The organism is Pseudoalteromonas sp. DY56-GL79 (assembly GCF_041414765.1).
Lineage (GTDB): Bacteria > Pseudomonadota > Gammaproteobacteria > Enterobacterales > Alteromonadaceae > Pseudoalteromonas > Pseudoalteromonas piscicida.
Genome location: NZ_JANHZS010000001.1, coordinates 1 through 230686 on the forward strand (window position 1 = coordinate 1; position 230686 = coordinate 230686).

At 42.1% G+C, this 230686-nt stretch carries 180 protein-coding genes and 2 pseudogenes (1 of these 182 cut by a window edge); 97 read left to right on the forward strand and 85 right to left on the reverse strand.

All coding sequences use genetic code 11. The annotated features are described in order from the left end of the window. Together NO992_RS00005 and NO992_RS00010 are read right to left on the reverse strand one after the other, a co-directional pair. On the reverse strand, nt 1-695 hold a 695-nt coding region (locus NO992_RS00005), incomplete at its 3' end, for an IS110 family transposase (protein WP_371373249.1). 258 nt (nt 696-953) lie between these two features. Next, nucleotides 954-1865, reverse strand: coding sequence for a GlxA family transcriptional regulator (locus NO992_RS00010; RefSeq protein WP_371373252.1), 912 nt, complete (start codon nt 1863-1865; stop codon nt 954-956). Nucleotides 1866-1966: 101 nt separating this feature from the next. Between NO992_RS00010 and NO992_RS00015 the strand changes: the two genes are divergently transcribed. Next, nucleotides 1967-2482 (forward strand): cysteine hydrolase family protein, encoded by a 516-nt coding sequence (locus NO992_RS00015; RefSeq protein ID WP_371373255.1) that lies wholly within the window; start codon nt 1967-1969, stop codon nt 2480-2482. A 350-nt stretch (nt 2483-2832) separates the two neighbouring features. Here NO992_RS00015 and NO992_RS00020 read toward each other — a convergent pair whose 3' ends face one another. Next, nucleotides 2833-5010 (reverse strand): malate synthase G, encoded by a 2178-nt coding sequence (locus NO992_RS00020; protein ID WP_371373258.1) that lies wholly within the window; start codon nt 5008-5010, stop codon nt 2833-2835. A 247-nt stretch (nt 5011-5257) separates the two neighbouring features. Here NO992_RS00020 and NO992_RS00025 point away from each other — a divergent pair, with 247 nt between their 5' ends. Beyond that, a complete protein-coding gene (locus NO992_RS00025; RefSeq protein ID WP_138527106.1) occupies nt 5258-6862 on the forward strand; it encodes an isocitrate lyase in 1605 nt (534 codons plus the stop codon). A gap of 488 nt (nt 6863-7350) precedes the next feature. Continuing rightward, nucleotides 7351-9399 (forward strand): ATP-binding protein, encoded by a 2049-nt coding sequence (locus NO992_RS00030; protein ID WP_017216882.1) that lies wholly within the window; start codon nt 7351-7353, stop codon nt 9397-9399. 84 nt (nt 9400-9483) lie between these two features. Here the strand turns inward: NO992_RS00030 and NO992_RS00035 are convergent, their stop codons facing one another. Beyond that, entirely contained in the window at nt 9484-12027 is a 2544-nt protein-coding gene (locus NO992_RS00035; protein ID WP_371373261.1) for a TonB-dependent receptor plug domain-containing protein, read from the reverse strand. Between the two features lie 358 nt (nt 12028-12385). Between NO992_RS00035 and NO992_RS00040 the strand changes: the two genes are divergently transcribed. After that, a complete protein-coding gene (locus tag NO992_RS00040; protein ID WP_371373264.1) occupies nt 12386-12871 on the forward strand; it encodes a hypothetical protein in 486 nt (161 codons plus the stop codon). 72 nt (nt 12872-12943) lie between these two features. Here NO992_RS00040 and rmuC read toward each other — a convergent pair whose 3' ends face one another. The 6 genes from rmuC to NO992_RS00070 all read right to left on the reverse strand — a co-directional run bounded on the left by rmuC (nt 12944) and on the right by NO992_RS00070 (nt 21094). Beyond that, entirely contained in the window at nt 12944-14425 is a 1482-nt protein-coding gene (gene rmuC / locus NO992_RS00045) for a DNA recombination protein RmuC (RefSeq protein ID WP_305775956.1), read from the reverse strand. Nucleotides 14426-14487: 62 nt separating this feature from the next. Next, complete coding sequence (locus tag NO992_RS00050; RefSeq protein ID WP_017216879.1) at nt 14488-15174, reverse strand: response regulator; 687 nt, start codon at nt 15172-15174, stop codon at nt 14488-14490. A gap of 5 nt (nt 15175-15179) precedes the next feature. Further along, nucleotides 15180-15383 carry a hypothetical protein gene (locus NO992_RS00055; protein WP_010376203.1) on the reverse strand — a complete coding sequence of 68 codons (204 nt, stop codon included), beginning with the start codon at nt 15381-15383 and terminating at the stop codon, nt 15180-15182. Between the two features lie 239 nt (nt 15384-15622). Next, the gene (locus NO992_RS00060) at nt 15623-18715 is read right to left on the reverse strand and encodes an SNF2-related protein (protein WP_371373269.1); all 3093 of its coding nucleotides are present in this window, start codon (nt 18713-18715) and stop codon (nt 15623-15625) included. A gap of 170 nt (nt 18716-18885) precedes the next feature. Next, complete coding sequence (locus NO992_RS00065) at nt 18886-19848, reverse strand: ParB N-terminal domain-containing protein (RefSeq protein ID WP_069019168.1); 963 nt, start codon at nt 19846-19848, stop codon at nt 18886-18888. Between the two features lie 13 nt (nt 19849-19861). After that, nucleotides 19862-21094, reverse strand: a complete 1233-nt coding sequence (locus tag NO992_RS00070; RefSeq protein WP_017216876.1) for an AAA family ATPase — start codon at nt 21092-21094, stop codon at nt 19862-19864. 703 nt (nt 21095-21797) lie between these two features. Here NO992_RS00070 and NO992_RS00075 point away from each other — a divergent pair. Further along, nucleotides 21798-23012, forward strand: coding sequence for a hypothetical protein (locus NO992_RS00075; protein WP_017216875.1), 1215 nt, complete (start codon nt 21798-21800; stop codon nt 23010-23012). Nucleotides 23013-23606: 594 nt separating this feature from the next. On the opposite strand, the gene NO992_RS00080 is transcribed toward NO992_RS00075, so the two are convergent. Next, entirely contained in the window at nt 23607-24473 is an 867-nt protein-coding gene (locus tag NO992_RS00080; RefSeq protein ID WP_371373273.1) for a DNA replication terminus site-binding protein, read from the reverse strand. 2517 nt (nt 24474-26990) lie between these two features. Here NO992_RS00080 and NO992_RS00085 point away from each other — a divergent pair. Continuing rightward, entirely contained in the window at nt 26991-28346 is a 1356-nt protein-coding gene (locus NO992_RS00085; protein WP_010378652.1) for a class II 3-deoxy-7-phosphoheptulonate synthase, read from the forward strand. A 31-nt stretch (nt 28347-28377) separates the two neighbouring features. On the opposite strand, the gene NO992_RS00090 is transcribed toward NO992_RS00085, so the two are convergent. Next, nucleotides 28378-29187 carry a pyruvate, water dikinase regulatory protein gene (locus tag NO992_RS00090; RefSeq protein ID WP_371373277.1) on the reverse strand — a complete coding sequence of 270 codons (810 nt, stop codon included), beginning with the start codon at nt 29185-29187 and terminating at the stop codon, nt 28378-28380. A 143-nt stretch (nt 29188-29330) separates the two neighbouring features. Between NO992_RS00090 and ppsA the strand changes: the two genes are divergently transcribed. Continuing rightward, nucleotides 29331-31706: a phosphoenolpyruvate synthase gene (gene ppsA / locus NO992_RS00095; protein WP_253104008.1), complete on the forward strand. Its 2376-nt coding sequence runs from the start codon at nt 29331-29333 to the stop codon at nt 31704-31706. 74 nt (nt 31707-31780) lie between these two features. Here the strand turns inward: ppsA and NO992_RS00100 are convergent, their stop codons facing one another. Further along, a complete protein-coding gene (locus NO992_RS00100) occupies nt 31781-31948 on the reverse strand; it encodes a hypothetical protein (protein WP_371373280.1) in 168 nt (55 codons plus the stop codon). Between the two features lie 139 nt (nt 31949-32087). Between NO992_RS00100 and NO992_RS00105 the strand changes: the two genes are divergently transcribed. Further along, nucleotides 32088-35129, forward strand: coding sequence for an FAD-binding and (Fe-S)-binding domain-containing protein (locus NO992_RS00105; protein ID WP_371373283.1), 3042 nt, complete (start codon nt 32088-32090; stop codon nt 35127-35129). A gap of 319 nt (nt 35130-35448) precedes the next feature. Here the strand turns inward: NO992_RS00105 and NO992_RS00110 are convergent, their stop codons facing one another. Next, nucleotides 35449-36771 (reverse strand): HD domain-containing phosphohydrolase, encoded by a 1323-nt coding sequence (locus NO992_RS00110; protein WP_017216870.1) that lies wholly within the window; start codon nt 36769-36771, stop codon nt 35449-35451. 405 nt (nt 36772-37176) lie between these two features. Here NO992_RS00110 and NO992_RS00115 point away from each other — a divergent pair, with 405 nt between their 5' ends. From NO992_RS00115 to NO992_RS00140, 6 genes are all read left to right on the forward strand, one after another. Next, complete coding sequence (locus NO992_RS00115) at nt 37177-40290, forward strand: glycosyl hydrolase family 18 protein (protein ID WP_371373286.1); 3114 nt, start codon at nt 37177-37179, stop codon at nt 40288-40290. Nucleotides 40291-40336: 46 nt separating this feature from the next. Beyond that, nucleotides 40337-41764: a lytic polysaccharide monooxygenase gene (locus tag NO992_RS00120; protein WP_371373289.1), complete on the forward strand. Its 1428-nt coding sequence runs from the start codon at nt 40337-40339 to the stop codon at nt 41762-41764. 52 nt (nt 41765-41816) lie between these two features. Then, on the forward strand, nt 41817-44285 hold the full coding sequence (locus tag NO992_RS00125; RefSeq protein WP_371373291.1) for a glycosyl hydrolase family 18 protein: 2469 nt from the start codon (nt 41817-41819) through the stop codon (nt 44283-44285). Between the two features lie 166 nt (nt 44286-44451). Further along, nucleotides 44452-45213: an ABC transporter substrate-binding protein gene (locus tag NO992_RS00130; RefSeq protein WP_253103995.1), complete on the forward strand. Its 762-nt coding sequence runs from the start codon at nt 44452-44454 to the stop codon at nt 45211-45213. After that, entirely contained in the window at nt 45210-47144 is a 1935-nt protein-coding gene (locus NO992_RS00135) for an ATP-dependent DNA helicase RecQ (RefSeq protein WP_371373294.1), read from the forward strand. Before NO992_RS00130 ends, NO992_RS00135 begins: the two co-directional genes overlap by 4 nt. Next, nucleotides 47145-48308 carry an anhydro-N-acetylmuramic acid kinase gene (locus NO992_RS00140; protein WP_371373296.1) on the forward strand — a complete coding sequence of 388 codons (1164 nt, stop codon included), beginning with the start codon at nt 47145-47147 and terminating at the stop codon, nt 48306-48308. It begins immediately after the preceding gene. A gap of 3 nt (nt 48309-48311) precedes the next feature. Here NO992_RS00140 and NO992_RS00145 read toward each other — a convergent pair whose 3' ends face one another. Both NO992_RS00145 and NO992_RS00150 read right to left on the reverse strand, forming a co-directional pair. Continuing rightward, nucleotides 48312-48791, reverse strand: a complete 480-nt coding sequence (locus tag NO992_RS00145; protein ID WP_371373299.1) for a hypothetical protein — start codon at nt 48789-48791, stop codon at nt 48312-48314. 136 nt (nt 48792-48927) lie between these two features. Beyond that, the gene (locus tag NO992_RS00150; RefSeq protein WP_253103983.1) at nt 48928-50067 is read right to left on the reverse strand and encodes a Na/Pi symporter; all 1140 of its coding nucleotides are present in this window, start codon (nt 50065-50067) and stop codon (nt 48928-48930) included. 328 nt (nt 50068-50395) lie between these two features. On the opposite strand from NO992_RS00150, the gene NO992_RS00155 reads away from it, so the two are divergent. Next, entirely contained in the window at nt 50396-52306 is a 1911-nt protein-coding gene (locus NO992_RS00155) for a 7TM diverse intracellular signaling domain-containing protein (protein WP_371373302.1), read from the forward strand. 246 nt (nt 52307-52552) lie between these two features. Here NO992_RS00155 and NO992_RS00160 read toward each other — a convergent pair whose 3' ends face one another. Next, nucleotides 52553-54289 carry a diguanylate cyclase gene (locus NO992_RS00160; RefSeq protein WP_371373305.1) on the reverse strand — a complete coding sequence of 579 codons (1737 nt, stop codon included), beginning with the start codon at nt 54287-54289 and terminating at the stop codon, nt 52553-52555. A 242-nt stretch (nt 54290-54531) separates the two neighbouring features. Here NO992_RS00160 and NO992_RS00165 point away from each other — a divergent pair, with 242 nt between their 5' ends. Beyond that, the gene (locus NO992_RS00165; RefSeq protein WP_371373308.1) at nt 54532-55026 is read left to right on the forward strand and encodes a YcgN family cysteine cluster protein; all 495 of its coding nucleotides are present in this window, start codon (nt 54532-54534) and stop codon (nt 55024-55026) included. A gap of 53 nt (nt 55027-55079) precedes the next feature. Here the strand turns inward: NO992_RS00165 and NO992_RS00170 are convergent, their stop codons facing one another. Continuing rightward, complete coding sequence (locus tag NO992_RS00170) at nt 55080-56033, reverse strand: carbohydrate kinase (RefSeq protein WP_371373311.1); 954 nt, start codon at nt 56031-56033, stop codon at nt 55080-55082. A 1-nt stretch (nt 56034) separates the two neighbouring features. Then, the gene (locus NO992_RS00175; protein WP_371373314.1) at nt 56035-57216 is read right to left on the reverse strand and encodes an AGE family epimerase/isomerase; all 1182 of its coding nucleotides are present in this window, start codon (nt 57214-57216) and stop codon (nt 56035-56037) included. Nucleotides 57217-57347: 131 nt separating this feature from the next. Between NO992_RS00175 and NO992_RS00180 the strand changes: the two genes are divergently transcribed. From NO992_RS00180 to asd, 13 genes are all read left to right on the forward strand, one after another. Then, on the forward strand, nt 57348-58622 hold the full coding sequence (locus NO992_RS00180) for a sugar MFS transporter (protein ID WP_039495314.1): 1275 nt from the start codon (nt 57348-57350) through the stop codon (nt 58620-58622). Nucleotides 58623-58767: 145 nt separating this feature from the next. Then, nucleotides 58768-61122 carry a GH92 family glycosyl hydrolase gene (locus NO992_RS00185; protein ID WP_371373317.1) on the forward strand — a complete coding sequence of 785 codons (2355 nt, stop codon included), beginning with the start codon at nt 58768-58770 and terminating at the stop codon, nt 61120-61122. Then, nucleotides 61122-61889, forward strand: a complete 768-nt coding sequence (locus tag NO992_RS00190; protein ID WP_371373321.1) for a basic secretory protein-like protein — start codon at nt 61122-61124, stop codon at nt 61887-61889. The genes NO992_RS00185 and NO992_RS00190 overlap by 1 nt, the downstream gene beginning before the upstream one ends. Before the next feature lie 197 nt (nt 61890-62086). Beyond that, nucleotides 62087-63976 (forward strand): methyl-accepting chemotaxis protein, encoded by a 1890-nt coding sequence (locus tag NO992_RS00195; protein WP_095726524.1) that lies wholly within the window; start codon nt 62087-62089, stop codon nt 63974-63976. 249 nt (nt 63977-64225) lie between these two features. After that, nucleotides 64226-64975, forward strand: a complete 750-nt coding sequence (locus NO992_RS00200; RefSeq protein ID WP_371373324.1) for a DUF3450 domain-containing protein — start codon at nt 64226-64228, stop codon at nt 64973-64975. A 14-nt stretch (nt 64976-64989) separates the two neighbouring features. After that, nucleotides 64990-66357: a MotA/TolQ/ExbB proton channel family protein gene (locus NO992_RS00205; RefSeq protein WP_371373327.1), complete on the forward strand. Its 1368-nt coding sequence runs from the start codon at nt 64990-64992 to the stop codon at nt 66355-66357. A 2-nt stretch (nt 66358-66359) separates the two neighbouring features. Further along, nucleotides 66360-66887: a MotA/TolQ/ExbB proton channel family protein gene (locus NO992_RS00210; protein ID WP_010378705.1), complete on the forward strand. Its 528-nt coding sequence runs from the start codon at nt 66360-66362 to the stop codon at nt 66885-66887. A gap of 22 nt (nt 66888-66909) precedes the next feature. After that, a complete protein-coding gene (locus tag NO992_RS00215) occupies nt 66910-67320 on the forward strand; it encodes a biopolymer transporter ExbD (RefSeq protein ID WP_010378708.1) in 411 nt (136 codons plus the stop codon). A 9-nt stretch (nt 67321-67329) separates the two neighbouring features. After that, nucleotides 67330-67935: an energy transducer TonB gene (locus NO992_RS00220; protein WP_010378710.1), complete on the forward strand. Its 606-nt coding sequence runs from the start codon at nt 67330-67332 to the stop codon at nt 67933-67935. A gap of 21 nt (nt 67936-67956) precedes the next feature. Further along, entirely contained in the window at nt 67957-69267 is a 1311-nt protein-coding gene (locus NO992_RS00225; protein ID WP_371373331.1) for a CDC27 family protein, read from the forward strand. A 191-nt stretch (nt 69268-69458) separates the two neighbouring features. Further along, nucleotides 69459-71129: a hypothetical protein gene (locus tag NO992_RS00230; protein ID WP_371373334.1), complete on the forward strand. Its 1671-nt coding sequence runs from the start codon at nt 69459-69461 to the stop codon at nt 71127-71129. 77 nt (nt 71130-71206) lie between these two features. Then, a complete protein-coding gene (locus tag NO992_RS00235) occupies nt 71207-73894 on the forward strand; it encodes a TonB-dependent receptor domain-containing protein (protein WP_371373337.1) in 2688 nt (895 codons plus the stop codon). 444 nt (nt 73895-74338) lie between these two features. Further along, the gene (gene asd / locus NO992_RS00240; RefSeq protein ID WP_069019193.1) at nt 74339-75454 is read left to right on the forward strand and encodes an aspartate-semialdehyde dehydrogenase; all 1116 of its coding nucleotides are present in this window, start codon (nt 74339-74341) and stop codon (nt 75452-75454) included. A 32-nt stretch (nt 75455-75486) separates the two neighbouring features. On the opposite strand, the gene NO992_RS00245 is transcribed toward asd, so the two are convergent. After that, nucleotides 75487-75831, reverse strand: coding sequence for a hypothetical protein (locus tag NO992_RS00245; protein ID WP_010378719.1), 345 nt, complete (start codon nt 75829-75831; stop codon nt 75487-75489). Between the two features lie 233 nt (nt 75832-76064). Between NO992_RS00245 and NO992_RS00250 the strand changes: the two genes are divergently transcribed. From NO992_RS00250 to NO992_RS00260, 3 genes are all read left to right on the forward strand, one after another. Next, nucleotides 76065-78059 carry a methyl-accepting chemotaxis protein gene (locus NO992_RS00250; protein ID WP_371373340.1) on the forward strand — a complete coding sequence of 665 codons (1995 nt, stop codon included), beginning with the start codon at nt 76065-76067 and terminating at the stop codon, nt 78057-78059. Nucleotides 78060-78065: 6 nt separating this feature from the next. Beyond that, a complete protein-coding gene (locus NO992_RS00255) occupies nt 78066-78515 on the forward strand; it encodes an N-acetyltransferase family protein (protein ID WP_371373343.1) in 450 nt (149 codons plus the stop codon). A gap of 391 nt (nt 78516-78906) precedes the next feature. Next, nucleotides 78907-79161: a hypothetical protein gene (locus NO992_RS00260; RefSeq protein ID WP_371373346.1), complete on the forward strand. Its 255-nt coding sequence runs from the start codon at nt 78907-78909 to the stop codon at nt 79159-79161. Between the two features lie 375 nt (nt 79162-79536). Here the strand turns inward: NO992_RS00260 and NO992_RS00265 are convergent, their stop codons facing one another. From NO992_RS00265 to NO992_RS00275, 3 genes are all read right to left on the reverse strand, one after another. Next, nucleotides 79537-80037, reverse strand: coding sequence for a DUF4240 domain-containing protein (locus NO992_RS00265; RefSeq protein WP_138527080.1), 501 nt, complete (start codon nt 80035-80037; stop codon nt 79537-79539). 154 nt (nt 80038-80191) lie between these two features. Continuing rightward, nucleotides 80192-80689, reverse strand: coding sequence for an acetolactate synthase small subunit (ilvN, locus tag NO992_RS00270; protein ID WP_010377111.1), 498 nt, complete (start codon nt 80687-80689; stop codon nt 80192-80194). Further along, nucleotides 80689-82410 (reverse strand): acetolactate synthase 3 large subunit, encoded by a 1722-nt coding sequence (locus NO992_RS00275; RefSeq protein ID WP_371373349.1) that lies wholly within the window; start codon nt 82408-82410, stop codon nt 80689-80691. The genes ilvN and NO992_RS00275 overlap by 1 nt, the downstream gene beginning before the upstream one ends. 366 nt (nt 82411-82776) lie before the next feature. Between NO992_RS00275 and NO992_RS00280 the strand changes: the two genes are divergently transcribed. Further along, on the forward strand, nt 82777-85749 hold the full coding sequence (locus tag NO992_RS00280; RefSeq protein WP_371373353.1) for an immune inhibitor A domain-containing protein: 2973 nt from the start codon (nt 82777-82779) through the stop codon (nt 85747-85749). Between the two features lie 34 nt (nt 85750-85783). On the opposite strand, the gene NO992_RS00285 is transcribed toward NO992_RS00280, so the two are convergent. The 6 genes from NO992_RS00285 to NO992_RS00310 form a co-directional block, all read right to left on the reverse strand. Continuing rightward, nucleotides 85784-86791 carry an isocitrate dehydrogenase gene (locus tag NO992_RS00285; protein WP_010377116.1) on the reverse strand — a complete coding sequence of 336 codons (1008 nt, stop codon included), beginning with the start codon at nt 86789-86791 and terminating at the stop codon, nt 85784-85786. 196 nt (nt 86792-86987) lie between these two features. Beyond that, entirely contained in the window at nt 86988-88679 is a 1692-nt protein-coding gene (locus NO992_RS00290; protein WP_371373356.1) for a hypothetical protein, read from the reverse strand. Nucleotides 88680-88846: 167 nt separating this feature from the next. Next, on the reverse strand, nt 88847-89230 hold the full coding sequence (locus tag NO992_RS00295) for a DUF3192 domain-containing protein (protein WP_010377120.1): 384 nt from the start codon (nt 89228-89230) through the stop codon (nt 88847-88849). Nucleotides 89231-89369: 139 nt separating this feature from the next. Then, nucleotides 89370-90140 (reverse strand): flap endonuclease Xni, encoded by a 771-nt coding sequence (xni, locus tag NO992_RS00300; RefSeq protein WP_371373359.1) that lies wholly within the window; start codon nt 90138-90140, stop codon nt 89370-89372. Between the two features lie 5 nt (nt 90141-90145). Continuing rightward, nucleotides 90146-91489, reverse strand: coding sequence for a nucleotide 5'-monophosphate nucleosidase PpnN (gene ppnN / locus NO992_RS00305; protein ID WP_010377123.1), 1344 nt, complete (start codon nt 91487-91489; stop codon nt 90146-90148). A 103-nt stretch (nt 91490-91592) separates the two neighbouring features. Further along, a complete protein-coding gene (locus NO992_RS00310) occupies nt 91593-93125 on the reverse strand; it encodes a GGDEF domain-containing protein (protein WP_253103877.1) in 1533 nt (510 codons plus the stop codon). 178 nt (nt 93126-93303) lie between these two features. Between NO992_RS00310 and NO992_RS00315 the strand changes: the two genes are divergently transcribed. Further along, nucleotides 93304-95082, forward strand: coding sequence for a M61 family metallopeptidase (locus tag NO992_RS00315; protein WP_371373362.1), 1779 nt, complete (start codon nt 93304-93306; stop codon nt 95080-95082). A 92-nt stretch (nt 95083-95174) separates the two neighbouring features. Here NO992_RS00315 and NO992_RS00320 read toward each other — a convergent pair whose 3' ends face one another. The 12 genes from NO992_RS00320 to hisG form a co-directional block, all read right to left on the reverse strand. Then, nucleotides 95175-95723 carry a YkvA family protein gene (locus NO992_RS00320; RefSeq protein WP_010377130.1) on the reverse strand — a complete coding sequence of 183 codons (549 nt, stop codon included), beginning with the start codon at nt 95721-95723 and terminating at the stop codon, nt 95175-95177. A gap of 195 nt (nt 95724-95918) precedes the next feature. Further along, a complete protein-coding gene (locus tag NO992_RS00325) occupies nt 95919-96680 on the reverse strand; it encodes a glycosyltransferase family 25 protein (protein WP_371373365.1) in 762 nt (253 codons plus the stop codon). Between the two features lie 115 nt (nt 96681-96795). Beyond that, nucleotides 96796-97587 carry a dermatopontin-like protein gene (locus tag NO992_RS00330; RefSeq protein WP_010377133.1) on the reverse strand — a complete coding sequence of 264 codons (792 nt, stop codon included), beginning with the start codon at nt 97585-97587 and terminating at the stop codon, nt 96796-96798. Between the two features lie 394 nt (nt 97588-97981). Next, nucleotides 97982-98482: a hypothetical protein gene (locus NO992_RS00335; protein WP_010377134.1), complete on the reverse strand. Its 501-nt coding sequence runs from the start codon at nt 98480-98482 to the stop codon at nt 97982-97984. A 219-nt stretch (nt 98483-98701) separates the two neighbouring features. Continuing rightward, the gene (gene hisIE, locus NO992_RS00340) at nt 98702-99313 is read right to left on the reverse strand and encodes a bifunctional phosphoribosyl-AMP cyclohydrolase/phosphoribosyl-ATP diphosphatase HisIE (protein WP_371373369.1); all 612 of its coding nucleotides are present in this window, start codon (nt 99311-99313) and stop codon (nt 98702-98704) included. Continuing rightward, nucleotides 99310-100083: an imidazole glycerol phosphate synthase subunit HisF gene (gene hisF / locus NO992_RS00345; RefSeq protein WP_010377140.1), complete on the reverse strand. Its 774-nt coding sequence runs from the start codon at nt 100081-100083 to the stop codon at nt 99310-99312. The genes hisIE and hisF overlap by 4 nt, the downstream gene beginning before the upstream one ends. After that, complete coding sequence (locus NO992_RS00350) at nt 100065-100799, reverse strand: 1-(5-phosphoribosyl)-5-[(5-phosphoribosylamino)methylideneamino] imidazole-4-carboxamide isomerase (protein ID WP_017216834.1); 735 nt, start codon at nt 100797-100799, stop codon at nt 100065-100067. Before NO992_RS00350 ends, hisF begins: the two co-directional genes overlap by 19 nt. An 11-nt stretch (nt 100800-100810) precedes the next feature. After that, on the reverse strand, nt 100811-101401 hold the full coding sequence (gene hisH, locus NO992_RS00355) for an imidazole glycerol phosphate synthase subunit HisH (protein ID WP_017216833.1): 591 nt from the start codon (nt 101399-101401) through the stop codon (nt 100811-100813). Further along, nucleotides 101398-102459 (reverse strand): bifunctional histidinol-phosphatase/imidazoleglycerol-phosphate dehydratase HisB, encoded by a 1062-nt coding sequence (gene hisB, locus NO992_RS00360; RefSeq protein WP_010377146.1) that lies wholly within the window; start codon nt 102457-102459, stop codon nt 101398-101400. The genes hisH and hisB overlap by 4 nt, the downstream gene beginning before the upstream one ends. Further along, complete coding sequence (gene hisC / locus NO992_RS00365) at nt 102456-103523, reverse strand: histidinol-phosphate transaminase (protein WP_010377148.1); 1068 nt, start codon at nt 103521-103523, stop codon at nt 102456-102458. The genes hisB and hisC overlap by 4 nt, the downstream gene beginning before the upstream one ends. Continuing rightward, the gene (hisD, locus tag NO992_RS00370) at nt 103516-104811 is read right to left on the reverse strand and encodes a histidinol dehydrogenase (RefSeq protein WP_371373375.1); all 1296 of its coding nucleotides are present in this window, start codon (nt 104809-104811) and stop codon (nt 103516-103518) included. The genes hisC and hisD overlap by 8 nt, the downstream gene beginning before the upstream one ends. A 4-nt stretch (nt 104812-104815) precedes the next feature. After that, entirely contained in the window at nt 104816-105715 is a 900-nt protein-coding gene (gene hisG, locus NO992_RS00375; protein WP_010377151.1) for an ATP phosphoribosyltransferase, read from the reverse strand. A gap of 336 nt (nt 105716-106051) precedes the next feature. On the opposite strand from hisG, the gene NO992_RS00380 reads away from it, so the two are divergent. Further along, nucleotides 106052-106297: a hypothetical protein gene (locus tag NO992_RS00380; RefSeq protein WP_010377153.1), complete on the forward strand. Its 246-nt coding sequence runs from the start codon at nt 106052-106054 to the stop codon at nt 106295-106297. 92 nt (nt 106298-106389) lie between these two features. Here NO992_RS00380 and NO992_RS00385 read toward each other — a convergent pair whose 3' ends face one another. Further along, nucleotides 106390-107394, reverse strand: coding sequence for a hypothetical protein (locus tag NO992_RS00385; RefSeq protein ID WP_010377155.1), 1005 nt, complete (start codon nt 107392-107394; stop codon nt 106390-106392). A 279-nt stretch (nt 107395-107673) separates the two neighbouring features. Between NO992_RS00385 and NO992_RS00390 the strand changes: the two genes are divergently transcribed. The 4 genes from NO992_RS00390 to NO992_RS00405 all read left to right on the forward strand — a co-directional run bounded on the left by NO992_RS00390 (nt 107674) and on the right by NO992_RS00405 (nt 111207). Beyond that, entirely contained in the window at nt 107674-108018 is a 345-nt protein-coding gene (locus NO992_RS00390) for a hypothetical protein (protein WP_371373379.1), read from the forward strand. A 333-nt stretch (nt 108019-108351) separates the two neighbouring features. Beyond that, a complete protein-coding gene (locus NO992_RS00395; RefSeq protein ID WP_371373756.1) occupies nt 108352-110190 on the forward strand; it encodes an ATP-dependent DNA helicase in 1839 nt (612 codons plus the stop codon). Continuing rightward, complete coding sequence (tsaB, locus tag NO992_RS00400; RefSeq protein WP_010605467.1) at nt 110180-110866, forward strand: tRNA (adenosine(37)-N6)-threonylcarbamoyltransferase complex dimerization subunit type 1 TsaB; 687 nt, start codon at nt 110180-110182, stop codon at nt 110864-110866. Before NO992_RS00395 ends, tsaB begins: the two co-directional genes overlap by 11 nt. Before the next feature lie 44 nt (nt 110867-110910). Then, entirely contained in the window at nt 110911-111207 is a 297-nt protein-coding gene (locus NO992_RS00405; RefSeq protein WP_045988561.1) for a hypothetical protein, read from the forward strand. Between the two features lie 77 nt (nt 111208-111284). On the opposite strand, the gene NO992_RS00410 is transcribed toward NO992_RS00405, so the two are convergent. Then, the gene (locus tag NO992_RS00410; protein ID WP_371373383.1) at nt 111285-112577 is read right to left on the reverse strand and encodes an alkaline phosphatase; all 1293 of its coding nucleotides are present in this window, start codon (nt 112575-112577) and stop codon (nt 111285-111287) included. Nucleotides 112578-112765: 188 nt separating this feature from the next. Between NO992_RS00410 and NO992_RS00415 the strand changes: the two genes are divergently transcribed. The 3 genes from NO992_RS00415 (at nt 112766) to rnd (ending at nt 116691) form a co-directional block, all read left to right on the forward strand. Then, complete coding sequence (locus NO992_RS00415) at nt 112766-113638, forward strand: alpha/beta fold hydrolase (protein ID WP_371373386.1); 873 nt, start codon at nt 112766-112768, stop codon at nt 113636-113638. Nucleotides 113639-113830: 192 nt separating this feature from the next. After that, the gene (gene fadD, locus NO992_RS00420) at nt 113831-115483 is read left to right on the forward strand and encodes a long-chain-fatty-acid--CoA ligase FadD (RefSeq protein WP_045988558.1); all 1653 of its coding nucleotides are present in this window, start codon (nt 113831-113833) and stop codon (nt 115481-115483) included. A 77-nt stretch (nt 115484-115560) separates the two neighbouring features. Continuing rightward, entirely contained in the window at nt 115561-116691 is a 1131-nt protein-coding gene (rnd, locus tag NO992_RS00425; RefSeq protein WP_010377171.1) for a ribonuclease D, read from the forward strand. Between the two features lie 86 nt (nt 116692-116777). On the opposite strand, the gene NO992_RS00430 is transcribed toward rnd, so the two are convergent. Further along, nucleotides 116778-119843 carry an efflux RND transporter permease subunit gene (locus tag NO992_RS00430; RefSeq protein WP_371373389.1) on the reverse strand — a complete coding sequence of 1022 codons (3066 nt, stop codon included), beginning with the start codon at nt 119841-119843 and terminating at the stop codon, nt 116778-116780. A gap of 1 nt (nt 119844) precedes the next feature. Continuing rightward, complete coding sequence (locus NO992_RS00435) at nt 119845-120924, reverse strand: efflux RND transporter periplasmic adaptor subunit (protein ID WP_045988555.1); 1080 nt, start codon at nt 120922-120924, stop codon at nt 119845-119847. A 100-nt stretch (nt 120925-121024) separates the two neighbouring features. Between NO992_RS00435 and NO992_RS00440 the strand changes: the two genes are divergently transcribed. From NO992_RS00440 to NO992_RS00525, 18 genes are all read left to right on the forward strand, one after another. Next, nucleotides 121025-121939: a LysR family transcriptional regulator gene (locus NO992_RS00440; protein WP_371373392.1), complete on the forward strand. Its 915-nt coding sequence runs from the start codon at nt 121025-121027 to the stop codon at nt 121937-121939. Then, nucleotides 121905-122225, forward strand: a complete 321-nt coding sequence (locus NO992_RS00445; protein WP_371373395.1) for an MGMT family protein — start codon at nt 121905-121907, stop codon at nt 122223-122225. Before NO992_RS00440 ends, NO992_RS00445 begins: the two co-directional genes overlap by 35 nt. 80 nt (nt 122226-122305) lie before the next feature. Continuing rightward, the gene (locus tag NO992_RS00450) at nt 122306-122878 is read left to right on the forward strand and encodes an LON peptidase substrate-binding domain-containing protein (RefSeq protein ID WP_371373398.1); all 573 of its coding nucleotides are present in this window, start codon (nt 122306-122308) and stop codon (nt 122876-122878) included. Nucleotides 122879-122938: 60 nt separating this feature from the next. Beyond that, nucleotides 122939-123559 (forward strand): sigma-70 family RNA polymerase sigma factor, encoded by a 621-nt coding sequence (locus NO992_RS00455; protein WP_039495233.1) that lies wholly within the window; start codon nt 122939-122941, stop codon nt 123557-123559. Further along, nucleotides 123556-124206 (forward strand): ChrR family anti-sigma-E factor, encoded by a 651-nt coding sequence (locus NO992_RS00460; protein ID WP_349195932.1) that lies wholly within the window; start codon nt 123556-123558, stop codon nt 124204-124206. The genes NO992_RS00455 and NO992_RS00460 overlap by 4 nt, the downstream gene beginning before the upstream one ends. A 15-nt stretch (nt 124207-124221) precedes the next feature. After that, nucleotides 124222-125181: a YbgA family protein gene (locus NO992_RS00465; protein ID WP_371373401.1), complete on the forward strand. Its 960-nt coding sequence runs from the start codon at nt 124222-124224 to the stop codon at nt 125179-125181. Nucleotides 125182-125183: 2 nt separating this feature from the next. After that, complete coding sequence (phrB, locus tag NO992_RS00470) at nt 125184-126563, forward strand: deoxyribodipyrimidine photo-lyase (RefSeq protein WP_371373404.1); 1380 nt, start codon at nt 125184-125186, stop codon at nt 126561-126563. A 6-nt stretch (nt 126564-126569) separates the two neighbouring features. Beyond that, nucleotides 126570-126995, forward strand: coding sequence for a nuclear transport factor 2 family protein (locus NO992_RS00475; RefSeq protein WP_371373406.1), 426 nt, complete (start codon nt 126570-126572; stop codon nt 126993-126995). Then, nucleotides 126992-127708, forward strand: a complete 717-nt coding sequence (locus NO992_RS00480) for an SDR family NAD(P)-dependent oxidoreductase (protein ID WP_371373410.1) — start codon at nt 126992-126994, stop codon at nt 127706-127708. The genes NO992_RS00475 and NO992_RS00480 overlap by 4 nt, the downstream gene beginning before the upstream one ends. Beyond that, on the forward strand, nt 127701-128954 hold the full coding sequence (locus tag NO992_RS00485) for an NAD(P)/FAD-dependent oxidoreductase (protein WP_371373413.1): 1254 nt from the start codon (nt 127701-127703) through the stop codon (nt 128952-128954). The genes NO992_RS00480 and NO992_RS00485 overlap by 8 nt, the downstream gene beginning before the upstream one ends. Further along, on the forward strand, nt 128951-129682 hold the full coding sequence (locus NO992_RS00490) for a DUF1365 domain-containing protein (RefSeq protein ID WP_371373416.1): 732 nt from the start codon (nt 128951-128953) through the stop codon (nt 129680-129682). Before NO992_RS00485 ends, NO992_RS00490 begins: the two co-directional genes overlap by 4 nt. Before the next feature lies 1 nt (nt 129683). Beyond that, nucleotides 129684-130946 carry a class I SAM-dependent methyltransferase gene (locus NO992_RS00495; protein ID WP_371373419.1) on the forward strand — a complete coding sequence of 421 codons (1263 nt, stop codon included), beginning with the start codon at nt 129684-129686 and terminating at the stop codon, nt 130944-130946. Then, nucleotides 130918-131442, forward strand: coding sequence for a DUF2878 family protein (locus tag NO992_RS00500; RefSeq protein ID WP_371373422.1), 525 nt, complete (start codon nt 130918-130920; stop codon nt 131440-131442). Before NO992_RS00495 ends, NO992_RS00500 begins: the two co-directional genes overlap by 29 nt. 154 nt (nt 131443-131596) lie before the next feature. Next, nucleotides 131597-131872, forward strand: a complete 276-nt coding sequence (locus tag NO992_RS00505; RefSeq protein WP_010377204.1) for an HU family DNA-binding protein — start codon at nt 131597-131599, stop codon at nt 131870-131872. 144 nt (nt 131873-132016) lie between these two features. Further along, the gene (locus NO992_RS00510) at nt 132017-132493 is read left to right on the forward strand and encodes a hypothetical protein (protein WP_253103796.1); all 477 of its coding nucleotides are present in this window, start codon (nt 132017-132019) and stop codon (nt 132491-132493) included. Nucleotides 132494-132610: 117 nt separating this feature from the next. Next, nucleotides 132611-134443: a protein translocase subunit SecD gene (gene secD, locus NO992_RS00515; RefSeq protein ID WP_371373427.1), complete on the forward strand. Its 1833-nt coding sequence runs from the start codon at nt 132611-132613 to the stop codon at nt 134441-134443. A gap of 1 nt (nt 134444) precedes the next feature. Continuing rightward, entirely contained in the window at nt 134445-135356 is a 912-nt protein-coding gene (gene secF, locus NO992_RS00520) for a protein translocase subunit SecF (protein WP_130165520.1), read from the forward strand. A gap of 101 nt (nt 135357-135457) precedes the next feature. Then, a complete protein-coding gene (locus NO992_RS00525) occupies nt 135458-135886 on the forward strand; it encodes a hypothetical protein (RefSeq protein WP_371373430.1) in 429 nt (142 codons plus the stop codon). A 52-nt stretch (nt 135887-135938) separates the two neighbouring features. On the opposite strand, the gene NO992_RS00530 is transcribed toward NO992_RS00525, so the two are convergent. The 3 genes from NO992_RS00530 to NO992_RS00540 form a co-directional block, all read right to left on the reverse strand. Next, the gene (locus tag NO992_RS00530; protein WP_349195919.1) at nt 135939-136307 is read right to left on the reverse strand and encodes an MliC family protein; all 369 of its coding nucleotides are present in this window, start codon (nt 136305-136307) and stop codon (nt 135939-135941) included. Nucleotides 136308-136443: 136 nt separating this feature from the next. After that, on the reverse strand, nt 136444-139626 hold the full coding sequence (locus NO992_RS00535; RefSeq protein ID WP_349195918.1) for a multidrug efflux RND transporter permease subunit: 3183 nt from the start codon (nt 139624-139626) through the stop codon (nt 136444-136446). A gap of 2 nt (nt 139627-139628) precedes the next feature. Beyond that, nucleotides 139629-140804, reverse strand: coding sequence for an efflux RND transporter periplasmic adaptor subunit (locus NO992_RS00540; protein ID WP_017216800.1), 1176 nt, complete (start codon nt 140802-140804; stop codon nt 139629-139631). Between the two features lie 203 nt (nt 140805-141007). Here NO992_RS00540 and NO992_RS00545 point away from each other — a divergent pair, with 203 nt between their 5' ends. Next, nucleotides 141008-141931: a sensor domain-containing diguanylate cyclase gene (locus NO992_RS00545; protein WP_017216799.1), complete on the forward strand. Its 924-nt coding sequence runs from the start codon at nt 141008-141010 to the stop codon at nt 141929-141931. A gap of 106 nt (nt 141932-142037) precedes the next feature. Continuing rightward, a complete protein-coding gene (locus NO992_RS00550; protein WP_371373434.1) occupies nt 142038-143744 on the forward strand; it encodes an alkaline phosphatase in 1707 nt (568 codons plus the stop codon). A 62-nt stretch (nt 143745-143806) separates the two neighbouring features. On the opposite strand, the gene NO992_RS00555 is transcribed toward NO992_RS00550, so the two are convergent. The 4 genes from NO992_RS00555 to NO992_RS00570 form a co-directional block, all read right to left on the reverse strand. Continuing rightward, entirely contained in the window at nt 143807-144751 is a 945-nt protein-coding gene (locus NO992_RS00555) for a hypothetical protein (protein ID WP_371373437.1), read from the reverse strand. A 97-nt stretch (nt 144752-144848) separates the two neighbouring features. Next, the gene (locus tag NO992_RS00560) at nt 144849-146537 is read right to left on the reverse strand and encodes an alpha/beta hydrolase family protein (RefSeq protein WP_371373440.1); all 1689 of its coding nucleotides are present in this window, start codon (nt 146535-146537) and stop codon (nt 144849-144851) included. A 434-nt stretch (nt 146538-146971) separates the two neighbouring features. Further along, nucleotides 146972-148078: an alkene reductase gene (locus NO992_RS00565; protein ID WP_371373443.1), complete on the reverse strand. Its 1107-nt coding sequence runs from the start codon at nt 148076-148078 to the stop codon at nt 146972-146974. 102 nt (nt 148079-148180) lie between these two features. Beyond that, complete coding sequence (locus NO992_RS00570) at nt 148181-149068, reverse strand: LysR substrate-binding domain-containing protein (RefSeq protein WP_371373446.1); 888 nt, start codon at nt 149066-149068, stop codon at nt 148181-148183. 115 nt (nt 149069-149183) lie between these two features. Here NO992_RS00570 and NO992_RS00575 point away from each other — a divergent pair, with 115 nt between their 5' ends. Beyond that, entirely contained in the window at nt 149184-150368 is a 1185-nt protein-coding gene (locus tag NO992_RS00575) for an MFS transporter (RefSeq protein WP_371373449.1), read from the forward strand. A gap of 695 nt (nt 150369-151063) precedes the next feature. On the opposite strand, the gene NO992_RS00580 is transcribed toward NO992_RS00575, so the two are convergent. Together NO992_RS00580 and NO992_RS00585 are read right to left on the reverse strand one after the other, a co-directional pair. Then, a complete protein-coding gene (locus NO992_RS00580; RefSeq protein ID WP_371373452.1) occupies nt 151064-153412 on the reverse strand; it encodes a hypothetical protein in 2349 nt (782 codons plus the stop codon). Between the two features lie 85 nt (nt 153413-153497). Next, entirely contained in the window at nt 153498-154721 is a 1224-nt protein-coding gene (locus tag NO992_RS00585; protein ID WP_371373455.1) for an alpha-xenorhabdolysin family binary toxin subunit A, read from the reverse strand. Nucleotides 154722-155480: 759 nt separating this feature from the next. Between NO992_RS00585 and NO992_RS00590 the strand changes: the two genes are divergently transcribed. The 3 genes from NO992_RS00590 to NO992_RS00600 all read left to right on the forward strand — a co-directional run bounded on the left by NO992_RS00590 (nt 155481) and on the right by NO992_RS00600 (nt 158961). Further along, complete coding sequence (locus NO992_RS00590; RefSeq protein ID WP_138527222.1) at nt 155481-156368, forward strand: LysR family transcriptional regulator; 888 nt, start codon at nt 155481-155483, stop codon at nt 156366-156368. A 126-nt stretch (nt 156369-156494) separates the two neighbouring features. Beyond that, a complete protein-coding gene (locus tag NO992_RS00595; RefSeq protein ID WP_371373759.1) occupies nt 156495-157481 on the forward strand; it encodes a substrate-binding domain-containing protein in 987 nt (328 codons plus the stop codon). Nucleotides 157482-157728: 247 nt separating this feature from the next. Next, nucleotides 157729-158961, forward strand: coding sequence for a DUF642 domain-containing protein (locus tag NO992_RS00600; protein WP_371373457.1), 1233 nt, complete (start codon nt 157729-157731; stop codon nt 158959-158961). Nucleotides 158962-159147: 186 nt separating this feature from the next. Here NO992_RS00600 and NO992_RS00605 read toward each other — a convergent pair whose 3' ends face one another. Then, nucleotides 159148-161844 carry a sensor histidine kinase gene (locus NO992_RS00605; RefSeq protein ID WP_371373459.1) on the reverse strand — a complete coding sequence of 899 codons (2697 nt, stop codon included), beginning with the start codon at nt 161842-161844 and terminating at the stop codon, nt 159148-159150. Between the two features lie 51 nt (nt 161845-161895). Continuing rightward, entirely contained in the window at nt 161896-162423 is a 528-nt protein-coding gene (locus tag NO992_RS00610) for a hypothetical protein (protein WP_253103742.1), read from the reverse strand. Between the two features lie 645 nt (nt 162424-163068). Between NO992_RS00610 and NO992_RS00615 the strand changes: the two genes are divergently transcribed. Beyond that, a complete protein-coding gene (locus NO992_RS00615; protein WP_371373462.1) occupies nt 163069-164277 on the forward strand; it encodes a tyrosine-type recombinase/integrase in 1209 nt (402 codons plus the stop codon). A gap of 69 nt (nt 164278-164346) precedes the next feature. On the opposite strand, the gene NO992_RS00620 is transcribed toward NO992_RS00615, so the two are convergent. After that, a complete protein-coding gene (locus NO992_RS00620) occupies nt 164347-165900 on the reverse strand; it encodes a methyl-accepting chemotaxis protein (RefSeq protein WP_371373465.1) in 1554 nt (517 codons plus the stop codon). 236 nt (nt 165901-166136) lie between these two features. Between NO992_RS00620 and hemH the strand changes: the two genes are divergently transcribed. After that, nucleotides 166137-167156, forward strand: coding sequence for a ferrochelatase (gene hemH, locus NO992_RS00625; protein WP_371373467.1), 1020 nt, complete (start codon nt 166137-166139; stop codon nt 167154-167156). 56 nt (nt 167157-167212) lie between these two features. Here the strand turns inward: hemH and NO992_RS00630 are convergent, their stop codons facing one another. From NO992_RS00630 to NO992_RS00640, 3 genes are all read right to left on the reverse strand, one after another. Continuing rightward, on the reverse strand, nt 167213-169759 hold the full coding sequence (locus tag NO992_RS00630) for a putative bifunctional diguanylate cyclase/phosphodiesterase (RefSeq protein ID WP_371373470.1): 2547 nt from the start codon (nt 169757-169759) through the stop codon (nt 167213-167215). A gap of 174 nt (nt 169760-169933) precedes the next feature. Continuing rightward, nucleotides 169934-171337 carry a YfcC family protein gene (locus NO992_RS00635; protein ID WP_371373473.1) on the reverse strand — a complete coding sequence of 468 codons (1404 nt, stop codon included), beginning with the start codon at nt 171335-171337 and terminating at the stop codon, nt 169934-169936. 93 nt (nt 171338-171430) lie between these two features. Further along, on the reverse strand, nt 171431-173020 hold the full coding sequence (locus NO992_RS00640) for a sensor domain-containing diguanylate cyclase (RefSeq protein ID WP_371373476.1): 1590 nt from the start codon (nt 173018-173020) through the stop codon (nt 171431-171433). 230 nt (nt 173021-173250) lie between these two features. On the opposite strand from NO992_RS00640, the gene NO992_RS00645 reads away from it, so the two are divergent. Next, nucleotides 173251-173430 carry a hypothetical protein gene (locus tag NO992_RS00645; protein WP_017216777.1) on the forward strand — a complete coding sequence of 60 codons (180 nt, stop codon included), beginning with the start codon at nt 173251-173253 and terminating at the stop codon, nt 173428-173430. Nucleotides 173431-173496: 66 nt separating this feature from the next. Here the strand turns inward: NO992_RS00645 and NO992_RS00650 are convergent, their stop codons facing one another. Further along, on the reverse strand, nt 173497-174681 hold the full coding sequence (locus tag NO992_RS00650; RefSeq protein ID WP_010605405.1) for an ectonucleotide pyrophosphatase/phosphodiesterase: 1185 nt from the start codon (nt 174679-174681) through the stop codon (nt 173497-173499). 249 nt (nt 174682-174930) lie between these two features. On the opposite strand from NO992_RS00650, the gene NO992_RS00655 reads away from it, so the two are divergent. From NO992_RS00655 to NO992_RS00665, 3 genes are read left to right on the forward strand one after another with little or no spacing between them, the layout of a single operon-like run. Continuing rightward, complete coding sequence (locus NO992_RS00655) at nt 174931-175476, forward strand: GbsR/MarR family transcriptional regulator (protein ID WP_010605404.1); 546 nt, start codon at nt 174931-174933, stop codon at nt 175474-175476. Nucleotides 175477-175491: 15 nt separating this feature from the next. Further along, nucleotides 175492-176838: a cytochrome ubiquinol oxidase subunit I gene (locus NO992_RS00660; protein ID WP_010605403.1), complete on the forward strand. Its 1347-nt coding sequence runs from the start codon at nt 175492-175494 to the stop codon at nt 176836-176838. Next, nucleotides 176831-177829, forward strand: coding sequence for a cytochrome d ubiquinol oxidase subunit II (locus NO992_RS00665; protein WP_010372949.1), 999 nt, complete (start codon nt 176831-176833; stop codon nt 177827-177829). The genes NO992_RS00660 and NO992_RS00665 overlap by 8 nt, the downstream gene beginning before the upstream one ends. Before the next feature lie 196 nt (nt 177830-178025). Here NO992_RS00665 and NO992_RS00670 read toward each other — a convergent pair whose 3' ends face one another. Next, on the reverse strand, nt 178026-179042 hold the full coding sequence (locus NO992_RS00670; protein ID WP_010605402.1) for a lytic transglycosylase domain-containing protein: 1017 nt from the start codon (nt 179040-179042) through the stop codon (nt 178026-178028). After that, the gene (locus NO992_RS00675; protein WP_010372955.1) at nt 179039-179320 is read right to left on the reverse strand and encodes a YcgL domain-containing protein; all 282 of its coding nucleotides are present in this window, start codon (nt 179318-179320) and stop codon (nt 179039-179041) included. Before NO992_RS00675 ends, NO992_RS00670 begins: the two co-directional genes overlap by 4 nt. Nucleotides 179321-179455: 135 nt before the next feature. On the opposite strand from NO992_RS00675, the gene minC reads away from it, so the two are divergent. Genes minC through minE form a run of 3 tightly spaced genes read left to right on the forward strand, consistent with a single transcriptional unit; the run spans nt 179456 to nt 181237 of the window. Continuing rightward, nucleotides 179456-180160, forward strand: coding sequence for a septum site-determining protein MinC (gene minC / locus NO992_RS00680; RefSeq protein WP_010372958.1), 705 nt, complete (start codon nt 179456-179458; stop codon nt 180158-180160). Nucleotides 180161-180165: 5 nt separating this feature from the next. Beyond that, nucleotides 180166-180975, forward strand: a complete 810-nt coding sequence (minD, locus tag NO992_RS00685; RefSeq protein WP_010372960.1) for a septum site-determining protein MinD — start codon at nt 180166-180168, stop codon at nt 180973-180975. Nucleotide 180976: 1 nt separating this feature from the next. Continuing rightward, nucleotides 180977-181237, forward strand: a complete 261-nt coding sequence (minE, locus tag NO992_RS00690) for a cell division topological specificity factor MinE (protein ID WP_010372964.1) — start codon at nt 180977-180979, stop codon at nt 181235-181237. A gap of 125 nt (nt 181238-181362) precedes the next feature. Here minE and rluF read toward each other — a convergent pair whose 3' ends face one another. The 11 genes from rluF to NO992_RS00745 all read right to left on the reverse strand — a co-directional run bounded on the left by rluF (nt 181363) and on the right by NO992_RS00745 (nt 197961). After that, on the reverse strand, nt 181363-182349 hold the full coding sequence (gene rluF, locus NO992_RS00695; RefSeq protein ID WP_017216772.1) for a 23S rRNA pseudouridine(2604) synthase RluF: 987 nt from the start codon (nt 182347-182349) through the stop codon (nt 181363-181365). 65 nt (nt 182350-182414) lie between these two features. Next, on the reverse strand, nt 182415-183488 hold the full coding sequence (locus NO992_RS00700; RefSeq protein WP_010372970.1) for an ABC transporter substrate-binding protein: 1074 nt from the start codon (nt 183486-183488) through the stop codon (nt 182415-182417). Next, nucleotides 183481-184578 carry a DUF418 domain-containing protein gene (locus NO992_RS00705; protein WP_248694138.1) on the reverse strand — a complete coding sequence of 366 codons (1098 nt, stop codon included), beginning with the start codon at nt 184576-184578 and terminating at the stop codon, nt 183481-183483. Before NO992_RS00705 ends, NO992_RS00700 begins: the two co-directional genes overlap by 8 nt. Continuing rightward, the gene (locus NO992_RS00710) at nt 184578-185795 is read right to left on the reverse strand and encodes an EAL and HDOD domain-containing protein (RefSeq protein WP_010372977.1); all 1218 of its coding nucleotides are present in this window, start codon (nt 185793-185795) and stop codon (nt 184578-184580) included. Before NO992_RS00710 ends, NO992_RS00705 begins: the two co-directional genes overlap by 1 nt. Nucleotides 185796-186052: 257 nt before the next feature. Further along, nucleotides 186053-187588 carry a glycogen synthase gene (locus tag NO992_RS00715; protein WP_371373485.1) on the reverse strand — a complete coding sequence of 512 codons (1536 nt, stop codon included), beginning with the start codon at nt 187586-187588 and terminating at the stop codon, nt 186053-186055. A gap of 16 nt (nt 187589-187604) precedes the next feature. Then, a complete protein-coding gene (gene glgC / locus NO992_RS00720; protein ID WP_010372983.1) occupies nt 187605-188879 on the reverse strand; it encodes a glucose-1-phosphate adenylyltransferase in 1275 nt (424 codons plus the stop codon). A 32-nt stretch (nt 188880-188911) separates the two neighbouring features. Continuing rightward, the gene (locus NO992_RS00725) at nt 188912-191395 is read right to left on the reverse strand and encodes a glycogen/starch/alpha-glucan phosphorylase (RefSeq protein ID WP_371373488.1); all 2484 of its coding nucleotides are present in this window, start codon (nt 191393-191395) and stop codon (nt 188912-188914) included. Beyond that, entirely contained in the window at nt 191388-193439 is a 2052-nt protein-coding gene (gene glgX / locus NO992_RS00730; RefSeq protein ID WP_371373491.1) for a glycogen debranching protein GlgX, read from the reverse strand. Before glgX ends, NO992_RS00725 begins: the two co-directional genes overlap by 8 nt. Then, nucleotides 193433-195673, reverse strand: coding sequence for a 1,4-alpha-glucan branching protein GlgB (gene glgB / locus NO992_RS00735; protein WP_371373493.1), 2241 nt, complete (start codon nt 195671-195673; stop codon nt 193433-193435). The genes glgX and glgB overlap by 7 nt, the downstream gene beginning before the upstream one ends. Then, nucleotides 195674-197653 carry a 4-alpha-glucanotransferase gene (gene malQ, locus NO992_RS00740; RefSeq protein ID WP_371373496.1) on the reverse strand — a complete coding sequence of 660 codons (1980 nt, stop codon included), beginning with the start codon at nt 197651-197653 and terminating at the stop codon, nt 195674-195676. A gap of 8 nt (nt 197654-197661) precedes the next feature. Then, the gene (locus tag NO992_RS00745; protein WP_010372991.1) at nt 197662-197961 is read right to left on the reverse strand and encodes an isoamylase early set domain-containing protein; all 300 of its coding nucleotides are present in this window, start codon (nt 197959-197961) and stop codon (nt 197662-197664) included. 581 nt (nt 197962-198542) lie between these two features. Between NO992_RS00745 and NO992_RS00750 the strand changes: the two genes are divergently transcribed. Further along, a complete protein-coding gene (locus NO992_RS00750; RefSeq protein WP_371373499.1) occupies nt 198543-200444 on the forward strand; it encodes a putative bifunctional diguanylate cyclase/phosphodiesterase in 1902 nt (633 codons plus the stop codon). Between the two features lie 139 nt (nt 200445-200583). On the opposite strand, the gene NO992_RS00755 is transcribed toward NO992_RS00750, so the two are convergent. Next, nucleotides 200584-201012, reverse strand: coding sequence for an Lrp/AsnC family transcriptional regulator (locus NO992_RS00755; protein ID WP_010372995.1), 429 nt, complete (start codon nt 201010-201012; stop codon nt 200584-200586). 184 nt (nt 201013-201196) lie between these two features. On the opposite strand from NO992_RS00755, the gene NO992_RS00760 reads away from it, so the two are divergent. From NO992_RS00760 to NO992_RS00775, 4 genes and pseudogenes are all read left to right on the forward strand, one after another. After that, the gene (locus NO992_RS00760) at nt 201197-202402 is read left to right on the forward strand and encodes an aspartate aminotransferase family protein (RefSeq protein WP_371373502.1); all 1206 of its coding nucleotides are present in this window, start codon (nt 201197-201199) and stop codon (nt 202400-202402) included. Nucleotides 202403-202432: 30 nt separating this feature from the next. Then, a complete protein-coding gene (gene astA, locus NO992_RS00765; protein WP_010372999.1) occupies nt 202433-203458 on the forward strand; it encodes an arginine N-succinyltransferase in 1026 nt (341 codons plus the stop codon). Nucleotides 203459-203534: 76 nt separating this feature from the next. Further along, the gene (locus NO992_RS00770; RefSeq protein WP_010373001.1) at nt 203535-204338 is read left to right on the forward strand and encodes a DUF1338 domain-containing protein; all 804 of its coding nucleotides are present in this window, start codon (nt 203535-203537) and stop codon (nt 204336-204338) included. Nucleotides 204339-204371: 33 nt separating this feature from the next. After that, nucleotides 204372-204422, forward strand: a pseudogene (locus NO992_RS00775) (MJ0042-type zinc finger domain-containing protein); the annotation flags it as partial. A 37-nt stretch (nt 204423-204459) separates the two neighbouring features. Here the strand turns inward: NO992_RS00775 and NO992_RS00780 are convergent. Continuing rightward, nucleotides 204460-205350, reverse strand: a complete 891-nt coding sequence (locus tag NO992_RS00780) for a hypothetical protein (protein ID WP_371373507.1) — start codon at nt 205348-205350, stop codon at nt 204460-204462. 226 nt (nt 205351-205576) lie between these two features. Here NO992_RS00780 and NO992_RS00785 point away from each other — a divergent pair, with 226 nt between their 5' ends. Then, nucleotides 205577-205936 (forward strand): hypothetical protein, encoded by a 360-nt coding sequence (locus NO992_RS00785; protein ID WP_305775885.1) that lies wholly within the window; start codon nt 205577-205579, stop codon nt 205934-205936. A gap of 161 nt (nt 205937-206097) precedes the next feature. Here the strand turns inward: NO992_RS00785 and NO992_RS00790 are convergent, their stop codons facing one another. After that, nucleotides 206098-206640 carry a cysteine hydrolase family protein gene (locus tag NO992_RS00790; protein WP_371373510.1) on the reverse strand — a complete coding sequence of 181 codons (543 nt, stop codon included), beginning with the start codon at nt 206638-206640 and terminating at the stop codon, nt 206098-206100. A gap of 228 nt (nt 206641-206868) precedes the next feature. Between NO992_RS00790 and NO992_RS00795 the strand changes: the two genes are divergently transcribed. After that, nucleotides 206869-207759, forward strand: coding sequence for a formylglycine-generating enzyme family protein (locus tag NO992_RS00795; RefSeq protein ID WP_371373513.1), 891 nt, complete (start codon nt 206869-206871; stop codon nt 207757-207759). A 145-nt stretch (nt 207760-207904) separates the two neighbouring features. Continuing rightward, nucleotides 207905-208846, forward strand: a complete 942-nt coding sequence (locus NO992_RS00800) for a formylglycine-generating enzyme family protein (protein WP_371373516.1) — start codon at nt 207905-207907, stop codon at nt 208844-208846. A gap of 19 nt (nt 208847-208865) precedes the next feature. Here NO992_RS00800 and NO992_RS00805 read toward each other — a convergent pair whose 3' ends face one another. Further along, nucleotides 208866-211769, reverse strand: a complete 2904-nt coding sequence (locus tag NO992_RS00805) for a hypothetical protein (protein WP_371373519.1) — start codon at nt 211767-211769, stop codon at nt 208866-208868. Nucleotides 211770-212140: 371 nt separating this feature from the next. Between NO992_RS00805 and NO992_RS00810 the strand changes: the two genes are divergently transcribed. Beyond that, nucleotides 212141-212971: a polyphosphate kinase 2 family protein gene (locus tag NO992_RS00810; RefSeq protein WP_010373016.1), complete on the forward strand. Its 831-nt coding sequence runs from the start codon at nt 212141-212143 to the stop codon at nt 212969-212971. Between the two features lie 3 nt (nt 212972-212974). Next, nucleotides 212975-214288, forward strand: a complete 1314-nt coding sequence (locus NO992_RS00815) for a DUF2252 family protein (RefSeq protein ID WP_371373522.1) — start codon at nt 212975-212977, stop codon at nt 214286-214288. On the opposite strand, the gene NO992_RS00820 is transcribed toward NO992_RS00815, so the two are convergent. After that, nucleotides 214285-215238: a ribonuclease Z gene (locus NO992_RS00820; RefSeq protein WP_371373525.1), complete on the reverse strand. Its 954-nt coding sequence runs from the start codon at nt 215236-215238 to the stop codon at nt 214285-214287. The two genes, NO992_RS00815 and NO992_RS00820, sit on opposite strands and share 4 nt — an antisense overlap. 103 nt (nt 215239-215341) lie before the next feature. Between NO992_RS00820 and NO992_RS00825 the strand changes: the two genes are divergently transcribed. The 6 genes from NO992_RS00825 (at nt 215342) to NO992_RS00850 (ending at nt 220551) form a co-directional block, all read left to right on the forward strand. Further along, nucleotides 215342-215881 (forward strand): isochorismatase family protein, encoded by a 540-nt coding sequence (locus NO992_RS00825; RefSeq protein WP_226899315.1) that lies wholly within the window; start codon nt 215342-215344, stop codon nt 215879-215881. A 44-nt stretch (nt 215882-215925) separates the two neighbouring features. Further along, a complete protein-coding gene (locus NO992_RS00830) occupies nt 215926-216189 on the forward strand; it encodes a DUF3081 family protein (RefSeq protein ID WP_010373027.1) in 264 nt (87 codons plus the stop codon). Then, on the forward strand, nt 216182-216511 hold the full coding sequence (locus tag NO992_RS00835; RefSeq protein ID WP_371373529.1) for a hypothetical protein: 330 nt from the start codon (nt 216182-216184) through the stop codon (nt 216509-216511). The genes NO992_RS00830 and NO992_RS00835 overlap by 8 nt, the downstream gene beginning before the upstream one ends. Beyond that, nucleotides 216504-217982, forward strand: coding sequence for an FAD-binding domain-containing protein (locus tag NO992_RS00840; RefSeq protein WP_371373532.1), 1479 nt, complete (start codon nt 216504-216506; stop codon nt 217980-217982). The genes NO992_RS00835 and NO992_RS00840 overlap by 8 nt, the downstream gene beginning before the upstream one ends. Nucleotides 217983-218106: 124 nt before the next feature. Then, a complete protein-coding gene (locus NO992_RS00845; protein ID WP_371373535.1) occupies nt 218107-219711 on the forward strand; it encodes an AbgT family transporter in 1605 nt (534 codons plus the stop codon). 222 nt (nt 219712-219933) lie between these two features. Then, nucleotides 219934-220551: a glutathione S-transferase family protein gene (locus NO992_RS00850; protein WP_371373538.1), complete on the forward strand. Its 618-nt coding sequence runs from the start codon at nt 219934-219936 to the stop codon at nt 220549-220551. On the opposite strand, the gene NO992_RS00855 is transcribed toward NO992_RS00850, so the two are convergent. Genes NO992_RS00855 through NO992_RS00865 form a run of 3 tightly spaced genes read right to left on the reverse strand, consistent with a single transcriptional unit; the run spans nt 220548 to nt 222295 of the window. Continuing rightward, nucleotides 220548-220997 carry a DMT family transporter gene (locus NO992_RS00855; protein WP_371373541.1) on the reverse strand — a complete coding sequence of 150 codons (450 nt, stop codon included), beginning with the start codon at nt 220995-220997 and terminating at the stop codon, nt 220548-220550. The genes NO992_RS00850 and NO992_RS00855 overlap by 4 nt on opposite strands. A gap of 2 nt (nt 220998-220999) precedes the next feature. Next, nucleotides 221000-221635, reverse strand: a complete 636-nt coding sequence (locus NO992_RS00860; protein WP_371373544.1) for a nitroreductase family protein — start codon at nt 221633-221635, stop codon at nt 221000-221002. A gap of 60 nt (nt 221636-221695) precedes the next feature. Continuing rightward, nucleotides 221696-222295, reverse strand: coding sequence for a Crp/Fnr family transcriptional regulator (locus NO992_RS00865; protein WP_371373547.1), 600 nt, complete (start codon nt 222293-222295; stop codon nt 221696-221698). A 53-nt stretch (nt 222296-222348) separates the two neighbouring features. Here NO992_RS00865 and zapE point away from each other — a divergent pair, with 53 nt between their 5' ends. From zapE to NO992_RS00895, 6 genes and pseudogenes are all read left to right on the forward strand, one after another. Further along, nucleotides 222349-223434, forward strand: a complete 1086-nt coding sequence (zapE, locus tag NO992_RS00870) for a cell division protein ZapE (RefSeq protein ID WP_371373550.1) — start codon at nt 222349-222351, stop codon at nt 223432-223434. An 87-nt stretch (nt 223435-223521) separates the two neighbouring features. Then, a complete protein-coding gene (locus NO992_RS00875; RefSeq protein WP_371373554.1) occupies nt 223522-224295 on the forward strand; it encodes a hypothetical protein in 774 nt (257 codons plus the stop codon). Then, a complete protein-coding gene (locus tag NO992_RS00880; protein ID WP_371373557.1) occupies nt 224285-224626 on the forward strand; it encodes a hypothetical protein in 342 nt (113 codons plus the stop codon). Before NO992_RS00875 ends, NO992_RS00880 begins: the two co-directional genes overlap by 11 nt. Then, nucleotides 224616-225578 carry a hypothetical protein gene (locus tag NO992_RS00885; protein ID WP_371373559.1) on the forward strand — a complete coding sequence of 321 codons (963 nt, stop codon included), beginning with the start codon at nt 224616-224618 and terminating at the stop codon, nt 225576-225578. Before NO992_RS00880 ends, NO992_RS00885 begins: the two co-directional genes overlap by 11 nt. A gap of 115 nt (nt 225579-225693) precedes the next feature. Next, nucleotides 225694-226052: pseudogene (locus NO992_RS00890) on the forward strand (transposase); the annotation flags it as partial. Between the two features lie 49 nt (nt 226053-226101). Then, a complete protein-coding gene (locus tag NO992_RS00895; protein ID WP_371373562.1) occupies nt 226102-226533 on the forward strand; it encodes a nuclear transport factor 2 family protein in 432 nt (143 codons plus the stop codon). 68 nt (nt 226534-226601) lie between these two features. Here the strand turns inward: NO992_RS00895 and NO992_RS00900 are convergent, their stop codons facing one another. The 3 genes from NO992_RS00900 to NO992_RS00910 all read right to left on the reverse strand — a co-directional run. Continuing rightward, the gene (locus tag NO992_RS00900) at nt 226602-227798 is read right to left on the reverse strand and encodes an alpha/beta hydrolase-fold protein (protein ID WP_371373565.1); all 1197 of its coding nucleotides are present in this window, start codon (nt 227796-227798) and stop codon (nt 226602-226604) included. A gap of 242 nt (nt 227799-228040) precedes the next feature. Beyond that, nucleotides 228041-229834, reverse strand: a complete 1794-nt coding sequence (locus tag NO992_RS00905; protein WP_371373569.1) for a hypothetical protein — start codon at nt 229832-229834, stop codon at nt 228041-228043. A 130-nt stretch (nt 229835-229964) separates the two neighbouring features. Further along, nucleotides 229965-230686, reverse strand: the 3' portion of a protein-coding gene (locus tag NO992_RS00910; RefSeq protein WP_371373572.1) for a helix-turn-helix domain-containing protein. It continues 175 nt past the right edge of the window; the window shows 722 of its 897 coding nt (coding positions 176-897); its start codon lies beyond the right edge, outside the window; the stop codon is at nt 229965-229967.

The following is a 230686-nucleotide window of genomic DNA, read 5'->3' on the forward strand; positions in this document are numbered from 1 at the left end:
CCCACTTCGTTAAAGTAACTACTTGCAACTATTGGCCCTATGCCCGGAATACTCTGTAAATTGACGCATATCTCATTGTTTTTAACTTGCTCTTTTATCTGTTGATTGTACGTTTCAATACTTTCATCAAGCACTTGTAGGAGTTTATAGAGTTGGCTAAGCACTTGTTTAAAGCTCGCGGTCAATACTCGCTCCTCACCTAACAAAGCAGCCACTTCTTTGCGAACATTTTCGATACCTTTAGTAATGGCAATGCCGTACTCAAGTAGCAAACCTCGAATTTGATTACTCAGTGCTGTTCGTTGACCAATTGCAAGCTCTCTCACTTTATGGATTGTTTGACTATCTTGCTGCTCTAATGTTTTCACTGGAACTGAGCGAATATGTGCCTGCTGTGATGCAATTAAAATTGCATACGCATCGTTGTAATCATTTTTATTCCCCGTCAAAAATGGCTTCACGTGTTGTGGTGGTATGAGCTCAACTTGAAAACCTAATTGGCTAATTTCACGACCCCAATAATTAGAGGTTCCACACGCTTCCATGACTAATTTACAATTTGGCATTTGTGCCAAATAAGTCAGTAGTTGACGACGTTTAATAGCTTTCTTTACTACAATCTTATTGGATAGGTTACATCCAATAAAATGAAAAATATTTTTTGCGATGTCGATACTGATTGTTGTAATCTGCATTTGGTCTTCTCCCATTTTGATTGTTTGCAATTCAATCATGGCACACCGATGCCGAGTGTGGGAGGAGACCATTACATCAGGTTAGTTAAGGTACTAAAATACCTAAGTTCAAAAGCGTAATATCACTCTAGCCAGAAGTTATTTCTTAATACAAGGCAAATTTGTGCGTCAATAGCTGGCCTATTGCAAGCAAATTTAACGCAGTAGTAAGGGATAACAGCTGCTAGAGAACAAGTTGTTATCCCGGGTTCAGGTTAACTAGAAACGTTTTCGAAACTCGCTTGGTGTTAAGCCCATACACTTATTAAACACTTTACGGCAGGCTGTCGTATCCTCGTATCCTACCTGGTGCGCAATCCAATCAAATGGCTTGCTCGTGCTTTCTAATAAATCACACATTTTCTGCACCCGAAACCGTTGCAGATATTGATTTGGATTGAGTCCGAGCACCTTAGCAAACCGTCGCTGTAAGGTTCTTTGCGTAAGCAGAGCGATATCAGCTAGTTCTGTAATTGAAATATTGCGACCATAATGGGTGTTAATGTATTGCTGAGCGCGCAGCACAGCATCATCGCCATGTTGAAAGTTTGGCTGAAATTGATGATAGTAGCTCTGCTCCCGCTGAGCCGTATCTACGACTAGCGTTTTGCCTAACTTGCGCATGACTAAGTGACCGCTATATTTTTTGACTAGCTCTAATCCAAGATCAAGCCATGACATTACGCCACCAGCCGACATAATATCATTGTGATCGATTAAAATTTTCCGCGTATCGATAGGCTGGTTAGGAAAATGCCGTTTAAATGCCTCAGTTAACCCCCAATGCGTGGTAAGTAAGCGCTGATGACTTAGCCCCGAGGCCGCAAGTATAAAAGCCCCCGCACAGGCAGAGGCGATAACTGCACCTTGTCGGTGTTGCTGAGTTAACCAAGCAAGTAATTGAGGCTCAGGTTTAAGGTAGTAATCAGAATTAACACTCGGCGGCAATAACACAATATTGTAATCCCCCTTTACAGCACAACTGAAGGTAACAACATGTGTTGTAAAGCGGGTATCCTGTGACTCTTCGATACAAATTCTATCTGCTAGAAAAAACAGCTCTTCTAGACCATACACAGCCGACTTCATCGCGTGAGGATAGTGACAAATCGCCACTTTGATTGGTTTCATCTACATTGTCGAATTTGAACTCAAAAATGTCATTTTAGACACTCCAGTCAAAGTTACAACTCCAGCACAATACCTCTGCAAATTAACTAACGAGGTAAAAAATGAACAACAGCGCACTATTGGTGATCGACATTCAAAATGACTACTTTCCTGGAGGGCTTTTCCCATTATGGAATACCGAAAATACACTAGCAAACATCAATACAGCTATCAAAAAAGCAGCAGAGCAAAATATGGAAGTCATTTATGTCCAGCACATAGCTAATCCAGAGCAAGGAAAAGCACCATTTTTCAATGCCAACACTAGCGGTGTTAAGCTTCCTAATGGCCTACGCCAAGCGCAAGAAAACGGCCACCATATCGTAAAGTCCTACGCCGACAGCTTTGAGCAAACCTCTTTAAACGATTTGCTCCAATCTAAAAGTATCGACACTTTATATATCTGCGGCATGATGACACAAAACTGTGTAACCCATACCGCGCTATCGAAATCGGCGGAGCAATACAATGTCTACATTCTCAGTGATTGCTGCACTACCATAGATGAAATGATCCACAAAATTGCACTCAACGGTGTTTCAACACGAATTCCGTTAGTCACCTCATCGCAAATGTAGCCTATGCTCGTCGTGATAAATCACGACCTACGAACCCAACATGTAGGTCGAGGTTTACCTCGACACATACCTCAACAAATATTTCGACAAGCATCTTAACGACCCATGATGAAAAAGCTCGTCGTGATGAATCACGACCTACAAACCCAACGTAGGTCGAGGTTTACCTCGACACATACCTCAACAAATATTTCGACAAGCATCTTAACGACCCATGATGAAAAAGCTCGTCGTGATAAATCACGACCTACAAATCCAACGTAGGTCGAGGTTTACTTCGACACAAGCATAAAAACCAAAAAGGCTGGATTGACCAGCCTTGATTTGAGTGACATCGAAATGAAAAGGGACTAATTAGCCTGCTGCTTATAGGCTTGTCGATAAGCGTGAAGTAGCGGCTCGGTATAACCATTGGGTTGAACTCGGCCTTCAAATACCAAAGATAACGCCGCTTTATAGGCGAGGTTTTCACTAAGCGGTTTATGGTCATTGAGCATTGGTTGGTAGAGGCTGTCACCTTCGTTTTGACCATCTACAACAGCGGCCATGCGTCTAAAGGTTTTTTCTACTTGTTCTTCACTACAAATGCCATGATATAACCAATTAGCGATATGCTGGCTTGAGATCCTAAGGGTTGCTCTGTCTTCCATTAATCCAACGTGATTGATATCAGGCACTTTTGAGCAACCTACGCCTTGGTCTATCCAGCGCACCACGTAGCCCAAAATGCCCTGCGCATTATTGTCTAATTCGGCTTGAATATCCTCCGCAGACAAATCGTTTTCTAACATCAACGGGGGCGTGAGTAAGTTATCGAGCGATGCTTGTTGACGTGTTTTTATCTCAAGTTGGCGTGCAAACACATCCACATAGTGATAGTGCATTGCATGGAGCGTTGCTGCGGTAGGAGAGGGCACCCACGCAGTATTAGCACCAGACTCCGGATGGCCTTGCTTTTGCTCCATCATCAGCGCCATTTTATCTGGCATTGGCCACATTCCTTTGCCTATTTGTGCCTTTTTCCTAAAACCGGTTTTAAGGCCAATATCCACGTTTTGATCTTCATAGGCCGCTATCCAAGACTGTCCTTTAATTGCCACTTTGGGCAATACAGGGCCCGCCAGCATTGAGGTATGAATTTCATCGCCTGTTCTATCCAAAAAGCCAGTATTGATAAATACTACACGCTGCTTAGCGGCAGCAATACACGCTTTTAAGTTTACCGAAGTACGGCGTTCTTCATCCATAATCCCCATTTTAATGGTATTTTTGGGTAACGAGAGCAGCGTTTCAACTCGACTAAATAGGGTATCAGTGAAAGCGACTTCTTCAGGGCCGTGCATCTTCGGCTTCACGATATTGATACTTGCTGCCGTCGAGTTTTTAAACGGACTATTGCCTTGTAAATCATGCAGCGCAGCCGTGCTTGTCATGATGGCATCTAAGATCCCTTCGAACTGCTCGTTTCCTTCTGCATCCAGTACCGCTGGCGTTGTCATTAGGTGGCCAACATTACGCACAAACATCATAGAGCGACCTTTAAGTGTCATACGCTGGCCTTGTGTATCTACGTAACTTCGGTCGGCATTTAGCGTCCGAGTCAGCGATTGCCCTGACTTTTCGAAGGTCTCACTCAAGCTCCCTTTCATCAAGCCTAACCAATTTTGGTACACCAATACTTTGTCTTGTGCATCCACCGCCGCAACTGAGTCTTCACAATCCATAATTGTCGTCAGTGCAGCCTCAAGGACGACATCTTTGATTCCGGCTTTGTCTGCCTGTCCTATCGGATGGTGTGGATCAATTTGGATCTCAATATGCAGATCATGGTGGCGCAGCAATACCGCACTTGGATTTTGTGCCTCCCCCTGATAACCCACCAGCTGATCAGGCTTTTGCAGTGCAACTTGGGTGCTGTCGTTGAGTGTAATTACCAAATTGCCGTCTAGAATCGCGTAGTTCGTACTTTCTATGTGAGAACCTTCTGCCAACGGCAGCGCTTTATCGAGAAACTGCCTAGCATAAGCCATGACTTTAAACCCACGATTCGGATTATAGGCTTGAGTACGCTCAGCACCATCTTCTTCGCCAAGAACATCCGTTCCATAGAGCGCATCATACAAGGAGCCCCAACGCGCATTAGCCGCATTGAGCGCAAACCTTGCGTTACTGACAGGCACCACTAACTGAGGACCGGCTGCGCTCGCAATTTCAGGCTCCACATGCTCGGTTTCGATGGCAAAATCTTCGGGCTCAGGCTGCAAATAACCAATAGATTCAAGAAATGTCCGATATTCTACAGATTGCCAATCAGGATGAGAGAGGTGGTAATCGTCAATTTGCTGTTGCAGGGTATCGCGTTTGTTGAGTAACGCTTGGTTTTGCTTCCCAAGTTCCGAAAAAATATCCACTACGCCTTGCCAAAATTGATTGACCGCGATCCCCGTACCGGGAAGTAAAGATTGCTCAACAAACTGCGCCAGTGGAGTCGCAATTTGGAAGCCTGAATGAGTGACATACTTGCTCATGGAGAGTCCTTGATTAACATTTTTTGAACGGGATAGGTCAAACATAAAACAATTTTTGGAAAAACGAACCCCTTTTCCCATTCACAAAAAATATACTCGTAATAATAACTATAAATTTAAAAAATCTAATTTATCGGCCTAGTGTTTAATTAAGCCCGCAGCCAACCACTCTCACACCGGTTGGTTTCGTGTAACAAACAACCAGAATTTAATTTGATTTATAGTACCCGTTCAAAGGAAGCTAATTATGTCTCAGTATCAAACTCAGTTAGATCATTTCTCTAGTCTATGCCAAAGCCAAGGAAAAACTTGGCAGTCTATCAGTCCTGAGTATGCCAGCCGTATGCACCTACAAAACCGTTTTAAAACCGGCTTGGACATTGCAAAATACACGGCTAAGGTGATGCGTGAAGACATGGCAGCGTATGACGCAGATAGCAGCCAATACACGCAATCGCTTGGTTGTTGGCACGGTTTTACCGCGCAGCAAATGATGATGGCCGTAAAACGTCACAATAAAACCACAAAACGCTCATACGTTTACCTAAGTGGCTGGATGGTTGCGGCGCTACGCTCAGAGTTTGGCCCACTACCTGACCAAAGTATGCATGAAAAAACAGCGGTTCCTGCTTTGATTGAAGAGATCTACACCTTCCTCAAACAAGCCGATGCACGAGAGCTAGATCATCTCTACAAAGATCTTGATGCAGCAAGAGCAAAAGGCCAAGATACAACAGAGATCCTTAACAAAATCGATAACTTCGAAACCCATGTAGTGCCTATCATTGCTGATATTGATGCCGGTTTTGGTAACGAAGAAGCAACCTACCTATTAGCTAAACAAATGATTGAAGCGGGTGCTTGTGCAATTCAAATCGAAAACCAAGTATCGGACGCAAAACAGTGTGGCCACCAAGCAGGTAAAGTAACGGTTCCCCATGAGGACTTTTTAGCTAAGATTAACGCTGTACGATATGCTTTCCTTGAGCTTGGTGTTGAAGATGGTGTTATCGTCGCACGCACCGACTCATTGGGTGCAAGTTTGACGCAAAAAGTGCCAGTATCAAAAGCGCCGGGCGATCTTGCGAGTCAATACACTAGCTATTTAGACACCACGCCAGTGACCTCGGCCGCTGACTTACAAGAAGGTGAGATGGCAATTAAATTGGGTGGCGAACTGCAGAAGCCAGTTCGCTTAGACAACGGTTTATACCAGTTCAGAGCAGGCACAGAAAAAGATCGTGTGGTACTAGACTGTGTAACCAGTCTTCAATCAGGCGCAGATCTATTGTGGATTGAAACCGAAAAGCCAAATATCGAGCAAATTGCCGAGCTAGTTAACCGAGTTCGCGAACAAGTGCCTAACGCTAAGCTTGTATACAACAACTCGCCATCGTTCAACTGGACATTAAAATTCCGTGAACAGGTATACCAACAATGGCAGGAGCAAGGTAAAGACTTATCGGCATACCCAAATCCAAGCGCGGATGCAAAAGTGTTGATGGCGCCAGAGTTAGACGCAACCGAATTGGCAACAGAAGCCGATCTACTGGTGCAAAACTTCCAGCGAGACTCGGCAAGAGAAGCGGGGATTTTCCACCACCTTATTACACTGCCAACTTACCATACAGCAGCGCTCAGCACTGATATTCTGGCTGAAGGCTATTTCGGTGACGCGGGTATGCTTGCCTATGTACGCGATGTGCAACGACAAGAAATCCGTCGCGAACAAGCATCAGTTAAACACCAAGACTTGGCGGGCTCTAATATCGGTGACACGCACAAAGAGTATTTCTCTGGTGAGAACGCACTCAAAGCAGGTGGTGAAGCCAACACCATGAACCAGTTCTAAACACTTGATTTAGATAACGACTTATATAGTTCCTTAATCAGCAAGGGCCATCAGGCCCTTTTATCTATTGTGGATCAGATTTTTACTAGCCACTGATAACTTAGATCACGTATTTACCAACGTCAGTTATTCAGATCATATTTTTACTAACCTAGACCTATTTGAGATCAGAATTTTATTAACTCAACACCTAACGATCCCGATCATTACACTAAAGATCTAAGATCCAGATAGAAAAGAGCGCATTTGTGACTTTTTTCACTTTCACAAACCAAAATTTTACTAACTAAACCAGCGACAGGTCACATTTTTACTAACTTACTTAGTAAAATTTTGTTCTGAGTTTATTTTGACTAAAAATAAAAATATAACTAACCTCAGATTTATAAGCACTTCATTCTGCTGTAAACCCCCTTTACACTTTCCATATTTACCCCACTTTTCCATGTAAAACTATAAAACTGATTACAGTACATTAAAGTTGATACATGACCCCCATTAAGAACTTAATAAAAGCAGTAGCACTGCTTACAGCGATGCATTGCCAGGCAGGGAATACAGTTATCAAGGAAATAGAAGATTTAGAAAAGGCAGGCAAATACACCGAAGCCTTAGTTAAAATTGAAACGGCCAGCGTCAGTGAAGAAGAAGAAACGCGATATCAAGCGATTTATTTGCAGGCCATGATTTATCGAAAGCAAGATTTATATGAGAAATCAATATCTACCCTTAGCTATATCGAAAAGCAGTTTTTCCTTACCGAAGCGCGCAAGTATGAAGTATACAGAGAGATAGGTATTAACTATCGTAACCTAAGCCAGCTTGAGCAGGCCGAGTCTTTTTATTTAAAAGCGCTCACATCAGCCGAAGCAATGAATAAATCAAATTTAGTTGCGCAAACCTATAATAATCTAGGCGTTGTTGCCGACCATAGAAATCTGCTTGCGCAATCTATGCAATACCACTTAAAAGCCTATGAATTACTAAAAGGAACTGATCAGTACGAAAAGCAAGGGGCTAATTTTTATAATCTCGGTGATATTTCTGTGCGTATGGGGGATGAGGAAAATGCTGAGTATTTCTTTCAACAAGCTCTCGTTGCAGATAAAGCTTCAAAAGAATTACGCAACGTCGCAGGCACAGCCCTTCGCTTGGGCGAGCTGAAGTTTAAGAACGGCAAGACGGACGAAGCGTTAGCGCAAACAAAAGAGGCCATTGAATTTCTAAAAGAGCTTAATGCAAGGGTTTCTCTAGCCAGAGCATATCGTACTTCCGCACTGATCCATATAGCTAAGGCTGACTTAGACAGTGCCCTGTCGGATGCACAAGCAGGCATTGAATATGCCACTCAAACCAGTTCAACACTGCAACAATTTTACGCCTACCTGACGGAGTTAGAAGTAAGGCTAAAACGCAAAGAATTAAACAAAGCAAAAACACTACTCACTAAACTGGACGCCCTAACCGAAATTGAAACGGCAGAGCTACTGCTCGAAAAATATCATCGCCTTAAAGCGATAACGCTTGCTGCACATCATGAATACGCCCAAGCCTATCAATTTATGAAATCGACTTCAGAGCTGCAGACTCGACTTCATGAAGCATTACTAGAAAAACAAGTAAGTACCTATAAAGCCAGTATTGATGCGCTTATTCAATCTCAACAACTGGAGCAGGCCCGCTCAGCACAAGCCATAACCGAGGTTAACTTACAAAATGCTAAGCTATCCACACAAATGTGGGTAACCGCAGCAATCTCGACCTTTTTAGCTGGATTATTTCTAGTCGGATTTTTTGTCGTCAAACATAGAAATGCGGCACTAAAAGCAAAAATGTATCAATTGAATATTGAGCATAAAGATAAAATGCTGGCCGATATTTCCCACGAGTTACGCACACCACTCAGTGTCTTAAAACTCCATATAGAAGCGATGGAACACAATCTTATTGATGACAGCACAATTGCATATGCCAAGATCAACAACAAGATAAATCAGCTAAATGAATTGATCTCGAACGTATATCAATTGTCTCAAGCAGATCATGACGCACTTGTGATCCATCCTCAGCAGCATGGCGCGAAAACGGTTATCCAAAGCTATGTGTACGATATTGAAAGATTAGTAACAAGCAATCAGCTGCAATTTATCGCCGACATTCACGTCGATGATATGAGTATTTATATTGATAAACCTAAGCTGGATAGGGTTATCGATAATCTAGCTAAGAATGCATGTTTATATACAGATAAACCCGGCAAGGTAAGGTTTAAAGCTGTGGTCAATAAACAAGGACTATTTCTACAAGTCGATGATAGCTCACCAGGCGTATCTGAGACCGAGCAGAACAAACTGTTTGAACGCTTGTACCGTGTCGAGGCATCGAGAAGTCGTGCGACAGGAGGCTCAGGTCTTGGTTTATCTATTTGTAAGAGTTTAATTGAAGCGATGAATGGAAAAATCACAGTGAAGTCAGGGAAGTATGGTGGTTTGTGTATTCAGATAAACTTACCTCACGCGGTAGATGTACCAGCATAAAGTACCCGCATAAAATGCGAGTTGATATTAAGTAAAGTACAAAAGGCCGAGCAGATGCTTGGCCTTTCCTCTTTCTAAGCTTGCTTAGAAACGGTAGCTGATATTGCCATACACAAAACGACCATCGGTGTTATATGCCGAGAACGCAGAGTAAGGAAAGATCTGGTTAAACGTTGTATAACCAATATTACTAACAGTATCTTGTGGATATTGATCAAATAGATTGTTAGCGCCTACAGCAAACTTCCAGTTGTCACCTAGGTTATAAGCCACTTCTAAATCAGTGATCCATTTAGCGTCTAATACTTCATCGCCTTCTACTGCACTCGAAGAGTCCACCGTTTCACCATAGCGTGTGGCACGTAATGTCGTCTGCCAATCGCCAAATTGCCAAATTGCAGCTAGGTTCCATTTGTCTTTTGGTGTCCCATCTTCAAATCGTGCAATTTCACGACGAGCAAAGTACTCATAGCTGTCACCAAGGGCTTCAAGCTCTGCAGGGTTTGCTTTTACATGCGTCACTTCAGTGTCATTGATGTTTACCGCGGCACTTAAACGCAGATTACCGTAGTCGGCAAGATCAAAACTGTACGTTGCTACGATATCCACACCTTGAGTGCGCGAGTCGATAGCATTAGTGAAGTACCTTACACTTTGCGTATTAAGTTCACCCGCTTGCTGCAAAATATTAATGACCTCAGGACCGCCCAAGTTCTCAGAAAGGACGATGCGATCGTCGATGTCAATTTGATAGGCATCCACAGTAAATGAGAACGCGTCTAGTGTGTAGACAAAGCCCGCCGTCATATTGACCGACTCTTCCGGTTCAAGCTCTCGAGCACCAAGCGCTTTTGCAGCTGGCGTATCAACAGGGAAGTGGCCAACTTCACTCGGTACGCCATTTTCAAATACCGTAGCAATGGATTTATAGGACGTTTGAGCCAATGAAGGCGCTCTAAAACCTGTGCTTACTGCACCACGTAGTGAAAAGTTATCCGACACCACATAGCGCGATGCCAGTTTACTGGTGAAAGTGCTGCCAAAATCACTATAATCTTCAAAACGACCCGCCAAGACGACATTCCAGTCCTGTGTTAAGTAGGTATCAAACTCTGCGAATAAAGCGATATTGTGACGAGATTCATCAACAGCACTTGCTGGTGAGAAACCAGCAAGCACCTGCGCACCACCTGCTGCAACGGGATTGCCTTCTGCATCGAGTACAGTGAGGTAAGACGCTTCTTCACCGACTTCAATTTCATAGGCTTCGCGGCGATATTCTGCACCAATCGTGAAAAATACGTCATCCGGTAAGCCCAAATCTAATGCCGTTTTAGCATCGGCATTCACAAGCCACTGTGAATAAACTAAAGCGCCGTTATTAAACTCAGTCGGGCTTGTTACCCCCATCGAAGTATTCAAACTATTTACGACACCCAAAGCGAAGTCATTCACACCATAGTTTGTACTGATATCGTAATCCCACTCACCTTGAGTGCCTTTTACACCAACCGCAAAAGAGTAATCATCTACATCGCTGACGATTTGAGGCAAGAAGCCATCAGGGTATACCGCAGTTAAGTTGCGGCTGTCATTTGCGCGACGATAGAAACCACCGGAGTTACCTTCACGTGTCGAGTAGCTACCAAATGAATAAAGTTCGGTTTCCGCATCTAGGTTGTAACCCGCATTGTAAAATAGTGCAAAGTCTTCCACTTCGGCTTTACCAAAACGGTGGTTATAGCGATCGAATGAAAACTCTCTTGAGTCAAGTTGACCATTTTCATCACGAGCATATTGCTCTCTTGGATCGAAGCCTGAACGATTAGTCGGTTTTTTATCTCTATATTCGGCAGACAGATTAATAAAACCATCATTACCTAAAGCAAAACCAATGTTGGCACCAATTGTTGTAGTACCACCATCATTACGCTTGCGGTCATCTCCTAATACAAAGTCTAAATCGCCCGCAGCGTTTGCACGGGTTTGTAATAAGTCAGGCACACCGGCCATCTGCGTATCGTGCTCACCATAGGTCACACTAATACTGCCGCCTTCTTCGGCATCTTTAAGCACAATATTAATAACGCCAGCAATGGCATCTGAGCCGTATTGAGCAGCAGCGCCATCACGCAGTACTTCTATACGCTTAATCGCGGCAGCTGGAATGGTATTTAAATCAACCGCCGTTGAACCACGACCAACGGTACCATTTAAATTCAATAATGCGCCGGCATGACGACGTTTACCATTTACCAGCACTAAAGTGTGATCCGGTGCTAAACCTCTAAGCACTGCCGGACGGGCGTGATCCGTGCCATCCGCCAGCGTTGAATTTGGGAAGTTAAAACTAGGCACGAGCGTAGTTAGTACTTGGCTCAGCTCCAGCTGACCGGTACTTTGCATATCTTCTAAAGAAATAACATCTACTGGCACCGTGCTCTCGGCAACACTACGAAGACTTCTTCGCGTACCGGTGATTTCGATGACTTCAACACTTTCTTTGGCTTCAGTGTTGTTACTTTCTGCTTGCGCATGAATTGAAATAGTTGAAAGAAGCGCGGCACCGACAGCCAACGAGATTGGCTTGCGAACAGCGTTTTCCAGCTTGTTATTAATAAATTGCATAGTTTGTCCCGTGAATATGTTGAACGCAGAGTCTGTAAAAGACCGATTACTACTTAATTTAGTCAATATGAAGATAAATCAAGACTGAATAAGGTACCCAAGTAAATAACACAAAATGCGGTACGATACCCATTCGACTTATGACCAAAATGTTGGTACTTACTAATTCAATACCAGCCTAAAATTAAGTCACTATCATAAGAAAAGACGCGGATTTTAGAATTATTCTTTCACCGATAATAAAGAATTTTTTGATCTACCTTATACCTCATAAGGGCACTGGTCTGATGTTTGCCCACTCCATCTTTACTCCACATTGAAGCGCTTAAATACCAGTATGCAGAAACGGAGAGTACCAATGACACAACGGACGCTAAAACATGCTGAATGGTTGAAAATTGTTGAATCTAGAGCGAACCAGCAGCAACTTCAAATAAAGCCAAAAAATAAACTATCACCTGCTGTGATTTGGACTTTTGTACTAGCCACTATTATTTCACTGGTAAGTGCATGGGCATTTGTTACCGAAACGCCAGAGGCACCCACTCAGCAGCTTAGTAAAGAGTCCCAAATGCGTATCAACCGCCACTTTACCAAACAGTACATGGTTGGAAGCTGGCAGTTCTCACACTTAAAAACCAGTAAAGATGACATCAATGTGTTTATCCGTATCCCGACTAAACTCGCATTAACGGGACAGGCACTTAAAGGTTATATCGAGCAGTCACTATGCCCACCGGCCAGTAGTAATGTTTGGCGTGATGTCAGCCAGTTTGCGCTTTATATGCATTTGTACTCGGACACGCCACGCCACAGCGATTATGCCAAGTGCAAGGCACCTTAATCATTTCAGGTTAAATTCTTTTATCTTTCGTTCGAAGGCCCGATGGGCCTTTTTTGTTTTTTAATTCAATATTTATTTCGAGCTATCGTGGTTGCCAAGCGGGCTTACCGGCTCAAGCTCAAGTTTGGCTTTTTCTTCGAGTTCTTCGGGTAGCTCTTTGACTACAGCAACACCTAGCTCTTTAAATTCAGAGGCTTGCTTTATTAAGTTGCCCTTACCCATATACAACTGAGAAAACGCGCGCTCGTAACTCTCTTTCGCTTTATCAAGCTGTTTGCCCACCCCTTCCATACTATGTAGGAAGCTATTGAGCTTGTTATAAAACTTCTCAGCTCGAAGCGCCAGCTCTCTGGTGTGCTTGCTTTGTTCTTCAAAACGCCATAGCTGTTTGACTATATTAAGGCTGGTTAAAAGCGTTGTTGGCGTTGCCACCAATACATTGTTTTGTAAAGCGTCCTGATAAAGCGTTGGCTTATGCTTAACCGCCTCAACAAATGCAGATTCCACAGGGATAAACATAATGACTACCTCTGGGGAGTTAAGACCAGGTAAGCGCTCATAAGACTTACTACCCAACTCTTTGATCCGTGCAGTGATGGCTTCGGTGTGTGCCACAATGGCTTGATTCGCTTCACTATCTGTTGTGGCATTAATATACCTTGTATAGGCATTCAATGAGGTTTTAGCGTCAATAACCAGATGACGAGATTGCGGTAAGTAAACCACGACGTCAGGGCGAAACTTGCCTTCGTCGGTATTAAAGTTTACTTCTCGCTGATAGTCGTAACCGGGACGTAGCCCAGCGCTATCAAGCACATTTTCGAGCATGAGTTCGCCCCAGTTACCTTGTGCTTTCTTTTGCCCCTGTAGCGCAGTGGTCAAACGATCTGCTTGCTCAGTCATGGCTTTATTGTTGGCTTGTAAGTGCAGCAATTCAGTTTTCAATGACGCCCGTTGCTTAAGCTCTTCACTATGAATGGCTTCCATTTTATCTCTAAAGCCCTTTAACTCACCTTGTACTGGCTGCAGCAACTGCTGAATTTTTTCTTTACTTTGGTGACTAAAACGCTCGCTTTTCTCATCAAATATTTGATTCGCGAGATTGTGAAACTCTTCTTTCAACTGGACTTTTGCTTGCTCAAGCTGCGCGAGCTGCTGCTCAAAACTTAGTTGCTTTTGCTCCAGCAAGGTTTGCAGATTGGCCATTTCAACTTCTAACTCATGAGCATGCACTTGAATTTCTTCCTTGGCATCGAGCTCTCGCTGCCACAGCTGCTGATATTCAGCGGCTTGCCGTTGACGCTCAGCTAGTCTTGCTTGCAATTGCTGCTGTTGGCCATGACTTTGCAGTTGCTGTGCTCTTAATTGCTCAGCGAGTTGCTCGGCTTGGCTTAGTTGCGACCTAAGTGCTTGCTCGGAGGCGAGTTGAGTATTGAGTTGATTTTTGAAAGTGCTGCGTATGACCCAAACAACGGGGAGTAGGGTAGCCGCACCGCCTGCAAATAGCGCAAGACTAAACCATGCAGGCGTATTGGAGAGCATTGACCAAAGCATATTGAGATCTCATCGGTTCTTCTACTTTGATAATACCTTAGATATAAATTTCAATCACTTAGTCATTCAGTGATCTGTTGACCATTGTAGCGATACCCGGCGCCATATACCGACTCTACAATTTTCGGAGATAAATCTAATCCTTTGATTTTCTTTCTGATATTTTTAATGTGGCTGTCGATTACGCGATCCGAAATATCAAAGTTATCCGGTTGAATATAATCAAGAATTTGCTGTCTTGAAAAGACACGGTTTGGTGCATCATATAAAAGCGCAAAGACGTCAAACTCAACTTTGGTTAAGCCTAATGTACTGCCATTCAGCTTAACCGTTAATTCTTCGCGATTTACTTCGATAGGCTTTTGATACGCATTGGTGTTCACACAACGACGTAAGATCGCCTTCATGCGCATCACTAATTCAGCGGCACTAAAAGGTTTACATACATAATCATCTGCGCCGACTTCTAAGCCCTTTAAACGGTCAGCTTCTGCCACTTTGGCAGTCAGCATCACAATAGGTACTTCAGAAAACTCTCGAATTTGACGCATACACTCTACGCCATCTTGGTTCGGCAACATGATATCCATCAAGATTGCATTTGGTTGGTTTAACTTTACCCAAGGTACAACTTCGGCACCGTCTGCAATATGAAACATTTCAAAACCGGATGCTCTAAAAAACAACAGCACCTGCTCTGCAATATCTTGGTCGTCTTCGACGAGCAAAATTCTTGATGGGGTAGACATAGGATTTATTTACTCTTTGCTTTTAACTTTTTCAATTGTTGTCTAACTTGACGCTTTAACTTGTCTGAAAGCGTGTCATCGAACAGTAACATGGTCAGTATACTAGACAAGTCTTCGGAACTCGCAACTTCATTAAGTAGATCATAGTCTGATTCTGATTGTGTCTCAATAAAGTTTAAGTGTGAAATTGTTGCATCGTAGCAAAGCATAAGGTTGTCCTAATTGGTCTATGGCGTTTCTCCGTTGTAGCTATTAAAGCGCGAGATTATGGAATAAAAATGGAGTGAAAGATGTTTTAGGGCCAGAAAAAAGAAAAGCCAACTTAATTAAGCTGGCTTATTACAATCAGTAACAAAGGGGGAAAATCAACATATGCCTACTGTTTCAACAATGTCACAACAAGCACTATCATAGACCTTCACCTTTGTTGATTAGTTCCAAATTATTTTTAATTTTTTATCAGCGCTAGCATTTGCGACTCATCAAACTGACCAAGATTGACACCAGACTCAGCAAATAGGGCGTCAACAAGGGCTTGTTTATCGCGCTGCATCTTAAACACTTTCTCTTCGATAGAGTTCGCCATAATCAATTTGTACACGAACACCGGCTTATCTTGGCCGATACGATAGGCGCGATCTGTTGCTTGATTTTCTACCGCAGGATTCCACCAAGGATCGAAATGGATAACCGTATCTGCTTGAGTCAAATTCAAACCAGTTCCCCCAGCTTTTAGGCTTATCAAAAAGACATTGCACTTGCCTTGAGTAAACGCCTCAATGGCTTTATCCCGTTGCCTTGTCTGCCCTGTCAGCATAGTGTATTTCAACTGTTGCTGTTGGCACTGCTCAGCAATGAGATCTAACACGCTGGTGAACTGGCTGAAGATAATTATCTTACGGCCCTCACTGAGTAGTACTGGCAGGTGTTGCGCAAGCCACTCAAATTTAGCGCCATGTTGGTCGGTCAGTGATTTATCAACCAATTGTGGGTGACAGCAGATCTGACGTAACTTTAACAAGGCATCGAGGAACGCCAGCTTACTTCTTTCAACGCCTTGCTCCTGAAATAGATTGAGCAATTTGCTTTCTACTTGGTGCTGAACACCTTGATATAATTTATGTTGCTCATCAGAGAACTCTAACTCTTTGATGAGTTCTGTCTTATTGGGTAGCTCTTTCACTACCTCAGCTTTTGTACGACGAAGAATAAATGGCGCGATCAGCGATCTAAGCTCTCGGGCTCTTGGGCGATCTTGTTCTTTTTCAATTGGGATCTGGAAGTGTTGCTTAAACTGCTGCTTAGTGCCCAGCACATCAGGCATCACAAAATCGAGCAGCGATTTAAGCTCGAGTAAATTGTTCTCTACCGGAGTGCCACTTAAACAAAGTTTGAAACGCGCGGATAGGCTCTTTACGCATTTAGATATTTGTGCGCTTTCGTTTTTAATATATTGTGCTTCATCCAACACAATTGAATCAAAATCAAGCCCTTTATAATACGCCACATCGCGCTTAAGTAGCGGATACGTCGTTAGAATAAATCTTGCACCTGACAAGTTAGTAAGTGCTTCCTCTCTATTGGATCCATGAATAATAGTGAGAGGTAGATGCGGTGCGAAACGTTTAAATTCGTCACGCCAGTTTCCCACTAAACTCGTCGGACAGACAATTAAACTTGGTTGTGTCACTAGCGTATTGTGCTGAGAAATAAAGTAAGCAATAACCTGAAGCGTTTTTCCAAGGCCCATATCATCTGCCAGAATGCCACCTAACTGATGACGATTAAGGAACTTAAGCCAGTTAACACCTTGTACTTGATAATCTCGTAGGATGAAGCATTGTCCTTCGCTGGCTGGGATCACGTCAAGATTTTCTATCGGTTTATCTAGCTCAGCGAGATACTCAAGTAGCTTTTGATCGTCTGAGTCGGCATGAATATGAGTCAGTTCAAACAGCTTTTTGGCATACGACAACGGAAATTTAAATTGTGAGCTCGAAAGGTAATAACTAAAACGAGATTTCAGCTCCAGCAATTCATCAAATATGGATTTGCTAATAGCATAGAACTGCTCGCCGATTTCGACGTAGCGATATTCATGGGCGAGGTTGTTAAGCTCATGAACCGGATGCTTATCCCAGTTGAGCGTAACGGGTTTGTCATCTAACATCACCTTTCCGAGCACATGATGTTGCTTATCTCGTTTAAGGCTTAACAGCACTTTAGGTGTAACAACGAGGCCATTGCTTGGCAGCTCGTCAACAATCCAACGTTTACCCTGTAAAAGCGGCCTGATCTCCCTGTTAAACCAATGGACTTCAACGCCATCCTCAGTTGGTAATAAAAACTCGTCGCCCTCATGGACAAAGCCGAGACCTGTGAGTACCTGCTCCAGCCTTGCTAACTGCTTTTTCGTCGCGCCTTTTCCAAGTGGCTCAATTGCAAAACGAATTTTATTTGGCCTATCTAGTTTTATAAGCTTAGCAACATTAGATTGCTTACTCGCTAACTGCGAAAACCCAGCAGGAGGCGCAATAACATCATCCGTAAAGATATCTTGGAAACGTGCCATCACCTGCTCTAGCTTTTCAGCCGTGATGGTAGGCATAGTATGAAGGTGGGCGATTTCCTGCGCGGTAAGCTCTGACTCAATGCGGCCAACGACCAAGTTTTCAGTATCTAGATACACCGGAGGTTCGGTTTTAATCAAGCGCCAGTGTTCAACATTCGCCAGACGGCTTTTAAGTTGGTATTCATTGCCTTCTTGATGCCAGTAAAAATCTAGCGTTTGCTTGTGCCCAAGCTCCAAAGGTTGGCGCTGGTTACGATAAAAACAGCGATGGGTATGTACAAGTTGTGTGAGTGCATTAAAGCCCCAGGCGCCAAATAGCTCAAAATGACCCGGTGTATTTTGCGAGCGGATCCAGCTAAATAAGCGAAAATCGTTTTCTAATAAACCAGCAGGAGCGACCTGACTATTGAGCTGCTGCTCGGTTAACACTCGACCTAAGGGGTAAACACCATCGGGCCGATTTGGCGATACCTTAGGACTTACAAGGACTTCGTTTGCTCGAGGCTCTAACACGAAGAGTAAGACGTTTTCCGCGTCTGCTTTATCGACTTGCTGCAACTGCCCAAGTTCATTAAACCAGTCATTAACCAAATAAGCCTCACCAAAACCGCCAGAATGTTCGATTTTAAGTTTGAGCAATACCGCGGCAATGTGCCGACATTTCGGATTATTTGAACAAGAGCAGTTTGCTTCGACCGAAACGGTACCTTGTGATTGGTTTATTTTGATGTGCTGAGTGAAAGTATTGCCGTAATTTCCCAATACCTGCGCGTCGATTTGCGCAAAGTTTTCGCTATGTTGAAGGTAACAGACTTGTTCGTCTTTCAAATACTCCTTAGCTTTCGCAAGTAAAGCTGAATTGAAGTACTGACGAAGAAAACGTTCAGACAAAGGAAATTGATTGGCCTGTTCCTGTTTGATTTCTTCAAATAAGGCGAAAAGTTGCTCTTTAGATAACTGCGAAGACATTAAGTGCACGTCAAAATTAAAATAAAAAGCCAGTATATGAAATTAGTGATTTGAGCTAAAGAGAGAAATGCGAGAAATTCGCTAAAAAAGGACTGGTTGGAGGTCAACTGACTAGAAAAAGCGCCGAGTTGCCTGATAATTCAACCAACGCGGCAATTTTTGAACGAACCTTAGTTATAACTGCTAAGTAATTTTTGCAATTGTTCCAAACGCTTATCAGTCAATACTCGATTATCTATTTTCACGGTGACATCACCGCTTTTAAGATTTCTTTGTACTCGAATGTAGTCGTTCTCTAGCATGGACTCCACGCGAGAATCGCTACTTCCGAAAGTAGTCAAGAATTTAGTGATCTGAACAGCACGTTTCTCATCTGACATCTCTTCAGTCATAAAATCTTGCGCTTTAAGTGCAGCAATTTGCTCTGAAAACTGCTCTGGTTGTTCTTGTTTCGCTGTGATGAGCTTTTTAGCCGCTTCACGGCCTAAATGATTCGCCGTTGGATATAACTGCAATACTTCGACCGGAATGCTTTCATAAGCTTTCAATGCGTCTGCGATAGCTGTGTGAGAAACACCTTCCACGGCAGCTATTTCTCGATACGATCCTTTTTGGCCTTGTTCGATCAAGTTATGTTTAGTATCAAAATAGGCTTTACCCAATTCCCAAAGGCTCGGAGCGATGTATTGATCGGAAGATACCGCTAATGTCTTTGCATCTTCGTCACTAAAGTCTTTCGAGCTCAACACCACATAATCTGCTTCGGCTAGCAAACAGGCTTTACGGCGTCTTGAGCCTGATAAAACGTGAAGTTTGCCATTGTGTTGCCAGCATAGGGCAGGGTGGAGATTTCGCTTATCTTTTTTAATGGCAGGTAATATATCTGCGACTGCTTTTTCGCTTAATAAAGATTGCTCGCGGCGATTCTGCCCATAAACTGTGGTTTTACTCTCAATTTCGCTAAACGGCACTACTTCACAAGTCAGTACTATGGTTTTTGTCGGATCGCTTGGCGCAGGCATTGTAACCACGTCGCCTACTTTAGCCTGATCTAAAAGATCGTCGAGGCTACTGCCTTCAACCGCAGTAGCAAAAGGATCAATTCGTGTATCATTTTTACGTTTTCTAGCCATTATTAATACCTTTTTATTCTGCTAGCGAGGATTGTGTTGAAGGCCAATTTGAACGGATCAGCATCTCTAATTCATCAACCACGTCTTTGATATTTTCTTGCGCTTTTAGCAATGCTTCACGACTTGCTAAACTATCTGAAGTCTTTTGGTCAAAAATAGTGTTAAACGATGAAGAGCTCGCAGTAATTGCTGAGCTGTGATTGATTGGATAGCTCATTACTTGACGACCAAAAGCACTACGTACATCTTTAACGATATCGCGCTGAGAATGGTTGCCTTTAACATAGTTAGTGACCAAGAATTGCATAAAGTCCCAACCTTCGTGACCAAGAGCTGCAACGGTATGGTATATCTCACCAAGACGCTTCAGGTATTTATTATTAGCGTCGAAGTCTACGGCCTCTGGGTGTACAGGTATCAACATAGCCGTAGACGCCATCAATGCGTTGTAGAACATAAAATTAAGTGAAGGTGCGGTATCTACTAGGATAATATCAAATTCGTCTTGTACGGGCTCTATAACCTTCTCTTTAAGCTTATGGTAATGACGTGTCTTTTCGTAGCTTGAACTTTCTTTTAACTCTGTTGCTGTTTCGTGTTCAAAGTAAAAGTCATCCATACCAGAAGGTAATACGCGAATATTTGGAATGTGGGTTTCTTGGAAGGAATTAGAGACAAGATCTTTCCATGTTTCACCTTCATCTAACTCAATGCAATCTCTCATTAGATCGCCAACCGTGATCGGCTCATGATCATTAGATGGAAAAAAGCTTGATGATGATCCTTGTGGATCAAGATCAATGATCCCGATGCGATAGCGTTTAATATTTGTTGTAGCTAGTGCTGCTGCAATATTCACCAAACTTGTTGTTTTACCACAACCGCCTTTCAAACTATTAATCACAATGACTTGTAATTTATCGCTGGACTTTCGTTGATCAGCATTTACACCGAGAACATCTGCCATCGCAAAGATATTTGCTAATGTGTATGCATAATGACCGTTTGCACCTTTCTTTATATTGATGGTATCAAAGTCACCTTGATCATGACGTCTTTTGAGTGTTCTATTATTTACACCAAGTAGGTCTGCGGCAGCTTTTTGCGTGTAAGTTCTAAGCTCTTTTTCTTCAGTTTTAAGATGAGCTCTATAATGTTGAATACGACCAGCAAGTGATTGTTCTGCTACTTCTGCTGTAGCTTTCAACAGCCGGTACGTTGATAGCGCATTGTTATTTATAGACATACACATTATCCTTTATTTGATAACGATTATTATAATGTCCATATATTTTGCTGTAAACACAAAAAAACAAAGACATTTGTAATTTTGATTTACATCTAAGTATAAATAAGAAAGTTTAGATATGGTTAGATATATAGGTATTAAAGGCTAAGGCAAAGAAATTATATCCTATCCAACTGTTTTACATAAGTTTTTTTGATTTTTATAGATCTGTTTTTTACTAGGTTAAGATCAGATCTCTTATAACTCCGAGATCGGAATTTTACTAACTACTATTTCAAAAAGTTATATATAAACAGTTTATGCACAGAATTATTCACAGGCATGATGCTTGAGATCAATTTTTTACTAAGTAAGATCAGACAGTTATGCACAGATGATATAAGATCTAGTACGTTAAGGTATGTATAGATCTGATCTCTACCTAGCATAGATCAGATCTTTACTAATTAATGATAGAGTTTTCCACAAGGACGTCTGGTTTGTCGTTGTAAATCCGCAAAATAGACCTTAAATTAAAGGTTTTTCGGCGTTCATTTTACCTTTGTTAGTAAAATCTTGATCTGAAAATCGGCTCTACTTAGTAAAAGAATGATCCCAACAAAAAAAGTTACTTCAGATCACTTTTTTACTAACTTTAATCATTAACTTTTTCTGTCGAATATGTTGTTATTAGACGTCATGAAAATTTGGAAGTAAAACAATGAGCCGGAAGGTGAACATCTCTGTTGACAATTTGCCCGATTCGCTTCGTGGACAGATCCATGGTGTCGAAAGTGCAATCGATAACGAAAGTTTGGCGTTGTTTACGGATAATAAAGATGTTCGAGTATCTTTAGAAAATGCCGCCCATGGGTTAAGAGCTTATTCTAACACTTTTAATCATTACGATTTATGGGGGCGTTTTGTTCGTTCGGGACATAAAAAATTACCGTTAGAAGAAGCGCCTAAAAAAACGATCGTAACGAGGAAAATATCTGAAAAAGTAGATGGTATTCTATACGAAGGTGAGATAAAAATTACGCCTGCTGTTGTTAGTACTAAAAAAGATGGTGATGACGAAGAGTTTTTAGTTTGGCCATCTGACCGAGAAGAAAAGGTCGAGCGCGCGCTGATCCGTCTAGCTTCCAAAGGCAAGATTGTTAAAATAAATTTTAAGTCCGGTATTCAATACGCAGTTATTTTTTCGATGAACGAGCTTGCCCAAGAATTAAAAGCTGTTGGTCAATCAATGCCTTATCCGCAAATTAAGGAATCTTTGGAAGCCCTTCAAGGTTCTAAACTTTCGTTCAAATATACAGCTACAGATACTAAAAACCCAAGTATTGATGATTCATTTTACGAATCAAATATGAACTTTCTGTCGTCGCTACACTTTAGTGGCAAAAAAGGACAGGGCGGAAACATCAAATGTGTTGCATGCTTAAATGCATTTGTTCATAACATGATCGATAACTTGGAGTATAAAGGTTATTATTTCAACAGTGCTCAAGAGTTAAAACGTGGTTTATCTCGTTGGATGATGCTACGTTTGTATCATCTATGGCGTTATGCAGCCCCAGGTAAAACTTATCATTTTCGCCTAATTTCAATTATGGAAAAATATGGCTCAATTTATTCTGATGATGAAATTACAGAGAATAAATTAAAGGCACTTCGTCGTGATATGACCACAACAATGAAAGATTTGATCGAGAAAGGGGCAATATCCGAATACAACATTTCAAATGTTAAGGATGAAAAGTCCGGGAAAATCGTTGATTATGTGTACGAAATGCACCCATCTGCTCAATTCTGTGACGAAATATTGGCTCTCAATAAACACCATAAACGTATCGAAATTCAAGGTGGAAAACGTATCGTCGAAAATGTTGAAGTAATTGATGAAGATACATTAGAAGAAATCGTTAAAAAATAGGATTTCTTATTTTGGCTAGAGTGGTACTTCTAGCCAAAACAAAAAACTTCTATATCAAAGCTAATTTCTATTTCAACAGAAGATACTTTCTGAGCGAAATTTATCACAACCCAATTCTTCAAAACGATGAAAACTAAAGAGCTAAAAGCTTTCTTAAAAATTTTCTGCGGTGAAAAATACTGACATCAATAAATCTTGAAACTACATCTGCGGATCAAATTAATTCTCTAATCCTTAGAAGAGAGAACAAGCATATCAATAATTCAAACCTTCCTATTTAGAACAATCAACTAGAAAAAGTTTGTTATCCAACAGACGTTGATTTGTTAGTGATTGCTAGAAGCAAGTCCGTGGTCGATCAGCTATTCAAAGCTTAAAACTTAATGATAAATCAAAATTTAACCTGAAGAAATTTAGTACTTAATCTGTGAAGATAACGATTTCATCTTAGCCTATAAGTTTTAAAGTAGTATAGAACACATCATACAATAATGAGGACAAGTACAGTTAGTACTTGCATGGTCTATGCTTATCTTTCAAGATTATGTTAAATTGTGTCACATTATTAAATTCTGTGTGGAATTTACCTTATTATTATTCAAATCTTTCTAAATAAATTCTATCGACTAGAAAGTTGTACTCTCGCTTTCTTGGATGATCATCCTTTTGTGTAAAATGACTTAACTCCCCAAGTTTAGTGTCTGGATGCGGGTTAAAGAGTATAAATGGAAGTGCGGCACTTACATGATAGCGACTTTGAGCTGTATATCTTACATTCACCTCAGGTGTTACTCTGGTTGGCCTTCTAATTCTGAGCTTTGCATTTTCTGATAGACTAGAAACTCTATATTTTTCTTGTTCTACTAGCTGTTGCCACTTTTCCTGATCTATCATCCTCGGATTTGAATAAAGTGACGAGCGATTCAACATCTCCATAGCAAGTTCTTTACTCAAAACTCTGGTTGCATGTTTTTTCATCCAGGTAAATCGAACGGAATAGGGAGCTTCGGATTCGCTATGTATTTTTCGATAGGCAGCCAAAGTCATTAAGTTAGGAACTGCACTATGAACAGCTTCGAATCTGGCATCATTGTTAGAAATTTCCAGAATAGCATTTTTAAAATTTTCTTTGGCAAGATTTACGGCATTCACTCTAGACTTGATAATTTCTTTAGGATCATTGACTAACAGAAGACCTGGGAACCTTTGCAACAATTTTCCGCTTTCTCGGTCGTTTAAATAGAGATCGCGATAAGCATCTAAACATTTAGCGAGTGCTTTTTCACCTTCTATTTTTGTAACCGCTATATTTGTTGGAGCGGTTTCTTCATCTTGTTTTTTTATATCAGGCAGTTCATAAAAAGTTGCCTTTTTTATATCGGCTTCAGTCAGTTCATGGCATAGCTGATTAATATGTTCGTTAAGAATATCGAAAGTTGAACGTATATTGAATTTATTCATTGTATGATGTGTTCTTATTATCTCTTTAATATTATATCAAAAATAATGGAACCTCGCTAAGCGATTTTACTATGAGTATTTAATGGAAAAACTAACCATATCATTTTCACTAAACCTCCATTTGCTAAATTAAGCTGGATATCTTATATAGAATATCAGTGTTAAGTAGTTAGCTATTTGACCAATTAGTTGTGAGTGATGCAGTAACAGTATACATGTTTACCTAATAAATAAGTATGATGTGTTCTTCTAGGTTTATCCAGATTATATCAAAAATATTCTGATAGCTCATATTTATCTTCACTTATTTAGCCTCTATTCAGAGCGCCAAGACTTTGGAGAAATCAAATGATCAGCTAGGGACCTTTCATTGTTTGATTTTTGTTTTGGTTCATTGTTGGCCCAGAAGTGCTGGGGAAAGGTACTTTGTGTCTTTATCGCCTGACTCATATAGCATAACTATGCTACGCAGGTTCTGCCAACAGCTGCAAAAACAAACTTGAAAGATAAGCAGGCCCTAGTTAATTTTATAAATAGAGAATTAAATCTACGTTATTTTGATGAAAATGTTCATCAGCTTTTTAGAGGTCAAATTATCTAATTTATATTTAGTATGATGTGTTCCTTTTTATGAGCTAAATTATATCAAATTTTTTTGCATTTCTCTTATAAAATTGGATTTTGATAAATTTTTGCAGGGAGTTCTTAACGGACAATACTCAAATAGAAAGTGGTGGCTAGTAATCACTCAGAATGGCAATGCTAATTTTCAGCTTCCTGATTAATTTTTAAATTTAATGGTGATTTCATATTGATTAACAGTTTGTATGATGTGTTCTTTGTGAAATCCTCGCGATGATACTCTTTTTTATAAATTAAAGTCAACTTGTTGATCCCGACATTGTCTTGTTACTGTCAAGAGGTTTTGGTAGTGAAAACCCATAGTAAGTATTCACAAACTTTATTTCGACCGAGCGCTTTTATGTAGACGTGAAGATTTAATAGATTCTAGTTAGACCGTAAAGGGAAGGTGATTGATAAGTTGAGATGTAAAAAGTAAGCGTGTACTTACTTCTAAATAATTTAATTTTACACTTTCTTGGAGAACAACCGTACCACTTCTTTTACTTTGCAATGAATCTTCAAGTAATATCCGCATTTTCTGCAGTCTTACCTGACTAAAATATAGTGCAAGTTTCTTTTGATACATGTTCAGTTCGAAGTTGCAACGCTAGCACTAACTTTATAATAACTAAACCAGGCACTTCAGTATTATGCAAATTTCGCCGGAATATTTCCTTACCCGATTTGTACCGAAGTTAAATAAAGAAGAGCTGGAGTAAATATGAAAACGCATCTCATATGTTTAGGCAGTTTCAACATCATATCGTTCTCACACCTGTGTTCATGTCGAAGAGCAAAGTAGAGATCTCTCTTCAAGCGTCTGAATAGCTCGGTTGTGAACGAGTCGTGCTGGATGTGCTAGTTGTTTATAGGAAAATATCTCTGAAATTAACAGTCTCGAAGTTGATGGGGATTTTGGAAATGAAAATAGCGTTTAAGTTATTTAACGAGTAATCATATTAATAGTCACCTTAGGCAGAGTCCTCTTGATGCTGTAAGAATAGATGAACGAAAAAAGTTGTTGTGTTAGAAATCAAGAAAAGGATGAGGGTCAAGAGCAAACTCAGTAGTACTATAGTAAGCAATACCACCTTTTTAACAGTAGAGTTTTATCTAGTTAGTCTAGATTGGTCGGCGAGATTTCATCGTATAAGATAGCTTAATCAAGAAAATTCATTTTATTTAAATAACCCAATGAACTGAAGAACGATCTCTCCAGTTTTTTAAGTAATGAGCTCTCATTTGGGGAGAGGCCAGCTGGAAGTATCTGTGTGAGTTAACATTTCCAAAAGCTATGTGTGATTTGTCACAATACGACTCATTTTTCTTACTCCCTTCCTGCTCATAAAATACTACGAGTTGCTACCTTTCACCTTTCATAGATGAAACTTTAAAAAGCAATCAACTTAACATAATACAAATAAGTGACCAAAATCTGTCTGTTGCCTTGCTATGTAAATACTCCGTAAAACGGTTTACTGAAGAGATAGGGTAGAATTCCATTGTTGCGAACAAAGTCTTGAACTGGCTACCATCCGACAGCGCCATTAAGTAGGTCTACAAGATTATGTTTGATATTAATATCGCTTCTAGCGATCTTAAATCGACAATAAAGCCCATTATAACGGCCTAGATCTTAAAAGTCCGATATTTGTCAAATTGAAGTTCGCTTTCGTTCTGGTTGAAGAGATGTATTAAAAATTAACTTTCTTAAACAAGGATTATATCGTGAAAGAATTTATGGAACAGTTTTAGCTATTGTATCTATTTATTTTTATTGCTAAATGTATGATGTGTTCTTTGTTAAAACAAACTAAAGTTTTTCCTTGATGAATAAGGGGGCTTGGGGTACTGTTCAATGGTGGTAACACATATTGGAATGAGGAAAATACAATGGCTAATTGGAGCCCAAATAGCTGGAGAGATAAACCTATCTTGCAGCAACCTGAATACCCAAATTCAGAGAAGTTAAAATCAGTTGAAAAAGAACTAAATTCAGCCCCACCGCTCGTTTTTGCAGAAGAGACGCGAAGCTTGTATAAAAGCCTAGCAGATGTTTGTGAAGGTAAAGCTTTTATATTGCAAGGTGGTGATTGCGCCGAATCGTTTTCTGATTTCAGTGCCGCTAATATTCGTGATACGTTCAAAACACTTTTGCAAATGGCTGTCGTATTAACCTATGGCGGTAAATGCCCGGTAGTTAAAATTGCTCGAATGGCTGGGCAGTATGCAAAACCCCGTTCTTCTGATTTTGAGACTATTGATGGTACATCCTTACCTTCATATCGTGGCGATATCGTTAATAGCTTTGAGTTTACGGAAGAAGCACGTATCCCAGATCCTGATAGATTGATGAAAGCGTATCACCAGTCTGCAGCAACGCTTAACCTACTTCGCGCGTTTGCGCAGGGTGGTCTTGCAGATCTGCATCAGGTAAATCGCTGGAATATGAGTTTCGTAGCTGCAAATCCGTTAAAAGACAAGTTTCAACAACTCGCTGAGCGTATTCAAGAAGCACTTGAGTTTATGGAAGTTTGTGGCATTGATTCAACAGTTGCACCAAGTCTGAAGGAAACTCCGCTTTATACTTCACACGAAGCGCTACTATTAGGTTATGAAGAAGCGTTAACGAGAAGAGATCACTTATCCGGTGATTGGTACGATTGTTCTGCTCACTTTGTGTGGATTGGTGAACGTACGCGTCAATTAGATCACGCACATATCGAATTTTTCCGTGGTATTAAAAACCCTATTGGCGTAAAGGTTGGCCCAGGGATGCAAGAAGATGAGTTAATTAAACTTGTCGATGCGCTTAACCCTGATAATATTCCTGGTCGTCTAACACTTATCACACGCATGGGTGCAGATGTGCTGCCGGAAAAGCTGCCTAAATTAGTTCGCAGAATTCAAGAAGAAGGCCGCAAAGTTATTTGGACTTCGGATCCCATGCACGGAAACACTGAAAAAGCGACCACTGGATATAAGACACGTAGCTTTAACAATATCCTAAGAGAAATCAGTCAGTTCTTCGCAGTGCATAAAGCTGAGGGTAGCTATCCTGGTGGGGTGCACTTAGAAATGACAGGGCAACACGTCACTGAGTGTGTTGGTGGTGCCTATGGTCTATCAGACGAAGACTTATCTCAGCGTTACCGCACCCAGTGTGATCCGCGTCTAAACGCAGACCAAGTTTTAGAGCTAGGATTTTTAGTTGCTGATCTACTAAAAGATGCTCGTAAAACAGTATAAATGGCAAACAAAGGGCCGCATTGCGGCCTTTTTAGTATTTATGGCGCTTTAACCCAGTTTCAGAAATAATCTTTGCTGAGATTTCCTCAACGGAATAACGTGTACTGTTCAAGTAAGGCGTTCTATTCTTTTTAAATAGCATCTCGACTTCTTTGACTTCAATACGGCATTGTCTGATTGATGCGTACTTGGAGTTTGCCATTCTCTCTTGCCTTATTGCGGCTAGTCTTTCGGGATCTATGGTTAAGCCAAAGAGCTTACCTTTGTATTTATCTAGACATTTGGGTAGTTTTCCACTTTCTAAATCATCCTCTGTCATCGGATAATTCGCGGCTTTTATCCCATATTGCAATGCTAAATATAAGCTTGTCGGCGTTTTACCGCTGCGGCTGACACCAACCAATATGATGTCTGCCTCGTCATAATCTTTAATATTTGCGCCGTCATCATTTGCAAGTGCGTAGTTAACTGCATCAATTCTAAAATCATAAGACGATTCGTGAATGCTATGCGTGCGGTGCATTTTGGGCACCGGCTGAACTTTTAGCTCTCTTTTTACTATTTCGCTCGCATAAGATAAAAAGTCGTAACAAACCCCTTGCGACGATAAAATAATATCGGACAATTCTGGATTAACGAATGTAAAAAACACCAATGGTTTTTCACCTGAAGTCTCAGCAACCGAGTCTATTAATTCTTTGATTTCATTTGCTTTTTTTACTGTTTCTACAAATGGTATCGTTTGGTGATTAAATTCTACAGGGAACATTGAAAGCGTTGCGTGACCAAACACTTCAGAGGTGATAGCGGTACCATCGGAAATATAAAATGCTGTTCTCATTTTGCTATTATTCATTCAGAAATTGTTGAAAATAAGCCATCGCGGTTTACGAAGACTGCCTTACCGTTGTAGAATGCCCTTGACCAAGTGGAAAGGTCAATTAATCTCTCACATTTAATACAATTTGTTTTGGAGACAGTTCCGTGCAAGACTACGTTCTCTGGTATCAAGAGTTGGGTATGCAAGATGTACCTCGAGTTGGTGGTAAAAACGCTTCTCTAGGTGAAATGATATCTAACCTTGCTAACGCTGGTGTACAAGTACCTGGTGGATTCGCAACAACAGCCGATGCGTTTAATGAATTTCTTGAGCAATCAGGCCTCAATGAAAAAATCCACTCAATCCTAGATACTCTCGATGTTGACGATGTCAACGAATTAGCCAAAGTCGGCGCCCAGATTAGACAATGGGTTATCGATACACCATTCCAACCAGAATTAGATAAAGCAATCCGTGAGGCGTATAGCCAGTTACACGGTGACGCAAGCCAAGATGTCTCCTTTGCTGTTCGTTCATCAGCAACAGCAGAAGATATGCCAGACGCCTCCTTCGCTGGCCAACAAGAAACTTTCCTAAATGTTCGTGGCATTGATGCCGTAATGGTCGCTATCAAGCATGTTTTTGCTTCGCTATTCAATGACCGTGCAATATCTTATCGTGTACACCAAGGCTATGATCACAGAGGCGTGGCGCTTTCTGCTGGTATTCAGCGTATGGTGCGTTCAGACAAAGCGTCGTCTGGAGTTATGTTCTCAATCGATACCGAATCAGGCTTCGAAGACGTTGTCTTCGTTACTTCTAGCTATGGTTTAGGCGAGATGGTAGTTCAGGGCGCAGTAAACCCAGATGAATTTTATGTTCATAAGCAAACGCTTGCAAAAGAAAAACCTGCTGTTCTTAAGAGAAATATTGGCTCAAAAGCAATCCAAATGATCTACTCAAGTGATGAGTCTCACGGCAAGCAAGTTGAGATTGTTGATGTAGATTCAGCACTATCTAACCAATTCTCGATTACAGACGCAGAAGTAGAAGAATTAGCAAAGCAAGCTGTTATTATCGAAAAGCACTACGGTCGTCCAATGGATATCGAATGGGCAAAAGATGGTAACGACGGCAAGCTTTATATCGTTCAAGCTCGTCCAGAAACCGTCCGTTCAAATGAAGATGCGAACGTAATGGAACGCTTCCAGCTAAAATCAAAGTCTGAAGTTATTGTTGAAGGTCGTGCAATCGGTCATAAAATTGGCTCAGGCGTAGTTAAAGTCCTGTCTTCAATTGATCAAATGGACTCGGTAAAGCAAGGCGATGTTCTTGTTACCGATATGACGGATCCTGATTGGGAACCTATCATGAAGCGTGCCTCTGCTATCGTAACGAATCGTGGCGGCCGTACTTGTCATGCGGCAATCATTGCGCGTGAGCTAGGGATCCCAGCCGTGGTTGGATGTGGTAATGCAACCGATTTGATCACCAATGGTGACACGGTAACAGTATCATGTGCAGAAGGCGATACAGGTTATATCTACAAAGGTGAACTTGAATTTGATGTTATTTCTTCTCGCATCGATTCAATGCCAGCTATTCCGATGAAGATAATGATGAACGTTGGTAACCCAGATCGCGCGTTTGATTTTGCGAAATTACCACATGCAGGTATCGGTCTTGCGCGTCTTGAGTTTATCATCAACCGTATGATTGGTATTCACCCTAAAGCACTACTTCATTTTGATAAGCAAGATGCAGAGCTTCAGGCTGAAATTAAAGAGCTAATCGCGGGATATGAATCACCTGTAGAGTTCTATATCAGCAAGCTAGTTGAAGGTATTTCTACGCTAGGTGCAGCATTTGCTCCAGAGCGGGTAATTGTTCGTATGTCTGACTTTAAGTCAAACGAGTATGCAAACTTGGTTGGCGGTCAGCAGTATGAGCCGGAAGAAGAAAACCCAATGATTGGTTTCCGCGGCGCATCTCGTTACATTTCTGAAGACTTTAGAGAGTGTTTTGCATTAGAGTGTGAAGCCATTAAACGTGTTCGTAATGAGATGGATTTGACCAACGTTGAAATCATGATCCCATTCGTTCGTACCCTAGAAGAAGCTGCTCAAGTTATTGAAATTCTTGAAGCGCATGGTCTAAAACGTGGCGAGAATGGTCTAAAAGTCATTATGATGTGTGAACTTCCATCAAACTGCCTACTTGCTGAAGAGTTTTTAGAATATTTCGACGGCTTCTCGATTGGTTCTAATGACCTTACTCAGTTAACACTTGGTCTGGACCGCGATTCTGGCCTCATTGCGCATCTGTTTGATGAGCGAAATCCAGCTATCAAGAAACTACTTTCAATGGCAATTCAAACTGCTAAAGCGAAAGACAAATATGTAGGTATTTGTGGTCAAGGTCCATCGGATCATGAAGATTTTGCTGCTTGGTTAGTTGAAGAGGGGATTGACTCTGTTTCACTTAACCCAGATACAGTACTTGAAACTTGGCTTTATCTAGCTGAAAAGTTTACTAAATAATTTAATGGCCCCAATGCAACACATTGGGGCTATTTCATTTCTGAAATGTCCTATCTAACTTTTCGCAGCCAAGCTTAAACAAACGCTGCACATTTTTTAATGTGCTTCTTTGCACCTTCATGATTCATCGAGAAACACACCAGGGCCGCAAGTAAAAAGATAACCGATGGACCGGGCACAATAAAGAAGATCAATGCTAGAATACAAAACACAATACCAGCAAGGTCGTAAATAATTTTCATGTTATTTCCTCCTATACAATATGAGTATAAGGTGTGTGGTAAAATAAACTATTTCCAATTGTAACAAACCATAAAATTCTCAAGTTGATCATTAATCCTTCGTGATACAATTAATTCAAAGCAAGTAAAATATACCGTCATGATCGCAAATATTAGTCAGCAGGATTCTGCAAACGAACTTATCAACCTCTATCAAAATAAACTAACTGATGCAGGTTTTAGTGGGGACATTGATACGAGTTATGCAACTCGTCTTGTTACGTCAACCGACAATAGTATCTATCAGGAAATCCCTCAAGCAGTATTATTTCCAAGAACAAATCGAGACGTACAACTTGCACTTGAAATCGCCCAACAAGACCCATTTTTGTCTCTCACCTTTGGCCCTAGAGGCGGAGGTACTGGTACGAATGGTCAATCACTTACGCCCGGTATCGTGATTGATCTATCGAGACACATGAGAGAAATTATTGAGATCAATGAACAAGAAGGATGGGTTCGAGTTCAGGCGGGTGTGATCAAAGATCAGCTTAATGACTTTCTAAAACCTTACGGCTATTTCTTTTCGCCAGATCTCTCCACCAGTAACCGAGCAACAATAGGTGGTATGGTAAATACTGATGCGTCGGGCCAAGGTTCACTCGTTTATGGCAAAACAAGCGATCATGTTCTTGGGCTTAAAACCTTTTTAGTGGATGGAACAGAGCTAAATACCTCGAAGTTAGCGATCGATAAAGCGGAGCTACTAGCTGAGCAAAACTCAAAGACTTCTCAGATTTATGCAAATGTCATCGAGATCTGTCGAAGCAATCGAGCACTTATACTTGAAAAATTTCCAAGACTAAACCGTTTTTTAACGGGTTATGACCTCGAAAATGTATTCGACGATTCACTAACTACTTTTGATTTGTCTCGAATTATTACGGGTTCTGAAGGTTCGCTTGGTGTTGTAACCGAAGCAAAGCTTAATTTAACGCCAATTCAGCCATATAAAACCCTTATAAATATCAAATATGACTCATTTGAATCAGCGCTTAGAAACAGCCCATTCTTGGTTTCCGCTAATGCTACATCGGTCGAAACCGTAGACAGTAAAGTTCTAGGTCTTGCCAAAGAGGACATCATCTGGCATTCAGTATCGAACTTAATTCAAGATGTACCAGGTGTTGAGATGCAAGGTCTTAACATGGTTGAATTTAACGGTGAGTCCCAAGATGAAATTTCGTCTAAAGTCGATAGTTTATGTCAACGATTAGATCAGCTTATTGCGAATAAAGAAGCGGGGGTTATTGGTTATCAACTTACCAATGATAAAGCGGATATCCTTAAGATCTATGCAATGCGTAAAAAGTCAGTTGGTTTATTGGGTAACGCAAAAGGTAGTAAAAAGCCACTAGCTTTTGCTGAAGATACAGCCGTTCCACCTGAAAACCTTGCTGATTTTATCATTGAATTTAGAGAGTTACTTGATAGTTACCAATTAGATTATGGCATGTTTGGTCATGTTGACGCCGGTGTTTTACATGTCCGCCCAGCACTTGATATGTGCGATCCTGAACAGGAAAAATTACTACGTGTTATCTCTGATAAAGTAGTAGCGTTAACTGCAAAATACCGAGGACTAATGTGGGGTGAGCATGGAAAAGGTTACCGAAGTGAATATGGACCCGAGTTTTTCGGTGAGCAACTATTTAATGAACTTCGTAAAATTAAAAGTTTATTTGATAAAAATAATCGCTTAAACCCTGGAAAAATTTGTACACCACTGGATTCAAGCGATCAATTAGTGTCAGTCGATGCACAGAAAAGAGCTTGGTTTGATCGTACAATCCCAACTGAAGTAAAAGTAAACTACGAAGCACCAATCAATTGTAATGGTAACGGACTTTGCTTTAACTATGATGACAACTCACCAATGTGCCCATCGTATAAGGTAACCAAAGATCGTAGAAACTCTCCAAAAGGACGCGCTGGGTTATTTAAAGAGTGGTTAAGACTCCAAAACAATAAAGGGGTCGATTTGATTGCTGCAGAAAAGCAATTAATCAATCATGAAAATGATACCACTTGGTGGGAGCGCTTTCTCAATACCCGAAAGAAAAACGAATATGACTTTTCCCATGAAGTTAAAGCATCAATGGATGAATGTTTAGCCTGTAAAGCGTGCACAACGGCTTGCCCAATCAAAGTGGATGTTCCTACGTTTCGAGCTAAGTTTTTAAACTTTTACTACAGCCGTTACAATCGTCCACTTAAAGACTACTTAGTTGCGAATATAGAGCGTGCACTGCCTACCATGGCTAAGTTTCCAAATTTAGTTAACGCTCTACAAGGTAATCGCATATCAAACTTTTTTGTTGAACGGCTGATCGGCTATATTGACTCTCCGGCGCTAAGTAAGGTGCAGCTTAGCAAGTTAGTGCCAAACAAACACTTTTATTCAGAGCGCAGTTTTGAAAAGTTAAGCGATGAAGAACAACAAAGCGTGGTATTTGTTGTTCAAGATCCGTTTACTAGTTTCTATGAAGCAGAATTAGTATCGGACTTTGTGCAAGTTATATCAAAACTAGGGTTTTATCCTCTCGTATTACCATTCAAGCCAAACGGTAAGCCACAACACGTTAAAGGCTTTTTAAAGGAATTTAAATCGACTGCGAAGACTGCCGCACAGTTTTTAAATACTGTGAGTGAATATAATAGGCCTTTAGTTGGGCTCGATGCCTCTTTGGTGATGTGCTATCGCGATGAATATAATGATATTCTCAAAGAGAGCAGGGGAGATTTTAAGGTACAACTAGCGCATGAATGGCTTGCCACTATCGATATCCCAACGGCTGCGACAATCAGTCCATCAAAATTTACGTTGATAAGTCACTGTACTGAAACAACAGCAATGCCTGAATCTAAAAGTGTTTGGCAAGGTATTTTTAATAGGTTGAACTCTAATTTAGAAACGGTTAATACGGGCTGTTGTGGCATGGCGGGAACTTATGGCCACGAAGCGCAAAATCAAGAAAATTCAAGAGCACTTTACGAATCCTCGTGGCAGCATCATATTGATAATGCGGCTCAAGGTGAAGTATTAGTGACCGGCTTCTCTTGTCGATGTCAGGTTAAACGCTTTAGTGGAGAAAAGCCAAAACACCCGCTTCAAGCACTTAATAAACTACTAAACTACTAAACTACTAAACTACTAAACTACTAAACTACTAAACTACTAAACTACTAGACAAGTATAGTAGTTAAACGAGCCCAGTTTACTGGGCTTTTTTTATTAATAGTTTTAGCCGAAGACAAACTGAGTAAATTCACTTTATAGTATGATGTGTTCTTTGGACATACTGCGCGAACACAAGTCCGTTATTCTCGAGCTACTATAATTTGACGGCTCAATAACATTGATCCAATTAAAGACTCAAAAGCTATATTTACCATCATCTATACAACACCAGCAAACGAGTATTCGATAGTGCAGTCGCTGATAAGTCAATAAGCTATTATTATTGCTTGACCATAATTCTAAAGGGGATTGGGCGTTGTGTTTCCAGCTGCTTAAGTTTATCTATCGACTTATCGGTAAAGGTATGGCCTTTTGGCAGCAATAAAATTCCTTGATTACTGTGAAGCGCTAAACCCAATATCATGCCTGGCTTGAGCTTTTCAGTTGTCAATATATCAACCGAACCGACTTGCTCTTGGCCTAGCTCGTTGTTACTTACAGCTTGTTCTAAAATATCAACGACTTCTGGGGAGTAGAAATTTCCTCTATAGGTTCGGATAAGGTCTAGGGCTAAATCGGCTTTCTCTTTATCAGAACCGTTAGCGCTGTATAAATTGTCATAATAATCTCGAGCGACTGCAAGTATCTGTGAGCCCAAAGGAATTTCTTTACCTTTAAGACCTTTAGGGATCCCTTGACCATTAAATTTTTCAAACTGATGATAAATCGCCTCGGATACGTCAGATAAGTGCTGCGCTGGCATCAACATAAGCTGTGCAATGGAAGGATGCGTATAATAAATTTTCTTTTGTGCTTCACTTAGTTTTCTGGGTGGCGATTTATAAATTTCTGGGTCCATAGCAAGTAAACCTACTTCCGCTAAATACCCTGACATCATAGCCGTTTCAGCTACTTCACTAGAAAGTTCTAGCTTCTTAGCTATAATTTTACATAATTTGGCTATGCTCTTCGCTTTTTTACCATCGATAAATGGATTTGCATTCAGAAAATTATAAAGTAACTCGACGGTAGCCCGATGTTCTTTACGTTCTTTTTGATTAGCTTGCTCTAATTGACTTAATACTTTGCGGATCTGTGCAGTACGTTTTTGTACAAGTCCTTCAAGGTTTTCATTTAATTCTGTTAGTTGCGTATTTTTTTGTACTATCTCTTCATTTAGTCTTTTATTTGTGCTTTTTAACCTGTATTTTTCTGAACATTCTCTCACGGTATGCACGAGTATATCGTTATCCCAAGGTTTTTGAATGTATGCATGGATCCCACTTTCATTAATGGCTTTAATTGTTGAAGCAAGATCAGAGTATCCTGTCAGTAATATCCGTTGCGTATCTGGGCAAATACGCTTTACTTCATGCAAAAATGTCGCGCCATCCATTTCAGGCATCCGCATATCACTTATAACAACTTCAAAAGAGGAGTCGCGGATCAGTGTCAAGGCTTGCTGTGGATCACTGCAGAGTTCAGCGTGTATTCCATTTTGACGGAATAAGCGATTTAACGACCGTATCACATTAGTCTCATCATCGAGACAAAGCACTCGTATCGCTTCATTTGAAGTCGTTGATTGCTCGCCAAATTCCAAAGTTCAATCTCCTAAATGAATTAATTTAAACTTAGTTCAAAAAGCAAGCTACGACAAGAAACCGATAAAATACGCCTTAAGTCTAATATTACCCTTCAACCTGATTAATAACTTTTTAATATATGCTTAAGAAACAAACTAGTAACTGTATAAACTTTAGAGAACTAGGCTAGTAACTATCGCTTAATATTAAATAATTACAGTTTAATTTCCATGTATCAGTGAATCAAAACTAAGCATATGAATCAATAATTTAGTGTTACATTTTGATGAAAAATGTGGCTCAATTTACGCTTACGTCAACGTTACCAGCTAGAGAAAAATGTTGTTGCCATATTGATTTTATGTGTTAGGTTTATGTTGTTATTGTTAACCAAATACAATAAATGGTTGGAGAACCAAACTATGAAACAACATGTAAAGACCCTTAAATTATCGCAAATGGCTTCGTTCCTCGGAGCCATTTTCTGCGCTAACTCATATGCTTATAATTGTGATGGTTTACCTGAATGGTCACAAAATTCGGCATATAATGGTGGTGCTCAAGTACAAAAATCGCAACAAGCTTTTGAAGCAAAGTGGTGGACTCAGGCTGATCCAGTTACCCATTCCGGACAATGGGATGATTGGAAAAAATTGGGCGACTGTGACAGCGTTGTCACCAACACACCGCCTACAGTACAAAGCTTACTCCCAGCTGACGGCAGCGCTTTTAATGAAAATGACAGCGTTGCCATTTCTGTAAATGCAACAGATAGCGATGGCCAAGTAACGCAGGTAGAGTTTTTTGTAGGTGGCACGTCTGTTGGTATTGATACCACAGCGACAGGTGATAATTTTTCATTTAACTGGTCAGCAACCGCTGGAACACACGCAATTTCAGTAGTTGCAACAGATGACAAGCAAGCTGTGTCCAACACATTAATAACTAATATTATCGTTAATACGACAGGAAATCAGTTACCTACAGCAAATCTTTCGTTAGGCGGAGGTAATGACCTGGTTATTAATCAACCTGTAGACATCGTTCTTGATGGTTCAGATCCAGACGGCTCAATCGCAAAACTAACACTGCTTATCAACGACCAAGTCGCATTTGAGAGCACAACAGCACCGGCACAGCACACTTGGACACCAACGCAACTGGGCACCGTAACATTAAAGCTTGTTGTTGAAGATAATACTGGTGCGACAGCAGAGAGTATACTCAATGCAAATGTGGTTGAAACACCGCCAGTGGTAAACAGCTGTGTTCCACATGGTCTTTATCAGACCCCCAACACATCGCCTAACTACTGTGATATCTATGATGAAAATGGCCGTGAAAAAATGGGGACTGATCACCCTAGACGCGTCATCGGTTACTTTACCAGTTGGAGAACGGGTAAGAATGGTCAACCGAGCTACTTAGTTGATGATATTCCATGGGATAAGATCACACACATCAATTATGCTTTCGCGCACGTTGATGCCAACAACAAGGTTTCAATAGGCAATCCAACTGCTCCTAACAATGCAGCGACGAATATGACTTGGCCGGGGGTTGCTGGTGCAGAGATGGATCCATCTCTTCCTTATACCGGTCATTTTAACTTGCTGAACAAATTTAAGAAACAGCATCCTGATGTTAAAACCTTGATCTCAGTCGGCGGTTGGGCGGAAACTGGTGGCTACTTCGACGAAACAGGTAAGCGAATTGCCAGCGGCGGTTTCTATACGATGACGACCAATGCAGATGGCAGCGTGAATCACGCTGGTATTGATGCGTTTGTAGCAAGTTCAGTTGAATTTATCCGTAAATACAACTTTGATGGTGTCGATATCGACTATGAATATCCATCTTCTATGAATGACTCTGGTCACCCGGATGATTTTGCGATATCAAACCCGCGTCGAGCAGCATTGAATGCTTCTTATCAAGTATTAATGAAAAAACTGAGAGAAGCTTTAGATCAAGCTGGCCAACAAGACAATACTCACTATCTATTGACGATCGCATCACCGTCTTCTGGTTACCTTCTACGTGGTATGGAGACATTCCAGGTCACTAAGTATCTAGACTACGTCAATATTATGTCTTATGACTTACATGGAGCGTGGAACCAGCACGTTGGTCATAACGCATCGCTATTCGATACCGGCGAAGATTCCGAGCTAAAACAGTGGAATGTTTACGGCACCAAAGAGTTTGAAGGAATTGGTTACCTAAACACTGATTGGGCGGTCAAATATTTCAGAGGCTCCGTCTCTGCAGGGCGCATCAACATCGGTATCCCTTATTATACTCGCGGTTTTAGAGATGTAACAGGCGGTACAAATGGTTTATGGGGGCAGGCAGCATTACCTAACCAAGCTGATTGTCCTCCGGGGACTGGCAGCGGTGAAAAGAACAAGTGTGGTAATGGTGCTGTGGGTATCGATAACTTGTGGCACGATAAGAACGATGTTGGCTTAGAAGTACCGGCAGGTTCTAACCCACTTTGGCATGTTAAAAACCTTCAAAATGGCGTGTTAGGAAGTTACCTAAGTGATTATGGACTAGATCCAGTTAACAACCCAGAACATCAAATTAGCGGTACTTATGCGCGCCATTATGATTCCGTCGCGGTTGCTCCTTGGCTCTGGAACGCCAGCAAGAATGTTTTCTTATCCATTGAAGATGAAGAGTCAATGGCTGCGAAAGTCGACTATGTCATCAACCAAGAACTAGGCGGAATCATGTTCTGGGAGCTTGCTGGTGACTTCGATTATGATGTAAGCAAGAATGAATATTTCATGGGTTCATCGCTAACAAGCTTAGCCTACAACAAGTTTAATCAAAGTGGCACGCCATACTCCGTTAAACAAGGAAATAAGACCTTTGTAAAACCAGCTTCTGCAGTTGATGTCACATTCGTTGCTAAAGATTTCCCAGCTGGAGATGCTAACTATCCAATTGCACCGACTTTTGCCTTTACCAATAACTCAGCGATAGATTTGAGTGGCGCAAAAATTTCGTTTGATGTTCCTGTTGCAACATCGGCAATTTTCAAATCTAACTGGAATGCACAAGAAAAGCTTGGCATGGCAGTGGACGTAAATGGATCGAATGCTGCGGGTAATAATATTGGCGGCTTCGAAAACGAATTCCACCGATTCTCGATCACGCTTGTGAACGAGTGGGGTGGTACGCCTAAGTCTTTTGCTCCCGGCGAAACTATCAATGCTCAAGTCATGTACTACATGCCTATTTCTGGCCCCGTTAACTTTGTGGTTGAGAAAGACGGTAACCGCTATGCATTTTCCAGTGAATATAGCGACCTACCAATCGCAACACCTGGTACAGGGCCTACAGATCCGGTAACTAGCTGTAAAGGTACACCTATCAGTCAAATTGTGGTTTACCCGAACCTACCACAGGGCACGCATGCTGCTCAAGGTGATTTAATTGTTGAAGGAAACGCGGTGTATGAAGCGAAATGGTGGAGCAATAAGCAACCATCAGTTAGCGGCGATTATACCAAGGTTTGCAACTTGTAAATAATAAATGGGGAGCTTTGCTCCCCTTTATAAAAGGCGAATAAGCATGAATAGTTTACACCGTAAATATGCGCTTGGTCTTTTTGGCGCAACCTCAGCTTTGATTTCAAGCGCAGTTTCAGCTCATGGTTTTATGGACTTTCCCAAAGCAAGGCAGGCGATCTGTCAAGCGCAAGGGGGTTATTGGTGGCCGGATGATGGATCAAATATCCCAAACCTAGCATGTCGAGCGGCTTTTTTGGACTCAGGCCATTTTCAGTTTGTGCAAGAGCATGAATTTTCGACCAATACCGCTGACTACAATAATCTAGAGGCAGTAAAAGCGAATATCCCCAATGGTACGCTTTGCTCAGCTGGTGACCCAAACAAAAGTGGCATGAGTGTTGTCTCACCACACTGGCAGCGTACAGTTGTAGAGCCAAACGCTCAAAATAAACTTGCCATTAGCTTTAGGGCGACAACACCTCATAATCCCAGTTTTTGGCAGTTCTTCTTGTCAAAGCCAAACTACGATGGCGATACATCTCCTCTGACTTGGAATGATTTAGAGCTTATTAATGAATTTGGCAATATTGATTTCGTTGTGGATCCTGAAGGTAAACGCTTCTATAAAATGGAAATAGATATACCGCAAGGCCGTGAGGGCAATGCAGTTTTATATACCCGTTGGCAGCGGTTTGATGTCGCTGGAGAGGGATTTTACAATTGCTCTGATATCACAATAACCTCAACAGGCACGCCACCAGAATGGGTGAGCAGCGGCTATTTCTTAAAGCAAGGGCAAGATGCTAAAGCCGGTGATAGCGTGTGGTTTAGGACGTTTGATCAATCTGGGAATGAACTGATTAGCCATAACTTGAATGTAACCTCCACTAATGCATCAACATGGCAAGCTGAGTTGGCTCTTTACCTTAATAGCAATTACGGAAATAAGGTCAACATTGGTGTTAAGCAACCGGACGGTTCAATTGCGTTTGATGCAAACGCCTTATTAGCAAACGAAGTATTTTTGCCACATGCCGCTTACACCAGCAATCTTAGCGTTGTAAAAGGGGGTGACAACACCGCTCCTACGGTAAATCCAATTTCTAACCAAAGCATCGCAGAAAATAGCCAAGCGACAGTGCATGCTCATGCGTTTGACGACCAAAATGACCCACTGACATTCATTTGGAGTATTCCTGCACCGCTTAGCTTTAGTGGCGAAGGTGACACGATTTCCATCTCAACACCTGAAGTGACGGCTGATCAAACCTTTCAGGCTGAACTTAATGTCACTGATGGCAAAGCAAGCACGACTGTAAGTTTCTCAATTACCGTTCAAGATAGCACCAATAACCAATACCCAGCTTGGAATAGTACAACTACCTATGTTGCAGGCGACAGAGTAACGCATCAACAGAAAGTGTATGAAGCCAAGTGGTGGACGCAGGGAGAAGAGCCCGGCGCATCCGATGTTTGGAAAGCAATTTAAAGAAAACCCAAATTAATTGGGTACAACATGTAACTACAATAAGGTTGAAGATATGAAACTTAATAAAATAACCAGCTATATAGGACTTGCCTTACTGAGTGGCGGGGCACTTGCAGCCCCTTCTACGCCAACATTAGATTGGCAGCCACAACAGTATTCGTTCGTTGAAGTTAACGTCGATGGGCTTGGCTCTTACAAGCAATTGGTAAAAGCCAAAGATGTTGTCGATATTAGCATCAAATGGAATGCTTGGAGTGGCTCTGGCGGTGATAACTATAAAGTATATTTTGATGATCTACTCGTAAACCAAGGTACGCTTGCAGCTGGTACTAAAAGCGGAGTAGTACAATTCCCCTACACTAAATCGGGTCGCCATCAGCTTTATTTAGAACTGTGTGAAGGTACCGTATGTGCAAGAAGCGCAGGGAAAGAAATCGTCATTGCCGACACTGACGGTGCACATCTAGCGCCACTTCCTATGAATGTAGATCCGAACAACCGTAATAACGGTACAATACCAGGCCGTGTAACCGGTGCATATTTCGTCGAATGGGGCATATATGGCCGTAATTACGACGTAACTAAGATCCCAGCTCATAACCTATCGCACATTTTATATGGCTTTATTCCGATTTGCGGACCTAACGAGTCGCTAAAATCCATCGAAAATGGTAATAGTTGGAGAGCGCTTCAAACTGCATGTGCTGACTCTCAAGATTATGAAGTCGTCATTCACGACCCTTGGGCTGCAGTGCAAAAATCTATGCCAGGGGTGGATGCAAAAGATCCTATTCGTGGTGTTTATTCTCAATTAATGGCGCTAAAACAACGTTATCCGGACCTTAAAATTCTGCCTTCAGTAGGTGGTTGGACGCTATCAGATCCATTCCATGGCTTTACAAACAAAGCAAACCGCGACACTTTCGTCGCATCTGTAAAACAATTCCTTAAAACGTGGAAGTTTTATGACGGTGTAGATATCGACTGGGAATTCCCAGGTGGTGATGGTCCAAATCCAGATTTAGGCGACCCAATTAACGACGGTCCAGCCTATGTGGCGCTAATGCAAGAGCTACGTGCAATGCTAGATGAGTTAGAAGCTGAAACCGGACGCCAATATGAACTCACTTCTGCGATAGGTGCAGGTTATGACAAGATTGAAGATGTAGATTACCAAGCTGCTCAGCAGTATATGGATTATATCTTTGCGATGACCTATGACTTCTATGGCGCTTGGAACAATGAAACGGGTCATCAAACCGGTATCTACTGTGGCTCTCATCTCAGCACAGACGAATGTAACGGTACAGGCGTTGACGACAATGGAGTGCCACGTAAAGGCCCGGCATATACTGGCGACCATGCAATTCAATTGTTACTTCAACAAGGTGTGCAGCCCTCTAAGCTCGTTATGGGCGTTGCAATGTACGGCCGCGGCTGGGAAGGAGTGCTAGATGCAAATGCCACAATCCCAGGTAATCCGATGACGGCGCCGGGCAATGGCCCGTTGACTGGCTCTACAAGTGAAGGCGTTTGGGAGCCTGGCATTATGGATTACAAGGCTATTGCAGCAAACGCTGTAGGCCAAGGTGGTTCAGGTGTTAATGGTTATGAAGTAGGCTACGATGAGCAAGCACAAGCAGCATATGTTTGGAACAGAAGTAACGGTAAACTCATCACTTACGATAGCCCACGCAGCGTTATCGCAAAAGGTCAGTATGCAAACACTCATCAACTGGCTGGTTTATTTGGTTGGGAAATTGACGCTGATAATGGCGACATTCTAAATGCAATGTATGATGGCCTTACAGCAGGTGAGATCCCTAATCGTGCCCCTTCTATCGGAGTTTCTGGACCAATCAATGTGACCTCAGGTCAGGTTGTGAATGTCGATGCGCAAGCAAGCGATTTAGACAATGATCCATTAACCTATTCATGGGTTGCTGCGCCTGGTTTGGCTTTATCTGCTAACAACACCGCAGCTGTGGCTGTAACTGCTCCTTCAGTCGCTCAACAGACAAGTTACGACTTGACTGTAACGGTCAATGATGGGGCGTTATCAACAACCAAAACAATCGTTGTTGTTGTAAACCCAGAAGGTGCAAATGCAGCGCCTGTCGTTACACCGGTTTCAGATATTTCGGTTAACGAAGGGGCCTCGGCTACTGTCAATGTGTCAGCAACTGACCCTGAAGGCGCAGCACTTAGCTATAGCTGGAGTGTACCAGCCGAGCTAAGCGTAGTAGCAAATGGTAGCTCAGCGACTATTACTGCTGCAAATGTCACAGCCGACACAACCGTCCCGGTAACTGTTACCGTATCTGACGGCGTTAACGCTGTTGACACAACATTTAATGTCACGATTAAAGACGGTGGCGCTCAATATCCTACTTGGGATCGATCAACAGTTTATGTCGGTGGCGACCGAGTAATTCATAACAGCAATGTCTTTGAAGCAAAATGGTGGACTCAAGGTGAAGAACCTGGAACCACAGATGTATGGAAGGCAGTAACTAACTAATCTAACCATCCCCAATTAATGAGCTTGCCAGTCAAGCTCATTTTTTATTCACATAAACATAAAGTTACCCATTATCTGCCTTTTATCAGCAATTTCTTCTTTCTTTTTCTGCTTGGTCTTTCATAATGACATAATGAACTTCATAAAAGAGTCATAAGTTCTGGCAGTGCTTATTCGTTTATCCGTTTTATTATTCGTTTTAGTTTTTTCGAAAAGCTACGCTTCCGACTGCGCGGGTCAGTCATCCCTAAAAATCGGCATTGGCTCTAGCTGGCCGCCTTTTGTTATGTATGGCACTCGTCCTTATGGCATAGACGTAGATATCACTAGAGCAGTGTTTGAGCGCGCTGGGTTTTGTATCGAGTTCATTCAACTTCCTTCGTCGGCACGGGGGATCACCGAGCTTGAGAAGGGCTTAATTGATGTCCTGCCATCCGCAAGCTTTAGCGTTGATAGAGCGAAAATTGCTTATTTTTCCTCGCCATATCGGCGTGAAAAAATGCGCTTGTTTGCTAACAAGGAAATAGATCTCGATAGTAACTTGATTGAGTTGTTTTCTGCTGGTTATACATTTACGGCTAATCCCGGAGCCTACTATGGTGAGGAAGTCAAACAAATAAAAAAAATCGATTGGTACGACAAGCGATTGTTTGAAATCGCGAGCTTAGACAGACGAATAGAAATGGTGGCTAAAAACCGCGTTGATTTTCTGATTGAAGATGAAGACGCAGGCTACTACTATATCAACAAGCTAGGCTATCAAAGCATTCAGCTACACCCTTATGTAGTTAACGATAACGCTATACATTTTATGCTTGGACGTCATGCATTTAAGCGTAGTGACATTGAGCGCGTCAATGAAGCAATCACCAATTTAAATGGCACAATAGCGAATATCTCAGAAAAATATAGAAAAGATTCAGGATGACTCAACAACAGCAACTCTTTCAAACACTACAAAGTACATTTGGACATACGACACTTCGTCCGGGGCAATCGGAAGTTATAGAATCTATACTTAAAGGTCAAAGTACAATCGCTATTTTTGCAACTGGTGCTGGCAAGTCGCTGTGTTATCAGTTACCAGCAATCATGAAGCAAGGGGTGTGCTTAGTCGTTTCACCACTATTAGCTCTGATGCATGAACAACGGGATTACCTGCAAAGTAAAGGGGTTGCAACGGCTTGTCTTGATAGTACTCAAAGCAAAGAAGAAACGTTGCGCATAGAAAATGCAGTACGAAACAATGCACTTAAAGTCCTCTTTATCTCAGTCGAGCGGCTGAATAGCCAAAAAGCACGTACTTTGTTATCAAAAAGCAATATCTCTTTTCTTGTAATTGATGAGGCGCATTGTATTTCTGAGTGGGGACATAATTTCAGGCCAGATTACCTAAAAGTGGCTAAATATCGACATGAACTTGGTATCAACCAAGTGCTATTACTCACCGCGACAGCAACAAATAAAGTAGCACGCGATATGGCGGGTAAATTCGATGTAACCGATCAAAATATCGTTAGAACGGGCTTTTATCGAAGGAATCTGTTCTTAAGTGCGGTGCATATTAGCGAATCTCAAAAAGACGAATATTTACTCGCCTTTTTAAAAAAGGCAAAAGGCGCAGGTATCGTTTATGTCACGCAGCAAAAGCAAGCAGAAGAAGTAGCAAAAATGATAACTGCCTGTGGCTTTCCTGCAGAAGCTTTTCATGCATCGTTGCAGAGCGAGAAAAAGGCCCAAATCCAGGCCGACTTTCTAACGAAGACTAACCTTATCGTTGTAGCTACCATTGCATTTGGTATGGGTGTAGACAAACCCGATGTTCGCTGGGTACTACATTATGATATGCCAAAATCTATTGAGGGATATAGCCAAGAAGTGGGTAGGGCGGGGAGAGATGGCGAGAATGCACATTGTGTTGCTTTAATTAATAATGAAAAAATTGCTACATTAGAGAACTTCGTTTATGCCGGTGCATTAGAGCGAGAGTCATTAATACAGCTTTTTAACGAAATTTTCGGTGATCCAGCTACAGATTATCACCTCAATGAATACGATCTCGCTTACAAAACCAATATTAATCAATTGGTACTAAAAACACTTATCGTCCAGCTAGAACTGCAAGGTTACTTACAGGTGAACTACAGCTATTTTGCAGAGCTAAGCATCGCATTCATCCAAGACAAAGATAAAATATTAGCCAAGTACTCGCCCGAGCGGCAACTGTTTTTGACTCAGCTATTCTCGTGTTTTGAATTCAAAAAGAAATGGGGATTGCTTTCACATCAAGCACTAAGCGAGCAAAACATCCCACTGACTAAAGTCCAAGAAGTCGTTGAATATTTGCAAAACCAACAACTGATTGACGTAAAAGTCGCTAAATATACGTCGGTTTATTCAAAGCCTCCTCAACAAGTAAACATTAATGAACTGATTGAGTCTTTCTATCAGCAATCACAAATTAAAGAGCAAGGCGAACTTGCACGACTAAGACATTTACTTAAATTTTTCCAACTGACTTCATGCTATCACAAAGCGCTTGCCAGCTACTTCGGTGATATGCACGCACCAGAGCAATGTGGCCATTGCGGAGTCTGCAGCGGTAAGCATCTGATCGTCAATGTACAAGAGAGCCAAGAATTAGATATTGAAACAATACGAAATACTCTAAGAGACGCGTCACATTTTGCATCGCAACGCGGCGTTAATTTTTCAACTCATCTCAAAACTTTGTTTTTGTTAGGTTTAAATTGCCCCTATTTTACTAAATATAAATTCAGACAACTTGAGGGGTTTGGTAGCTTATCCGGCGTAAGGTATGACACGGCAAAAGCACTGATCATGGAGCGCGCGTTATAAATGAAAACAGATATTATTAAACTCGCCACAATCGCGGAAAAAAAGACCAAATACATACTCGGACTAATGAGCGGTACCTCATTGGATGGGTTAGATATTGCGTTATGTAAAATTGAAGGTGTAGGAAAAAATATACAGCTAACGGTCGAACAATTTACTACGTTAGAATACAACTCTTCGCAAAAGCAGCTTCTCAGTGATCACGCGTCTAAATCTCAGGTAAATCTTAAAACGTTATGTCAATTAAATGCTTGGCTCGGCGAGTTGTACGCAAGTCTCATCAATAATGCTTTGGCGGAATGGCAAGTTGCGGCCGACACTGTTGATTTAATAGCGAGTCATGGACAAACACTTTACCATTGTCCGAAACAAGCCTTTGCAGACATTGAAAACTTAAATAGCACGTTGCAGATCGTTGACGCCGATATTATTGCGACAAAAACAAACATCATCACCATCGCAGACTTTAGACAAAAGCATATCGCCAAAGGATATGAGGGCGCGCCTCTAGTGCAATATGGTGACTATCTATTATATTCGGACACGAGTATCGATAGGGTTTTACTCAATATCGGTGGTATTTCAAACCTTACTTATTTACCACAAAATTGTGCACTAACGCAGAGTATGAGTAGTGACATCGGTCCAGGAAACACATTAGTAGACCAATATTGTCGCCACGTATTAGGGCTGCCATTTGATGAAAATGGTGAGATTGCGTCAAGTGGCAAAATTCGATTGCCATTTCTCGAAGCCTTACTGTCACACGAATTCTTTGATATACCACTTCCAAAATCAACTGGACAAGAGTTATTTAATCAAACTTTCGTGCATCATGCATTGGACGGAAAAGATTATAATCATGAAGATATCATCACGACACTGACCGAATTCACAGCTATCACTGTCGCAAATGCGGTGAACGAGCTTGGTACAACTGAATTAGAGCTATATGTTAGCGGAGGTGGAATTCATAATGTGTTTTTAATGGCGCGAATTGAAAGCCATTTGAATAACCGTGTTTTAATCAAGGATTTCTCACAACTGGGTATCAACCCTGATGCCAAAGAGGCCGCTTTATTTGCGCTACTTGCGAATGAAACCGTATCAGGTGATGGCGATGCACTGCCTTTTTCTATGGGAAAGATTTCATTACCAACATAGTCACTAAAAAACGGATAATACTGCACTGACCGCCGAGTTAAAAATACGTTTGAAGCCAGTAGTCTGAGTTGTAACCGCTTCAGATACTGGTTCGCTTACGATAATTCGCTCAGTCAAAATGATATCAAACTCAGCCGCATTTTTTAGGTAATCGTGAAGTCCCACTAAGTTCAATTGCATAAAGTAAGAGCCTGCTTCAAGCGATTGCTTTACTTTAATTTCGATAATTTTAGTGAGATAAGACTCCGGAACAACCACCAAAGAGACCTCACACTTCGCATTTCGTTCGCCGTGCTTTGTTAGTACAACGTTAACTCGGTCATCAATGCGAGCATCCATTGGCAATTCTATGACCAAAGAAAGTCCTTGCTCACCTGGTTGCAGACTAAGTTTCTCATAGGGCTGAACAGCACGGTACTGTCCCCTCATAGAACTTGTGATCTGTGCTGCATTAAAACTAAAAATACCAGATTTGCTACTCATTACTTTCTTTCGTTATTTACAAGACAATGTTAATTATCTCAAAGCTAGATTACAGAATTATGACTTACCAACCAAAGGCTAAAAAAGTCAAAGCTCGGCAATACCGAGCTTTAAATGCATTCTTTGTCCGTTTTATTTATCGTACTGCGAGCATAATGAGCCCCGGAAATACGAAGAATGAACCTAATACGTAAGCCAAAGCTGCTGGTTTATTCTGCGCACCAATCTCGGCTAACTTCTCAGCTAGATGAAGCGGAATTTCTCTCAGTAATGGTAAACCGTAAATAAGTGCTACCGCAAAAACGTTAAACATAACATGTACAAGTGCAATCGTTAATGCGACTTCTGCTGCAGGACCTGTGATAGAAGTCGCCGCTAACAAAGCGGTAATTGTAGTGCCTATATTTGCACCTAAAGTGAATGGATATATCTGACGAGTGGTAAATACGCCGCTGCCAGCGAGTGGGATCATCAAGCTTGTTGTTGTCGACGACGATTGTACCATTACCGTAACTAACGCGCCTGAGCTTATACCTACGACGGGGCCTCTGCCTATCGCACTGTGTAATAATTCTTTCGCTTTACCTACCAACGCCTTTTTGAGTAATTTACCTAAGTAAGTTACAGCGAACAGGATCATCATGATACCGATAACAACCATGGCAATACCTGCTGCTGTAGAATCTAAGAAGCTAACACCATCTTTTACCACGCTAACCGCTGGTTTCACTAGTGGTTTGATAAAGTTGTAACTTTTTAACGATAAGTCAGCATCACCAACAAATACATGGGCTAGTCCTGACGCAAGTTTCTCTAACATGCCAAACATGATTTCCAAAGGAAGGAAAATAGCAACGGCTAATAAATTAAAGAAGTCATGTACGGTGGATGCGGCAAACGCTCTTCTAAACTCGTCTTTACTACGAATGTGGCCAATAGAAACGAGCGTGTTAGTAATAGTTGTACCAATATTTGCGCCCATCACCATAGGAATTGCGATACTAATAGGTAATCCACCAGCAACGAGGCCAACAATAACAGAAGTTACCGTTGAAGAGGACTGCACCAATGCAGTTGCTAAAGCCCCTAAGAGTAGGGCGACGATTGGATTGGTTGCAAATGCGAAGATTTCCTTCGCGCCTTCACTTCCACCTGAGGCCAATTTAAAACCGCCACTCACAGTGCCAACTGCGACTAAGACTAAGTAAACAAGTAATACGATTGACAGCCAGTTAAAAAGTTTAGCTGATGCTGAAGTCTGAGATTGATTAACCATAGTTTCGCTCTTAGAGTAAGTAATGTTCATTCATTACACTTTTATTTCAGCCGCGCATTTAACCACCCAATTGTTACAGTTATATTTCAATTTTATGTAACTCGACACGTATGCTCATTTTCTCATCGCATTTTTTGAAACAATGGTAACTAATAGTAGTAATATGCTGTTTTTACTGATTATTAGTTATGTGATGCATTTACATTTGTTTACTTCTCCAAATTTGATCCACATTTGCTTCACTATTTAAAAGTAGGATTTAACTATAATTATTGTGCCTTATATCACTATGTTAAGACTTTTCTCGTTAATTTTTATGCTTTTTTCTATGGCGGCTGGTGCAGTTGACTTTACGCCTAGTGCCGAGCTTAGAGTAAGTGAACCATTAACAATCCATTTTGGAGAAGTCGATGCTGCGCAATTATCTTCAACGCTCGGCATAAATGAGCGCGAAAGCCAATCTATTGTAAAGGTACTTTCAAGCCAAGTACCTGAGCTAAAGAATGAGTCTTATCAGTGGGCATTGATCACCCCAAATATGCTTGTATCCGAGGGCAGAAATTACATCGCATTTGGCTTTGCTAGATTACCTTGGCTAAGTGTTGCTTTGATTAACAACGGCGAGGTCAAATTTTTAACGCAACACACCCTGAATACCGCGTTTAATAAAAGGGAAGTGGAAGCACCTCAATTATATCTGCCATTATCAAAAGAGCACTTAACAGGGGCAAGTATTATTGTCCGCTATCAAACTTTTGCGAATGCCCCCGCTGACCTTAGATTAATCAATGATAATGAGCTCAACAGTAACGTTCTTACCAGTACGGTTACCAATGCTGCGCTAAGCGGGATCATCGCCGCCGTGTTTGTTATTGTATTGGTTAACTTTTATTTTAATGCCAACGCGACCAATGCTTACTATTGTATTTGGACGCTATTGTTTTTGCTTATTGTGTTGGATATGTCAGGGTTCACATTTCAATATTTTTGGCCTTCACAAGGCAAATTTGCCACCTTATTTTCAGCTTGTTTGATGACTTTTGTACCAGTGTTTCACCTTCTTTTCATCAAGCAATTTCTGCAATTAAGGCATAGAAACGAAACCTTACACCTTTTATATAATGGATTTTTAGCGGCTTACCTACTGCTTATCCCAGTGGCAATCTATTCAAAATCAGTTCATTACAACCTAGTATTAAGCTTGAGTATCATCCCGCTATTTCTTTATACCAGCTATTGGTCTTTGAAACAGAGTGCTCCTGGTTCTGTAACTTTTTCCCTCAGCCTGCTAAACCATGTCATTTTTGTGAATTTCATTGCCATCGGTGGAACAATGTATGCTGGCTTTATCAATGTTTATCATATATCAAGCGCGATTAAACTTGGCTACTTAATTGAGGTCATGTTGTTTACGCTGGCACTTGCGCAACAAAATAAGTCAGCCCAAAATAATCTGCTATCAACGCTACAAACCCAGGTGAATGCGCTCTCGAATACAGTACAAACAGAGAAACAGTTCAACCGTCAAAATCAGCAAGCATTAGAAAAGAAAGAACAACGTTTATTTACCGATCTCTCTCATGAGCTGCGTACACCACTTACCGTTATGAAGGTACAGGTTGAATCTCTACAATACAATATCGTTGAGAATGTTCAGGAGAGCTACGGCAAGCTCATGGATAAAATCGACGAGCTAAATCACTTTATTAATCAATTGATGCTGGTCACTGACAATGAAAAGTTAGCAACTATGCTTAATCTAAGAGACTTCACGATCTGCAAGCTGGTAAATCAAGTACATACTCAGGCCGCGGGCTTATTTAAGGATAATAAGGAGCAATTAGAGGTTAACTATCAAATATCTGGTACAGAAAAGATAACCATCGACCTAGATGCGATAACTAACTGCGTCCTTGAGATCTTAGGTAATGCGATTAAGCATGGTGGAGATAAGGTCCAAGTAAAGATGAGCTTCTTTAGCGTCGACAGCAATCTAATCATTCGCATTGAAGACTCTGGCACTCCGCTATCCTATGAGGCGCACCAACAGCTATTTGACCCGCTTTACAAATCACAATCAGCAAGAACCAATTCGGGAAAATCCAAGGGGATGGGCCTTGCGATGTGCAAAAAAGTGGTAGAAGCTCACAGTGGACAAATTGAATCCTTTAATAGCCTATTAGGCGGGTTGAACATGGAGATCAAGCTTCCGTTAACTAAAGTGCCTGCTTTTAGTTGATATACAACAGTATGTTTTCGCGCTCACGTTTTATTATTTCGTCGCGGTATTAACTTAAGCCAAAATGCAATTTCAAGTGCCACACCCAATATCACAAAAATGAACATCCCAGTGTGGCTGCTATAGCTATAAGCAGCTATTGCCCCAATGAGGAGCGCCAATAAAATAGCGATTCTGTAAAGTGTCTTCATTTTATATCCTTTTCTATGGTGACTTAGCTAATTCATTTACAGCCGAATACCAAATTTACAGCTCACCTGAGATTGCCACTTGATTACGACCATTACGCTTAGCAAAGTAAAGTGCCTGATCTGCCGAGGCGAGCAATTCTTTACCGCTGTATGGTGGCTTAGTCTGAGTATGTAATCCTGCACTTAATGTCATCTCTATACAATAGCTATCGCTTATCAATGGGCTAGTCTCACATGTCATTCTGATCTTCTCTGCAAGGTCAAAAGCCTGCGAGCTATCGGTTTGTGCAAGTACAATACAAAACTCTTCGCCGCCATACCGTGCGACAAAGTCTCCCGCTCTCGTAGCACTATTGGAAAGTATACGTCCGATGTGAATCAGACAATCGTCTCCCGCTTCGTGACCATAGGTATCGTTAACCTGCTTAAAAAAATCGATATCGATCATAATAACACTAAGAGCGTGTTCAAAACGCTTTGCTCTTAAGCATTCACTATGCAAGGCTTCGTCTAGCGCTCGCCTATTGGCAACACCAGTAAGCGCATCGGTGCGACTCGCAAGCTCCAGTCTATCGTTAGCTTCCTGTAGCGCTTGAGTTCGGATGGCGACAGTCTTCTCTAATTGAGAATTTACTTTTTGGATTTCATTGAACGCCGTTAATTGCGCCTGAAAGCGCTTGTTTTTCTCGGTATTGAGCTTTTCACCTATTGCTATCGACAAACAGGCCACCTCAATGGCAGTACCTATCAATAGCGCATTTTCGGTAAACCAAGTTTGGCTGATTAAATCTAATTTATTTAGCGCAAGAATGATCCCGCCAATGAGCACTGAGCTCCAAGCAATCGAATAGTATGTCGCTAAGCGGCTTTTCCCAGCCAAACGTAAAATACGGCAGAATACGCCCCAGATACAAGCTGATACGGCATACGCTATGGTAAGTTTTATCATCACTGCATAGTCAAAAAACACAGAAGAAAATAAGAGTACCAGCCCTAATCCCAAAATTAAGCGACAACCTAGATAAAGCCACTTGTCCGAAATACCAATCTCGAGCAATGTCATAACAAAGTAAGTGCCGGTTAACACCGAACTGATAAGAAAGAACAAGATTGCTTGATCGTTCCACCAAAGACTATTTGGCCAAAGATATCGAAAGGCAAAACCTGACAAACAAGCAGAAAATAGCGCTAAACAAATAACGTATAAAACATAGTAAAATAATGTGGATTCGCGAATGGTAAAATAGAGGAGCACATTATAAGCTGCCATTATCCCCATCAAACCAAAGTAGATCCCCATCACGATACGAAAAACTTGGTCGTTTATCAGAAAGTCATGGTTTGTCCAAAGTACCACGGGAAGTTGCAGCGCACTGGATGAGCGTACTTTAATGTATAGTGCTACCTTACCATGCGTACCGTTTGGTAGTGGTATGATAAAATGTTCATGCGCAAAAGGGCGGTCAACGAAAGGTTGTTTATCTCCTAATTGCTGATGAACAAATATATTGCCTTCTTGTAGCATGTAAACATCAAGTTGATCCAGCACCGGATAGGCTATCTCAAGTAAATAAGGCCCTTCTTTTTCGTCAATATTTAACGACGTACGTACCCAGTAACTTAGGTTGGAATAACCTAAGTTCAACACTTTATCATCGGTAGTTTGCCAATGGATACTTGAGTTATTTATGACGTCGACAATTTTAGCATTTGAAGCCACGTACTCTAGTTGCAACGTCTCTTTGCCAGCAGCTACCACTTGACTACACAGAGACAACAGGAGTACAAACAATAAAAAGACGTACCTTTGCCTCAATCAACTACCCTCGCTACGTTCCATAATCGCAGACAAATAGCGCTCTCGCCAAAGATTATGAAATAAAAATAGTACTTTAATCATAGTCAGCCATAAATAGTTCGCCAATTTTGAATTACGTTCAACTATCCTATAGAATGCGCCGCTTGTTTGATGTGATCGATTCCAACATCACAAATCAAATATGATGCAAAAAAGCGTAATGAAGGGGCAAAGTAATGAGCTTTTGGCAAGAAAAAACACTCGAAGAAATGACTAGAGATGAGTGGGAAGCGATTTGTGATGGCTGTGGCAAATGCTGTTTACACTCTTTTATCGACAGCGATGAGGAAGATGAATCATTTGAAAGCACCGACTTTTTACGCGATGGTGAAGAGTTACTCTACACTGATGTTGTTTGCCAATATAACGATAAAAATAGCTGTGGTTGTAGCCGCTACAGCGAAAGGCAAGTTCTAGTTCCGTCTTGCGTACAGCTAACCAAAGAAAACCTCAAAGATATCTTTTTTATGCCAAACAGTTGTAGTTATCGACGACTTCATGAGGGCAGGGGACTGGCAAGCTGGCATCCTCTTAGAAATAATGGTTCCAAACAAGCCATGATAGATGCGGGGATCAGTATTTTTGGTAAGGCAACCTCAGAGCTGGAGGTAGATTTAGAGTCTGATTTTGAAGCGCATATAGTAGAGTGGCCCCACAAAGACAGCGACTAAAGAAACAGGGACTAGGATAAATGCGAGCGTGCATCTATCCTAGAAAAAGTATTCTATTCGCCAATATCAGCTTTAGACGGCAACGCGGCAAATGCACCGTAGCGTTGAACGGCGAACGCACCACATTTTGCAGCATATGCGACTAAGCCTTTTGCCTCATCTAGTGAGATGGCAAACTCAATATCTCGGGTAGGTTTAAACTTTCGAATGATCTCAGCAAGTAACCCCCCTACAAACGCATCTCCCGCAGCAGTGGTATCCACTGCGACAACATTTGGCGCAGCGACTTTAGCACTATCATTTGGTAGATAAATCTCAACGGGGTTTGCACCGTCGGTTATCAATAATAATTGAGTTTGCTTATCCATAATTGCGGCTATGGTTTGCGCTTCGGTTTTACCCGAATGACTATTCGCGTTCAGGTATTCCAATTCTTCGCGTGAGAGTTTAACGACATCACTTAGTGCGATACAATGCCAAATTCTATCAAGAATATGCGCAGTCGAACTCCATAGGTTTAACCTAAGGTTCATATCAAAACTAACAAGCATGTTGTTTGAACGCGCATGCTCGAGCGCATAAACCGTGGTTTTATAGATATTCTCTTCAGTAAGACTGTTACTGCATATATGTAATACAGAATGCTCTGTAAACATATCCTCAGAAAAATGTGTTTGCCTGAACAACAAATCCGCCGCTGGTGGCCGATAAAAACTAAAGCTTCTTTCACCTTGTTTATCTAGAGAAACAAATGCCAATGCCGTTTTGGCCTTATCAGTAAACTCAAGGTAACGAGTATTTACGCCATTAGCCTGTAACTCTTGAGCTAAAAACTGGCCGAACATATCATTGCCTAACATACCGCAAAAATATGCACCAACGCCTTGCTTTGCAGCAGCTACCGCAACGTTTGCAGGCGCACCACCTGCATATTTAGTAAATGACTCTGGTGCTTTGCCGTCCGATAAAAAATCAATCAACGCCTCACCAAAACAAACAAGTGCCATGTTATTCGCCTTTTAACTTCATTGAACGCAGGACTTCGTAACACGCGCCCATGGTGTGATAATCGGTCTTGCCCGCCGGACTTTTTTCATCACTATACTTTTCGTTCTTGTTATTCAAAATACGATACCAAGCACCGTATTCATGGTCGACGAAGTTATCCCAAGCATATTGCCAAATTCTGTCGTACCACTGCCAATATTTTTCATCACCGGTTTCAAGTGCTAGTAGCGCAGCCGCAGCGAATGACTCAGCCTGAACCCAAAAGTACTTGTCATCATCACAAATCGACTTATCCGGCGCAAAACCGTAGCAAATTCCGCCGAATTCATTATCCCAAGCAGCTTTTAATGACTCATCAAACAAGTGCACGGCTTTTTCCACAAGCCATGACTTTGGCATGTAGCGGTTAATCAGCAATAATAATTTTGACCACTCAGTTTGATGGCCTGGTTGAAATCCCCAAGGTCTGAATAAGTGTTTGGGATCGTCTTTGTTATACTCAAGGTCGATTTGCCATAGACTATCATAGTGCTCCCAAATCAGCCCTTCTGCCTTAGCGGCTTGACGATTTACCATATTGTCGGCAAGCAAATATGCACGCTGTAAAAACTTTTCATCCTGTGTTGCTTCATAGCAAGCGATTAGCGCTTCGCAGGTATGCATATTGGCATTTTGACCACGGTATTTATCTGCCTGATAAAAGTCAGCATCGAATTCGTCTTTATAAAGCCCAAACTCAGGCTCAAAGTATTTCTCTTCTAACAGCTGCCATACTCGTTCAATTGTAGACTTGCTCTCTGATAAACCAACCTTAAGCGCACAGGCATGAGCCAGTAAAACAAAGGCTAGGCCATAACAATGGTTAGTCCCATCGATAACATGTTCGCCTTCAATTAGCCACGCATAGCCGCCATTTTCTTGTCTATGGACGGTTTCTAAATAATCGATACCATGCTTAACCTTATCTAAGTCAGCTGGCTCTTTAAAATAGTCATAAGCCATAGCATAGTTAAAGACAAAGCGGGTGCTTGATACTAAGTGACGCGTTTTCGCATCATAAATCTCGCCATTATCCTTGAAGAAGTGATTAAAGCCACCACGTTCATCCACGCAATTTGGTGCGTAAAAGCTGAGCGTCTTTTTTATGTGTGCTTCTAAAAATTGCGTTGTTCTAAAATTCATCTAACTTTTAACCTACTGCTGAACATTTCCGTTACTTTAGCAGATAAAACATGGAACGATCCAATAAAACATTTGTGATTTTCATGTAACAGTGTGTAGAATCAAGGTGAAAACAGATTGGAGTATCACTTGTGAGCGAAATAAACACAAATCAAACCTTCGTCACAAGCGGGAATACCGAGAATAATAATTATCGACTTCCGCTTATTGCAATGACAACGCTTTTTTTCCTTTGGGGATTTATCACCGTTTTAAACGATGTCCTCATCCCACGTCTAAAAGGCGTATTTGACCTTAACTACACCGAAGCAATGCTGATCCAGTTTTGCTTTTTTAGTGCCTACTTTATTATTTCTTTACCTGCTGGGTATTTAGTTAAACGCTTTGGCTATAAAAATGGCGTACTAACGGGCTTAATCGTGGCATCCATTGGCTGCATCATGTTTTATCCTGCCGTTGTTGTTCACGAATATTGGATTTTTCTCTCAGCCCTTTTTGTGCTTGCATCTGGTATCACTGTTTTGCAAGTATCAGCGAATCCTTATGTAGCAGCACTCGGACATCCTCGCACAGCATCAAGTCGCTTAAACCTTGCTCAGGCGCTTAATTCATTAGGTACCACTATTGGCCCAATCGTTGGTGGCTTTTTATTGTTTGGCTCAGCCGGTACGTTAACCGTTGAAGCTGCGGCAAGCGCAGAGGGTGTCAAAGTACCTTATCTTATTTTGGCCGCTGCACTATTGACTATCGCCGTTGTATTCGCGTTTTTAAAGTTGCCTGTCATTGCTGAGCATACTGAAGCGGTAGATTGTAAAGCGAAACACCATAACCTGATTGAAGCGCCACACTTAGTAATGGGTGTAGTAGCTATTTTCTGCTATGTCGGTGCAGAGGTTGCGATTGGGAGTTTCCTTGTAAATTACTTCGCAGAACCTGAAATCGCAGGACTTGAAGAGCATGCCGCGGCAAAACTTATCGGTTACTACTGGGGTGGTGCTATGGTAGGGCGCTTTATCGGCTCTGCTGCCTTAAAGACTATTGCACCTTCAAAAGCGGTGGCTTTTAACGCTGTCGTTATTATTTTATTACTGGCATTGACCATGAGCACCAGTGGCAACATTGCGATGATTGCCGTACTCGCGATTGGCTTGTTTAACTCTATTATGTTCCCGACAATCTTCTCAATGGCAATTGAAGGCTTGAGCTCACTAACCAGTAAAGGTTCTGGCTGGCTGTGTTTAGCCATTGTCGGTGGCGCTATTGTGCCGCTCATTCAAGGTGTGGTTGCGGATAAATTCCATATTCAGATCAGCTTTATTGTGCCATTGCTTTGTTATGTCTACATCGCATGGTACGGATTAAACGTGGTTAAGCTGTCGCAAAAGTGGCAAGCAAAACTGAATTAAGTTAACGAAAGTTTACAAGGCGAGCATAGCTCGCCTTTTTTATTGCATAATTTTTTCGTCGCAGAGTATTGAATACGTATTCATAAAGGGTATTATAAAATAAAATTGGAACGCTCCAATTCAAAACAAAAACTAGGAGAGAGTAATGCGAGCTAAAACTTGGGCGTTGGCAATCACACAAAGTGTGTTGTTAAGCGCAACAGTTCACGCCACTGAATCAAATACACAGTGGGTCGATACCTTCATTGGTACTGGCGGTGATGGCCACACCTTCCCAGGCGCTGTCGTCCCATTTGGTATGGTGCAATTAAGCCCAGATACAGATAACCCTATGCGCGGTGTTTCCCCTCAACCAGAAATCTATAAGCGTTGCGCTGGCTATCACTATGACGACCATACTATTGTTGGTTTCTCCCACACGCATTTCTCTGGTACTGGTCACTCAGATCTTGGCGACTTGCTGATCATGCCAATGACTGGCGAAGTAAAACTCGATGCAGGTACCGCTGAAAATCCAGACATAGGGTATCGCTCACGCTTTTCCCATGACCAAGAATGGTCTGAACCTGGCTATTATGGTGTTGACTTACTCGACTATGGTGTGAAAGCCGAAGTCACCGCTACCACGCGAGTGGGTATGCATAAATACAGCTTCAACAAAGCAAAACAAGGCCATGTATTGCTTGATTTGACCTCTGCAATCTATAACTTTGAGAATAAAGTGATTTGGAGTGACATCCGGAAAATAAACGACACCACATTGGTTGCTTACCGCGCAACTAATGGCTGGGCGCGTAACCGCCAAATGTATTTTGCCATCGAGTTTTCAAAACCTATCACTGACTATCAGTTTTATAATCTAGACAACAACCGTTATCGTTGTATGAATTGCTTAGGAAAAGATAGCAAACACTCTACGATTGAGAATACCGCAGTAAAAATGACGGCAGGTAAAGCCGTTAAGTTTGTTGCAAGCTTTGATGATCTAGACAAAACGCCGCTGTTAGTTAAAGTCGGACTTTCTGCAGTTAGCCGCAAAAATGCATTAGAGAATCTTAAAACTGAAGTGCCAAATTGGGATTTTGATACCGTTCGCGCTAATGCCAAGTCTCAGTGGGCAAGTTATTTAGATAAAGTCGACGTGGAAGGCACCAAAGCGCAAAAACGTCAGTTCTACACTGCGCTTTATCATGCACTACAAGCGCCTAATATCTACCAGGATATAAATGGCCAGTATCGAGGCGTTGACGGTGAAATTCATGACGGCAAAGGTTTTGAGCACTATACCTTATTCTCGTTGTGGGATACCTATCGTGCATTACATCCATTACTCACTTATATCGACCCAGACCGCGTATCCGGCATGATCCAATCGATGCTAGTACATTATCAGCAAAGCTATGAAAAAATGTTACCTATTTGGTCGTTCCATGCCCACGAGACATGGACCATGATTGGTTATCATGCGGTTTCAGTCATTGCCGATGCATATTTAAAGGGGATCAGAGATTACGATATTGATTTAGCAGTAGAAGCGATTGAAAACACGGCTAACAACCCAGTGTACGATGCCATCCCTGAATACAAGAAATTTGGCTATGTACCAATGGACGTACTTCCTGAGTCTATTTCTATCACTCTTGAATATGCTTACGATGATTTTGCCATTGCAAGAATGTATGAAGCGATGGGCAATACCAGCAAAGCGAAAGACTATTACCGCCGCGCGATGAGCTATAAAAATGTGTTCAATAAAGAAACCGGTTACATGCAAGGGTTAGATTCAAAAGGAAACTGGGATCCCGAATTTGACCCATTTGAAGCAAAATACATGGGCCCATACACCGAAGGTAACGCGAAGCAATATAGCTTCTATGTACCGCATGACGTAGCTGGCCTAATTGAATTAATGGGTGGTGATGATGCATTTGAAGCACGTCTAGATGCACTGTTTGATACCCACCTTTCTGAAGAGATGATCAAAGAGCACGAAGATATTGCAGGTCTGATTGGTAACTATGCCCATGGTAATGAACCAAGCCATCATATTGCCTATCTATATAACTACGCGGGTAAGCCGTGGAGAACCCAAGAGCGCATTCGTCAGATCATGGATACCTTGAGCTCAGACAAACCGGATGGCCTTGCAGGAAATGACGATGTAGGTCAGATGTCTGCTTGGTATATATTTTCAGCGATGGGCTTTTATCCTGTTGCGCCAGGCGACCTAAGTTACGCGATTGGTGCGCCTCAGGTGCCAGAAGTTACGTTGAAACTTGCAAACGGTAAAGCGTTTAGAACCGTTGCGAAAGGTTTTAGTAACGAGAATAAATACATAAAATCCATTAAATTAAATGGCAAACCACTTAATCGCAGTTATATCACCCATAACGACATCATGAATGGCGGTACATTGGAGTATCAAATGTCTAACAAGCCTAATAAGGCATGGGGTCAATCCAAGACGCAGAGACCGCCTTCATTGTCGGAGTATAAATAATGGTTAAAGCAGGAATGTTTCTTGCCGCTATCACCATCTTTGCAAGTGCGCCGTTCGCACTTGCAAATGATGCCGATAGTGCCGCAGCGCGATTAAAACCGATCGCGTTTCAGTCAGACTTAGCATGGCGTCAATTTCCCCTGCCTGCCGTCTCGCTCAGTAAAACAACTAAAATTGACCATTTTGCATGGCAAGAAATTGATAACAAAGTAATAGAGCAAATAAGTTATAACGTAGCGAGACTGCTGTATAAGGAGATGGAAAGCGCGCCTAAACTACCTACACTCCATATTATCTTTGAAGACCTAAAAGGAGTTGCATATAAAGAGGGCGATTTTAACGGTGCAACCATCCATATTAGTGCAAATTACATGGAAAACTTTTCTACATCGCACAGTGAAACAGAATCAGTCGACGAACTTATCGGTATTCTCTATCATGAAATTGCCCATGCTTATCAGCTAGATGATCATAACTACAAGGAAATAGGGCCAATCATTGAGGGAATAGCAGATGTTGTTAGACTAAAAGCTGGGTATATTCCTGATGATACCCAAAAGCCTGGTGGCAACTATAAAGACGGCTATAAAAATACAGCATTCTTTATCGATTGGTTATCGAAGCAAAGTAACCGAGACCTACTTCAGGAGATCAATGCTCAATTGGACCCACATGACGACATAAAGTGGGACTGGCAATACTTTGAGCAATCAGCAGGTGTTAAATTAGATACTGCTTGGCGACATTATCAAGCGTCGTTACTGTAACGCAAGGTGAGCTTAGTCTCACCTTTATTTAACATTCACTCTAAACCTCTCTCATTTCCTGCCGATAATCAAAGACAAACCTTTGAGTTTTTGATAAAAATAGTTACAAAGGAATCCAATTCCTAAATCTATTAATAATAATCGGCCAACAAGTGTATTGTTTGGCTGAAGAAAAGAACAAGTTCAACAGGATCATGATGTTTAAAGCGCTAAAGTTCACCACCAAAGTAACCGTAGCAGCCTCCCTTGTGTTAGTGATTGTGCTCGGCTTATTTACCGTAAACAACTTTCTTGTTATGCGAGACCAAACTCAAGCTCGACTTACCTTGGTTTTACAAGAGATTTCAAGCTCGGTTTCACAGAATATCGCCAATTGGCTCAATGACAGACTTGAAATCGTGGTCTCGATTGCTGATGGACATAGAGCTGATGACTCCACTGAACAGATAAGAAGACGGTTAAAAACCGCAGACACTGCGGGGGATTTCAAAAACGTTTTTATTGGCACGCCAGATGGAACATTTGTGTTGGACGATCCAAGTATCCAACTTCCTGCTGATTTTGATGCGACTAGCCGCCCTTGGTATAAGCTCGCTGAGCAAAAACAAGATACCGCATTTACCGCACCTTATATCGACGTTACCACCAACGAATTCACTATTTCTGCCGTTGTACCGGTAAAACAAGGAGGCCGTTTCGCAGGTGTGGCTGGGGGGGACATCGACATGTCAACCATCACAGAAATTATCAATGAAATTGACTTCTTAGGGTTTGGTTACGGTTTTTTACTTGATGAAAGCGGTAAAATACTCAGTCATCCAGATACTAAACTGAATGACAAGCCGATGTCAGAGCTGTTTGGTAAACGCCTGTCATTAAGTCGGGATTTCACGGAGCTTGAAATTGATGGCACAGAAAAGCTCGTTTCATTTGTAAAAATGAAAGGCATTAAAAATGTCGACTGGTATCTTGGCGTTGTCATTAATAAAGAAATTGCCTATTCGTCCGTATCTTCTTTTAGAAATATGGCAGCTATCTATATGCTACTTGGCGTGATTGCGATTGTGGTGATGCTACAACTATTGCTCAAGTATCTGATGCGCCCGATGTACAATCTCAACGCAGCCATCAAAGACATTGCCCAAGGTGAAGGAGACCTTACTCGTAGATTAGTTGTAGAAAATCAAGATGAATTTGGCGAGCTATCCGATTATTTCAACCAATTTATCGACAAAATTCACGCTTCTATTACGCAGGTAAAAAATACTACAGTAACACTTGAAAACGTGGTGAATAGTTTGGTTGCGCAAACGCAAGATACCTTATCTATGTATACCGATCAGTCAAAGCGCACCGATAGCGTCGCGACAGCGATCAACGAGCTTTCTTCAAGTGCACAAGAGATCTCAAACAATGCAACCCATGCTTCAGAACTTGCCAGTAACGCCAACAAGCTTTCTGTTGAAAGCCAACATTCACTTACTCAAAATATCGAAGAAATCGCTTCACTGACACAAAAAATGTCTCAAGCACAAGACACGCTGGATGGATTGGATAAACTCTCAGGCAGCATAGGGCAAGTACTTGAGGTGATTAAAGGAGTTAGCGAACAGACCAACTTACTAGCGTTAAATGCTGCCATTGAAGCCGCTAGGGCTGGTGAGGCTGGACGTGGATTCGCAGTCGTTGCCGATGAAGTAAGGCAATTAGCACAGCGCACGCAAGAGTCAACGCAAGAAATCGAAAGCACGATTGCACAGCTACAACAAGGTTCTGCTTCAGCTGTGGCCGTAATGAAAGCGAGTTTAGAAGACTCAGCGAGAAGCGCCGATAGAGCCAATGCTTCAGGTACTAAAATGCAAGAGGTGAGCAATTCGATTGATGCCATAGACGGCGTTAACCATGCAGTTGCCAGCGCCACCCACCAGCAAAACACCGTTATCCAAACATTAGATAGCGACATTCATCATATTAGTGACCTCAGCCTGCAAGGCAGCAATAACCTAACCGCAACCCTTGAAGAGTGTAAGTCATTGAAACTACAGTTCGACGAATTAGAACAAATGGTGCTCAAGTTTAGAGTCTAACGCCATTCCAATAATGCTTAAAAGCCGCTTAACAAAAGCGGCTTTTTTGTGATCCTTTTATGACACAAAACACCTGCAACATCTCATTAACCAACAAAATTCCCTTAAAAACAATAAGTTAATTGATTAATGTAATTTCAATGACAGCTGTCACATTTGTGTATTAGTTGCGCAACATGGTTGTCATTTTTCGTAATTAGACTGCACCCAGTTTTTTAGCAACTAGCAATAATTTATAAGGTGTATGCGATGAAGTGCGTTAACCACTTGCTTATAGCAGGTATGCTAGCAACGGCCTCTGCCGGAGCAACAGAATTAAATCAAGCGATGGACAAAAGTGCAGCTATCAATGAATCTGCATTAAAGTCTCAAGGGAAAATCGATGGTATTGCAGACGATATGCAGTCTCGTTTGCAAAAGTTCAAGACGTTGAACAAAGAAATCGACGGCCTATCTGTTTACAACGCTCAATTAGAAAAACAAATCAAAAACCAACTTGAAGAAATGGCAGCCATTAACACCTCTATGGATCAGGTTTCGGTGATCGAGCGTCAAATCACACCTCTCATGATGCGCATGATCACAGGTCTGAAACAGTTTGTTGAATTAGATGTGCCTTTCCTTCCTAAAGAGCGTGCTGAGCGTATTACTCAGTTAACTAACTTGATGGAGCGTGCTGATATTTCATCAAGCGAAAAGTTCCGCCGCGTACTTGAAGCTTACCAAGTCGAAGTTGACTACGGACGTACTATCGAAGCTTACACCTCATTACTTGACGTGAATGGACAAGAACGTGAAGTAGATTTCCTACGAATTGGTCGTCTTGAGCTACTTTATGTCACAAAAGATGGCAGCCAAGCTGGTTTTTGGAACAAAGACAGCAACGCTTTTGAGGCATTACCAGATACCAACATCAGCCAAATCAATAAAGGCATTCGCATCGCACGTAAGCAGTTAGCACCTGACATGTTAACGCTTCCAGTTCAGGCTGCAGAGTAATAGGTGACACCACTATGAGATTCGTACAAAAATTCACTAAACACGCTATTTTTGCAACAACCCTTGCGTTAACCGCATCTGCGCATGCTGAACAAGCATTAGATTTAGATTCACTACTTAAAACCTTAGAGCAAGGTCAAACGGCACAAACAGCGCAAAACAAACAACGTGAAGCCGAATTCAAAGCGCAGCAAAACAACCAAATCCAAATGTTGAATGCGTTAACGGGTGAACGTAACCAAGCGTTGGCTAAATCTGAACGTCTAGAAACCAATTTCGAAGAAAACGAAATTAAACTGGCCAACCTAAGTGACACGCTTAGCAAGCGTATGGGTACATTAAAAGAGCTATTCGGTGTGCTTCAACAAGTAGCTGGCGATAGTTCAAATAAGTTCGCAACTTCAGTTGTATCAGCTGAAATTAAAGGTCGTGATGATTACATGACTGAGCTTGCGAAAAAGATGGGCTCAACGTCACGTCTAGCATCAATCGAAGACATTGAAAAAGTCTGGTTTGAGATGCAACGTGAAATGACAGAACAAGGTAAAGTGTCGCGTTTTAATACCGAAGTTATCGTAGCCGGTGGTGCCAAGCAAAATAAAGAAGTGCTTCGCGTTGGTGCATTTAACTTAATCGCTGATGGTAAATACCTGACTTACAACAACGATACACAAACACTTTCTGAACTGACTCGTCAGCCAGCGTCTCGTTTCACCTCAACAGCGGGGGAATTACAAAGTGCGAAGACTGGTTCTGTTGATTTTGCCCTTGATCCAACAGGCGGTTCAATTCTCGGTCTACTAGTACAAGCGCCAAATACCGAAGAACAAGTACACCAAGGTGGCGCGGTAGGTTATGTGATCCTAGGTGTTGGTTTACTGGCACTACTTATTGCAATAGAGCGTTTTGTATCACTCATGTTGATGGGTTCTAAAATCAACCGTCAGCTTAAAGATAGTGTTGCCCGTGACGACAACCCGCTAGGTCGTGTGATGAAAGTGAAAGAGCAATATCCAGATGTGGCTTATGACACGCTAGAGCTCAAACTAAGCGAAGCAATCCTTCGTGAGATGCCAAAGATCACTCGTAACCTGACTTTAATCAAAATTATTTCAGTCGTAGCACCGCTACTTGGTCTACTCGGTACAGTGACCGGTATGATTAACACCTTCCAAGCCATTACCTTGTTTGGTACGGGCGACCCTAAACTCATGGCTGGTGGTATTTCTCAGGCCCTCGTAACCACCGTACTTGGTCTGGTTGTCGCTATTCCGACTGTATTCCTTTACACACTACTAAACACACGTTCTCGTAACTTGCTCCTTATTCTTCAAGAGCAGAGCGCGGGGATCATTGCCGAGCGTAGCGAGAAAGGAGCGTAATCGTGGTTTTATTGCTTGATGCAATTAACGCTTTACGTGAATTCCTTGATACAGGTGGCCAGGTTCTCCTGGTCATCGGCTTCGTAACCTTCGCCATGTGGCTACTTATTCTCGAGCGCTTCATGTTTGTGTTCGGTAAATACAGAGGCTACAAAAACGAAGTCCTACAAGCTTGGAACTCTCGAAATGAGCGTAACAGTTGGAACGCAGAGCAGATAAGACAAGCAACTATCTCTCGCGTCGGGATCAAACTCAACGCCAACTTACCCTATATCAATGTCATGGTGGCACTGTGTCCTTTATTAGGACTCCTAGGTACGGTAACCGGCATGATTGAAGTATTTGATGTAATGGCGATCACCGGATCAGGCAGTGCACGTTCGATGGCATCTGGGGTATCAAAAGCAACTATCCCAACAATGGCAGGCATGGTTGGCGCGCTTTCGGGTGTATTTGCATCGACCTACCTTCAGCGTAAAGCCAAGCGTGAAGTTGAGTTGTTAGAAGATAAAATGCTACTAGACCATTAATCGGTCGTGTGAGGAAAGAATTATGAGAGCACCACTTGCAAAAGTATTCCAAGAAGAAGAAGCAGAAGAAATCAACATGACGCCAATGCTGGACGTTGTATTTATCATGCTTATCTTCTTTATTGTAACGGCCTCTTTCGTTAAAGAAGCGGGTATTGATGTTAACCGCCCAGAAGCGGCCACCGCAGTGAAAAAGCAAAGAGCCAATATCTTGGTTGCAATTTCAGATACTGGTGAAATTTGGATTAATAAACGCCAAGTAGACATCCGTGCAGTCCAAGCAAACATTGAGCGTCTTAAAGCGGAGAATCCGCAGGGTAGTGTAGTTATTCAAGCTGATAAAAAGGCAACTACTGACACGCTAATTAAAGTAATGGATGCATCACGCGCAGCTGGCGCATTTGATGTTTCGATTGCAGCACAGGAGTCATAGGAACATACCATGCGTTACTTAATTGCTTTAGTAATTGCAGGCATAGTTACCTTTTTCCTTTTCTTGGGTATGCAAGCGCTTATCCAAGGAGGGGAAGGAGCAATGACAGATCCTGTAAAAGGACAAGTACTAGATTTCGTCCGTCTTAAAAAAGAAGAAACGGTGGAGAAAAAAGAGCGTAAGCCACAAAAGCCACCGACACCAAAAGAGCCGCCTCCACCAATGGATGCACCACAAACACAGAACAACAATCTTGACGCAACAGGCGGCAACTTTGATTTCAGTGCCAATGTGGACGCTGACGTAGATTTGGCGGGTGGTTTGGCACTTGAGTCCAGTGATGGTGAATATCTACCAATCGTGAAAGTTGCGCCGGTATATCCAAGACGTGCTTTATCACGCGGAATTGAGGGGTATGTGATTGTTGAGTTCATTGTAACTAAGCAAGGCACTGTGAGAAACCCTGTTGTAGTAAGCGCCGAACCAGAATCAATCTTTGACCAAGCAGCGCTTGATGCAGCATTGAAATTTAAATACAAACCTCGCGTAGTAAACGGTGAACCGGTTGAAGTTGCGGGTGTTCAAAATAAGATTTCATTTCAAATTAATGGCTAACCGTCATTAAGGATTGCGATTATGAAAATGTTAAAAAAAATTACGTTAATAAGTGCGTTATTTAGCACAGGTTTAATAGCGCCGAGTCTCATTTCGGTCATACCAAATGTTAATTTGGCAACGGCTTATGCTGACTCAGAAACTAAAACCAAGCGTGTGCCCGCGCTACGCGAAAAAGTGTACAGTCAACTGGCCCGCGCGCAAAAACTTGCAGACGACGGTCAAGTTGCAGAAGGCCTCGCCGCATTAGATTCGGTGAAAGAACGCGTTTCGAGTATGAATAGCTACGAAGTGGCAATGATGTATAACTTCTATGGTTTTATTTATTACAACGAGAACAAGCTCGACAAGGCCATCGAATCTTTCAAAGCCGTTATTGCTGAAGAATCTATTCCTGAGTCCCTGCGTCTTTCTACGACATTTAGTTTGGCTCAATTGGCCATGGCAAACAATGATTTTGAAAGTACATTATCATTCCTTGATCAGTGGAAAGAAGTTAATACGCAGACCCCAAAAAGTAACTTTTATATTTTAAAGGCGCAAGCACAATATCAACTAAAAAAATATAATGATGCGATAAACAATATAAATACTGCGATTGATTTAGTTGAAGCCGACGGTGAACTACCAAAAGAAAACTGGTTAGTTCTTCAACGTGCGATATATTACTCATTAAATCAGCCGAAAAAAGTAGCGGATGTTTTAGAGAAAATGGTTACCCTTTATGACAAACCACAATACTGGATCCAGCTTGGCGGTATGTACGGTGAAATAGGTGCCGAGAAAAAACAGCTTGCAACATTTGAAACTGCGAAGCAAAGGGGCTTTATAAAATCAAAATCTGATTATATGCAACTTGCTCAAGTCTATTTAATGAACGCCTTGCCTTTTAAAGCAGCGGAAGCACTCGATAACGGAATAAAAGCAGGTGTCGTTGAAGACAGCGCCAAAAACCTAACTTTTATCGCAGAAGCTTTCGTTCAAGCAAGAGAAGATAAAAAGTCACTACCTTTTTTCCTAGCTGCAACTGAAAAAGTTGAACATGGTAATTTAGATCAGAGACTTGCAGAGATCTACTTAAATCTTGAAAAGTATGATGAAGCCGCAGATCACGCCCGACTTGCTCTCAATAAAGGCGATTTAACGTTTGAGTCTAACGCCTATGTTGCACTTGGAATGGCACAGTTTAACCTGCAAAACTTTGATGCTTCTATATTGGCATTCGAACAAGCTGAAAAGCACAAAAAATCAGCAAACCTCGCTAAACAATGGATTAAATATGTGAAGCGAGAAAAAGTTCATGCTGAAACATTAAAACAAGCTTTATTATAATATTTTATAATCGCAACACCAAAGCCGCCTCCGGGCGGTTTTTTTATTTTTAAAAGTTCCAATTTTTATTATGAATATTTAATTACAATCATTTTGTGTAATCTTCGTGTAATAAAACCCCATTAATTTAGTCACATCATTTAAACACAGTAAAAAAATAATTTTTTAAAAGTCTACTATTGGAGTTAGCAATGGAACTAAAAAACCTCTTCAGAGTCTCTGCAATCGTCGCTGCTATGGCACTTACTGGTTGTGGTGGTGACATCGAAGTTACACCTACTGTAAACGATAACAGCACTAACAATTCAAACAATACAACAAACAATGGCGATTCAGGCGGTGATACAGGTGGCGATACTGGCACAACTAACCCTTGTACAACTCGCGCTGTAGGAAGCACTGAAGTTCAAGGTACGTTCCAAGCACCACACTGTGTATACGGCACTGACTTTGCTTCTAAATCACTAGAAGTACAAGCTGATGTGACATTCAAAAAGCTTGAGAATGGTGGCGCTCACGTATTCAAAGGTGCACTTTTAATCGGTAAAGATTGTAACACGTCAACAGGTTGTACAATCGAAGCAAACGGTCCAACACTAACTGTAGAGCCAGGTGCAGTAATGGCATTCACTTCTGGTGAGTCAGTTGTTCGTATCGCGCGTGGTGCGAAAATCAACGCAGTTGGTACTGCAGCTGAGCCAATTCGTTTCACTTCAGCAGCAGAATTTGACGCATTTAACCTAGCAGGTATCGGTCCACAGTTTGCTGACTGGGGTGGTATCATGGTTAACGGTTTTGGTATCACAAATGAATGTACTGATGCAGAGCGCGATGGCAACCTTTGTAATGCAGATTCTGAAGGTGTAACAAGCTACTATGGCGGTAAAAACAATGCAGATAGCAGCGGTCAAATCAAATATGCGCACATTTGGTATGCAGGTTCAGGTCCTCGTGATGGCGGCCCTGGGGACGACTTAAACTCACTAACACTGAATGCAGTGGGTTCTGGTTCAAGCTTCGAATTCCTTCACATTCACCAAGGTTTTGACGATGGTATCGAATTCTTCGGTGGTGCTGCAAACATCAAAAATATCGTAGTAACAGATACTCAAGATGATGGTATCGACGTTGATGCGGGCTGGCAGGGTAAAGGTCAGTTTATTATTGTTAAACACGGTACGATTCAAACAAAGCGTGACGTTACTTATGCTGATGATAAAGGCGACGCGGTACTAATCCCTGCTGGCACTGAAGGCTTCATGGGTAACAACGGTTTTGAAACCGATGGTGAAAAAGCAGCTGGCCCTGATTATAGCCAAGCACCAGCATCTACGCTTAATTTCGCAAACGTAACTGTGATAACGACTGATGGTAACTCTATCCGTGATGATGACGAATCACAAGGCATGAAGTTTGACGATGCAATCCGTGGTATGTATTACAACGCATTAGTAGTTAAATCATCAGCTTCGAATGGCACTGAATGTCTAGAATTCAAAGACCCAGATGCAGCAGCAAACGCTGAAGCTGATACGCTTAACTACGTAAGCTCTGTACTTGCTTGTGCAGCAAACTTTAAAAATGGTTCTGACCCATTACCTGCAGGTGAAGGTAAAGAAGACTGGTTTGTTAACGCAGGTTCTAACCAAATTCTAAACGGTGCAGCTGACGTACTTGCAGCAGACGGCTTCTCAACAAATTCAAGCTCTACCGCTATCACTGTAGAAGCAAACGACCTAAGCAGCCTAAATGATAACTTCTTCACGACTGTTGATTACATTGGTGCGGTATCTGATAAAGATACATCTTCTGAATGGTATCAGTGGGTTAAGAAAGCAATTGAGGCTTCAAACGCTGACTAATTATCCGTAATGACCTTAGTTATTACAATTAAGGCGCAGTCATTGCGCCTTTTTTATGATTTTTGGCAGGATTGCATATGGATACTCAAATGAAATTTAAAAAAGTTGCTTTAGCCATCAGTACGGCACTCACAGTCGCAACTTCTCTACCAAGCGTTGCAGAAGATGAACAGGCAATCGAAGAAGTTGTTGCGGTAGGTACTCGTTTGCAAGGTAGTGCTGCGGCGGTAATTGAAGAGCGTAAAAACCAAGCCTTCGTTGCGGATATCTTAGGCGCAGAGCAGCTATCTAGAACAGGTGATAGTGATGCAGCATCCGCGCTACGTCGTGTTACCGGTCTTACATTAGTTGACGGTAAGTTTATCTATGTTCGTGGCTTAGGTGAGCGTTACTCAAGTGCTCGCCTGAATGGTGCCGCAGTACCGAGCCCGGACTTAACCCGAAACGTTATTCCACTCGATATTTTTCCAGCAAGCATTATTGAAAGTCTAGCGGTACAAAAAGCTTATTCTCCGTCAATGCCTGCTGCATTCGGTGGTGGTAACATCGATATCCGTACGAAGTCTGTACCATCGGAGTTCACCGCAGGTATTGAGGTAGGTATTGGCCAAAACTTTAATTCTGATAAAGGCTTTACCTACAGCGGAACCGCGGAAGGTATACCTCAAGTACTACAAGATGCAGTTGTAAGATATCGTGGTAACTTTGACATCGGTGAAGTTGTAGACAAAAACGGTTTCAAAGATAAAGACGGGCTAACACGTGCGGATCAAGCAATTGACGTGATCAAAGGTTTTGTGTCATCGCTTCCTCGCGATATTCAAGTCAAAGAAGAGTCCTTAGATCCAAACTTTGATGTAAAAGCCAATATTGGCAATAGTTTCCAAGAAGATTGGTTAGGCGGCACGGTAGGCTTTATGCTTGCAGGTTCCTATGACAATGATTGGAATTATAGCGACCGCACGACGGGCGTTATTGACGACACATTAGCTGAAAACTGTACTTCAACACTAGAAACCGCAGAAGACACAGCCAATTCCTGTTATGTGACACTTAAAGAATCTAAAGTAACCACTGAAACTGAACGCCTAAATGGTGTATTTAATATCGGTTACCACTTAGATCAGCATAGCATTACTTATTCTAAGATTTATCTCGAAGATAACGAGACCGAATCAGAGTTTTCCGTGTTACAAAGCCCTAACGGTAGTACCGTTAGAACAATCGCGGGAACAGGCGCGGCACAGCGTTCACATCAGTTTGATTACGAAGAACGCACATTGGATATCGACCAAGTGATTGGTCAACACACGTTCCTCGATTATTGGGGGATTGGCTTTGACTGGCAGTATACAGAGTCAAAAGCGCAAACCGATATTCCAACAGAAATCGACTTTAAGTTTATTGATAACTATAACGAAGACGGTTCTTATAAAAACTCCATCGTTACCGGTGATGATAACCGTATAACGTACGCCTTTACAGACATGGAAGACAACGTAAAGTCTTACAGCGGCAATGTCACCTTACCGTTAACCTTCGAGGGCATAGAAATTACCCTTAAAGGTGGTTACGACTTTATGGATAGAGCGCGTGTTTACAATACCAGTAACTTCGTTGTAAATAACAAAAGTGGCATATCCATCCCAGTAAACTTTGATGAATCTGAGATCTATGGATTATCGGGTTATCTTGACGATGAGTTTTTGAACAACAACACTTTCTTGTTGACCTTCAACGAACCTCAGGCACCAGCGGCAGACGATTATATCGCGGCTCAAAAGATTGATGCGGGCTATGGTGAGTTTGATATCTTCTTCGACAATACCTGGCGTATTAGTGGTGGTATTCGTTACGAAGACTTTAAACAAGTGTCACTTGCAACATCGAGTCTAATCTTCGACCGCGTAACGATGGAAACGATTTACGACGAGGAGCGCATTTTAGCTGGTACAGTTAACGAAGATAACTTCTTCAACGCACTATCGCTAACGTATCTGTCAGACGGTAACTATCAAGTACGTTTTGGTTATGGTGAAACCACTGTACGTCCTGACTTACGTGAGTTAGTACCGGTTGCCTACTATGATCCATTAACCGATATCCGCACCTTCGGTGTAGCTGGCCTTAAGAGTAGTGACCTGAAAAACTACGACGCGCGCTTTGAATACTATATGGATAATGGCGATAACTTCTCTGTTGCGGCATTCTATAAAGATATTACGGCGCCAATAGAAACTATCTTGCGAGTTGGTGATGAAGACTATACAGCAACCTTCGTAAACGGTGAGGAAGGTGAAGTATACGGTATTGAAGCCGAATGGCTATACGACTTATCGGGTCTTGCGAGTGGCTTCTTTACGTCAGGTAACATCACCCTAAGTGATTCTGAAGTATCGATAGATCCTGCTCGTGCTGGTAACTTAACCAACCCAACGAAGCGTATGACGGGTCACTCAGAGTACGTAGTTAATATGCAATTAAACTATGACTCGGCTGATGGTCAACACAGTGGCTCATTAGTGTATAACGTTTTTGGTGAGCGTATTTTGGCTTCAGGGATCGGCGGTAGAGATGATGCTTATGAGCAACCATTCCACTCACTTGACCTAGTATATACTTGGTATCCTGACTTTAACTCTAAAGTTAAATTTAAAGTCAAGAACTTGCTAAATGAAGATCAAGAAGTAACTCAATCTGACGTAGTGGTGCGACAAAAAGATGTCGGTACCTCTGTTAGCCTGAGCTACAGCTACGAGTTCTAAAGAACAACTAAGCTTTAACCAAAGCCAAGGTCAGCCTTGGCTTTTTTGATCTTTATCAATCTTCGAGATATTTTTTTCTACTAATTCATTATTTCATGGACTAAGTTCTGTAACTTTGTGTATAGTTGGACTATATATAAAAATATATCCAAATACTTCAGTAGGTTACTAGGTTGTTAATATACTTGTCATATTTAACCAGTAACATTATTTAAGAGCTTTAAAAACAAAACCATAGCTCGTTACGTACCGAGTTCTTGTTGACGCAAATGCGTTTAATTAGGACAACCTTTACATGTTGTATCCAAACCCCGCCATGCGGGGTTTTTTATTTATTAAATTCCTAATTTCTAGCTAGTCCACCGCGTATTCTTTTGCTATGGTAGCCATCTAGACATACGACTCACGCAATGATCCGTATAATCAAGAATTAAGGCACATAACATGAAAAAAGTAGGACTCGTCGGCTGGCGTGGAATGGTTGGCTCCGTGCTAATGGAGCGTATGCAGCAAGAAAATGACTTTGATGTCATTGATCCACACTTCTTTACTACCTCACAAGCAGGTCAACTCGGCCCTGTTGTTAAAGGCGGTGGTGAGCCAAAGCCGCTTCAAGACGCTAGCGATATTCAATCGCTTAGCGAAATGGATATTATCATCTCCTGCCAAGGCGGAGATTATACCAAATCTGTATATCCTTCATTGCGTGAACAGGGCTGGGAAGGCTATTGGATAGATGCAGCCTCAGCACTGAGAATGGAAAAAGACAGTATTATTGTGCTTGATCCTGTCAACAAAGATGTCATTCAACAAGGTCTTGAACAAGGTGTAAAAACCTTTGTCGGTGGTAATTGCACGGTTTCTCTTATGCTACTTGCGCTTGGTGGTTTATTCGAGCAAGACTTAATAGAGTGGGTGAGCCCAATGACCTATCAAGCGGCATCAGGTGCAGGCGCGAGAAATATGCGTGAACTCATCACTCAAATGGGTGAGATCCACAGCTCGGTTAAAGCACAACTCGACGACCCAAGCTCAGCCATCTTAGAAATTGATAAGCTTGTGGCGGAAAAAATCAAAGATGAATCTTTACCACAAGATCAATTTGGTGTGCCGTTGGCCGGCAGCTTAATTCCGTGGATTGACGTTCCAATGCCGTCTGGTCAAAGTAAAGAAGAGTGGAAAGCACAAGTAGAAGCAAACAAAATCCTTGGCTCGTCAAAGCAACCTATTCCTATCGACGGATTGTGTGTACGAATTGGCGCGATGCGCTGTCATTCACAAGCACTCACCATCAAGTTACGTGAAAATCGAAGCGTCGAAGAAATAGAGGAAATTCTAGCGGCACATAATGAATGGGTGCGCGTTATTCCAAATGAGCGTGATATTACGGCAAAAGAGCTAACTCCTGTAAATGTCACTGGCACACTGAGTATTCCTGTAGGCAGGATAAGAAAGCTCACAATGGGTGAAAAATATATCAGTGCATTTACTGTTGGTGATCAACTTTTATGGGGGGCGGCAGAGCCACTTCGTAGAATGTTAAGGATCATTACAGGTTAATTTCAAAAGGCGCCGTTGGCGCCTTTTGCTTTTTAATCGATGACTTTTGTAAGACCGATTAAGGCGTTTTCACTCTCACCATCGTGGCATCGAGTGTCACCGCTATCCCTATTTTCAATGACTAAGCGATATACGGTGCGGTATTTTTCGCCTTCGCGGATAGCATCTAAAACCGGAGCCAAAAGGTAGTGCTGTTCTGGATAGATAACAACAGGCTCAAGGTCGAAACCAGATTCACGCTCAAACCTTACTTCATAACGGTTGTCACCTTTTGAGTAAAGGTCGTACACGATACCTTTACACGTAAATACAACCGCATATGACTTCAAAGAGATAAGCGCAAGGCTCACTAACATTAGTTTGATAAATCCTTTCATACATTCCTCTATTTAATTTTGACGCTAATACCATTATCAGCAACAGGACAGTAGCAATACTGCATTACCATTTGTTTTCAGAAAAATTACTTTAAATAACATTTATCTTATCCTTACTGCCTCAAAACGCTAAATCTATCACGATGTTTGTTACAAAATATCTCACCTTAATTTTGTTGGGCTATAGTTACCTCGATTAAACAATAATCTACGCTCGCGCTACGGAGAGATGAATGGGTATTTTGAAAAGATTTTCGATTATGCAGCTCACGATGATAAGTTCTATCTCGCTGCTTGCATTTTTACTATTTTTAGTTGGCAAAAACGTTTTGAATAACTGGAGACAGTACAATGCGGCCGATCAAGATATCAACTATGTCGTTTTACTCGCTGCCATTGAGAAAGTAGCGCATCACCATGCGGTAGAGCGCGGCTTAACGGCAGGATTCCTTGGTAACCCAAGTAGTGATAACAAACGAAAGGTCGACGAGCAACGTGAAATTGCCGACCAAACAATATCAACGCTTAAGAGTATTCACTCTTCACTGTTTCTTAAAGATAAAAATGTGCAAAAATGGTTACCTTATATTTTTGAAGTGGAAGCCAATAAGCACCGCGTAAGAGGTGAGGTCGACAGGAAAAATGGCAGTAATGCCTTTGCTTACAACAGCAAACTTAATCAAGTTTCATTAAACACAGCAGCAAAAATTCAAGCCTACGTATCAGATAGAACCTTATCTTCTGAACTTTCTGTTGCTTTCCTTATTGCCCAAAGCAAAGAGCGCCTTGGACAGATCCGTGGCAAAGTGAATGGTGTGCTTGCGAAAAAAGCAATGTCCGACACCCTCAAAGACGATATCAAGTACTATCGCCAACAACTAGAGATGTCATTACATCAATTAGAAACTGCACTCGAAGGCACAGGCCAAAGCAACATGCAAACTATTTTATCTTCAAGCGAGGCAAAAGCGTTCAATCAAATTCTTGATACTCTTGAAAGCCAAGGGGAAGTTGACTTTAGTAGCTTACCTTCAAGTGCCGAGTGGTTTTCTGCAGCGACAAGTCTAATCGGTAAGTTCAAGAGCAAACTCGATTTAGTATGGGAAATGACAATTAAAGATAGTCAAAAGAACAAAGCAGATATCGCATTTGAAAGTATCTTAATGTTTGTGCTTTTTGTCGCTGTTCTCAGCTTTATCGCGCTCGTCAACTTTCATCTCATTCGCTCACTACGCTCAGAGCTTTCACAATTAACGAGCATATTAAAACGCGTAGCTGAAGAGGGCGACTTAACTTTAGATATGCGCTTAAACACGCGAGACGAACTTGGGCAAATCTCCGAGTCAATTTACAATACGATTTATGCGTTTAAAGATTTAATGGTTGGCTTAGCCAAGTCCGTACAGTTAGGTACAAGGCTTGGCGAAAAAATGCATTTAGCAGCCTCTAACGTCAATGAAGATGCACAAAAAACTCAAGGCATGGCATCTTCCATTGCGGTTGCAATAGAAGAAATGGCCGCAACCAGCCAAGAAATCGCAAAACTCGCGCAAGATACACTGGATGCCAGCGACCAACTTAACATCGAATCACAGCAATTACTTGCAGACAACCAAAAGAACTTAGACACCATGAAAACCCTATCGACGAGTATGAACGCCGTCGACGAGATGGCCGCGAGTATGGAAAAGCAGGTATCTGAAATAAATACTATCTTGGATTCAATTCGCAGTGTTGCCGAGCAAACTAACCTGCTTGCGCTCAATGCTGCAATAGAAGCAGCCCGCGCAGGCGAGCACGGTCGTGGCTTTGCAGTTGTAGCCGATGAAGTGCGCGGACTTGCAAACAACAGTAAACAATCTTCAGAGCAAATTTCCACACTCTTACTTAGCTTGTCAGAAATAAGCCAAAGCGTTGTTAAATCAATCAGAGAAAACACACTGCTCACACAAAATACCATGAACGAAGTAGAAGAAACGCGTAAAGTATCCCTCAGAGTAAACGAACACAGTTCTCATGTTGAAAAGCTAACGACCTCAGTTGCCACCGCAGCCTGCGAACAATCAGAAGTCGCCGCCGATATATCACAAAACACCGCCGCAGTGCTTGAAGCCGCAAACCATGAATTAGATACATCGAAAGCGTTAAATGAGTTGTTTAAAGATATGAAATTAAACAGTGATACGCTGCAACGCACAATGGATATATTTAAAATAGATAAGAGCTAGCACCATATGAATATTCGAGAGTTGACAGAGGAAGACTATCCGAGAATTTTTGAGATCTATTCGAAATCTAAGCTGGATGAGCTTCGTTTTGAGAAGAAGACATTTAAGCTCTTACCTCTAGAAAATGATGAAAAGAGACTACCAGCGCTGAAGGAATCAAAGATATACGTTTTTGATGATGGGAATATTCTTGGGTTTGGAGCAATATTTGGGTCAGAGATTAGGGCACTATTTGTTTGCCCTAGTGCTAGAGGAAACGGAATCGGAAGAAAAATGCTTGAATTCCTTTTGTCACAAATATGCGGCAAGGCGAACCTTTTTGTCGCCAAGACAAATGAGCCTGCTAAGGAGTTATACAAGGCATACGGATTCGAAGTGTCTGATGAATTTCTTACTGAATATAATGGCGAGTCAGTGTATGCGAATGAAATGGTTCGTATAAAAGGGCAGTACTAGCAAGACGAAGTAATATGAACTTCAGATAGCTCGAACGTGTACTTTGGCGTTTTTATCTGCCAAAGAATACCTGAGCCTATAGCTGTAATTTCATTCAGCCGTTAACGGGAATTGGTGACGCCTACCACCATTTGCATCAATGCTGGGGGACTTTTGAAAGTATGAATTATTGGTGTAAATATTTGATCTGTTTTTTGCGTGATTACCAAGGGATACTGCCGGTATAAGTATCAGCTAATTTTTACCAGCGCATAAATGAGCTTACGATCAGTATTACTTATTAGGTTTAGAATTCACCTGCCAGACAGTTATAAGAGGACGGTGACGGTTTCAGCATTACAAGGTATATTAGTACTAATAACCTATGATACTCCAATAGAGAGCGGAAAATATGAAAACTTTAATCTACGTCGTAGGGTTAGCATTATTCTCATTTTTCACTGACTTTTCTTCTTCATCAGGGTTTGAAGGGATCTTTAGTCCCATTTTATCAGGCCTATTGCTAATCTTGTTGGTTGGTAAAGTTACTTCTTCCTTTGGAGGCTCTGGCAACTATACGGGCAGAACAAATGGTGATGGCGGAGGCTTTTTCGGCAATTCAGGAGGGGATGGTGGCTGCAATAGTGGAGATGGCGGAAGTTGTTAATGTCAGCAATCATATATGGCTACCAGCCGAGGAATTCATGTATAAGCTTTTTATTAATCGAAATACGGGCATAAAATCGCAACTTCAACTTAGGTGTTTTTCACTCAAAAAAATTAAGAAATGGACAGAGAGGCAGAAAAGAATCAATGTTTAAGTTCATTATTCTTTTCGTTCCCGATACAGGTAATAAGCATAGTATTCCACCACTGCTTAAGACTTAATAAGAGGTTGTGTTTTTAGCAAAGTCATTTTGGTAGGTTAGCGGGAAGGATTGATAGGCATCTGGAGCGGCGACATCTTGCGACGGTAATAGTGAGTCTCAGCGTCTAACTCTAGAACAACTAAAACCCATCATATAAAACAATAAACTAAACCTTATCCAAGCCAATATTGACCAAAAAGCTGAGGTAGTTCAGCCTTTAACTGTTTTGGTTTATTTTTAAACTTTTTGCCTTGCGGCGGAAAGTTCACGACACTGTGATACGGAAGTTCGTCTTGATTTTTTTCTTCAAAAAGCAACCCTGCAACTAAATCTAATTCGTCAATAAACGGGTAGGGCAGGTCGTCTTTATTCGGTATAGCAAACTTATTTGCTAATTCATCTGGTTCCGCAGTGAGTACGCTTACCGCTTCAGGGCCACGACTGATGATCCAATTACAAAAATCCAAGAAGTCATATTCGCTATTACAGCCTGCAATCACGTAGGCCACTTTCCAGTTATCCCAATGCCACAGTGCTCTTAGCTCTTTGGTATATAATGCATCGAACTGAGCAATTTCTTCTGAACTTAACGGTGATAAACGCGTTTTTAAATATTCATTATCGTTTGAATGATCGGAGGCGGTGACAAGCTGCCAGAAGCGTTCGAGTTCCATGTGCATAATCTAACTTGATAAAAACGAGATTATAGCCAGTAACCTAATGAGAGTAAATCGAAGCCGCCATGCAAAATTGCTGAGCGGGTTGTATGTAACACAACGTGCTCACCCGCGCAAAAAGATCACAGTGACAGCTATAAGCTAAGTGGCTTTATCCTTTCAGCGCTTTGTCACCACGGCCAATACCTACCGCGCCAGAGCGCACTAGTTCAATAATGTCGCTTTCGTGACGTAAAAGATCCAAGAAAGACTCAAGACGGTCGGCTGAGCTTACCATCTGTAATATATAACTTTGTTTGCCCATATCTATAATGCTAGCTTGAAACACCTCAGCAACACGATTGATAGCTGCTCGTGTTACTTCGTCTCTGGCATAGACTTTTACCAGTAGCAGCTCTCTTTCAATGTGCTGCATATCAGTTAAATCTATGACCTTAAGCACATCCACTAGCTTGTTCACTTGCTTAGTGATTTGTTCAACAATGCGGTCATCGCCTTGGGTCGTGATGGTAATACGAGATAGCGTTTTATCTGCGGTTGTACCTACCGTTAAGCTGTCAATGTTATACGCACGCTGAGAAAATAAACCCACAATACGAGAAAGTGAGCCAGGTTCATTCTCCAATAAAATCGATAATATTCTTCTCATTATGCTTTTACTCCTTTTTTCAACCACATCTCGTCTATCGCACCTTGCTTAATTTGCATTGGATACACATGTTCTGACTCATCGACCAAAATATCTAAAAATACAAGTCGGTCTTTAATCGACATTGCTTTTTCCAGCGCTGCATCAAGTTGCTCAGGCTTATCAACCCGAATACCGATATGACCATAACTCTCGGCAAGCGCAACAAAATCAGGCAGTGATTCCATATAAGAGCTTGCGTGACGTCCTTCATACATCATGTCTTGCCATTGGCGTACCATACCAAGCGAGCGGTTGTTTAACGAGATGACTTTGACAGCAAGGCCGTATTGCAAACAAGTTGAAAGCTCCTGAATATTCATTTGGATTGAGCCGTCTCCAGTTACGCACAATACTTCGCTTTGCGGGAATGCCTTTTTTACGCCCATCGCAGCAGGTAAGCCAAACCCCATGGTGCCAAGTCCGCCTGAATTAATCCATTGACGAGGCGATTTGAACGGATAGTACTGCGCAGCAAACATTTGATGCTGTCCTACATCCGAGCAAACATACGCGTCACCGCTGGTCATTTGGTATAGCTTTTCGATAACCGTTTGCGGCTTGATTTTTTCTACCCCCGCAGTAAACGACAAGCATTTCTGAGCGCGCCATGTTGTAATTGCTTGCCACCAATCTTCTTGTGCGGCGCGGTCGATGCGCTTCTCACTTTTTTCAATACCGCGTAGCAATTGCTCCATCACCGTATCTAAGCAGCCCACAACAGGAATATGCGCTTGAATGGTCTTAGAAATTGAAGTTGGATCCACATCAACGTGAACAATTTTGGCATCCGGACAAAACTTCTTGACGTTATTGGTTACACGGTCATCAAAACGTGCACCTAACGCTAAGATAACATCGGCATTCGCCATCGCCTTATTCGCTTCAAGACTACCGTGCATCCCTAACATACCAATAAAGTTAGGATGTGTGCCACTGATCCCGCCAAGACCCATTAGGGTATTGGTGATAGGCGCGTTTAATTTCTCAACCAACTCAGTTAGTTTTTCCGAGGTATTCGACAGAATAATGCCGCCGCCAGAATAGATAACCAAACGCTTCGCTTCAATAATGGCTTCGACCGCTTTGCGGATCTGCTTGGAATGCCCCTTTACACTCGGGTTGTAAGTACGCATATCAATCTGTTCAGGCATTTGATAATCGAATTTAAGCGCAGGGTTCAAAATATCTTTTGGCAGCTCAACTACAACCGGTCCTGGTCTACCAGAGTTTGCTAGATAAAATGCCTTTGCTAATACTTCTGGGATTTTTGTCGCGTCGCGGCAGTTAAAACTGTGTTTAACGATAGGGCGAGAGCAACCAACAATATCCGTTTCTTGAAACGCATCATCGCCGATTAGGTTTGAAGGTACTTGCCCTGAGAGTACAACCATTGGGATTGAATCCATATAAGCGGTCGCGATCCCTGTAATGCAGTTAGTGGCACCAGGGCCACTAGTCGCCAGGACAACACCGACGTCTCCCGTTGCTCTGGCATAACCGTCTGCCATGTGGGTCGCTGCTTGCTCATGTCTAACCAAAATATGTTCAATATCTGATTGCTGAAACAAGGCATCATAAAGATCAAGAACCGACCCTCCGGGATAGCCAAATATGTATTTTACTTTTAATGCGCTCAATGCTTTTACTACTAGCTCGGAGCCGTTGTATTGCTCTGCCATTACCTCATTCCTCGTTGACTGTGCGTGCCTGTTATATTTCTAAAATCAAAAAAAAACCCCGCTGGTTGCGGGGTTTGAGTATTTCTTTCAAGTAATAGCTCCCCGCTGAACTCTATGAAGAGACCAGTACCACCACGAGAACGATTAGTTGAAAGAAATTAGTCATTGTTTTGCCTTTAAGTTGATTTCAAAGTTAGCCTACACAGTATTAGATATAAATTCCACCTTTCCACCTTTCAATTGTTGAAATATTACATTTCAATTTAAAATTCACCACCAATTAGATTTTTTATTTAGCAGAACTTATACGGGAACAAAGCGATAAAAATGCTAAACTTAAAGCTCTATTGTACTAGGGATTCTTAGATGAATATTTTTAAACTAAGCATATTGGCATCAACCATACTGCTATCAAGTACAGCGTCAGCCCAGGTACTCTATAAAGATCAGGTTATTTATTGGCAGGAGAAAAAGCTCGGCCGCACATTGAGTGAATACGAGCGAAAAATTGCGCTTGAGCAATTTGTCAAAACAACGCCCATTGCCAGCCAAATAAAAACACCCTATGCAATTAAAAACGTGCACCTTGGCAACACTAAGTTAGGCAAGCAATTTGCGGTGGGCACAGCGCAAACACTTAATGAAGCCAAAATTCTTGCTATTCTGGTCGATTTCCCGGATTTGCCTAACGACCAGAACCGACTAAACCCGGGTGATACAGATATGTACTACTCAAGCTATCCCGCGTCTCACTACCAATCATTATTGTATTCAGATAGCGGCTACAACGGACCGAACAATGAATCGTTACAATCAGCTACTCAGTTTTATCAAGCGGCCTCAGGCGGTAGCTTTAAGGTATCTGGCAATGCATTTGGCTGGGTAAGAGCCGCTCAAAATGCAGCCTACTATGGCGAACAAGAAGGCGATACCCGAGACTTACGACCGGAAGAGTTGGTGTTCGAAGCTGTAAGCAAAGCTGTAACTCAATTTAATATCGACTTATCTGAGTACGATAAAACAGATTTGAACGACATAGATGGTGATGGCAACCGCCTTGAGCCGGATGGCATTATTGATCATGTCATGTTATTTCATTCAAGTATTGGTCAAGAGGCAGGTGGCGGCGTATTAGATACTGACGCAATTTGGTCACATCGCTTCTTCGTATTTGATGAAAACAACCAACCTAAGGCAATTCCAGATACCAACTACAAGGTTTATAACTACACCATTAATCCTATTGATGCTGCAATCGGTGTGGTTGTCCATGAGTTTGGTCATGACCTCGGATTACCGGACGAATACGATTTAAATTCCAATGACATAGGTGAACCCGTTGCGCTTTGGTCAGTCATGTCTTCAGGCAGTTACTTAGGTCAATTAAGTGGCTCGCAACCAACCCAATTTTCCCCTAAAAGCCTTGAGTTTTTACAACAAAATTATGCAGGAAATTGGCTAAACCAAACCGAGTACACATTTGATGATTTGAGTACAGAACAAACGGTAACGCTCACAGATATTGGGGTGAACAATAGTACTACGAATCAAATAAAGATAAATCTGCCTGCTCAACTAGAGGAGTTCATAACGCCACTTGATGGGAATTATCACTATTACTCAGGACAAGACGACAAACTCAATAACCAAGCAAGTTTTACCGTAAGCTTACCTAACGCAAGCCAAATTTCATTATCCATGCTTGCAAATTATAGTATCGAGCTTAACTACGATATTTTCCAAGTGGCGGTAAATGGCCAGCCAATTGCTGGCAATACCACAAAATCGAACCATCCAAATTATGCCAGTGTGACTAATTACATGGATGGCGAGTCGTCGGCTTTTGGGGCTAACCCAATTACGCTAGATTTTGATATCTCAGCGTACCGAGGACAAACTGTTACCGTAACATTCGTATATCAAACTGACGATTTTGAAACACTTAAAGGGGTACTACTCGATAACATCGCAGTGACAGCGGATGGTTCGCAAATTTATACCAATACCGCAGAGCCAACAAACGACTTAGTCTACAACGGTTTTCGTAAAATATCTGGTTACAGAGCTAAACCTAGTAACGCTTACTACGCGCATTTACGCTCATTTAGAGGGTTAGATGCTGGTTTGTCTTTGTCTGGTTATAATACAGGTGTGTTGATGTGGTACAGCAACGATGGGCAAAGCAATAACTCTACTTCGTTACACCCCGGTTCTGGCGATATGTTGGTGATTGACCAAGACCAAAACCCGATCTTCAAAGCCGACGGCACAACACCCGCAACGAGTATTATTCAAATCAAAGATGCAACACTGCGTTTAGATACTCAAAAAGCGGGTCTTGGCGATCAACATCTCACGCCGATCAGTACGTTTGATGATACTCAGGATTACACTTTCTCAATCCAAAAGGAGTCAGGTGTTAGTTTGCCAGGTTTTGGTGTTCAACTTAGATTGAATACCATAGAAGAAGATGTAAGCAGTGCGCAAGTCGGTGTAATTTATCTCAGCGACCCTAAAATCACTCAAGTACAATCGCAAAACACCGTTAAGTTTAATGTCAAAGGCTTAGCATTAAACGAATCAGATAGCTTTTTGTGGAGCTTTGGTGATGGTCAAACAAGTAACGCGCTTTCACCTGTTCACAGCTATCAAGATATCGGCAACTATACGGTAATGTTCACACGAACCAAAGCAGACGGGAGCAGTTCAGCGCTGAGTTCAAATGTCAGCGTTGGCAACGTCGAACCAATCCCGCTTACAGTCGGTGATATCAAAGCGACCGCAGTAGGGCAAGGCTTTGTCTTCAACACCGAAATTATCGGTGGCAAAACGCCTTATGAACTTGAGTGGAATTTTGGTGACGGGACCACAGCAACATCAAACTCAGTTGAACATATCTATGAGCTAAGCAGCACGTACGCAGTAACACTTAATGTGAAAGACGCCGAAGGTGAAGCGGTAACTAAATCAACCTCGGTGACTGTTGTAGTACCACTAAGCATTGAAGCCACAGCGACCACATCTAACTTACAGGCAAGCTTTGTCGCAACTGCTGTTGGTGGCGATGGTAACTATCAAGCTAATTGGGATTTCGGTGATGGCACACAAGGTTCTGGTTTGACTACAACACATAGTTACACTCAAGCGGGCACATATAATGTCGTGTTAACACTATCGGATGGTGCGGATCAAAGCGCGAAAGGCTCTGTTGAGATCACAGTGACAGCCCCAACAACAACGCCAACGGACTCTGGTGATAGCGGATCGTCTGGGGGTAGTATCGGATGGTTTGCGTTAATCGGTGGAATGCTAGTGGGATTAAGAAGAAGGTGGTGCTAACGCACCACCCAAGGATTAAATTGAGCGTTAATAATTAAAGACGCTCAATTACCGCCTGTGTGAAATCGGTAGTGCCGTGGCTACCACCAAGATCGCGTGTTGTACGGTCACCGCTCTTGATAACGTCAGCTACTGCACTGCGGATTTTTTCCGCTTTATCAGCTTCGCCTAAGTACTCAAGCATTTGAATTGAAGCTAGAATAACAGAAGTTGGGTTTGCAAGGTTTTTGCCTGCGATATCTGGTGCGCTACCGTGAACTGCTTCAAAGATTGCAGCGTCAGTACCAATGTTTGCACCTGGTGCCATACCAAGACCACCAACAAGACCCGCACAAAGATCAGAAAGGATATCACCGAAAAGGTTTGTTGTTACGATCACATCAAACTCTTCAGGTGTCATTACAAGTTTCATACAAGTAGCATCAACGATCATTTCTGCTGATTCAATTTCAGGGTAACGCTCACCCACTTCACGAGCAACTTTAAGGAATAGACCTGAAGTTGATTTTAGGATGTTCGCTTTGTGAACCGCTGTTACTTTCTTACGACCTTCACGCTGTGCTAACTCATAAGCGAAAGTTACGATCTTTTCGGCACCTTCGCGAGTGATCTTTGACATTGCTTCCGCTTCGTTACCATCTTCAGAAACAACTTGACCAAGACCTGAGTACATACCTTGCGTGTTTTCACGTACTGTAATGATATCAATATCATCGTAACGTGCTTTAGTGCCTTCAAATGACTTAACTGGACGAACGTTTGCGTAAAGACCAAAATGCTTACGCAATGTTACGTTGATTGAAGTGAAACCTTCGCCAACAGGTGTAGTTAGTGGGCCCTTTAGCGTGATTTTGTTACGCTCAATTGCTTCTAGCGTTGCTGCTGGAAGTAATTCACCTGTTTTTTCTAAAGCAGCCAAACCTGCGTCTACGTACTCGTATTCATAGTCGCAACCTACGGCTTTTAAGATCTCGATTGCTGAATCGATGATGCTAGGGCCAATGCCGTCGCCACGGATAACTGTGATGGTTTGCTGTGCCATGTTTTTTCCTTTATCAAAAGTTGGAATACACCCGAGAAGAATTGCAAACTAAGTTTAGTAGAAATTAACAAAGGTGTACGTTCGCTTGTTTAAGCCGCGTTTTATAGCAATTAATTAGGTCTTATTCCAGTATGGAATGAAAAAATGACATACATATGATTTATGCTTGTTATTGATAGTATTTATAGAATAAATATCAGGCAATAGATGAGTAAAATCCGGCCTCTAGTAGCGCTACATCAAACTTTTGTGCGGTAACAAAACGACTTTCAGCTAATACGTCATCGACCAATTGTTTTTGCCACGCAGTTAACACAAAAGTGGGGGATATCACTTTAAGTGCAATCAGTTTAATAAAAATGAACAGTTTACACTGCGTATTGGTCTGAGATTTTTTTAACGTTTCACTATCTAGCATTGCCTTATGAAGAATGCTTTTTTCAAAGTACTGCTGATTAAAGTCTAGGTATTTATCTTTTGCAATCGCGCGGATCCCAAATAGGTTAGCAATTGATACTAGTTCTTCTGAATACTCACGAGAATGGAGTGCCGTGGCATGTTGGATCTCTACCCCTTGTTTAGTCACTAAAAATACAATAACCGCTGCAAATGGCGACAATAAACGCTCAAATTGTTCACCATAACTTTCACCAACATATAAGGCGATGATTTGACTAATCACGCCATATTTATGCACGATATCTTCTGTGAAAGGAAGCTTATGGTTCGCTATGATTTGCTCAAGCAACACTCGCTGCGCCAGTAACCCAGCAGCATCAAGTCCTACCATGGCGAGAGAGTGCCTAACCGATGCGGCTTTTAGATTTTCGCGGTTATACTGCTTTGCTGCTATCTGCAATGCACTTGACACCGAATCGAACTCGCAAATCAGCTTTTCAAGTGCACGAATACTTTGAAATTGACTGTGAGATAAGGCTTTTACTGTTTCTAGCAGGTGTAAATGTTCAGAGCCGAAAGGCATTACCGCAGGCTCAGCAGCTCGGTCCCAAATATTGTAAAGTAGCTTCGCATCTGTCGTTGCAGTTAAACCACAGTGAAACTGGAACTTACGGTTGGCCTTCGCCAGCTTTTTGGTTTGCCCTTGTTCCACAACAGCGATTATTTTTTCACTATTGCTTTGTATCACCAAAAAGCCCTCTTCGCCTTTAATCTCACACAGCAATCCCGCAGGATGTTTAACAAATGCCCCTGCAATTGCACTCAGTACTTTTGATGCAAAAGCATAACTGAGTTTGCTATAAAGAAGCTTAATCGCTCTGTCTAGAGCTATGAAATTTTGTTTGTGTGTTGGCGTTATTAAGCTTGCTAATCGGTGAGCAATTGCAACAATTAAAGAAGCATGGTCATTAAACCGCTGAGGGGTAGAAGCCACGAGCTTGCTATCGTAGTTTGAAAGGCGAGATAAAATTCGCAAACATTGCAAGTTAGGTGTTTGTCCATCACTCAGTATTTGTACGGCCAACTGATGTCGAACTTTCCAAAGCTTATCTTGCTGTGCGTCTAACTTTTTACCTGCTGCGAGTTGATCGCTTTCTCTCGCTACGCATAAATAGTCCGCAAAGCTCGCAAGCAATAGCTCTTCGGTTACTGCACGAGAAAACTTTAAGTGATGACAAGCCATACAGACCAACACATTTTGATTCATGACCAGATTAGTGTTGTAACCCAAGTTTTGTGAATACAGTCCAAGCTGCCCATGCATGCTACTAGGCGAGGACTCATAACAGTCCATATAAAGCTGTGCAAGTTTAACTAGGGTAGGGTAGATAGAAGACCACTTTTCTTTGTGATAATAAAGCCGTAATACTTTATGTGTACCTTGGGCTATCGCGAACAGCGTTTTACTCGTAACTATCCTTGCATCCATCTATCTTTACCAATTTTATTAAGTAAACGGTCTATTTTAAAACGGTAAAATAGCTTTCTTAGCAAGGCAAAAACATTGCTATTTAGTTGTTCTAAAAGAGGTGTTGTTAACGAAGCTAATATGGTATTTTACCCTTCAAATTGGTTGGAAAATTAATCTAATTGGTATCACACTTTATCAAATGTGACCCGAGCGCCAGGTCCCCAAAGCTTTAATATGCCATTTTCAAACAATAGTCCGGTGCATTCATCTTCCGTTGTAATACCATCTGGTTTTACAAGCTGAGTGCGATAAAACACAATTTGTACAATCGTATTGTCTTGTTTCTTCTTTACATACGTTAGATCTGGGCTACCCAAGGTATCCAACACAGTGTCTAACTCAGTCGGCTTTTCAAGGCTAAGATTACGAATGAAACGATTGTTAAACGCTTCTCGGTCCTGCCAAATCATCGCTTGCGGGTCATCTTTGTAATAATTGATCACGAGAAACACCACAGTAACGTAAACCGCAAGGCCAAGAAATATGTACTGTAGTATTTTCCTAATCATCTAACTGCTCAATAAAGAATGGGTAAAACGGACCTTGTATCTGCAAAAACGGAGATACGCTTGTATGCAATATATCAAAGTCATCTACATTCGCCTAGCGCTTAGCGACGATGTAGTACATTGCCAATCAAAAGTCCTTTCAAACCACTCGTATATCCTTCAAACTAAAGCCAATTTCAATATCTCTTCTTAGTGTCACCAGTGCAAGGCTGGTAACATAGTCGCTTGCTCCGGCCTCTAATTTTGCTTTTGCAGCAGGCCTTACGGTCTCATCTTTTAGCATACTTTCAAAGTCGTCATGTTTTGCCAGCAGCTCTTGCGCCGTCTTGACCCCAACCCCTGTAACACCAGGAATATCGTTCGTCTTGTCGCCACTTAGTGCCCAAAACATTTCGAGCTTATTTTGGGTCACAGAAAATCGACTTTTGATATCTTCAATAGAAATTATCGACTTTTTGAAATAGTCGTACACAGAGATAGCTTCATTTATCAGGGGTAAGAAGCCTTTATCGGTCGATACTATCGTGCAGTTGACATTGGCGGCAGCGGCTTTACAAGCAAGCGTCGCTATCACATCGTCAGCTTCATCATGTTCGGGATTAAATGATTTAATACCTACACTTGCGAACGCTTCTGAAAACTTATCGAGGTTCTGATTTAGGAATTCGGGCATTGGTTGACGGCTTATTTTATATTTTGGGTAAAAGTGATAACGCCAACTCTTATCACCATCAAAGACCGCGACGGCGTGTGTCGCCCCCGTTTTACGTAACAAGCTACGAGTAGCTTGCTCTACACGAAGACAAGAGGCCTTTATATGGGCCTCTTGTTCTTTATTACCTTTTGGTTCGTTAACAGCATAGATGCGCCTGATAAGGTTAAGCGCATCTATTAACAACAAATTATTCATTCACTCTAAGCTTTAATTTTATAACACGGTATATATTTGCTCCCAGGTAGCTTCATTCGCCCCTGAGTTACAAATGCACCTAGCAGCTTATCCATATCGGCCATCAAGGATTTATCGCCACTTAATTCATACGGACCATGCTGTTTAATTGCTGTAATACCTTCATCCTTCACGTTACCGGCAACAATACCAGAAAAAGCACGTCTTAAGTTAGCGGCCAGTAATTGTTTTGGCTGCTCTAGGTGTAAGTCTAAGCCCGACATATTTTCATGCGTTGGTGCAAATGGATGTTGAAAATCGTTTTCAATCTTTAATGTCCAATTAAAGTAATAGGCATCACCTTCAGACTTACGATACTCGCGCACCGTTGCCATCGATTGTTTGAGCTTTTTGGCTACCAGCTCTGGATTGTCTACGATAATTTCAAACTTAGACAGTGCTTCTTTCCCGAGTGTTTTTTCAACAAAGGCACTGAGTTCTTCAAAATATGCAGCCGACTCTTTAGGGCCAGTTAAGATCACAGGTAAACATTGCTTTTCGTTTTCTGGATGTAACAAAATACCCAGTAAATAAAGCAGCTCTTCAGCTGTTCCAGCACCACCAGGGAAAATAATGATGCCATGCGCAATACGTATAAACGCTTCTAGACGTTTTTCAATATCAGGCAAAATCACTAATTCATTAACAATAGGGTTAGGCGGTTCTGCGGCAATAATACTGGGTTCAGTAAGACCTAAATAACGATTGTTCGAGATCCGTTGCTTAGCATGACCAATTGTTGCTCCTTTCATCGGGCCTTTCATTGCGCCCGGTCCACAACCAGTACAAATGTTTAGGCCGCGAAGGCCAAGTTGATAACCCACTTCCTTGGTGTATTTGTATTCAACTTCATTGATTGAATGACCGCCCCAACAGACAATCATGTTAGGGTCTTTATTCACTTCAAGCGCATCAGCGTTACGCAGCATGTCAAAAACCATATGGGTAATCTCTACCGGCGATTTATTTTCACCGTGGTATTTTTGACAAATAAAAAGTATGTCGCGGATCACGGAGAATATGTGCTCATGGATACCGGTAATTATTTGACCATCGACAAAAGCAGACTCGGGGGGGTTGCTTAACGCAATTTTTATTCCTCGCTCGCGTGCGAGTAGCTGGATATCGAAATTTTCGTATTTATCGTAGATTTCAGAGCTGGAATCGGTATGACTACCTACATTCAACACCGCCAATGCACAATTTCTAAAAAGCCTATATCTCTCACTTGTGGTTGACTGCTGAAGTAAATCGACTTCCAATCTTGATAATAGGTTAAGAACCCCAGTTGGGTTTAGCTCTACTTGCATAGGCTTACTCCTTGTTTGTAATGCGCAGCGAATTGGTATAACCAAGCAAAGCGGGGGCGAGTATAATGCCTCGCCACTCAGCCTTTACCCGAGTTAACTTTATTTACTTAAAACACAATCTATCTCGCCCGCTATTTTTCGCTTCATAAAGCGCTGCATCAGCTCTGTCAAAGGCGCTCAGGGCAGTATCCCCTTTGACAAACTGAGTAGCGCCGAGAGAAATCGTAATTTCAACTTCTTTTTCTTTAAATTTGAATGGTATAGATTTAATGACTTGCCTTACTTTTTCAAGCGGTTTTTGCGCATGAGTGAGCGGCATGCCCGGCATTAGTAAGACAAATTCCTCGCCGCCGTAGCGTGCGATAAAATCGCTTTTCCTAATAGACTTTTTAAGGGCTCGTGCGATCACTTGCAAGGTTTTGTCGCCCGCACTATGTCCGTAACGGTCGTTGATAGATTTAAAGTGATCGACGTCGATAACAACCAGCGTCACATCTGAATCGTTTATCTCAAATAGGTGCATTTCATGAGTGAGACGCTCATCAAAAGCCGCTCTATTTGGTAACTTAGTTAAGCTATCCAATAGGCTTTTGAACTTTTGTTCGCTGAGTCGCTTTTTATAATTTGAAACTTTAGACTCTAAGGTGTTAATACGATTATTAATTGCATCAAACGAGTCTAGCAGCGCCTCTCGCTCATTTTTTTCAAGCTTTTCACGCTCTATCAAATCAGCACTCAGTAGTTTCAACTCATTGTCGACCAAGGCTTTAAGCTCTGTTATAGAGCTGGCGTTTTGGGTTTGCTGATTTAAGTTTTGAATTTTTGATTCTATTTTATTGTTTAACGACTGTAATTCTTTAGATGTTGATTTTGAACGAGCCGTTGTTTCAACAATAGAGCGATGTAGCTCTTCCAGTGTTTGATTCAGTGAAACCAAAAAACCTTGTGCAGATTGGCGTTCTTTGGCAATCGTTTGCGCAATAATTTTAATGATTTCTGTCGCTGCTGAATATAAATTATCTAAACTGTTGTTTTCAGCAACGCTTGCACGTATACCTTTGACCTTTTCTATAACTTCATCTTCGAAAATTAACTCGTTGATCAAAGCTTGAAGCTCAGCAGCTAATTCAGGGTGGTGAGTATTATATGTTTCTTCAGTAATTTCTACTTTTGATTGTAGAACCGTATGGTAGATAGAAACCAAAGACTCCAACGCAGGGATATAGGCATTAGTAGAGTTGATATCTTCAAGTTCCACATCCAATAAGTGACGCAACTTTCTGCGCGACTCATCTGGTAATCCCTTGAGCTTCTGCAGTAACTTTCCGCTTTGCTGAATTGCTGTTTGCAACGCTTTTTGATTATTTGAATTGGTCACTTCTTGTGACTTTAGCGGCTCGGAAATTCCGTCAATAAAAGGCACAAGCAGCTCAAAATCGACGCCTTTATTAAGTGCAAGGCGAAACTTAGCTAACTGATTATCAAGTGAAACATCTTGCCCTTTGCAGGCTAAGGATAACTTTGCAGCAAACTGAGTAAGGAGTTCTACTTGTTGTTTTCTTGCATCCTCAAGCGTTTTTCTAGCCTCTATGGCTTGTTTTAATTTTTGCTCAAGCATCACGGCATTATCAGTCACAGATTTCCAATCATAAAATAATCTCTTAGTTACTAAGTCTACAACAAATTAAGCTGTTATGCGCAGAAATTTAACGAGGTAAAGTATCGGAGTTTGCTGTTTACTCATCGATATTACTTAGCGTGTAAGTCGCTGATTTGGTAAATTGATTTTATCTCGAATTACCAATACAAAAATAATGAAGAAAAGTCTTATAGCCTTAGCATGTGCAGCAACATTTAGTGTTTATGCTGACGTCGACTACCGTATTTCAATTACACAACCACAGCATCACCTTGCAGAAGTAGAAGTTAAGTTTCCTAAATCCTCACAATCAAGCATTGATGTGCAACTTCCAGATTGGCGTACAGGCCGCTACGAAATATTGAATTTAGCCAACGGTGTACGCTTTTTTGATGCACAATCTCAAAGCGGGCAAGAACAAAAATGGGAAAAAATTGATAAAAACACATGGCGCGTGCACCTAAGCGAACCTACAGAATTAACGGTTAAATATCAGGTTTATGCCAATGAGTTAGGTCTTCGAGCCAGACACATCGATGACACCCATGCGTTTATCGATGCATCTGGCTTTTTGATGTTTAGTGAATCTTTCAGATCTGAGCCTGTTTCTGTTGAACTCAATGTACCTAAAGATTGGCGCTCAGTCTCTGGTATGGACTTTGCCGATTCAAAACACCGCTTCAAAGCCGATAACTATGACATATTGTTAGATTCCCCTATTGAAACTGGTATTAATCAACTGCATAAATTTGAAGTAGATGGCCGCAAATATGAATTAGTTATTTGGGGTGAGGGCAACTATGACGTTGACCAAATGCTCGCTGATCTTAAAAAACTTGTTCAAACCGGCACCCTCATTTGGCACGATTATCCTTATGATCGGTATGTTTTTATGGTGCATGCAACCAGTGGTGCACGAGGGGCAACAGAACACTTAAACTCGACAATTATTCAAAGACATAGAGACAGTTTTAAAGAAAGAGATGATTACATTGGTTTTATCTCTACAGCAGCACATGAATTCATCCACACGTGGAATGTTAAGAACTATCGCCCAGCGGGCATGGTTCCTTATGATTACGTGGCACCAAATTACACTGATTTGTTGTGGCTAGCAGAAGGCTCAACCAGCTACTTTGAGGATTATTTGCTGCTAAGTGCAGGGATCACCACCAATGACGAATATCTTAAAATGCTGACTAAGCGTGTTAATCGTCATTTGAAAACTCCTGGTCGTCATGTTCAGTCGGTAGCAGCAACGAGCTTTGATAAATGGATCAATCAAGGTGGCGATCATGGCATAAATTACAGTACCAATATCTATTCAGAAGGTGCGTTGGTGTCCATGGCACTTGACATCGACTTACTCGAAAAGTCAAACGGAAAAATTAGCTACCGTGACGTTCATAAAGCGCTTTACCAACAGCATAAACTGCCAAATAGCTTTACCAGTGAAGATGTTAAAAACATCCTACAAGCGCTTACCGGTCAAGACTACAGTACTTGGTGGAATAAACATGTTGAGACACCGGCGAACATAGATTTTGACAAGTTATTCGACGAAGTGGGGCTTGTTTATGATTATCCAGAGTCGGCAAAAGTGATTGCGAGCATAGATGGTATGGCAAGACAAAAGGGGGAATTACTGGAGTTGACCCATGTAGCTCGAGATGGAAATGCATGGCAAGCAGGGTTAACGACAGGCGATCTTATCGTTGCATTTGATAAGCACCATGTTCGTAAAGATTTAAAAGCGAGCTTAGAAAACTTCGAGCCAGGTCAAACAATCGCGGTAGACTTTATCCGTCGAGATAAGTTGATGAATACAAAAATCAAGCTTAACCGCGAACATGATAAGCCTAAAAAGATAACATTCATGCCTAATCCATCAAGCAAGCAAGCGCTACTTTATAGAGCATGGATGGGGGTTTCTCACCCAAATGAAATAAAATAATACGCTATCAAAAAGGGCTGATGATTATCAGCCCTTTTTTAGTCCACAGTCCTAAGCTTAATCTCAATCAGCTTAACTTAGGGCTACTTAACTTACATAATGCGAGAGAAGAAGCGTGAACGGTTTTTAGAACGACTTCTACGCATAGAAGAGCGGATCTGAGAACGTGTACCTGCAAGCCAGCTTTCGCGATCGACCTTAGCGTTATCACCACGTCTTGCTTCTTCAGTAGCTCTAAAACCACAGAATTCACGGTATGCTTTTAAATCTAGCGACAGTTCTTGTAACACAAGTTCAATCATAATCGCATCATCGACATAGCCTAATACTGGAATATGATCTGGAACGATGTCTTCTGGCTCACTGAAGTAAGCAAGAGACGCCATGATCTCGCGCTTTTCATCTTCTGGCATTTGCCATTCTTCATCTAACACTGCGTCAATTAGCGTTTGTAACGAAATTAGACGAGTGCTTACAAATTCAGGAAGGTTGGATTTTTCCATCGTTGCCACTAAATCACGCGCTTTAGCAATGATTTCGGCATCACTTACATCGCCATTTTTCTCAATAGCAGCTTTCATCATTCCACGGAAGTGTTCAAGATCTGAATCAGAGAGTTCAAAGTTGATTTCTATAGACACGTCTGTGCTCCCTCAACGTTGTTATTATTAATGGTTTAAGCAAAAAGTTAAACTTATTGCAATAATCTTAGATACTAGCACATCTTTTTCAGAAGTCTTCCCATAAATTACACTTTTAACACGAATTTTTCTCTATTACGTACAAGTATAAAACCCATTGTTCAAAAGGCGTACAGCGGCTTTCGCACCATATAACTAGAAGTGTTGCTGATAGCGTTTGAGAACCAGCCCGCGATAAAACTTGTTTTTTATAAACTTATTTATCTGTAGCAACTGCTTACGCCAAAAATACCGCTTTGCTCCTGTAACACTTGTTGCTCTATCTATGGTACTCGCAAACTTTTCACCATGGCTAACAGGACAAGGACTCATTACGAATACACTTAGATCTTTTTCCCAAAAATGTTGATAATCAATATCAATCGGTCTGCCAAAAGGAATTGATTTGGATAATATTTTCTTTGCTCCTTTAAGACTTACAAGCTGGGCAACGGTTCCGGCAGGTACCTTATTTTGCATAAATAGCGATAACGATTTATTTAGCGGGAAGCTTGCAATCGGAGTACGTTTGTTCTTCTGAGATTGAAATAGCTTGATCATATCCCAATCAAATGGCAATGAAGCGATCAGTTGGTCAATCTGTGCTAAGTCGTCGTGTAGTTGGAAATCATCTTCAAAAATAAAAGCGTAGGGCAGTTCTAACTCAACAATTTTGCTCAGTACTTTTATATGACTTAAATAACAGCCTATCTCTCCTAACGTTAAAGGCCGGAAGTATTGCTTAGTGTTTTTTAACTTACAATAGCTCATATCTAAAACGTCTGGGCTCAGCTCTGCACCTTTTATAGCACTTATTCTTTCAAAGGGTAGTGAGAACTTATCAAACTGGAAAGTAGACTCCTTGAGTCTATCAGTACAAGAATCTAAATTGATGAGAAAAATATTCGGTTTGGTCACAATGAGTCTTAAATCCGCTAACTAATTACATTTTGAGTGTGCGACTTTTGTATGACAGTGAAATGACGAAATTCTGACATAGAGTAGGGTATCAACCCTACTCTATAGGAAAGTATTACCAGTCACTCGCAGCTGAGCAATAACTCACTGCAGTCTGACGGTCTTCCGTTCTGTTATCATGGCGACTTGACATGCCGATGATTGCACCATTACCACCTAATGTCCAAGGTTGGTCGTAGCCTGTGTATTGTGTTGTAATACATGATTCAGCGAATAGTGCAGCGCCTGTGCTCGAGGTTGCCATAGATGCGCAATTAAAGTTAAACAAACGGTCTTCTGTGCCATTATCGTGGCGACTTGACATTCCGACAAAGAATTGGCCATTAGGACAAACAAAGTTAAACGCTTGATCATATGAATTTACGTAACCGCTCCACTTTGTCGTTTTACGATAAATGCGACTACCGCTATCCGTTGTAAATTTTGCACAGACTAAGCTAAAGCGTCTGTCTTCTTGTTTATCTTGGTGGTAGCTTGAAATTGATTTAATAAACATATTACTTGGACAAGTGTAAGTAAATGCTTGGTCAAAATCATTTAAATACCCCGTATTGAGTTCACTATAAACGCGTAAGTTACCACCAGCTAGCGTTGAAAAATCACTGGCAATTTCTGTGCGCTCAGTTTTTGCTAACTTAGTCTCAGTAACGTCATAACCTGAAACATCGTTATTAGTTTCTATTAGCGCAATTATCTCATCTAAATTCTTAGCTTGAGAAGCGGGGATCTCATATACACTGCCATTTACTGTATACTCAAATGGCTTAGCTTGTTCATTAGCCGAAGCAGGGATGCAAAACATAGCAACAGAGAGGGATAGAGCCGACAACTTTATCAATGTGTTCATCTTAATTCCTTTAAAAATAGTAGTTAATTTAGCGCTAACAACAAAAATAGCAGCTGAATTAAATGCTACTTTTTTTTAATAAACAAGCTTTTTATTAACACACAAAAACCAAAGAGATGCATAATCAGCATCAATTAAATATAGACTGTTGCAGATCTCAACGCCGCTCAAAATATATACTACTTATTTTTTCTAAATTAATATCGCGTTACACCACAATTACTATTCACTATTTTCATATAAAAGACGCCACGCGAAGCGACATTAGAACCGAGTAAAGCAACAATTAAAAATTTATTAACGCTCAAACAGACAATGTGAAGGGGATTGCAAAGGAAAAATGTTAGGATGGGATAGGGTAGGAGAAGCACAACGCTTCTCCGTATTTTACGTCTTATTTTTCAGTCACATTAAACGTAACGATCCATGGCGTGACTTTGTCGAGGCCTTTGCCTAGTTCAATTGCAATTTTGCTAGTAGAGCTAGGTGACATAATGTTCGTACGCATTAGCTGGCCACTCTTTTGGCTATCACCAACCCAAGAGTGATCTAAACATTGCTTTGCTAGACTCTGCGCATAGTTATGGATTTTTACTGCGTTTTCGTACTCTCTAAACTGCTCTGAACAAGTGTATTTTGTTTTACCAGCGGTACTTTCAATAATTTGGCACTTGTTGCCAACTAGGTGTGCCTTAGCCTGCCAAGAGTTCATTAACTTTGCACCGACTTCAGCGCCTTTAAGCGCAGAAAACCCATTTGCAGAAGCATTTAGAAGCGTATTTAGCTTTTCACATCCCGACATATCATCCAACTTTTCCTGTTGTTCAGGGCTCAATGTTGAACATCCGGCAGCAGTTAACCCTGCCAGCAATAGACCAAGTAATCTTGTTTTCATAAATCGTTCCATACTGTTCGCAATCGCACCATTAAAGTTAGACTAATATTTTGCCACTGCATAGTTGTAAGACTATGAGAAGTTTACCTTATTTATATGAACGGGAGTTGATCTAATTACAGATTTATTTCGATTGTGGTAGGTTGGCTTGTTACTGCACAATGCCTGAAACAAGCCAACGAAAAAGTAGGTGAAATGGTTACTTACCCAAAGCGCAAATTACTTATGCCTATCTTTGAGCGTATTGACCACATCACTGAGCGTAAGCCCTTGTCTCTGTAGTAGGACAATAAGATGATACAGTAAGTCTGCGGACTCATTGAGCAACTCTTCGTTGTCGTTTTTCATCGCCGCCAGCGCCACTTCAACCCCTTCTTCTCCGACCTTTTGACAACTACGACTTAAGTCTTTAGCAAATAAAGAGGCAGTATAGCTGCTTTCAGGAGATGCATTTTTCCTCTGGGCAATCACTCGCTCAAGCTTTCCTAAAAATGCAAGCTCTGGCATGCTTTCCGCAAAGCAGCTTTCGCTACCGAGGTGGCAAGTTGGACCTTGCGGCTTTGCATAAATCAGTAAGCTGTCTTTATCACAATCGGTATGTACTTCCACCAAGGTTAAAACATTGTTTGAGGTTTCACCTTTGGTCCAAAGACGCGATTTTGAACGCGAATAAAAAGTGACGAGCTGCTTTTCTAGCGTCACTTCAAGGGCTTCTCTGTTCATATAGCCTTGCATCAACACTACCCCGGTTAATACGTCTTGTACGATAGCGGGAATGAGTGCTGATTTATCAAAATCTACTTCTGCTATGTTTTGTTTATTAATTATCATTGTCGTGCCGCCACATCATTATTTATTAAGAACTGCTTGAGCTTTGGAATGTCAATTACACCTTTATGGAACACACTTGCAGCCAAAGCACCATCTACATTAGTTTGTTTAAATACATCAACAAAGTCTTGCATACTGCCTGCGCCGCCAGAGGCGATAAGTGGCACTTTACACAGCGCTCTAATCGCGCTGAGCTGCGCTATGTCATAGCCATTACGCACGCCATCTTGATTCATACAATTAAGTACAATCTCTCCAGCGCCAAGATCTTGAACTCGTTTGACCCATTCTTGCGTTTTGTATCGAGTACGACTTGCCGCATTCGGATCGCCAGTTAACTGGTATACTAAATATTCTTGAGTTTGCTTATCATAAAAGCTGTCTACGCCCACAACCACACATTGCTTGCCAAATTCGTCATGTAACTCTTTAATGAGTTCAGGCCTTGCAATGGCAGGGCTGTTAATGGAGATCTTATCCGCGCCTTGCTCAAGCACTCGAGCCGCATCAGCCACCGATTTAATCCCACCAGCTACACAAAATGGTATATCGATATGTCTGGCAATTTCAGCTACCCAATTGACATCGAGCAAACGCTTTTCGACGCTAGCACTGATCTCATAAAACACCAGTTCATCAGCACCTGCCTCGCTATAACGCTGGGCGAGATCAAGAATATCACCGACGACTTCATGGCCTTGAAATTTAACACCTTTGACGACCTGACCGTCTTTTACGTCTAAACAAGGAATTATGCGTTTTGATAACATGCTAAAGCCTCCTCAACGCTAAATACACCTTCAAGTAGCGACTTGCCAAGTATCACTCCACCTACTTGTTGCTTTGCAAGCCGTGCAATATCGTCAAGAGAGCTCACGCCGCCAGATGCTTGTACTTTAATTCCACTGTTATGCTTAGTGATGTCTTCGTATAAGGAAAACGATGGACCTGTCATCGTGCCATCCTTACTGATATCCGTGCATAAAAAATCACTTACACCTTGCTCAACATAAAAATCTAATAGCTCGAATAGATCGCTTTTCGCATCATTTAGCCAGCCGTGAGTGGCAGGAGACCAGCCACTTTCGGTTTTGTTAACATCAAGTGCTATCACAAATTTATCGGCGCCACATGCTTTAATCCATGCAGCAACTTCTTGCTGTTTATCGACCGCCATCGAGCCTATCACCACTTGGGCGGCTCCGGCATCTAACCATTGCTTTACGTCGTCAATACTGCGAATACCACCGCCTACCTGAAAGGGAACAGATAAAGCCTTAGTCGCCGCTTGGATAGTGCGCCATTGCTTTTTGCTCGGATCACGAGCGCCTTCTAAATCCACCAAATGTAGCTTAGCTGCGCCTGCGTTTTGGTATTCAAGTAAACGCTCGGCTAAATCAAATGGGTAAAATTGTGCGGTTTCATACTTGCCTTGATACAAACGAACAATATTGTTCTCTAATACATCTAAAGCGGGAATAATCATTGTTCGTCCTTTTATAGCTGCCAATTAATAAAGTTTTGTAAAAGCTGCGCGCCAACCTTGCTGCTGCGCTCTGGATGAAATTGCATGCCGGCATAATTGTCGTTTGCAACAATTGCAGAAAATACTTGACCGTACTCACCCGAAACCAATGTCGATTGATTGATGGTATGCGCAAAACTGTGTACAAAGTACACTTGGTCTTGTTCACTGAGCCCTGTAGTGAGCGCATGAGGCTTCATCACACATAGGTTATTCCAGCCCATATGCGGTGCAGTTAGCTCGTTAGTCTCTAACAACTCAACCTTACCAGGAATGCGACCTAAGCACGGAATATCACCTTCTTCTGTCGATTCACAAAGTAGCTGCATCCCTAAGCAAATACCCATCAAAGGCCGTTGATAGTCAGCTATTGCCTGTGCCCAGCCTTGCTCATTTAACCGCTTCATTGCTACATTGGCGTGGCCGACGCCAGGTAAAATTGCTCGTTCAAAGCGGGCTAATTTCTCAGGTGCCGTGATCACTTCAGGTGTGACACCAAGGCGCTCAAATGCAAAACGCACTGAGTTAATATTGGCACAACCAGTATTAATAATTGCAATCATAAACACCCCTTTGAACTTGCCATTTGCTGTGACGCATCCGTTGCAATTGCCATGCGAATAGCACGAGAAAATGCTTTGAATAAGCCCTCAACTTGATGGTGGGCATTACCTTCGCTCACGCTCAAAATTAAACTCACAGCCGCATTATCCGCAAAGGATTTAAAGAAATGCTCAACCATTTGTACATCCAAGTCGCCTACTTTATCTCGTGTAAAGTCAGCATTAAGTACAAAAGACGCGCGTCCAGATAAATCCAACTGACATTCTGCTTTACATTCATCCATAGGCAACGCAAATCCATAACGTGCGATTTGTGATTTTGTGCCAAGCGCGGTCTTAAAAGCCTGACCAAGGGCAATCCCTATGTCTTCTACAAGGTGGTGCTCGTCTATATGTAAGTCACCTTTCGCCTGTATATTCAAACCAAGGTTAGCGTGAGTTCTGATCTGATCTAGCATATGGTCGAAAAAACCAAGCCCTGTTGAAATCTGCCCATTGGCTTGTTGATCCAAATTTATCGCTACCGAAATCTGTGTTTCTTTGGTATTTCTGGCAATGTGTGCACTGCGATTTAAGGTGGTTAACTGCGTCACAATGGCGGGCCAGTTATCTTCGTAGAGAATACCTTCAATGCAGAGGTTTTCTGCAAGCTGAATATCGGTTTGCCTATCGCCAATAACAAATGATTTGCTAAGGTTCACTTTACCAGAGCGCATCAGTTCAGTGAGTAATCCTGTTTTAGGTTTGCGACATTGGCAGTTGTCTTCGTCAAAGTGAGGACAGATCAGAACTTCCTCAAAACGGATCCCTTGGCTTGTTAGGATTTGCATCATTTTATCTTGAGGCGCATCAAAATCAGCTTGAGGGAAGCTATCTGTGCCGAGGCCATCTTGATTAGATACCATCACTAGCTTGTAACCAAATGATTGCAGTTGTAATAGCGCTGGGATCACATTGGGTAATAGTGCCAATTTCTCTAGACTATCCACTTGTTTATCGGTTATTGGCTCTTCAATAATAGTGCCATCGCGGTCGATGAATAAATAGGGGGCGCTCATGATACTTCCTCAGTGACTTGGCATTGTTTCAGCCAGTTTTCTACTTGTTTTAATTCCTGCTCGTTGCCGATAGAGATCCGCAACCAGTTGTCCTCGCCAAACAGCACAAATGGCCGCATGATTAACCCTTGACGCATCGCTTGCTCCACAAACTGTTTGTCGGTTAGCTGTAAAGTAACAAAGTTGCCTTCGCCGCATAATATTGCGCTTACGAACTCGCTGTCTTGTAGCCATTGTATAAGCTTCTTTTTTGCTAAGTTCAAAATAGAGACTTGCCGACGCATCTGCGTTATCGCATCTGACGTTAACGCTGTTGCTGCTATTTGTGCCACAACTGTAGAAACAGGGTAGGGCGCAATCACTTTTCTCACTGGTGCCAATAGCGCTTCACTCGCTAGCATAAAGCCAACGCGAAGTCCTGCCAGTGCAAACGCTTTAGATAGTGTGCGTAGCACAACAACATTTGAGAACTCTTTGATAAGCTCAACGCAGGTTTTTTCTTCACAGAACTCAATATACGCTTCATCAACGACCACGATTGCACGGCCTTTAAGCTTATCAGCAAGTGCAGCGACTTTGCTGGCAGGTTGCATTGCACCGGTTGGGTTATTTGGATTACAAACGAAGACAAGTTTAGCGTCGCCAATTGCAGCGGTTAGTGTATCCACATCGTCATTTGCAAGCTGATCTTGGCTTAATTCATTAATAGCGATGTTGTGGGTGTCTGCCGTAACTTTGTACATACCATAAGTAGGGGTAAAGATTGCAATACTATCTTTAGCCGGTTCACAATATGTGCGTACTAATAACTCAATGCCTTCATCGGCACCACGTGTCATCAATACATTTGTTTGCTCGACCTTTGCGTAGCCTGCATAGGCATCAATTACCGTTTGTGGCTGCGGATCCGGATAACGGTTTAAGTTATCAAAGCGCATTTCAAGCACACGAGCGTATGGACTTTCATTGGCATTGAGCCACGTAGTACCTGTTAGCTTTGCACTTTTCGCAGAACTGTAGGCCTTAAGCTTTTCAATGTTATTTGGTAGCGCAATATTAGTCATTATTATTCTCCAACCTCACTTTGACGGCGTTCGCATGTGCATCTAGTCCCTCAGCTTGTGCCAAAGGTAAAATGGCAGAGCGCAAACCACGTAGGCCTTCTTTTGTGATGGTTTGTACTGTGTAAGCCTTATAAAAATCCATTAGGTTTAAACTTGAGTAGGTTTTTGAATAACCATAGGTTGGCAATACATGGTTGGTGCCAGACGCATAGTCACCTGCTGATTCTGGCGTATAGTCACCAACAAACACTGAGCCTGCGTTTTTTACTAGCGGCAGGAAACGCTCTGCATCCCTTATCTGTAAGATAAGGTGCTCTGGCCCATACTCTGCTGAGATCTCAAATGCTTGCTCTATGCTCTCAACTAAAATCAGCGTGCTATTTTTAAGCGCAGCTCTGGCAATATCAACGCGACTAAGCTTGCTTAGTTGACGCTCGATTGCAGCTTCAGTTTCTTCGATTAGTTGACTGTCGGACGCTAATAATATTACTTGCGAGTCTTCCCCATGCTCCGCCTGAGAAAGTAGATCGGCGGCGATAAATTCTGGGTTAGCGCCCTTATCTGCAATCACTAACACCTCTGAAGGGCCAGCTGGCATATCAATCGCAAGTCCCGGCACTGACTGAGAAAGCAGCTGTTTTGCCATTGTGACAAAACTATTGCCTGGACCAAAAATTTTGTTCACTTTTGGTACGCTGTTAGTACCTAGCGCCATGGCAGCAATTGCACCTGCACCACCACATTCAATCACATCGGTAACGCCACACAATTTAGCCGCATACAAAATCGCAGGATGTATTTGGCAATCACCTTTGACCGGCGTCGCCAACACGATTGTTTTTGCACCACTTAGTTGCGCACACACGCCTTGCATCAATACAGAAGAAGGCAGTGGCGCACTACCACCTGGCACATATAAACCTACGGCTTCTATCGCTTGATATCTGAGCTCGCAGGTCACGCCTGGCTGAGTCTCAATTTTCTTGCTTTGTGGTAACTGCAACTGGTGAAACCTCTTAATGTTGCCATACGCTTGGTCAATAGCACTTTTAAGTTCAGGTGTTAATGCAAATTCGCTTTCAATAAGCTCTGATCCCGTTACCCGTATTCTTGGGCTAACACGGGCGTCAAACTGCTCGGCATAAGCAAGTAATGCGTTGTCGCCGTCGTGAGCGACGTTATCAATTATCTTTTCAACAGTTGCTTTTACCTTATCACCCACTTTGACCGCAGGACGGCTCAAGCATTCGCTGCGTTGCTCGCTGGTGGCTTGCTGCCAATCAAACATGCTATTACTCCATCATCTTTTCAATTGGCATGACGAGAATTGAGTTAGCACCAAGCGCTTTTAACTCTTCCATCGTCTCCCAAAATAGGGTTTCAGAGCTGACCATGTGAAGTGCTACATATTCATCGCTGCCAGCAAGTGCAAGTAAAGTTGGCTGGCCTGTGCCAGGAAGTAATGCACATACTTCATCTAACTTATTCTTTGGTGCATGCATCATGATGTACTTGCTTTCTTTTGCCTGTTTCACCCCTTTAAGGCGTGGCATTAGCTTATCGATCAGCGCAAGCTTACTTTGGTCAGTCAATGCTGCATTTTGAATGAGGCAAGCATTAGATTCTAAGATGGTATCGCCTTGCATCAGCCCATTAGCCTCAAGCGTTGCACCGGTTGATACTAAGTCACAAATGGCGTCAGCCAGGCCTGCTCGAGGTGCTACTTCTACCGAGCCTGTTAACATGACCACGCTGGCATCGATGTTCTCACGTTTTAGATATTGCTTTAAAATCTCTGGGTAGGTGGTTGCGATGCGTTTGCCATTAAACCACGCTTTCTCCTGTTGACCTATCTCTTGTGGCCACGCCAGCGCTAAGCGGCAAAAACCAAAGTCCAGTTTTGAAAGCTTAGTGACCTCAGCAAACTGCTCGTTGCGAATACGCTCAGCTTGAGCTTCTTCTAACACGTTTTCACCTACAATGCCTAAATCACAAACGCCGTCCATTACAAGGCCAGGGATATCGTCATCACGTACTCTAAGTACATCAATAGGCATGTTGGTAGAGTGGGCGATTAAACGTTGTTCACGTAGGTTTAGTTTTACACCAAGTTGTTTGAGTAGGGCTTGGCAATCTTTTGAAAGACGGCCTGATTTTTGGATTGCGATTCTTAAACGGTTGCTATTGCTCATTATTTATTTCCTAATTCTTTAAACGAAAAACCCCGAGGCGGAACCTCGGGGCGAAATAAATATTAACTCTAGTTTACATCTCGCCGGAGGTTCCTTTCAGGAATAACCCACCAGCGAAATAACTGACAGGCTATCCCGTATGATGATGGTGATGATGTTTTGCTGTCAGTGTCATTAGCATGATGTTACCTTTGTAATTAATATGCTATTCAAAAAGTTCATTTATAGATAAACATAATTTTGTTCTACTTGGCAATCATTTTTTTACGCAAATTAAAGAATAGCTTATAACAGTCGATAATAAGTAAAACCAACAGTAGGTTAGTGGGGGAGCAGATGGATGCTTTTAAACCTTTTTTAGGCCCAATCGTACGGCTAGATGTAACTCATAAGTCTGCATTTCATGTAGCTGGTGTGCAGCACTATAAGATTGAAAAAGTTAAGAAAGATCTAAAAACCGAGATTGAACTTAAACGCCAAGCTGCTGAGCATGAAAAAATTAAAGAAGGCGAAGATGAAGAAGATGAGGAGGAAAAATCTCACGAAGAACATAAGGGTGAGAATCTAGATACATGGGCGTAGATTTATTTTGCACAAAATAACCTATTGAACATTTCTCAATACCTGAGTGTATCTATTCCCCAACATATCCCACCCGCTTTTTCGAACCTAGCTTATGTATCGTCTAGTCCAGCGAGAGCCCGGTGAATATCTCGCTCAGTTGAACGCATTTTGGTAAGATTCAATGCCTGAAGGTACGTACTTCTAGCCTTTTCGTTTTGTTTCAGTACACGGTATAACTCAGCCTGAAGCATTAAATACTCCATATGCAGCTCATCCTGTACTCGCTCTTTTCCCAATAAGCGTTCCATAGCATCAACAGCCCTAGGCTTATCACCGTGTTGCTGAAGCGCTAAATAAGCCGATGAAACACAAACATCTCTCCACGTTGGTAGTTGGCTTAGTGCAATATGCTCAATCAGGCACCCGTTAGTGAATAAACGCTGCGCTGCGTCTTTCGCTGAAAAAGTCCACAATAAGTTAGCAGCTCGATGGATCAAAACGATATCTTGCGCATAATGTTGACCCACATAAGCTACCGTTTTTAGGGCTAACTCTTCATTTTGTGTGTTTTGTAAGTAATCCATAAAAGCCAAGTTATAGTAACGGTCATCCATTGCTTTTAGTCTATCAACTATCGCTTTTGATGCTTTTTTTTCAGAATCCCAAAAGCCACTTTCTATAGCTAATGCTTTCGCTGCAGATACTAAGTACTCAGGATTATTTGGCGCCAATTCTGCAGCTTTTATAAAGTGCTTGTTAGACTTTTCAACTAAGCTAAGTTTATTAAAAAGGTTTGACTGTTGCTTTATTTGATACCATAAATTACCAGCAGTAAAATGCACCTTTGCATTGTCTATATGACGCTTAATCAAGGTGTTTAACAGTGCTTCTTTATTATCATCATTTTGCGCAACCGCAACTGACACGGCCATTATTTCAGCATCAAGCTCTTTATCTTTTAGCGTGTTAAGGATTTTAGTGACTTGCTGATACTGACGATGATAAAAAGCAGACTCAAGCATTGTTATTTGAGAATTGGGTTGCTGTGCATATGTTAAAGCACTATACAAAATAATAACCGCGCAAGAGGTATAGATAAGCGATTTAATAAACATGTTGTGTCCTTTTTTAGTGTGTCCGTTATCACTATTGTATGTTTTCTAACGTAAGCTTAATTTGCAGTTTTGATACCAGCTTTTACTTTCTATATTTTTATTCATACAATCAATATGATGTAGACTGTTATCGCTTTACTCTTGCTGTATTTTGCGTGCCATTATCGATACACTCGCCATGTTCTGTTTCGATACCGACACATTTGATAGTTCTGTTTGTATTCAGTAATTCAAACAAAGTTGCATAAATTAACGACCATTTATTTAAGGAGAAATAACATGTCGTATAAGTCAGTAAAAAATCTCATAGGTTGGTTCGTTGTAGGTCTGTCTGCGCTAGCGTTAGCTCCCAGTGTTGTGCCCGGTAGCATGGCTGTTTTAGCATTTTACTTAAGCCTTGCACTGCTCTTAGTTTCCTTGTTTACCATTTCTTCAGCCAATCACCGCCACTTTCAATTGACAGCCATCATTGTCGGTGTCGGTATGCTGGTTTTGAACGATTACTTGCGTGTTATCATGCCTTATCCAGAGCCCACTTGGCTTAACCGCATCGCTTTATATCTCGTGTATCTCACTATTTGTGGGATAGGCATGATTAAGGTTAAACGACAACTTAATAGGTAATACCAGTTGTATTAAGTAAATGATCTATTTTGAAGCAGGGAAATAGCTTTAGTAGCTAGACAAAAATTTTGCTATTTAGTGTTCTAAATGAGAAGTTTTTAACGAAGCTAATATGCTATTTCACCCTTCAAATTGATTAGAGAATTAATTCAATTGGTATCAACACTCAGTTATTGCCAAACAGCGGTTGCGATTTGCTGCTTAGCCACATACAATTTCGCGACCTGTCTGTTTGTAAACTACATTACTTTGGCTGTATCTACGACTTTCTCTTCTACGGGGCCTTTAGCCCAGCATTTCCCGGGCTATCAACCAAGACAGCCTCAAATTGATATGGCTATTGCGGTAGAAGAAACCATACAAAATGGTGGACAATGCATCGCCGAAGCAGGAACAGGGACGGGGAAAACGTTTGCCTATCTCATTCCTGCCTTTCAGTCTAAAGGTAAAGTCATCGTCTCAACCGGCTCTAAGGCCTTGCAAGAGCAATTATTCCATCGCGACGTACCGACCCTAAAAAAGGTGCTTAACAGTGGTAAAAAAGTCACTTTGCTAAAGGGGAGAGCCAATTACCTTTGCCCTTACCGTTTATCACAGCATTTAAGCCATGTGCCAACCGACGACCCAGATGTTATGCACCAACTTGCCATGGTTGCAAAGTTCGCTTCTGAAACACACAGTGGAGACTTAGCTGACTGTGTGGGTATCGAAGAAGACGCAAAGGTATTACCCTACGTTACCTCAACTGCAGATAACTGTTTAGGAAAAGAGTGCCCAGACTACGAAGACTGCTATATCCGAAAGGCAAGATTAAAGGCAGTCGATGCCGATGTTGTGGTGATCAACCATCATTTATTTTTTGCCGATATGGCCGTAAAAGATTTAGGCTTTGCGGAGCTAATGCCAACCGCGGATAGCTATATCTTCGATGAAGCACATCAATTACCAGAAATAGCCAGTGACTACTTTGGTGAGACTATCAGCACTAAAGCTTTGCAGGCGCTTATTAACGATTTAAGGGTGATCTACCGTTCTGATATTCCAGATATGTTGCAACTTGGCAAAACACTCAATAAATTGGAAACCAGTGTCGCCGATTTGCGTTTGGTATTTGGTGGCGATGGTGCCCGTGGTGATTGGCGTGAGGCGCTGGCGAATAAACCAATTTGCGATGCCATGCATCGAGTGATAGCTAACTTAGACTTTCTCTATAAAGTGCTCAAACTTTGTCTGGATAGAAGTGAAAAAATAGAACACCCATTTGAAAAGGTCATGACCTTTAAAAATCAGTTTGAACGTGCCTTTGATACCAGTCAAACTGGATTTAGTTACTGGTTCGAAACCACTAGACGCTTTTTATCTATTCATATCACGCCGCTTGATGTATCAAGTAAGTTTGCACAAATTGTCAAAACCACTGAGGCAAGCTTTGTATTTACCTCCGCTACCTTATCCGTTGATAATTCCCTTGAGCACTTTAGTCGTAGCTTAGGACTCAAACCGACCTCACAATTTATTGTTGATAGCCCATTTAACTATAAGCAGCAAGCCTTGCTTTGCCTGCCACGCTATTTGCCAGAAACCCGTGACGACTTAATGCCACATGCGCTGGTAAAGCTTGCAAAACAGGTGATTGAAGCTGCAAAAGGGCGTACATTTTTACTCTTTACCAGTTATCGCGCGATGCATTTAGTCTACGAAGGGCTGAATACGGCACTGCAATATCCCATTTTTATGCAGGGTCAAGCATCGAAACGGATAATTTTAGAGCAATTTATTCGGCACGGTAACGCCGTACTACTTGGTACGGCCTCCTTTTGGGAGGGGGTGGATGTGAGAGGTGAGACTTTGAGTTGTGTTGTCATTGATAAGCTACCATTTGCTTCACCAGATGACCCTTTATTGCAAGCGCGCATGCGAGACGCTGAAATGCGTGGATTAGAACCCTTTGATGCAATACAACTCCCCCAAGCTGTTATCGCGTTGAAACAAGGGGTTGGACGGCTAATTCGTGATGCTAACGATAAAGGTGTACTGATTATTTGCGATAATCGCTTAGTTACGAGAAAATACGGCCAGACGTTTTTAAGTAGTTTGCCCGATATGTCTCGCACGAGAGACTTAAACAAGGCAATCCGATTTTTAGAGAATATTGATAAAAATGAAAAATAACCTGTTGGCCATAGACGCCTCCACCGAAGCACTCAGTATTGCATTGCACTATGAAGGCAAGTTTATTCGCCACTTCGAGGTTTGCCCACAGCAGCATAGCCAAAAGATACTTCCCTTAGTTGAACGTATTTTACGCGAAGCCGATATCACGCTTAGTGAGCTTGATGGCATTGTGTTTGGACGTGGGCCGGGCAGTTTTACTGGGGTTAGAATAAGTACAGCGGTTGCGCAAGGCTTAGCTTATTCTTCAGGTCTTAAGTTGGTTGGCGTTTCAACTTTGCAAGCGATGGCGCAACAGGCATACATGGAAGCAGGCAAGTCCAGCGTAGTGTCGGCAATAGATGCACGTATGGGTGAGATCTACTTATGCCAATACAACGGCGAAACTCGTGGTGTTATTCAACCAAGCACCGAAGAAACAGTTATTAAACCTGAAAATATCGACTTTACATCAACTGGCGCGGCCGGTGTTGGTACAGGATGGCAAGCGTTCTCAGAGCTTGCCACACAGCTTGAATGCGAAATCATTGACAATATCACGTTACCGGATGCTTATTACATGCTGTTTATAGCCGACGATAGTTTCACACAAGGCTTATCTGTGGATGCAGCTGACGCCCAGCCGCAATATGTAAGGGATACTGTGACGTGGAAAAAGTTGCCAGGTCGCGAATAAAGGCGTATTTTTATACAAGCACTTCGTATTTATTGAGCTAAACCGTGAAACTAAATTCAATCATTCAACAAGCAGGTACATATCAAGTAAAGCCACAGCCTAAAAAGGCGGTGAGCCCTGCTATTGAAGAAATGAGTACGGCTAAGCTCAATACCGCTCAGATCAAAACCAGTGAAAAGGGCATTGCGTTGGTGGAGCAGTTCCAATCGCAGCAACGTTCGACTATCTACGACCGCCCTAACTTTCGTACTGGACAGGCAATTAGTGAATACAAAGCAATTGCAACGGAAGCAAGACGAGATGAGATCAAAGGTATGATTGGCGTTTCTGTTTACGCGTAATATCTCTTCCAAGAATTGAAAACAAAGAAGGTCAGCAAATGCTGACCTTCTTTGTTTTTGAAAGTAAATGAAGATTTTTATTTTTTAATAAATCCAATCAGTTTATCAGCAATTGCAGTATTGTTTTGCGAGCCGATAAACGCTTCTTTACCTTTACCATGGGCAAACACTTGTACATCGATAGCGGTGTGACCACCCGTTGTCCAACCGGTGAAAGATGCATCACTAATTGCCTCTTTAACGACAACACTAAGCGCCTTCGGACCTTGTGATAGTGCTTCTTTTACTTTTAGCTCAGTCGCACTGTCATACTCAAGACCTGTGAGTTCTTGCCATGTTGCTTTAACGTCTTTTGTCTTTACGAGTGCTTTTGCTATCTCGCCCGCTGAACCTTTCACTTTAGCTACCACATCACGCTCCCAGCGATACTGACCATTCGCACCAAGCGTTAATCCACCCGTAGAGTGATCTGCTGTGATCACCAAGATAGTGTCTGGGTTGTTATCAACAAAAGCCTTTGCCAGCTTAATTGACTCTGCAAAGTCGTCCATTTCATGCATAGCACAAGCGATATCATTAGCATGTCCACACCAGTCAATCTGACTACCTTCAATCATTAAGAAGAAGCCTTTCTCATTCTGGTTTTCCAATAATGATAATGCCGTTTTAGTCATTTTAGTTAGGCGCTGCGGCTCTTCATCAATTGCGAATGGCAGACCTACTTCTGCGAACAGACCGATCGCAGGAATTTTATTTAGCGTATCAAGCTTAGATAAAGCATCGACGTATTGATAACCTGCGTCTTTAAATTCATTAACTAGGTTTCTATCTTCACGAATGAAGTATTTAGTGCCCCCACCAAGCATAAGATCTACAGGTAATTTTCCTGCGATTTTATTGTCGATGTAATCATTGGCAATGTCGTCATAGTTACGACGTGATTCATTATGAGACGCGAAACTTGCAGGTGTTGCGTGGTTGATTTGCGATGTCGCAACAAGCGCGGTTGTTTTACCTTTTCTTTTCGCCACTTCAAGCATCGTTTCCAAATGTTCTTTATGGGTATCTACCGCAATTGCGCCATTATAGCTTTTAGTTCCTGTACTTAAGGCGGTTGCGCCCGCAGCACTGTCTGTTACAACCGTGTCGTCATCTGGGTAAGTATGCGCCATACCTACCAAAATAGAGTCAAAAACCGTTGGGTCAACCACTTTCGTTGAAGGGTCATCTTTAAAATAACGGTAGCCCGTAGTGTAAGCCGGCCCCATGCCGTCGCCAATCATATAAATAATGTTTTTTGGAGCAGCCAATGTCGGAGCCGCAAATACTAATCCAACAAATGAGGCCAAAAGGCTAGTTTTGAAATTCATTGTTATTCCCGTGTACTTATTGTGATAGAGGTATGTGATTCTCTACTATTTGATCGATTTAAAACACATTCATAATAGAATGGATGTTCGATAAAAATATTTTCAACAAATCAAAGTAGTAAGTTCAAATATGTCACGGTAAGATGATAAATCAATGATGGTACAATGAACACTAAAAGAATTCGTCGATGTCTCTATATGCGATAAAAGAACAAAAAATCGGGCCATTCTCCTACCAAAGCTGGGGAGAGGGAAAGCAAACCGTTATCTACCTTCATGGTTGGCAAGACAACAGCAACAGTTTTGTACCGTTTGCGCCATTTTGCAATACACAGTACACACATATCGCACTTGACTTAGCAGGTCATGGACACTCAGATTGGAAAAGTGCCGACGCCTTTTATTACTTTATCGATTATGTCTATGACTTAAAGTGCTTTTTAGATTTAGCACAGATCAAAACGTGCCATATTGTTGGCCATTCTATGGGGGCAATGATAGCTAACTTGTTTGCAAGCTGCTATCCAACACGTTGTTTATCGTTGGTACTAATCGAGGGAATAGGGATTGTGAGTACCTCAGAGAGTGATACCAAAACCCAGCTCATTAATGCGTTTAATTCCCGAGATAAATTAAAACAATCTAAACCACGGGTTTATCCTGATATAAACACACTTACGCAACTGCGCAGTAAAATCAGTGATGTTTCGGTAGAAATAGCAGCGCTGCTTGTGACAAGAAATACCCAGCCGCATCCTGATGGCGTGCAACTTAGATTGGATCCCCGACTAAAGCATCACTCTGGATTTAGGTATTCCATCTCTCAAGCAAAGTCGGCGCTCAATGGGATATCCATTCCAACCTTATTGGTGTTAGCGGAACAAGGCTATGACATGATTGTCAGACAGTATAGTCAATTTAAGGGCTGTTTCGACTCACTCAGGCTTGAGAAAATACCTGGCGGCCACCATTGCCATATGGAAAACCCGGAAATTTGCTATAAGCTAATTGAGGCACACCAAAACTGCGACAAAACATCGTTTACAACTGAAGGAGCGTAAAGAATAAACTAATCATGGAAAGAAAAGTTCACAAAGAGCGCTAAAGCCCACGTTTCAACAGCATCTAGATTGTAAATCCTCAGATATTGTGGGAATATGGCGTTTTTAGAGTATTTGCTCAATTGTTAAAGTGCCTTACATCGTTTATGGTTTAGGGTGAATATAAAAATAACGAGAACACAGGAGCTAAGAGTGGAAAAAATCTGGCTTAAGCGCTACCCAGAAGGTATGCCTGAAACTATCGACCCAGAGCATTACAACTCATTGCTTGAATTATTTGAAAAAAGTTTTGCAGATTATGCTCAGTATCCAGCCTACACCAATATGGGTAAGACACTGACTTATCAGCAAGTTGATGAAAAAACCAAAGCAGTTGCTAGTTATATACAAAATGAATTGAAACTTGGCCGTGGCGATAAAGTTGCTGTCATGATGCCAAACTTGTTGCAAACTCCAGTTACTATTTTAGGTGTGCTACGTGCTGGCTGTACGGTTGTAAACGTTAATCCGCTATACACCGTGCGCGAATTAGAGCATCAGCTAAATGACTCCGAGTCAAAAGCTATCTTTATTCTTGCAAACTTTGCCCATACACTGGAGCAAGCCTTACCAAAAACCAGTGTGAAGCATGTAGTGCTGACAGAAATTGGTGACATGTTAGGTGGCTTCAAAAAGCACTTGGTGAACTTTGTTGTTAAGCACTTCAAAAAAATGGTGCCTGACTTTAGCTTGCCAAATACCATTCCTTTCAAAGAAGTAATTGCAGCAGATCCTACAAAATATCAGAAACCTGATGTGACGCTAAGTGACCTTGCCTTTTTGCAATACACAGGCGGTACAACTGGCGTATCTAAAGGCGCGATGCTTACTCATGGCAACATGGTAGCAAACCTTGAGCAGGTCTCTGGCTGTTTAGATAAAGTATTAGATAAAGGAAAAGAGGTCGTTATCACGGCGCTACCGCTATACCATATCTTTGCATTAACAGCGAACTGTTTGACCTTTATGAAGTACGGCGGTCACAATATCTTGATCACCAACCCGCGTGACATGCCTGCGTTTGTAAAAGAGCTGGCAAAGGTGCCATTTACCGCTATCACTGGTGTTAACACCTTATTTAATGGCTTGTTGAACACACCAGGTTTTGCCGACCTAGACTTTTCAACCCTGAAAATGTCTTTAGGTGGTGGTATGGCCGTACAACGCCCTGTCGCTGAGCGCTGGCAAAAGGTGACAAAATCAAAGCTGATGGAAGGGTATGGCCTTACAGAATGTGCGCCGCTAGTTACTATTTGCCCACATGATCTTGAAGCCTACAACGGTTCTATTGGTTTACCTGCACCAAGCACTGACATTAAGATTGTTGATGACAACGGCAATGAAACACCTAAAGGTGAGCCCGGTGAGTTGTGTGTTAAGGGCCCGCAGGTGATGGCTGGTTACTATAACCGTCCAGACGCAACCGCCGAATGCTTAAAAGACGGCTGGTTTGCAACAGGTGATATCGCTACTTATGATGATGATGGTTTCTTCTACATCGTTGATCGTAAAAAAGACATGATCTTAGTGTCCGGCTTTAACGTTTTCCCTAATGAAATCGAAGAAGTCGTTGCTATGCACGAAGGCGTGTTAGAAGTTGCGGCGGTTGGCGTGCCACACGAGGTTAGTGGTGAGCAAGTTAAAGTTTTTATTGTTAAAAAAGACCCATCTTTAACAGAAAAAGATATAATTGCACATTGCCGAGATAATCTAACGAACTATAAAGTACCAAAGCTAGTTGAGTTTAGAGATGAACTGCCAAAGACTAACGTTGGTAAAATACTGCGTAGAGCGTTAAAAGAATAACAAATAGAGCCGGCACTAGCCGGCTTTTTTATAGCTAGCGCGATATGGCTAGTTATGTAAATTGCATGGGAGTAACAGTGCAGTATCAAGTTATTGAAAGCCAAACAGCACTAGATGAATTTGTCTTGTCTATTTCGAAAGCCAAAGTGCTCGCCGTCGACACCGAATTTATGCGTCGCCGCACCCTATACCCAGAAATTGCTCTGTTACAGATCTTTGATGGTAATCACCTTGCTCTTATCGATCCACTAGCCGATATAGATTTTAGTGAGCTGTGGACATTATTTTCAGATACTAGTGTTTTAAAAGTACTTCATTCTCCATCAGAAGATATCGAAGTATTTCTAAAGTTTGCAGGTTTTATCCCATCACCAATATTCGATACCCAGTTTGCTTTACAGTTGTTAGGTGAGGGTAGTTGTATTGGTTTTGCTAATATGGTGAAGCAACTTAGAGACGTGGACATTGACAAAAGTGAATCCAGAACAGATTGGTTACGCCGCCCTTTAACTCAAAGCCAATTGGATTACGCCGCCTCCGATGTATATCATTTACTACCATGTTTTGAGACTATTCAAGCTCGAGTAAATGAAAAGCAGCTATTTAACATAGTGCTTCAAGAGAGTGAGTTGCTAGCCCAAAAGAGAAGCTTCCGTCAACCAGATGAAGTGCTTTATCTCGATGTCAAAAACGTGTGGCAACTTAAGCCTAGAGATCTTGCTACCCTACAAGAACTTGCAGCGTGGCGCAGAGCCAAGGCAGAGAAAAAGAACTTAGCGCTAAACTTCGTGCTTAAAGAACATAACATGGTAGAAATTGCCAAACGTCGTCCAAGCTCACTGGGCAGTTTGCGCAATGTTCCAGGTGTTGAACCAATGGAAGTCAATCGCTCTGGTAAAGAAATTCTTGCCTGTATAGAAAAAGCAAAAGAAGTGAGTGAACAAGATTGTCCACAGCGTGTGAGAAGACTTATCGACTTTAAAGGTTACAAAGCAGCATGCAAGGATATCAAGCAGGTTATCGCCGAAGTTGCCAAAACTAACGATATTCCGGTTGATGTGTTTGCTTCGAAAAAACAAATCAATCAGGTGATCAGCTGGTCTTGGAAAAAGTCACCGGAAGAAAAGCAATTACTGATGAAACCCGATCTTGCTTTAGGCTGGAGAGCTGAGCTTGTTGGAGATAAGTTAGACAGTTGGTGGCAGTAGCAGCACTCCTGTCGAATAAAAGGTGAAAGATAAAAAGCGAAAGCGATAGTAACATCCACCTTCCTAAGAAGGTGGATGTTACTAAACTAGTCTTTTGGTTGTTCGATACCAAAGTACACGCAATGTAACACAGGTAATACAATCAACGTCAGTATGGTCGCAAAACCAAGACCGAACATAATGGTGACCGCCATGGATTGGAAGAACACGTCAAATAATAGCGGGATCATACCCAGTATGGTTGTGATTGCAGCCATAGACACCGGCCTTACACGACTCACACCAGAATCAAATACCGCTTGGTAAGGGGACTTACCAGAGTCAATTTCGATATTGATTTGATCCATCAGTACAATACCATTTTTAATCAACATGCCGGATAAACTGAGCAAGCCTAATAGTGCCATAAAGCTAAATGGTGCTTGTAGCAATACGAGGCCTGCCGTTACCCCAATAATAGCAAGCGGCACGGTAGACCAGATCACTAATGGTTTTTTCACCGAGTTAAAGAGTACTACAGTGATCATAAACATCGCTAAATAACCGATTGGTAATGAGCCAAAAATAGCTTTCTTCGCTTTGCTTGACGACTCATACTCGCCGCCCCATTGCATTTCGTACCCTTGGGGTAGTTCAATGGCTTCGATATCCGCTTTGACTCTTGCAAATAACTTAGCTGGGGTTTCATCGCCGATAACATCATGATCAGCCATTACGGTGATGGTACGTTTGCGGTCGCGGCGCATGATCAGGCTATCTTCCCAAGTGACACTAAAATCATCCACGATTTGTGAAACAGGCACGTAGACGCTAAGGACAGGGCTGAATATTTGTAAGTCACCTAGATTTTCAACATTTAGCCTCTCTTCCTCTGGAGAGCGTGCAATGATAGGCAACAGTTGCGTACCATCTCGATATAACCCAACCTTGTTACCTGACACCGAAGTCAGTAGCAACTGATCTAAGTCAGATTTACTGATCCCCAAACGACGCGCCTTCAATTCATTAAACTGCGGGCGGATCAACTTGGTTCTCTGTCGCCAGTTATCACGAATATTAAACGCTTTATCGTCCTGGCTGATAATACCTTTGGCTTCTTCAGCTAGTTGGCGTAACACAACAGGATCTGGTCCCGAGAACCTAGCCTCAATTTTTGCGTCGGTTGAAGGACCAATTTCCATGCGCTTTATTTTGAGACGCCCATCTAGCTCATTTTCAAGCTCATAATCACGAAGCTTGGCAATCATAGCCACTACGGCATCGCGGTCTTTTACACGTACAATTAGCTGACCATAAGCGTCATATTGTTTTTCAGGCGAATAGGTCAACATAAAACGAGGCGCGCCTTGACCAATCGTTGCCGTTACTTCGTTAACCATAGGATCAGCCAGTAAAAAGGATTCTATTTTCTCAACATTTTTCGCCGTACTGCGTATATCGGCACCTTGATAATGCCAATAATCCACATAGAACATCGGTGTATTTGAAGCCGGGAAGAAGGACTGCTTAACCGATTTAAAGCCAACAACTGCAGCAACTAATAGCAGTACCATAGAAATAATGGTAATAGCACGATTTTTAAGGCAGAAGGTCAGCATGGATTTATAAACGGTGAAGATCACACCTTTATAAGGGTCGTCTTCTTCACTGGTATCTGATGACTTTTCCTTCGGTCCTTTAAACATCATATTGGCAAAAAATGGTGTCAGTGTGATTGCAGTTACCCAGCTTAGTAGTAATGAAATTAACAACACCCAAAATAAAGAACCAGCAAACTCACCACTGGCGTCGGAGCTTAAACCAATCGGTGCGAATGCAGTGATCCCGATAACGGTTGCGCCAAGAAGTGGCCATTTTGTCTGTTCAACAATGTTCACAGCAGCTTTTACTTTAGATTGACCCCGTTTAATGTTAATCAAAATGCCTTCAGTCACTACAATGGCATTATCGACTAGCATCCCCAGTGCAATGATCAAAGCACCTAATGAAATACGCTGTAAATCAATGGCGAATATCTTCATAAAGATAAAGGTACCCAGCACCGTAATAAGCAAAATACCGCCGATTAAAATGCCACTCTTTACACCCATAAAGATAAGCAGAACGATAATGACAATGACAACAGCCTCTAAAAGGCTAACGATGAAACCGTCAACCGAGGTTTCTACTTCTGTTGGTTGATTGTAAACCGTGTTGATCGTAATACCGTATGGGCGCTGATATTCTAGTTGCTGTAAGTGATGTTCAATTTCTTTACCCACCTCAACAACATTTACACCAGAGGTAAAAGAAACCCCAACCAGCAGTGCACGCTTTTGATCAAAACGTGTAATATGATTCGGCACTTCTGCATATTCGCGTGTCACTTTTGCCACATCACCCAAATAAATAAGCTCTTTGGCGCCTGGCTTTGAGATAAGTAACCCCTCTAGCTCAGCAACGTCTGTAAACTCACCAGTAGGGTGTAGGCGAATAGACTCGTCTCCAACTCGTATTTTACCCGCATTAGATACCGTATTTTGAGCTTGTAACAACGAGAAAATGTAGCTAGGCGCAATGCCAAGTTGTGACAGTTTTTGTGTTGATATTTCGACGATCACTTGCGCTTGCTGCTCACCCGCAACAGTAACCTTACTCACACCTTCAACTAGCACTAATTCGCGCTTCAAAAAGTCAACGTAATCTTTTAGTTCATCATACGAATAGCCTTCGCCAGTTATCGCGTAGAGTTCACCGTAAACATCAGCAAAATCGTCGATAACGCTTGGCGGCCTAACACCTGGCGGTAGCTTCTGCGAGAGATCATTTACTTTACGGCGCAGCTCATCCCAGATCTGTTGTAAGTCTTTCTTACGGTACTTACTCTTCATCTCAACAGTGATCTGCGACTTACCGGGAGAAGAAATCGAAGTTACATAATCAACATAAGGCAGAGACTGAATTGCATTTTCAATCGGGAAGGTGACTTCCTCTTCCACTTGTTGTGGCGATGCACCAGGATACATGGTCACGACCATGGCTTTTTTTAGCGTAAATTCAGGATCTTCTAGTTGGCCTAAGCCCAAATAGGATACCGCTCCAGCAATAAGCAGGAGCAAGGCAAACATCCAACTGATAACCTTATTCTCAATTGACCATTTGGCTAAACTCATATTACAGACCTCTTTCTTTAGTCCAAGGTCTCACTTTTGCGCCTTCTTGCAAGTAATGCACGCCCGCAGCAACAATTTCTTCACCAGGTTCAAGACCCGACAATACCTCAATACCGGTATGATTAAGTTGACCAACGGTGACTTCGCGTTTTGTTACGGTCTGCTTATCGCTTTGATATACCCAAACGTAACTATTTCCCTCTGTGCCTTGCTTTTTATCGGAGAATACTGCTTGGTTAGGTACTATGATTGCCGTATTTTCACGGTTCGTAATTTTGCTTGGGTCAACGTAAACATGGCCAGTCATACCTGCGAACAAATTAAAGTCCTCGGGGATTGGAAGACTAAATACGACTTTGTAGGTTAAGGTTGCAGGATCTGCCTGCGTATCCCATTCCTTAATTGTAAGCGGGTAAGACTTACTTGGGTAGCCATCAAAAACAACAGTCGGTTTGTAATCAGAATCTTTATCAACACGTGCAACGATGCGCTCAGGAACTTGAATAACCACATCCATCATATCGCGTGTTTCAAGGCGAAGAATATTTTGCTTTGCTACGACGTTTTCGTAATTTTTGACAAATACCTTGGCAACAGTACCACTAAACGGTGCTCTAAGTTCGCTATATTCGAGGTTTGTTTTAGCAATTTTAAATGCAGACTCGGCAACTTGCTTGTCTGCATTTGCTTTATCAAACTCAGCTTTAGTCGCTATGCCTTTTTCAAATAACGGTTCAATTCTCGATAACTGCGATTTAGCCAGTTCAAATTGGGCTTTACGTTGTTCATATTGCAGGTTGAAATCTTCAGGATCAAGCTTGGCTAGCAATTGCCCCTTTTGTACGTCTTGGCCTGCGAGAACTGGAAACTCGATAAGTTCGCCATTCACACGAAAGGCAAGATAGGAGCCTTGATTTGCCACCACTTCAGCAGGGAAACTGCGAAGCGTGCTGCTATTGGGATCCGAAACCGTGTGAATTTTAACCGGACGGTTAGGGGCTTCTGTTGGGGCTTGTTCTGCTTGCTCTTGGCAGCCCACTAATAGGGTAGCCAGCACAATTCCAGAAAACACTCTTAACATATTGTTCTCCATGACAACGTCAATTTTAATGCGTGCAGAATAATGGAATTACATATAAAATAAAAATTATAAAACATTCTATACTGCATAAGATTTATTTATGAAGATTTCGGACTTAGCAGCGTTTTGCACCGTTGTTGAAGCGCCTAGCCTTACCGAAGCGGCAAATAAGCTTCATAAGACACAGCCTGCGGTCTCTCAATCAATTAAAAGATTAGAACAATCTTTGGGATTTGCCCTTTTTGAGCGTGAGAAATATCGCAATGTGTTAACAGAGCAAGGTCGTCGATTTTATTTTGAAGCCGAAAAATTGCTTAATCATCATAGAGATTTGTCATTACTCGCGACTGAATTCGCGGCGGGTAATGAACCAAGCTTTAACATCTGTTACGAACCGATCGTATATCAAAACCAGATTGATCAAGTATTAGGCAATGCCTTCATTAAGTTTCCCGCAACTGAAATGAACATCTCAAGTGGTAAACGTTTTTTTGCGCTTGAGCAAGTCACACAGGGGATTGCAAACCTTGGCATTGGCCCTTGGTTTGACCTTTTTCATTCAACTGGCGATTTAGAATCAATGCCGATTGGACACGTAAAATTAGGCTTAGTCTCATTAACGGGCTATATGCCACCAGAGCTTAGTTTTTCGGAGCTTGCGCAATACCCATCTCTTGCAATGAAAGAAAGTAAATTCAAGTTTGACAGTGAGCGCTTGGCATACAGAAACAGTAACAATGTCATGAAACTCGATGACGCACTGGCAATAAAAAGATACTTATTGCAAGGTATGGGCTATGCCCTAATCGGCCTTGACCTTTGTAGAGAAGAATTAGAGTCTGGTATTTTGCAACAAGTGAGGGTGTTCGATAGAAAGGATGAATTTGAAGCCGAGATCCACGCGTATCGTTTGCATATTTCCCACCATGGGCCAGTAGCAAGATATTTTTGGGATAAATTAAAAGAGTTAAATATTCAATATGAAAAGCAGCAATCCTCAGCAAGAACTCGCTGAAAAAGTCTTCACCGTAATTGGTGGTATCCCATTTGGAAAAGTTGCGTCGTATGGGCAAATAGCGAGATTAGCAGGCTCCCCAAAACATGCGAGAAAAGTAGGTCAATTGCTGAAAAACCTACCAAACGGTTCAACTTTACCTTGGTTCAGAGTAGTAAATAGCCAACGGCGTATTTCTTTTCCTCAAGACAGTAGTAAATTTCAAGAGCAAAAATCGCGCTTGCAAGCTGAGGCCGTCACATTCTCAAATAGTAACGTGATAGCTAAACACTGTGTTTGGGAATAGTTATAAATTTAGCGTTAACTGATCCAGATAAATAGAGCAGTCGTAATTATCGTTAGTTTTTGTATATTTGAACGGGAATTATGAAACTCGCTTTATTTCCATTGCCAATATTCTTGCTTCCTGGCGGATTTACTCGCTTGCGGATCTTTGAGCAGCGCTATTTATATATGGTAAAAGAGGCCGCTAAAACAGAGCAAGGTTTTGTGTTATGCCCATACCTCGCGGACACGCAGAACAATGTGTCAAAAGAAGGCGTGCACGTTAAAATCGTCGACTTTTCACAAGATGATGATGGTCAGCTGCTCATTGATGTTGAGGCACTATCGCGCGTCGCGATCAGTAATGTGGAAGTAGACTCACAATCTTTACGTTATGGCGATTGTGACATTATTGATGGGCCGCCATGGCAATGTAGCGAGGAAGCATTTAGTCTAGTTGACGAAACCCTTGTTGATAAGCTTCAGAGTGTTTTTATCGCCAACCCGGTCCTTGATGATTTGTACCGCGACAAGCATTTTACTCAACCTCTTTGGGTTGCTTATCGTTGGCTAGAAATCTTACCTATCTCGATGACCCAAAAACTGAAAATAAAACAAGCACAAACATTTGAACAGGTGGCAGAGTTCTTACATACTATATTAGATGAAAAATAGTGATCCATGCCAAGTTTTACAGCGTATTACAGCTTATAATTATAAATTGGAAGGTGAGCTATGTTAGGCCAACAGCAATCTATCGATTGCAACGTTCAGTCAGGAACTCGCAAAGCAGTGCAAGAAACTCCCTCTCAAGCGTTATCGGACGCTTTAGTTAAGGTTGCAGAAAAACGAGATCGCAAAGCTTTTGCGTTCTTGTTTGAGTACTTTGCGCCAAAAATCAGGCGCTTTGGTGTGAAGCAATTTGGTAATGACGCCCAAGCGATGGAGCTCGTACAAGACACGATGACGTCAGTGTGGCGTAAAGCACACCTTTATCATCATGACAAAGGCGCAGCCACAACGTGGATCTATACCGTAATGCGTAACGCGTCGTTCGATGCATTGCGCAAGATGAAGAGTAATAAAGAAGAACACATCAGCGAAGACATCTGGCCGATAATTCAAGATTCACAGGCTGACGACGACGGTTTTCAAGACCACTTGCAAACGGCGCAAATTCAAAAATACATCAATAAGTTGCCGCCAGCACAACGAGACATAGTCAAAGGCGTGTACTTTCAAGAAATGTCTCAAGAACAATTGGCAGAGCATCTTAATATACCTGTCGGGACAGTTAAGTCACGTTTACGGCTTGCTTTACAGAAACTTCGCGCAGAGATGGGAGATCAAGCATGATTAAGCATCACCCTAATGATTCATTATTAAGCCAATTTGTTGAAGGTAATTTGCCTGCAAGTATCAGTGTCGCAATTGCAGCACATGTCGAACTATGTCCTTGTTGCCAGAAAAAGACCCAACAGCTTGAAGCGCAAGAAGCGAGAGTTCAGCTTGGAGGAAATATGGACTCTGCACTAAGCAGCGATTTTGAGGCAATGATGCAAGTGATAACACTGGATGATGAAATAGACGAAGTGAAAGAATATATCCAACCCACATTTAACTATCAGGGCAGGGATATTCAGTTACCTCGGGCTATTGCGAATATCGATCGCACCAAGTTTTCAGGTGTAGGCAAAATCGCCCGCTCTCGGTTATTGCTAGAAGATGGCGACTTACGCTCAAGTCTTTTACAAATTGGTGCGGAAGGCGAAATTCCAGAGCACACCCACACGGGCTTTGAGATCACCTTGTTACTTGACGGCGATTTTGCAGATGAAGCTGGGGAATACGTACCGGGCGACTTTATTTGGCAAGACGGCAAACATAATCATTCTCCGCGCACTAAAGAAGGCTGCCTGTGCTTTACCGTGGTAAGCAGTGCACTACACTTTAATAAAGGGTTAAGTAAGCTGTTAAACCCAATTGGTAAGTTGATTTATTAAAGGAATAGTTGCGAAATGAAATTTTCATCACCAATAAAAATTGGCATTAGCGCGTGTTTGGCTGGAGACAAAGTACGATTTGATTCAGGCCACAAGCGTTCAAACTTTTGTATGGATGAATTCGCCGAACATGTTGAGTATGTGCGCTTTTGCCCGGAAGTTGCGATAGGCATGCCAATTCCAAGACCAACCATCAGACAGATCCGTGTAGGCGACATTATCAAAGTTAGTCGCCCCGACGGTAAAGAAGATGTCGCACCAAAGCTTAAGGAGTTTGGCGAAAAGGTTGCAACTTCTCAGGCACAAAGCCTTTCCGGCTTTGTGTTTTGCGCCAAAAGCCCAAGCTGTGGAATGGAGCGTGTTAAGGTCTATAACGAAGCAGGAACTGGTAACACATCTGAAGGTATTGGTATTTTTGCTGAGCAAATCATAAAACACAATCCGCTTTTACCTTGCGAGGAAAATGGTAGATTGAATGACATGCATCTCAGAGAAAACTTCGTAATGCGGGTATTCGTCTATAAAAGCTGGCAGGAACTAACTCAATCGGAAAACATCGGTCTACACGAGCTGACGAATTTCCACGCCAAGCACAAATATCTGTTGATGAGCCATAATTACCAAGCCTATAAAGATTTAGGTCGTTTACTTGGTGATGGCAAGCAATTTGATAGAGACACGCTGAAACATAAATATATCAGTGGTTTGATGTCAGCACTGAGCAAGCCTGCCAATCGCAAAAATCAAGCAAACACGTTAACGCATCTACAGGGATATTTTAAGAACGAGCTTTCGAGCATCGAGAAGCAAGAGATGTGCAGAGCAATAGATCAATATCGCAAAGGTATTGTACCTTTATATGTACCGTTGACCTTGCTCAAGCATCATCTTACTGTGCATCCGAAAGCGTATTTGCAAAGCCAAGTGTACTTTGACCCATACCCCAACGAACTGCGTTTAAGATTCGGAATTTAATAATGAAAACAGCTTTTTGGTTTCGCCGTGATCTCAGGGTTTACGGCAATGAGGCTTTGATTGAAGCCGTGAATGAGGGCGCACGCGATGCGCTCTTTTTTTATTGCAAGCCACAGTGGCAATCACACAAAGTAGCCAGTATTCAGCTCGACCTACTTGAGCGCAGATTACTTGAACTTGGCAGCCAGCTTAGTGAATTTGGCATTACGCTACATATCATTGAAGCGAGCACATTCGCTGAGCTGCCGGCGCAGCTTCAAGTTGTTTGTGACGATAAAGGCATTGATTGCTTATATGCAAATAAAGAGTACGAAGTAAATGAAGTGGCCCGCGATGAAGCGTGTGAAACTGTGATCGCGTTAAAATTATTCGATGGCGATCTCGTTGCCAAACCGGGCTCTGTGCTTACGGGCTCCGGTGAGATGTTCAAGGTGTTTACCCCCTTTAAAAAAGCATGGTTAAAGCGTTTTGTGGGGCAGCAATTTCACTTCTCTAGCTGGCCATTGGACAAACAACATGAGGCAAACTTCAAAAAGCCAACTTTCTTCGAGATGACCAATGAATCTGAAAAGTGGCCAGCCGATGACAATGCCATTGTCACGATTGTAAATCGTTTTATTAAGGACAAACTAGCAGACTACCAAGATGACCGTGATTTCCCTGCAATCAAAGGAACTTCAGGGCTCAGTCCATACTTGGCATTAGGCATTGTGTCGCCCAAGCAGCTCATCGCACAGATCCAACTTCATTACCCTGAAGTGCTTGAAAACACAAGTAAGCCAGAGTTTTGTTGGGTGAACGAACTCATTTGGCGTGAGTTTTATCGCCATCTTATCGTCGCTTTCCCGCGTTTATGTAAAGGTTTTAATTTCAATGATAAATATAACGTGGTTAGGTGGCGTGACGATAGCCAAGCGTTTGAGCTCTGGTGTAATGGTCAAACTGGCTATCCGATTGTCGATGCGGCAATGCGTCAGCTCAATAAAACTGGCTGGATGCACAATCGGCTACGCATGATTGTTGCCAGCTTTTTAACCAAACACTTGCTCATCGACTGGCGTAAAGGCGAGGCCTATTTTATGTCAAAATTAATAGATGGCGACCTTGCCAGTAATAATGGTGGCTGGCAGTGGGCTGCAAGTACGGGGTGTGACGCGCAGCCTTATTTTCGTATTTTTAATCCCATCACGCAGAGCGAAAAGTTTGATCCCGATGGTTCCTTTATTCGTACATATGTGCCTGAATTGAAAAATGTTCCAGCAAAGCATATTCATTTTCCTCATGACTATTTGACGGCATTTGGCGGAAAAGACGACTATGTAGAGCCGCTGGTTGATCATAAAGAAGCAAGGGCGAGAGCACTTGACGCATTTAAGGTTTAAATAGGTATGGATCACAGAACGCAGCGATTCGTGGCAATTTATAATGAAATAGACAAATACTGCCTCGGTAAATTGGCTTCAATCTACACCGAGGACATTAGTTTCGTGGATCCTTTTCATAAAATTCAAGGACTTGATGCGCTAACGAGTTATTTTCAGGGGTTATATGAGAATGTCTCTGAAATCGAATTTCTTGTTACGAACGCCTATCAAGTTGATGACGTCAGCTTTATCTACTGGACTATGTCCTATCAACACACCAAGCTAAATGGCGGTAAGATCATAGAGGTCGATGGTCATAGCCGTTTGAGTTTTATTGGCGAAAAAGTGGCGCAACATCGGGATTACTTTGACAGTGCGCAAATGCTGTATCGCCAAGTCCCACTACTCGGTGGTGTTATTCGGCTATTAGATAAAAGGATCACGGCATGAGTAACATTTTAATTACTGGCGCAACATCAGGAATAGGTAAAGGTCTTGCTGAATTTTACGCAAAACAGTCCCATCAAGTAACAGCTTGTGGCCGCAACCAAGAAGTGTTAGATGAATTAGAAAGCAGCGTAGGCGCGAAGAGCAAAGCATTTGATTTAACAAACCGCGATGAGATAGAAAACAACTTCAAAGATATTGACGGCTTGGATCTCGTGATCCTCAACGCAGGTGGTTGTGAGTATATAGATAGTCCCAACCAATTTGACGGCCATTTGTTTGAGCGAGTAATGCATATCAACGTCATCTCACTCGGCCATTGCCTAGACGTATTACTGCCAAAAATGAAAACAGGTGGGCAACTTTGTATCGTAAGTTCCAGCAGTGCATTTTTACCTTTACCTCGTGCCGAAGCGTACGGTGCGTCGAAAGCGGCTGTCAGCTACTTAGCGCGCACCCTAACAGCAACATTAAAAGATATTGATGTCACCTTAGTTCACCCTGGATTTGTAGAAACGCCGTTGACAGATAAAAACGACTTTCCGATGCCATTTATTGTAAGTGTCGATGAGGCCGTGGGTTACATTAGCAAAGGCATAGAAAAGCGCAGCAAAGAAATACATTTCCCAAAAAGATTTACTCTATTTTTAAAACTTCTAAGGTTACTGCCGTTTTCGTTGTGGTTACCTCTCGCTAAAAGGATAGCCCGTGGCTAAGATTGCAATAATTGGAAGCGGTATCTCAGGTATGACCGCAGCATACCTGTTAAGTCGTCAACATGACGTGAAAGTCTTTGAAAAAAATGATTATATTGGCGGACATACGGCAACTATTGATATTGAATACCAAGGTGAAAAGCTCGCAATTGATACTGGCTTTATCGTATTTAATGACAGAACCTATCCAAAGTTTGAAAAATTGCTGGCTGAAATTGGTGTTAGTCGCCAAGAAACCGAAATGAGCTTTAGTGTTCACAATAGTCAATCCAAGTTTGAGTACAATGGCCATTCACTCCGTACGCTATTCGCACAGAAGCGTAACCTACTGAGGCCAACTTTCTGGCGATTGCTGAAGGATATTGTGCGTTTCAATGGTCTTTGTAAGTCATTGTATGAAAAAGACGACTATCGAGGTGTTGAAACGCTTGGCAAGCTGCTACAGCAGCACCAATTTAATGAGTTTTTTAAGCTGCATTACATCTTGCCGATGGGCGCCGCGATCTGGTCAACCAGCATCAAAGAAATGCTCGACTTTGAAGCTAAATTCTTTGTCCAGTTTTTCTTCAACCATGGGCTATTGGACATCACAAATCGTCCTCAATGGTATGTTATCCCTGGAGGTTCAAGGGAATACATTCAACCATTAGTGGCAGAATTTAAAGACAACATTGTGCTTAATGCCGACATCGAGACAGTAGTTCGTGATGAATCTGGTGTCACCATCGTCTTCAAAGATGGCCGTAATGAGTACTTCGATAAAGTCGTCTTTGCATGTCATAGCGATCAGACTTTAGCTTTACTAAATACACCATCGAGTGATGAGCAAGCGATACTTGGTGCTATCCCTTATACTGCAAACTCAGTGGTGCTACACACTGACACTCGTTTATTGCCAAAGCGTCCTCTGGCGTGGGCCAGTTGGAACTATTTATTAAACGAAGCGACGGATAAAGCTGCTGTTGTCACCTATCAAATGAACATACTGCAGGGGCTTGATGCCAAACATCAATACTGTGTCACGTTAAATCATGATGAAGGGATAGCTGAAGACAAAGTGATCCGCCGCTTTGTCTATCATCATCCGGTTTTCAATACCACCAGCATTGCGGCTCAAAAACGTAAAGCCGATATTGATGGTAAACACCATAGTTATTTTTGCGGTGCGTACTGGTTCAACGGCTTTCATGAAGATGGTGTGAGAAGTGCGGTAGATGTGGCCGAGCAATTGGGTATCTCATTTTGAATAGTGCAATACTGGTGGGCAAAGTTCGGCATCGGCGATTCGCCCATGCCGAACATGATTTTTCTTACCCCATGTATATGATGTGGCTAGACTTAGGTGAACTTGACGCACTCAGTAGTATTTCATCGAAGTTTGGTACATCCGGCTTAAAGCTGCTTAAGTTCAACCAAGCTGACTATATTCTCACAGAAGGTGAAAGCTTAGTTGATCGCGCACGTGCTAAGTCAAATTCGCTTGGTAAACCCGTTTCTTCACAAACAAAAGTATATTTAATGGCGCAAATACGCTGTTTAGGCTTTTACTTCAGTCCGGTTAATTTCTACTTTTTTGAAGACGAGAAGGGTTCTGGTTTTAGCCATATGCTCGCAGAGGTGAGTAACACGCCTTGGAATGAGCGTCATTTTTATTTAGTTGAATTAAATAAAGAAGTGAACTTTAAAAAGCAATTTCACGTATCACCTTTTATGAATTTGGATATGCACTACCATTGGAAAGTGAAGCCGCCCGGTAGTAATACGCTAATCCATATTGAAAATAGAAAAGGTGACGAATTGCTATTTGATGCCACGATGACGCTCAAAAAGCAGGAACTCAATGAAGCAAATATCAATCAATTGCTTAAGCGGTTTCCAGCAATGACATGGAGCATAGCGAAAGGTATCTACTGGCAAGCGTTGAAGTTATTTTTAAAAAAAGTGCCTTTTGTTGGGCACCCCGGAAGAGTATAAGATGGAAAATACCACGACAATATCCTCATCAATTTCGCTTTCTACATTCGATAGATTGTACAAAAAGCTCGTCTTTGGCGCGTTGAATACCTTAGAAACCGGAAAAGTGGTACTCGTCGAAGGCGACCAAAAATACTGTTTTGGTGAGTCAGAAACAAGCCTAAGCGTTGATATTCAAGTTCATTCAGTGCAAATGTATAAGCTATTTGCACTGGGCGGCAGTGTCGGGGCTGGCGAATCTTACATTCTTGGTCACTGGAGTTGTTCGGATTTAACCAAACTGATTGAGATCTTCGTCCTAAACCAAGCTCAGCTGGATGCCTTTGAGAATAAGTTTGCATTTTTCTCCAGCATTGCAAATAAGATAAAACATCTCAAAAACAAAAACTCAAAACAAGGTTCAAAGCGTAATATTGTCGCCCACTACGACCTTGGTAACGACCTTTACGAATCATTTTTAAGTGAAGAAATGCTGTACTCTAGTGCTGTGTATCCTTCAAAGGAGGCATCGCTTGAAGAAGCACAGCAACATAAGTTAGCCGCGATCTGTGAGCGCTTGGATCTTCAGCCAACTGACAAAGTTGTTGAGATTGGCACTGGCTGGGGCGCATTTGCAGTCTATGCCGCAAAAAACTATGGCTGCCATATAACCACGACAACTATTTCGGAAGAGCAGCATGCGTACGTGAAAGCATTGATTGAAAAAGAAGGGTTGCAGCAGCAAATCACACTACTAAAACGAGATTATCGTGAATTGGATGGCCAATACGACAAGCTGGTGTCTATTGAAATGATTGAAGCGGTTGGACACGCATATTTGTCGGGCTTTTTTGCCAAATGCAACGACTTGCTAAAACCGACAGGCGCAATGCTGATTCAAGCCATTACCATCGCTTGCCAGCGTTATCAGCATTACCTCAAGCAATCGGATTTCATTCAGCAGTACATTTTCCCTGGTGGTTGTCTTCCTTCCGTGAGTGAAATGAGCAAACAAATCGTAAATTCCACCGATATGGTTGTCCACGAACTCCATGATATCGGTCTGCACTATGCTAGAACGCTATACGACTGGCGTGTTCGGTTTGAAAAAGCATGGCCTTCGCTTGATAGCAAACGTTTCGATGAACGCTTTTATCGCCTTTGGCAATTTTATTTATGCTACTGCGAAGGGGCGTTTAAACAAAGAGCAACTAGTGCCGTGCATTTAGTCGCCAGAAAACCTAGATACCAGTCAAATGTCTGTACTCAAACATTGGATTACTAACGCGCTACTCTTCCAAAGTATTTGGTTTGCTGCATTATTTTTTCAAGCAGACGCGCTTTGGTTGATGTTGGCAGGCTGTCTCGTCATGCTCGCAGGGCACCAAAATAAGCGTCTCAATTTGGTGCTTGCACTCGTAGGTTCCGCCATAGGAATGAGCATTGAATTGATTGCGGTCAAAACTCAGCTCATCAATTACCAAGGTAGTGAGTTACTTCCGCTTTGGCTTTGGGTTTTGTGGATAGCATTGGTGCTGACAATAAATAATGCGCTTTCCAAACTATTAACGCTCAAAGCGCCGATATTATTAGTGGTATTTTTGGTCTGCGCGCCACCTAGCTATCTTGGTGCAGCTAACTTTGATGTAGTTTCTATCTCAATGCCTTGGTACATTTTTTGGCCAGCATTTGGCGCACTGTGGAGTGTGGGGTTCTATCTGATAGTGAGTTTTAATCGCATTTTATGGGGTACAAAGCTTGCGCAGTTGCCAGCAAATTGATAGCGTTTGATTACAAACCCACAGGATCCGGGGCGAAACGCAATAAAATAATAAATATTTCGTCGAATTTCGCAATTTTGGGGTTGCACATAAACGCAAAATGCATAAACATAGGTTTTGCTTAGGCAAATTATAAAGTTATAGGAATCTAATAATGAATAAAGCTCAACTAGTTGAAAAGATGGCGGCAGACGCAGAGATTTCAAAAGCAGCGGCAACCCGTGCTTTAGAAGCGTTTACTGGCGCAGTAACTAACACACTAAAAGATGGCGGTTCTGTTGCTTTAGTTGGTTTTGGCACATTCTCAGTAAAAGAGCGCGCTGCGCGTACTGGTCGTAACCCACAAACTGGCGCTGAAATCCAAATCCCAGCTGCGAACATTCCTTCGTTCAAAGCAGGTAAAGGCCTAAAAGACCAAGTAAATCCTTAATCCACTCGCCGGACAAGAAAAACCTCCCAAGTTGGAGGTTTTTTTATACCTCTCATATTCATTATATTTGATAGCGCTATCTTGAATTTGCTACTATCACCCCAATCTCGTATTTTTATCTAATAAGTTGTTTAATCAGTTTTCATGAAGCGTTCTAACCTTTTCGCCGTTATGTCATTACTCATGTTGTTATGGGTAGCTGCTGCGTGCGCGACAGGAACGCCTGATAATCACTTATCCCATACTTCTGATCCGCACAGCACGAGCTTCGAAAACATCACCCAAAAGGGCCTCGCTGACTCCAATCAGTTACCCAGTAAGCCAAGTCCTGCGAATCCAATAAAGCTCAGTGGTGAAACCACGCATCACGAAAAGGGCTTATTGCCGGAACGCGAGCGTACTAGTCACCCTAGTTATTTTCTACATCCTAAACAACAAGCCGAATATGCGCTTGTATTTGAGCTTGCAGCAGAAAAATATGTACCGGCATCAGTCTATGACATCAATAGACCTAAACCCATACCTTGGTATATGTGTGATACTCGGCCAAATAATGGCTTTATCGACAACTGTAAGCCGGCAAACTTAACCTTCAAAGGCAGCCTCAACTTCGCCTCTTAATCATTATCTACTACCAATAAAGCACCCAAATAGTAGTTTTTGATACCAGCACCCTAACGCCAGTATGACCAGTACTCGTTAGCAAATCGGTATCGCTCAGATAGATAATGGAAAAATATGAAAGATATAAATTCGCCAACGAGGTCATCAACCCCTCGTGGTACAACCGCGCGTGCAAAACGCTTTTTTACCGCGCTTATTGTGTTCCTGTTGCTCCTTTGTGCACTACCAAACTTGTATCCCAATAAGAATTTGATTCAAATTCAAGCAAGTAGTAACGAGGCTGTGTCTCTGTCGCTGCCTGAGCTTAAATCTCAACTAGAAGGCGAGGGATTCAAAGTCAAGCAAATCGAGTCTCATCAAGGTGGCTATTTAGTTGAACTTGAAAACCGCACGCTAACCGCCGAAGCGCGTGCTTATATGGCTGAGTCTCACTCAAAGCTAAGTGTTAAGGTTGTTAGTGCTTCAACAATGCCACAGTGGTTAGAAAGCACAGGACTCAAACCTATCAAGCTAGGACTAGACTTGGACGGCGGTGTGTTGTTCGTACTCAAGGTGGACACAGAACAAGCGGCGCAAAATAAACTGCAGTCACTCGCAGACGAAGCCAATAGCCTACGGATCAAAAATCGTTATCGTAACCTGTCTATTCCTCAAGTTATCAGTGGCGAGCAGGCTGAGGTCATTGCTAAAGCGCAAGGGCAAAATGAACTCGTTGCGCTTACTGCGACACTGCGCGAGCTCTATCCACAATTTACCAGTACAACTCATAAACAAGGCAGTTTAACTAAAGTGAATTTCCGTTTTGCCGAAGCGAAAAAAGCAGAGTTCGATAAGCAGTTAATGACCCAAGCGATGTCTACTTTACGCTCGCGTATTGAGGAACTCGGGATCACAGAAGCGGTTACACAACGTCAAGGCACTAATTATATACGAATTGAACTACCTGGCGTGCAAGACCCAGAACAAGCCAAACGTATTATCGGCGCAACAGCAAAGCTTTCATTTCATGCATTACAAGAAATGGGAGGTCAAAAATTAAAGGATAAATCTGGCGCTTTGGTTTCAGTCGACCCAGTTGCCATTTTTGGCGGGGATGAAATAGAGTCCGCAACAGCAGGAAGAGATGAATACGGAAAGCCTTTAGTGCAACTATTCTTATCTTCTCAAGGCGGTGAAAAGATAAACCGATTTTCTAGAAACAATGTAGGTAAGCCAATGGCTACTGTATTCAGCGAATATTACGCGAATCCAAAAGGAGAGATTAAGCGCAAAACGGAAGTGATTTCAGTAGCCACTATTCAACAAGTATTAAATACCCGATTCAGTATTACCAATATGCAGTCAATGGAACGCGCGCAGGAGTTAGCATTATTGTTGCGGGCGGGTTCTCTTGACGCACCAATCACCATTGTGAAAGAGCAAACCATTGGTCCTTCATTAGGCGAAAAGAATATTGAAAGCGGCTTTAAAGCTTTGGCGTTAGGGCTAAGCCTAACTTTGCTGTTTATGGCAGTATGGTATCGCAAGCTAGGCGCAGTGGCCATTACCTCATTACTGGTAAACTTAGTTTGCCTAATTGGATTAATGTCGCTGCTTCCTGGTGTTGTGCTTACCTTACCCGGGATTGCGGGCCTAGTTTTGACTATTGGAATGGCGGTCGACACCAATGTTATTATTTTTGAGCGAGTTCGCGAATTAAGGCGTAAAGGCATCGGGATGGTTACTGCATTAAAGCAAGGTTATCAACAAGCCATGTCGAGTATTATCGATGCTAACTTAACCACGATGATAACTGCTCTTATCCTACTTGGTATCGGTTATGGACCAGTAAAAGGGTTCGCGATCACCTTGGCGCTGGGCATAGTAACCAGTATTTTCGCCGGTGTGGTCGTCTCCGGTATGTTATCAGAATCTCTTTATTCAAAATCACGTAAAGGCGCAAAGTAAAATGACAAGTAAAACGCAAAAGGCGAGATTCGTCGGGCTAATTTCTGGATTGTTACTTGTCCTTGCAAGTCTCATAGCCATCACCCAAAAAGGCATTGTATTAGGCCAAGACTTTACCGGCGGTTACGTTACGGTTATCGACTTACCCAAGCAAAAGAGCCAAACGGAAATGCAAAACAAGCTAGCTGAGCTTGGTGTTCAAGATGCACGAATCTCTCTACAAAACGATGGTAGCTGGCGAGTTTTCCAAACCCCTCAGTCCACCGATGAAACACACGTCAAACAGTGGATAGAAGGACTTGAAACACAATGGCAAGCAAGCGTATTAGACGCCAGTTATCTTGGTGCGCAGGTGGGTAATGAGTTAATTGAGCAAGGTGGCCTTGCAGGTATATTCGCATTACTTAGTGTATTGATTTACTTGGCGTTTAGATTTGAGTGGCGCTTAGCGGTCTCCGCAAGTATCGCGCTTTTTCATGATGTGATTGTGACGCTAGGTTTGTTTGCAATAACGCAAGTAGAATTTGACTTAACCGTGCTTGCAGCGCTGCTGGCGATTATTGGTTACTCACTCAACGATTCGATTGTGATTGGTGACAGAGTTAGAGAGCTTTTGTTCGAAGAGCAGTGGAAAAACAGTCCCGTGGGCAATACCATAGACCAAGCGATAAAGGATTCAATGAGCCGCACGCTTATCACCTCATTAACGACGCTCACAACGGTGTTAGCGATATGGTGGTTAGGCGGCGCAGGACTTAATAGTTTTGCCATGGCGTTGTGTTGTGGCATTCTCATTGGTACTTTGTCTTCTTTGGCAATTAGCGCAACTTTACCGCAGTTTTTAGGCTTGTCGTTTAACAACTACCTAAAAGAAGAATCTGAGGCAGCGAAACAGCAACTCGCTGAGCCATAAGCGTTATATACGATTTAGGTTAAAAAAGTAGCAATTGCTCTTTTTTAACCTTGTCGTGCTGATGTATAATCCGCACTTCGAAAGGAGCCGGATAAGGATTAATGTCAAAATATAGTTATCAAACTCGGTGCGGGAAAGTAACCCTCTGGACCGAGCAAAATATCCTCTTTGCCTGTTTCGAAGGAAATATTAATGAGTCTATGATCCATTATTTTTCTAGGGCATTAGAGCAATGTCGAGCCGAGATCCACGCATCGACATGGGGTTACGTAAGTTATTCCGAAAAGGCCATAGCTGCAACACCAGAAGCCTACAAGTTACTGGTAAGCACAGCAAAGCGCTGTTTGCAGTTAGGCTGTATTAGTGCTGCGTATGTGTTGAAGTCGGCAATTGCGAAAAGCCAGATTGAAAAAATGCGCAAAGAAATTGGCATGCCAGAGCCATTAGATCAAGTTTTGTTTGCTGATGTAAGCGCTGCCATTGAGTTTGTAAAAAGTACTTTAGCTACACCTGAAAAGTTGTCGGTATAAGACATCCTAATTCTATATAAGTGACGTTGCCTATTGGGACGAGCATTTATAATCAGTTTGATTGCGCCTTCACTGTTAAGGCTTCATTGGGCCGCATCTCGCAACGTGCGATGATGCGGTTGTTTTTATCTTCTTCCTGTCTAAGCAACATACCTTCGTCATTTTTTGTCCACCACACAAACCCATCACCTTGATATTTTGCACCGCTGGCTGAACGAGCAATCTTCATCTTAACCACTTGTTCGTTAAAATGGACAGTTGCCTTATCACTGTCGTTGTAGTCAACCTTTATCATCGAATCATTATCACATTGATAGCGGCTAAGTGTTTCACTAAGCTCAATTTTACGATTTGAGATGTCCTCGCCACACGCACTGAGAACAGCGGTAATTAAAGCAGCAAAGGCAATTTGAGATTTCATAAACAGACTCCGGCGAGAAAAAGACGGTATCTGACAATTTAGCGTAAACGGATGAAGTTAAGGTGAATAGTACGGTTACAAGGCAATAAAAAGCAGCATAAAAAAGGCCCAATGGGCCTTTAAACATGATTACAAGTTAATCTTTTACAGGAATAGCATTGGGCGTACTCTGCGCTTCGCGTATTTTTGGCGTGTATAATCGCTTAGTCATCGCCATAAAGAAAATAGGCGTAAACAATAGACCAAATAAGGTAACCCCTATCATTCCTGAGAATACTGCAATCCCCATGGTTTCGCGCATTTCAGCACCCGCACCGGTTGCAAGTACCAGAGGTACAACTCCTGCGGTAAAAGCAATCGACGTCATCAAAATAGGACGTAAACGTAGTTTACATGCCTCAATAATTGACTCCAAATTAGTCTTGCCTTGCTCGTACTCTTCTTTGGCAAATTCCACCATTAGGATTGCGTTTTTACACGCTAAAGCAACCAAAACGATAAGAGCAATCTGGGTAAAGATATTATTATCGCCGCCTGTTAGCCACACCCCAACCAATGCTGACAGTATGGTCATTGGCACAATGAGAATGATTGCAAATGGTAGCTTTAGGCTTTCGTATTGCGATGCCAAAACCATAAACACCAAGAGTACAACCAGAGGGAAGATATACACCATCACGTTACCCGCGAGGATCTGCTGATAGGTGACTTCAGTCCACTCAAATGCCATGCCTTCGCTAAGCGTTTCGTTTAGCACCGCTTCAATTGCCATTTGTGCTTGATCCGAAGAGTATCCGGGCGCAGGACTGCCATTTAACTCGGCAGTAGGATACCCATTATAGTGCATAACGCGATCGGGTCCCGTTGTCGGCGTGACTTTGAGTACCGCGCCAAGTGGCACCATTTGACCATAATTGTTTCTTACTTTGTAAGACAGAATCTGTGCAGGATCTGAGCGAAAGTTAGCGTCAGCCTGAGCGGTGACCTGATAAGTGCGGCCAAATAAGTTAAAGTCATTGACGTACATTGAACCTAAATAGATCTGTAATGCATTAAACACCTCCTCAAGCGGTACGCCTTGTACCATTGCTTGCTCACGGTCGATATCAATGTCCATTTGTGGTACTTGGATCCTAAAGCTTGAGTACAGTCCCATTAGCTCCGGTTGCTGCTGTGCTTTTGCGATCACTGCTTGTAAGTCAGAGAATAGCTTCTCAAAGCCAAGGTTTGCTCTATCTTCAATTTGCAGTTTAAAACCACCAGTGGTGCCTAACCCTTGTATTGGTGGCGGTGGGAAAACCGCGACAAACGCTTCATCTATGATGGCAAACTTCTGATTAAGCTGCGCAGCGATTGAAGACGCATACAACTCTGGCGATGTGCGATTTTCAAATTTGTCTAGAGCAACAAATACAATCCCGCTATTTGGGCTGTTTGTAAAGCCATTTACTGAAAGCCCAGGAAAAGACACGGAATGTAAAACGCCTGGAGTCTGTAATGCAATTTGTTCCATCTCACGTACAACGGCTTCTGTTCTATCCAAACTTGCAGCGTCTGGCAGCTGGGCAATCGCAACAAGATACTGTTTGTCCTGCTGAGGAATAAAGCCGCCTGGGATGGTGCTAAACAACTTAGTAGTAGCAAAAATTAACCCTAAATAAACCACCAAAACAATGGTGCTCAGTCTAATAAGTTTTTTTACCAGTCCAACATAGCCGTGAGCGGCCTTATCAAAAAAGCGATTAAACGGTTTGAATAACCACTGACCAAACAATTTATCTAACACCACTGTGAGTTTGTCTGGTTTAGCACCGTGCGGCTTTAATAGTAGTGCAGCTAGCGCTGGTGATAATGTTAATGAGTTAAATGCCGAGATCAGCGTCGAAATCGTGATCGTGAGTGCAAACTGTTTGTAAAACTGACCTGACAAGCCGGTAATAAATGCAGTTGGAATAAACACCGCACAAAGCACCAACGCAATCGCTATAATAGGGCCTGTCACCTCTGACATTGCTTGTTTAGTTGCTTCAAAGGGCGCAAGGCCGTTTTCAATATTACGCTCAACGTTTTCAACCACGACGATGGCATCATCGACCACGATACCGATTGCTAATACCAAACCGAACAACGACAAAGTATTGATAGAAACACCAAGCCACTGCATTGCAGCAAAGGTACCAACTAACGATACCGGCACTGCCACGAGCGGAATAATAGAAGCGCGCCATGTTTGCAAGAATAAGATAACGACCAATACCACAAGTACGATGGCTTCTAATAATGTCGAAATTACCGCATCGATTGAGCCGCGAACAAAAATAGTCGGATCGTAAACAATATCGTATTCAACCCCTTCAGGAAAACGTGTCGATAACTCTTTCATGGTTTCACGCACCTGATCCGACAGCTCTATCGCATTAGAGCCAGGACGCTGAAAAATCGGCATTGCCACCGCTTCGTTACCATCTAGCAACGCTCTTAATGCGTAGTTATCTTGTCCAAGCTCAACTCGACCAATATCTTTGAGCCTAGTGATCGCGCCATCGCTCGATACGCTAACAATAATATTGTCAAATTCACTGGTATCTGCCAAACGGCCTTTAACGTTTAACAGAATTTGAAATTGATTTTCATTCGTTGTAGGTTGAGCACCTAAAGAGCCAGCTGCTACTTGGCGGTTTTGTTGCTGGATTGCTCGGACCACATCGCTTGCGGTTAAGTTTCTTTCAGCCAATTGCTCGGGGTTTAGCCATATCCGCAACGCGTATTTACCGCCGCCGAATAGCTTTACATCACCCACTCCCGGCAAACGCGCAATCTGATCTTTGACATAAATATCGGCATAGTTAGAGAGGTAGCTTGTATCATGCGAGCCACTTGGCGATACCAAGTGCACCACCATAGTGAGATCTGGAGACGCCTTCTCAGCCACAACCCCTAAACGTTGTACTTCTTGCGGTAACCTTGGAATAGCGCTATTTACACGGTTTTGCACTTGAACTTGGGCACGGTCAAGGTCAGTGCCAAGTGCAAAAGTCACGGTAAGCGTTAAACGACCATCACTGGTTGCTTGAGAAAACATATACAGCATGTTCTCAACACCATTGATCTCTTGCTCAAGTGGCGTTGCAACGGTTTCAGCAATGACTTTTGGGTTTGCACCGGGATAGGTTGCAGATACCACAACCGTCGGCGGCACCACCTCTGGATACTCGCTCACGGGAAGCTGAAATAGGGAAATGGCCCCTGCGATTAATATCACGAGCGACATCATCGCCGCAAAAATAGGGCGCTTAATGAAAAAATGGGAAAATTTCATTATTAGTTTAATCCTTGTGAAGAATCGCTTGGCGTCATCGCAACCACTTCTGTGGCAATGTTATCTGGCAAGGTAAGCGTCACGGAATTTGGGCTTATCGGCATGCCTGGTCCTACACGCGCAGGACCATTAACAGCGATACGCTCTCCTGCGGCTAAACCCGACTCAACAGCACGAAATTCGCCATAGCGGTTACCCAGTGTGATCAGACGATATTCAAGTGTATTAGCGTCGTTGACGACAAGAACAAAACGATTTTTAAGATCTGTACCCACTGCGCGGTCTGGAATTAATACTCGATCGTTTTGCTCACCGGATGAAAGACTCACTCGCGCAAACGAGCCAGGTCGTAATTGTCCACTGTGATTATCAAAAGAAGCGCGTACTTTTAGGGTTCCGGAGTGTTCATCAATGGCGTTGTCAATAAAGTCTAGCTCACCCATGACTGGCTGTGACTCACGGCCGAGTAGCTGTAATTTCACAGGAAGCGGCTCACCTTCCGTCACTGATGCAAACTGGCTATTCCAAGTGCGCTCGTCGATATCAAAGTACGCATACATCTTGTCGGTTGCGACTATCGTAGTGAGCAAAGTGTCGTTTGCTCTAATGGTGTTACCTTGAGTGACCTCTGCAAATGAAATTTTACCGCTGATTGGTGCTGTGATCTTGCTAAACTCTAAGTTTAACTGAGCTGCTTTAAATGAAGCGCGAAGTGCATCTAGTTCGGCTTCACGCTGTGCGGTAAGCGAAACACGGGCATCGACTTCTTCGGTTGAAATCGCTTTTTGCTTGCTTAAACGAAGCGCACGCGCTGACTCACTTTTTGCTTGCGAAAGGGCTGCTTCGGCACGTTTCACTTGTGCGGCAAGGCTGGCAACCTCAGCCAAGAAAGTTCTATCGTCCAGCTCAAATAAAACATCGCCTTGGTGCACCGTATCTCCTTCTTTGAAGTTTACCGAGCTGATAACACCTGTGACCCGAGCGCGAAGTGCGACTTCGTTTGGAGAAGAGAGGCGTGTTGTATAGGTGTGCCAATCAGCAATACTAATTTGCGGTGTTGCTGCTACATCAATTGGTTGAAGAGGCGGAGTTTGACTGCTTGCCTGCTCAGCTTCGCCACATGCACTTAGCAGTAGCAAAGCAGAAATAATCGTTGCGAGTTGCGTTGGTTTTAACATAGTTCCTCCTTTGTGTATGGAGGTAACTATACGTTTCATTTGTTGCATTAAACATAAGTGAAATGGAATATGATTGGTGCCAAACTAGAATCAATCGATGTAAATAACGAAATCAAAATGTCTTTTTTGTGTGATTTGCGCGAGATCTAAGATAAATCTTCCCGATTGATTTAAAATAACAAAAAGCCTAACGGAATTGAATTATGTCTAACGCTAACCATTTACAACCCCTACTGAGTGGCGTGCTCAATAAAAGTGACGATGCAGTTGCTATTGTTAGCAACAAGTCGATTCTTGAATTTTGTAATAAAGCAATGACAAAGCTAATCGGACAACCCTCGTCTCACATAACAGGGCGTACACTGAGTAATATCTTCGACCCACAAACAGACGATGCGTTTGATGACAGAATCGACGGCGATGAACTCACGGAATGGTTTTTAGGCTTAAGCAACGGCTGTGAATTAGACTATCCAGAAATTGAAATTGATACCTTAAGCGGTGAGTTCTTCAGATTACGATGTTTTTCGCTGCAAGATGATGCCTTTGTTATCTACGGAGATAACATTACCACAACAAAAGCAATGCATAGCGAACTCGATCACTTACGTAAAGAACTTGATTTTATTACCAAAACTGACCCATTAACGGGCGTCGCCAGTCGTAGGCAGCTAAGCGATAAAATTGACAGTCAAATTAGGTTATATGAACGTTACAGAACACCATTTAGTGTGATACTGACCGACCTCGATAATTTCCGTGCAATTAACGAGCAATTTGGCCATGAAGCAGGGGACATAGTGCTGGTTCATGTAAGCTCGCTACTCTCAGAAATGTTACGAGACACGGATTTAATAGCTCGACTAGGTGGAGAAGAATTTGCTCTGGTACTGCCGAATACCGGCTTAGAGGGGGCAATATTAGTCGCCGAGCGCGCGCGCATTATGATAGAGCAGGCATCATTTCAAATTGCGGTCGGTGAAGAGGTCGATATTACCAGTTCATTTGGAGTTGCTGAATTTGGCGCAGGTGAGTCTGGCGTTGAAAGCATTATTCGTCGTGCAGATACGATGTTACTAGAAGCCAAAAGCAGTGGCAGAAATCGAGTTGTTCCAAATCCGCACTAATTAAGACCAATCGTTAAATTGTAATAATGCTTAACTAAGCTAGTTCCTTCAAGTAGTAGATAAGTGCGCCCAATATGGCGCATTTTGCAGTTAAGGAACAATAATAATGGCAAGTTTTACCCGTCGAGATTTTATTAAAAGTGCATTAATGGGCGTTGGCGCAGCAACAATTAGCGTTTCGTTAGTAGGTTGCGGCAGCAGTGATAGTAAAGCGGTTGCAAGCAACGATTTTGCTATTGCATTTAACCATGGTGTCGCAAGTGGCGATCCTTTAGCAGACAGCGTTATACTGTGGACGCGAGTCACTCCTGAAGGTACACCTAGCAGTGTGGATGTCACTCTACAAGTATCAGAGTCTGAAGATTTTGGAGTCTTACTACAAAGCCATCAGCTTGCCGCATTAGCAAAAAATGATTACACCGTTAAAGTAGATCTTAATGGCCTGACTGCAAATAGCCGCTACTTTTATCGCTTCGTCACTAAGGAAACGCATTCCCCCATAGGTAAATGCAAAACCTTGCCCGTTAACGATGTAACTCAGGTAAAACTTGCCGTCATGTCTTGTGCAAATTATCCGGCTGGTTACTTTCATGTTTACGCAGAGGCTGCAAAACGCAGCGATTTAGACGCGGTGTTGCATTTAGGTGATTACATATACGAATATGGTATGGGTGGGTATGCCACTGAAAATGCCTACGCCATGGGGCGAGGGCTGGATGCAGATAATGCGAGCGAGATTATTTCATTAAGTGATTATCGTCGTCGCTACGCAAAATATCGTACGGACCTTGGTCTGCAAGCTCTCCACGCCAGTACGCCATTTATTGCGGTATGGGACGACCATGAAGTATGCAATGACTCATACATGGATGGCGCTGAGAACCATAACGAGGGAGAAGGGGAGTACGCTGCCCGCAAACTTGCGGCCCTGCAAGCCTACTATGAATGGATGCCTGTGCGTCCGATGGTTAAGGATCAACTTGAGAGCCTCTATCGTAAATTTGAATTTGGCGACTTATTATCACTTTATATGCTAGATACTCGTCATGAGAGCCGCGCAAAAGCACTCGACTATCAAGACTATATTGACCCTACAACAGGACAAGTGGATTTTGCCGGATTTCAGGCGGATCTCTCCGCGCCTTCACAACAGCTTTTAGGCGTAAACCAATTGACTTGGCTCACAGATAACTTAAAGACATCTGCGGCGAAATGGCAAGTCTTAGGGCAACAGGTATTGATGACCAAAATGATGATCCCAGCCGAGCTGCTCATGTCTCTTGCCAACCCTTCTGCACAAATGTCGACGCAATTAACAGAGCTTGCTCAAATAAAGGGGAGAATGCTTGCTGGTGACTCAACGTTGTCAGAGCAAGAAAAAGCGCGAGTCACGTTTACCGCACCTTATAATTTGGATGCATGGGACGGCTACCCGGTTGAACGAGAAGTAATTTTACAAACAGCAAAAGCGGCCAATAAAAATTTAGTAGTCGTTGCAGGAGATACACACAACGCCTGGTCTGGTAAACTCTGCGATGCAAGCGGAGCTGTTTGTGGTCAAGAGTATGCCACAGCTTCTGTCAGCTCTCCGGGGCTTGAGCATTACTTGCAATTAGGCGATGAGCAGGCGCTACAATTCGCTGAGGTATTGCAATTATTAGTCGATGATCTTGAATATGCCAATATTCATCAGCGTGGTTATTTAACGCTTAATTTCACAAAAGAGAAGGTGGAAAGTGAGTGGCATTTTGTCAGTACAGTTAAGCAAGAGCAGTTTGAAAGTCACAATAAACAGCGCGAGCTTATACTGTAGGTACGGCAAGCAATTCGCGCTAGGCTTCTTGTAAAGCAGCGTAAAAAGCGTGTAAAGGGGCTTTACAGTCCCTTGCATTTAGCTATTTTATCTTGCGAAAGAAGGGGTGTTACCTTGAACGGCTTCTTTTTACCTCCCTTAACTTTAACCTTTGCAATATCTAAATATTGAAAGTCGCCAGGGGCGTTAAGACGCCATAAATTCTTTGACTGTTCAGAAAAGCAAAACTCTCCCGTATCTCCATGTATCAACAGCAACGGATAACTGAGTTGAGCCGCATATTCTGCAAGTGTCTCTCGATATAACTGATAACCATCGCACTTAGCTTTTGAGCTTTTATCACAACGTCCTGAGTGCTTCTCTTTTTGATACAGGTCAGCTTGTAGAAATATCACCGCAGCTTTATGGCTTGGTGTTAGCAAGCTGTCCAGCCACTTAATATTCTCTACATCACGACGATGGGACTCTTCGTGCACTACTTTCTTATCGGATAATAAGATTTGTCTGCGACCATTGTTGGTGCCAGGTACATGCAAAGTTAAAAACTGCACATCATCCACTATCCAAGATTGATTTTCAGGTACTGTTTGCTGACGTTTAAACTTTGGAAGGTTAGGTATTTGCACCGCAAAGTGTTTACGGATGAAATCCAATCTTTCTAACTCATCAAACCTAGGGTTCAGAGTTTCGCGGTCACAGTCAGTCCAATCATTGTCGCCGGGCGTGAATACAAAAGGTTGGCTACTCACACTTGAGATCAGGGCATAATTATCTTTAAGCAGCTGGTCTGTACAGGGCTCAGCACCGGATTTCATATCACCTACGTGCACCATAAAATCATGCTGTATATCGTTTACCTTTTCACGCAGTGCACCATTTGGCATCAGCATGCTTCTGTCTATCTCCGTATAAGGCATATCACCAAAGACTAAAAATGACGTAGCCGAGGCCTGAAATACACTGAGCATAGGCATCACTGCCATGACGAATAATTTAACGAGCTGCACAATAATTCTCCTTTATGTTACCACTCTATCATACATCAACTCTGTGACAGAAGAAGTTGCTCTCTCAATAAAAAGCGCCGCTAATTGCGGCGCTTTACTACTTAAGATGTTTTTCGAAAAAAGCTAAAAACTCAGTAAGCGTCTTCACTCTATGTGCTTGATAACTCAGATGGTGGTTGCCATCCTCGAGCTCTATGTATTTAAATTTCTTGTTATGATCTTCAAGTTCATCTGCCATGTCACGACTATGATTCACAGGCACGACTTTATCGTCATCACCATGAATAAGTAACACGGGGCGGTTAATCTGCTTAGCGTAGTTAACAGGAGATTGTGCCTCAAGTTTATCAGTATCTTGTCCAAATTGGTCACGAACAAGCTCTTTGTTTGTGAAAAAGCGCGCACGACTGACTATCGATTCTAAGTCTGTAACACCAGCAAAACTTGCTGCACATTGAAACGTTTCAGGATGTTTTACCACAGCCATTAGTGCCGCATAGCCGCCGTAACTCGCACCACCTATACAAATTTTATTTTTGAGTGCATACTTTTCTGCAATCAACCAGTTTGCCGCATCTTGTAAGTCATCTTGCATCTTTCCTCCCCAACCTTGATTTGCTTCATTAAAGAAGTCAAAGCCATAACCAAAAGAGCCTCTAAAGTTAGGTTGGAAAACCACAAAGCCTCGGCTTGCCAATAGTTCAGACCAATAATCAAAGCCAGCGTAGTCGCGAGAGTATGGTCCACCGTGTGGAAAGATGATTGTGGGAGCAGCCGCATCGAATGCTTTAGGTAGGGTTAAGTAACCCTCAATTTCAAGGCCGTCACGGGCTTTAAACGATACCCTTTGTTTGCCCAAATAATTGTCACCAGTAATATCTGGATATAAACGTCCTAACCCCGCTAAAGAGCTGGTTTCCCTGTCACCAATCAGGTACGTACCAGAGTCTTGGTCAGAATCGCCGTACGCAATGTATTTTTTATTATCCGCGCTCATGCTTATTACAACGGTGTCGTAGCTTGGTAATGCCGCCTTGAGTGAGCGTTGTAGGAGTTTGCGGTCTTCGTCCCAATAGACTCTCGAGTTATCAAGATTGGAATGGCTGAAGCCTATGGCTCTACCGTCGTGTGAATAAATGATACTGCCATCAAAATCATAGTCTGGATCGGAGAAAATAAGCTGAGGTAAAAGCGGGCGCTTAGTAATGTCTGCTTTAAACAGCGCATTTTTACCATTATGAAGTGCGGTTAGAAAAATGATATTTGGATCTTTATCAAATCCAAGAATACGAATAGCTTCTGGGCCACGAGCCTGAAAAGTGTAGAAATCGGTTAGATCCTTCGTTTTGTTATCATAGAGCATATAATAAGCTTGGATCCCTTCAAACCCATAACCCATTCTTACATTGCCTTGTTGATCGGCTATCCAGCTAGATATTTTTCTTCTTGCTCGAACAACTTTCTCGCGTCTATCTTTAGCTATGTCTAAGATATAAACGCTCGGCTTGTTTGCCATATCGAAGTCAGTTTGTACCAATATCTTGGTTGGTTGTTCTGGCAGTATGCTAATGACATCGTCTTGAAATTGGGCAGGAATTTCATTGCGATAAGCACGGTTGATTTGAACCAATTCATCCGTAGGGTTTTTTAAATCAAATTTAAATAAACGAGATGTTGTGTACTTTACGCCTCGCTGCACTTTGGTGTAATTAGCACCAAATAAGAGCATGTCATCGCTGGCCCAATCGTACCAACCAAGTGCTATCGTTTTATTATCAGTTTGCAATATATAGTTTTTTTATGCGTTTTTAGGTCATGAACAGTAAGAACGAGATTTCCTTCATAATTTTGTAAATACGCAACTGCTTTACCACTGGGTGAGAGTGAAACTTTACTCATATTAGGGAGTTGCGCGTAACTCTCTACGGGTAACTGGGCGTTAACAGAGATGGTGCAGAGCAGTGCAATAGCAAATAGAATTATATTTTTCATTTTTAGATGAGGTGTAGAATATTTTATGTGTCTTTAGTTTGGCGACATTATTCCCTATTTTGAGGCTAAACTCCAATCTATATGCTTTGGTATACACTATCATTAGCGATAATTTAGGAAAAGTGAGAGCAAAAGTTCACTACATTGCTCTCACCTTAACGCCGTTGAAATGAAAGCTGCGTACACACCAGTTAATGCGTACGCAGATTGAAACTAACTTTTAGTCTACTATACGTTTATTGGATTTGAGGCGTGAATTTTGTAATCGGTATAACCTTGTTCGCTACCACCAAATAATGTATCAGGCTGATGTTCGTTTAAGTACAAGTCATTTGCCAGTCTGTAGGGCAAATCAGGGTTTGAGATAAAAGGACGACCAAACCCAATCATATCAGCCCAACCTTCATTAAGAGCTTGTTGGGCGCGCGCTTTCGTATACTTTCCGGCATAAATTAACACGCCATTAAATGCCTCTCTAATTGCGTATTTAAATTTCAGAGGCATATCTGGCGCGTCTTCCCAATCCGCTTCTGCGATGTGTACATAGCATACGTTGAGCGCATTTAGCTGTTTAATTACCGCGAGGTATGTCTGCTCAGGGTTTTCATCTACTGTACCATTTAAGGTAGTAAGCGGCGCAAGTCTAACGCCCACTTTGTCACTGCCTATTTCTTCACTCACCGCCGTTACGACTTCACGCAAAAAGCGAATGCGGTTATTAAGAGAGCCACCATAGCCATCAGTCCTTTGATTCGAGTGAGAGTCTAAAAATTGATTAATCAAATAACCATTCGCTGCATGCAGTTCAATTCCATCAAATCCTGCTTGCATCGCGTTGCGTGCAGCGTGTCGATATTCGTTAATAACATTATTGATGTCTGCTTGGGTCATTGCTCTAGGTGTTTGAGCTTGAATAAAATCAGGGGAATCATTTTCATCGATGAAAACTTTCACACCCTGAGCTTGAATTGCTGAAGCTGAAATCGGCTGAAGCCCACCGGTATTACTTTGGTGTGATACTCGCCCAACATGCCAAAGCTGCGCAAACATAACACCGCCTGCATCATGCACTTGTTTTGTGACTTGTTTCCAGCCAGCAACTTGGGCGTCTGAATAGATCCCCGGTGTCCAAGCATATCCCTTACCGAGTTGCGATATTTGTGTCCCTTCACTGATAATTAAACCAGCCGTTGCACGCTGAGCGTAATAGGTTGCCATCAAATTGTTAGGGATATCCCCGGGTTGACTTGCCCGCGAGCGGGTCATAGGCGGCATCACGATACGATTGCTCAGTGTTTTACCTGCTAAGTTAATTGACTCAAATAAATCAGCCATTTGGCCTCCTCAACGTTTATTTTCACTATGAGAAGCTTAACGGTTTTAAATATCTTCATTAACCACAATAAATACAAAATATATTTGTAAAAAATGAAAAAACTATAGCGTGAGCCTAGGCGCAATGTAGTCGAGAAATGCCGAAATCCGAGAGGAAACACCACTATTTTGATAATACACGGCTTGTACTGCTTCTCTGCGATTTGGCGAAATAATTTGCTCGGTAAAAACTTCAATAAGTCTTCCTACTTTTATATCTTGCCTCACCATAAAGTTAGATAACAGTGCAATGCCATGGCCTGCAACACACAATTGCCTCACGGTCTCACCACTGGATGCGCTAATGGAAAACTTGAGCTGTTGCGGACTTTGTAAAGGCCAGACGTTGAGATGTGGGGCATCGGTAAAACCTATCAAGTTATGATGTGGAAGATCAATCCGTGATTCATTACCTACAAATTTACTTAAGTAGTCAGGGCTGGCTACAAGATGAAGTTTACTGCGGCCTAGCAAACGCGCATGAAGATTAGAGTCAGCTAAGTCACCAATTCGTATTGCGATATCGGTTTTATGCTCTAGCAAATCGATGATGCTGTCATGACTCGTTATTTCCAAAGTAATATCGGGAAAGGCCTCATTAAAACCTTTTAATATAGGCGTAAGCTGATGAAAAACAAAAGGACTTGCAGCATCAACTCTTAATTTACCTGCCGGTGAAAATCGTAAAAGCCTTAACGCCTCTTCGCCTTGCTCTATGGTATTAAGTGCCTGCCGCGCATAGTGTAAAAATAGCTCTCCTTCTTCGGTTAACTCTATCCGTCGAGTCGTTCGATTGAATAGGGTTACACACAGGGACTTTTCTAATCGAGTTACTGCTCTTGAGACCTTTGCAACTTGTTCGTCCATCAGATTTGCTGCAGCGGAAAAACTGCCAGTATCGACAACACAGATAAAAGCTTCAAGATCTTCGGTTTTTGAGCTGACGGTCATGCGTATTCCTTTTCATTTTCTACAAAAGTATTTTGTCATTTTCGCTATTTTTTGCAAATAAAAAAGCTTTCACACTTACACCAACTTATTGCTTATCACTTTAAAAGGGTTATTTATGCCGCTTGCATTACTGGCGCTGACATTAAGCGCATTTGCCATTGGTACCACCGAATTTGTCATTGTTGGTTTAGTACCGACCATTGCCTCCGACTTATCAGTTTCACTGCCAAGTGCAGGTTTACTGGTGAGCTTATATGCCATTGGCGTTGCCGTTGGTGCGCCCGTATTAACTGCACTGACAGGACGATGGAATAGGAAGTCTGTATTACTGAGTTTGATGGCACTCTTTGTTTTTGGCAATCTGCTTGCGTGGCAAGCGCCAAGTTATGAAAGCCTGATTTTGGCGAGGATCATGACAGGACTCGCTCATGGTGTGTTCTTCTCGATTGGCTCTACGATTGCAACTAGCTTGGTCTCAAAAGACAAAGAGGCAAGTGCCATCGCCATTATGTTCACGGGACTGACCGTTGCGCTCGTAACAGGTGTCCCCTTGGGTACTTGGATTGGCCAACAGTTTGGCTGGCGAGCCACTTTTCTAGTAGTTTCTGCTTTAGGTGTTATCGCTCTCTTGGGAAGTGCATTATTAATTCCAAAGAACCTAAAGCAAAGCGCATCTGCCAGTCTATCTGAGCAGGCAAAAGTATTATTGCAACCCAGATTACTGCTCATCTATCTTATGACCATACTCGGCTACGGTGGAACCTTTACAGCATTCACCTATCTTGCGCCAATTTTACAACAGGAAGCTGGTTTTAACGCCGCTACAGTCAGTATTATTATGCTGGTTTATGGTGTATCTGTTGCAGTTGGCAATATCTATGGCGGCAAATTAGCAGATAAAAAAGGGCCGATAAGCGCTCTGACCATCATCTTCGCGTTACTCTCGGTCATTTTGGCTGTGTTGACATTTACCATGCAGTCGAAAATCGGCGTGGTGATCACAGTACTAGTGTGGGGAGCATTTGCTTTTGGAAATGTGCCTGGTCTTCAGGTCTATGTTGTACAGCTAGCCGAAAAGTTTAGTCCAAAAGCGGTGGATGTCGCATCAGGGTTGAATATCGCTGCCTTCAACGTTGGAATTGCGCTCGGCTCTGCCTTAGGTGGTCAAATTGTTGAAAATATGTCGCTGCAGGACACCGCTTGGGTAGGGGCACTTATCAGCGCTGCAGCCTTATTAGCAACCCGTTTTAGTGGCTATCTCGATAACAGATCTTTATTGAAGGCTCAAGTTGTAGAGTAGGTGGTAGCTTATCATGGGGGCTTTTATTAAGAGATCGCCACCTGAAATGGCTCCTACGAAAAGGCGATCTGATTTAGTGAATAATTAAGCCTCAACAAAGTAGGAGCAGGTTAATCCTGCGAGCTTTTGCTAACAGATCGCCACCTGAAGTGGCTCCTACGCAAGGTAATCTGATTTAGCAAACATTCAAGTCACAACAAAGTAGGAGCAGGTTAATCCTGCGAGCTTTTGCTAACAGATCGCCACCTGAAGTGGCTCCTACGCAAGGTAATCTGATTTAGCAAACATTCAAGTCACAACAAAGTAGGAGCAGGTTGATCCTGCGAGCTTTTGCTAACAGATCGCCACGTGAAATGGCTCCTACGCAAGGTAATCTGATTTAGCGAATAATCAAGCCCCAACAAAGTAGGAGTAGGTTAATTCTGCGAGCTTTAGCTAACAGATCGCCACGTGAAATGGCTCCTACGCAAGGTAATCTGATTTAGCGAATAATCAAACCTCAACAAAGTAGGAGCAGGTTAATCCTGCGAGCTTTTGCTAACAGATCGCCACGTGAAATGGCTCCTACGCAAGGTAATCTGACCTACCAAATATTTAAGTCTCACCAAAGTAGGAGCAGGTTAATCCTGCGAGCTTTTGTTAACAGTTCGCCACGTGAAGTAGCTCCTACTAGGCTGTAAAGTGCGATTACTACACTATTGTTTGGGGATCGCATTTCCTTTAAACGACACTCTGATATTCGTCACTTTACTTAAGTCATAAAACTGTGGATTTTTCAGCTTAATTGACCAAGTGGTAAACGGAGTTGGTTTAAAGTAATTAATCGCATAATCGTTTGCGATTGCACCACTGGTGATTGGATCTATGCGCGTCGTTTCGCTATCTAACAGCTCGTAACTTACCAATCGGTATAACGACTCTGCACTAAATTGATAGGGTTGCCCTTTAAACCTATCTTGATATGAACCACTAGATCTTACTTCGATATCATAGCGCTGGTTCTCATTTAACCCCGAACCTTCTAGTACAACATTGACCTCGTCTAATCTAACTCGATCAAACTGGGAAAAATCAATATCTTCCAATGACAGCGTAAAACTCATTTCACCGTCTTGCGCAAAATCCAGCAATTGTTGTGGCGCATCTAACTCTTCTATGGTGAGCATAAAATCTTGAGGTCGAGGGTTAAAGCGTAATAATGACGCGGCCTCTTGCTCACGTAGCAAGGCTAAGTCAAGGCGGTATTCTTGATAACTTTGATTAAGGCTTGGTGTCACAATGGTGTCATCAAGAGACCAGTAGCTAAATGCCGCCTGATAGTTTGTTAATGCAACAAATATCGGACGTTTTAGATTATTCAAAGTCCGGAATAGCTGTTCCTCCATGCCCTGAATTTCATCTAGACTGTTTTGAGTGTTTTGTAAAAATGCATCTATACGATTGATTTGTTTAAGCTTTGCATCAGCGGTGATGCGCAAATCTATCTGTCTAGACTGCTCCTGGGCAATATCAATCTCTACAGCAACTATTGCCTTGCCATGATTAATCAACTTTTCGATAGCAACAAGGTAGTCGCTTGCACCATCAATATCTTCATCTATGGCTTTTTTCATTTGCGCCTTAGCGGTTATCAAAAATTCGTCCCAAATTCGATTTGCCTCTTCTTTGGTTGGAATGAGTGAGTTAAGGCGATTGAACTCTTGTGCAAGCTCACTGCTAGAAAACGGATCTGCAGTTTTTTGCGATAGCACGTTTAACTGGCCGCTAACCGTTTGCACTTTATCCATTAATGACGCGATATCATCAATTTTGGTTTTTAACTCATTGATCTCTTGGATTGTGGCGGGCAAGCTTGCGACCAAGTCTTTCAGACCGCTGGTGTCACCCCCAGCAGCACCCGCAAATGCAGTGCCTGCACTAATTACGGTTTCAAGTACTTTAAGCCCAATTTCAGTGATTTTATCTAATTTGTAGTCCAAAATTCCTTGTTGAAACTCGACCCCTGAATAGAAGACATTATTTTCTTGTCCGCTGAATGATGCTTTTTGTTCATCAAGTGTCTTTACCAAGCTCGTCAGTTGATCTACAGAGCGAGAGATAATTCGTTGCTCAGCAGATGCGACATCGAATAGGTTATTCTGCATCAAAGTGAGATCTTGGCGCTTGTTTTCTAAACTTCGGCCTTGTTGCTGAAAATTATTGTAGCTATCCTGATATGCTTCCATCGCTTCAATATATGCTTTAATCGTTAACTCATAAAAGTCGCGGGATAGGCTAGGTACATAGTTTTTGTTAAGTGTTGCGTACGACAAAAACTGTTTAAAATTAGCAAGCTGCAAGTAAAAATTCTTTGCTTGAACGGAAGATTCTCTAACATCATGAGATGCGTTTAAAATAGATTCAGGCCAGCTCAACATCTCAATACTCAACGCTGGATTTTGATCATAGATGGAAGCCGCCATATCGAATGACTTTTCAAATGCATCTAAAAAGTACTCTTTATGCACAGAGATAAGTGACGTTAACGCTGGTGAAATAGGCGTTGCGAACTTATTGCCTTGTATAACTTGATATAGTGTACCAAACGAGTCTGGAGCAATACTAAAGCGTTCAATTTCACCATCACTTGGCGAATGAGCTGTGATTATATTGATATTAGCCTCAACTTTATCAGCCATAAATACCAATGTTGATGCTTGCGCATTTTGGGTGTCTAAATTGATACTCACCGTACCATTACCCATTATTTTACGTGCGACGATAAAAATTCGTTTGTTTGGCGCATCGAAAATCATGTTTCGGTCTATTTCTAGAGTGTCAGCAGCAATGACGATAGTATTATGATCTCTTGCACTGGTAAGCACGTCATTCAAATTGACATGTAAGGCCGAGACCAAATAATTTTGTGTGTCTATCTGTTGTTGATTTGAAGTCGTAACGCTCGGTAGGTTTTGACTTAGCTCAAGATTATATAGCTCGTTCCAAGTCGCAGCTTGGCTCGAAAAAGCGCAGCCAATCAATAGGCTGAGTAAAGTTGGTTTCATAGTAACTCCTTATGTACCTGAGCATATTTAGCTCAGGTACTGTGATATATTCCTTATAGCAATAAGGAATGCATGTTGTATTTGATTACTGCTCAGAGATAGGTAGATAAGCGTTTTGCAAAAATGCTCTCGCTTTGTCTGAAATGTCTTTCCACGAGTTTGTTGCGCTGCTTGCAAGCGGAGATGAAACAATACCAGCTACCACAACATTAGCATTTCGAAGTGCATTTTCACTGTCTAGTTGCTCTAAGACTTCTTTAAGTGACCGCATATCTCCTAGTAGAGACTGCCAATGCACTTGCACTAAGCGTACATTATCGATTGCTTTGAGGATCTTATCATTCATGCCATCTACTTGACCTTTAGCAATCTCGTAAGATGCGGCCAGGCTCACTGAATGTGCTAGGTCTTTGTTTGAACTATCAATTTGTGCTTGAACCTTATCTATTTCATCTTTGAGTTCTTCGACTTGGCTGCCAAGCACAGAACCGCCGATTAACAACACTAAAGGTCCCCCAGCAGAGAGGCCTGCTACTATCTTCAACTTAGTGTCTTTTTCGTTGTTAAGACTGTTTAGGCGATTTTGCAAGGTACTAATTTTTTCGCGAATATTCGCAGGCTGATCTTTATTCAAGATATCAGCAAATGTACTCTCAAGCGTTTCCAACTCCCCTGTATGCGTAGTCAATCCCCCCTGAAAACTAATAAGTTCATTCACCACTTCTTCTGTTTTATTCAGGTTTGAGTCAATAAAACTCATAAAAGTATTGAGAAATGAAATTGCGGCTTGGCGACTCTGCTCAGCAGCTTGCATATCCCCCGTAAGTGAAGCGTTATGTAAGTTGGTTAATTGGCTGATAAACGGGTTAATTAACAGTGCATGAGTGTCTGAGTAGTTAGCAAGTTTTGTCGCTAAATCAATAACGCTAGGGTAGATATTATGATTCCAGTCTTGACCAGATGCGTTGATTTCTCCAAACGTTTCCATTAACGCTTTATAGTGGTTATTCAAAGGCGTGTTGTCAGGGTAGCGCGTTGAACTTCGAAATGCAGACTCGTTGTTTGGTAACCCAACAGCAGCCTGAGCGAATACTTGAATTGTGTGCCATTGCTCTTGTGTTAATAGAAAATCATCTGAACCAACATCTACAAACAAAGGTGCACCTTCGATATCACCTTGAAGTGTATCGTACATAATTGGTGAGATTTCTGGGACGCTGGTATTCGCAGTTGCGAGCTGACTAAGCCCAAATAATTGGAGTGACGTTACGATAGCAATTGCGCTTTTCTTTAACTTAATTGATTTCATCTTTCATATTCCTTAATCAATCGGTGTTCTAACTGTTAAGTTGCACTAGACCTTTACCGGTCTCCAAAGTGCAACTGAAGATAAAAGTGCATGTAGTTAATTTGTTAACCAAATGTACTTTTAATATTATTGATATAGGGATAATAAGAATGGAAGAATTTCTACACTTTCTAACAAATTGAGCGGTTTAGTTGCATTCCCAATAACACCAAACACCATGGTATACAATCTACAAAACAACAAATTAAGTAAATAAAAGTTAACAAAATCAAGCTAAAACTTGGCCATCTAAAGCTTTAGATGTAGAGGAATTTGTTACAGATGGATAGTCAACAGTTTATTTTCACCGTCACTTTCGCTCAAAATTTAATCTTAATTAAACTGTTTCATAAAATCGAACTCAATGTTTCTACCGCTGTAAATGAGACGCACATTTTTTGTTGAGAAAATAAATTCAATCTATTGTCAGCCACCTAATCTTGTAAAGAAAAATCAAAGTAACTGCCCGTTAGCGCAGCCACTTTAAGTTATCTAAATGACTTAAAAATTCAAACAAGGTTAAACCTAAAACGATTAAGTAAATTATCAATAACCACTTTTAGCTAGGTTGGGAAAGTGCCGCTGAATTTGGTATAGACCAAAAAGCACATTTCATTTATAACTATTAAAAATACATGTTTAATTTATGTAATATTTATGTAATTTTATTTAGATGTGGCGGTCTTTATCTTATAAAGTAACGTGAAAAGAGAAGTCAAAATGAACAAACTAAGAAGAATGATGATATTTAAGGGGGTGGTAGAGTCAGGATCACTGACCAAAGCCGCGGAGAAGTTATCTTTGTCCAAATCAGTGATCAGCCAACATCTCAAGAAACTAGAAGAAGAAATAGGAACACCACTACTATATAGAAACACACGAAGCCAATCATTGACCAACGTTGGTAAAGACTTCTATGCATACTGCCTTGAAATCAGCCATTTATCAGAATTAGCTTGGGAAAAAGCAAGATCAAAGCAATCAGTACTCGCAGGGCAGTTAACAGTTACAACATCCTATGCTTTGATGCAAACCATCGTTGCACCTGCACTATGTAAGCTGATTAAGACACACCCTAAAATCCGCCTGAATTTAATTAATGAAGATCGCCCTCTCAATCTAGTGGAGCGGGGGATAGATCTTGCTGTTAGAGTGGGAAAAAGCGCAGATGTGGAGCAATCACAGCAATATATTGGTTCATTTAGAGACGTGCTGTATAAAGCAAAGGACAGTGAATTTAACGACACAACCGCTCCTTACATTGCAAACTCTTGGGAAGGCAAAGTCACAAATTATGAATTTATCCATACAACACAAAATATCGTTAAACCACTTTCATTCAAAGCACATCACAAAACCAACTCAGTTAGCGATACAATAGGGCTCATTGAAAGCGGTTTGGGTATTGGGTTAGTGCCAGAAATCATCGCATTTAATAATCATAACCTAGAGCGTGTAGATCCCGAATTCGAGCTGGAAAAAGTGGAAGTATTTTGCATTCATAAAGGTAGTACTGATGTACCCGCGACGATACGAATTGCGCAAAGTGCTATTAAAAGCTATATGGATGCTCATCAATTTGTATTGAAAAATGCTGCGATGCACTAGTGAGCGCAAGATGGAATGTTGTCCTCATTTGCGTTACTAAGAATCTACGTTATGCTTGCAGTAGTTTAAGAAAATTAATTCACTCTAAACATGAAGTTAAAGGAAAATCTATTCTCCCATTGTACCTTGGTATTTGGGCTAATATTATTTGCGATAGTGAGTCAAAGTACTCAAGCGAAAATAACCATCGCGGTTGTAGGCAAAACTAAAAATGACACCTTTTATGAACAATCGTATAAAGGGTGTGTAGACTTTGCAAAACAACATCCAAATGTAGAATGTATCTACGATGGTGCAGACGACTATCAAGATTTTAGAACGCAAAGCCTTATCATCAACGAACTATTGAATAAAAAGGTAGACGGTTTATTAATATCAACTACCGATTCAAACTATCTCGTGTCACGTTCACTCAAAAAGGCGAAGCAATTGAAGATCCCGGTGATCACTTTTGACTCTGACCTTTTAATAGAGCATAAAGATTACCGTCTCGCCTATGTAGGAACCGATAACTTTGCATTTGGTGTTGCCCTAGGAGAAGCTGCCAAACCTTATAAAACGGCTGCGCTTCAATCGTTTTGTATTCAAACAGGTCATCACTCAACACCTAATTTAGATAAAAGAATCAATGGCGTTAGATATGCACTTGCTACACATACAACAGACAACCTTTCAACAACAGGAAATGATCTCAAGCAGGGATGGCAAGAGTACGAACGATGCCCACTTTACACAATGGGTAAACGCGAAGATGCGATAAGTCAATTATTGACCTTGCTAAGTTATGAAAATCCCCCGATTTTTATTGCTGTCGCAGGCTTCGCCCAATTTCACTCTAATTATATTGAACGCGTATTGCCCTACAAAGAGAAGATCACGAATCACGATGCTGTGATCATTTCCGCAGATACAGAAGAAATACAACTTAAAGCTTTGGAAAAGGGACTTTCAACAATCAATATTGGCCAAAACCCCTATGAAATGGGTCGAAAAGGAGCGGAGTTGCTTTATAATACGATAGCGCTTGGCCAAGTGCCCTCCGAGGAGAACTACTACTTAGACTTTCATTACTGCAATCAAACAAACATTCTTAGGTGTACCATTAACCACTAGCTTTAAAGACTTTGTTATACATAGCCTCAGCCAAAATGACAGATAGGTTTCAACATTTATTTCCCACGCCACAAAAGCAATACTAAAGTACCAATTTAAAAATCTATTTAGAGACGTAAAACATCATAAAATCTGGTTTTTCGGTTATTCATTGACCGCAAACTAAAAAAATACGACAATGGTAGTATATTTAGCGACGTTATTGTAAACAAAAAATTTACATTAACTCTATTTTATTGGAGTGGCTATGAAACTTAACTTTGCAACCTTAGCGTTAATGTCAGTTATCGGTACAGCAAATGCTGCCGACAATTTAGTCGTTAACGGCTCGTTTGAAACATCAGGCAATATTTCTGGTGATTGGGCGTTATTTGACAATCTCCAAGGTTGGAGCAGAGAAGGTGCCAAATTCGAAATTCAAAAACAAAGCCTTGGTATTGTCGTACCTCAAGACGGCAATCAATACCTAGAGCTTGACTCGACTGCAAATTATACAATCTACCAGAGTATCCCAACAACGGCTGGTAAAAAGTATAAAGTGAGTTTTTATTACTCACCTCGAGTGGTAAACAATGATTCTACTAATCGTGCACGTGCATGGTTTGGCGATAATACACTAGTCACGATGAATGCAACGACCCGTGGCTGGACAAAGTACGAGTATACGGTTGAAGCGACAGGTAGTTCGACACAGTTACGTTTTCAGGGTTTAGGTACTTCTGACTCATATGGTGCGTTATTAGACAACGTCGTCGTAACAGAAGAAGAGGAAGTTACACCTCCAGAGCCGCCAGTAACCTGTAAAGTAGGCGTGTATGGCATCAATAACTTTGGTGAAGACAGCAATAGCTATGTTTATAAATTCGACATGGTTAATGGTACCTATGCATACGTTGACGGCATCGCTAACACAGCCTCAAATATTGCTGCACACAATGGCGCACTTTACTTTATGGAACAAAACGACAGTGCAACTAAGGCGTCATCACTTTGGAAAGTTTCACTAGATAGTGCAGAGCAGACTCTAGCTGCTAATGCGGTTTCATGGCCATTATACCGCTCAGCAGTGACGCCAGACGGTACTAAATTACTTGCAAGCAGCAAAACTTATCTTTATGAGTTTGACATGCAAACAGGTGCAAAAACAGTGCTTGGTAAACTAAGCTATGCAGGTGACGACTTCTCACACGGTGATATCGCATATTCAGCAGATACAAACGTAATTTACGTACTAACAGGTAAAGCACTTTACACGCTAGACAAAGGCGACATGTCTTTATATCTCGTTGGCGAGCATGGCGTAAATTGGGCATCGGGTTTAGCAGTAAGCTCAGACGGTACCTTATACGTATCTGGTCGTAACTCAGGTGAAGACGCGAAGATCTACACACTAGATCCAAATACGGCACAAGCGACCTTTGTTATGGATGGTCCAGAGCACATCAACGATTTAACGTATGTAGCGAATTACTGCGAATAGGTCTGTCTTATACAGCAATACACAAGGCGAGGGGAAACCCTCGCGTTTTTTTGTATATAGCTAAAGTAACTGATTGTTTTCTATTAGAAGCCTAACACCATTAAGTTTGTAAAGACCTTAGCGAAGATGCTTTGATATTTCCAAGAAATATAAAATTTGTAAGATAAAAAGATATTGCTAGGGTGTCTAATCCTGCATTCTCTCTAAAACCTCTTTTTGAATTTCTTCTTTACTCGGCCTGCCAATTTCTAAAAGAGGAAACACAAAGTGAATAGCAGTTCCTTTTTTTGAGCTTTTAATACTCAACTTGGCTTTATAGCTTTTCGCAATTTGTTTTATGGTATAGATCCCTAATCCGAAATGAAGTCGTGAATAAAGCGCCATTCCCTTACCATTATCAGAAATCATGACATGAATTTGATCTTGTTGTTTACTAATGGACAGGCTGAGTTGTGTTGCTTTTGAATGTTTAAGCGAATTATCAACACAATGGTAGGTTACGCTGTAAATGTCCTTTTCCAACTGTTTTTTAAGTTGTGTCTCACCAATGGAAATATTGAAGTCGAGATCCATATCACTCATATATGAACAATGAGCCTGCAACATACTGATAGCAACGCTCAGTTTTTCTTTGCCAAGTGCCGCATGACCTCTTGCCAATGGTTCGAGCTTCAAAAGTGCTTGGTCGAGTTTGTCTAAACCTTCTGAAATCGTAATGTCATTACCGCCACACAACTTTTTAGCCTCGGCAACTTTTAGGACAGCATCACTCAAGTCTTCTTTTTGGTATTGGCGTTGATTATTCCTGAAAACTTTATGAAAACTCTGCACCCAAATATATATATACACAGAAATCGCTATCACTAGGATAAAGACTAAAGCAGCATACATTGAAATAGCTAAAGGTGTTGAATACCATGGCGCAGCCACGTTAAAAGTCAGCGCCGTAACGTCACTGTAGCGTCCCTTATTCTCAACCCTAAATAAAATATCGTATCCTCCTGGTTTTAGATTGCTAAGTTGCAATCCTGCGGCTAACAATTTTTGCCATCCAGTATCGTTTATGTTTGCTTCAAACGAGTTGACATGCTGATCTACAAAATTGTAGTCACTAATCGTTATTTCAATAGCTGGATGCTGACTAACCAGTTCAGAAAACTCCAAATAGGTTTTACCATCCAGAGTGACACTTGTTACCTTTGGAGCAGAAAGATCGACAGACGGTGCCGTTGTGAGCTCAAATATAAAGTCTGAACTGGCAGCATAAAGCTTGTCGCCCAGAACCTTAAGGCTTCCGATAGTGAAAGAGTGTGCCTTTGTACCTGGTACCAATTTTGTGTGATCTGCACCTCTTTCTAAAATGTGGACACCATTGTTGGTCGCTAAATACAAATTGTCATTAAACTCCACGAATTCCTTTACAAAACTTGGTGAGCTTAACTTTTGCCAAACTCCACTATTGGGTTTAAACCAGACACCTTTTCCATAAGTCGCTGCAAATAGGCCTTCCTCTGTGACATAGCTATCAGTGACAACTACACCATCTTCAAATAGACTGCGCGTCCAGTCTTGTGTATCAACAACCAACAAACCTTGTTTGGTGCTTGCATAGATATAATTACCACTATGATTTATGTCTAAGACTTCCAGGCTAGGAAGCAACTGCCTAAGTTTTTTGTCTACTATTAATTCCAAGTTTGAGTTAACTTCGACAACTCCATAGCCATTTGTAGCGATATGCAATGTGTTATCAATCACTGAGAAATTAAGCACATAATCATCATGAACTTTTGTTATTTTCTTACCCGCTAACTCAACGAAATAGGTGCCCATATCGGTTCCTATCGCAAGACCGCGATTGAAGAGTTGAAAAGCCGTAACCTCAAATGCTTGAGCTGATATCTGGCTATTTAACCAAGCTAATGGTTCAACACTATTTCTGCCAGCCTTTTGAAATATACCTTTGGTAGTACCAATCCACAATTCTCCTGCAACGCCTTCAAGTACATTATATTTAGACCCTAAAGACAACTCCGAAGACTTAAGACCAACTTCGATAGGCTCGAATGTGTTTAGGCCTAAACCCCACACCCTATTTTTGCCATCCACATGTAGTTTGCTGTAGTTCTTTTTCTTGGTGTTAATGCCTGTTCTTGTAATATTTAGGTCTGTGAGCGTAACTTCATTAACGCTTTCGTTATCTGTAAAATAGATAAAATAGGGAGCTGCAAATACGATATTATCAGCATTGTCTATTTCCATATTAGAGATAAGCTGCTGCTGTAGGGTAGAGTAGTAACTCATCCTATTATTAGCAAAATAAACAACGCCATGCGGTGTTGCCGCTAAATTGCCATTATCGATGCTTAGTGCTTCAACGGTTTTTATTACGCCATCTTGTATTAAAAAAACACCTTCTGTTGTCATCAAATAGGCTAAATTTGCAAACGCGTCAATGTCTAAAACTCTGCTTGAGCTACTGTATATTGTGCTGACTACTCCTGACTCAATATCAATCCTTTTAACATCATATCTTCCTAGAGTGAAAAGCGAAGAGTTTGTTAACGCTAGTTTTGTCGCCTCCACAGAAGCTATTTTTTTCGATTCTAGACTCGTTAGATTCGTGATCCAAACGTCACCATTAGAATACAAAGAAAACAATGTTTTATGTTGCAGTTTGATATCACGAACTAAGCCTCTGGGTAATCCAGCAGCTTTGCTTAAAGGAAGAAAATGACGGCCATCGTATCTATATACCCCATTGTGTGAGGACAAATAAAAGTTGTCGTTTGAGTCATGAACAACACCATTTAAATGTTCAAATTGGAACGCTTGTAACTGCAACGAAAAAGCAGCTAGGAATAAAAGTACGAAGAAACGCATGAGACAATCCATTAATTAAATGCGGCCAACCACAAGAGCTGGCCTTACTTCCTAGTTGACCTCGTATGCATTGTGATCTCTTACGCCACAACCCGCTACGACAACAGGCAAATCGACTTTAGTATCATCAACTACCGTTTCATCAACCATATTACGCTTCATTGTAACACTCTTTAAGCTTTTGTTAAGTTTTTGATTGCCACTTTGTGACTTTGTCCAATTAAATTGTTTTTCGCGCTCTGCTAGCACAAACAAATAGGTGGGTTTACGAGGATCAGTTTCATTCTTTTTGTTATTCCAAGAATGCATTACTGCTTCGCCAGCTTCAACACCATATAAATGTGTGTAAGCAGCCGCTAATAACTGAGCGCCAGAATCACTCATCACCATCAGCGCCGTATTCTTATAGTCGCTACCACAATCGAATGACACGTCTACATTTAACGTAGAACCATCAGGCAACAGCAGATCTGCATTCATCCTAGAAACTCGAGCACGATCCTCTAGTGGAGTTAGGGCGTTAGCCGCACTAATACAAAACATAGTTGCAGCGATTGGAAGTAGTATCTTTTTAAACATAGAGATTTCCTTTTAGTCATAAAATATGCGTTCCTTCATCAACAGTTCCAACCATTACGTCATTGAGTTATATCTAGGTACTTTCTCCTACAATAATGGTAAGGATTGTTTATGTCTTAGAAGGCCACGCTCAGGTGAACAGATCTTGCCTTAAAATACAATTTTGCAAGACCGCATCAACCATCTTATTTGCAGCTAAAATATCTTCAACTACAAAAATACTGTGAGCTCAATATTTAGAGATCTTCTCTTTACTATTGTTGACTTGTAGAACACTAACTGTAAATACTTAGTTAAGAAATAATTCTTTATTTTATAATATCTATCCAAAGTAAACGATGCCTTTTGCTATTAATTATTACGACGACTAAAAAAGTTACTTGCTATTATGGAGATACAACATTAGCGGTGATCTGAACAACTGCATGATTGGTGATATTAACACCCAAGCTTCTGCTGTAATGCGACGTAGAAATTAGAATAGGGGGCCTGAATATTTGAAAAATAAAGAAAAACCTACAGGATGAGGAATTTTAGCCCTCATAATTTAACATAACGTAAATTATAGGCTTGTTTATACAGTATTGCATAACAGGTATCTACATCACTATAATATGTCCAATACTAACCAATATCGGACTTACCATGATTTTACCACTGGTTGACACCTTAAAGCAGCTTAGGTATCAAATCGCCCATCTTGAAGATGATACGCTTGCGCATGAGTATCCTGAACTGACAAAGTTCTTGGCTAGTCATGGTAAATCACTACCGGTACATAGCGAGCTACAGTTCTTATTTCAGTTTTTGTATGTTTACGGTCGTAAGTCTGAAGCAACTTTTAACCGCTTTCGTAATGAGCTTGAGCGCTTTTATTTATGGTCGTGGCTGGTTGCTGAGAAGTCAGTGTTTGAGCTAAAACGCGAAGACATCGAGGCGTATGTAGATTTTGTGGTAGAGCCAGATAAAGCATGGACGCAAACTTCTGTACAGTGGCGTTATAAGCAAAACCAAGGAATCCGTCAGGTTAACGAAAATTGGCGACCCTTTGTTCTCAAAGAAAATGGTGCTAGCCAGCAAACGTTGGCCGCGATGTTTACCGCGCTGAATGTGTTTTACAAGTTTGCTATTTTAGAAGAAAAGTCGTTCGCTAATTTTGTTCCGGTGGTTAAGAAAAATAGCCCGTATTTAGTTGTTCAATCGCAAATCAATCTTCCTGATACGCTGAGTGATTTGCAATGGGAATATGTTTTTGGTGTAACTCGTGATTTAAGTGAACAGCAACCAGACCTTGAACGGAATCTCTTTGTATTAGCTTGTTTAAAGGGTTTGTATTTACGTATTTCAGAGCTGTCAGACCGCCCTCATTGGTCACCGGTAATGAGCCACTTTTGGCAAGATCAAGATGACTTTTGGTACCTAAGAATTATGGGTAAAGGCAATAAGCTAAGGGATGTAACGCTTAGCGAAGACTTCATCAGCTATTTAAAGCGTTATCGGCAGTACCGAGGATTAAGCGCCCTGCCTCGCGTTGATGAACCCTACCCAATTGTTCATAAACTAAGGGGTCAAGGCGGTATGAACGTTCGTCAATTACGCCGTATTGTTCAGCAAAGTTTTGACTTAGCAGTGGCTAAACTAAAGGAAGATGGCTTTACGGAAGAGTCAGAGCAACTCGAAGCCGCAACTTCACACTGGCTAAGGCATACAGGTGCAACACATGATGCACAACACCGCCCGCTAAAACATCTATCTGAAGATTTAGGTCACGCCAAAATCGCGACAACCGATCAAATTTATATTCAAACCAATATTAAAGAACGCGCCAAATCGGGCTTAAAACGGAAGTTATAAATATAAGAAAAAAGGACATTCGAGAATGTCCTTTTGAATCTTCAATGAATAAGTGCACGACGCTAAAACTCACTTACGCTTAAAACGAACAATCAATTCGTGCATTTCTTTTGCGGTAGATTCTAAATCTTTACTTTCTTGATGCACTTTGTCTGCGCTATCTAGGCTGTTGTTTGCAAGCTGGGCAATATTCACCACCTGCTGATTAATGTCATCAGACACGGCTGCTTGTTGCTCAACCGAAGTCGCAATTTGCATCGACATATCACTAATTTGGATAACAGCTTGGGTGATTTGCTGTAGCATATCGGTGCTTTGATTCAGCTGCTCAATACCATGGAGCGATTCTTCTTGGCCTTGCTGAGCAATATCTACTGACGCTTGTGTGCTGCTGGTTAGCTCTTCAATAATTGCATGGATCTCTTTCGTCGACTCTTGAGTACGCTGTGCTAGATGTCTAACTTCATCAGCAACTACTGCGAAGCCCCTACCTTGCTCACCAGCTCGCGCAGCTTCAATTGCTGCATTTAGTGCTAGCAAATTAGTTTGCTCAGCGATTTGTTCAATAATCTGTGCGGCAGCAGCAATTTTATCAGTTTGCTTAGAGACGCCTTCAACAGAATTGCGGATGTCGGCAATGGTATTACTTAAATCACCAAAAGCAATTTTGGTTTTATTAGCGATCTGTTCTGTTTGAGAAGTCAAATCAAGGGAGTTCTGAGCATCTTTAGCACTCAATTGCACGCTGTTAGAGACATCGTTGATGGTTGTTGTCATTTCATTCATGGCAGTGGCAACAAGCTCAGTCTCAGTTTGCTGCTTTTGTAAATCGGCATAAGTTGCTCGCGCTTCTTTACTCGCTGTATGCGCTCCTTTTGACACGTTTTGCGCCGCATGTTCAACACGCGTAAGAATTGTATCTAGGTGTGCCCTTTCACTCTTTAAACGAACTTGGATTGATGCCATGGTGCCATCCCAAGTCGAATAAACTTGCTCAGATATCTCATCGCAAAAACTGTGCGCCAACTCAGATTCTAGTCGTCTCAGCTGTTCTTTATCGCGCCAAGTTGCATAGGCTGAATATGCCAGCATATTGGCCATTAACCAAAAAAAGCCTGCAGATTCTGAAGCAAAATACCAAAGTGCCAGTGACGAGACGATGTTAAATACTGGCCAAACGAAACGTAATTTGGGAAGACTGAAACTGCTTCCTTTATTAGTATTTACGTTTGTATAAAGTTGACTTGCCCGTTCAACCGTCGCTCTATCTGGGCAGCTTCTAACCGACTCATAGCCAATGATTTTGCCATTTTCTGTTATTGGCGTTACATAGGCATCGACCCAGTAGTGATCACCATTTTTACAGCGGTTTTTTACGATCCCCATCCATGGCTTACCTGTTTTAAGCTGCGTCCACATGGTTTGAAAAGCCACAGGTGGCATATCTGGATGTCGTACTATATTATGAGGTTGACCAACTAACTCATCACGGGAAAATCCACTAACATCGATAAACGCTTGATTGCAGTCAACAATATTACCTTTCAGATCAGTGACAGAGATGAGTTTTACTTCGCGAGAAAAGGTTTTTTCTCTTTGGGTTACTGGGTGGTTGGTTCTCATTAGACATGTCCAAAACTAACAAAAAATTGATTTTCCCTTAAAGATTTGCAGGAAAATACGCCCTCAATCCATGAATAGCAATAGAGAAGGGATTAATTAACGATAATTACAACTATAGTGTGAGTTAATTTTAGGCGTAAATTGATTTATGCCAGTTTAGATCGAAATTAGGCTTACTACCGTATAGCCTTTCTTGTAAAATAATCCTATTAAAATGATAATCTAAGGAGCGTTAGGTGTCTCGCTTTTCAGCCATAACAGATAATCCCCATGAAGGCCGATTTAATTCCAAAACGGGTATTCTTATTACAAATTTAGGTAGCCCAGATGCACCAACGGCTAAAGCACTTAGAGTTTATCTCGCGGAGTTTCTCTCCGATCCCCGTATTGTCGAAATTCCAAGACTAATTTGGTTAATGATTTTGCATGGCATAATTTTACGTGTTCGCCCTAAAAAGTCAGCACATGCCTATCAATCAATTTGGACCGATGAAGGCTCCCCTTTGATAACCATTAGTCGAGCGCAAACTGATAAAATAGAGAAGCAATTACGCAGTGAAGGTTTTGAAGACATCGAAGTTGAGCTTGCCATGCGCTATGGCAACCCGTCAATTGAATCAGGGCTTGAGAAGTTAAGAGAAAAAGGCATCACACGAATTATCATTGTGCCGCTATATCCTCAATATTCCAGCGCGACAACAGGTTCAACCTTTGATCAGATCTCAAAGGTGCTAAGAGGGTGGCGCTGGGTACCAGAGCTGCATTTTATTAATGGCTATCACAAACACCCGCTTTATATTGAATCTTTAGCTAATTCTATTAGAGAAGATCTTGAGGCAAATGGAGAGCCGGATAAATTGGTATTTTCATATCATGGCACACCAAAGCTATTTTTAGATAGAGGCGACCCGTATCACTGTTTTTGTCAGCAAACGACTCGCTTAGTCGTTGAAAAACTTAATCTTGATAAAGAAAAAGTGATGACGACCTTCCAAAGTCGTTTTGGTAAAGCTGAATGGTTGCAACCTTATACGGACAAAACACTCGAGAGTTTTCCGAGTCAAGGTATTAAAAATGTCGCTATTTTAAGCCCTGCTTTTAGTGCCGATTGCTTAGAAACGCTCGAAGAGTTAGAAGTTGAAAACCGTGAGGTATTTGAGTCTGCTGGCGGTGAAAAGTATCGCTATATTCCAGCACTAAACGGCCGTGATGATCACATTAAAGCGATCACAGCGCTGATAAAACCACTGTTGTAATAAAGGCGCAGAAACAATCTGCTATTTCTGAGGTGTGATATCAAAATATCACACCTTTATTTTTCTAATGCACTTTGTGTTTGTTCAGCAAAAGCGTCTGTTGTGAGTAACTCAAGACAGGAATCTATTGGTTTTGCGGGACTGTAAAAGAATCCTTGAATGTGATGACAACCGAGCTCTCGTAATTTTTCGAGTTGAGTAAACTGCTCTACCCCTTCGGCTATCACACCAATTCCCAACTTATCACTGAGCTTAATGAGGCAGTCAATCATTACTTGTTTGTTGTAATCAGACATTAGGCTGTCGACAAAGCTCTTGTCTATTTTTAGGTAATCCACCTGATTTTCTATCAAGTTACTTAATGATGAATAGCCAGTACAAAAATCGTCAAGCGAAACCTTGATCCCATGCTCCCTCAGTTGATTAAGCGTTTTCCAAGTATAGCGATTTGTAGCAAGCGATTCGGTAACTTCAATGGTAATTGCTTCATACGGGATCTTGGCTTTTTCAATGGCAGAGGTGATTAGCTTCACCTGATTAATACTGGCTTTAAACTCACTAACAGAACGGTTAATAGAGATCCCAACCTCTGTAAAACCAGCTTGGTGGATTTTTGCTAAGTCTTGGCAGCTACGCTCAAGCACAAACTGTCCAACTAAATGAATAAGACCAAATTCTTCAGCGATAGGAATAAAAGTGCCAGGCGAAACCATGCCGTACTCATCGTCAAACCATCGCACTAGGGCTTCAAACTTTGTGATGTGGTTGGTATCAGCATTAACGATTGGTTGATAATAAACGGTAAGCGCTCCTTCTTTCAGTGCTTGTTTTAACTTGTCTTTAAGCTTTATTTTATTTAAATAGGCATTTTGAATTGCCGCATTGTGTAAGGCTACCTGTCCGCGCTCGGTCTTTTTCACGCTATTAAGTGCATGTGCTGCGTTTCTGAGTAAATTTGCTGCGGTGATCCGAGAGCCTGCTTCAAGCTGTGCAATGCCTGTAGAACAAGTGACTTCTATGGTAATTTCATTAAATACATAAGGCTGAGAAAGTTTCTGTGAGAGCTTTTGAGCAATCTTTAGCGCGCTTTCCACATCGCTGCGCGTAAGTAGTAACGCAAACTCGTCACCACCGTACCTTGCGATAATATCATTTTGGCGAACCGCATTTTTCAATCGTTTAGCTACAGAAATAAGTACCTTATCGCCAATCTCCGGACCAAAGACATCGTTGACTTCCTTGAACCTATCCAAGCCAATAAAAAGCAGTGAGCAACTGGTATTGTTACTTCTAGAACCCGATATTTGTTCTTCTAAGCGCTGCATAAAGCTACGGCGATTTAACAGCGCAGTTAATGGTTCATGGTTAGCGTAGAAGGTAAGTTGGGATTCATTACGCTTCCATTCGGTAATATCTCTAAAAATGCCGACGTAGTTAACGACTTTACCTTGCTCATCCTTCACCACGCTAAGTGTTAATTCTTCAGGATAAATCTGACCGTTCTTGCGACGGTTGTGGATCTCTCCTTTCCAGTGACCAACCGTACTCAACGATGCCCACATGGCTTCATAGAATGATTTATCTTGCTTACCAGATGATAGCACCGCAGGGTCTTGGCCTAATAATTCGTAGCCGGTATAACCCGTTAGTCGCTCAAAAGCACGATTCACCATAATGATTTTATTTTCATTGTTAGTGATCATGATGGCTTCTGTTGCATGCTCGAACACAACATTAGTGAGTTCGAGCTGTTTATTTAGCGATGAAATATAGCTAATATCTTGAATGGTCGCAGTGAATTCAAGCTCATCGCTATGCTGCTCATCAGACTCTACTTGACCAATAATTCTTAATAACCCGTAGTGTTCAGTGCGAGAGGCCAACGAAACTTGTAAATCAACATGCCGAGTTCCACTTAGTCTGACTTTCTCTAAAGCTATCCGCAGTCGCTCACTATCTTCTATCGTAAGTTTATCTAGTAATAATGATAGAGAAAGAGAATCAGTTTTTGTCTTAAGTAGATGATTAAGATGAGAGGAAAAGTAGTGTTTGTTCTGTTTAAGTTGCCACGTCCAAGTGCATAAGTCCGCTATTTGCTCGCCTTTTGCAAGTTGTTTGAGCAAAATTCCTTGTTTGGTCAATTCTAAATTATGGCTTAGCTCCGTTGAGATCAGGTGTCCTAACTCTTGAAACCATAGTTTTTCTTCTAGGCTGACTTGTTTTTCTTTATTAAACAAACAGACCATGATTCCAATGGGTGTATGATCTAATGCTCGCAAGGTTAAACCAAGATAACCTTCTATGCTTAAAACGCGAAGGATCTCATCCTCTTCATAAAGTTGCTGTAAACCACTTGTGACGCAACATACATCATTGCTTGCTTTAGCATCAAAACAAGGTGTCCCTTCAAGGTCATAAATAATATTATCGACTTCTTTACCATTCGCGAGGTACATCACGGTCTTTACGCGCTTATCGTTATCGATAAACTTACCCACAAAACAATGATCCGCATCAAATCGTTCATACAACTGTTTCAATGCGAATTGATATCGCTGATTAGTAGATGTTAAATTGTAAAAATGGCTAAACGTTAAATTCATAGAAGTCTGTATGGCTCATTCCCGACCAAGATTTTTGTTTAATAAATAATAATAGCTTATTAAACTACATAGAATATAAATACAGATCAATAAATTTGCTTTGTGTTGAGAAATTGAGTCTAGTAAAGGCGAGATAGCGCCGATTGACGCTATCTAAGAAGAAAATTTGTTTATCTACAGTTGCGGTTGTACGTCCAAACCATAACCAAACATCACAGCGAGTATCAGTACAGTTGCCGCAGCGACCATGAGTTTAGCCATCAACGGCATACAAAATCTAAACCAATGTGTATAAGGAACGCCGGCCATGCCGAGTATCCCCATTAATACCGCATTTGTTGGCACTATCATATTTGAGAAGCCATCACCAAACTGATACGCAAGTACCGCAACCTGTCTTGGTACACCAACTAAGTCGCCCACAGGCACCATCAATGGCATAGTCACATATGCCTGACCTGAGCCCGACGGAATAAACATATTTAAAAGCGTTTGGATAAGTAACATACCAACGGCCGAAACTTCTGCAGCGACATAAGAAAGAGGAGTTGAAAGTCCATGCACAATCGTGTGAAGGATTTGACCATCTTCAAGAATAAGGGCAATACCACGAGCTACGCCAATAAGCACGGCAGTAGTGACCAAGTCTGAAACCCCTTCAATAAAACGGTTTGCAGCTTCGTCTGCTGAAAGTTTACCAAGAATTGAAATCACGACACCCCATGCGATAAATAAACCACCTAGCTCGTATAAATACCACCCCTGAGTGGCAATTCCCCAAACTGCACAAACAAGCGTCACAATAAAAGTAAGCAAAATAGTTCTATGACGACCGTTAAGCTGCGGATAGCTAGGTGCGGCCTGACCCGCCAGTGGGCAAGGCACGTCTTTCATCATAGAGTGCTCAGGGTTTTGTTGTACCTTTTTGGTGTAACTCCATACATGATGAAAGCCAATCAGTACAAATGGAACAAAAATAGCAAATCTTAACCATATACCCGAATAGACTGGTACTTCAGCAATTTGCTGGGCAATTAATACCGTAAATGGGTTGAATGCCGAGACACCGTAACCAATACCATAGCCGGCAATGATCATACCAACAGCGGTCATGGCATCCAGCTTCATTGCTTTACAGAGTGCAACTAAAATCAGCACAAACGGGATGTATTCGCCTGCTGTACCAATAGCGCTTGACGCGATTGCAAAACAGAACACTACCATAAAAATGAGTTTTTGTGGTTTATCGCCATTTTTCTCAAGTAAACGACCGATCAACGCATCAACGGTGCCTGTTGCACGTGCGATTGCGAGTACACCACCAACAATCATAACGAAAAAGATTACGTCTTGCGCAGCAGCAAACGCACGAGGAATAGCTTTTAGCAGATCCCAAGGTGTAAGATGAACAGACTCTTCTGCAATATGGTAGGTACCAGCAAGCACAACCTGCCTGCCAGAGTCAGTAGTTGCAGTATCAAAAAAGCCTTGTGGAATAATCCAAGTCGACAGTAATGCAATTAGCATCATACCTAGTAGCAGGACTAGTGTATGAGGAACTTTCAATGTTTTTGCCATGGAAAGTACAGCTCCAAATTTGGTAACGGTAAAATTGCAACGCATCTTACCGATATTCGGAGCAAATTTCACTTTTTAATATCAAATTTCCAATTATGCTACATTGTGATTGGCTAAAACGGCATGTTCAACACGGTTCCTGCCGTTTGCTTTCGCCTGATATAGACTTCTGTCTGCAAGTTTAAGTGCATGATGCAAATCCTCAGAGCACAGCGGCCAGTGAGAGATACCAAGTGAAATCGTAATATGCCCAGCTTCACCAAACTCAGTTTCAGCGGTACATGCACGCAAGCGTTCTGCAATTATGTCTGCTTTATCAATGTCTACATATGGCAAAAACATTAAAAACTCTTCTCCACCGCTACGACATAAGTGATCTTGTTCACGTGCATTAGTGCGCATCAGCTCGGCGAGTTTTCTGATTACTACATCACCAACATCGTGGCCGTAAGTATCATTCACATGTTTGAAGTGATCGATATCGAGCGCAATAATGCTAAACGGAGTTTGCTGCTCATAGGCAGTCTCCAGCCACTTTTCCATTCCTCGTCTATTGAATAAATGAGTCAGCTGATCTTGCTTTCTTTCATCGTCAAAGCGTTGGATCTGTGCTCCTAAGTTCTTAACACTACTGTGCATTGCCTGATAAAGCCACGCGGCTTCATAATACCATGTGGATACATGTGGAAAGTCGATGTTTCTGCCATCTTCCACTTGCTCTGATAACTTAGCTAATCGCCATAATGGCTTAGCAATTAAGGTTCCGAGTCCAAGCACACAAATTAACAAAAATACAGTAAATGGAATGGTAGTTTTGAGTACGTGCCGCATGGTGTTCGATAATTGTGACATCGTGACCTCTAATGGCCGTTGTGCCACGACCCCCCAACCACTCGTCGCTACGGAAGCATACCCAGCTAGCATTGCTACCCCTTGGGTATTGACGATTTGGGCGGAACCTGAAGTTTTGCTGAGTAATGATTCAACAACCTCATTTTTGGTGACGTCTTGCCCAATACGATGATCGTCATGATGATAAATGAGTTTACCGTTGGGGCCGGTAACATAAATATAGGTTTTGTCCTTATGATGGTGGTTAGCAAGAAGCCGACCTAAGATATTATCTCCTTTTAGATAAATCCCAGCTGCGATAAAGCCGACAAATTTACCTTCTCTATCAAACATTGGGTGTGTTGGGCTCACCATCAAATTTCCGGCGGGAGAGATAAATGGCCCTACAATGAAAGGTGCCTGTTTACGAAGTGGCGATGTTTCGGCTTCATTTATAAGCGTAGTCCCAACAACACCGAGTGAACTGGGTTGAGCACCGACAATTTCTCCATCGGCGTTGACTAGCACGATTGAATCAAAACTATGAGTTCGAGTAAGCATTTGCTTAAGTTCGTTATTGACCAACTCTGGGTTATCTAGCTCCGAGGCGATAGTTTCGCTCGACGCTTTTAATTGCATCAAAACTGATTGTAAAAAGAGATCAGTAACATCCGCGAGCTTAGTTGCATAAGCGCGATTTGCCTCCAAGGTATCTTTTACCATCACTTGCTTTTGAACTTGGTAGCTTGAGAACAGAGCGTTTAGCAACGAAGTAAATACGCATAATGTGGCAAGAATGAGTATGAGCTTTTTGAGGTCTAACCAATGTTTTGCTTTATTTATTTGTACCACTAAGAATTCTCTTTAATGTACTTCCATGACATTTTAGCTATTCGTTTGAATGAAACAGTTAATCTATATCAAACTTCTGGTCAGACCAATAACGAATAAGAACGTCCACATTCTGTGTGCCCGTATTATAACCACATGGTTAAAAATATTTAGTTTTTTGAACGGATTATTGGTATTGTCTCAGCTATCAGGTGTAAAATAATCTGAACATAAATACAGCGAAGTTCTTAATGAAGAAAAAGACTACCAATCCACTAGTTGGCCACTTTACACTTGCTTGCCTTGCGCTTGCGGCGATATGGATGTTCGTATCTGATAAAGATGCATTGCTTGTCCTTAATTCCTTGGTTCTTGTCTATATTGTATTTGCTTTAGCAAAACGGTTGATGAAATCTTCCAATAAAAAGTAACTTACTCTACTCACCTAGTTCAGAGCTAAGTTACGCATTAGCCCTGAACATCATAAATAGTTTGTTTTACTGCCTAACCAGCTTTAATAGGTTTTCCCCCCTACTATCAAGCTCATTAAGTGGTTTAAGCCCCATAATGTGTGTAAGTGTTGGGTAAACTTCTAAATTGCTAGCTTGTTCTATCGTTACACCCGATTTAAAGGCAGGGCCACTTGCGACAAAAAATGCGGCCATATCAGGTGTCACCTCATACCCATGCGTACCATAATAGCCTTGCTTGCCTTTTTGCATAAAGACAATAGGCGCTTTTGCTTGCAGGATAATGTCACCGATACGAGAAGACTCACCGCCATTTAATTGCAGTTTTCGCTCACGATTTAATACTTTATAACGACCATTCGCTTTTTTACGTAACTGCTGTATAAGCGTCTCTGTTTCAAGGACTTTATCACCTAACGCATAAAGTGACACCCTCGTTCCGCTATTTTTTATCGTCCAATCTTCAGGTATATCTAGCTCTTCGAGGATCACGGCTTTGCTTGGCTCTACGCTTGCCATACCGTGGTCAGAAACGAGTACTAAGTTCACTTTAATTTTGTCCCTTTTCAAAACAGCGACAAAATCTCCAATTAAGCCATCAACAAATTGTACTGCTTCTCTCGTTTTTTCATGATCTGGTCCGTATTCATGACCCATGGTATCCACTAGAGAAAAGTAGCTGGCGACAAACAATGGTTTTTCGCTTTTTGGTAATTTTAGCCAGTTGTGTATTTCATTTAGACGGTTCTTATAATCAGCTTGTTTTGAATAGTGATAGTAATAGTCAGGCGTCATACCATTGATTCTAGCGTCTGATTCAGGCCAGAAATACGCGGCAGACTTATACCCGTGCATTTTTACAAGATTCCATAACGGAATACCACTTATCCACGAGCTATCCACTTTACCCATTCCCATCTTATAACACTCTTCACGCTTCTTATCACAAAAGTAATTATCGACAATGCCATGATTGATTGGTTTTAAACCCGTAACAATAGATAAGTGATTCGGAAATGTCTTAGTCGGATATTGAGGCCATAGCTTAGTCGCGCGGACGCCCTGCTTCGCAAGATTTGCAATATTCTTTGCATCGTGTTTTTCAATGTAATCCCATCTAAACCCATCAATGGAGATCAATATGGTTGTCGCGCGCTCAGCAAAAGCAGTGCAACTAAAGATAGATAAGGTGAAAAGGAGGATTCTTAACATGTATAAATTCCCGTGTCATGTGAGTACCGCTGCAAAAGTAGGAGGCTGTGCAGCATAATCCGTGTGATTGCGGCCGCATTAAATCACAATGATTTGAAATTTATATTGATTTGCGGTCAGTGGATGGCAATTATAGATATTCGGGGAAGGTTAACTTTCACTATGTTGTAGTTGAGCTTAATTAATGCTTGATCTAAGTCAAAGTGACCTTTATATTAAAGTTTCAATAATTACTGAAAGTTTAGAACAATGAACTTATCACCAAAAATAGAAAATTTTGTACTTCATTGCGGCGAAATGGGAAGCCGTTGGGGGTTCAACAGAACTATAGGACAAATGGTTGGTTTGTTGGTTATTAATGAAAAACCATTAACAGCGAACGAAATCGCCGATGCGTTAAAAATTTCACGCGGTAACGTGAGTATGGGAATAAAAGAATTGCAATCTTGGCAACTAGTTAAGGTGCATCATATTCCCGGCGACCGTAAAGAATACTACTCTCCAAACGGCTCTATTTGGGATCTCGCTAACCGCGTATTTGAAGAGAGAAGAAAAAGGGAAATCGACCCAACACTCACTCTACTTCGTGACCAAATCCTAGATAGCGCCAACTCACCTGAAGAAGTGTATGCACAGCAGCAAATGCAATCCATTCATGACCTACTTGAAACCGTCACTAAGTGGTCAGCGGAACTTCAACGCCTATCACCAGAGCAATTGCAATCGTTGATGAAGCTCGGTTCTTCTGTGAGTAAAGTAATAGATTTAAAGGATAAATTATTACGTAAGTCTTAAAGTGCGAGGTGCGTCATGCTTGATACGTTGTTGTTGTCGCGAATACAATTCGCAGCAAATATTAGTTTTCATATTCTCTTTCCCACGATAACCATCGCGTTAGCTTGGTTTCTGGCGTTTTTTAAACTCAAGTATGACCTAACCGAACACCCGGTTTGGTTAAGAGCTTATCGCTTTTGGGTCAAAATTTTTGCATTGACCTTTGCACTTGGTGTCGTAAGCGGCATTACTATGTCGTTTCAGTTTGGTACAAACTGGCCCGGCTTTATGGAGAAAGTCGGCAATATTGCAGGTCCCTTGCTCGGTTATGAAGTATTGACCGCATTTTTTATGGAAGCAACATTTTTAGGGATCATGTTGTTTGGCATGAAGCGCGTACCACCTAAAATACATACTTTAGCCACCTTTATCGTCGCCATAGGTACAACGCTTTCCGCATTTTGGATCCTGTCTTTGAATAGTTGGATGCAAACCCCGACGGGCTTTGAACTTAGAGACGGTATCGTATATCCCACGGACTGGTTTGAAGTTATTTTCAATCCTTCATTCGGTTATCGCTTCTTCCATATGCTACTAGCTAGTGCCCTGACGGCTTCATTTTTGATCGCTGGTGTCAGTGCGTATCGGATGCTGAAAAACGACGAAAAACATGCCCCCAAAAAGGCGCTAACCGTTGCGTTAACAGTTGCGGCTCTGCTTACCCCATTACAGGCTTTTGTCGGCGATTTACACGGCCTAAATACGCTAAAGCATCAACCGCAAAAAATTGCGGCAATGGAGGGGGTTTGGGAAACAGAGAAAGGTGCACCACTATTACTATTCGCAATTCCGAATGAGGAAGAAAAACGTAACGACTTCGCGCTTGGTATTCCTAATATGGCAAGTTTTATTCTTACCCACGACGTTAACGGTGAAATTAAAGGGCTTAATGAATTTGAAGGTGAACACCCACCTGTTAAGCCCGTCTTTTTCGGCTTTAGAATCATGGTTGGGATGGGTATGCTGATGATCTTAGTCACGTTTGTCACTCGTTTTACATTATGGAAAAAAGGCGAGTTACCAAAGTGGCAACTGAAAACGCTTGTTGCGATGACTTTCTCAGGCTGGGTGGCTACCCTCGCAGGCTGGTATGTCACAGAAATTGGCCGCCAACCTTATATCGTCAGTGGTATCTTAAGAGTTGAAGATGCAGTCACAACAATTGCCTCAGAAAACGTCTTATTTACACTCATTGGCTATCTGACGATATACGCAATCTTACTGTACGCTTATATTCGCACTTTGTTCCACACTGCTAGCAAGTCTGTAGAAGTGGAAGAATACGACATGAAGGAATTTGCTGAGGAGGTGACTCGTGTTTAATCCGGAATATCTATCTCTCATCTATGCAGGTTTAATGGCACTCGCAGTGCTTGTTTATGCAATATTAGATGGTTACGACCTTGGCGTTGGCATGATGATCCCGCTGGACGATAAAGAAACAGCGGACACAATGATAGCCTCTATCGGTCCATTTTGGGATGCTAATGAAACGTGGTTAGTTTTAGCTGTAGGCCTCGCATTTATCGCATTTCCTCAAGCCCATAGCATGATCTTGCAGGCACTCTACATTCCTGTTGTGTTTTTACTCTTTGGCTTAATTATGCGTGGTGTCGCTTTTGATTTCAGAGCAAAAGCGAGAGTTAAACGCCAAAGGCGCTGGGACAAAGTATTTAAATTTGGGTCGCTACTCACCTCGTTTGCGCAAGGGTATATGCTGGGGCTTTATGTCATAGGCTTTGAAAATACCCCTCTTGCCCATGCATTTGCGGTCTTTAGTGGAATTGGCGTTGTCTGCGCGTATGGCTTGATTGGTTCAGCATGGCTAATTATGAAGTGTGAAGGGCAATTGCAGCAAGATGCGATTAGCTGGTGCAAAAAATTTGCGAGAGTAGCCTTTGTTGGGGTGTTGCTCGTTTCTATCATCAACCCAGCGATTAATGAGTGGATCTATGAGCGTTGGTTTGACCTCCCGATGGCCTTAGTCGTATTACCAGCCCCGATTATTTGCTTGTCGCTCTTTGTAATTTTAGAACTTGTGTTACAGAAACTACCAAAGTCGCCGGATAATGGTGCTTGGTTACCGTTCCTGATTTCAGCATTTATCTTTGTGCTTTGCTTCTTCGGCTTAGTTTATAGCTTTTACCCATTCGTAGTGCCAGGCAAGCTAACCATCTTCGAAGCGGTCGCTGACGCATCAGCTCTTACTTTCTTATTATATGGCGTAGTCATTGTGGTGCCGACCTTAATTGCATATACGCTATTTTCGTACCGAGTCTTTTGGGGCAAGGTTCAACCTTTGTCCTACTATTGACACTTGCATACATTAGCCCAACCAAAAGGCAGCGAGTTGGACGCTGCCTTTTTTATTGCATTAAGAATAATACTCGCCTCTGCTATATGTCTTTTTTGTTTACTGCAAATTTAATGGCGGCGTAGCAAGCTATATCCTTTAATAAATAGGCATAAAAAAGCCCGTTGCTAGAACGGGCTAAGTCAGACTTTCGCGGCTAAATCTTTGGATAACCTATTCTGTCAGATAAATACCCAACGCTCGAAGCAAAATAATAAGACCTATTCCAATTCATCAAAGCCTTGTAATTATCATAAGCTAGATACATACGGCCATTGGCGTCATCTGGCATCACTAAAGCGGCTGTGATATTCACTTTTGGCAAGTCAGTGCCATCCATCCTACGAAGACCAAGCGCTTGCCACTCCTGCAATGAACGCTCTGATTTACTCCACTCTTTTAACCATTCGCTGTGCGTTTTAGTACCACGCTTTAAAATGTAGCTATTGTCAAAACCTTCAGGTAGCTTAACTTGGCGACCCCAAGTGAGATCGTCGTTCCAGCCCACACTTTTCAGGTAATTGGCTATTGACGCAAAAGCATCTTCTTGTGTCGTCCAAATGTCCTTACGACCATCTTTATTATAATCGACAGCATAAGACGTAAATGAAGTTGGCATAAACTGAGTTTGACCCATTGCTCCTGCCCACGATCCTTTGAAATCATCCAGACCGATGTGACCATCTCTTAAAATATCCAGCGCAGCCCACAACTGTCTTTTATACAAAGCTTCTCGACGACCATCAAAAGCAAGCGTCACTAACGCACTAATGACTGGATAGCCGCCTTGAATACGACCAAAGTTACTTTCAAGGCCCCACAGGGCAACAATAAACCGTGCCTGTACGCCATATTCTTTTGCTATTTTTTCTAAAGATTCTTGGTGTTCTTTGTAGAGTTTGCGGGCCTGTTGGATTTTCCATTCAGGGACGCGCTTGGGTAAATAAGTTTCTAGTGTTTCGACAATTTCTGGCTGGGACTTATCAGCCTTAATCACCTTTTCCTTAAATACTGCTGTTGCAAAAGCCTCATCAACTAATTGTTGTGTATAGCCCTTGTCAATCGCTTCTTGTTTTAAGTTTTTGAGGTATTCATCAAACTTCGCTTGAGTGTTAGCAAAGACTGATGTGGACAAGCAAACTGAGGCCACTAGTAGGGAAATTTTTTTTATCACGAATCTGTTACTCCGTTTTGCTTTCTAAATTCATCGAGCAAGCTTTCTGTATGCGGTGGAAGTTGCAAGTAAAACCCATCGTCAGTTAATTTTTGCTTAACCGTTTCAAGATCAGCAATTCCCAATTTTGTTCTTCTCGCAAGGTCAATAATCATGACATAGATAGGAGTGCCGAAAGTTTCCATTAACGGTGCAGGGACATTGGAAAAATCATCTCTTTTAGTTACAAAAAGATAGGTATCCGCTTTTTTTGGACTTTTGTATATGGCAGTGAGCATTATAAGCCTATAAATTCTTGCTAATCATGGGCGGTCACTATACCATGCTATTAGTAAGTTGTGGAAAGTTTTACTACGCGCTAAAGTCAGCTAGATAAGGCTTTAGCGGCGGTTGTAACAGAAATTTGAGTACATATGGCAAATCAAACATTCGAACTAAAAGGAAATCTATTTACACTCTCTGTGCTGCAGTTGTTTTCTTTAGATCTGACCAAGTTAAGGCAAGATCTTGATAGCAAAATTTCGCAAGCGCCTAAATTTTTTCAAGGTGCACCAATTGTAGTTAATTTAGCTGATGTTCAGGAGCAAACTGTAGAATTCAAAGAGTTAAAGCAAACATTGGTCGATTTACAGCTCAATCCAGTGGGTGTGTGTAGCGGTACTCAAAGTCAGCACGACTTAGCCAAAGAAGCCGGGTTTTCTGTACTAAACTATTCAAGGGATGTGCAACCGAGTACCCCATCACAATCTCAAGCAGCTGAAGTAGTAGAAAAACAAGTTTATCTTCCTGCTCAAATTGTGAACGGAACGGTACGTAGTGGTCAGCAAATTTATGCTAAAGACCGTGATCTGATCGTGCTAGGTGCTGTAAGTCATGGTGCAGAAGTTATCGCCGATGGTAACGTGCACATTTACGGTACTTTACGTGGTCGTGCAATCGCAGGTGCGCAAGGCCAAGAGGACACGAGTATATTCTGTCAGCGCTTAGAAGCTGAGCTAGTGTCTATAAACGGGAGTTATTGGATCAGTGATTCGCTGCAAGGTGAACACTGGGGTCAAGCTGCTCAAATAACACAACAAGACGAATCATTAAAAATTACAGCTTTGGTCAAAGGATAAATCAGATGGCAAAAATTATTGTCGTAACTTCAGGTAAAGGCGGTGTTGGTAAGACAACGTCAAGTGCAGCAATTGGTACTGGCTTAGCGCTAAAGGGTTATAAAACAGCCATTGTCGATTTTGATATTGGTCTTAGAAACCTCGACTTAATCATGGGATGCGAGCGTCGCGTTGTTTATGATTTTGTCAACGTTATCAACGGTGAAGCAAATTTAAATCAAGCATTGATTAAAGATAAGCGCGTTGAAAAACTTTATATTCTTCCAGCTTCTCAGACTCGTGATAAAGACGCCCTCACTCGAGAAGGGGTTGAGCGTGTGCTAAATGAGATGAAAGAAGAATTTGATTTCATTATTTGCGACTCACCAGCGGGTATTGAAGCAGGCGCAATGATGGCATTGTACTTCGCTGATGAAGCCGTGGTAGCAACTAACCCTGAAGTTTCATCCGTTCGTGACTCAGACCGCATTTTAGGTATTCTACAAAGCAAGTCGAAGCGCGCTGAAATGGGCCTAGAGCCGGTTAAGGAACACCTATTGCTTACACGTTATAACCCAGAGCGTGTCGATAGCGGTGAAATGTTGTCGGTAGACGATGTTAAAGAAATTCTAGCGATCGACTTACTAGGTGTAATACCTGAATCAAAAGCAGTACTTAATGCGTCGAACTCAGGTCAACCGGTTATCTTAGACCAAGAGTCTGATGCAGGCCAAGCGTATAGCGATGCAATTAACCGCTTATTAGGTGAAGTCGTTGATTTCCGTTTCTTGCAAGTTGAGAAGAAAGGTATCTTCAAACGGATCTTTGGAGGGTAAAGTGTCATTACTAGATTATTTTCGTTCTGAGAAAAAAAATAGCGCATCATTAGCGAAAGAGCGACTGCAAATCATCGTTGCGCACGAACGCTCAAAGCGTGGTACACCTGACTACTTACCACAACTTAAGCAAGACATCCTCGATGTTATTCGCAAATACGTAAAAGTAGATTCGGATGCCGTCAACGTCCAGTTTGAACAAAACGAGGATGATTTAGCAGTATTAGAATTGAACGTTACTCTACCTGATGATGAAAAGTAACAGTTTGAGTAAATGTAATAAGGGCTATTTCTATAGCCCTTATTTATTTCGTTTTACCCATTCTAATTAAGCTGTCAAGGGGCTTTACATTGCCCTACTCTTTGCTTAATTATCCGAACTTCAGGTCACTTATTCTTATTTAAGGACAAAGTACCTTTGACCCTTTTTGCAGGCTTAGTATTGTGCTTTGGGCTTGACTTACGTTTGTTGTGACTGTGATTTTGTTCACCATTTCGCGTTTTTGGCTTAGGCTTAACGCTATTTTGTTTGTCGAGTTCAGTTGTTCTATCTTTGCTGTTATGCGCTCGCCTATCTTGCTTTGGACGACCGACCTCACTAACTTCACTTCTAGGCTTATCATGCTGTTTTCCCGCACCAGCACCCGCTGATGCCTCTTGCGTTTTACTCGATGACTCTGTGGCGTGATTAATCGCTCGCATTTCGTTTTCGTTAAGGTGACGCCACTTACCAGAGCTAAGGCCAGTTAGATCGATATTCATTATCCGAATACGTTTAAGGTGTGTTACTTCAAATCCTAGATATTCACACATTCTGCGAATTTGACGATTTAAGCCTTGGGTCAACACAATGGTAAATGACTTAGCCCCGGTTTTACGAACTTTACAAGGCTTTGTGACAGTGCCAAGGATTGGAACACCTGAGGACATACGTTTTACAAAGCGCTCATCAATGGGCCTATCGACCACAACCTCATACTCTTTTTCATGGTTATTGCCGGCGCGAAGGATTTTATTGACCATATCGCCTTGGTTGGTCAAGAAAATTAATCCTTCGGATGGACGGTCTAAGCGACCAATTGGGAAAATACGCTCAGGATAGTTAATTGCACTGACAATATTACTTCTGATTTTACGCTCGGTGGTACAAGTTACACCAACAGGTTTATTATAAGCAATAAATACAGCCTTTGGCTTTGCTTTCAGAGGCTTACCATCAATAATGATAGTGTCAGCATCAGACACTTTGGTGCCCATTTCTGGTAGAATTCCATTTACTTTGACACGGCCTGAGGCGATTAAGTCATCAGCTTCTCGACGACTGCAGAATCCAGTTTCACTGATGTATTTATTGAGGCGCTTTTGCTCTGTCACGATACAACCACTTTGAGTAAAAACCCGTATTGTAATCGCTTCAACCGCTTTACACTACTGCATTTCTACTTTTGCAAACTTTTTCTTAATAGCTCAGGAGAAAAATGATACTGCTCTTTAGGTTTTCCTCTAAGGCTCATTGCCTTGTAATCAATAGATTGCCAGTTTTTCGCTGACTTTATCCAGTAATAGTCCGCTAGATTTTCCTTGGTGATCACACTTAAGTCAAACGCAAGCTCTGTGTTGTCTTTCCAAAAGGGATGCCCATAATAATGATCGTACACCGAAATCAACGCCCAAGCTCCCATCATAAAGTGCCCGCCAACGGATGCTTGCATCTCATTATGTTCAATAAGGTCAAAAGTATCCGACAACCAATCAAACCCACCAAACACTATTTGTGAAGTGCTTGATGCAGCTGCGGTGATAGCTCCCATCGCCATCAAATCTGACGCACACCAAATCAGGTTTGTTTCTGGATAGCGGTGCAACAATTTCTTAGTCTTATCAAAGGCTTGTTCTTTTGACCACCCGGCATAAACGGTTTGCTGAACCACCACGCCAACTTCATCAAAAAAGCGCTTTGCACCGTTGCTTCTAATATCTGACTCTGTGCCATAGTGACCATTGATAGCAATAGGGTAAATTGTCTCATGACCGTTAGTTTTAGCCTGTTGGTATAGTTTCTTTGCCAGATCATAACCAGCTTGGTCATTATCATGATGCACTTCCCCAAGCCAATACTTATAGTGTTCTTTTGGATTACCTATTGCGAGCCTTTCAGGGCCAGAAATCGTTTCTTCTAAAGTAATATGATTGATCCCATATTTTTCTAAAAGCTTTAGGCTTTCTTCGGCACCACCGGGATAATTAATGAGGATGACGTAATCGGGAGTAGCACGATAACTCAAATATTTTTTAAGCTCAGCGAGCTGTATAATTCGGTTTCCTTCTCCATAAATCACATCTAGTCTAATATCGAATTGATCCGCAGCCGCTTCTGTAATGCCTTGAACGCGCTGCCAAAATGGTTCACCAGGCACAGAAGGATTAACAAACAAGACATTTAAAGACTGTTTAGCATCAACACTAAAACACACCATCCATAGCACTAACCCAATTAGTACTTTTTTAATCATAGCGGGCTCTTCGTAGCACTAGTACCTTCAATAACTTCTCAAATGGACCTTGCTTAAACAGCTTACAATATACCACCGCAAGGGCTAATTGAATTATAGACGCAATTGCAAATGCCGTGAAATAATCCACCCGCTCCCAAGTGCTGATAGCGCTCGGGTTTATAAAGTAAAAATAGCTTACAAACACAATTGACTGGAGAAGATAAAACGAAAGCGCTAGACGCCCAACACATTGGAGACTCCAAAGGTGATGTTTTGCACCTCGCATTGCCGCCTTAATTACGACGACATAAAACAACGCAACAGGTACTGCAAGGATCCAATCTATTCCTTCAAAAAACTCGACGCCTAGCTTACGTTCAAGAACAAAACCAACAAATGATAAAATAATGGCTATCACGGCAAACAAGTTAATTTTATGAACAGGTTCAGTACGCTCTAAATCAAACATTCCACTTCGATATAAACGCATACCGAGTAGCATTAACCCAGCGGTATACCACAAAGTAATAACCGGGATAAGTAAACTGATAATGATAAAGTAAAGGCCATTAAGGGTGAGCAGTTCTAGGTAGTTTGCTGGAATTTGCTGCAAAAACTCAAGGTAGACTTCTGAAGTTCTATTTATTTGTGGTTCTGGATCAATTAACAGCAATAGGCTAATAACAATAGAAGGGGCTAAAATGAACCCTATTGCATAGCGACTTAACTTTTTGTCACTTGCATTAATAAACCGCAGCGCGACAAATCCACTCAACGCATAATTAAATAAAATATCTCCAGGCCAAATCAACACGCCGTGTAACACGCCAAAGACCATTAGCCATGTTAGTCGATGTCTTGCAAGGCTCTGATCATCCTTCTTTGCTACCTGAATGCATAATGCCGCTCCAAATAACATTGCAAATAAGGTTCTGAATCGACCATCAAAGAAAATACTATTAACCATTGCGAAGAACGGATCAAGATAGTGGGCTGTTTGGGCTGGTACATAGCCCAACTCAAAATTGGCCATATGTACCATATTCATGGAAAGCAAGCCAAGCAGCGCGAACCCGCGGATCGCATCCATCGCAATAATTCTATTCATCAATACACACGGTTTTTATACATATCAGCCCAGTTTATCGCAGCAGCATGAAAATCAGGAAGGTTTTCGTCTTTGTAGTTTAGATAACTGCACGCATCCTGCAGAGTCCACCAGCTTCCAGACTCATAGGCTCTAACGATATTTAAAATATAATATAGCGTGTTGGGTTTACCTATCAAAGCATCATGAAGCTGCTCAGGAAAAGGTAGCTTGTTTACAACCTGCTCCATTGGCCTGTCAAGAATGGCATCAAGCAGAGAAAATAACCCTGTCATAAAACTCATATTGGCAAGTCCTGGCGAAATTTGCTGCGCGATAAGCTCACAAAACCGAGAACGAACAATAGAAAGACGTGTTAATTCTGTTGGCTTTCCCTCGGCTACGTGGGCTGTCATAATTAAGTTTACAAACTTTTTTACACGCTCGTTCCCTAAATATACCAAGGCTTGCTTTAAAGATTCGATACGACTTTTGATTGGAAATACGCCGGAATTAATTAGCCGTAGCAGTTTGTACGCAAGCGCAGTGTCTTGAGCAAACAACTCGGCTAATCGTGTAATACTCATATTCGGTTTAAGTGCTTCTTCATAAATAAGCATGACAATCACATAATTGATAGTAATGTCTTTTTGCTCAATCATCTTTGGTTTTGCAAAGAAATAGCCCTGAAAGAACTGAAATCCCATCTTTTTAGCTTGCTCGAATTCTTCTTCGGTTTCGACTTTTTCCGCAAGTAGTTTGATGTTCTTTCGCTCTTTGATCATATCAATCACTGGCACTATGGTGTCCAGCGGATGTTCCATGACGTCGAACTTGATCAGCCTTACGAGCTTTAAGAAAGGTTCCCATTCTTTTGAGTACTCAAAATCGTCCAACGCGAGTCTAAAGTTGCTGTGAAATAAGCCTCTTATCCGTTCATAATTTTGTTTTGTTGGCGGAATAGTCTCCAATAGTTCCAAAATCACATCGTTTGCTGGGAGAAACTCACACAGCTCCTGACGTAACGAGTCTGGACCAATATTAATTAGCGCTTTCTTTCCCGAAGTGAGATATCGCATGCCGAGGTTAAGTTGATTATTCATTATCAGCTTGGCTGTCGCTGCATCATCTGCAATATTTGGAAAGCTATTTTTTACACCATCGCGAAACAACAATTCGTATGCAACAACTTGTTTTTTACGATTAAATATGGCTTGGCGGGCCACAAAAACCTTCAAACAAAAACTCCTTCGTACCTAAAGTGAACAATCACACTTTTGGTTTAGCAATTTTTAGATTTTAACCCTTTATGATGATAAAGAAAATCAACCTAAGCTATTAAGAATCAAAATAATAGCTTAAAAGATAATGCAAAATGATAAAAAAGAAAGGCCAAAGCTATCTTTTGATACCTTTGACCTAGTTTTTTGTTTAGCAACTGAGCCAATTGCTAAATACTTAACACAGATGAGAAAATTTTTTATCTACATTTTCGCTATCTATATAATTGTTCGCAGTATTTTTGTGCAACATCGGACCAGTCAAAGCGCTGCATACGAGCTTGCAGCCTGAGTTGTTGATATTTTTCGCTATCGTTCATCAGATCAGCAAGCGCTAATTCAAAAATCGCAATAAGCTGACTACCTTGCTCAGCGAGTGTTTCTCCTTCAAAACAATAGCCGGTTTCATTGTGTTTTACTGTATCAGATAGTCCACCCACTTTATGGACGATACAAGGTTGTCCAGCGCGCATCGCAAGCATTTGGCTGATACCACAAGGCTCAAAGGAGCTTGGCATTAAAAACAAATCACCTAACGGGTACAGTTGTTCGCCGAGTGCTTTACCATAACCATTTAAAAACAAGACATTGTTATGGCGTGCCATTACTTCGGTAAATAGCTGCTCAAGACTTGGATCACCAGAGCCAACAATCACAATACGTGCTCCTTGGTGCTTGGCTATTTTTGCGATGTCATCGAGCACAATGCCTGATTGGGTAGGCTGTCTTAAAATAAGTGCTTTTTGATCGGTGAGACGGCCAACACTTGTAATTAGCTTGCCACTAAAGGCTTCACCGCGCCAAGCGAGTAGGCGTTGATGAGCAATGTAAAACCGAGATAATACTTGGCTAGATTTCGCCATCCATTGAAACACATGCTGCTCAGCAAGCGCCAAATAGTCAGCAAAAGTTAGATTCTCTTCGTCACCTGACTCATCATACACACAACCGTTTAAAATACCTGCTAACCGTCCTTCATGAGACGCATGCTGCATGTCGCTTTCTAACCCTTCGCCACCAAAAAAACCAAGCTCAGGGTGGCTTGGGATCATCACTTCTTTGGCGTAATTAGGAGAAACAACATGCACTTTGTCTGACAGATTAATAGCCGCTCGCATTGGATTAAAGCAGTGAGGATATTTAGGATCGCAAATACTGAGCCCATCATAGGTGAGTGTCGGAAACCAAGACTCAAGGCTGGAAAAGTCATGATTAAAAGGCCGGATCCCTTGAAGCGCAAGGTTATGCACAGTATAAACCGTCTTTAGCGTCTTTAAGCGTTTGAATCTAGGACTAAACTGACGAAGTACAGCAACAACAGCTGCATGCCAGTCATGTAGGTGTACAACATCTACCTCTGCTATCAACTCATGTTCTATAAGTTCAGCAACTGCCGCACTAAAAAACGCAAATCGATTTGCATCTGTCGCAAAAGGCTGGTGGGGATCATTACAGTAAATAGCGCCGTGATGCTCACTAAACAATGAGTGTGAAATGACATATTGAGTGACATTGTCACTTTCTTCAACAGACCAAAGCGTCGCCGTTTCTAAATGTTGACGAAAAGGGACGGCAATATCAGCGACTAAGTTTCGATTTAAAGCAGCTTGCCCATAATCAGGTGTGACCACCGATACTTTAATACCAAACTGCGCCAATGCGTAAGGCACGTCGCGTATTACATCTGCGACGCCCCCCACCTTACAATTTGGCAACCGATCGTTTTCGGCTGCCACTAAAGTTACATGCATAGTACCTCTACATGGATCATTTATTATTTTTTTCCGCAAGCTCTGCGAGCATATCTCGGGTCACCAATACGATCCCCTTATTCGACACTCTAAAGCCATTCTCTTTGTCTAAGTCAGTATCGTAACCAATGGTCATCCCCTCTGGTATTTGACAACTGCGGTCAATGATTGCGTTTTTGATTTTGCAGTTACGCCCGATTTTGGCACCCGGCAACACAACGGCTCCTTCAATTTCACAATACGAGTGAACATGCACATTGGAAAACAGCAATGAACGCTTAACCTTAGAGCCAGAAATAATACAGCCACCAGAAACCGTTGAGTCTACGGCCATACCGCGTCTATCATCATCATCAAATATAAATTTAGCTGGTGGTAACTGTTCCTGATAAGTCCAAATTGGCCAATGAGGATCATAGAGATCAAGTTGTGGTTCAGGAGAAACCAACTCCATATTCGCTTCCCAGAATGAATCTAGCGTCCCTACATCTCGCCAATATGGCTGCCCTTCATGTGATGGGTCGCAAAATGGATACGCATACACATTATGCTCTTCTATGATGGATGGGATAATATCATGACCAAAGTCACGACCCGACCCTTCTCGTTCCGCATCCTTTTTTAACTGCTCGAATAAAAACTCAGTGTTAAACACATAGTTACCCATAGAAGCCAAACATACACCTGGCTTTCCAGGGATTGACGTCGGATCTACCGGCTTTTCATCAAAACGACGCACCCGGTTGCTTTCATCTACAGTCATGACACCAAACGTTTTTGCCGCCTCTTCACAGGGCACTTCAATACAACATACGGTCATATCTGCACCTGTCTCAACGTGCTTTGCAAGTAAGCCACCGTAATCCATTCTGTAGACATGGTCACCCGATAAGATCATAACGTATTTGGGAAGCTCATGACGAATAATATCCATATTCTGGAAAACTGCATCTGCTGTGCCGCAGTACCACTCATCACCATATCGCTGTGATGCTGGCAATATCTCTACAGATTCTCCCAGCTCCTTTTTAAAGTGTCCCCATGCGCGATTAACATGGCGAATAAGAGAGTGCGACTTATACTGCGTGGCAATGCCAACCCGACGGATCCCTGAGTTAATGCAGTTAGACAGTGGAAAATCGATAATTCGATGTTTGCCGCCAAAATAAACAGCAGGTTTCGCTCGCCAATTGGTGAGCTCGTGAAGGCGCGAACCTCTTCCACCCGCAAGTATTAAAGCATATGTTTCTCGAGTGAGGGTACTAATATAACGATTCGCATAATTAGGCATTATTTCTTCTCTCCATAACTTTTTTGCGGTGACTACTGCATTGGGCTCAAGCGCCAAATATCATCGCTGTAATCTTGAATTGTTCTATCGCTAGAAAATTTTCCACTTGCTGCGGTATTGAGAATACTCATACGCAGCCAATGTTCCTTGTCTTTGTATGCTTGGGCCGCATGCTCCTGGCTCTCAACATAGGAAGGAAAATCTTGTGCCACTAACCAAGGATCGGTACTACTCTTAATTGAGTTGATTACGTCATCAAAGATATTAGGCTCAAATAGGTTAAAGTGCCCACTTTCGAGCAAAGCCATAACGCGTTTTAGGTCATTGTTGCTTTCTATTATCTTAAGGGGCTGATAATTTTGGCGCACTTGCTGTGCTTGTTCAGCAGTTACACCAAATAAGTAAAAGTTGTCTGCACCAACACATTCTCGTATTTCGATATTTGCACCATCTAAGGTGCCTATGGTGATTGCGCCATTCATCATAAACTTCATGTTGCCAGTGCCAGACGCTTCTTTTCCTGCGGTTGAAATTTGCTCTGATAAGTCTGTTGCAGGGCAAATCACTTCCATTTTTGATACATTGTAATTGGGCATGAAAGCCACTCGAAGATAGGGCCTCGCCGCGGGGTCATTGTTGATAACATTAGCAACATTATTGATTAATTTAATGATCTTCTTCGCCATGTAATAACCAGGTGCAGCCTTACCTCCAAACAGTACGCAACGAGGAACAAGCTCTGCCACATCACCACGACAGATCCGATCGTAAAGATGGATAACGTGCAATACGTTAAGTAGCTGGCGCTTGTATTCATGAATACGCTTGACTTGAACATCAAACATCATAGTTGGGTCAAACTCCACCTGACATTCATGGGCAATTAGCTCAGCCAGACGTTGTTTGTTGTTTTGTTTGACTGTTAGCCACTGCTTTTGGAAGGCGTGGTTATCGTAAAAACGACGTAGTTCACTAATTTTAGAAAAATCAGCTTGCCACCCGTCGCCAATTTTATCGCTGATCAATTGCGCCAGTTCTGGATTACAGTGCGATAACCAGCGTCTTGGCGTCACCCCGTTGGTTTTATTATTAAACTTCTCTGGGCAAAGTTGATAGAAATCGTTAAACAAACCAGCTTTTAATAGCTCGGTATGCAGTGCAGCAACACCATTGACAGAATAACTGCCTACGATCGCAAGATACGCCATGCGAATTTGAGGATGACTGGACTCCTCAATGAGTGACAGCGCACGCTGTTTTTCGATATCACCGGGCCATTTCAGTGCAACTTCCGACAAAAAGCGGGCATTGATCTCATAGATAATTTCTAGCAGCCTTGGTAACAAGCGCTCAAATAAGCTCACAGACCAGCGCTCTAATGCTTCAGGCAATAAAGTATGATTGGTGTATGCCATGGTTGATGTCGTTATCTTCCATGCGGCATCCCATTCCAGCTCGTAATCATCTAATAAAATTCGCATTAACTCTGCTACGGCAATACTGGGGTGGGTATCATTGAGTTGGAATACATGATAATCCGCAAAATCACCGAAATCATCGCCATATTGCTCAACCCACGTTGCGATCACATCTTGCAAGCTCGCGCTGGATAAAAAGTACTGCTGCCTTAGTCTCAGCTCTTTGCCATTTTCACTGGCATCATTGGGGTACAGCACCATCGTTATCTGCTCAGCGAGATTCTTTTTCGCTACCGCTTCTGAGTAACTACCGGCGTTAAATTCGTTGAGGTCAAACTCATCAGTTGCCTCTGATTTCCATAGTCTTAATGTGTTTACCACCTCATTACGATATCCAGGAACAGGAACGTCGTAAGGCACCGCGAGAATATCTTGCGTATCAAGCCACTCACGATGCTGCCTACCATTTTTGTCGGTATGCACTTCAACATGACCAAAAAACTTAACTCTTCGAGCTTGTTCTGGTGCGGCAAGTTCCCATGGATAACCTTCACGGAGCCAGTTATCTGGCTGTTCTACTTGGTGACCCTGTTCACAGGTTTGGTTAAACATCCCAAATTCATAACGCAAACCGTAACCAACAACAGGAAGGGCTAATGAAGCACAGCTATCCAAAAAACAAGCTGCAAGACGGCCTAAACCACCATTACCAAGACCTGCATCATGTTCAGCCTGCGCGACCTCTTCAAGCTCAGTACAGTATTCTTGTAATGCCGCTTGAACTTGTTCTTCTAAGTCTAGATTTAACACCGCATTAGACAGCGCTCTACCCATTAAAAATTCCAACGAGAGGTAAGCTGCTTTACGCGTCTTTTTACTCTTAATGTGCTCTTTGGTTGCCCGGCAACGGGCGACTAATCGGTCACGAATAGTCAAGGCTAATGCATGGTACAAATACAGTCGCGACTCTCCTACTTTGTCCCGACCTAAGGTGTAGTAAAAGTGACGAGTCAAATCATCACTCAAGGTGTTTTCATCTATCTTTGGTGCATCTTGCCAATGTTTTACGACGCATACTGGCGCACTTTTATTAGCCATGCTTTTCATCCCCTTTGATTGATGTAAATATCCATGCTGACTTAGCTGGAACCTGTAAATATGAATCTAACTCTGGTTTTTGCGGTTCAACCGCGGTGGTAATTGCTTGCTGCCAATGAGATGAAAATGCACTAAACGGCAACTTTATTTGCAATGTACTCTCACTGGCGTTCAATATTATTAGCAGGCTTTGCCCGAGCTGCTGATCGGTGATGGTGTAACTCAACCATTTACGGCTTGGCTCTCGCCACTGTTCAGGCGATAACGGCTTTGCTTGTTCATTAAACCAATTCACCGCAAAACGACTGTCACTGTCATGGACATAAAATGAGTGAGAAAAAGCGGCAAATTGCTTACGAAGCGCAAGTAAATCTTGGATAAAAAAAGTTAACGTGTGGTGTTGCTGGTGGTTTTTCCATGCCAGCCAGCTCGTGCAGTTGTCTTGGCAGTAAGCATTATTGTTGCCACTTTGCGTATGTGCCATTTCGGTGCCCGCACAAATCATCGGGATCCCTTTGGATAAAAACAAAGTGAGTAATGCATTTTTCTGCATACTGAGGCGCAATTCATTGATTTGGGGATCGGCACTGAACCCTTCTACCCCACAATTAAATGAAAAGTTTTCACTGTGGCCGTCTCTATTTGCCTCACCGTTTGCTTCATTATGTTTATGCTCGTAAGCCGTCCAATCAAATAATGAGAAGCCGTCATGACTGGTAAGAAAATTTATGGAGTTCAAAGGACCCCGTAAGTTATGTTCAAACAGGTCACTGGAGCCATGAATACGCATCGCAAGCTCTGGCAATACTCCCTCATCGCCACGCCAGAAGCGCCTAACGGTATCTCGATATTTATCATTCCACTCACGCCAAGGAGAAGGAAATAGTCCAAGTTGATACCCACCAGGACCAATATCCCAAGGCTCGGCAATCAGCTTTACTTTGCTAAGCACAGGGTCTTGATGGATCGCTTGCAAAAACGCATGTTGATTTGAAAATCCCGAGGCTTGACGAGCAAGGATCGTCGCCAAATCAAAGCGAAAACCGTCCACCCCCATGTATTCCACCCAATAGCGCAAGCTGTCCAATACAAGTCTTAATACCACTGGATTCGAGATATTTATCGTGTTTCCGCAGCCAGTGTCATTAATGTAGACATTGGGCTTACTCGGCAAGGTGCTGTAATAAGTCAGGTTATCAAACCCTTTAAAGCTTATTGTCGGGCCATCCAAACCACCTTCCGCAGTATGGTTAAACACCACATCCAAAATAACCTCAATACCGGCTTGATGGAGCCGCTCTACCATTACCTTAAATTCGTTGATGTCGTCGTTAACGAGATAACTTTTGTGTGGCGTAAAAAAGTTGAGGCTGTTATACCCCCAATAATTTTTTAGTCCTTTGGTCGTCAGAAACTGCTCATTGATAAACGCATGCACAGGTAGCAGCTCAATCGCAGTAACACCAATATGCTTTAGGTGATCGATAAAGATTTGTTCAGCAATCCCTAAATATTTACCTTGGTGTTTACTTGGAATATCTGGGTGTCGAACAGTTGCCCCTTTAACATGGCATTCATAGATCACCGTTTTACTCCACGGAGTCTTGGGTCGCTTCCCTTGATACTTCTCAATCGCTGTCACTTTACTCTTGGGCATATCACAGGCGTTATCTGAAGGGTTTAAATGACCTACTGGCAAATGGCAAAAATGCCGTTCACTCCAAGTAAACTCACCAAAAAAGTCGCGGCAATATGGGTCTAAGAGTAACTTATTGGCATTGAAAAGCAGCCCTTTTTCCGCACTATACTCCCCGTCTACCCGATAGCCATATAAGTCTCCGACTTTTGCTCCTTCAATAAACAATGACCAATTTCCGCCCTCATGCCGAAACATCCCTATCCGATTCACTTCGCTATGGCCGCTTTTGTCGAACAGACACAGGGTTACACGTTTCGCTTTCGGTGCATAAACACAAAAGTTAACGCCTTTATCACTAGCCGTTGCACCTAATAATTGATGATCGCCGCGATAACTGGTTAGCATGTGCCACCAGAGATCAGCTGCAAATACACGGTTGCCAAAGGCGGAACGGTTATATCAATACTTTGCTCAAGGCCATGACTTGCTATGTTTTTCGATTCAATGAGTTGTTGTTTATGTGCAACAACTCCAACGCCGCTCCCCCAAAACGCTTTGTCATCCGTGTTTAAGATAACTTGATACACACCCGCTGACGGCACGCCTAAACGGAATTGAAAATGGGTTTGTGGCGTAAAGTTTGCTATCACCACCAGCGGTGTAACACCATCTCGTCCGTAGCGTACAAAACTAAATATGCTTTGCTCAGCGTTCCCCCCATCAATCCAATTAAATCCTGTTGATTTGTTATCACACTCGAATAGTTGCGGCGTTGATTTATAGGTCGTATTGAGCGCTTTGACACACTTATACACGCCTTGGTGTGCTTCACTTTCAAGCAACTTCCAGTTGAGTTGTTGGTTATGATCCCACTCCTCTCGGGGGGCAAGTTCAGCGCCCATGAACAGCAACTTTTTACCTGGGTGGGCAAACATAAAGCCATAGTAGGCACGTAAATTAGCGAATTGCTGCCAATCGTCTCCTGGCATTTTGCTTAGTAGCGCACCTTTGCCATGTACCACTTCATCGTGACTTAATGGCAAGATGTAATTTTCAGAATAGGCGTACACCATCGAAAAGGTCATTTCATGGTGATGGTACTTGCGGTGAATTGGGTCTTTGGACATATAGTTTAGCGTGTCATTCATCCACCCCATATTCCACTTATAACCAAAACCCAAACCATCGTGTTCAACACTGCGGGTAACGCCGGGCCAAGCTGTGGATTCTTCAGCGACCATCATAATACCTTCGTCAACACCATAGCATTTGGTATTGACTGATTTGAGGCACTCTATTGCACCTAGGTTTTCACGACCGCCATATTGATTTGGCACCCACTCCCCATGTTTACGGCTGTAATCCAAATAAAGCATCGATGCCACAGCATCCACTCTTAAACCATCGATGGCGTATTCTTTTATCCAATACATTGCATTCGACAGCAAAAAGCTTTTTACTTCAGCGCGATCGTAGTTAAAAATATAGGTATTCCAATCTGGGTGAAACCCTTGCCGCTTATCAGCATGTTCGAATAGATGCGTACCATCAAACTTATGTAAACCATGGGGATCTGATGGAAAATGTCCCGGTACCCAGTCGATAAGTAATCCGAGCTCTTCACGATGACAGCACTCAACGAAGTAAGCAAAATCCTCCACGCCACCAAAGCGACTGGTTGGCGAGAATAACCCCACTGGTTGGTAGCCCCACGAGCCATCAAAAGGATATTCACTGATAGGCATCAGTTGCAAATGGGTAAATCCCAGTGCCTTTACATAGAGGATAAGGTCGTCCGCTAACTCTCGATACGTCAGATAGCGATTACCTTCTTCCTCTCGGCGCTTCCACGAGCCCAAATGCACCTCATAAATACTAATGGGTGCATTGACTTTATTACGCAACGATTTTTTATCATGCTCAGCTTGGCTCAACGTGAAAGCGGCTGGTCGCGCCTGAGTTATACTCGCCGTGCCTGGTGCTTGTTCCATTTTAAATGCAAATGGATCGGCCTTTTCTATGCGCTCACCCTCAAATGTGGTGATTGCAAATTTATAGCAACAATCAACCTCCAGAGCTGGAATAAAAAGCTCCCATACACCACTGGCTGGATGTAATCGCATTGGATGTTGCACAGCCTGCCAATGGTTAAATTCACCTATCACAGAAACAGACAAGGCATTTGGCGCCCAAACACCAAATCGAAACCCAATTACTCCCTCTATCTCTACTTGATGTGCACCTAGATGCAAATAAGCTTGGGCTTGTGTCCCTTCATTAAATAAGTACAAGGCATCATCCGCCAAGCAACTATCAAAACTATATACATCTCTCCCAGTAACGGTTTGCTCTGGGTAGTGCACTTCAAGAAGGTAATCTTTACTGATGTCATCCGCTTTAAAATCTAATGTGAATAGCGCACTTTTGCGAAACCGTTCAAGAGCGTAGCTGCTATCGCTGGTAAGCACCTTAACTTCTGTCGCACCTGGAATAAAACAGCGCACGACTGAGCGCTTGGCATCTAGCTGGTGTAGCCCTAAAAAGGCAAATGGGTCGCGACACTTACCGGCTTCCAAAGCGGCTAATTGACTGATGTAGTCATCTACTTGGGCGTCTTCTATTTTTGCTCTTGTATTCATCTATTCTTTCCTGCTGGTTACCGCATCTCGGATCAGCGGCCGAGAACTTGCAATAATTTCCGCTGATGTCTGATTAAGTCGCCTTCTCCAGTTTGGATACTCTTGGTCAGTACCAGGAATATTCACTGGTAACTTCTGTTCGTCGAGGTCATCAAACTGAATTGTCAGCATTTTTGCAGGCGACTTGGCGAGTACATTGATCAGCGCCTGATACACATCACGGGCTTCGCTCGCAAGGCTGACATTCACCTCACCATAGCGTCCAAGCCAATGACAAAGCTTTTCTCGCTCAGATGTTCGCTCTTCATCCGCTTTTGTCAGTTGGGGTTCGCTCAATAACTGATATTCACGTTTCAACCTAAGGTCATCATGGCTCCACCAGCCAAAAAATGGTGGGACGTCATGGTTAGCAACCATGAGTAACGCATTGTGCTTATAATGCGTGGGTGCTAAAAACTGACCGTGATAATCCTTCTCGAAGTAAAAAAGAATATTGCTGTATATATGAGACTCATACATTGCTTCTTTGATTTCGATTGGAACAACCCCTAAGTCTTCACCAATGATCATCACTTGATGTTTGACGGACTCAATTTTGAGGATAGCTAAAAGGTACTCAAATGGATAATATACGTAGCAACCTGTTTGCTGCTGATCTTGATAAAAGCACCACCACAACCTTCTTAGGCCCATCACATGGTCAATTCTTAATGCCCCAACACCGGTGATGTTCGCTTGGATCAGCTGTTTAAAAAATGCAAAGCGCTGCGCTTTTAACTTAACAGGGTTTAACGCTGGTAACCCCCAGTTTTGACCGAGCTCTGCCCAAGGGTCCGGAGGCGCGCCCACGCGAGCATGTTTGGCATACAAATTTTTATTGCTGTTGTATTCGCTTGAGCCGTCAGCACATCCAACGGCTAAGTCATTGATTAAGCCTACGGCCATACCAGCATTCAGTGCCGAAGATTGGCATTGCGTTAATTGTTCAAACGCAAGCCATTGTAAAAATTTAGCAAAGTCATCGTCCTCAAATGCCTTAAGCTCTTGCTGCTTAGCCTGGCAAAATCGAGCAAAGTCTGCACGCCACGCTCCAGTTTGTTGACACAATAACTGCCACGCAAAACGTAACGCGTTAAGCTTACTTTCCATACAGTGAGTCATATCAAGATATGTCGTGTTCAAGTCACTCTTTGAGACGTCTAAATAGCCGGCGAACACACTCACATCTAAGCCAAATTGTTCACACAAAAGCTCTATAGAAATGTAAAAAGGGTGCAGTAGGCGGCGGTCATTTGGGCTGTACGGACTTGCTTTTTCTGGTTCATCAACAAACAACAAATGCAGTGGGTTTAACAAAATATAGTCAACCCCTTCAGCTGCGCTAGCCTCAACTAATTGCTTTAGCTCATAAAAATCCGCACTTAGCTTGCTGCCAGCAGGCTTTAACGAATATAACTGAATAGACAATCCAAGGAGCTTTTTATGTTGTTCAATTGGGTCATAACACTGTTTAGGCGTCACCCAAAGTTCTGTCTCAAACCGCGCACCGTTTAACATTACCTCAGCGCTATGATAACCCACTTCAATCGCGTTTATTGGCACTTCAAGTTGAACATAACGTGTATCTTGATAGCGGTAATCCCCAACCGCGACTTGCTTGTTTGGATCGCAAACACAGCAATAACCCAATGCGGGGATCGACACAATTAATTCGTTAATTTGCAGGCCGGCATCCACTCTTATCGTAATAGTTGGCGTCTCTTTGCAAACCAAAGTAATGGCTTCAACTGGCGTTAACCACTTAGCAATATCCAGCTCAAAATTGAGCGTATTTATTTCATCTAGATTACTGACATCAACACCGCACTCCTGCAATGCCTGTAGGCGAGTTTGGTGATCAAATACCACATGATCACCGGTGTATTTATGGTATTCATAACCAATACCATAGAGATAAAGAAGCTGGGCAATGTTGTCCATTTATAATGTTACGCTCTCGCTGTGGACACGACACTGTTGTCTTCTCCAAAGCCATTTGGCACATAATCATCTGCTTGATGATCATTGTCCCAGACTTCACCATCAATCAAATATCTGAAGTGGTAATCTTTGTCGGTTGGTAAACGGTGTTTGAGCTTAAACGCACTGTCTTTTTTGATGAATTTCATCGGCTCGGGTTGCCAATCATTAAAATCACCAGCAAGTTCCACCGTTTTCGCTTCTGGGTGTGAAAATGAAAATGTAATTTCTGCTTCGTCTTTTGTTTTGAAAAACCGTTTAGTGAGCATATAACCCCCGTTTACCTTTTGTGAGTCCTTTATTTCACAGTGACGTACGCTAATACTGCAAACGACTGGTAACTGTGTACGATTTATGTCGAGCATATTGAGATTTAAGTGAAATTAAATTGCAAAATTAAATTTTAATTAGATGGCAACTCACCGTTCGCTTTAAAAATCAACAGCCCTAAGTACAGCAAACAAATATTGAGTTTGTATGACAGTACAAATTTGGTGCAATTTTGCACCGCTTTGGCGCAATCTAAATCAGATAAGCAGTGATTTCAGTTTGCTATAAGTTCCTTGCAATCACTGAGCCAATCACATTAAGAGTCAACAAGAAAGCTAGTTAAGAATGGTTATCATGTAAAGTGAATTTAACTAATAATTGATCCCGCTCATATAAAGCAGTCTGCAAAGTGAAATTTTTAGTACTTTTGCACGATGAAGTTTGCAACTGAATGCTAAAGTGTGTAAAAAACTAGGTTAGCAACTATAATTTCAGATTACATTTTTTGCGATGAAGGTCGCACCTACGTATTATTACTCCGTAATATGCAAGAGTCTGAATTACTAAGGAAAGCCTATTCATGCCAAACGCGATAAGACTAACAAGTACCCTACTTCTGGGCACATTATTTGTTGTCATATTGCTGCATCTATCTTTTAAGGCTCACGTGCTTGAGCTGATCGCTACAACCCCGGCAAATGAGCACCTTACAGCATCAATGGTATCACCTTGGTATTCCCCACTACTGCACGGTTTGAACTTTGCAGCAAGTGGAAACCACACTTATGTTGCGGTAGAATCAACGCTCGGAATACCCAAATATTTGGATGTAAGTACAGTTTGGTATGCCGTATTTACTTCTCCAATCACTCTCATTTCAATTGCAACTTTACTCGTGATTGTTGCGTATCTTTTTAAGGCAGAGCGCCGCTACCGTAATCAAGATGAAGATATCAGCGAGGTGAATAAGGACGTAGGTGGAATATTGAGGCGTTTAGAGGTCGACAGTGCGCCACTGCACCATAAGTCCTCTCTTGCCAAGCTCAGCCATGCGATCCACGATTTGTCTAGCCATCTTGCACGAGTAAAACGCCATTCAGAGTCTCAAATTTTTCAAGACAAGCTCACAAAGCTTATAGATAGACATGCATATATTGACCATATCGAGGCAAAGTTAAAACAAGCAGAGTTGGCGCAACAAAAATGTGGCCTACTATTTATTGATTTGGACGGCTTTAAGCAGGTCAATGATTCCTTTGGCCACAGTTTTGGCGACGAAATTCTGATCCAAGTTGCTGCTCGGCTCGCAAAAGTGGTTCGCCAATATGGTTTAGAAGACTGCCACCCTATTCATGGCCTTGAGCAAAACCTTTCAAGACTCGGCGGCGATGAATTTTCGCTATTTATTCCCAAATTAAACAATCCAAGTTTGTGCACAGAAATCGCCCAGTCCATTCTTAGTGATATAGAGCGTGATTTCTTGCTTGGCAATAAGCTTGTCAAAATTGGAGCAAGTATCGGCATCGCGGTATACCCAGATAGTGCGGCAACACCGAACTCGTTATTACAGATGGCTGATGTTGCCATGTACAGAGCAAAAACGGATGGTCGTGGAATTTTTAAAGTTTATTCCCCCGAAATGGGGTCGAAAATGCGACGTTATCATTACCTATTGGAAGAGTTACGACTTGCTATCTCTGCGCAAAGCTTTTATCTGTCATTCCAACCGATAGTGCATGTTGAAGATTGTGCTATTGACTATTTTGAGGCGCTTATTCGCTGGAACCATCCGATAGAAGGGCAAATTCCACCGGCCGAATTTATTCCAATTGCAGAGGAATCTAATTTAATTTTAGAGCTTGGTGATTGGATCCTACTTGAGTCGTGTAGGCAAATGTGTGCATGGCATAATGCAGGGATGAAAAAGGTAAAAATCTCAGTTAACGTTTCTGGAATACAACTAAAACACAGAAAGGTCTTTGAATGGGTAAATGCGGCCCTAGAAAAAACCGGTCTACCAGCCACTGCTTTGATGCTGGAGATCACGGAATCCACTCTTATCAAGGCCAGCAATGAAACGATTTCACAATTGCAACAATGCCGAGATGCAGGAATAAGTGTCGCAATAGACGACTTTGGAACAGGTTTTAGCTCGCTAAGCACCCTCGCCGATTTACCTATCGATGTGATAAAAATCGATAAACTGTTTATTACTCAAGCCAATAGCAACCCTAAGTATCGTAAGATCCTCAATTCCATCAGCGAACTTGGACAGCAGTTAGAATTAAAGATTGTTGCCGAGGGCGTTGAACAAACCGAACAATTTGAGCTAGTTAAAAACCTAGGAATTAGCTGTGTACAGGGGTATTTAGTGAGCCGGCCTGAAAGCTCAAATAATGTGGGTAGCAAAGTGTTAAATGGCAATGTGAATCATATTGCAGCCACAGGCACCAGCATTTGGTTACCAGAGCAAGTTGGGTAGCTGCTGTTAATAGTTAAGCGAAAAAAGTTAGCTATATACTGCACCTTCCACGCTAGGAAACCTATTATGCTATAAGTTGGGTGCTTGGCAAATCGTGATGAACGCCCACAGTATTTAATCTGAACCAAGGTAAGGTTATTTATCGCTTAAATTTGGTTTCTAGGATAACCGACGAGTTGGTACGCTCAATCCCCTCTAAATTACCGATTTCATCCAGCAGATGACTCAACTGCTCCAAACTCTGTGCTTCAACAATAGCAATCAAGTCATATTCCCCACTAATAGCATAAAGCGCAGAAACATTTGGCAACTGCTGCAATGCTAAATTCGCTTTTGTAGTGAGTTTTTGTTTTACCTTAATAGAAACGTGTGCCGATACTAAATCGTCCATATACTGCTCAGCAAACTCTACGCGATAGCCTTTAATTACGCCATTTTGCTCTAATTTTGCGATACGATTTTGTACTGTGGTTCTGGAAAGGTCTAACTTACGTGCCAACTCAGAGATGCTCTCTCGTGCGTTATTACGCAACAGTGCAATGAGCTTTTCGTCTTGTGAACTAATCATTTTGCAATTTAATCATGTTAATTTGACATAAATGATAGCAAATATGTGAATTATTGCACTGCAAATTATTACAAAAGCGCGTAATAATGAAGAAATAGCAAGTTGGCTGTGAGCAGAACAACAAGTAAACAGCTTCTGCCCGACAGTGATACCGCACAATGATAACAATTTAGGAGAAAGCGTCATGCAAGCAAATCGCGAATTATTCGATGAAGTCATGGTTCCAAACTACAACCCGTCAGCCGTTATTCCAGTTAAAGGCCAAGGCTCTCGCGTATGGGATCAGACAGGTAAAGAGTTCATCGATTTTGCAGGCGGTATCGCCGTAAACTGTCTAGGCCATTGTCATCCTGCGCTCGTCTCTGCACTTAAAGAACAAGGCGAAAAAATTTGGCACTTATCAAATGTAATGACCAACGAGCCTGCGCTTCGCCTTGCCAAAAAGTTAACTGATGCAACATTCGCAGACAAAGTCTATTTCGCAAACTCAGGCGCTGAAGCAAACGAAGCGGCACTTAAACTTGCGCGTCGTTGGGCTCTGGATAAATTTGGTGCAGAAAAAACGCAAATTATCGCATTCAACAAAGGCTTCCATGGCCGTACTTTCTTCACGGTAACGGTTGGTGGTCAAGCAGCCTATTCTGATGGTTTTGGTCCAAAACCTGCTGATATCACTCATATCGACTATAACGATTTAGCTGCATTTGAAAAAACAATCTCAGACAACACTTGCGCAGTCATGATGGAACCGCTTCAAGGTGAAGGCGGGATCATTTCTCCAAATGCTGAGTTTGTCCAAGCTGTGCGCGAACTATGTGATAAACACAACGCGCTACTTATTTTTGATGAAGTACAAACGGGTGTTGGCCGAACTGGTGATCTATATGCTTATCAAGGATTGGGTGTAACACCTGATATCCTAACTAGCGCAAAAGCACTAGGCGGCGGTTTCCCGATTGGCGCTATGCTTACCACCACTGAAATTGCAGCTCACCTTAAAGTCAGCACCCATGGCTCAACTTATGGCGGTAATCCACTAGCCTGCGCGGTAGCAGAAGCTGCATTTGACACGGTAAATACAGAATCGGTGTTAGCTGGCGTAAAAGCCAAAGAACAACTATTCAGAGATGGCCTAAATGCTATTAACGACAAATACAATGTATTTTCTGAAGTACGCGGTAAAGGTCTTCTTCTTGGTGCAGTGCTCAATGATAAATTTGAAGGCCGTGCACGCGATTTCTTGGTAGCAAGTGCAGAGCACGGTTTAATGTCATTAGTTGCTGGCACTAACGTAGTTCGTTTTACACCTTCTCTTGTGATCACTGATGAAGAGATCCAAGAAGGTCTAGCACGCTTTGAACAAGCGGTTGCTGCAGTAGTAAACGGCTAAGGAGCTGGGGACCTCGGTCTCCTCTTTCTCATGTTAGTATTAAGACCAATACAAAAAACTGACTTCGACGCGCTAAAAACCATTGCGGTTGAATCTGGCCATGGGTTTACCTCACTGCCAGTAGATGACGAATTGTTGTCTAATAAAATTAACCGCTCAGTTGAAAGCTTTGCAAAGTCAGTGTCAAAACCATACGACGAAGGCTATTTGTTCGTCCTTGAAGACACACAAACGGGCGAAATTATAGGCACCACTGCGATTGAAGCTGCGGTAGGTATGTCTGTGCCTTTATATCACTATCATCTTGGCAAAACAGTACATCACTCAAGAACTTTGGGTGTCTATAATACCGTTGATATTCTGTCGATGTGTAACGACTACACCGGAAGCTCTGAGATCTGCACGCTATTTTTACGTGAAGGTCATCGCCAAGGGTTAGCTGGTCGCTTTCTTTCAAGAAGCCGTTTCTTATTTATGGCAGAACATGCTGAGCGCTTTAGCGATACCGTTATTGCAGAAATGCGTGGTGTAAGTGACGAACATGGCCATTCGCCATTTTGGCAGTGGCTGCAAGAGCACTTTTTTAGCATTGAATTTCCGCAAGCAGATCACTTGGTCGGTCTCGGGGACAAAGTTTTTATTTGTGAACTTATGCCCAAGTATCCCATCTATGCAAACCTACTAAGTCCAGAAGCACAAGCTGTGATAGGTAAAGTGCACGAGAAAACCAAGCCTGCTTTGCGTTTACTGCAAAAAGAAGGGTTTGAACACCGTGGCTATGTTGACTTGTTCGACGCAGGTCCAACGGTAGAAGCCAAACTCGACAACATTAGAACGGTTAGAGAGTCGTTTAAAGGTGAGGTTGAAATAGTCGCTTCACTACCTGACAAGCTCCCTAGTCTTGCTATTTCAAATGGTCGATTAGACGCGTTTAAAGCCACGTTTACCGATCAGGCTTATCTGTGCGAAGCAGAAGAAAAAATTCAGCTGACCGCAGAGGTAGCCAATGCGCTTGATGTCACTCAAGGTGAACTGATAAACGCATTTAAACTATAGATTTCAATGTCGTGCTGATACCAATTGGTATAAAGTTTAACAAGCTGTCACCAAGACAAAAAATTAGGAAACCATTATGCACAACAACGTAGATACACTATTTGAACACCTGTGGGACAACTACCTAGAAGTAACACCTTCTGCAGTTAAAGTTCATGAACTTCTCGGCTCAACGCAAAAAGACGACGTGATCAATGACCACATCGCATTGCGTACCTTTAATATTGAAAAAGTAGGCCTAGAAAAGCTCGCTGCACATTTTAAAGCTGTGGGTTATACAGAGTGTGGCGAATACCACTTTGAAGCGAAAAAGCTATATGCTAAACACTATGAACACCAAGATCCAACTAAACCAAAGGTGTTTATCTCTGAGCTGCTCGTTGAAAAATGTTCAGAAGAACTACAAGCTATCGTTAAAGACATGGTTGAGCAAATCGACGAGTCAGCAGTAACAGCTGAAAACTTCCTGTATTCTGGCACCCACTGGCGTGTTTCTCACGAGACATACAAAAAGCTACTCGCTGAGAGCGAGTATGCCGCATGGATGTCTGCATGGGGCTACCGTGCAAACCATTTCACGGTAAGCATCAACTACCTGAAGAACTTCACCACAATTGAAGCTGTAAACCAAGCGCTCAAAGACAACGGTTTTGAACTAAACACCTCTGGCGGCGAAATCAAAGGCTCTCCGGAAGTCTTACTAGAGCAATCTTCGACGCTTGCTGATCATCAAAACGTACAGTTTAACGATGGTGAATTTAGCATTCCAAGCTGCTTCTATGAGTTTGCTCTGCGTTATGCCAAGCCTGACGGCGAGATCTATACTGGTTTTGTTGCAGCTTCTGCTGACAAAATCTTTGAAAGTACTAACGCAAGATAATCGCGTTTAAAATCAGTGCTTGCCTAAGCACTCTGCCCAAATTGTAAAGCAGCCTTTATGGCCAATGCCAGTCAGCTTAACTGACTGGCATTGGCCATAAAGGCTGCTTTTTTAGTTAATATTAGCCACAACTCCAATCAAACTCGCGGTTTACCAAATCAAGCATACCTATCCCTCCGCCAAAGTTATGCCCACCTAAGATCTCTTCGAATTCAATGTAGTAAGGTGTAAGAAAATCAGGGATCCCTTGACCGTTTAAACTCGTCCCGCCTAAATGGTTTGGCGAAACACTCTCTAACCACTCAGGGTCGCCTTCGTACGGGTCAATATAACCTGTATCTTCATATTCGCTGGGCGTCTTGCCCGCATTAGGATCACTAGGGTTGGCAACAAGCGCAATTGCACGGTTAAAACTCACTGCTTCTGGGGGAATTCCACCAAGCTCGCGATATATTTGGTACTCTTCAGCTGGCAAACTAAGATACTGGGAATAGTTCATTTTCCAAAAGCAACTCGCCCCACCCTCGACTAGCCATTCAGGGACGCAAACATCATCTTCAAAATGCCGTTCAATAATGGTTGGCGGTGAACAGAGCTCGCCGTAAAACTCAGCTTCACTAAGCAGGAGCGTTGCGTAATAACAATCTAGCGTATCCGCTGCAAACTTACAGCTAGGATGAACAGTTTGCATCGCCTGCCAAAAGGGTTCGAATAGCGGTTCATCTGGCGACTGCTCAGCAAATAACGCCACTTCTAACCCTTCAATATATTCGGGTCCGCCATCATTATGCTCAACCGCGATTGCAAAAAAGCTAACCGCATACGCATTCTCATCAGTGCGATAGCCCTCTGGCAATTTTAGTGTAAAGCTGTGCTTTAGCGGATAACCGGTATGTGGGTCAAGCGGCCATTGATTGGCTTTAATTCCGGGGGGCAAACCAAATACCCAGCCATCAAAGCGTGTTTTATCGTCAATGGATTGTTTCAATATTTCGATATTATAAGCATTCATTACTATCTCCTTATTAAATAACGTTGCTTACTCGTAAGTTAGGGCCTGTTTATCTTTCAAGTTTGTTTTTGCAGCAGCAAGGATCAACAGACCCTAGTATAAAAGTATTAACCCCACAATTGAAATAGGTACTTAGACTTTTACAGTGTTTGAGACACTTAAAAATATTGCTTATATTCATTACCTGTTGATGAAGAGTCAGTAGGATTAGACAAGGATACTAGTTATGAATTATTTTGGAACGTTTGGTTCAACAGAAGAAGAGGCGCTTCGCCTTCTCATCCCTGTTGTCGACAGCGCTTTGAAAGCGCATGAGAGAGGAAACTATCAAGCATATTTATCTGTAATAACCGCCGACTTAGCCAAAAAGGTTTCTGAGGAGGGATTTTTACGGGCATACCGTGAAATCGCGCCGCAGCTTGGCCGCTTAAAATCCAAAACCTTGTTAGCGTCTCTTCGAAGAGGTCAGGATCCAATGCTGATATTTGCAGCGAAATACGAGAACACGCAAGACGATATCGTAATTAATATCACATTTAAAAACGCGACTACCCCGCCTTTAATTGCATGGATGTGGATTGAATAGTCCTTCGGTTCAAAGGCTTAGATTAAAACTTATAGGAGGATCGTTTCCGGTTTGCTTCACACTTGTGTAATAACATGTATAACCCTTAACAGTCGGTTATTAGGACGAGTAAGTGAAAACAGTGACAGGAAATGGTAATCCCTCAACAAAATTAGACTGTATCAGTCACCTAAAGCGATAATTTTGGCAGTAGACACCGCGGATATTTTCACTCCAAAACTGGAGATATTTGGCAGTGTGGCATTATGATGTATTCTTATTTGTTCACCTGACATGTGCTTTTTGCAATGCGTGGTATGGGCATCCGCCACTAATGTAACTGCATAACCCAAACCCCCGGCTCGCCGACTCGTTGTATCAACACAAAATTCTGTAGCATAACCACAAATATAAATATGTTGAGCTCCATGTCCTTCAAGTATGTTAGACAGATTTGTGTTTAAAAATGAGTCTGGGGTGGTTTTACGCACGAACAGATCATTGGCGTCAACTTGAAGTACCGATTGTAATTGCCAACCTTCACTACCATACTCAATCGCAGTACCGCTTTGCTCATGTTGAATATAGATCACCGGCATGCCTTGCTTTCGAGCCCAATCTGTCACTAAGTTAATTCGGCTTAACACCTCTTCACTTGCATACGGTTTGGGCTCTGGGTCGAATAAAAGACTCTGTACATCAATTACCAATACTGCAGATTTCATAGCATACTCTTTTTGGGCATAATCTTGCTTATAAATTCAAAAGCCGCCAACATCTTGAACAGCATTCATTCTTTCAAGGGTTGTAGTGCCCAAGCAATATAAATCACAAGCGTTATATTGTCATTTTAATATTTATACATTGGTCTTACTGCCACATTGGCTATGTTTCAATACAGCTAAACAAGTTATGATAAATGTGTATGCAAAGACCTTGTGGATAGCACACTTATGGACAAGATTTATCACCAGATATTAACCCATTTAGCGACATTACTATGCTTGGTCATAAGCGGGTGTGACGACCTTGGCCAAAAAATAGACGTGCTTACTGGCGAGCAAGACAAACAAGTACAGGCACTTATTGAGCGCACTAAAGCCCAAATGGTGTTTGTTGAAGGCGGCAGCTTTATGATGGGCGATGGCGGTGGTCCAAATAACTTGCCTTGGACCATAGCCCGCGACAATAAACCCGCTCATAAGGTGACCCTTACCAGCTATTCGATGGGCGCTTATGAGGTAAGCTATGGCGATTTTGATTTATATACCGCAGTAAACGGCCTGCCAAAAACCATGTGGACAAAATGGGATAAAGATGAAATTTGGCGCGCACCTGAATTCTCTGCTGGGGTGAATTGGTATGATGCCAAGAACTATTGCTTATGGCTGGCAAAACTCACACAACTCCCAATTGATTTACCAACCGAAGCACAGTGGGAATTTGCAGCACGAAACCGTGGTGAAAACATTTTGTTTGCCACCAATACTGGTATGCTTGAACTCGGTGTAAATTACTCTCTCGCCGAAGAGCCTGAACCGCATATTAGTGGCACCTATCCACCTAACCCATTGGGGTTTTATGACTTAAGCGGCAATATGATTGAATGGGTCAATGACTGGTGGGCTGAGGATTACTATCAACACTCCCCAGAACAGGATTCTAAAGGGCCAAAAGAAGGCACAAAAAAGGTTATGCGAGGTGGCAGTTTTTTAGAATCTCCACGTGGTAGTAATGTATATACGCGGCAAGAGTCTAATGAACTGAACACTAGCTATAGGGACATCGGGTTTAGATGCGCACTAAATAAACCGAAACCACTTCCTGTTCAATCAGTTAACTAGTGCATTATCATCACATTTATCACCGTAAAAGTCAGCGTTTATTCAAACTACTTACTTTATGCTGTCGCGATTTTGATTTCGCCTGTACGCTTGGTATGCTTGAGCTGCACTAAGGATAAATAAGTAACATACGGAAAGTCACCATATGGAAAATAAACGGATACATTCACTCTCCCACTTTGCCAACATTAACTGGCGCGATATTCTTGCCAATAAAAATACCACCGCTCCAAGTCTCGCATTACTGTGTGTAGTAATGACTGGATGTGACGACCTTGGCGAACGAATAGACGCGCTTACTGGCGAGCAAGACAAACAAGTGCAAGCACTGATTGAGCGCACTAAAGCCCAAATGGTGTTTGTTGAAGGCGGCAGCTTTATGATGGGCGATGGCGGTGGTCCAAATAACTTGCCTTGGACCATAGCCCGCGACAATAAACCCGCTCATAAGGTGACCCTTACCAGCTATTCGATGGGCGCTTATGAGGTAAGCTATGGCGATTTTGATTTATATACCGCTGTAAATGACCTACCAAAAACCATGTGGACAAAATGGGATAAAGATGAATTCTGGCGCGCCCCTGAATTTCCGGCAGGCGTAAGTTGGTATGGTGCTAAAAACTATTGTTTATGGCTGGCAAAACTCACACAACTCCCAATTGATTTACCAACCGAAGCACAATGGGAATTTGCTGCACGAAATCGTGGTGAAAATATTTTGTTTGCCACCAATACCGGTATGCTTGAACTCGGTGTAAATTACTCTCTCGCCGAAGAGCCTGAACCGCATATTAGTGGCACCTATCCACCTAACCCATTGGGGTTTTATGACTTAAGCGGCAATATGATTGAATGGGTCAATGACTGGTGGACTGAGGATTACTATCAACACTCCCCAGAGCAGGATCCTAAAGGACCAAAAGAAGGCACAAAAAAGGTTATGCGAGGTGGCAGGTTTTTAGAGTCTCCTCGCGGTAGTAACGTATTCACACGGCAAGAGTCAGATGAGCTTGATGAGGCGTATCGCGCTAAAGGATTTCGCTGTGCTCTAAATCAGTCGACAAAATTAAGTGTGCAACCAAACTAGCTTGGTTGCACGTATACAATTAAGCCATTGCGATAAATGGAGTTGTATTAAGCATAGCTACAGCAACCGAACCGGAACGTGCTCGGCTTGGTAGTTGGCGTCGCCATGCATCAAACTCACGCTGCTGAGCACCTTCTAAAATACTATTAAGCTGAGATAAGCCCTCTTCTCGGCTACATTTTTCGCCGCCCTCCCCCATATGTTGTAGTACTTCATCTAGCTCTTCAGTACAGAGGATATGCTTAAGTATAATAATAATCGCATTTTCGCGCTGCTCATTTAAGCCCGACCAGCTGTAGGCGTTTGAGTCTATAAGGCTAGCGAGGTTGGGATTCGCTAATAAGTTTAGAAAAGCTCCCTTGGACTCAGGTACCGTAAACTTCAGCATTTCTGGTGTTTGTTCAACTCTCTGTATAATGGCCTTGGCTTGCTCATGGATAAGCACTTTAGTTCTCCACCATTTATCAACCGAGTCAATCGTCCCACCAACAAACTCAGTAATATCTTTACCTGTCGCAATATGCATGGCTACTGCCTTATAAAGCACGTTAAATGCCAATGGCTGTATAAACTCAAGGTAATCATAATCATTATTTTTAAGCTGGTGATAAACAAATTGGGCAAGCGTGACAATTTCATCGACACCTATCTCACAGACTAATTCTCCGCCAGCACCTACGCCCCAGATAAGTCCCAATTTCGCGCGAAGCATAAACCTTCCGTCTTCATAACCAATATAACATCCGGCATGTGCACCAGCGCCAAATGCGCCTTCTGCCTTTCCACCTAGTTTAGCTAAATCACAAAAACTAGATTTACCAGATTTTTCTGGATTATCCCACTGCAAAGCACCAGTTAACTCACAGCCTGCGGATACCCCTGCGAATGCGCTGAGCTCGCCTTTTACAGGTTCAAACTTGCGATCGGCGCGGCTAAGTGCTTTTACTTGTTCAGGGGTTAATCCCTCAAGCATCATTTTACCTTGCTTTACTGTACAGCCTACATTCGCCGCCGCTTGTAATTTCGCGCCAGCATAGCCAAAAAAGGCAATGGTCGCATTTAATCGGAGCGCGCCTAAGTTTATCTCACGCTCTTTGGTCGAATTTTTAAGTGGCATCATAAACTTAAATTCATACCCTTTTTTATTAGGGTAGTAACCACTCATTGCAGCTTTTGCTTCACCAACAGCAAAATCAACTTTGGCATCAGCTTGAAATGAAAAGACACCATCCTTTGGGCTAAAGTTTGCCGCAATGCCTGCACCATGGGTGTAGCGCATTAATCGCGCCTCTGCACTGGCGTCAAAATAGTCGCTTTTTTCAAACCCTTTTATATTTAGATCTTTATTAAGCTCCCTAGCCCATTCGCCCCATATGGTTGTATACGTGTCGACGAGCTTCTTATCATACTTAAAATTGACCTTTAGCTTGCTCAAATCATTTTTAAGCGCTTTGTTCAGTTTGCTACGGTCTAAGTTGCCATTCGCATCGCTAAAACGACGACCGTTTCGAATGTCCGTATCAATTTTGTAGCGTCTAGTATGATTGGCGATTTTATCACTACGCACATAGGTATACTTTCGGCCTTTAAAGCCAATGACTTCGGTAATTTTATTAGCGTTAGGGCCTGAAACAAGTGGTTTTAGGGTCTCGTTTAACGCCTTTTTTGCATCAATTACTTTATCATCTTGCTTCGAGAGGTCTTGTTGTCCAGCCAGCGCTTGCTTTAGCTGCTCCATGGGAGAGTTAAGTACTTCCATTTCTTGCTCTAAAATATCGGCAAGTGACTGCGTGACTGCTATAAAGCTGTTATCTTCTGGAATATATATAAAATCAATAATTTCCTGTTGGTCTTCAGATTCTTCAACCGAAAAACTCACGGAGTGCGTCGCACCTCCGGCTTCAGCGGTTAATGTGTATTCCCCTGCCACAAGCGGTAGCGCCAACTCCCAATCGTAGCCTCTGTCTGGTAGATATTTGCCATTCACTTGCTCCAATATGGCTGATTTTGAACCCGACGTTGGCCCTTTCCAGATTAGGTTAACGCTATTGCTGTTATAAAATTGCCCTTTAACGAGTACATCAAAGCCGGTATTCACCCTGACTTTATCACCCGCTTTGGGAGGATTTTTTATAGTAAACTGAGGATGGTTGAAGCCATATATACGGCTTTCATTCGGTGTGCCAGTATACTCCTCGACAACACTCGCAGCAGTTTCTCCCGGCCCTAATACATGATTTGCAAAGCGTCTTTTAGTGGCTTGGTTTTGCTCTAGTTTTACGATTTGCTTTGGATTTGGTTGACCAATAATGACAGATGGCGCAATAGTATCTATGGGTTGTGCTGTATTTTCTAGCTTAGTGAGTGTTTTTTGAATCCCAGCGTTACTCTTACCCATTGACGGGCGCGTTGTACCTGCTCCTTGGCTGCTATTGAAGCCCACACCATCATTTTTTGGGTAATCGCTTGTAGCAGCATATTTAGCTACAGCACCTAAATGTGCACCGTTTTGGCTTAACTCTCCCGCCCCACCCGAGAAGCCTTTACTGCCACTAGAACTGAACTGACCTTCCACTTTAGCCTCAAGCGCTGACTTTTTAATAAACGCAAAGATCTCCTTTACATTGCCTTGAGAAACCGTTTTGAGACGTTGTGCTTGGTTATTTGAAATAACAAGTAGTTGTCTATCGTCATGGTGATGAAGTCCACCATGCCAGTAACGAGCTTCTTTTGGGTCAATACGAATATAGTCAGTGTGATGGGGGTTAAGTGCTTTAAGAATGATGTTGGGCACTTTAGCCATCGGCAATCTGGTTGGTTGTGCCGAATTTTTTACGTCTGAATCTGACTGAAAAAGTGAATCATCGAATGTACCTTGCTGTGCGTCTTGCACAAGCGCAGGCCACTTGTCAAAAGGCTTCATGCCAATCCTTCCTTGTTTATTCCGGTTGTTCCTCATCAATGCAATTTGCTACTCATCAATGAGCGCGAGATATTATTCGGGGTAGATTTTATACCGATGGAGTCAGTTATTCAATCAAGGAAAAATTTTGCTATTTACCTGTTCTAAATGATGAGAAATTTTTAACGCCGTTAGCGCCTGATTAGCTCCCTCAAATTAAGGAAGTGTAAGACAAAATGGTATGACATATCATTGTCAAAAAGTCCCTGTAGAGTTTAATCTAGGTTACTCTAACACGCTCAAAAGTTAGTTGGTGCGGTAATATTTTCGCGTTGAACAGCGCTTTGACAACAACGGGGCCAACTTAACCAAAGGCGATTAAAGGAGTTAGCATGACCAGTTATGTATCAGAAATAAAGGCGCTAAATCGCGGGCTAAGTGTTAAGCCTCCCATGACACATCCTGCTATTGATTCAAAAAAACACTACAAAAGCGAGTTAAAGTACTGGCAAACGCAACTATTACATGTGCAACAAGCCTATTTTCATCAAGGGAAGCGCGCTATTTTAGTGTTTGAAGGCTGGGATGCGGCTGGTAAAGGAGGCGCTATTCGCCGCATGACAGAAAAGCTCGATCCACGCGGCGTTAAGGTTTACCCAATCGCAAAACCAACGCCTGAGGAACAAGGCCGGCATTACTTATACCGCTTTCAAACTAAGCTACCACCTCGGGGCACTATGACTATTTTTGACCGTTCATACTACGGCCGAGTGTTGGTAGAACGGGTTGAAGCATTTGCTAGTGAGCAAGAGTGGCGCCGCGCCTATCAAGAAATCAATGAATTTGAGCGTCTGCTGACGGATGATAATGTCCGCATCGTTAAGCTATTTTTACACATTAGCGAAGACGAACAACTCAAACGCTTTACAGAGCGTTTAAATAATCCATATAAGCGCTGGAAACTAACGGAAGAAGATATTCGCAACCGCCAAAAGCGACAAGATTATGAGCAAGCAATTGATGATATGTTTGCTAAAACCGATACCAATTTAGCGGGATGGCATTTGATCCTCGCGGAACATAAATGGTATGCCCGCGTACAAGTGATGAAAACCATTGTCGAAGCACTAAGCAAGGGGGTTGATATTAGTCCCCCACCTATCGATAAAGCCGTTGTAAAACTGGCAAAATCTCAATTGGGTATTGTTCAAAGGGAGGACTAATCCATGAATCGTCACGACTATCTTGCATCTTACTTTAATGAGCGTGAAGGCATTCACGTAAGCAATGAGTGCAGTAAATTCGACAAAATGAGACTCAGTCCATTTCGGTTCTTCCGTGGTAGTGCCGCGCTTATGTATAAGGACTTACTGGAGCAACAACTACAGTTACCTGAAGCGGCCACCAGCCTGCCACTCACTTACGTAATGGGCGATTGTCATACGGGCAATTTTGGCTTTCATAGTGAAGAAGGCAGCCACGGCGATACCCTAATTTTTGAACCTAATGACTTCGATGATGCCTGCGTCGGACACGCTGTGTGGGACCTGTTTCGCTTTTTAGTGAGTTTACCGCTTACCCAACTAGAAGGTGGGCGTATTCAAGAGCAAGCTCAGGATATTAAAGACCGAAGTAAACCTTTGGTCAGTAAAGAGCTAGTTGCCCAAGCACAATTCGACTTTTTACACAGCTACCTAAAAGCTTGTCAGTTGTCGCTGGAACATAAGGTCGATAGCAACACAGGCTTAACCGAGTTTGATAATAACCATATATTGCATAAACGATGGCAAAAAGGGTTGCAAAGAATGGCGGGTGGCGCCGCGTTTACGATTAAAAGTACACTTGCTAAGGAAATCGACCTCAGCATTAAACCGCTACGTTTTCGCGAAGACAAACTGAAGTTTAAGCAACTTGACCCCGATTTAAAAGAAAACCTTATTTATCACTTTGCACCCTACGTTGATGACGAAATTTTAGATTGTGTTGAGCGTATCGACCAAGGCACAGGCTCATTGCATCTGAGCAGATATTATTTGTTGGTTGGCCCAAACGTACAAAAGCCCACTAAAGATATTTTGCCGCTATGCCACATTGTGGAGGTAAAACAACAGCAACTCGCTTCGCCTCTTGCTTACTTTGCAAATTTAAGCCCAGTGAATCGCTTAGATCCCGCACACTTAACCGTCAACAGTCAAAGAAAAATGCAGCGCCGCACCGATCTCATTTTAGATAATGCACTGTGGCAAGGCAGCCATTGGCTGGTACGCTCGCGCCATCATGCTCGCGTTGGTATAGATCCAGAAGACATCACCATCGGTAAACGTGCAGCGACTAAGTCGGGCTTTAGCCAATATGCAGAAGCTTGTGGTGAAGCACTTGCCCTTTCACATATGCGAGCAGATAGACGCTCCTTACAATTTCAAGAAGATGCAGTAGCCACTTTGCCTAGTCTCATTGATGAATTGGTCAAATCGGCCAGTCATTACAGCGAGCAAGTCGTAGCCGATTGGCGTTGGTTTTGCGAGCAATCCCAGAGCTAAGCAGTTGCGCACTCAACTTGCTTTTGCTTTGGAATGTCTACAATCAGACCATCCTCTGCGATGATGAGTGCATTGCTAAAGTGCAACTTGGCCTCTTCTATAAGAGGCTGCAGCATGCCCTCACCATGATAGCGCACGCTAAAATGAGTGAGCGCGAGCATGGGCACTTGATGTAATTGTGCAAATTGAGCGATGCGCTTGGCATCGCTATGCCCTGTATGAAATCCCACTTTATGAAGATCTGCAGCGGTAAAGGTAGCTTCATGAACAAGTAAATCGACCCCTTTTATCATCTGCGACAGCAAGCCGGGCTTTTCGTTATCACCACAAATTATTGCAACTCGAGGTTGCCAACTATAAAAACTGTAGTCATCCGGGGTTAAAAGTCGGCCTTGGTATTCTACGTCTTGGCCCTTTTGCAACAGGTTGTAGTGGCCACCAGACGCAATGCCATCTTGCTGAAGTTTATCTATTTTTAACTTGCGAGGAATGCACTTTTCCGTGAGTTTATAGCCAACACTGGGCACTCTGTGTTGTAGCGCTATGGTTTCGATATCGCAACATTCAAGATGTAACTTATCGTTTATTTCTTCAAGGGCGATGGTGATTAAGTCAAAACTTAGCCTCACCTCTGTCAGTGTAAAACAGCTTTGCACAAACTGAATAACAGCCCTCGGCGCAATTAATTTTAGCGGCGCTTTGCGAGAGTTTAACGCCATGGATGAAATGAGTCCGGGTAATCCATAGCAATGATCCCCATGAAGATGGGTAATACAAATCGCTTCGAGATGATATAGGGTTAACTCACTGTGCTGCAGCGCATGCTGGGTCGCTTCGGCGCAGTCAATTAGTACCCAGGCTTTGGTATTTTCAAAGCTTACTGCCGCTGCCGACATATTACGTTGCTTAGATGGGCTACCTGAAGAAGTGCCAAGAAAATGTACTTTCACGCCAAAACCGTTTACTTTTTAAGTGGGTATACCATTGTAACGAATAAATAACGTATTAGCGAAGCGCGCGTGCTCGCCTTGCAACGTAATCTCTAAGGAGAAGATGATGAATTTGATACCTTCGGACAGCATGATCTTAGTGATCGATATTCAAGAAAAATTTCGTCCTCATATTGAGGTATTTGGCGATATCGAGCGCCAAGTAACCACCCTACTACAAGCTGCAGAACATTTGACTGTTCCTGCACTGATTTTTGAGCAATATCCCAAAGGGCTTGGCCATACAGCACCGAGTTTACTTGAATTTAATCTCCCGGTTATCGAAAAAACCGCGTTTAGTGCTTACCACGTTGAATCATGCAAACAAGCTATTCAAGAATATAAACGCGACACCATCGTCGTGGTTGGTCTCGAAAGTCATATCTGTGTACAACAAACCGTCAATGACCTGCTGGCGGACAATTTCAACGTGGTGATAGTTGCCGATGGTATTTGCTCACGTAATCCAAAACACACAGATTGGGCGCTAATGCAGATGCAGGCAGATGGCGCACGCTTTTTGGCTTTAGAGTCTATTTTATTTCAGTGGCTAAAATCGGCCAAGAATGAGCAATTTAAGGCAATTTCAGCGTTAGTTAAGTGATCGGCTAGCACAGTGAAAGCGTATTCCAAGTATCGAGGTGAACAATGAAAAATGAATTAGATAGCAAGTTCTTGTTAACGGTGTTCGAGCATATTCAAAAGCACGGTGAAGTAACCGAAGAAGGTAAACGCTATGAGGGCATAGTGGCCTATTCAGATCCAGATGGTTACACCATATACCTGCAAGGCAGTGGCGTGTTACTGCGCTCTGGGTTTCATAATACTTATCACTTGGATTATGAACAAGATAAGCACAAAGACGATTTTATTAAGAAGCTAGATTACATTTTTAAAGAGGCGAATGAGTAGCTTATATCCAAATACCAACCGAGGGCGTCGCATTAGACGTCCCCGCCCTGAAAGCAAACAAACCCGCGCATACGTAAACATGGTAGTCGAAGCGCTTAGGGAAAATCCAAATAAACTCAAGATAATCAAAGATAACTGCGATGAATTTCGCCAGCAACGCTTTTCAAAACGTGGCTTTTTGCTCGCCATTGAACGCTTTGATTGGGTGTTTGCAGTGGACGGTGACGTAGAGCGAATTTGCCAGCAGATCCTCGCTGACGACTACATAGGCAAACGCCTACGCCGTTACCCTTTATTATTTAAGGGTGTGTTAGATGATTAATCTCGTTTGGCTCAAACGTGACTTAAGAGTGTTCGACCATAGACCACTTTACGAAGCGTGTAATAATGGCAGACCAACCCTGATCTTGTATGTTGTTGAGCCCGAATATTGGCAACTCCCCGATACCAGCGAAAGACAATTTCAATTTGTAAAGGAGTCGCTGCTAAGCCTTGCTGAGCAGTTGCAGCTTTTAGGTGGCACGCTGACGATTCGCCAGGGCGATATCATTGAAATACTTGAAAAGATCCATCAGCACATCGCGATCGCAACCCTTTATTGCCATCAAGAAACGGGGAATACATGGACATTTGAGCGCGATTTGCGTGTTATTGCCTGGTGTAAAGAAAGACACGTATCGTATGAAGAATATCGCCAACAAGCCGTATTCAGGGGAAAAGTGAATCGTGATAAGTGGCAACAGCAAGCCGAAGACTGGCTGCAAGGCGACTGTCTACCGACTCCTTCAAAAATTAATCCTCTGCTGCAACAGCATAGTGGCGTTGCACTTTTAAATGACTATCCAGGAAATGACAGCAACTCAGCGCCAAAGCCACAATTAGGTGGACTCAAAGCCGCGCAGCAAACCTTGAATAGCTTTTTTGATCATAGGATAGACAACTATTTATTTGGTATATCAAGCCCGGTAAAAGCTGTAAACAGTAGCTCCAGACTCAGTCCGTATTTGGCTTATGGCGTGCTTAGTCTCAAAGACGTGTTACATCAAACTCTTGCATTAAATGTTGACTCAAAACGCAATAAGAGCGGTTTTTTATCACGGCTTTACTGGCATAGCCATTTTGTGCAAAAGCTCGAATCAGAACCGCTTTATGCAGAGCGTGCTGTGCATGCATCCTTAATCGATATGCGGGCTAGTGAATTTAATCCGCAACGCTTTGAACTTTGGGCTCACGGCAACACGGGCGTCCCCTTTATTGATGCCTGTATGCGAATGCTGATCACCACAGGCTGGATAAACTTTCGCATGCGCGCCATGTTGATGGCGTTTTCAAGCTATCACCTATGGCTTGATTGGCAACAACCAGCAGCAAGACTTGCCACTCTATTTATAGATTATGAACCTGGGATCCACTATCCTCAGGTACAAATGCAGTCAGGCACTACTGGGATAAATCCGTTTCGCATCTATAACCCCATAACGCAGGGGCAAAAATATGATCCAGAAGGTCAATTCATTCGCCGCTACATCCCTGAGCTTAATCACGTCCCAACGCATTACTTACATACACCTTGGTTTTATAACGGCTTAAAAGAAGACCAATATCAGCGGCCTGCTATATTACCCGATGACGCAGCAAAAATTGCCCGTGAAAAAATCTCCGCATTTTATAAGCAACATCTAGATAAAGATGAAACAGGCAGAGTGCTTCACACTCACGCTTCAAGGCGCCGCTCAAGTCGTGGGCGCAAAAAACAAGTAAGTTCTGATAAAAATCAGCTTAAGCTATTCTAACTGTTCCGTTTTTGCACAATGTTCCGCCTTTCACCCTAAAAAGAGGACAAATAGCCGCTTAAGCATGACCTCATGTAAAAAAAATGCTAAGGTTGCGCCATTTTTTGGAACTGAGAATTTAGCTATGTCAAATGCTGTAGAGACGCAAGCTGATAGTCAGGACCAACAGGGGCAAAAAGGGGGATTATTTAATCGCTTCTTGGCAACTGTTGAGTTCTTAGGGAATATGCTTCCCCACCCTATTACTTTGTTTGCAATGTTTTGTATCGCCATCGTGGTATTCAGTGGTATTGCCGATTGGATGGGGTTATCTGCCATCGATCCTCGCCCAGAAGGCTCCGCGGGTCGCGACCCCGACGGTGTTATTGAAGTCGTAAGCTTGATGAGTGCTGAGGGTCTGCAACGCATTGTGACTGGTCTTGTGACTAACTTTACTGGCTTTGCACCGCTTGGCACTGTACTTGTTGCATTACTGGGGGTTAGTGTTGCAGAACACTCAGGCATGCTATCTGCTGCAATGCGCGGCATGGTAATGGGCGCTTCAAAACGCCTTGTTACCTTTATGATCGTATTTGCCGCTATCTTGTCTAATACCGCATCAGAACTTGGCTACGTTGTACTTATTCCGCTTGCCGCAATGATTTTCCATAGCCTTGGTAGACACCCACTTGCTGGCTTAGCCGCTGCATTTGCTGGCGTATCCGGTGGCTACAGCGCAAACTTATTGCTTGGCACCATAGATCCGCTATTAGCTGGTATTACGACGCCTGCTGCGCAGATGATTGACCCAACTTACCAAGTAGGACCTGAAGCGAATTGGTACTTCATGATGATTTCAGTATTCCTAATTGCCATCGTGGGAACCTTAGTCACCGAGAAAATCGTAGAGCCACGTTTAGGGAAATACGACCCTAAAGAAGCCAGCGTTGATTTAAGCGAAAACAATATCGAGAAGCTTTCAGTAAAAGAAAAATCAGGCCTCAAATGGGCGGGTGTATCACTACTCGTAGTAAGCATTCTACTTGCATTAACCATAGTGCCTGAAGATGGCATCTTACGTCACCCAGTAACAGGCGAAGTGGCGGGTTCACCATTTCTAAAAGGGATTGTGGTATTTATCTTTGTAACCTTTGCTATTCCGGGTTTTGTGTACGGTCGTGTGGTCGGCACCATGAAAAATGACCGCGATATTATTGATGCAATGAGTAAAAGCATGAGCTCGATGGGCATGTATATCGTGTTGGTATTCTTTGCCGCTCAGTTTGTTGCATTCTTTAAGTGGACAAACCTAGGTACTATCCTTGCGATAAATGGCGCAGCACTATTACAGGCGCTAAACCTAACTGGCCCTGAAGTATTCGTACTGTTTATATTCATGTGTGCACTCGTGAACCTAAGCCTTGGTTCATCATCAGCTCAATGGGCTGTCACGGCACCGATATTTGTTCCAATGCTAATGCTTATCGGCTATGCGCCAGAAACCATACAAGCAGCGTACCGAATTGGAGATTCAGTTACTAACCTTATCACTCCGATGATGAGTTACTTTGGTTTGATATTAGCGGTTGCGACTAAATACAAAAAAGACATGGGTATAGGTACTCTAGTGGCCACGATGTTGCCGTACAGCATGTTCTTCTTTATCGGCTGGGTTGCACTATTCTACGTGTGGGTATTTGGCTTTGGCCTACCTGTTGGACCTAACTCTCCTATCTACTACAATCCGTAGCTAATACTTTAAAATTATCTAAATGCCAGCATTTGCTGGCATTTTTATTTGTGAAAACCTCAACCCTCACCTAAGGTTGAATAGGAGACAGCGAAGAAGGAGCCGATTTTGGATACCAATAACGTTGCAATTATTACATTGGTATTAAACTAACTTCACGTGATCACTGTTATTTTATGCCCTGTTCCTGAGTGATACACGTGACCTAACATTAGGTGAATTATGTACACACTCTTTTACTATCCACAAAGTGCGAGCCTTGCGCCTCATATTTTATTAGAACTCATTGGTGAGCCTTATCAACTTGAACTGGTGGATATCAAAAAAAACGCCAACCGTAGTGCACAATACTTAACACTAAGCCCTGCCGGACAAGTACCTGCCCTCGTTGATGATGACTTTACCTTATTTGAAAGCGCTGCAATCTCTCAGTACCTTGCTGAAAAGCACATCGACAAGCAACTTATCCCAACTGAGCTAAAACTTAAATCACAGTGCCTGCAATGGATGCATTTTATGAGCGCTTCTATTCACAGCGACTTATTGATGTATACCTACCCAGAACGACACACCCAAAGTGCTTTGATGTATGACGACCTTATTCGCTCGCAGCAAGGTCGACTGGAAGAAGGGTTTGGTATTATTGATACGTTACTTGCAGACAATCATTACCTGTTTGCAAATCAATTTACGCTGTGCGACAGCTATTTATTTATGCTTTGTGAACGTGCGAAGACATTTTTAGAAAAAACGCCTTCGCTTAAGAATTTACGCCGCTATTATCGCCAAATTGCGGCAACACCAGCTATTAGCAAAGCCTTAGAAATGACTGAGTTTTAGCCTGAACGATTAACGTTAATAAGTACAATACCGGTCAGCACAGCAATCACGCCCACGACTTTTTGCAGGTTAATAGGCGTATAAGGTACACCAAAGAGACCAAGCTGACCGATCACCATAGCTACCACCATTTGACCACACAAGTAATAAGCCATAAGGTTACCTATACCCATTTTAGGAATTAAAAAATAACAGAGTCCCACCCCTGTTGCACTTAGCACCCCACCTAAACACCACAAGTACCAAGGCACCGCTTTTAGCTCTGAGGTTGCTGGCAGCGCGTTATCAGATACCCGAAAGGCAATAAAGGCATAGAATGCGCTGACGGTAAACGCCACTCCAGCTGCCAATATCGGACTTTTTAATAAGCCGCCAAGTTGTGCATTCATGCTTGCCTGCACCGCAATTGCACCACCTGCAAAAACGGCTAATATGGCAAAAATCATAGTCATACCTCAAGATGCAGCAAGTCTCTCGATTTCCTTACTTTGCTTGTATTCGCGTTTACATCCGTACTGTCACGAATGCCAATTGGCGCAATTAATACCGTGCGTAAGTTTAAGGATGAAAGACCCAACACGTCATCGTAGGCAACCTTATCGATACCGGTCATTGGGCAAACATCAATTTCCATACTGGCGGCTACCAGCAGTAATGTACCGAGGGCCAAGTGAGCCTGCTCAGAACACCAGCTATATTGAGACGCACAGTCCATGGTGTGTAGCGCGTCTTTCATACCCAATTCCATCTGCGCATAGATAAGCTCATCAAGGTTTCGATTCGCCTTAAAGTCTTGAATGTAGCGCTCTATTTGGCTATCAATAGGTGACATATCCGCAGCAAAAACTAATAGATGACTATTATCAAGCACCTTTTGTTGTCCATACGAATGCGGTAGTAATGCTTTTTTTATCGATTGCTTGGATATTTGAATAATCTTATAAGGCTGTAAGCCAAATGCTGAAGCACTCAACCCCGTTAGTTCAATTAACTTATCGACTTTGTCCTGAGCAATAGTTTGCTCAGAAAATTTGCGGACGGCGTAGCGCCAATTTAATAATGATTCTAGTTGTGATGTATTCATAAGTTGCTCTCCATTATGTGTGAGGCAACTTTAACAAGGTGAAGAGCTTGGCTCATTTACCTATGTAAACGAACCTGAATTTTTTAATGATTTTCTTATTCGGCTTAACTGTGTAGGAGTGATCCCAAGGTGTGACGCTAAATGGTATTGCGGTACACGCTCAGCAAGTTCTGGCTGCTCTTTTAAAAATGAGAGATAGCGCTCCGTGGCATCTAACTGCACCATATAAAGCTCTCGCTTATCCTTTTCTAACAACCAGTTCTTTTCAAGATACAGTATTTGAAATCGCATTAATTCCGGATTATCCATCAGCAGTGCTCTAAATTGCTTAAAATTAATTAGGACTACCTGTGATGCTTCAAGCACTTGGATCCCTTGATTGGCAGGCTCTTGGCGATGTAGAGCATGCATCACACCAGGAAACTCCCCCGCCACAAAAAAACGCTTGTTGTATTCCTGCCCAGCAGCATTGGTATTTACTAATCTAACTAACCCTTGATGTAAAAATGCAAAAGTTGTTAGGTATTCACCCTCTTGGTATAGCCACTCATCTTTCGCGAGTAGTTTGATGCTGGTGATCGCAGCAATAGCGGACCAAGTTTCTTCCGAAATTTCATAATAGGCGTCTACCGCTTGTTTTAATCTTGTTAGTGCATCCATGAGTTCTAGCTTTATGATATTATTCGGATTAACTATTCCTATTTGCAGTGTCTATGTCAATCTCTAGCCATTATCAAGCACAAATTGAATGTGGAAATCTTACTCCTGATGCAGCGCAGCAAGCTGCAATTTCAGCCTTAGATGCCCTGTCTCAATCACTTGCTTGTGGTCACTCGAATAAAGGCATCTATTTTTATGGCCCTGTTGGTCGTGGCAAGACCATGCTGATGGATTGGTTTTATGAATTCACTGACGTCGCAAATAAAACTCGCCTACACTTTCATCACTTTATGCAACAGGTGCATAAAGAACTCAATCAAATACAAGGTGTGAGAGATCCTTTAAAGCGGATCGCCCAAAACTGGGCTGAGCACACTTCTGTGCTGTGCTTTGACGAGTTTTTTGTCACTGATATCGGTGACGCCATCATTATGGCGAGATTGTTTGAAGCCCTTTTTGAAGCTGGCGTGATCTTAGTTGCAACCTCTAATTGTCACCCAACAGAATTATACAAAGATGGATTACATAGAGACCGCTTTGAGCCAACGATAGCACTGCTTTTAAGTCACTGCGATGTTATATCTGTATGTGGTGAGACAGATCACCGATTTAGCAAAGGTACAAAGGCAAACCACTACTTTGTCAATGATAAACAAGCATTTGGGGACGCCTTTACTAATGCCGGTGGCATATTCAAACCAGGCGTCCTGGAGATTAATCATCGTCTAATTAACGTGCTTGGCGCAAATGAACGCGTCGTATGTTTTGATTTTATGGAGATCTGCTCAAGCCCTCGCGCTACCATTGATTATATTGAGCTTGCACAGCAATTTAGCTGTATTTTTATCTCTGAGTTACCGCTACTTGGTGTTACTCCAGAGAATAAAGATGTAGCACAAGGGACTGAGGAAGGCTATATCCGCCCAAATAACTCAATGCAACCTAGGATTGGCGACGATGAGGCCAGACGCCTTATAGCGCTTATCGATGAATGTTACGAAGCCAAAGTACTGGTTGTTTTTTTGGCAGATGCGCCGATAGAGCAAATTTACCAAGGAGAGCAACTGGCATTTGCATTCGCTCGCTGTATTAGTCGAGTGACAGAAATGCAAAGTTGGTTAATCGCATCGCAAACATAAAAATACAACATTAAGATATAAAAAATTCACATACATCAAAAAAATGATATATTAAAAATAAACAAGATCCCTCACAAGGCGCTAGCTATGGTACTCTCTGATATAGAGATAAGAGAAAAAATAAAATCTGACAACTTAATTGAAACTGCAGAATTAAAAAACGTTGATCCCTCGAGTTATGAACTAAGAATGGGAAATGTTTATTATGACCTGACTGAAGATAATAAAAGAGTTGATCTGACATATAAGCAAGAAGTACTCATTAAACCAGGACACCTTGTAGTGCTTATTACTAAAGAAAAGCTGAATATGCCATTAGATTTAACCGCAAGAGTTATAAGTAAAGGTTCCCTTTTCAGTATTGGCTTAACTCCCATTTGTACTAGTGCAGATCCTGGTTTCTGCGGCCAGCTAGGTCTTGTTACTCAAAATATAAGTAACAAGTATATATCTATTCCGCAAGGAGAGTCTTTAGCCAAGATTGAGTTTTTGAATTTAAATAGTCCTGCAGGAGCTAGCTATAAAGGCCAACATGGTTTTCACACCGACATATGGCCTATTAAGGAAAGGTTACAGAAGGAGTATTGCGACATTAAAAATGACAAAAGAGTTGATTCTGAAGAAGAGGAAGCACATAAAATAATTCCAAAATCAACATCAGACTTGATAAAGAAAGTAGTAAAACGCCAAGTTAGGCTAAACAACTTACTAATACTACAAATTTTAATTAATGTTGGACTTGTAGCTGCAATTGAAAACAAATGGATGGACTCTTATATATCTCTTACTATTAGTATACTTGCAGGGGTAATCACATTTTACTATACAAACAAAAAATCAGAGGCAAGTTTTGGAAATTAATAAAATTAGAGAAATTCAAATAAAGCAAGATATTGAACTAAATTTCCCTGTTCATTTTATAAGCAAAGAAGATAAGTACGTTCAGCTATCTAAGGATCTAATTGGTCTATTTGGAGAGATAGGTGAATTTTCCAATCTAGTAAAAAAAATACAGTTAAAGATTGATGGAAAAGGATACAGCATAGATGAAGAAAATATAGAGTCAATGCTAATAGAAGAATGGGTAGACTCATTCATTTATATGCTTAGGATTTCTGAAATATTGGAAATAGATATAGAGAAAGAAGTAATAAAAAAAATCAAAATAAATAGAGAGCGTTATGGTAAATGAATCTAAAAAAATATTTTTCTTACCTGTAAACACCGGATACGGTGTTGATTCAAACCCTGATCAAATACTAATTGAATTTCATGAGAAAAGAAGTGGCCCACATATTCACGCATCAATTGTAGGTAACGTAGTCACGCCCAAAGGGTATGGGAGTAATGATGTTTGTCTAAAAATATCCGAACACTCGGCCTGGAAGGATTTGGCAAATGCTATAAAGCGCAAGGGAAGCATAGCGGGTATACAGCTAAGTTCAGCTTGGGCTGGATATCGAGGTATAATGAACTTCGTATCAAAAGGTCGACAGCTGGAAGATTACAAGAATAAGTTTAGCTCAATAGAAGAAAGTGAAATTGAAAGCATTTTCTTAGATTTTAAACATGGTATAGACTTAAGTATTGAACATGGGTTTGGACACATACAAATTCACGCTGCTCATGGATATTTAATTAGTCTATTAATTGATTCAAACTTCTGTGACAAGTATGAGTTAGCAAGAGTAAGATTATCAGAGTTAGTTGATTATATAAACATAAAAAAATGTGAATCATCCATCAGGTTATCCATGAGAACGGGAGTGCAATCAATAGACAAATTCAGATCTAATGATATTAAGGAAATATTAAAAATTAGAGCTTCCTACTTTGACCTTTCATCAGGATTTTATAATATTAATAAAAACCTAATATACCCTCAAACAGATTCTATGTTAAAATCGAGATTCATAGACTCAGTCAGAATATGTAAAGAACACAAGCAAAAATCCTTCATTCTTTCTGGAAAATCTCTTCAAAAGTTTCATCAGGAGCTCCCAGAAAATGCTCGAATCGGAGTTTGTAGAGACTTAATTGCAAACCCAAACTTTTTATTAGGCCATAATGAGGGGTGCAAAAACAAAAAAAAATGTCATTACCATTCGAACGGAACTAAGAATCTATATTGTGGTAGTTGGTAGTAATAATCCCTCGTGAATTTTGTAATTTAAACCAGACATCCACCACTAATTTGCCCTCTCCAAAGATGCCGTCTAAGCTTTAGTTCTGCACTCAAAGGATTGAGGAAACCACACTATAGCGGCGGCCCGCAAAAAACAAATCAGTTTAATCGACACCAAATACTACCACTGTACCTCCCGCGACGTAAGGCACACCTTTCTGTGCGATGAGGATAAGTTTACTGGAAAATTATACGAGCACCGTTGTGATTGGGTTGAAGAAAAATTACTAATGTTAGAAGCTGTGTTTTGTATTGATATCTGTGCTTATGCCATGATGAGTTTGTTTTATATGTTGATGATAAAAAGGCTAAGCGTCTGTCGGATGAAGCGATTATGATACGATGGCAGAAGTTGTTTAAAGGCAATTGGATAAGCCAAAAATTTATTAAAGATGAGCTAATCAGTAAGTCGGAGCAATTGATACTCAATAAACATGACCCCAAATAAAGAGTTAAAAAACAATAAATTAAGGAGAATCATAATGAAAGTTCGATATGCACTGCTGCCACTCATGATGGTTTCAAGTCTTTGCTCCGCAGATACACTGAGCGACAAGGTCAACGCTTACTTCATCGCACAAGAAGCCGTTGAACACCAATATTCAAAAGAGTCTGATGTTACCCACCTACTTACGCTCTTAACGCCAGACGCCTCATTCGAGCACCCTCGCTTTAATGCCGTATTATCAAAAGAAGAATACAAAAAAGGCCTACTCAACTATCTAGGCCAATACGGAAAATGTGATATCCAGATAACAAACATCATTGAAGGCCTTAATGCGGTGACCGTTGAGTATCTACACCCTTGTGTTGACCAGCAAGGCAACACGGATGAAAAAGAAAATAAGCAAAAGCTTATGACACTGTTTGAGTTTAGCGGCGAAAAAATAAAGCGTATTCGCCACTATTTCTAAGTGCCATTAAATATCCAAAAAATAGACCACATCGATTACCTAAGTGGTCTATTTACGCATTTTAATTATCACTCACCAAGTAATTTAGTTAGCCGCTCTTTACGAGCAACAAAGACATCGTAGCCACCATCACCCTTCGATGACAATGCCAGCGCTTTGTTTACTTGCTCTAAAGATGCTTGGTATTGTTTGTCGGTTTCATAGCCATATGCTAAGCCGTTGTAGGCATCTGCATTATTTGGATAGCGTGAAACGCCAAACTGAAACAACTTAATTGCTTCTTCCACGTTACCCATACTTACATAGTAATAGCCAAGCTCTCTGATCACGGCTTCCTGTGGTTCAAAAACCTCGCCATATTGAGCTGATAGTTGTTGATAATACTTAGTAATAGAGCTCAATTCACCAGTATAAGCACGCGCAGGCATTTGGGTTGGCAAAAATAGCTTTTGATACGCACTAAAAATACCAGCTGCAGACACAAGGCCATGAGGAACATTGTCGTAGGCCTCACTGAAAAAGCGCAAATCAAGTGGTTGATTCTCTTCTAAAAAGTGCGCCATATCGTCATATCTTTCGCGCATCACACCGCCTTCCTCACCAATTGTAATATATAGAAAGTTATCTAACCGTTTCGTTTTGGAAATAAACGCTTTAGTACTCTTTGCCGTCGCGCCAAAGTTCCACCATATCGCTGGACTATAAGCAATATGCGCTTGAAATAGCTCAGGCTTTGCCTGCAAAGCATAAAGAGCAAAAGTACCCGCTGCAGATGCACCTGCAATGACTTTAAAATCATGAGTGCGGTAGGTCTGGTTCACATAAGGAATAAGTTCAGTCTCGATAAACTCTAAAAACTTGGGTGCCCCTCCGCCAATATCCATAGGTCCTGCTGGCTCTTTATTCTTAGTTGGATAAAGATCTCTTAACCTGTCTGTATTTTCAATCGCAACAATAATAACTTCAGGTGCCGCAGAAACGTTTGCTCCTTGCAAACGCTCAAGTACTGCGGTCATCAACGGAAGGTTGCCTTTACCATCAAGGCGATAAATAACAGGGTATTTTTTATTGGAGTTGGTGTGATAATTTTTGGGTAGTTGAATTGTAAAAGTTCTCTTTTCATCAAGCACTTTTGACATCAAGGTTTTTGTTTGTTGCTCATATTCTTGTTTTGTCTTTTCTTCGGACTCTGCCATCGCAGCTACCGAAAAGAAAGCCGCTAAAGTCACAGCAAACAAGCACTGAACTGCCTTACCAATTCTCATTATTATTATTCCATTTAGTTGATTTCACTAACAAAGCTAGCATAATGGTTCAGGAATTGATAGCACCCCATGTCCCTCTTGTTGCTAGCTTACTTTTTAGATAGTCAGCGCATACACTTAAACAGAGAAATACAGCAAAGCGGCAATCACAAAGAAAACGACAATAACGCTGCTGCAGTTATCATTTATGCCACTTCCTTTTTATGATTTTACCTAAAAAATGCGCTCAACTAACGCGATGGTTACTTAACCAAACCATCGACGTTTTTATCTAAGACACTATAAATGGCTTTCATAGCGGGATCGACACCATTGAAGTAGCGTGTAGAGTCCGGCAATACCGGCATGTGAGGTGCAATCCAAATACGGTGGTCTTCTGCGCGAGAAGTTTGATGAAACTGCGACGAAACGAGTCCAAACACCCCACTGAACGGTAAACGGAACCTTCCAGCTTCACCAATATGGTTTGGCCGAGAACCACTTGGCTCTCCAACCAATATGGCATTGGTAAAACTATCAATATTGGTTAAGAGGTTTTGCGCTGCTGAAAAGGTATTACGTCCCATCACTACAAATAACTTGCCTTCTGGCTTTGCCGCTTCAAAATAAATAAGTGCCTTTAGTAATGGTGGTAAGATGGATCCATTGCCGCCACTATTGTGTCGTAAATCCAGCACCAAGTGATTTACTTCACCGTCTTTTATTGTCTCTATTAACTCCGCACTAAATTGCGCTAGCGACTGCGTTTTCATCTGTGCAACGGCATTAAACTGTGCGTACAAAACCCCGTTGCTTTTATCCACTTCGTACCAGTAAGGTTTGGTCACATTTTGTAGATACTGTGGGCTTTTTTGATGATTTCCTGGCAAAGTCGGAAAGCCGCGAAATTCAAATGTTCGACCTCTAAGGCGAATGGTCTTTTGCATATTCTGTGCATTTTCTAACGTGATAGACGCCTCATTTGACGCATCGCTTAACTCTAGTCCTGCGAGTACTTCGGGCATGGCGAGATAATAAGGCGCAAGCCAAAGCTGCTGCATTTCATTATCTCGCGGATTAATCTCAGCAACTTTCGCCATTGCTTCTGCGGTTGGTGTTTGTCCAAAGGCTGTGACTTTATAGCCGATTAAATCACTAAACTCAGCTTCAGCATCAGCATCAACAATGTAAAGGCCATCGATAAAGGCATAAAACTGCACTGGCAAACGAGTGAAATTCCCTTTTTCTCCGAAAGTCGGCACGATAAAATTATGCCCGTTACCAAGCGTGCCTATCATTTTCATCATACCGAAGACAATTTGCTGATCAGTTAACTTGGGTATATCTGAGCGCAAATTATTTGCCAACGCAATTAAATCAGGGTTGTTACTTGCCTGCTCGTTAACATGCAACCGCTTAATTTCTGAGAGTAAGAAATCTAAATCCGCATTCCACTGCTGCTCTCGGTTGAGCGAAGTGTCTTTATAGTTACCTGTAAGACGCTGAAATTGCTCATTATCTTTAATGGAGTCGAAAACACTTCTAGTTGCTAAGCTACTGCGTTCGCCGTACCGCGCTGACAAAGACTTACTCAGCCACTCATTAGCTTCATTCACTTTACCCTGTGCGGCATACGCGCCTGCAATTTTTATCATAATGTCATTCGAGGGGCGCGAACCGGTAGGAATATTAGTTAGGTTTACACCCAGTGACAATGCCTTTTTCAGCGCAATGATAGCTTGCTCATAATGCGTTAATTGTATTTGCGTTAATCCCAATAGATACCAAGTGTCTCCGTCATCTTGATACGACTTAGTGAGCTTTTGCAATTGTGGTAACGCCTGTTGCCAATTTTTGCTCCGTACCAACGCGAGTGCGTTGATCCGTGTATTTAGGTAATCTACAGGGGATTTAACAGTTAGTTGCTGTGCAACATGCGCTTGTTCGCTCGTGGATGTCAGCACCCGAATAGGTTCAGCCTTCGCAGGCTGCGCGATAAACAAACTACTAAAAGTCAGGCAAGTGGCCACATGAGTGAGAAAACTTGAATACATCATCTTTATCCTTGTTATCGATTTAACCCCAGATTACCTATAACGACTTTATATGGCGTGCAATATCAGGATTTTGTACTTCTACGACTTTAAAAAACATTCAGAACAAAGTCTAAGCAATTGCTTAATATACTTATATTAATTTTAAAAATTGAGTTGGAGTGTAACCCGTTTGCTTTTTAAAAACACTGTTAAACGAGGATTTTGAGTTAAACCCAGCATTCATTGCGAGTGCTAATAAGTTGGGGGTTGCTTGCTTTTCGCACTGTAGTTGCTGTTTTACCTCATCGACCCGCAGGCTATTGATATACTCATTAAAGTTATAACCACCACAAGTATTGATGGCCCAAGAGATATCCTTTACCCCAAGTCCAATAATCTCAGCAACATCGTGAATAGTCAGTCGTGGCTGACGATATAAATAGTGCTGCATAATCGTGTTATGAATTGCATTGAATATCTCGGTTGGATCTTCTGCCTGTTTACCCATCTCATTGAACGTTATTTCTTGGGCTTGCGTTATCGAATCTTCGAGGTGTGGTTGATTGTGTACTTTGACAACCAGATAAAGATTAATTGCAAGTAACCAAACTAAGTCAATAAAATACCAGAGTGCTTTCGTGGTGATGTCGTTGTATGTTTGCATATTGAGCCTGACTAAATCCACCAAAGCAAAGAGCACAAACAAGACAACCGTTGTTCTGATCCACTGCAAATCGCGCGTGTTAACGTCCGCTCTGATCTCCGCTGATGCTCGCTGATAAAGGCCAACAAGCTGTACCGTAAAGGCAAAATAAATCAACTGACTGACAGTACCAAGCGCAATCAAAAGTTGGGTGTACTCCGTAAATGGAA

What these genes read in the sequence shown, in the direction of transcription:
- NO992_RS00010 (WP_371373252.1), bottom strand. Translation starts at nt 1,865, where the DNA reads ATGAAACCAATCAAAGTGGCGATTTGTCACTATCCTCACGCGATGAAG.
- NO992_RS00015 (WP_371373255.1), top strand. Translation starts at nt 1,967, where the DNA reads ATGAACAACAGCGCACTATTGGTGATCGACATTCAAAATGACTACTTT.
- NO992_RS00020 (WP_371373258.1), bottom strand. Translation starts at nt 5,010, where the DNA reads ATGAGCAAGTATGTCACTCATTCAGGCTTCCAAATTGCGACTCCACTG.
- NO992_RS00025 (WP_138527106.1), top strand. Translation starts at nt 5,258, where the DNA reads ATGTCTCAGTATCAAACTCAGTTAGATCATTTCTCTAGTCTATGCCAA.
- NO992_RS00030 (WP_017216882.1), top strand. Translation starts at nt 7,351, where the DNA reads ATGACCCCCATTAAGAACTTAATAAAAGCAGTAGCACTGCTTACAGCG.
- NO992_RS00035 (WP_371373261.1), bottom strand. Translation starts at nt 12,027, where the DNA reads ATGCAATTTATTAATAACAAGCTGGAAAACGCTGTTCGCAAGCCAATC.
- NO992_RS00040 (WP_371373264.1), top strand. Translation starts at nt 12,386, where the DNA reads ATGACACAACGGACGCTAAAACATGCTGAATGGTTGAAAATTGTTGAA.
- rmuC (WP_305775956.1), bottom strand. Translation starts at nt 14,425, where the DNA reads ATGCTTTGGTCAATGCTCTCCAATACGCCTGCATGGTTTAGTCTTGCG.
- NO992_RS00050 (WP_017216879.1), bottom strand. Translation starts at nt 15,174, where the DNA reads ATGTCTACCCCATCAAGAATTTTGCTCGTCGAAGACGACCAAGATATT.
- NO992_RS00055 (WP_010376203.1), bottom strand. Translation starts at nt 15,383, where the DNA reads ATGCTTTGCTACGATGCAACAATTTCACACTTAAACTTTATTGAGACA.
- NO992_RS00060 (WP_371373269.1), bottom strand. Translation starts at nt 18,715, where the DNA reads ATGTCTTCGCAGTTATCTAAAGAGCAACTTTTCGCCTTATTTGAAGAA.
- NO992_RS00065 (WP_069019168.1), bottom strand. Translation starts at nt 19,848, where the DNA reads ATGGCTAGAAAACGTAAAAATGATACACGAATTGATCCTTTTGCTACT.
- NO992_RS00070 (WP_017216876.1), bottom strand. Translation starts at nt 21,094, where the DNA reads ATGTCTATAAATAACAATGCGCTATCAACGTACCGGCTGTTGAAAGCT.
- NO992_RS00075 (WP_017216875.1), top strand. Translation starts at nt 21,798, where the DNA reads ATGAGCCGGAAGGTGAACATCTCTGTTGACAATTTGCCCGATTCGCTT.
- NO992_RS00080 (WP_371373273.1), bottom strand. Translation starts at nt 24,473, where the DNA reads ATGAATAAATTCAATATACGTTCAACTTTCGATATTCTTAACGAACAT.
- NO992_RS00085 (WP_010378652.1), top strand. Translation starts at nt 26,991, where the DNA reads ATGGCTAATTGGAGCCCAAATAGCTGGAGAGATAAACCTATCTTGCAG.
- NO992_RS00090 (WP_371373277.1), bottom strand. Translation starts at nt 29,187, where the DNA reads ATGAGAACAGCATTTTATATTTCCGATGGTACCGCTATCACCTCTGAA.
- NO992_RS00100 (WP_371373280.1), bottom strand. Translation starts at nt 31,948, where the DNA reads ATGAAAATTATTTACGACCTTGCTGGTATTGTGTTTTGTATTCTAGCA.
- NO992_RS00105 (WP_371373283.1), top strand. Translation starts at nt 32,088, where the DNA reads ATGATCGCAAATATTAGTCAGCAGGATTCTGCAAACGAACTTATCAAC.
- NO992_RS00115 (WP_371373286.1), top strand. Translation starts at nt 37,177, where the DNA reads ATGAAACAACATGTAAAGACCCTTAAATTATCGCAAATGGCTTCGTTC.
- NO992_RS00120 (WP_371373289.1), top strand. Translation starts at nt 40,337, where the DNA reads ATGAATAGTTTACACCGTAAATATGCGCTTGGTCTTTTTGGCGCAACC.
- NO992_RS00125 (WP_371373291.1), top strand. Translation starts at nt 41,817, where the DNA reads ATGAAACTTAATAAAATAACCAGCTATATAGGACTTGCCTTACTGAGT.
- NO992_RS00135 (WP_371373294.1), top strand. Translation starts at nt 45,210, where the DNA reads ATGACTCAACAACAGCAACTCTTTCAAACACTACAAAGTACATTTGGA.
- NO992_RS00140 (WP_371373296.1), top strand. Translation starts at nt 47,145, where the DNA reads ATGAAAACAGATATTATTAAACTCGCCACAATCGCGGAAAAAAAGACC.
- NO992_RS00145 (WP_371373299.1), bottom strand. Translation starts at nt 48,791, where the DNA reads ATGAGTAGCAAATCTGGTATTTTTAGTTTTAATGCAGCACAGATCACA.
- NO992_RS00150 (WP_253103983.1), bottom strand. Translation starts at nt 50,067, where the DNA reads ATGGTTAATCAATCTCAGACTTCAGCATCAGCTAAACTTTTTAACTGG.
- NO992_RS00155 (WP_371373302.1), top strand. Translation starts at nt 50,396, where the DNA reads ATGGCGGCTGGTGCAGTTGACTTTACGCCTAGTGCCGAGCTTAGAGTA.
- NO992_RS00165 (WP_371373308.1), top strand. Translation starts at nt 54,532, where the DNA reads ATGAGCTTTTGGCAAGAAAAAACACTCGAAGAAATGACTAGAGATGAG.
- NO992_RS00170 (WP_371373311.1), bottom strand. Translation starts at nt 56,033, where the DNA reads ATGGCACTTGTTTGTTTTGGTGAGGCGTTGATTGATTTTTTATCGGAC.
- NO992_RS00175 (WP_371373314.1), bottom strand. Translation starts at nt 57,216, where the DNA reads ATGAATTTTAGAACAACGCAATTTTTAGAAGCACACATAAAAAAGACG.
- NO992_RS00185 (WP_371373317.1), top strand. Translation starts at nt 58,768, where the DNA reads ATGCGAGCTAAAACTTGGGCGTTGGCAATCACACAAAGTGTGTTGTTA.
- NO992_RS00190 (WP_371373321.1), top strand. Translation starts at nt 61,122, where the DNA reads ATGGTTAAAGCAGGAATGTTTCTTGCCGCTATCACCATCTTTGCAAGT.
- NO992_RS00195 (WP_095726524.1), top strand. Translation starts at nt 62,087, where the DNA reads ATGTTTAAAGCGCTAAAGTTCACCACCAAAGTAACCGTAGCAGCCTCC.
- NO992_RS00200 (WP_371373324.1), top strand. Translation starts at nt 64,226, where the DNA reads ATGAAGTGCGTTAACCACTTGCTTATAGCAGGTATGCTAGCAACGGCC.
- NO992_RS00205 (WP_371373327.1), top strand. Translation starts at nt 64,990, where the DNA reads ATGAGATTCGTACAAAAATTCACTAAACACGCTATTTTTGCAACAACC.
- NO992_RS00215 (WP_010378708.1), top strand. Translation starts at nt 66,910, where the DNA reads ATGAGAGCACCACTTGCAAAAGTATTCCAAGAAGAAGAAGCAGAAGAA.
- NO992_RS00220 (WP_010378710.1), top strand. Translation starts at nt 67,330, where the DNA reads ATGCGTTACTTAATTGCTTTAGTAATTGCAGGCATAGTTACCTTTTTC.
- NO992_RS00225 (WP_371373331.1), top strand. Translation starts at nt 67,957, where the DNA reads ATGAAAATGTTAAAAAAAATTACGTTAATAAGTGCGTTATTTAGCACA.
- NO992_RS00230 (WP_371373334.1), top strand. Translation starts at nt 69,459, where the DNA reads ATGGAACTAAAAAACCTCTTCAGAGTCTCTGCAATCGTCGCTGCTATG.
- NO992_RS00235 (WP_371373337.1), top strand. Translation starts at nt 71,207, where the DNA reads ATGGATACTCAAATGAAATTTAAAAAAGTTGCTTTAGCCATCAGTACG.
- asd (WP_069019193.1), top strand. Translation starts at nt 74,339, where the DNA reads ATGAAAAAAGTAGGACTCGTCGGCTGGCGTGGAATGGTTGGCTCCGTG.
- NO992_RS00245 (WP_010378719.1), bottom strand. Translation starts at nt 75,831, where the DNA reads ATGAAAGGATTTATCAAACTAATGTTAGTGAGCCTTGCGCTTATCTCT.
- NO992_RS00250 (WP_371373340.1), top strand. Translation starts at nt 76,065, where the DNA reads ATGGGTATTTTGAAAAGATTTTCGATTATGCAGCTCACGATGATAAGT.
- NO992_RS00255 (WP_371373343.1), top strand. Translation starts at nt 78,066, where the DNA reads ATGAATATTCGAGAGTTGACAGAGGAAGACTATCCGAGAATTTTTGAG.
- NO992_RS00260 (WP_371373346.1), top strand. Translation starts at nt 78,907, where the DNA reads ATGAAAACTTTAATCTACGTCGTAGGGTTAGCATTATTCTCATTTTTC.
- NO992_RS00265 (WP_138527080.1), bottom strand. Translation starts at nt 80,037, where the DNA reads ATGGAACTCGAACGCTTCTGGCAGCTTGTCACCGCCTCCGATCATTCA.
- ilvN (WP_010377111.1), bottom strand. Translation starts at nt 80,689, where the DNA reads ATGAGAAGAATATTATCGATTTTATTGGAGAATGAACCTGGCTCACTT.
- NO992_RS00275 (WP_371373349.1), bottom strand. Translation starts at nt 82,410, where the DNA reads ATGGCAGAGCAATACAACGGCTCCGAGCTAGTAGTAAAAGCATTGAGC.
- NO992_RS00280 (WP_371373353.1), top strand. Translation starts at nt 82,777, where the DNA reads ATGAATATTTTTAAACTAAGCATATTGGCATCAACCATACTGCTATCA.
- NO992_RS00285 (WP_010377116.1), bottom strand. Translation starts at nt 86,791, where the DNA reads ATGGCACAGCAAACCATCACAGTTATCCGTGGCGACGGCATTGGCCCT.
- NO992_RS00290 (WP_371373356.1), bottom strand. Translation starts at nt 88,679, where the DNA reads ATGGATGCAAGGATAGTTACGAGTAAAACGCTGTTCGCGATAGCCCAA.
- NO992_RS00295 (WP_010377120.1), bottom strand. Translation starts at nt 89,230, where the DNA reads ATGATTAGGAAAATACTACAGTACATATTTCTTGGCCTTGCGGTTTAC.
- xni (WP_371373359.1), bottom strand. Translation starts at nt 90,140, where the DNA reads ATGAATAATTTGTTGTTAATAGATGCGCTTAACCTTATCAGGCGCATC.
- ppnN (WP_010377123.1), bottom strand. Translation starts at nt 91,489, where the DNA reads ATGCAAGTAGAGCTAAACCCAACTGGGGTTCTTAACCTATTATCAAGA.
- NO992_RS00315 (WP_371373362.1), top strand. Translation starts at nt 93,304, where the DNA reads ATGAAGAAAAGTCTTATAGCCTTAGCATGTGCAGCAACATTTAGTGTT.
- NO992_RS00330 (WP_010377133.1), bottom strand. Translation starts at nt 97,587, where the DNA reads ATGAACACATTGATAAAGTTGTCGGCTCTATCCCTCTCTGTTGCTATG.
- NO992_RS00335 (WP_010377134.1), bottom strand. Translation starts at nt 98,482, where the DNA reads ATGAAAACAAGATTACTTGGTCTATTGCTGGCAGGGTTAACTGCTGCC.
- hisIE (WP_371373369.1), bottom strand. Translation starts at nt 99,313, where the DNA reads ATGATAATTAATAAACAAAACATAGCAGAAGTAGATTTTGATAAATCA.
- hisF (WP_010377140.1), bottom strand. Translation starts at nt 100,083, where the DNA reads ATGTTATCAAAACGCATAATTCCTTGTTTAGACGTAAAAGACGGTCAG.
- NO992_RS00350 (WP_017216834.1), bottom strand. Translation starts at nt 100,799, where the DNA reads ATGATTATTCCCGCTTTAGATGTATTAGAGAACAATATTGTTCGTTTG.
- hisH (WP_017216833.1), bottom strand. Translation starts at nt 101,401, where the DNA reads ATGATTGCAATTATTAATACTGGTTGTGCCAATATTAACTCAGTGCGT.
- hisB (WP_010377146.1), bottom strand. Translation starts at nt 102,459, where the DNA reads ATGAGCGCCCCCTATTTATTCATCGACCGCGATGGCACTATTATTGAA.
- hisC (WP_010377148.1), bottom strand. Translation starts at nt 103,523, where the DNA reads ATGACTAATATTGCGCTACCAAATAACATTGAAAAGCTTAAGGCCTAC.
- hisD (WP_371373375.1), bottom strand. Translation starts at nt 104,811, where the DNA reads ATGTTTGATTGGCAGCAAGCCACCAGCGAGCAACGCAGCGAATGCTTG.
- hisG (WP_010377151.1), bottom strand. Translation starts at nt 105,715, where the DNA reads ATGAGCAATAGCAACCGTTTAAGAATCGCAATCCAAAAATCAGGCCGT.
- NO992_RS00380 (WP_010377153.1), top strand. Translation starts at nt 106,052, where the DNA reads ATGGATGCTTTTAAACCTTTTTTAGGCCCAATCGTACGGCTAGATGTA.
- NO992_RS00385 (WP_010377155.1), bottom strand. Translation starts at nt 107,394, where the DNA reads ATGTTTATTAAATCGCTTATCTATACCTCTTGCGCGGTTATTATTTTG.
- NO992_RS00390 (WP_371373379.1), top strand. Translation starts at nt 107,674, where the DNA reads ATGTCGTATAAGTCAGTAAAAAATCTCATAGGTTGGTTCGTTGTAGGT.
- NO992_RS00395 (WP_371373756.1), top strand. Translation starts at nt 108,352, where the DNA reads ATGGCTATTGCGGTAGAAGAAACCATACAAAATGGTGGACAATGCATC.
- tsaB (WP_010605467.1), top strand. Translation starts at nt 110,180, where the DNA reads ATGAAAAATAACCTGTTGGCCATAGACGCCTCCACCGAAGCACTCAGT.
- NO992_RS00410 (WP_371373383.1), bottom strand. Translation starts at nt 112,577, where the DNA reads ATGAATTTCAAAACTAGCCTTTTGGCCTCATTTGTTGGATTAGTATTT.
- NO992_RS00415 (WP_371373386.1), top strand. Translation starts at nt 112,766, where the DNA reads ATGTCTCTATATGCGATAAAAGAACAAAAAATCGGGCCATTCTCCTAC.
- NO992_RS00430 (WP_371373389.1), bottom strand. Translation starts at nt 119,843, where the DNA reads ATGAGTTTAGCCAAATGGTCAATTGAGAATAAGGTTATCAGTTGGATG.
- NO992_RS00435 (WP_045988555.1), bottom strand. Translation starts at nt 120,924, where the DNA reads ATGTTAAGAGTGTTTTCTGGAATTGTGCTGGCTACCCTATTAGTGGGC.
- NO992_RS00440 (WP_371373392.1), top strand. Translation starts at nt 121,025, where the DNA reads ATGAAGATTTCGGACTTAGCAGCGTTTTGCACCGTTGTTGAAGCGCCT.
- NO992_RS00445 (WP_371373395.1), top strand. Translation starts at nt 121,905, where the DNA reads ATGAAAAGCAGCAATCCTCAGCAAGAACTCGCTGAAAAAGTCTTCACC.
- NO992_RS00450 (WP_371373398.1), top strand. Translation starts at nt 122,306, where the DNA reads ATGAAACTCGCTTTATTTCCATTGCCAATATTCTTGCTTCCTGGCGGA.
- NO992_RS00455 (WP_039495233.1), top strand. Translation starts at nt 122,939, where the DNA reads ATGTTAGGCCAACAGCAATCTATCGATTGCAACGTTCAGTCAGGAACT.
- NO992_RS00460 (WP_349195932.1), top strand. Translation starts at nt 123,556, where the DNA reads ATGATTAAGCATCACCCTAATGATTCATTATTAAGCCAATTTGTTGAA.
- NO992_RS00465 (WP_371373401.1), top strand. Translation starts at nt 124,222, where the DNA reads ATGAAATTTTCATCACCAATAAAAATTGGCATTAGCGCGTGTTTGGCT.
- phrB (WP_371373404.1), top strand. Translation starts at nt 125,184, where the DNA reads ATGAAAACAGCTTTTTGGTTTCGCCGTGATCTCAGGGTTTACGGCAAT.
- NO992_RS00475 (WP_371373406.1), top strand. Translation starts at nt 126,570, where the DNA reads ATGGATCACAGAACGCAGCGATTCGTGGCAATTTATAATGAAATAGAC.
- NO992_RS00480 (WP_371373410.1), top strand. Translation starts at nt 126,992, where the DNA reads ATGAGTAACATTTTAATTACTGGCGCAACATCAGGAATAGGTAAAGGT.
- NO992_RS00495 (WP_371373419.1), top strand. Translation starts at nt 129,684, where the DNA reads ATGGAAAATACCACGACAATATCCTCATCAATTTCGCTTTCTACATTC.
- NO992_RS00500 (WP_371373422.1), top strand. Translation starts at nt 130,918, where the DNA reads ATGTCTGTACTCAAACATTGGATTACTAACGCGCTACTCTTCCAAAGT.
- NO992_RS00505 (WP_010377204.1), top strand. Translation starts at nt 131,597, where the DNA reads ATGAATAAAGCTCAACTAGTTGAAAAGATGGCGGCAGACGCAGAGATT.
- NO992_RS00510 (WP_253103796.1), top strand. Translation starts at nt 132,017, where the DNA reads ATGAAGCGTTCTAACCTTTTCGCCGTTATGTCATTACTCATGTTGTTA.
- secD (WP_371373427.1), top strand. Translation starts at nt 132,611, where the DNA reads ATGAAAGATATAAATTCGCCAACGAGGTCATCAACCCCTCGTGGTACA.
- secF (WP_130165520.1), top strand. Translation starts at nt 134,445, where the DNA reads ATGACAAGTAAAACGCAAAAGGCGAGATTCGTCGGGCTAATTTCTGGA.
- NO992_RS00525 (WP_371373430.1), top strand. Translation starts at nt 135,458, where the DNA reads ATGTCAAAATATAGTTATCAAACTCGGTGCGGGAAAGTAACCCTCTGG.
- NO992_RS00530 (WP_349195919.1), bottom strand. Translation starts at nt 136,307, where the DNA reads ATGAAATCTCAAATTGCCTTTGCTGCTTTAATTACCGCTGTTCTCAGT.
- NO992_RS00535 (WP_349195918.1), bottom strand. Translation starts at nt 139,626, where the DNA reads ATGAAATTTTCCCATTTTTTCATTAAGCGCCCTATTTTTGCGGCGATG.
- NO992_RS00540 (WP_017216800.1), bottom strand. Translation starts at nt 140,804, where the DNA reads ATGTTAAAACCAACGCAACTCGCAACGATTATTTCTGCTTTGCTACTG.
- NO992_RS00545 (WP_017216799.1), top strand. Translation starts at nt 141,008, where the DNA reads ATGTCTAACGCTAACCATTTACAACCCCTACTGAGTGGCGTGCTCAAT.
- NO992_RS00550 (WP_371373434.1), top strand. Translation starts at nt 142,038, where the DNA reads ATGGCAAGTTTTACCCGTCGAGATTTTATTAAAAGTGCATTAATGGGC.
- NO992_RS00565 (WP_371373443.1), bottom strand. Translation starts at nt 148,078, where the DNA reads ATGGCTGATTTATTTGAGTCAATTAACTTAGCAGGTAAAACACTGAGC.
- NO992_RS00570 (WP_371373446.1), bottom strand. Translation starts at nt 149,068, where the DNA reads ATGACCGTCAGCTCAAAAACCGAAGATCTTGAAGCTTTTATCTGTGTT.
- NO992_RS00575 (WP_371373449.1), top strand. Translation starts at nt 149,184, where the DNA reads ATGCCGCTTGCATTACTGGCGCTGACATTAAGCGCATTTGCCATTGGT.
- NO992_RS00580 (WP_371373452.1), bottom strand. Translation starts at nt 153,412, where the DNA reads ATGAAACCAACTTTACTCAGCCTATTGATTGGCTGCGCTTTTTCGAGC.
- NO992_RS00585 (WP_371373455.1), bottom strand. Translation starts at nt 154,721, where the DNA reads ATGAAATCAATTAAGTTAAAGAAAAGCGCAATTGCTATCGTAACGTCA.
- NO992_RS00590 (WP_138527222.1), top strand. Translation starts at nt 155,481, where the DNA reads ATGAACAAACTAAGAAGAATGATGATATTTAAGGGGGTGGTAGAGTCA.
- NO992_RS00600 (WP_371373457.1), top strand. Translation starts at nt 157,729, where the DNA reads ATGAAACTTAACTTTGCAACCTTAGCGTTAATGTCAGTTATCGGTACA.
- NO992_RS00605 (WP_371373459.1), bottom strand. Translation starts at nt 161,844, where the DNA reads ATGCGTTTCTTCGTACTTTTATTCCTAGCTGCTTTTTCGTTGCAGTTA.
- NO992_RS00610 (WP_253103742.1), bottom strand. Translation starts at nt 162,423, where the DNA reads ATGTTTAAAAAGATACTACTTCCAATCGCTGCAACTATGTTTTGTATT.
- NO992_RS00615 (WP_371373462.1), top strand. Translation starts at nt 163,069, where the DNA reads ATGATTTTACCACTGGTTGACACCTTAAAGCAGCTTAGGTATCAAATC.
- NO992_RS00620 (WP_371373465.1), bottom strand. Translation starts at nt 165,900, where the DNA reads ATGAGAACCAACCACCCAGTAACCCAAAGAGAAAAAACCTTTTCTCGC.
- NO992_RS00630 (WP_371373470.1), bottom strand. Translation starts at nt 169,759, where the DNA reads ATGAATTTAACGTTTAGCCATTTTTACAATTTAACATCTACTAATCAG.
- NO992_RS00635 (WP_371373473.1), bottom strand. Translation starts at nt 171,337, where the DNA reads ATGGCAAAAACATTGAAAGTTCCTCATACACTAGTCCTGCTACTAGGT.
- NO992_RS00645 (WP_017216777.1), top strand. Translation starts at nt 173,251, where the DNA reads ATGAAGAAAAAGACTACCAATCCACTAGTTGGCCACTTTACACTTGCT.
- NO992_RS00650 (WP_010605405.1), bottom strand. Translation starts at nt 174,681, where the DNA reads ATGTTAAGAATCCTCCTTTTCACCTTATCTATCTTTAGTTGCACTGCT.
- NO992_RS00655 (WP_010605404.1), top strand. Translation starts at nt 174,931, where the DNA reads ATGAACTTATCACCAAAAATAGAAAATTTTGTACTTCATTGCGGCGAA.
- NO992_RS00660 (WP_010605403.1), top strand. Translation starts at nt 175,492, where the DNA reads ATGCTTGATACGTTGTTGTTGTCGCGAATACAATTCGCAGCAAATATT.
- NO992_RS00675 (WP_010372955.1), bottom strand. Translation starts at nt 179,320, where the DNA reads ATGCTCACTGCCATATACAAAAGTCCAAAAAAAGCGGATACCTATCTT.
- minC (WP_010372958.1), top strand. Translation starts at nt 179,456, where the DNA reads ATGGCAAATCAAACATTCGAACTAAAAGGAAATCTATTTACACTCTCT.
- minD (WP_010372960.1), top strand. Translation starts at nt 180,166, where the DNA reads ATGGCAAAAATTATTGTCGTAACTTCAGGTAAAGGCGGTGTTGGTAAG.
- NO992_RS00700 (WP_010372970.1), bottom strand. Translation starts at nt 183,488, where the DNA reads ATGATTAAAAAAGTACTAATTGGGTTAGTGCTATGGATGGTGTGTTTT.
- NO992_RS00705 (WP_248694138.1), bottom strand. Translation starts at nt 184,578, where the DNA reads ATGAATAGAATTATTGCGATGGATGCGATCCGCGGGTTCGCGCTGCTT.
- NO992_RS00715 (WP_371373485.1), bottom strand. Translation starts at nt 187,588, where the DNA reads ATGCATGTAACTTTAGTGGCAGCCGAAAACGATCGGTTGCCAAATTGT.
- glgC (WP_010372983.1), bottom strand. Translation starts at nt 188,879, where the DNA reads ATGCCTAATTATGCGAATCGTTATATTAGTACCCTCACTCGAGAAACA.
- NO992_RS00725 (WP_371373488.1), bottom strand. Translation starts at nt 191,395, where the DNA reads ATGGCTAATAAAAGTGCGCCAGTATGCGTCGTAAAACATTGGCAAGAT.
- glgX (WP_371373491.1), bottom strand. Translation starts at nt 193,439, where the DNA reads ATGCTAACCAGTTATCGCGGCGATCATCAATTATTAGGTGCAACGGCT.
- glgB (WP_371373493.1), bottom strand. Translation starts at nt 195,673, where the DNA reads ATGAATACAAGAGCAAAAATAGAAGACGCCCAAGTAGATGACTACATC.
- malQ (WP_371373496.1), bottom strand. Translation starts at nt 197,653, where the DNA reads ATGGACAACATTGCCCAGCTTCTTTATCTCTATGGTATTGGTTATGAA.
- NO992_RS00745 (WP_010372991.1), bottom strand. Translation starts at nt 197,961, where the DNA reads ATGCTCACTAAACGGTTTTTCAAAACAAAAGACGAAGCAGAAATTACA.
- NO992_RS00750 (WP_371373499.1), top strand. Translation starts at nt 198,543, where the DNA reads ATGCCAAACGCGATAAGACTAACAAGTACCCTACTTCTGGGCACATTA.
- NO992_RS00755 (WP_010372995.1), bottom strand. Translation starts at nt 201,012, where the DNA reads ATGATTAGTTCACAAGACGAAAAGCTCATTGCACTGTTGCGTAATAAC.
- NO992_RS00760 (WP_371373502.1), top strand. Translation starts at nt 201,197, where the DNA reads ATGCAAGCAAATCGCGAATTATTCGATGAAGTCATGGTTCCAAACTAC.
- astA (WP_010372999.1), top strand. Translation starts at nt 202,433, where the DNA reads ATGTTAGTATTAAGACCAATACAAAAAACTGACTTCGACGCGCTAAAA.
- NO992_RS00770 (WP_010373001.1), top strand. Translation starts at nt 203,535, where the DNA reads ATGCACAACAACGTAGATACACTATTTGAACACCTGTGGGACAACTAC.
- NO992_RS00780 (WP_371373507.1), bottom strand. Translation starts at nt 205,350, where the DNA reads ATGAATGCTTATAATATCGAAATATTGAAACAATCCATTGACGATAAA.
- NO992_RS00785 (WP_305775885.1), top strand. Translation starts at nt 205,577, where the DNA reads ATGAATTATTTTGGAACGTTTGGTTCAACAGAAGAAGAGGCGCTTCGC.
- NO992_RS00790 (WP_371373510.1), bottom strand. Translation starts at nt 206,640, where the DNA reads ATGAAATCTGCAGTATTGGTAATTGATGTACAGAGTCTTTTATTCGAC.
- NO992_RS00795 (WP_371373513.1), top strand. Translation starts at nt 206,869, where the DNA reads ATGGACAAGATTTATCACCAGATATTAACCCATTTAGCGACATTACTA.
- NO992_RS00800 (WP_371373516.1), top strand. Translation starts at nt 207,905, where the DNA reads ATGGAAAATAAACGGATACATTCACTCTCCCACTTTGCCAACATTAAC.
- NO992_RS00805 (WP_371373519.1), bottom strand. Translation starts at nt 211,769, where the DNA reads ATGAAGCCTTTTGACAAGTGGCCTGCGCTTGTGCAAGACGCACAGCAA.
- NO992_RS00810 (WP_010373016.1), top strand. Translation starts at nt 212,141, where the DNA reads ATGACCAGTTATGTATCAGAAATAAAGGCGCTAAATCGCGGGCTAAGT.
- NO992_RS00815 (WP_371373522.1), top strand. Translation starts at nt 212,975, where the DNA reads ATGAATCGTCACGACTATCTTGCATCTTACTTTAATGAGCGTGAAGGC.
- NO992_RS00825 (WP_226899315.1), top strand. Translation starts at nt 215,342, where the DNA reads ATGATGAATTTGATACCTTCGGACAGCATGATCTTAGTGATCGATATT.
- NO992_RS00830 (WP_010373027.1), top strand. Translation starts at nt 215,926, where the DNA reads ATGAAAAATGAATTAGATAGCAAGTTCTTGTTAACGGTGTTCGAGCAT.
- NO992_RS00835 (WP_371373529.1), top strand. Translation starts at nt 216,182, where the DNA reads ATGAGTAGCTTATATCCAAATACCAACCGAGGGCGTCGCATTAGACGT.
- NO992_RS00840 (WP_371373532.1), top strand. Translation starts at nt 216,504, where the DNA reads ATGATTAATCTCGTTTGGCTCAAACGTGACTTAAGAGTGTTCGACCAT.
- NO992_RS00845 (WP_371373535.1), top strand. Translation starts at nt 218,107, where the DNA reads ATGTCAAATGCTGTAGAGACGCAAGCTGATAGTCAGGACCAACAGGGG.
- NO992_RS00850 (WP_371373538.1), top strand. Translation starts at nt 219,934, where the DNA reads ATGTACACACTCTTTTACTATCCACAAAGTGCGAGCCTTGCGCCTCAT.
- NO992_RS00855 (WP_371373541.1), bottom strand. Translation starts at nt 220,997, where the DNA reads ATGATTTTTGCCATATTAGCCGTTTTTGCAGGTGGTGCAATTGCGGTG.
- NO992_RS00860 (WP_371373544.1), bottom strand. Translation starts at nt 221,635, where the DNA reads ATGAATACATCACAACTAGAATCATTATTAAATTGGCGCTACGCCGTC.
- NO992_RS00865 (WP_371373547.1), bottom strand. Translation starts at nt 222,295, where the DNA reads ATGGATGCACTAACAAGATTAAAACAAGCGGTAGACGCCTATTATGAA.
- zapE (WP_371373550.1), top strand. Translation starts at nt 222,349, where the DNA reads ATGTCAATCTCTAGCCATTATCAAGCACAAATTGAATGTGGAAATCTT.
- NO992_RS00875 (WP_371373554.1), top strand. Translation starts at nt 223,522, where the DNA reads ATGGTACTCTCTGATATAGAGATAAGAGAAAAAATAAAATCTGACAAC.
- NO992_RS00885 (WP_371373559.1), top strand. Translation starts at nt 224,616, where the DNA reads ATGGTAAATGAATCTAAAAAAATATTTTTCTTACCTGTAAACACCGGA.
- NO992_RS00895 (WP_371373562.1), top strand. Translation starts at nt 226,102, where the DNA reads ATGAAAGTTCGATATGCACTGCTGCCACTCATGATGGTTTCAAGTCTT.
- NO992_RS00900 (WP_371373565.1), bottom strand. Translation starts at nt 227,798, where the DNA reads ATGAGAATTGGTAAGGCAGTTCAGTGCTTGTTTGCTGTGACTTTAGCG.
- NO992_RS00905 (WP_371373569.1), bottom strand. Translation starts at nt 229,834, where the DNA reads ATGATGTATTCAAGTTTTCTCACTCATGTGGCCACTTGCCTGACTTTT.